Annotated in this window: 184 protein-coding genes, 1 tRNA gene and 1 pseudogene (1 of these 186 only partly in view); 96 read left to right on the forward strand and 90 right to left on the reverse strand. The window is 44.1% G+C overall.

The features are described from left to right. From cyoE to L2730_RS08890, 5 genes are all read right to left on the reverse strand, one after another. Positions 1–229: the 5' portion of a heme o synthase gene (gene cyoE, locus L2730_RS08875; RefSeq protein ID WP_248974261.1), read on the reverse strand. The gene continues 677 nt to the left of window position 1, outside the view; only the first 229 of its 906 coding nucleotides appear in the window; it begins with the start codon at positions 227–229; the stop codon falls past the left edge of the window. A gap of 84 nt (positions 230–313) precedes the next feature. Further along, the gene (locus L2730_RS08880) at positions 314–1,297 is read right to left on the reverse strand and encodes a COX15/CtaA family protein (RefSeq protein WP_248974262.1); all 984 of its coding nucleotides are present in this window, start codon (positions 1,295–1,297) and stop codon (positions 314–316) included. Beyond that, on the reverse strand, positions 1,287–1,412 hold the full coding sequence (locus L2730_RS21965; RefSeq protein ID WP_283105689.1) for a hypothetical protein: 126 nt from the start codon (positions 1,410–1,412) through the stop codon (positions 1,287–1,289). Before L2730_RS21965 ends, L2730_RS08880 begins: the two co-directional genes overlap by 11 nt. A 114-nt stretch (positions 1,413–1,526) precedes the next feature. Further along, positions 1,527–2,072, reverse strand: a complete 546-nt coding sequence (locus L2730_RS08885; RefSeq protein WP_248974263.1) for a hypothetical protein — start codon at positions 2,070–2,072, stop codon at positions 1,527–1,529. A 226-nt stretch (positions 2,073–2,298) separates the two neighbouring features. Next, on the reverse strand, positions 2,299–2,991 hold the full coding sequence (locus tag L2730_RS08890) for an SURF1 family protein (RefSeq protein ID WP_248974264.1): 693 nt from the start codon (positions 2,989–2,991) through the stop codon (positions 2,299–2,301). Positions 2,992–3,025: 34 nt separating this feature from the next. On the opposite strand from L2730_RS08890, the gene L2730_RS08895 reads away from it, so the two are divergent. Continuing rightward, positions 3,026–3,244 (forward strand): DUF2909 family protein, encoded by a 219-nt coding sequence (locus tag L2730_RS08895; RefSeq protein WP_248974265.1) that lies wholly within the window; start codon positions 3,026–3,028, stop codon positions 3,242–3,244. Positions 3,245–3,273: 29 nt separating this feature from the next. On the opposite strand, the gene L2730_RS08900 is transcribed toward L2730_RS08895, so the two are convergent. From L2730_RS08900 to lexA, 6 genes are all read right to left on the reverse strand, one after another. Next, entirely contained in the window at positions 3,274–4,149 is an 876-nt protein-coding gene (locus L2730_RS08900; RefSeq protein WP_248974266.1) for a cytochrome c oxidase subunit 3, read from the reverse strand. Between the two features lie 121 nt (positions 4,150–4,270). After that, the gene (locus L2730_RS08905) at positions 4,271–4,840 is read right to left on the reverse strand and encodes a cytochrome c oxidase assembly protein (RefSeq protein WP_248974267.1); all 570 of its coding nucleotides are present in this window, start codon (positions 4,838–4,840) and stop codon (positions 4,271–4,273) included. A 2-nt stretch (positions 4,841–4,842) separates the two neighbouring features. Continuing rightward, the gene (ctaD, locus tag L2730_RS08910) at positions 4,843–6,444 is read right to left on the reverse strand and encodes a cytochrome c oxidase subunit I (protein ID WP_248974268.1); all 1,602 of its coding nucleotides are present in this window, start codon (positions 6,442–6,444) and stop codon (positions 4,843–4,845) included. Positions 6,445–6,453: 9 nt separating this feature from the next. Continuing rightward, positions 6,454–8,025: a cytochrome c oxidase subunit II gene (gene coxB / locus L2730_RS08915; RefSeq protein ID WP_248974269.1), complete on the reverse strand. Its 1,572-nt coding sequence runs from the start codon at positions 8,023–8,025 to the stop codon at positions 6,454–6,456. 444 nt (positions 8,026–8,469) lie between these two features. Beyond that, on the reverse strand, positions 8,470–8,982 hold the full coding sequence (locus L2730_RS08920) for a cell division inhibitor SulA (protein ID WP_248974270.1): 513 nt from the start codon (positions 8,980–8,982) through the stop codon (positions 8,470–8,472). After that, complete coding sequence (gene lexA, locus L2730_RS08925) at positions 8,979–9,599, reverse strand: transcriptional repressor LexA (protein WP_220737668.1); 621 nt, start codon at positions 9,597–9,599, stop codon at positions 8,979–8,981. The genes L2730_RS08920 and lexA overlap by 4 nt, the downstream gene beginning before the upstream one ends. 311 nt (positions 9,600–9,910) lie before the next feature. Here lexA and plsB point away from each other — a divergent pair, with 311 nt between their 5' ends. Both plsB and mtr read left to right on the forward strand, forming a co-directional pair. Beyond that, positions 9,911–12,334 (forward strand): glycerol-3-phosphate 1-O-acyltransferase PlsB, encoded by a 2,424-nt coding sequence (gene plsB, locus L2730_RS08930; RefSeq protein ID WP_248974271.1) that lies wholly within the window; start codon positions 9,911–9,913, stop codon positions 12,332–12,334. After that, positions 12,335–13,591 (forward strand): tryptophan permease, encoded by a 1,257-nt coding sequence (mtr, locus tag L2730_RS08935; protein WP_248974272.1) that lies wholly within the window; start codon positions 12,335–12,337, stop codon positions 13,589–13,591. A gap of 34 nt (positions 13,592–13,625) precedes the next feature. On the opposite strand, the gene L2730_RS08940 is transcribed toward mtr, so the two are convergent. Further along, positions 13,626–14,648 carry an AraC family transcriptional regulator gene (locus tag L2730_RS08940; protein WP_248974273.1) on the reverse strand — a complete coding sequence of 341 codons (1,023 nt, stop codon included), beginning with the start codon at positions 14,646–14,648 and terminating at the stop codon, positions 13,626–13,628. A 136-nt stretch (positions 14,649–14,784) separates the two neighbouring features. Between L2730_RS08940 and L2730_RS08945 the strand changes: the two genes are divergently transcribed. After that, a complete protein-coding gene (locus L2730_RS08945) occupies positions 14,785–15,117 on the forward strand; it encodes an MFS transporter (protein ID WP_248974274.1) in 333 nt (110 codons plus the stop codon). Beyond that, positions 15,118–16,341, forward strand: a complete 1,224-nt coding sequence (locus L2730_RS08950) for an HlyD family secretion protein (RefSeq protein ID WP_248974275.1) — start codon at positions 15,118–15,120, stop codon at positions 16,339–16,341. It begins immediately after the preceding gene. A gap of 50 nt (positions 16,342–16,391) precedes the next feature. On the opposite strand, the gene L2730_RS08955 is transcribed toward L2730_RS08950, so the two are convergent. Further along, positions 16,392–17,582: a GGDEF domain-containing protein gene (locus L2730_RS08955; protein ID WP_248974276.1), complete on the reverse strand. Its 1,191-nt coding sequence runs from the start codon at positions 17,580–17,582 to the stop codon at positions 16,392–16,394. Between the two features lie 230 nt (positions 17,583–17,812). On the opposite strand from L2730_RS08955, the gene L2730_RS08960 reads away from it, so the two are divergent. Next, entirely contained in the window at positions 17,813–18,595 is a 783-nt protein-coding gene (locus L2730_RS08960) for a VOC family protein (RefSeq protein ID WP_248974277.1), read from the forward strand. A 64-nt stretch (positions 18,596–18,659) separates the two neighbouring features. Here L2730_RS08960 and L2730_RS08965 read toward each other — a convergent pair whose 3' ends face one another. The 6 genes from L2730_RS08965 to L2730_RS08990 all read right to left on the reverse strand — a co-directional run bounded on the left by L2730_RS08965 (position 18,660) and on the right by L2730_RS08990 (position 25,638). Beyond that, complete coding sequence (locus tag L2730_RS08965) at positions 18,660–21,809, reverse strand: efflux RND transporter permease subunit (protein ID WP_248974278.1); 3,150 nt, start codon at positions 21,807–21,809, stop codon at positions 18,660–18,662. Between the two features lie 12 nt (positions 21,810–21,821). Further along, entirely contained in the window at positions 21,822–23,483 is a 1,662-nt protein-coding gene (locus L2730_RS08970) for an efflux RND transporter periplasmic adaptor subunit (protein WP_248974279.1), read from the reverse strand. A gap of 22 nt (positions 23,484–23,505) precedes the next feature. Further along, entirely contained in the window at positions 23,506–24,048 is a 543-nt protein-coding gene (locus tag L2730_RS08975) for a heavy metal-binding domain-containing protein (RefSeq protein WP_248974280.1), read from the reverse strand. A 126-nt stretch (positions 24,049–24,174) separates the two neighbouring features. Further along, complete coding sequence (locus L2730_RS08980) at positions 24,175–24,591, reverse strand: hypothetical protein (RefSeq protein ID WP_248974281.1); 417 nt, start codon at positions 24,589–24,591, stop codon at positions 24,175–24,177. A gap of 109 nt (positions 24,592–24,700) precedes the next feature. After that, entirely contained in the window at positions 24,701–25,117 is a 417-nt protein-coding gene (locus L2730_RS08985) for a DUF2057 family protein (protein WP_248974282.1), read from the reverse strand. An 86-nt stretch (positions 25,118–25,203) separates the two neighbouring features. Then, positions 25,204–25,638 carry a hypothetical protein gene (locus L2730_RS08990; RefSeq protein WP_248974283.1) on the reverse strand — a complete coding sequence of 145 codons (435 nt, stop codon included), beginning with the start codon at positions 25,636–25,638 and terminating at the stop codon, positions 25,204–25,206. A gap of 384 nt (positions 25,639–26,022) precedes the next feature. Here L2730_RS08990 and L2730_RS08995 point away from each other — a divergent pair, with 384 nt between their 5' ends. Then, a complete protein-coding gene (locus L2730_RS08995; RefSeq protein ID WP_020914762.1) occupies positions 26,023–26,589 on the forward strand; it encodes a NapC/NirT family cytochrome c in 567 nt (188 codons plus the stop codon). Positions 26,590–26,870: 281 nt separating this feature from the next. On the opposite strand, the gene L2730_RS09000 is transcribed toward L2730_RS08995, so the two are convergent. After that, on the reverse strand, positions 26,871–27,149 hold the full coding sequence (locus L2730_RS09000; RefSeq protein ID WP_248974284.1) for a DUF1145 domain-containing protein: 279 nt from the start codon (positions 27,147–27,149) through the stop codon (positions 26,871–26,873). Next, complete coding sequence (gene rsmD / locus L2730_RS09005) at positions 27,149–27,754, reverse strand: 16S rRNA (guanine(966)-N(2))-methyltransferase RsmD (RefSeq protein WP_248974285.1); 606 nt, start codon at positions 27,752–27,754, stop codon at positions 27,149–27,151. Before rsmD ends, L2730_RS09000 begins: the two co-directional genes overlap by 1 nt. Positions 27,755–27,979: 225 nt before the next feature. On the opposite strand from rsmD, the gene ftsY reads away from it, so the two are divergent. From ftsY to L2730_RS09030, 5 genes are all read left to right on the forward strand, one after another. Beyond that, positions 27,980–29,830 carry a signal recognition particle-docking protein FtsY gene (gene ftsY, locus L2730_RS09010; RefSeq protein ID WP_248974286.1) on the forward strand — a complete coding sequence of 617 codons (1,851 nt, stop codon included), beginning with the start codon at positions 27,980–27,982 and terminating at the stop codon, positions 29,828–29,830. 43 nt (positions 29,831–29,873) lie between these two features. Then, positions 29,874–30,566 carry a cell division ATP-binding protein FtsE gene (gene ftsE / locus L2730_RS09015; RefSeq protein ID WP_248974287.1) on the forward strand — a complete coding sequence of 231 codons (693 nt, stop codon included), beginning with the start codon at positions 29,874–29,876 and terminating at the stop codon, positions 30,564–30,566. An 8-nt stretch (positions 30,567–30,574) separates the two neighbouring features. Beyond that, entirely contained in the window at positions 30,575–31,540 is a 966-nt protein-coding gene (gene ftsX, locus L2730_RS09020; protein WP_248974424.1) for a permease-like cell division protein FtsX, read from the forward strand. 203 nt (positions 31,541–31,743) lie between these two features. Beyond that, positions 31,744–32,601 carry an RNA polymerase sigma factor RpoH gene (gene rpoH, locus L2730_RS09025; RefSeq protein WP_020914756.1) on the forward strand — a complete coding sequence of 286 codons (858 nt, stop codon included), beginning with the start codon at positions 31,744–31,746 and terminating at the stop codon, positions 32,599–32,601. A gap of 387 nt (positions 32,602–32,988) precedes the next feature. After that, a complete protein-coding gene (locus L2730_RS09030) occupies positions 32,989–33,672 on the forward strand; it encodes a DUF6988 family protein (protein ID WP_248974288.1) in 684 nt (227 codons plus the stop codon). A 341-nt stretch (positions 33,673–34,013) separates the two neighbouring features. On the opposite strand, the gene menE is transcribed toward L2730_RS09030, so the two are convergent. From menE to L2730_RS09055, 5 genes are all read right to left on the reverse strand, one after another. Further along, complete coding sequence (gene menE / locus L2730_RS09035; RefSeq protein WP_248974289.1) at positions 34,014–35,474, reverse strand: o-succinylbenzoate--CoA ligase; 1,461 nt, start codon at positions 35,472–35,474, stop codon at positions 34,014–34,016. Positions 35,475–35,480: 6 nt separating this feature from the next. Beyond that, on the reverse strand, positions 35,481–36,524 hold the full coding sequence (gene menC / locus L2730_RS09040) for an o-succinylbenzoate synthase (protein WP_248974290.1): 1,044 nt from the start codon (positions 36,522–36,524) through the stop codon (positions 35,481–35,483). 8 nt (positions 36,525–36,532) lie between these two features. After that, a complete protein-coding gene (gene menH, locus L2730_RS09045) occupies positions 36,533–37,333 on the reverse strand; it encodes a 2-succinyl-6-hydroxy-2,4-cyclohexadiene-1-carboxylate synthase (RefSeq protein WP_248974291.1) in 801 nt (266 codons plus the stop codon). Then, positions 37,333–39,042: a 2-succinyl-5-enolpyruvyl-6-hydroxy-3-cyclohexene-1-carboxylic-acid synthase gene (gene menD / locus L2730_RS09050; RefSeq protein WP_248974292.1), complete on the reverse strand. Its 1,710-nt coding sequence runs from the start codon at positions 39,040–39,042 to the stop codon at positions 37,333–37,335. The genes menH and menD overlap by 1 nt, the downstream gene beginning before the upstream one ends. Before the next feature lie 135 nt (positions 39,043–39,177). Then, positions 39,178–39,606 carry an Lrp/AsnC family transcriptional regulator gene (locus L2730_RS09055; RefSeq protein WP_248974293.1) on the reverse strand — a complete coding sequence of 143 codons (429 nt, stop codon included), beginning with the start codon at positions 39,604–39,606 and terminating at the stop codon, positions 39,178–39,180. 141 nt (positions 39,607–39,747) lie between these two features. On the opposite strand from L2730_RS09055, the gene yjeH reads away from it, so the two are divergent. Then, positions 39,748–41,004 (forward strand): L-methionine/branched-chain amino acid transporter, encoded by a 1,257-nt coding sequence (yjeH, locus tag L2730_RS09060; RefSeq protein WP_248974294.1) that lies wholly within the window; start codon positions 39,748–39,750, stop codon positions 41,002–41,004. Between the two features lies 1 nt (position 41,005). On the opposite strand, the gene L2730_RS09065 is transcribed toward yjeH, so the two are convergent. Both L2730_RS09065 and L2730_RS09070 read right to left on the reverse strand, forming a co-directional pair. After that, positions 41,006–41,464 (reverse strand): tellurite resistance TerB family protein, encoded by a 459-nt coding sequence (locus L2730_RS09065; protein WP_248974295.1) that lies wholly within the window; start codon positions 41,462–41,464, stop codon positions 41,006–41,008. 237 nt (positions 41,465–41,701) lie between these two features. Beyond that, a complete protein-coding gene (locus L2730_RS09070; protein ID WP_248974296.1) occupies positions 41,702–42,211 on the reverse strand; it encodes a DUF2780 domain-containing protein in 510 nt (169 codons plus the stop codon). Between the two features lie 185 nt (positions 42,212–42,396). On the opposite strand from L2730_RS09070, the gene L2730_RS09075 reads away from it, so the two are divergent. From L2730_RS09075 to L2730_RS09085, 3 genes are all read left to right on the forward strand, one after another. Then, the gene (locus L2730_RS09075) at positions 42,397–43,125 is read left to right on the forward strand and encodes a hypothetical protein (RefSeq protein WP_248974297.1); all 729 of its coding nucleotides are present in this window, start codon (positions 42,397–42,399) and stop codon (positions 43,123–43,125) included. 105 nt (positions 43,126–43,230) lie between these two features. Continuing rightward, positions 43,231–44,640, forward strand: a complete 1,410-nt coding sequence (locus L2730_RS09080) for a DUF4145 domain-containing protein (protein ID WP_248974298.1) — start codon at positions 43,231–43,233, stop codon at positions 44,638–44,640. A 333-nt stretch (positions 44,641–44,973) separates the two neighbouring features. Next, a complete protein-coding gene (locus L2730_RS09085) occupies positions 44,974–46,257 on the forward strand; it encodes a hypothetical protein (RefSeq protein ID WP_248974299.1) in 1,284 nt (427 codons plus the stop codon). Here L2730_RS09085 and L2730_RS09090 read toward each other — a convergent pair. Together L2730_RS09090 and L2730_RS09095 are read right to left on the reverse strand one after the other, a co-directional pair. Next, a complete protein-coding gene (locus tag L2730_RS09090; RefSeq protein ID WP_248974300.1) occupies positions 46,247–46,585 on the reverse strand; it encodes a hypothetical protein in 339 nt (112 codons plus the stop codon). The two genes, L2730_RS09085 and L2730_RS09090, sit on opposite strands and share 11 nt — an antisense overlap. A gap of 636 nt (positions 46,586–47,221) precedes the next feature. Further along, on the reverse strand, positions 47,222–48,193 hold the full coding sequence (locus tag L2730_RS09095; protein WP_248974301.1) for a LysR family transcriptional regulator: 972 nt from the start codon (positions 48,191–48,193) through the stop codon (positions 47,222–47,224). Positions 48,194–48,293: 100 nt separating this feature from the next. Here L2730_RS09095 and L2730_RS09100 point away from each other — a divergent pair, with 100 nt between their 5' ends. After that, the gene (locus L2730_RS09100) at positions 48,294–49,496 is read left to right on the forward strand and encodes a multidrug effflux MFS transporter (protein WP_248974425.1); all 1,203 of its coding nucleotides are present in this window, start codon (positions 48,294–48,296) and stop codon (positions 49,494–49,496) included. 175 nt (positions 49,497–49,671) lie between these two features. Continuing rightward, positions 49,672–50,274, forward strand: a complete 603-nt coding sequence (locus L2730_RS09105) for a tRNA-uridine aminocarboxypropyltransferase (RefSeq protein ID WP_248974302.1) — start codon at positions 49,672–49,674, stop codon at positions 50,272–50,274. A 330-nt stretch (positions 50,275–50,604) separates the two neighbouring features. Here the strand turns inward: L2730_RS09105 and L2730_RS09110 are convergent, their stop codons facing one another. After that, a complete protein-coding gene (locus tag L2730_RS09110) occupies positions 50,605–52,707 on the reverse strand; it encodes an EAL domain-containing protein (RefSeq protein ID WP_248974426.1) in 2,103 nt (700 codons plus the stop codon). A 470-nt stretch (positions 52,708–53,177) separates the two neighbouring features. Between L2730_RS09110 and L2730_RS22050 the strand changes: the two genes are divergently transcribed. From L2730_RS22050 to L2730_RS09130, 4 genes are all read left to right on the forward strand, one after another. After that, a complete protein-coding gene (locus L2730_RS22050) occupies positions 53,178–54,725 on the forward strand; it encodes an EAL domain-containing protein (protein WP_248974303.1) in 1,548 nt (515 codons plus the stop codon). A 129-nt stretch (positions 54,726–54,854) separates the two neighbouring features. Continuing rightward, a complete protein-coding gene (locus L2730_RS09120; RefSeq protein WP_248974304.1) occupies positions 54,855–55,211 on the forward strand; it encodes a hypothetical protein in 357 nt (118 codons plus the stop codon). A 31-nt stretch (positions 55,212–55,242) separates the two neighbouring features. Then, the gene (locus L2730_RS09125; protein WP_248974305.1) at positions 55,243–55,881 is read left to right on the forward strand and encodes a class I SAM-dependent methyltransferase; all 639 of its coding nucleotides are present in this window, start codon (positions 55,243–55,245) and stop codon (positions 55,879–55,881) included. A gap of 74 nt (positions 55,882–55,955) precedes the next feature. Then, positions 55,956–56,918, forward strand: coding sequence for a hypothetical protein (locus tag L2730_RS09130; RefSeq protein WP_248974306.1), 963 nt, complete (start codon positions 55,956–55,958; stop codon positions 56,916–56,918). A 19-nt stretch (positions 56,919–56,937) separates the two neighbouring features. On the opposite strand, the gene L2730_RS09135 is transcribed toward L2730_RS09130, so the two are convergent. Next, positions 56,938–57,624: a PilZ domain-containing protein gene (locus tag L2730_RS09135; protein WP_248974307.1), complete on the reverse strand. Its 687-nt coding sequence runs from the start codon at positions 57,622–57,624 to the stop codon at positions 56,938–56,940. A 322-nt stretch (positions 57,625–57,946) separates the two neighbouring features. On the opposite strand from L2730_RS09135, the gene L2730_RS09140 reads away from it, so the two are divergent. Both L2730_RS09140 and L2730_RS09145 read left to right on the forward strand, forming a co-directional pair. Then, positions 57,947–59,278: a M16 family metallopeptidase gene (locus L2730_RS09140; RefSeq protein WP_248974308.1), complete on the forward strand. Its 1,332-nt coding sequence runs from the start codon at positions 57,947–57,949 to the stop codon at positions 59,276–59,278. 77 nt (positions 59,279–59,355) lie between these two features. Beyond that, positions 59,356–60,753, forward strand: a complete 1,398-nt coding sequence (locus tag L2730_RS09145) for a M16 family metallopeptidase (RefSeq protein WP_428848446.1) — start codon at positions 59,356–59,358, stop codon at positions 60,751–60,753. Between the two features lie 106 nt (positions 60,754–60,859). Here the strand turns inward: L2730_RS09145 and mutT are convergent, their stop codons facing one another. From mutT to pilB, 7 genes are all read right to left on the reverse strand, one after another. After that, on the reverse strand, positions 60,860–61,255 hold the full coding sequence (gene mutT / locus L2730_RS09150) for an 8-oxo-dGTP diphosphatase MutT (RefSeq protein ID WP_248974310.1): 396 nt from the start codon (positions 61,253–61,255) through the stop codon (positions 60,860–60,862). Next, entirely contained in the window at positions 61,252–61,488 is a 237-nt protein-coding gene (gene yacG, locus L2730_RS09155) for a DNA gyrase inhibitor YacG (RefSeq protein WP_248974311.1), read from the reverse strand. The genes mutT and yacG overlap by 4 nt, the downstream gene beginning before the upstream one ends. Before the next feature lie 48 nt (positions 61,489–61,536). Next, positions 61,537–62,271, reverse strand: a complete 735-nt coding sequence (gene zapD / locus L2730_RS09160; RefSeq protein WP_248974312.1) for a cell division protein ZapD — start codon at positions 62,269–62,271, stop codon at positions 61,537–61,539. An 8-nt stretch (positions 62,272–62,279) separates the two neighbouring features. Beyond that, positions 62,280–62,885, reverse strand: coding sequence for a dephospho-CoA kinase (coaE, locus tag L2730_RS09165; protein ID WP_248974313.1), 606 nt, complete (start codon positions 62,883–62,885; stop codon positions 62,280–62,282). 102 nt (positions 62,886–62,987) lie between these two features. Continuing rightward, positions 62,988–63,899 carry a prepilin peptidase gene (locus tag L2730_RS09170; RefSeq protein ID WP_248974314.1) on the reverse strand — a complete coding sequence of 304 codons (912 nt, stop codon included), beginning with the start codon at positions 63,897–63,899 and terminating at the stop codon, positions 62,988–62,990. A gap of 39 nt (positions 63,900–63,938) precedes the next feature. Next, positions 63,939–65,201, reverse strand: a complete 1,263-nt coding sequence (locus L2730_RS09175) for a type II secretion system F family protein (protein WP_248974315.1) — start codon at positions 65,199–65,201, stop codon at positions 63,939–63,941. Positions 65,202–65,246: 45 nt separating this feature from the next. Then, entirely contained in the window at positions 65,247–66,953 is a 1,707-nt protein-coding gene (pilB, locus tag L2730_RS09180; protein ID WP_248974316.1) for a type IV-A pilus assembly ATPase PilB, read from the reverse strand. A 354-nt stretch (positions 66,954–67,307) separates the two neighbouring features. Between pilB and L2730_RS09185 the strand changes: the two genes are divergently transcribed. Next, positions 67,308–68,666 (forward strand): O-antigen ligase family protein, encoded by a 1,359-nt coding sequence (locus L2730_RS09185; RefSeq protein WP_248974317.1) that lies wholly within the window; start codon positions 67,308–67,310, stop codon positions 68,664–68,666. A gap of 299 nt (positions 68,667–68,965) precedes the next feature. On the opposite strand, the gene L2730_RS21975 is transcribed toward L2730_RS09185, so the two are convergent. Further along, complete coding sequence (locus tag L2730_RS21975) at positions 68,966–69,316, reverse strand: prepilin-type N-terminal cleavage/methylation domain-containing protein (protein WP_283105690.1); 351 nt, start codon at positions 69,314–69,316, stop codon at positions 68,966–68,968. 1,464 nt (positions 69,317–70,780) lie between these two features. Continuing rightward, positions 70,781–71,665, reverse strand: a complete 885-nt coding sequence (gene nadC / locus L2730_RS09195; RefSeq protein ID WP_248974318.1) for a carboxylating nicotinate-nucleotide diphosphorylase — start codon at positions 71,663–71,665, stop codon at positions 70,781–70,783. Positions 71,666–71,863: 198 nt separating this feature from the next. Here nadC and ampD point away from each other — a divergent pair, with 198 nt between their 5' ends. From ampD to L2730_RS09240, 9 genes are all read left to right on the forward strand, one after another. Further along, on the forward strand, positions 71,864–72,406 hold the full coding sequence (gene ampD, locus L2730_RS09200) for a 1,6-anhydro-N-acetylmuramyl-L-alanine amidase AmpD (protein ID WP_248974319.1): 543 nt from the start codon (positions 71,864–71,866) through the stop codon (positions 72,404–72,406). 46 nt (positions 72,407–72,452) lie between these two features. After that, positions 72,453–73,304: a beta-lactamase regulator AmpE gene (gene ampE / locus L2730_RS09205; protein WP_248974320.1), complete on the forward strand. Its 852-nt coding sequence runs from the start codon at positions 72,453–72,455 to the stop codon at positions 73,302–73,304. A 291-nt stretch (positions 73,305–73,595) separates the two neighbouring features. Further along, positions 73,596–74,348 carry a pyruvate dehydrogenase complex transcriptional repressor PdhR gene (pdhR, locus tag L2730_RS09210; protein ID WP_020914714.1) on the forward strand — a complete coding sequence of 251 codons (753 nt, stop codon included), beginning with the start codon at positions 73,596–73,598 and terminating at the stop codon, positions 74,346–74,348. 68 nt (positions 74,349–74,416) lie between these two features. After that, positions 74,417–77,080 (forward strand): pyruvate dehydrogenase (acetyl-transferring), homodimeric type, encoded by a 2,664-nt coding sequence (gene aceE / locus L2730_RS09215; protein ID WP_248974321.1) that lies wholly within the window; start codon positions 74,417–74,419, stop codon positions 77,078–77,080. A 12-nt stretch (positions 77,081–77,092) separates the two neighbouring features. Beyond that, positions 77,093–79,027, forward strand: coding sequence for a pyruvate dehydrogenase complex dihydrolipoyllysine-residue acetyltransferase (aceF, locus tag L2730_RS09220; protein ID WP_248974322.1), 1,935 nt, complete (start codon positions 77,093–77,095; stop codon positions 79,025–79,027). Between the two features lie 160 nt (positions 79,028–79,187). After that, positions 79,188–80,618 (forward strand): dihydrolipoyl dehydrogenase, encoded by a 1,431-nt coding sequence (gene lpdA, locus L2730_RS09225; RefSeq protein ID WP_020914710.1) that lies wholly within the window; start codon positions 79,188–79,190, stop codon positions 80,616–80,618. 164 nt (positions 80,619–80,782) lie between these two features. Continuing rightward, positions 80,783–85,276: an EAL domain-containing protein gene (locus L2730_RS09230; protein WP_248974323.1), complete on the forward strand. Its 4,494-nt coding sequence runs from the start codon at positions 80,783–80,785 to the stop codon at positions 85,274–85,276. Positions 85,277–85,340: 64 nt separating this feature from the next. Beyond that, positions 85,341–87,557, forward strand: a complete 2,217-nt coding sequence (locus L2730_RS09235; protein ID WP_248974324.1) for a patatin-like phospholipase family protein — start codon at positions 85,341–85,343, stop codon at positions 87,555–87,557. A gap of 144 nt (positions 87,558–87,701) precedes the next feature. After that, positions 87,702–89,759, forward strand: coding sequence for a M13 family metallopeptidase (locus L2730_RS09240; RefSeq protein WP_248974325.1), 2,058 nt, complete (start codon positions 87,702–87,704; stop codon positions 89,757–89,759). Positions 89,760–90,472: 713 nt separating this feature from the next. Here the strand turns inward: L2730_RS09240 and hxpB are convergent. After that, a complete protein-coding gene (hxpB, locus tag L2730_RS09245; RefSeq protein ID WP_248974326.1) occupies positions 90,473–91,171 on the reverse strand; it encodes a hexitol phosphatase HxpB in 699 nt (232 codons plus the stop codon). Positions 91,172–91,592: 421 nt separating this feature from the next. On the opposite strand from hxpB, the gene acnB reads away from it, so the two are divergent. Continuing rightward, entirely contained in the window at positions 91,593–94,190 is a 2,598-nt protein-coding gene (gene acnB, locus L2730_RS09250; protein ID WP_020914702.1) for a bifunctional aconitate hydratase 2/2-methylisocitrate dehydratase, read from the forward strand. 155 nt (positions 94,191–94,345) lie between these two features. Here the strand turns inward: acnB and rsd are convergent, their stop codons facing one another. Then, entirely contained in the window at positions 94,346–94,813 is a 468-nt protein-coding gene (rsd, locus tag L2730_RS09255; RefSeq protein WP_220735520.1) for a sigma D regulator, read from the reverse strand. 514 nt (positions 94,814–95,327) lie between these two features. Between rsd and hemE the strand changes: the two genes are divergently transcribed. Both hemE and L2730_RS09265 read left to right on the forward strand, forming a co-directional pair. Further along, positions 95,328–96,392 carry a uroporphyrinogen decarboxylase gene (gene hemE / locus L2730_RS09260; protein WP_248974327.1) on the forward strand — a complete coding sequence of 355 codons (1,065 nt, stop codon included), beginning with the start codon at positions 95,328–95,330 and terminating at the stop codon, positions 96,390–96,392. A gap of 223 nt (positions 96,393–96,615) precedes the next feature. Beyond that, positions 96,616–96,828, forward strand: coding sequence for a hypothetical protein (locus L2730_RS09265; RefSeq protein WP_220735522.1), 213 nt, complete (start codon positions 96,616–96,618; stop codon positions 96,826–96,828). A 106-nt stretch (positions 96,829–96,934) separates the two neighbouring features. On the opposite strand, the gene L2730_RS09270 is transcribed toward L2730_RS09265, so the two are convergent. The 4 genes from L2730_RS09270 to L2730_RS09285 all read right to left on the reverse strand — a co-directional run bounded on the left by L2730_RS09270 (position 96,935) and on the right by L2730_RS09285 (position 100,798). Next, the gene (locus L2730_RS09270) at positions 96,935–98,479 is read right to left on the reverse strand and encodes a sensor histidine kinase (RefSeq protein ID WP_248974328.1); all 1,545 of its coding nucleotides are present in this window, start codon (positions 98,477–98,479) and stop codon (positions 96,935–96,937) included. Between the two features lie 48 nt (positions 98,480–98,527). Next, positions 98,528–99,265 carry a response regulator transcription factor gene (locus tag L2730_RS09275; RefSeq protein ID WP_248974329.1) on the reverse strand — a complete coding sequence of 246 codons (738 nt, stop codon included), beginning with the start codon at positions 99,263–99,265 and terminating at the stop codon, positions 98,528–98,530. 89 nt (positions 99,266–99,354) lie between these two features. After that, on the reverse strand, positions 99,355–100,086 hold the full coding sequence (locus L2730_RS09280; RefSeq protein WP_248974330.1) for a spondin domain-containing protein: 732 nt from the start codon (positions 100,084–100,086) through the stop codon (positions 99,355–99,357). A gap of 10 nt (positions 100,087–100,096) precedes the next feature. Continuing rightward, positions 100,097–100,798, reverse strand: coding sequence for a spondin domain-containing protein (locus L2730_RS09285; RefSeq protein WP_248974331.1), 702 nt, complete (start codon positions 100,796–100,798; stop codon positions 100,097–100,099). A gap of 196 nt (positions 100,799–100,994) precedes the next feature. Between L2730_RS09285 and L2730_RS09290 the strand changes: the two genes are divergently transcribed. Continuing rightward, positions 100,995–101,798: an SDR family oxidoreductase gene (locus tag L2730_RS09290; RefSeq protein WP_248974332.1), complete on the forward strand. Its 804-nt coding sequence runs from the start codon at positions 100,995–100,997 to the stop codon at positions 101,796–101,798. A gap of 11 nt (positions 101,799–101,809) precedes the next feature. On the opposite strand, the gene L2730_RS09295 is transcribed toward L2730_RS09290, so the two are convergent. The 3 genes from L2730_RS09295 to purH all read right to left on the reverse strand — a co-directional run bounded on the left by L2730_RS09295 (position 101,810) and on the right by purH (position 105,439). After that, positions 101,810–102,028, reverse strand: a complete 219-nt coding sequence (locus L2730_RS09295) for a hypothetical protein (RefSeq protein WP_220735528.1) — start codon at positions 102,026–102,028, stop codon at positions 101,810–101,812. A gap of 308 nt (positions 102,029–102,336) precedes the next feature. Beyond that, entirely contained in the window at positions 102,337–103,632 is a 1,296-nt protein-coding gene (purD, locus tag L2730_RS09300; protein WP_248974333.1) for a phosphoribosylamine--glycine ligase, read from the reverse strand. A 217-nt stretch (positions 103,633–103,849) separates the two neighbouring features. Further along, entirely contained in the window at positions 103,850–105,439 is a 1,590-nt protein-coding gene (purH, locus tag L2730_RS09305) for a bifunctional phosphoribosylaminoimidazolecarboxamide formyltransferase/IMP cyclohydrolase (RefSeq protein WP_248974334.1), read from the reverse strand. Positions 105,440–105,766: 327 nt separating this feature from the next. Between purH and zntR the strand changes: the two genes are divergently transcribed. The 4 genes from zntR (at position 105,767) to L2730_RS09325 (ending at position 108,755) form a co-directional block, all read left to right on the forward strand. After that, complete coding sequence (zntR, locus tag L2730_RS09310) at positions 105,767–106,270, forward strand: Zn(2+)-responsive transcriptional regulator (RefSeq protein WP_248974335.1); 504 nt, start codon at positions 105,767–105,769, stop codon at positions 106,268–106,270. Positions 106,271–106,272: 2 nt separating this feature from the next. Beyond that, positions 106,273–107,586, forward strand: coding sequence for an SO_0444 family Cu/Zn efflux transporter (locus tag L2730_RS09315; protein WP_248974336.1), 1,314 nt, complete (start codon positions 106,273–106,275; stop codon positions 107,584–107,586). Between the two features lie 99 nt (positions 107,587–107,685). Continuing rightward, on the forward strand, positions 107,686–108,336 hold the full coding sequence (locus L2730_RS09320) for a thiol:disulfide interchange protein DsbA/DsbL (protein WP_248974337.1): 651 nt from the start codon (positions 107,686–107,688) through the stop codon (positions 108,334–108,336). Positions 108,337–108,347: 11 nt separating this feature from the next. Beyond that, the gene (locus tag L2730_RS09325; protein ID WP_248974338.1) at positions 108,348–108,755 is read left to right on the forward strand and encodes a thiol-disulfide oxidoreductase DCC family protein; all 408 of its coding nucleotides are present in this window, start codon (positions 108,348–108,350) and stop codon (positions 108,753–108,755) included. Positions 108,756–108,830: 75 nt separating this feature from the next. On the opposite strand, the gene L2730_RS09330 is transcribed toward L2730_RS09325, so the two are convergent. Both L2730_RS09330 and L2730_RS09335 read right to left on the reverse strand, forming a co-directional pair. Next, positions 108,831–109,565 carry a YebC/PmpR family DNA-binding transcriptional regulator gene (locus tag L2730_RS09330; RefSeq protein ID WP_248974339.1) on the reverse strand — a complete coding sequence of 245 codons (735 nt, stop codon included), beginning with the start codon at positions 109,563–109,565 and terminating at the stop codon, positions 108,831–108,833. 124 nt (positions 109,566–109,689) lie between these two features. After that, positions 109,690–110,607: a LysR family transcriptional regulator gene (locus L2730_RS09335; protein ID WP_248974340.1), complete on the reverse strand. Its 918-nt coding sequence runs from the start codon at positions 110,605–110,607 to the stop codon at positions 109,690–109,692. A 125-nt stretch (positions 110,608–110,732) separates the two neighbouring features. On the opposite strand from L2730_RS09335, the gene L2730_RS09340 reads away from it, so the two are divergent. Both L2730_RS09340 and L2730_RS09345 read left to right on the forward strand, forming a co-directional pair. Continuing rightward, positions 110,733–111,098, forward strand: coding sequence for a nuclear transport factor 2 family protein (locus tag L2730_RS09340; protein WP_248974341.1), 366 nt, complete (start codon positions 110,733–110,735; stop codon positions 111,096–111,098). A 375-nt stretch (positions 111,099–111,473) separates the two neighbouring features. Beyond that, positions 111,474–113,504, forward strand: coding sequence for a multiheme c-type cytochrome (locus L2730_RS09345; protein WP_248974342.1), 2,031 nt, complete (start codon positions 111,474–111,476; stop codon positions 113,502–113,504). A 105-nt stretch (positions 113,505–113,609) separates the two neighbouring features. Here the strand turns inward: L2730_RS09345 and L2730_RS09350 are convergent, their stop codons facing one another. Further along, a complete protein-coding gene (locus L2730_RS09350) occupies positions 113,610–114,551 on the reverse strand; it encodes a LysR family transcriptional regulator (protein WP_248974343.1) in 942 nt (313 codons plus the stop codon). A gap of 126 nt (positions 114,552–114,677) precedes the next feature. Here L2730_RS09350 and L2730_RS09355 point away from each other — a divergent pair, with 126 nt between their 5' ends. The 4 genes from L2730_RS09355 to L2730_RS09370 all read left to right on the forward strand — a co-directional run bounded on the left by L2730_RS09355 (position 114,678) and on the right by L2730_RS09370 (position 118,973). Continuing rightward, on the forward strand, positions 114,678–115,751 hold the full coding sequence (locus L2730_RS09355) for an HlyD family secretion protein (protein WP_248974344.1): 1,074 nt from the start codon (positions 114,678–114,680) through the stop codon (positions 115,749–115,751). Then, complete coding sequence (locus L2730_RS09360) at positions 115,751–117,337, forward strand: MDR family MFS transporter (RefSeq protein WP_248974345.1); 1,587 nt, start codon at positions 115,751–115,753, stop codon at positions 117,335–117,337. The genes L2730_RS09355 and L2730_RS09360 overlap by 1 nt, the downstream gene beginning before the upstream one ends. A gap of 90 nt (positions 117,338–117,427) precedes the next feature. After that, entirely contained in the window at positions 117,428–117,889 is a 462-nt protein-coding gene (locus L2730_RS09365; protein ID WP_248974346.1) for a GNAT family N-acetyltransferase, read from the forward strand. Positions 117,890–118,088: 199 nt separating this feature from the next. Next, positions 118,089–118,973, forward strand: a complete 885-nt coding sequence (locus L2730_RS09370) for a radical SAM protein (RefSeq protein ID WP_248974347.1) — start codon at positions 118,089–118,091, stop codon at positions 118,971–118,973. 17 nt (positions 118,974–118,990) lie between these two features. Here the strand turns inward: L2730_RS09370 and L2730_RS09375 are convergent, their stop codons facing one another. Continuing rightward, entirely contained in the window at positions 118,991–119,827 is an 837-nt protein-coding gene (locus L2730_RS09375) for a mechanosensitive ion channel family protein (RefSeq protein WP_248974348.1), read from the reverse strand. Positions 119,828–120,037: 210 nt separating this feature from the next. Between L2730_RS09375 and L2730_RS09380 the strand changes: the two genes are divergently transcribed. Continuing rightward, complete coding sequence (locus tag L2730_RS09380; RefSeq protein ID WP_248974349.1) at positions 120,038–120,496, forward strand: hypothetical protein; 459 nt, start codon at positions 120,038–120,040, stop codon at positions 120,494–120,496. A 54-nt stretch (positions 120,497–120,550) separates the two neighbouring features. Here the strand turns inward: L2730_RS09380 and L2730_RS09385 are convergent, their stop codons facing one another. Next, positions 120,551–120,766, reverse strand: a complete 216-nt coding sequence (locus tag L2730_RS09385; RefSeq protein WP_248974350.1) for an HP1242/YdcH family protein — start codon at positions 120,764–120,766, stop codon at positions 120,551–120,553. A 376-nt stretch (positions 120,767–121,142) separates the two neighbouring features. On the opposite strand from L2730_RS09385, the gene udp reads away from it, so the two are divergent. Then, positions 121,143–121,901, forward strand: coding sequence for a uridine phosphorylase (gene udp / locus L2730_RS09390; RefSeq protein WP_020914668.1), 759 nt, complete (start codon positions 121,143–121,145; stop codon positions 121,899–121,901). A gap of 98 nt (positions 121,902–121,999) precedes the next feature. Here the strand turns inward: udp and L2730_RS09395 are convergent, their stop codons facing one another. After that, positions 122,000–122,752 carry an outer membrane protein OmpK gene (locus tag L2730_RS09395; protein WP_248974351.1) on the reverse strand — a complete coding sequence of 251 codons (753 nt, stop codon included), beginning with the start codon at positions 122,750–122,752 and terminating at the stop codon, positions 122,000–122,002. Positions 122,753–123,176: 424 nt separating this feature from the next. On the opposite strand from L2730_RS09395, the gene L2730_RS09400 reads away from it, so the two are divergent. The 4 genes from L2730_RS09400 (at position 123,177) to L2730_RS09415 (ending at position 126,423) form a co-directional block, all read left to right on the forward strand. Then, positions 123,177–123,656, forward strand: coding sequence for an NfeD family protein (locus L2730_RS09400; protein ID WP_248974352.1), 480 nt, complete (start codon positions 123,177–123,179; stop codon positions 123,654–123,656). 350 nt (positions 123,657–124,006) lie between these two features. Continuing rightward, entirely contained in the window at positions 124,007–124,936 is a 930-nt protein-coding gene (locus L2730_RS09405; protein ID WP_020914665.1) for an SPFH domain-containing protein, read from the forward strand. Continuing rightward, on the forward strand, positions 124,936–125,877 hold the full coding sequence (locus L2730_RS09410) for an SPFH domain-containing protein (RefSeq protein ID WP_248974353.1): 942 nt from the start codon (positions 124,936–124,938) through the stop codon (positions 125,875–125,877). The genes L2730_RS09405 and L2730_RS09410 overlap by 1 nt, the downstream gene beginning before the upstream one ends. 132 nt (positions 125,878–126,009) lie before the next feature. Next, positions 126,010–126,423 carry an NUDIX domain-containing protein gene (locus L2730_RS09415; RefSeq protein WP_248974354.1) on the forward strand — a complete coding sequence of 138 codons (414 nt, stop codon included), beginning with the start codon at positions 126,010–126,012 and terminating at the stop codon, positions 126,421–126,423. On the opposite strand, the gene L2730_RS09420 is transcribed toward L2730_RS09415, so the two are convergent. Next, positions 126,407–128,539, reverse strand: coding sequence for a putative bifunctional diguanylate cyclase/phosphodiesterase (locus tag L2730_RS09420; RefSeq protein WP_248974355.1), 2,133 nt, complete (start codon positions 128,537–128,539; stop codon positions 126,407–126,409). The genes L2730_RS09415 and L2730_RS09420 overlap by 17 nt on opposite strands. Positions 128,540–129,028: 489 nt before the next feature. Between L2730_RS09420 and L2730_RS09425 the strand changes: the two genes are divergently transcribed. The 4 genes from L2730_RS09425 (at position 129,029) to L2730_RS09440 (ending at position 133,471) form a co-directional block, all read left to right on the forward strand. Next, a complete protein-coding gene (locus L2730_RS09425; protein WP_248974356.1) occupies positions 129,029–129,382 on the forward strand; it encodes a RidA family protein in 354 nt (117 codons plus the stop codon). 101 nt (positions 129,383–129,483) lie between these two features. Then, complete coding sequence (gene uvrD, locus L2730_RS09430; RefSeq protein ID WP_248974357.1) at positions 129,484–131,649, forward strand: DNA helicase II; 2,166 nt, start codon at positions 129,484–129,486, stop codon at positions 131,647–131,649. A gap of 143 nt (positions 131,650–131,792) precedes the next feature. Then, a complete protein-coding gene (ubiA, locus tag L2730_RS09435; RefSeq protein WP_248974358.1) occupies positions 131,793–132,656 on the forward strand; it encodes a 4-hydroxybenzoate octaprenyltransferase in 864 nt (287 codons plus the stop codon). Between the two features lie 278 nt (positions 132,657–132,934). Further along, positions 132,935–133,471: a hypothetical protein gene (locus tag L2730_RS09440; protein WP_248974359.1), complete on the forward strand. Its 537-nt coding sequence runs from the start codon at positions 132,935–132,937 to the stop codon at positions 133,469–133,471. Here the strand turns inward: L2730_RS09440 and L2730_RS09445 are convergent. Then, on the reverse strand, positions 133,468–134,385 hold the full coding sequence (locus tag L2730_RS09445) for an alpha/beta hydrolase (RefSeq protein ID WP_248974360.1): 918 nt from the start codon (positions 134,383–134,385) through the stop codon (positions 133,468–133,470). The genes L2730_RS09440 and L2730_RS09445 overlap by 4 nt on opposite strands. A gap of 192 nt (positions 134,386–134,577) precedes the next feature. On the opposite strand from L2730_RS09445, the gene L2730_RS09450 reads away from it, so the two are divergent. Further along, the gene (locus L2730_RS09450) at positions 134,578–135,627 is read left to right on the forward strand and encodes a hypothetical protein (RefSeq protein ID WP_248974361.1); all 1,050 of its coding nucleotides are present in this window, start codon (positions 134,578–134,580) and stop codon (positions 135,625–135,627) included. 793 nt (positions 135,628–136,420) lie between these two features. Here L2730_RS09450 and L2730_RS09455 read toward each other — a convergent pair. The 4 genes from L2730_RS09455 to L2730_RS09470 form a co-directional block, all read right to left on the reverse strand. Continuing rightward, on the reverse strand, positions 136,421–136,996 hold the full coding sequence (locus L2730_RS09455) for a hypothetical protein (RefSeq protein WP_248974362.1): 576 nt from the start codon (positions 136,994–136,996) through the stop codon (positions 136,421–136,423). A gap of 417 nt (positions 136,997–137,413) precedes the next feature. Continuing rightward, on the reverse strand, positions 137,414–137,992 hold the full coding sequence (locus L2730_RS09460) for a nucleoside triphosphate pyrophosphohydrolase family protein (protein ID WP_020914631.1): 579 nt from the start codon (positions 137,990–137,992) through the stop codon (positions 137,414–137,416). 132 nt (positions 137,993–138,124) lie between these two features. Then, positions 138,125–138,418 carry a hypothetical protein gene (locus tag L2730_RS09465; RefSeq protein WP_248974363.1) on the reverse strand — a complete coding sequence of 98 codons (294 nt, stop codon included), beginning with the start codon at positions 138,416–138,418 and terminating at the stop codon, positions 138,125–138,127. Then, positions 138,419–138,652, reverse strand: coding sequence for a hypothetical protein (locus tag L2730_RS09470; RefSeq protein ID WP_248974364.1), 234 nt, complete (start codon positions 138,650–138,652; stop codon positions 138,419–138,421). A 368-nt stretch (positions 138,653–139,020) separates the two neighbouring features. Between L2730_RS09470 and nhaC the strand changes: the two genes are divergently transcribed. Beyond that, the gene (gene nhaC / locus L2730_RS09475; RefSeq protein ID WP_220735574.1) at positions 139,021–140,523 is read left to right on the forward strand and encodes a Na+/H+ antiporter NhaC; all 1,503 of its coding nucleotides are present in this window, start codon (positions 139,021–139,023) and stop codon (positions 140,521–140,523) included. A 60-nt stretch (positions 140,524–140,583) separates the two neighbouring features. On the opposite strand, the gene L2730_RS09480 is transcribed toward nhaC, so the two are convergent. The 4 genes from L2730_RS09480 to L2730_RS09495 all read right to left on the reverse strand — a co-directional run bounded on the left by L2730_RS09480 (position 140,584) and on the right by L2730_RS09495 (position 145,571). Beyond that, positions 140,584–142,188 (reverse strand): winged helix-turn-helix domain-containing protein, encoded by a 1,605-nt coding sequence (locus L2730_RS09480; RefSeq protein ID WP_248974427.1) that lies wholly within the window; start codon positions 142,186–142,188, stop codon positions 140,584–140,586. Positions 142,189–142,494: 306 nt separating this feature from the next. Beyond that, positions 142,495–143,118, reverse strand: a complete 624-nt coding sequence (locus tag L2730_RS09485) for a TlpA family protein disulfide reductase (protein ID WP_248974365.1) — start codon at positions 143,116–143,118, stop codon at positions 142,495–142,497. After that, a complete protein-coding gene (locus L2730_RS09490) occupies positions 143,111–143,587 on the reverse strand; it encodes a cytochrome c-type biogenesis protein (protein WP_248974366.1) in 477 nt (158 codons plus the stop codon). The genes L2730_RS09485 and L2730_RS09490 overlap by 8 nt, the downstream gene beginning before the upstream one ends. Continuing rightward, complete coding sequence (locus L2730_RS09495; RefSeq protein ID WP_248974367.1) at positions 143,574–145,571, reverse strand: heme lyase CcmF/NrfE family subunit; 1,998 nt, start codon at positions 145,569–145,571, stop codon at positions 143,574–143,576. The genes L2730_RS09490 and L2730_RS09495 overlap by 14 nt, the downstream gene beginning before the upstream one ends. 601 nt (positions 145,572–146,172) lie before the next feature. Between L2730_RS09495 and L2730_RS09500 the strand changes: the two genes are divergently transcribed. The 11 genes from L2730_RS09500 (at position 146,173) to L2730_RS09550 (ending at position 157,320) form a co-directional block, all read left to right on the forward strand. Next, positions 146,173–148,206, forward strand: a complete 2,034-nt coding sequence (locus tag L2730_RS09500; RefSeq protein WP_248974428.1) for a cytochrome c3 family protein — start codon at positions 146,173–146,175, stop codon at positions 148,204–148,206. Positions 148,207–148,278: 72 nt separating this feature from the next. Further along, the gene (locus L2730_RS09505) at positions 148,279–148,707 is read left to right on the forward strand and encodes a rhodanese-like domain-containing protein (protein ID WP_248974368.1); all 429 of its coding nucleotides are present in this window, start codon (positions 148,279–148,281) and stop codon (positions 148,705–148,707) included. Positions 148,708–148,767: 60 nt separating this feature from the next. Then, the gene (locus L2730_RS09510; RefSeq protein WP_248974369.1) at positions 148,768–149,559 is read left to right on the forward strand and encodes an FKBP-type peptidyl-prolyl cis-trans isomerase; all 792 of its coding nucleotides are present in this window, start codon (positions 148,768–148,770) and stop codon (positions 149,557–149,559) included. A 42-nt stretch (positions 149,560–149,601) separates the two neighbouring features. After that, complete coding sequence (locus tag L2730_RS09515; protein WP_248974370.1) at positions 149,602–150,318, forward strand: nitrite reductase; 717 nt, start codon at positions 149,602–149,604, stop codon at positions 150,316–150,318. A 53-nt stretch (positions 150,319–150,371) separates the two neighbouring features. Next, entirely contained in the window at positions 150,372–151,076 is a 705-nt protein-coding gene (locus L2730_RS09520) for a 4Fe-4S dicluster domain-containing protein (protein WP_044556150.1), read from the forward strand. A 2-nt stretch (positions 151,077–151,078) separates the two neighbouring features. Further along, entirely contained in the window at positions 151,079–152,026 is a 948-nt protein-coding gene (nrfD, locus tag L2730_RS09525; RefSeq protein WP_248974371.1) for an NrfD/PsrC family molybdoenzyme membrane anchor subunit, read from the forward strand. Between the two features lie 123 nt (positions 152,027–152,149). Continuing rightward, entirely contained in the window at positions 152,150–152,635 is a 486-nt protein-coding gene (locus L2730_RS09530) for a nitrous oxide reductase accessory protein NosL (protein ID WP_248974372.1), read from the forward strand. Positions 152,636–152,655: 20 nt separating this feature from the next. After that, positions 152,656–153,987: a nitrous oxide reductase family maturation protein NosD gene (gene nosD / locus L2730_RS09535; protein ID WP_248974373.1), complete on the forward strand. Its 1,332-nt coding sequence runs from the start codon at positions 152,656–152,658 to the stop codon at positions 153,985–153,987. Further along, a complete protein-coding gene (locus L2730_RS09540) occupies positions 153,977–154,969 on the forward strand; it encodes an ABC transporter ATP-binding protein (protein WP_248974374.1) in 993 nt (330 codons plus the stop codon). The genes nosD and L2730_RS09540 overlap by 11 nt, the downstream gene beginning before the upstream one ends. Beyond that, positions 154,966–155,811: an ABC transporter permease gene (locus L2730_RS09545; protein WP_248974375.1), complete on the forward strand. Its 846-nt coding sequence runs from the start codon at positions 154,966–154,968 to the stop codon at positions 155,809–155,811. The genes L2730_RS09540 and L2730_RS09545 overlap by 4 nt, the downstream gene beginning before the upstream one ends. A 231-nt stretch (positions 155,812–156,042) precedes the next feature. Next, complete coding sequence (locus L2730_RS09550) at positions 156,043–157,320, forward strand: winged helix-turn-helix domain-containing protein (protein WP_248974376.1); 1,278 nt, start codon at positions 156,043–156,045, stop codon at positions 157,318–157,320. A 356-nt stretch (positions 157,321–157,676) separates the two neighbouring features. On the opposite strand, the gene fre is transcribed toward L2730_RS09550, so the two are convergent. After that, complete coding sequence (fre, locus tag L2730_RS09555; protein ID WP_248974377.1) at positions 157,677–158,387, reverse strand: NAD(P)H-flavin reductase; 711 nt, start codon at positions 158,385–158,387, stop codon at positions 157,677–157,679. A gap of 73 nt (positions 158,388–158,460) precedes the next feature. Next, positions 158,461–159,942, reverse strand: a complete 1,482-nt coding sequence (gene ubiD, locus L2730_RS09560) for a 4-hydroxy-3-polyprenylbenzoate decarboxylase (protein WP_248974378.1) — start codon at positions 159,940–159,942, stop codon at positions 158,461–158,463. Positions 159,943–160,176: 234 nt separating this feature from the next. On the opposite strand from ubiD, the gene L2730_RS09565 reads away from it, so the two are divergent. The 3 genes from L2730_RS09565 to L2730_RS09575 all read left to right on the forward strand — a co-directional run bounded on the left by L2730_RS09565 (position 160,177) and on the right by L2730_RS09575 (position 161,774). Further along, the gene (locus tag L2730_RS09565) at positions 160,177–160,674 is read left to right on the forward strand and encodes a hypothetical protein (protein ID WP_248974379.1); all 498 of its coding nucleotides are present in this window, start codon (positions 160,177–160,179) and stop codon (positions 160,672–160,674) included. 54 nt (positions 160,675–160,728) lie between these two features. Next, positions 160,729–161,319 carry a hypothetical protein gene (locus L2730_RS09570; protein ID WP_248974380.1) on the forward strand — a complete coding sequence of 197 codons (591 nt, stop codon included), beginning with the start codon at positions 160,729–160,731 and terminating at the stop codon, positions 161,317–161,319. Between the two features lie 302 nt (positions 161,320–161,621). Beyond that, on the forward strand, positions 161,622–161,774 hold the full coding sequence (locus tag L2730_RS09575) for a type IV pilin protein (protein WP_346347816.1): 153 nt from the start codon (positions 161,622–161,624) through the stop codon (positions 161,772–161,774). Between the two features lie 76 nt (positions 161,775–161,850). On the opposite strand, the gene L2730_RS09580 is transcribed toward L2730_RS09575, so the two are convergent. Next, positions 161,851–162,360, reverse strand: a complete 510-nt coding sequence (locus L2730_RS09580) for a TlpA family protein disulfide reductase (RefSeq protein ID WP_248974381.1) — start codon at positions 162,358–162,360, stop codon at positions 161,851–161,853. A 351-nt stretch (positions 162,361–162,711) separates the two neighbouring features. Beyond that, positions 162,712–163,380: a signal peptidase I gene (gene lepB, locus L2730_RS09585; protein ID WP_248974382.1), complete on the reverse strand. Its 669-nt coding sequence runs from the start codon at positions 163,378–163,380 to the stop codon at positions 162,712–162,714. A gap of 285 nt (positions 163,381–163,665) precedes the next feature. On the opposite strand from lepB, the gene L2730_RS09590 reads away from it, so the two are divergent. Beyond that, positions 163,666–163,756 (forward strand) — tRNA-Ser (locus L2730_RS09590). 276 nt (positions 163,757–164,032) lie between these two features. Here L2730_RS09590 and L2730_RS09595 read toward each other — a convergent pair. The 4 genes and pseudogenes from L2730_RS09595 to L2730_RS09610 form a co-directional block, all read right to left on the reverse strand. Beyond that, the gene (locus L2730_RS09595) at positions 164,033–165,100 is read right to left on the reverse strand and encodes a hypothetical protein (RefSeq protein WP_248974383.1); all 1,068 of its coding nucleotides are present in this window, start codon (positions 165,098–165,100) and stop codon (positions 164,033–164,035) included. Positions 165,101–165,167: 67 nt separating this feature from the next. Further along, positions 165,168–168,083: a TonB-dependent receptor gene (locus L2730_RS09600; protein WP_248974384.1), complete on the reverse strand. Its 2,916-nt coding sequence runs from the start codon at positions 168,081–168,083 to the stop codon at positions 165,168–165,170. Positions 168,084–168,261: 178 nt separating this feature from the next. After that, a pseudogene (locus tag L2730_RS09605) lies at positions 168,262–168,564 on the reverse strand (AraC family transcriptional regulator); the annotation flags it as partial. A 79-nt stretch (positions 168,565–168,643) separates the two neighbouring features. After that, complete coding sequence (locus L2730_RS09610) at positions 168,644–169,078, reverse strand: DUF3859 domain-containing protein (protein ID WP_248974385.1); 435 nt, start codon at positions 169,076–169,078, stop codon at positions 168,644–168,646. Positions 169,079–169,329: 251 nt separating this feature from the next. Here L2730_RS09610 and L2730_RS09615 point away from each other — a divergent pair, with 251 nt between their 5' ends. Next, positions 169,330–170,016 (forward strand): DsbA family protein, encoded by a 687-nt coding sequence (locus L2730_RS09615; protein ID WP_346347818.1) that lies wholly within the window; start codon positions 169,330–169,332, stop codon positions 170,014–170,016. A gap of 8 nt (positions 170,017–170,024) precedes the next feature. On the opposite strand, the gene L2730_RS09620 is transcribed toward L2730_RS09615, so the two are convergent. The 5 genes from L2730_RS09620 to arfB form a co-directional block, all read right to left on the reverse strand. Beyond that, positions 170,025–170,378 carry a hypothetical protein gene (locus L2730_RS09620; RefSeq protein ID WP_248974386.1) on the reverse strand — a complete coding sequence of 118 codons (354 nt, stop codon included), beginning with the start codon at positions 170,376–170,378 and terminating at the stop codon, positions 170,025–170,027. A gap of 96 nt (positions 170,379–170,474) precedes the next feature. Beyond that, positions 170,475–171,137: an SDR family NAD(P)-dependent oxidoreductase gene (locus tag L2730_RS09625; protein ID WP_248974387.1), complete on the reverse strand. Its 663-nt coding sequence runs from the start codon at positions 171,135–171,137 to the stop codon at positions 170,475–170,477. A 25-nt stretch (positions 171,138–171,162) separates the two neighbouring features. Next, entirely contained in the window at positions 171,163–171,618 is a 456-nt protein-coding gene (gene accB, locus L2730_RS09630) for an acetyl-CoA carboxylase biotin carboxyl carrier protein (protein WP_248974388.1), read from the reverse strand. Positions 171,619–171,632: 14 nt separating this feature from the next. Next, positions 171,633–172,085, reverse strand: coding sequence for a type II 3-dehydroquinate dehydratase (aroQ, locus tag L2730_RS09635; RefSeq protein WP_248974389.1), 453 nt, complete (start codon positions 172,083–172,085; stop codon positions 171,633–171,635). Positions 172,086–172,178: 93 nt separating this feature from the next. After that, the gene (arfB, locus tag L2730_RS09640; RefSeq protein ID WP_248974390.1) at positions 172,179–172,601 is read right to left on the reverse strand and encodes an alternative ribosome rescue aminoacyl-tRNA hydrolase ArfB; all 423 of its coding nucleotides are present in this window, start codon (positions 172,599–172,601) and stop codon (positions 172,179–172,181) included. A gap of 202 nt (positions 172,602–172,803) precedes the next feature. Between arfB and L2730_RS09645 the strand changes: the two genes are divergently transcribed. The 6 genes from L2730_RS09645 to L2730_RS09670 all read left to right on the forward strand — a co-directional run bounded on the left by L2730_RS09645 (position 172,804) and on the right by L2730_RS09670 (position 180,196). Beyond that, a complete protein-coding gene (locus tag L2730_RS09645) occupies positions 172,804–173,163 on the forward strand; it encodes a SpoIIAA family protein (RefSeq protein ID WP_248974391.1) in 360 nt (119 codons plus the stop codon). Between the two features lie 57 nt (positions 173,164–173,220). Beyond that, positions 173,221–173,397, forward strand: a complete 177-nt coding sequence (locus L2730_RS09650) for a DUF3012 domain-containing protein (protein ID WP_248974392.1) — start codon at positions 173,221–173,223, stop codon at positions 173,395–173,397. Positions 173,398–173,562: 165 nt separating this feature from the next. Then, on the forward strand, positions 173,563–173,970 hold the full coding sequence (locus tag L2730_RS09655) for a hypothetical protein (protein WP_248974431.1): 408 nt from the start codon (positions 173,563–173,565) through the stop codon (positions 173,968–173,970). Positions 173,971–174,311: 341 nt separating this feature from the next. Beyond that, positions 174,312–175,628 (forward strand): TolC family protein, encoded by a 1,317-nt coding sequence (locus tag L2730_RS09660; RefSeq protein ID WP_248974393.1) that lies wholly within the window; start codon positions 174,312–174,314, stop codon positions 175,626–175,628. 71 nt (positions 175,629–175,699) lie between these two features. Next, entirely contained in the window at positions 175,700–176,935 is a 1,236-nt protein-coding gene (locus L2730_RS09665) for an efflux RND transporter periplasmic adaptor subunit (RefSeq protein ID WP_248974432.1), read from the forward strand. A gap of 12 nt (positions 176,936–176,947) precedes the next feature. Next, positions 176,948–180,196 carry an efflux RND transporter permease subunit gene (locus L2730_RS09670; protein WP_248974394.1) on the forward strand — a complete coding sequence of 1,083 codons (3,249 nt, stop codon included), beginning with the start codon at positions 176,948–176,950 and terminating at the stop codon, positions 180,194–180,196. 320 nt (positions 180,197–180,516) lie between these two features. Here the strand turns inward: L2730_RS09670 and L2730_RS09675 are convergent, their stop codons facing one another. After that, positions 180,517–181,704: an alpha/beta hydrolase-fold protein gene (locus L2730_RS09675; RefSeq protein WP_248974395.1), complete on the reverse strand. Its 1,188-nt coding sequence runs from the start codon at positions 181,702–181,704 to the stop codon at positions 180,517–180,519. 367 nt (positions 181,705–182,071) lie between these two features. Here L2730_RS09675 and L2730_RS09680 point away from each other — a divergent pair, with 367 nt between their 5' ends. From L2730_RS09680 to mepA, 3 genes are all read left to right on the forward strand, one after another. Continuing rightward, positions 182,072–183,112 carry a cytochrome-c peroxidase gene (locus tag L2730_RS09680; RefSeq protein ID WP_248974396.1) on the forward strand — a complete coding sequence of 347 codons (1,041 nt, stop codon included), beginning with the start codon at positions 182,072–182,074 and terminating at the stop codon, positions 183,110–183,112. Continuing rightward, a complete protein-coding gene (locus L2730_RS09685; RefSeq protein WP_248974397.1) occupies positions 183,109–185,913 on the forward strand; it encodes a PAS domain-containing hybrid sensor histidine kinase/response regulator in 2,805 nt (934 codons plus the stop codon). Before L2730_RS09680 ends, L2730_RS09685 begins: the two co-directional genes overlap by 4 nt. 94 nt (positions 185,914–186,007) lie before the next feature. Then, positions 186,008–186,862, forward strand: a complete 855-nt coding sequence (mepA, locus tag L2730_RS09690) for a penicillin-insensitive murein endopeptidase (protein WP_248974398.1) — start codon at positions 186,008–186,010, stop codon at positions 186,860–186,862. Between the two features lie 69 nt (positions 186,863–186,931). On the opposite strand, the gene L2730_RS09695 is transcribed toward mepA, so the two are convergent. The 4 genes from L2730_RS09695 to L2730_RS09710 all read right to left on the reverse strand — a co-directional run bounded on the left by L2730_RS09695 (position 186,932) and on the right by L2730_RS09710 (position 191,039). Further along, positions 186,932–189,217: an aminotransferase class V-fold PLP-dependent enzyme gene (locus L2730_RS09695; protein ID WP_248974399.1), complete on the reverse strand. Its 2,286-nt coding sequence runs from the start codon at positions 189,215–189,217 to the stop codon at positions 186,932–186,934. Between the two features lie 289 nt (positions 189,218–189,506). Continuing rightward, positions 189,507–190,040 (reverse strand): protein tyrosine phosphatase family protein, encoded by a 534-nt coding sequence (locus tag L2730_RS09700; protein ID WP_248974400.1) that lies wholly within the window; start codon positions 190,038–190,040, stop codon positions 189,507–189,509. 23 nt (positions 190,041–190,063) lie between these two features. Beyond that, positions 190,064–190,525, reverse strand: coding sequence for a NanQ anomerase/TabA/YiaL family protein (locus L2730_RS09705; protein ID WP_248974401.1), 462 nt, complete (start codon positions 190,523–190,525; stop codon positions 190,064–190,066). Between the two features lie 85 nt (positions 190,526–190,610). Next, entirely contained in the window at positions 190,611–191,039 is a 429-nt protein-coding gene (locus L2730_RS09710) for a hypothetical protein (protein WP_248974402.1), read from the reverse strand. 87 nt (positions 191,040–191,126) lie between these two features. On the opposite strand from L2730_RS09710, the gene L2730_RS09715 reads away from it, so the two are divergent. From L2730_RS09715 to L2730_RS09725, 3 genes are all read left to right on the forward strand, one after another. Next, on the forward strand, positions 191,127–192,182 hold the full coding sequence (locus L2730_RS09715; protein WP_248974403.1) for an alpha/beta hydrolase: 1,056 nt from the start codon (positions 191,127–191,129) through the stop codon (positions 192,180–192,182). 160 nt (positions 192,183–192,342) lie between these two features. Then, the gene (locus L2730_RS09720; protein WP_248974404.1) at positions 192,343–192,930 is read left to right on the forward strand and encodes an LON peptidase substrate-binding domain-containing protein; all 588 of its coding nucleotides are present in this window, start codon (positions 192,343–192,345) and stop codon (positions 192,928–192,930) included. A 45-nt stretch (positions 192,931–192,975) separates the two neighbouring features. After that, on the forward strand, positions 192,976–193,893 hold the full coding sequence (locus tag L2730_RS09725) for a pseudouridine synthase (protein ID WP_248974405.1): 918 nt from the start codon (positions 192,976–192,978) through the stop codon (positions 193,891–193,893). A 2-nt stretch (positions 193,894–193,895) separates the two neighbouring features. Here the strand turns inward: L2730_RS09725 and L2730_RS09730 are convergent, their stop codons facing one another. After that, the gene (locus tag L2730_RS09730) at positions 193,896–195,815 is read right to left on the reverse strand and encodes an alkaline phosphatase D family protein (protein ID WP_248974406.1); all 1,920 of its coding nucleotides are present in this window, start codon (positions 195,813–195,815) and stop codon (positions 193,896–193,898) included. Between the two features lie 102 nt (positions 195,816–195,917). Between L2730_RS09730 and L2730_RS09735 the strand changes: the two genes are divergently transcribed. The 4 genes from L2730_RS09735 (at position 195,918) to L2730_RS09750 (ending at position 199,881) form a co-directional block, all read left to right on the forward strand. Beyond that, positions 195,918–196,829, forward strand: coding sequence for a dTDP-4-dehydrorhamnose reductase family protein (locus tag L2730_RS09735; RefSeq protein WP_248974407.1), 912 nt, complete (start codon positions 195,918–195,920; stop codon positions 196,827–196,829). A 14-nt stretch (positions 196,830–196,843) separates the two neighbouring features. Beyond that, positions 196,844–198,157: a sensor histidine kinase gene (locus L2730_RS09740; RefSeq protein WP_248974408.1), complete on the forward strand. Its 1,314-nt coding sequence runs from the start codon at positions 196,844–196,846 to the stop codon at positions 198,155–198,157. Beyond that, a complete protein-coding gene (locus L2730_RS09745; RefSeq protein ID WP_248974409.1) occupies positions 198,154–198,690 on the forward strand; it encodes a response regulator transcription factor in 537 nt (178 codons plus the stop codon). The genes L2730_RS09740 and L2730_RS09745 overlap by 4 nt, the downstream gene beginning before the upstream one ends. Before the next feature lie 213 nt (positions 198,691–198,903). After that, positions 198,904–199,881 carry a sensor domain-containing diguanylate cyclase gene (locus L2730_RS09750; protein ID WP_248974410.1) on the forward strand — a complete coding sequence of 326 codons (978 nt, stop codon included), beginning with the start codon at positions 198,904–198,906 and terminating at the stop codon, positions 199,879–199,881. Positions 199,882–199,962: 81 nt separating this feature from the next. Here the strand turns inward: L2730_RS09750 and L2730_RS09755 are convergent, their stop codons facing one another. Then, positions 199,963–202,014, reverse strand: coding sequence for a TonB-dependent receptor (locus L2730_RS09755; RefSeq protein ID WP_248974411.1), 2,052 nt, complete (start codon positions 202,012–202,014; stop codon positions 199,963–199,965). A gap of 353 nt (positions 202,015–202,367) precedes the next feature. On the opposite strand from L2730_RS09755, the gene L2730_RS09760 reads away from it, so the two are divergent. Together L2730_RS09760 and L2730_RS09765 are read left to right on the forward strand one after the other, a co-directional pair. Then, positions 202,368–202,778, forward strand: a complete 411-nt coding sequence (locus L2730_RS09760; protein ID WP_248974412.1) for a cupin domain-containing protein — start codon at positions 202,368–202,370, stop codon at positions 202,776–202,778. A gap of 2 nt (positions 202,779–202,780) precedes the next feature. Then, the gene (locus L2730_RS09765) at positions 202,781–202,993 is read left to right on the forward strand and encodes a DUF3955 domain-containing protein (protein WP_248974413.1); all 213 of its coding nucleotides are present in this window, start codon (positions 202,781–202,783) and stop codon (positions 202,991–202,993) included. A gap of 17 nt (positions 202,994–203,010) precedes the next feature. Here L2730_RS09765 and L2730_RS09770 read toward each other — a convergent pair whose 3' ends face one another. After that, positions 203,011–203,925 carry a LysR family transcriptional regulator gene (locus L2730_RS09770; RefSeq protein WP_248974414.1) on the reverse strand — a complete coding sequence of 305 codons (915 nt, stop codon included), beginning with the start codon at positions 203,923–203,925 and terminating at the stop codon, positions 203,011–203,013. A gap of 102 nt (positions 203,926–204,027) precedes the next feature. Here L2730_RS09770 and L2730_RS09775 point away from each other — a divergent pair, with 102 nt between their 5' ends. Then, a complete protein-coding gene (locus tag L2730_RS09775) occupies positions 204,028–204,429 on the forward strand; it encodes a VOC family protein (RefSeq protein WP_248974415.1) in 402 nt (133 codons plus the stop codon). Beyond that, positions 204,426–205,520, forward strand: a complete 1,095-nt coding sequence (locus tag L2730_RS09780; RefSeq protein ID WP_248974416.1) for an alkene reductase — start codon at positions 204,426–204,428, stop codon at positions 205,518–205,520. Before L2730_RS09775 ends, L2730_RS09780 begins: the two co-directional genes overlap by 4 nt. A gap of 92 nt (positions 205,521–205,612) precedes the next feature. Here L2730_RS09780 and L2730_RS09785 read toward each other — a convergent pair whose 3' ends face one another. The 3 genes from L2730_RS09785 to L2730_RS09795 form a co-directional block, all read right to left on the reverse strand. Beyond that, entirely contained in the window at positions 205,613–206,761 is a 1,149-nt protein-coding gene (locus L2730_RS09785; RefSeq protein ID WP_248974417.1) for a putative sulfate/molybdate transporter, read from the reverse strand. 271 nt (positions 206,762–207,032) lie between these two features. Then, complete coding sequence (locus L2730_RS09790) at positions 207,033–221,801, reverse strand: VCBS domain-containing protein (RefSeq protein ID WP_248974418.1); 14,769 nt, start codon at positions 221,799–221,801, stop codon at positions 207,033–207,035. Next, positions 221,768–222,002 (reverse strand): hypothetical protein (locus L2730_RS09795; RefSeq protein WP_248974419.1); only part of this gene is annotated, 235 nt, incomplete at its 5' end. The genes L2730_RS09795 and L2730_RS09790, both read right to left, overlap by 34 nt.

Here is a 222,002-nt window from a genome sequence, read left to right on the forward strand (position 1 = left end):
GATCGATAAGATGATTAAATGCCGCTGCAGCGCCTGCCATCATCCCGATGCCTGCCATTCCCGCGATAAGAGGTTGCAGTGGTACAGCTCCAGGCACGGCCAGACACATGCCTACTAGCACTGTTAATAGCATTAATGCGACGACTTTGGGCTTGGTCATTTCGTAATAAGCACGCCACTGGAACAGCGGTGTTGCTGCGCTTCTGGATATAGTTATTTGTTTTTCCATGGCTTAGACCTCGTTTTGTGCCGATAGCACACTCTTAAATAGGCTGAATTCTGCTTAGTTATATTTGTTTATCGCAGTATGTTGTTACGCTTTTCGCCATAAGGCGTAATTAATAAATACCAATGTCAGCAGCAGTAGTGCTGCCCCTGCGTTATGAGATACCGCTATCCCCAAAGGTAGGTGTAACACGACATTGCTAATGCCAAGAATGACCTGTAACACCACTAACCCTGCTAATAACCAAGCTGCATTACGTATAGTGGTTGAATGCGCCTTAGTGATAAGTTTGAAAGCTAACCAAAGCAGCAAAACTGCAGTGATAATCGCGCCAATCCTGTGGGCAACATGAATGGTCATTCGAGCTGAGTAATCTAAAACGCCAAACTCATAACTAGGGTGGTCCCCTTGAAATGGTGAAAAAGCGGCACTGAAATTGAGATTGTCAACCCAATTGCCTTCGCAGATTGGCAGTGATGTACAAGCCAGAGCGGCGTAGTTAGATGAGGTCCAGCCGCCTAAGATAATCTGTAATAGCAGCACGCCAATACAGATTAAGGCAAATGCTGATAGCTTTCTGGCGGGAGCGTCACCACCGGGAATACGCAAAGGTTTGCTTCGAAGGTAGAGCAGTAAGAGTAAGGAGAACAGGGCAAAGCCACCGATAAGGTGTGACATCACCACAATTGGCATCAGCTTCATGGTGACAGTCCACATCCCCAGTGCTGCTTGAAACACGATTAATGCAGCAATAAACATTGGCAGTTTTTTCGGTGCATCAGTTTTGCGTAAGCTGATGATTAAAATCAATAACACCATCAGACCCAATGCGCCGGCGATATATCGATGGATCATTTCAAGCCAAGCTTTTTCAGTTTCAACCGTGTGCTCAGGAAAGGCGTCTTTAGCAGCGGTAAGCTCATGACTTGCACTTGGTGCTTTGAGCATCCCGTAGCAACCAGGCCAATCAGGGCAGCCAAGGCCCGCATCGGAGAGGCGTGTGTATGCTCCCATCATGATGACGCACAAAGTAAAAACTAAAGTGACTTTTAGTAATGGCTTAATATCCATGGGTCACCCCCAAGTTGTGCTTTCCTACAGCAAATACACCGGTATAAGCCCACCTATGCATAATGACGCACAAAGTAACAACTAAAGTGACTTTAAGTAGAGGTTTAATATCCATGGGTCACCCCCAAGTTGTGCTTTCCTACAGCAAATACACGGGTATAAGCCCACCTATGCATAATGACGCACAAAGTAAAAACCAAAGTAACCTTTAGCAGTGGCTTAATATCCATTAGCCGATCCTCGAAAGTTTAAGCATCTTTCTTAAATCAGCCACTATCGCCTTACCCTGCATTATTTGAGCTTGATGGCTGGTGGTGGTTGGGTAACTCATGACCATGCTTCCAAGGGGATCAACGACGACAAACTGTTGATCTTTAAGCAGCTGAGTGAGTGCTGGTGTAGGTGTAGCGGTAATAAAGTCGAATGATGTAAGTGCTGAGCTGTCACTGTTTTCATCAAGCATGATGATGGTATGCACGCGGTCTTGATTTCGACCCATTGCGATATGGCTTTGTTGTAAAATATAGAGTCTATCTAAGCAGGTTGTGTCACAAATTGCCGGCAGTTGATATAACAATTGCCACTCTTTAGGTTGAGGGTTTGTCATATCTAAGCTTTGATAGTTTATGCCGACCTCAAGCAGTTCGCCTTTGTTGGTTGCTCCGCCATTATATAGTCCAAAACTTAAAATCAGTTTGGCGGCGATAACAGGTACTGCAAAAGCCAAGAGTAGTAATAACAGTGTTTTTTTGCCGTTCTTTTTGGGGGAGTTCATTCCATCTCCTCTGTATGAGTTTCACGCTACCTTTGTGACTGCACTGCCTCGTTAGGGAGTGTCAGCATGCATTACCAATACAGCTAAGGTAATAAGCAAAACGACGGTAATCGTGAACAACTTAATATCAGTACATCCCGGAACGGCTAGGATGCATATTTTCTAACCTACATGGTCTATTCTGGCTTAGCAATAGCCAAGTAAACTTTTAATTTTTGTTATTATCCTATTGTTTTAATTTACGAAAAAGTAAAAAGAGCATGATTAATCCAAATACTCCGGCCATACTGAACCACTGTACTGCATATCCTTGATGCTTCTGTGCAGATAATGGAATCGGTTGCCATGGATGAACACGGCTATCACCGGGAATATTATTGGGTTGTAGCACGACTGGCGCGAGTGGTTTATTAATTAACAGCGCAAGTTGCTCTATGTTTAAATTTTGGATCCGCATAGGTGAGCCTGTTTCGGCCATGAGCTCTGAACTCATCGGATTCATCTGTTTTTGGTAAACTCGACCGCTTAACTTCAAAGGGGCTGTTAACGCGGCAACGTTAGGCAGTATTGAGCGATCTACACTTCCTGGCTCAAAGCCTAACTCAACTAATAACCATGGTTTATCTGGTGAAACCTCAAATGCTTGATAGGCTAAATAGCCAACTCTACCGTTAACGGTTTGGTTATCTAGAAGAAATACTTGCTGAAGAATGGGCGCTACCTGAGTACTCAGTTTGTAGCCTGTTAGGTTATCATTGCCAAGCTTAGCGAGTAGTTGCTCATAGGTCAGTACGCTAGCGTTTTGTCGTTGGCTAAGTGCTGTTTGCCATTGCAGCTTCTGCTCTGCTCGTTCAAGCTGCCAAAAACCAAGCTTGACCAAAATTGTAAACACCATCAAAGTAGAAAGTACGATAAACAACCAAATACCTAAAGCCCCAATTTTTGGAGATTTTATGAATATGCTATTTGTTTTTAAACTGATTTTAGTACTGCTACTGCTGTTCATATTGGTTAATTTAGCGAGAGCCCTATTTGTGATGGTTAAAGGTGAAAAGAGTGTACCCATGAGCCAATATTTAGGCCGACGAGTACTCTTTTCTGTACTTGTGGTTATGCTACTTTTAGTGGCGTTAGCGACAGGGGTTATCGCACCAAACCCCAGACCTTACTAACTTAGTCGTCAATAGCTATCTCGATTCGGTTACAGCACATAAACAAATATAAATAGACACAACCAAACCACATCAACAAAGTGCCAATACCAACTACCGGCTTGGAACGCAAAGTGGTGTTCGGGGGTAAAATGCCCTTTCAGTACTCTGAAAAACAACACAATCAGAAATACCGTTCCTAACGTCACGTGCATGCCGTGAAATCCTGTGAGTAGGAAGAAGGTGTTGCCGTAAACGCCAGATTCAAGTGTTAGCCCCATCTCTTGATAGGCATGGACATACTCTTCCACTTGCAAAAATAAGAAACCAATACCGAGCACGATAGTTAATGCTAACCATGCGGTTAGTGCTTGACGCTTATTTTTTTCTAGCCCTACATGGGCAAAATGCAGTGTCACTGATGAAGTTAGTAGAATAAGGGTGTTGTATAGCGGCAGGCCTGTCCAGCCCATTGCTTCGGTCGTAGTACCATCAGGCGTAGTGACAAGTGGCCATACAGCTTCAAATGTAGGCCACAGTACTTCGTGGGTCATGGCATTATTGGATGCACCGCCAAGCCAAGGGATTGCAATCATTCGAGCGTAAAATAACGCACCGAAAAATGCCGCAAAAAACATTACTTCGGAAAAGATAAACCAGCTCATCCCTTGTCTAAAGGAGCGATCCATCTGTGGTGAATAGAGACCTGCCATTGATTCAGCAATAACCGTTCTGAACCAGCCGAAAATCATAAAAATGATCACCGCGATTCCCGCTAGTAAAATATAGCCGCCGATACCGCCTTCGCTATTTAGTTCAGATACAAAGCTACCAGCACCAAAAGCGATAAGAAACAGCCCGATGGCGCCAATAATCGGCCAGGCACTTTGCGCTGGTACATAATAGGGTTCGTGCTTGGTCGTCATTTTAAACCTCCTTTCCCGGCTATTGAGTAAAGAGTAGTTGAATGGAAAAAACTTGAAATTAACTGTGTATTTGGCCTACCGCTTCTTAAGGGCAAATAATGAAACTGTTGTTCAATAAATGTCATCTTGCAGCTCCTTGCTCTACGCTACCGGCATAGCTCTTGTCGGTAATATTGTAGAGGGTATAAGAGAGGGTCAAGGTAGTGATGGAGTCCGGTAATTCTGGGTCCACATAAAAGATAAGTGGTAGATCGGCCGTTGCTGTTGCAGCTAATACTTGCTGATTAAAACAAAAGCACTCTGTTTTATTAAAATAGGCAGCCCCTTGTCCTGGAGACACCGACGGTATTGCTTGGCCTACGATATGATTCGCAGACAAATTCTTAGCAACAAAGTGAGTGCGGATAAGCTCTCCAGGGTGAACTTGCATACTGTTCATTTGAGGTTTGAACTCCCAGGGCATGTCACTTTGCACTTGGGAAACAAATTCAATGGTGACTGTTCTATTTTTATCTACCGTAACGGGCTTATAAACACTGGCGGTACTTTGAGTCTTACCGTTTATACCTAGCGTGTCGCATAGCACGTCATACAGCGGCACGAGAGCAAAGCCGAAACCAAACATACCCACAGCGCCAAATAGCAGCATGGTAATTAACTTTCGGTTTGACTTGCTCTGTGGCTGGCTCATTTTTATTTCACCTCAGGTGGTGTTGTAAACGAGTGGTATGGCGCAGGGCTTGGTATTGTCCATTCCAATCCTTCAGCTCCTTCCCATGGCTTGGCGGGGGCTTTTTCACCGCCACGAATACATTTGATGACTACCGCTAAAAAGATTAGCTGCGATAATCCAAAGGCAAAGCCACCAATCGATACGATCTGGTTGACGTCAGCAAACTGAATAGCGTAATCAGGTATTCGGCGAGGCATACCGGCTAGCCCAAGGAAATGCATCGGGAAGAACAGTACGTTAACGGAGATAACTGAACACCAAAAATGCCAGCGACCTAAGCTCTCGCTGTACATGTTGCCAGTCCATTTAGGTAGCCAGTAGTACGCTGCAGCCATAATGGAAAATATCGCACCGGTGACTAATACATAGTGAAAATGCGCTACTACAAAGTAAGTATCGTGGTACTGGAAATCTGCAGGTGTAATCGCCAGCATCAAACCAGAGAATCCGCCAATGGTGAACAGAATGATAAACGCCACGGCAAACAGCATAGGGGTTTCAAAACTTATCGATCCGCGCCACATGGTAGCGACCCAGTTAAATACCTTAACTCCAGTTGGGACAGCGATGAGCATTGTGCAATACATGAAGAAGAGTTCGGCAAACACCGGCATCCCTGTGGTAAACATGTGATGCGCCCAAACTAAAAATGACAACACGGCAATACTGGCTGTTGCATACACCATTGAGGCATAACCAAATAAAGGTTTGCGGCTAAAGGCGGGGACAATAGCGGAGATAATACCAAATGATGGCAAAATCATAATGTACACTTCTGGGTGACCAAAGAACCAGAAGATATGCTGGAACATGACAGGGTCACCGCCGCCAGCGGCATCGAAGAAGCTGGTGGCAAAGTATTTATCGGTTAACACCATAGTGACTGCGCCAGCTAACACTGGCATCACTGCGATGAGCAGGAATGCGGTAATTAACCAGGTCCAAACAAACAACGGCAATTTCATCCATGTCATACCAGGAGCACGCATATTGACGATGGTTACGACAACGTTAATGGCGCCCATTATCGAGCTTATTCCCATAATGTGAACGGAGAAAACGAATAGTGCTGTGCTGTCTGGGCTATAAGTTGTCGAAAGAGGCGCGTAGAAAGTCCAGCCAAAGTTTGGCCCACCTCCTTCCATGAACAGCGAGCTTAATAGGATGGTAAACGCGAAGGGTAAAATCCAAAAACTCCAGTTGTTCATTCGCGGTAGCGCCATATCTGGCGCACCGATCATCATGGGGATCAGCCAGTTAGCTAAGCCCGTAAAGGCTGGCATCACTGCACCAAAAACCATCACTAAACCGTGTACCGTGGTCATCTGGTTGAAAAAGTTGGGCTCCACCAGTTGCAAACCGGGCTGAAATAACTCAGCTCGGATAACCATAGCCATTGCGCCACCAGTAAGGAACATAATGAAACTGAACCAAAGGTAGAGCGTGCCGATATCTTTGTGGTTAGTGGTTAATATCCAGCGCATAATGCCTTTTGGCGCCCCATGATGGTCATCATGGTGATCGTCGTGAGCGGCTGGTGTATCTTGTGTAATAGTGCTCATTTTAATCCCTTACTTTCCGTGGCCATCAACATCAGAAGCCTGAACAGCATCACCGGAGTCATTGCCCCAAGCGTTACGCTCATAAGTGATAACAGCGGCAAGCTCTTGCGGTGTTAGTTGAGAGCTAAACCCCTGCATTGCTGTGCCTGGTTTACCATTGATCACAATTTCTAAATGATCTGTAACTGGGCCGGTAATGATTGGACTTTCGATTAAAGAGGGGAAAGCGCCAGGTAGTCCGGTTCCAGCTGCTTGATGACAAGCGACACACTTAATCATGTAAACTTTCTGACCCATGGCCATCAATTCATCCATGCTTAAGTCATCTAACACCGCAGCCTTAACATCTTCAACAGCTTCATTTACAGTCTCCGTGACAGTCGATGTAGCTTGATCGGCAGCTGGGAGTTTTGCAGGTAATGTTGCCGGTACCGCAGTGGAATTGCCAGGTACAGCAGGGGCAGACTCTTCCGAGCTGACATCAGCGGCTTGAACCGAGTCGCCGGAGTTATTGCCCCAAGCATTACGCTCAAAAGTGACCACCGCAGCAATCTCAGTAGCGGTTAACTGCTTGGCAAAAGCTTGCATCGCAGTGCCCGGTTTACCGTTAACCACGATATCAATATGGTCCGCAACCGGACCTTTAATCATCGGACTACCAATAAGTGAAGGGAATACGCCGGGTAAGCCTGCCCCATTCGGTTGATGACATGCGGCACAACGAGCCATATATATCTGCTCTCCTTGAGTCATCAGTTCTTCCATACTCAAGGTTTTAGAAAGTGCTGCTTTAGCCGCTGCCTGCGCATTATTGGCAGCTTGTTGTTGAGCGATAAGCCAGTTATCAAAATCTGCTTCCGACAGAGCTTCCACCACAATGGGCATAAAACCATGGTCCTTACCGCATAGCTCAGCACATTGACCGCGGTATACACCAGGTTTATCTATCTTGGTCCAAGCTTCATTGATAAAACCTGGGTTAGCATCTTTCTTAACTGCAAAAGCTGGTACCCACCAAGAGTGAATAACGTCTTCCGAGGTCATTAAAAAGCGGACTTTGCGATTAATCGGCAATACCAGGGGCTTATCTACCTCCAGTAAATAGTGCTCACCTTTAGCCTCGGTACCTTCTATCTGTTCGCGAGGAGTGGACATTAAACTGTAAAACTCTACATCTTGATTGAAGTAGCTGTAATGCCACTTCCATTGCGAACCCGTAACTTTAATCGTTAGGTCTGCATCGCTTGGATCTTCCATGGCAATGAGTGTTTTGGTTGCCGGAATAGCCATGATGATAAGAATAATAAAAGGCACCACAGTCCATAATATTTCGACTTTAGTACTTTCATGAAAGTTGGCGGCGACTGCGCCTTTTGATTTGCGGTGGTTGATCATGGCATAAATCATCACGCCAAAAACAACTAAGCCAATAGCACAACAGATGTAAAGGATGATCATGTGCAGGCTATAAACCTGTTCACTGATCGCCGTCACGCCCTCTGTCATATTAAGTGGCATTTCTGATGCAAAAAGTGCAGGCGTAAATATTAGCGCCAACACACAATACAACAATTGCTTCACTAGACTTCTCCTCTGTCAACAAGACAAAGAAGAGTCACACAGTAAGTCTCTGCTCTATGTAAACTCTTCAGTTCCCAAAAAAGCAACGATGACTTCAAAGTGCATGAGTGGCGTGTCTATCGTGTCGTTATATTATGTGGCGACTATCGATATGACTTTTGTAATTTCCAGTATCTATCTACTGGTTAGTGTAACCACTTTGGCACCTACGGCTGAAATATATCAGGCCGATCTCAGTCTTCATATACTCTAAAAGGATCTACAGTCCGTACATAAAGACCGACGACTAAATCGCTCGGATATAACAAAAATATCGTTGTTATCAGTTCCTACCCTACTTGGTGTTGAAATATTGATCAAGATCACTTTTTGACTAATTTCACGTGTTAGGGAAATAAAAAAGCTTCCTGAGAGGAAGCTTAGAAGGGTAATAGAAATAATGGTTTAATGCATAGAGGTGAATAATGAACCTTGATTAAGTATCTTATCCTGTGTGTTTATTGCGCTGTCAGGTAAGTGAGCATTCGCATTTTCAATCACTATACCTAGTGCTTGGGCACTCTTAGCAACTAATTGTAGACGTCTGTTATCACGTGCATCTAGGCTATTTGCCCAAGTAATGACTGCACTTGATGTGCCGCTTGTGAGCGCTTTTTCCATTGCCCATAAGGTTTCGACTTCATCTTTAGCATGCACAAGGAGGATTCTATCCATACGTACACCAGCCGCAGCTAGCATTTGCTTATAGCCTATATTAGGTGGGCTAATCAATACGATCCAGCGACCCTGTTGGCTCAATTGAGCCAACTGAGCGCTAATCTTTGTTAGCTCATTACGCCCTTGAGTGTGAGATACCATAGTTTCTATATCTACAACTGTTTTTTTCGTCATGGTAGCGGCTGGAATATCTTGCCACAGACCCGGATGACGAGGGCTAACACCTAATAATTTGTTCATTGCCAATCTCCATTGCGGATCACGCCAACTGCTAGTCCTTCAATACTTAAACTCTGGTTAGCTAGATCGACTTCTATTGGTGAATATTCTTCATTTTCAGCATGCAAAAAGACTTTATTGCCTTTCTTTTCAAAGCGCTTAACGGTTACGTCATCTTCCACTCGAGCAACAACAACTTGGCCGTTACGTGCTTGCTGACTTTTATGCACTGCTAACAGATCACCTTCGAGTATGCCAATATCCTTCATACTGTCACCACGGACTCGCAATAGAAAATCAGCTGAGGGACGGAACATGGCTGGGTCAACTTTATAGTGTTGTTCAACGTGCTCTTGGGCGAGAATCGGCTCACCTGCTGCAACTTGCCCAATTAAAGGCAAACCGAGTTCGGCCTCTTCCGGTTCCTCTTGAGTGAGTCGAATACCTCTAGAGGTTCCAGGTATGATCTCAATACACCCCTTTTTAGCCAGTGCTTTTAAATGCTCTTCAGCGGCATTGGCAGACTTAAAGCCTAAACGTCTTGCTATTTCAGCACGAGTAGGTGGCATACCTGTGTCAGAAATGTTTCGTTTAATTAGCTCTAAAATTTCCGCTTGGCGCGGTGTAAGTGGTCTCATGCTTGAACCTGTTTTTCTATACAGTACCTGTTAGTATATACAGTAATTGATTCAGTGCAAGTATTAACCAAATTAATGTAAGCATAAGTTAAATTTACATTTATATGGTGTCACTTTAAATGTTGGCCTGTGTGGCAACTGACTGGGGGGGAATAGCTTGGATCTAGAGTTAATACACTAAATTGTAACTAAGTCATTGTTCTATAAATACACGGTAGCTTCCGGTGCAGATTGTAAAGCAATTGCGCAAATCGTCGGAAATTCTGGTATTCTACGAGGTTATTAGAAGCGACTAACACTGCAAGCGAATCATGTCGAAAAAAGACTCTCTTTGGTTTAAATCTTTACGCTGGATCCAGAAAAAGTTGGTACACACTATTGTGGTACCTCATGATCCTTTTGATGATCTCAATCTCGATCCAAGCAAGCCACTCGTATATGTCATGAAAACAGAATCTGTGAGTGACATTGCTGCTTTAAGTGAAATGACAGGCACACTAGGCCTGCCTAGTCCTTATGATGACTTAGAAGTTAATGGCGTGAGTGCGCCGCGTGTTGTCTGCCTTGAAGGCAGCAAACCGTTATTTGGTGAGCGAGAAAGTGCTGAGCAGTATTTACACTGCTTCAAACGCTTGCTGAGCGTACATAAGCAAAATACTGAACTCGATATTCAGCTAGTGCCTGTAAGCCTTTATTGGGGACGCACCCCAGGTAAAGAAGATGACACTATGCGCGCGGCTGTTTTGGAACGTCAAAATCCAACTTGGCTACGTAAATGTTTGATGATCTTGTTTCTTGGCCGTCATAATTTCGTCCAGTTTTCTAACGCGGTGTCATTGCGCTATATGGCGGATGAACACGGTACAGATAAACGTATCGCCCAAAAGCTCGCGCGCGTAGCTCGAGTGCACTTTCAGCGTCAACGCAAAGTGATGACAGGGCCACAACTGCCTAAGCGACAAGCACTTTTCCATGCTTTGCTTAAATCGGATTCGATTACTAAAGCGATAAAAGAGGAGGCGGCCAGCAAAAAAATCTCAGAAGCTGAGGCTCGCGCCAAAGCAATGGAATATCTTGATGAAGTTGCTGCCGACTACTCTGATAGTTTGGTACGTATAGCCGAGCGTTTTCTAACTTGGCTGTGGAATAAGCTATATAAAGGGATCAACATTAAGGGCGCGGAGCAGATCCGTCAGCTACACCATGATGGTCACGAAATAGTTTATGTGCCCTGCCATCGTAGCCATATGGACTACTTGTTGCTGTCTTACATTCTTTATTACCAAGGTATGGTGCCACCGCATATTGCTGCAGGTATTAATCTTAACTTCTGGCCAGCAGGGCCGATGTTCCGTCGTGGCGGCGCATTCTTTATTCGTCGTAGTTTCCGTGGTAATAAACTTTACACCGCAGTATTCCGTGAATATTTAGATCAGCTCTTCACTAAAGGTTACTCGGTTGAGTACTTCACTGAAGGTGGACGCTCACGTACTGGTCGTTTATTGGCGCCTAAAACAGGCATGATTGCGATGACGCTTAATAGCGTTCTGCGCGGTGTTGAACGCCCTGTAACACTTGTGCCCGTTTACTTGGGTTATGACCATGTAATGGAAGTGGCTACTTACCATAAAGAGTTAAGCGGGAAAAAGAAAAAGAAAGAATCTGTCTGGCAGGTATTTGGTGCCATTCGTAAGCTAGGTAACTTTGGTCAAGGTTATGTGAACTTTGGTAAGCCGATAACGCTGCATAATTTCTTAAATGATGAAGTGCCTAATTGGCGCGATGATGTCGCCCAAGATCCTGAGCAAAAACCAACTTGGCTAACGCCAGCAGTGAATACGTTAGCTAGCCAAGTAATGACTAATATTAACGATGCGGCAGCAGTCAGTTCTGTGACGTTAACGAGCTTGGTATTACTGGCATCAGAGCAAAATGCACTAGAACGTAGTCAGCTTGAAAAGCAGTTAGATCTTTACCTTACATTGTTAAAAGAGCTGCCTTATACCGAGTACACTTCCGTCCCCGAGGGGAGTGGTAAAGATTTAGTTTCGCAAGGTCTTGAGCTGAAGAAGATTCAGATTGAAAGTGATGCGCTTGGCGACATTATCTCTATTGATGACAGTATTGCGATAACGATGACTTATTATCGTAATAACATCATTCATCTGTTGGTGGTTCCTTCACTGATCGCAGCCTGTTTATTGCGTAAAGAGCGTTGCACTCGTGATGATGTTGTGTGTGTAATTAATGACTTTTATCCACTGCTTCAAGCCGAATTATTTATGGGCATTGAAGATCCTAAGGTCTACGCGAATAGCATCTTAGATATCTTTGTTGCGCAGGGATTGGTGGTTGAAAATGGTCACTTTGAAGTTGCCGATGACAAAGTTAATCAGTTGCTATTGCTGTCTGGCACCATCGACGAAACGATGCAACGTTACGCTATCTTATTTAACTTGTTAGCGGTGAAACCTAACATGGAGCGCTCAGAGTTAGAGCGCGATAGCCATCGCCTTGCACAAAGGCTGGGAGCACTTCACGGTATTACTGCGCCAGAGTTCTACGACAAGAAGCTATACGCTACGCTAAGCGTTAAATTAAAAGAGTTAGGTCATCTAACCGATAGCGAAGGCTGTAGTGATATCAAACGTATAAAAGATAGAGCTAATTTGCTACTGCGTTCATCCGTTAGACAGACGATTGTTGATAGCGTTAATGCGGAGCAAAAAGATTAAATGGCAAATCATATGAATGCGGCCAAAAACAAGGCTGAAGGAAAATCACTATTAGGCGGCGCAATGATTATTGCGGGAACGACCGTTGGCGCGGGCATGTTCTCCTTACCTGTAGTGGGCGCAGGCATGTGGTTTGGCTACTCAATGTTAATGTTGGTAGGCATATGGTTTTGTATGTTGGTGTCTGGTTTGATGTTGTTAGAGACTAACCTTCATTTTGAACCAGGCTCCAGTTTCGACACACTCACTAAAACCACGCTTGGCCAATTTTGGCGCATCGTCAATGGGCTTTCCATTGCCTTTGTTTTATATATTCTGACTTACGCCTACATAAGTGGTGGCAGTTCAATCGTTAACCATAGTCTTGAAGGGCTGGGGATAAGCTTACCGCAAAGTCTTGCTGGGCTAGTGTTTGCTGCGGTATTGGCTACCATCGTTATCATCAGCACCAAAGCCGTAGATAGGATCACCACCATTATGCTTGGCGGTATGATCATTACCTTCTTCTTGGCTGTTGGTAATCTATTGATAGATGTCGATACCAGTAAATTGTTCGTGCCCGATGGCGAAACAAGTTATGCACCATACCTATTGGCGGCACTGCCTTTTGGTTTAGCGAGCTTTGGTTACCATGGTAACGTTCCTAGCTTAGTTAAGTACTACGGCAATCAACCAAAGACTATTATTAAGGCGCTGTTCATTGGTACCTTTATTGCCTTAGTCATTTATAGCTGCTGGTTAGTTGCGACTATGGGTAACATTCCTCGTAGTCAGTTTGTCGATATTATTGCTCAAGGCGGTAATATGGGCGTATTGGTGGGTGCGTTATCGGAAGTTATCGCGAGTAGTTGGTTAAACACCATGTTAACCCTCTTTGCTAACTTGGCCGTGGCTTCATCTTTCTTAGGCGTGACCTTAGGTTTGTTTGATTACCTTGCCGATCTATTTGGGTTTGATGAGTCTCGCCAAGGGCGTTTAAAAACGGCAGCAGTGACATTTATTCCACCAACTATTTTAGGTATTTTATTCCCGAATGGTTTCCTTATCGCGATTGGTTTTGCCGCATTAGCAGCCACCATTTGGGCGGCTATCGTCCCAGCAATGATGGCTTATAAGTCGCGTAAAATCTTTGCTGACAGTGAAGGTTTTAGAGTCCCTGGTGGCACGCCATTGATCGCAGTGGTGATTGTATTTGGTATTGTTACCGGTGCTTGTCATCTACTCGCGATGGCTGGGATTTTACCCGTCTACGGTTAAATACGTATTTAGCCGCAGATTGAAATAAAGCCTCTTAAAGAGGCTTTTTGTTTTTTAGGTTTTTTAAATACTGTGTTGGTGTTTGCTGGCGGAAGCGGGCAAAAGAGCGGCTAAAACTGTGGGCATTGGCGTAGCCCAGTAATGATGCAATTTCTGCAATATCTTTCCCTTCAAGCATATATTTGATCGCTTGATTACACAGGATATAACCTGATAAATAGGTGAAACTAAAGCCAAGTTTTTGCAAACGCCTTTGCAACTGTTGCCGCGATATATCGAAAAGCTCTGCAACAGTATCTACATTAGGAAAGCCGTAACAGCGAGAGTAGTTGACCATCTCGTAAAGCACTTTCGGTGTGTCTGTCGGTTGAGGCATATTGAGGTAGTTTTCAAGCTGTGACATAGGAATTGCGGTTTTGATTGGTTCAGGCACATAAGTAAAATCGCTATTTGATGCTAGAAGATCATCGATATTCAACCACAGTTCTGTTTGTGGCGCATTCCAAGAAACCGGGCAATCAAATAAGGCTTCTGTCTCTAATTGTTTGCTTGGAGAGCCACTTAATCTAACTTTCAAAAGGCTATGATTGTTTCCGGTGTAGTGTTTGATGGCGTTGAACAGGGTAATAGCTACCCGCAATGAGTCATGAGATTTGGCTCTATCTCTGACAAAAGTGTTGCTGTAACACCACTTTAATATTTTCCCCGATTGCTGAGCGTAATAACTGGCGCCAGATTGAAAGCTTGTGACCCCATGATTAATACGCCTAAATGTTATGGCTAAATCGGGCGCGCTCAAGAACCAATTCCCCGGCACTTCAAGGCTGGATAATGTCAGATACTGCTGGATTTTTAACATAAAACCGGCATCGCCAGTCAGTTTTTCAATCTGCTCTAACCACTTTGCCACCTCGGTAAATGGCACCAACATCATGGCATCTTGTTGTAGAAGTTGCGGTAGCTTTAGCATCGCAGGAGTTATGCCATAGTGTGCCTCAACGCCTTTAAGCACTGGTAAAAGGTAGCAGAAACGAATAAAGGCGGAATTGAGTAGCATTGTGAGGTATCTAAAAGACTATTTGTACCGATTGAATCATAAATGGTGGATAAATGATATCTGTACGTCATGAGTGTTGCTCTCTAATACAGAAACGGCAAACTACTTAGCCGATATATTATTTCGAGATCTCCTTATGAGTTTGTTCAGTATGCCATTTGTCGATACTGGTGTTGATGGCGCCCTACATGGCGTTGCTGCTGTTGTGATGGTAATGACAGTCGCTGCAGTTGCTTTTGGTTTTTGGAAAATCCATGAGTTACCTATCAATCAGGCTCATAAGAAACAACACCAACAGATAGGACTTATCACCGCGCTCACCTGGATAGGCTTTGTTTGGCACTGGGTATGGGTGTTAGCGGTCATTGTTGCTTTTGTCGATAGCGAAAAAGCCTTGCGCCGAGTCAGAGATATCTGGCGCGAGAAAGAAACTGTAACCGAGCAAAACGCTATGAAAGAGGAGCGATAAATGCTGGAAGGATTAGCGGTATGGGCATTGTTTATTTACCTACTTCGTTTAGTCGGTATGCCTTGGAATATTTACAGTAAGAGTTTTGCTTATTTAGGTGGCACGGGTTGGCTTATGTTTGTTTGGGTTGGGCTGCTTAACTACACGCCGATGGATCTATCGGGTGGCTCACTGGTGCAATCACCCCATATTCAGTTGCGTCCAGCTAATAGTCAGATACGAGGCAAAGTTGAAAACATCTATATCAAACCAAATCAGCAGGTAGAAACTGGGCAGCTGATTTATGATTTAGATGCAGAGCCTTACCAGATTGCTTTGAACAAGGCGCTTGTGGCTCAAGCTAGCGCTAAAGTTAATCTTTCTTTGGCAAACGAAGATGTAAAGCTGGCACTCAAGCAGCATGATGTTTCGATTGCTGATGTCAGTATCAGTAAAAACCAACTTAACTCAGCCAGTAAGGATCTCGCCTGGAAGCAGAAAACTCTCGCCCGTTATATAGAGCAAAATCGTGTTGTTCCCGATACCATCACCAAGAGTTTACTAGATGAACAGCAAACCTTGGTCGATCTCGCTCTGGCGCAAGTGAGCACCTATTCAACGCAGATAGAAAAAGCGCAGATGGCAGAGACTACAGCGCTACTCAATATCAAGAAGTCGCGCCTTGCAGTTAAAAGTCGGCAATCAGATTTAAATAGTGAACATGAGAATGTTGCACAATCACAGTGGAATTTAGATAACACCAAAATATTTGCGCCTACTGATGGTTACGTGACAAATTTTATTATGCGCGAAGGACAGTATGTTGGAGTGGCTCCTCGCATGCAGATGTACACTCATGAAAAGTACGTATTGATGCGGGTTAATCATCAAGCGATTCGTAATGTAAAAGTTGGTCAAATGGCTGAATTTGCCTCGGCAGTTTATCCGGGAAAAGTTTTTAGCGCTGAAGTTGAAGGTATTATTGAGGCAACTGGTGAGTCTCAAGGACGTTTATTAGCGGTGGACGACAATGTTAGGCAGACGACTGGCCAAAACCTTAATAATAAGCATCACTTTGTCAGGCTTAAGCTGATAGAGGCTGATAGTTATGATATTCCGGTCGGTTCAGTTGGACTGGCCTGGATCTCAGGCACTAAGCCAGTAGAGTTTTTGGCCTTTTTGGATGTCATTCGCGGCATTGTAATTAGAATGAAATCGCAGATTTACTATTTTTACTCAATTTGATTTCCCTTGCTAGCTAGCGGCGATTGCTGCTAGCAGGATATTTAAACAGGTTAAACAAAAACACGATTACGACCATTCTTTTTGGCGATATATAACGCTTTATCCGCTAACTTTAAAGTTTGAGCAAATGTCAGCTGTCCATGGTGTTCAGCTACTCCGATAGAGATGGTGACATTAACAGTTGTGCTGTGGTTTTCTTCCTTGGCTTTTCGGTCAGATTTATTGCTGCTTTTACGAAGTTCATTTCTGAGTACAATGTCATAATCTCGAATTTTGCACCTGAGCTCATCGAGGTGTGGCAGGATTAATTCAACATCTTTATTCGGGAATACAATGGCAAACTCCTCTCCTCCGTAGCGATATACTTTGCCATTTCCTTTCACCTTAGTCAGTTTGCTGGCGATAAGTTGCAACACTTGATCGCCAACATCGTGACCATAGGTATCGTTAAAATTCTTGAAATGATCAATGTCCACCATCGCTACGCTGTAATGACTATTGAGTGAAAGAGACATGGTATTAAGTGCTCGTCGAGAAGATAGCCCTGTTAAGTCATCTCGATAAGCTAAATGGTAAGACTCAGCTATCACCACGCAGATGTAAGCAGTAGCGACTAGAGAGAGTAGTAATGGCAGAGGTAGTCCATTAGGTACATAGTAAAGAAACAGCCAACTAAACAGAGTCACTACCAGCACTGAGTCGATAAGGCTTGCTCTCCAGACTGCATATATACAGACAATAATGCTAGATATTCCGACGGGGATATACAAAGGGGTAAGTAAATTGATGGCAGGGGGGATATCCAAAACTGTCGGTGAGCCAATTTTCAACGTGAATATTTGCCATGTAGATCCGATGGCAAAACACAAGCCAATCCCTGCAACAGTCTTAACCGTGTGGAACGAAAACAGCGCTCTATCTCTACTGATGGAGAAAAATCCGATAATTAGTGAACCCGATAGAAAAATCTGGTTACGAATATTATCGGCCAAGTAATCAATGAATACGCCTTGCTCATAGCCGTAATAAGCAAGCAGTAATATGGCTAAGAGACTGAGTCTAGTAAAATTAAATTGCAGTGCAAGAATAGCTGCTACCGGTAAGAGGTAGTAGGGCAGTTCAATAATGCTGGGCAGCCAAACTTGCCACACGTCCTTAAAGTGTTGAGCTGCTGCAATACAGATAAAGGTCATCATTACAGGAACAAAAATATAGCGAAAACTGCGTGTTAATGCTGACACTGATCTCTTCCCTGATGATAGATGAACAATATTATAGTCGATAGTGGCTGGTACTACATAAGTTGCAGTTTCAGTATTTTCGATTTGCAAGTGTGTCAATTGATTCGTTGGAAGGGCAAGCTTTACTATTAAAGCGGTATTTTATAAGAGAAAGGTTGGACAGGGATTAAATTAAGGTCTTAACTCAGTTGATTCGTTAATTACCCCGCAGTCGGGGATTAGGATTGGCTATGAAAATCGATCAATATTTCCAAGGGCAGCCCTGCTGGGTGGAATTAGCGTCTGTAGATGTTGCTGTCAGCAAGCATTTTTATCATGCTTTGTTTAGTTGGGATATTGAAGATATGCCGATCCCGCAAGGCACATACAGTATGTTTAACCTGGAAGGTGATGATTTAGGTGCGATGTACCAGTTGCCTGACGAGATGATTACTGCAGGTGATAAAAGTCATTGGCTCATCTACTTTGCTGTAGAAAACCTAGAAAACAGTTTAGTTGATGTCACAGGGGCTGGCGGCACAATTGTGCTTGGCCCACACGATGTGGGTGAAGCAGGCAGTATGGCAGTCATTAAAGATTTAGAGGGAGCCAAGTTTGCCTTGTGGCAGGCTAAAAACCACATTGGAGCAAGGAGAGCAGCTGAGGCGGGGACGTTATGCTGGGTTGAACTTGCCTGCAGAAAAACAGAGGACGCCAAGTTATTTTATAGTCATATATTGGGTTGGGGTTGTCGAAAAGCAGAGATGGAAAATATTGAGTACACAGAATGGCAGGTTGGGACTCAAGACATTGGCGGCATGATGAAAATGACGGCAGAGTGGGGGGACATGCCAGCTCACTGGATGAGTTATTTTACTGTTGATGATTGCGATGCTACAGCGGCAAGAGTGACAGAGCTTGGTGGCTCAGTGTGCGTACCGCCAACAGATATAGCCAATGTAGGTCGATTTGCTGTTGTGAATGATCCTGCGGGTGCTGTTTTTTCGATTATAGAACTAACAATGAATGGCTAGGCATTTAATCTATTAAAAAAGAAGCACAGCGATTAGCTGTGCTTCTATAGCTATACCCCAAAAGCTATTTTTCGATATTTCCTTTGTCTAGTTTCCTACCATAGATCAGCAAGTAGATTGCGGGGATCACAAACAACGACAATATTGGTGCTGTGACCATACCGCCGACCATCGGAGCGGCAATTTTCTGCATCACTTCATTACCCGTACCGCTGCCCCACATTATCGGTAACAGGCCAAAGAAAATCGTAGCAACGGTCATCGCTTTGGGGCGAATACGCATCACGGCGCCATGGATCAATGCTTCGCTTAAGTCGTTACGATTATTGTAATTGCCAGCCTGTTTACGATCTTTGATGCTGTTGTTCAGATAAACCTGCATCACCACGCCAAACTCTGCTGCCACACCCGCGAGTGCGATCATACCGACGGATACCGCTACCGAAAAGTTGAAGTCTAAGAAGTACAGTAACCAGGCGCTACCCACAAGGGAGAACGGCAAGCTAAGCATGATGACAGATGCTTGAATAAATGAGCTAAAAGTCATCATCAACAGCATGAAAATAACGGCTAACATCAACGGAACTACTAGCTGCATTTTAGCTTCGACTCGTTGCATGTACTCATATTGACCAGCAAAGCTGTAGCTATAGCGAGCTGGCAACTGGATCTCCTTGTCTAGCGCAGCCCTTGCAGTGGCGATGTACTCACCAATAGAAATATTTTCTAAGTCTACAAACACCCAGCTGATCAAGCGGCCATTCTCACTGGCTAGCATAGGTGCACCGTCACTCACGCTAATGCTGGCCAGATTACCTAAGGGTAAATACTTGCCTGTTTTTGTCAGTACTGGAAGGTCGCGCAGTTTCTCAAGGCTATCACGTAACTCACGTGGGTAGCGGATGTTTATAGGGTAGCGCTCCTGCCCTTGAATTGACTGACCTACTTGCATACCGCCAATCGCCATTTGTACCACGTCTTGGATATCTTTAAGTGTCATGCCGTAGCGAGCCGCATTTTTAAGATTTGGCTCAATATCAATATAACGTCCACCGCTGGTACGTTGGGCAAATGCCGACGCTGTTCCTGGAAGTTTGCTAACAACGGCTTCGATCTCTGTGCCAATTCTCTGTAGCTCATCAATATCCGCGCCAGAAATCTTGATACCCACTGGCGTTCTTACTCCGGTAGAGAGCATATCGATACGGGTTTTGATCGGTTGCACCCAAGCATTAGTCATGCCGGGAACTTTCACCGTTTTCTGTAACTCGCCAATTATCCCCTCAAGGGTCATGCCTTCACGCCAAGTATCACGGGGGTTAAGCATAATAGTGGTTTCAAGCATCGTCAGTGGTGCGGGATCGGTTGCTGTCATCGCACGGCCGACCTTACCAAATACCCGCTTAACTTCTGGTACCGTTTTAATGAGTCTGTCAGTTTGCTGTAAGATCTCCGCAGCCTTTCCAGCACTCACACCGGGTAAGGTCGTCGGCATATACAGCAGGTCGCCCTCCTCAAGCTCTGGCATAAATTCGCTACCCATTTTTGTCATTGGGTAAACGGCACTGCCCAGCGTGATTAGTGCCAGTAGAATAGTGACTTTAGGAAAGCGCAGTACCAAGCGTAGCAGTGGCTCGTAGATGGCGATTAATACCCGACTGATCGGGTTTTTTCTCTCATCGGGGATCTTGCCACGCACAAAGTAACCCATTAATACTGGGATCAATGTGATCGCTAATATCGCGCTGGCGGCCATGGCGAAAGTTTTGGTAAATGCCAGAGGGTGGAATAAACGTCCCTCTTGCGCTTCCAAGGCAAACACGGGCACGAAGCTGAGTGTGATGATTAATAGACTGAAAAACAGTGCAGGGCCTACCTCGACGGATGCTTTACGCACCAACTCCCAATGGGCGTCGCCTGTAGGGGCTGCACCGTTATGTTTTTCGCGATAATGCTCTAAGTGTTTATGGGTGTTTTCTACCATTACAATGGCTGCATCAACCACTGCGCCAATCGCAATCGCTATTCCCCCAAGACTCATAATATTGGCATTAACCCCAATAAGGTTCATCACAATGAAGCTTATTAGAATAGAGATCGGCAGAGATATGATTGCTACCAATGTAGAGCGGGCATGTAGCAGGAAAATCAGGCAGATAATGCCGACCACTAACATCTCTTCCAATACTTTATGTTTGAGGTTATCGACTGAATTAAGGATAAGCTCTGAGCGATCGTAAGTGATCACTAACTCAACCCCATCGGGTAAGCCATTCTCGATCTGCTTTAGCTTCTCTTTAACGTTATTGATGGTAGCAAGGGCATTCTCGCCATAGCGCATCACCACAATGCCGCCGACAACTTCACCCTCACCATCTAACTCGGCGATACCACGGCGTGCCGCAGGGCCGGTGCGTAGCTGTGCAACGTCCTTCATCAACACGGGGATACCTGATTCAGAGACGATGCCGAGTGGGATCTCCTCAAAATCAGCCAAGGTTTGACGATAACCCGCAGAAGTGATCATATACTCAGCTTCAGCCATCTCAATAACAGAGCCACCAGTGGAACTATTAGAGTTATCTAAGGCATTTTTAACCGTCATCAAATCGATTTGATAGAGGGCTAATTTATGTGGATCGACAATGATCTGATAGGACTGTTCCATGCCGCCAATGGTGGCAATTTCAGAAACGCCCTCGACACTTTGTAGCTCAAGTTTTAAGAACCAATCTTGCAGCGAGCGTAACTGGGCTAAATCATGCTGGCCCTTACGGTCAACTAACGCGTACTGAAATACCCAACCAACGCCGGAAGCATCAGGCCCAAGTGTAGGGGTGACACTGGCAGGCAGTTGCCCTTGAGTTTGCGATAGGTACTCCAAGACTCTAGAACGTGCCCAGTAGATATCGGTGCCATCTTCAAAAATGATGTATACATAGGAGTCGCCAAACATCGAGAAGCCACGTACTGTTTTGGCGCCAGGTACCGCCAGCATTGCTGTCGATAATGGATAGGTAATTTGATCCTCGACCAGCTGCGGGGCTTGCCCTGGATAGGAGGTTTTTACAATCACCTGTACATCAGATAAGTCTGGCAGTGCATCGAGCGGTGTCATGCGCATCGCTTGGTAGCCAATTAGCGCGATAATCGCAGTGAGCACTAACACCATTACGCGCTGTCTTATCGAAGCGCTAATAATTTTTTCTAACATTATCGCCTCCGATTAGTGGTTTGCGTGTGGATCGCTAGCCGCACTTTCGCTGCTATTGCTGCCACTCAAGCGTTGTAAACTACCTTGAATACTGGCTTCTGAATCCAGTAAAAATTGACCCGATACAATAACCTTATCACCGGCTTTCAGACCTTCGGTTATTTCTGCTTTTCCTTGAGCTATCATGCCGACCTTGACTGCAACAGAGGCAAACTTGTTATCTGCACGCTGCACGACAACTCTGTTTTCCCTGCCAGTAAGAATCAGTGCCTCGGTTGGGATAGACAGTACGTCTCGTTGCGGACCGCCAAACAGTTTCACATCAACTAAGGTACCGGGTTTGAGTAGTTTTCCAGGATTATCTAGCTTCACTCTCACTCGCATAGCACGTGAGACGGGGTCGAGTTCTGGGTAGATATAATCAATTGTCGATTCTAAATCAAAGAGACCTTGAGCGGCGGAGGTGATCTCTACAGGACGACCTTGTTCGAGCCAGCTTTGTTCGTTTTCAAACACATCTGCAATCACCCATACGCTGCTCAAATCGACTATCTCGAATAGCGTGTCACCCGGCTGGACATACATGCCGTGACGAACTGATAATTGGCTGACAAAACCATCTTGGTCAGCATAATAGGGCACGCGGTAGATGGTTTCACCAGTACGTTCTAACTGGTTGATGGTACTGGCGCTAACGCCTAGAAGTTCAAGACGTAAACGAGCTTTACGCAGTAAACCTGCGCCACGGTTTTTATCTTGCTTGAGATAATCGATAGCCTGCATGTAATCGTCCTGCGCGTTTACTAGCTCAGGCGAATACAGCTCATAAAGTAGTTGTCCTTTTTTGACTCGCTGGCCAACGGTATGCACCATTAAGGTTTCAAGCCAACCATTAACACGGGTGTGAGCATGTCCGATAGCATTTTCATTATATTCAACTGTGCCTATGGTCTTAACTAGCTTCCATAGGGTTCCTTTGGTGACTTGTTCACTGCGCATACCTAAGGCTTGTTGCATACCACCAGATACTCCAACGACCACCTCTTCGCCGGCACCACCAATGCTCACTTTTTCTAAGTTCATACCACAAATAGGACAAGTGCCTGGTACGTCTGAAACCACATGTGGATGCATTGGGCAGACATATTTTACATTGCCATCATCATTGCTTTGAGCCGCTGGCATTAATGTTGGTTTTGACTGACTCAGTAATTTTTCAGCTTTAGTCTGTGGCGTTTGGGCAGGTTCCATCTGCATTGCATGGTTGTGACCTGCATGCTCATCTATCTGGTTTTCCTCCTCCTCTTCTTTAACGAGGAACATATTACATTTCGGGCAACGACCCGGCTCGTGACTCGTTACTTCAGGATGCATAGGGCAGTAGTAGTCTTTATTTGCGACTAGGTTTGCCTCTTTCTCTGATGAAGGAGTATCTGACTGCTCATCTTTGACTAGAAACATCTTACAAATAGAGCAACGACCAGGCTCGTGACTGGTTTCTTCTGGATGCATGGGACAATAATAGTGCGCATCCTGTTGCTGACTGTTAGTGGTTTCTGTTGATTGATGTTGCTTATGCTCTTGGCTGTAGCCTGCAATAGGCACAGTCGCAAGCAATAAGCTCAGGGCGCAGACTGCATTGCTGCGAAACTTTGTTACGTTGAATAAACTCATAATGCCTTATCTCCACCCTTATTTAGTGATGCATGTGACTCTTTTGATCTGCTTTATCGCTCTTAGCAATAGGCATTAAGTCCATACCGCACTTAGGGCAGCTATCGCCCTCTTTCCCTGTAATCGCTGGATTCATCGGACACGCATGAGTATCGGCGCTCATCTTATGATGCTCACTTTTACCTTTGTGGGGGCATGAATCACAGCTCTTTCCCTTAGTTTCCATCGCTTGCAGTTCCATTCCGCATTTTGGGCAGCTATCACCCGCTTTGCCGGTAATGGCTGGGTTCATTGGACACGCGTGAGTATCTGCAGTCATCTGATGATGAGCATGCTTGCCTTTATTTGGGCACGAATCACATTGATGTCCAGCAGCTTTCACTGCTTGTAAATCCATGCCACATTTAGGACATGAATCGTCTTGATTGCCAGTCACTTCAGGATGCATTGGGCAAGCGTAACTTTGGCTCTGTTCTGCGCCATGTTGATGCGCATGAGCGGATACCGACGGTGCCCAGGATAAAAATAAAAAGGTAGTTAATACCATACTAATAAAGGTTTTCATAACTCAACTCCATCAAAGAGATGGCCGAATGCTGTAAGTGCTAGCGCACAGAACAATTAACGGCATAAATAATTGCTTAATAAGAATAAATAGCTTTTTTAAAATATAGAGACGGTGAGTCTCAGGCTAGGCTATTGGAGGTCTTAAATCTTGTGGCAATGAAATAGAGTGGAAATGAGGCATTGGAGTGGCCGTTGCAATATCGGAGGTGTTGTTGCCAGGCCATGACAATACACTAAACAGAGTACCTGTTACTGAAATAACCAAGCAGTGGTTACAATCGCTCTGGCATGATCCCTTGCCGTTGCAGCAATTCTTAGAGTTGCCGGGAAGCATTTGCATAGTCTCGTCAGAATCGCAGCAATGAGTATCGCTATCCATTTGCATCTGGTGGCATTCAGCCCCATCTTGCATGCTCATCATTGGCATATCATCAGCCATAGCATTCGGTACCATCAATGATCCATTAGATAGCATTAGCTGGCTCAACAAAGCGAGCAGCGTAAAGGCTAGTAATGTATGACGACGAAGTATGCTAAGCATAATAATTCCAAGTGATGAACTTTTTTAGTTTAACACAGCATTGAAGTTACACATTGATAAAGTTCACAAAATGGCTTCATCAATGTGTGATACCCCTAAAGGCCAACTTTTACTTTGATAGTAATAATTTGGTCATCAATTGGCTGTGGGTCATTAGTGCCACTTGTTTTTCACTGCCGCCTTCATCTGTTAGTTTGATAAAAGGTGAGTTGATAAACTGATAAGCATCATCTTCTGAAAGGATCTTAGGAGTGATTGCTTTATAGTTCGCTGCTGTTTCTAAGTCTATATACAAGTATAAGGGCTCAGAACGGACCCAACTCGAGTCATCTGCATTGGATTCAAATAAGTCTCGATACTGCAGCTCAATTAAGTTCTGACCGTTCTCTAACTGCAGGTAGCGACTGTCTACATTATTTAAGCCGTTCACGCCGATGACTTCAAGCGACTCTGGAAATGAGACCGAGGCCGCCATGCTGGTGAAACTAGCGAGTGAGAGTGCAATAACGCTGATAAAATTTTTCATAATAAACTCCAAACAAACTCAATACCCATAGAGACCTATGGAATAAATACTAAAATAGTGTTTTTGCTAAACGCGAGTATTTGAGATTAAGCGTGGAGTGCTATTGGTGGTGGATTGACGAGTGATTGTTCTGCTGTTTGTAAAGACCAAAATACCGTTTGTAAGCTTTGCCCTGCTTCTTGAGCTGCGAGTTTGAGTTGCACCTGTTCCATGATAGCTGGGGTTGAAATACAGTGGGATACACAATCCCCTGCGCCTAACATTTCACACAGAGCATCACAGTCGACCATGCTAGTGTTAATGCTCGAGCTGCTATTACCACAGTGGGTTGAATCTTGCTTTACCTGCGCAGCGGAACTTAAAAGGTCTGGCTGAGCATGTGTATTTGATAAAGCTTGCTGGATATCGTGCTGAGCATGAGAACTAGCATGCAAAAATTTAGGCATCGCCATCGCTGGAGATAGCAAAAATTGCCCTACCAGTGAGATGAGTAATGCTAAATGTGCAAACCGTTTGTACATGCGCAGCCTGTGCAAATAAGAGTGTTGTAATCAGATAGACCTAGCTTTTAAGCATTTAGTTTCAAAAATATTAATATTTATTTCAATATCTAATTTAAGGCTTAGTGCTATTTTAGATATGAAAAGATTTCAAAAATTTACTTTAACTACCCCATTATCAAGCTGATAAGTCTTAATCCTTGCGGTAGGCATGGCTTTAAGCTAGCTTTAGTAAAAGCGCATGTATATTGAACGAGTTTTGATTCTGAACAGAGAGTTGGAGCCATGTCTCATTTTACGCTTTTAGTTCCAGATCAATGAGTAATAATTGGTTTATAATGACCGCATAAATAGCGATGAAGTAGAACTTACATCGATATAAAAATTAAACTTTGGAGATGTGTGATGAACTGGCGAGCACTTTTTAAACCCAGCGCAAAAATTTCGATTCTGGCATTATTAGTCGTCGGTATCGTAGTCGGTGTAGTAGGTTACTTTGCTACACAACAAACTTTGCATGCGACAAGTACAGATGAGTTCTGTATGAGCTGTCATAGCAACCACTCATTGAAAGATGAAGTACTTGCTTCTGCTCACGGCGGAGGTCGCGCTGGTGTAACTGTTCAGTGTCAAGACTGTCACTTACCGCACAACCCAGTTAAGTACTTAGTTAAGAAAATCATCGTATCTAAAGACCTTTACGGTTACTTAACTATCGACGGTTTCAACACTCAAGAGTGGTTGGATGAAAACCGTAAAGAGCAAGCTGACCTAGCACTTAAGTACTTTAAAGCTAACGATTCAGCTAACTGTCAGCACTGTCACACTCGTATTTACGAAAACCAACCTGACACAATGAAGAAGATGGCGAAGAGAATGCACGCTAACAACTTCAAGAAAGACGAAGACAAGCGTAAGACTTGTGTCGACTGTCACAAAGGTGTTGCTCACGTTTACCCAAAAGGTAAGTAATAAGCAACGTCCTATAGCTGCGAGCGGGATGAGACGCTCGCAACTAACTTAAAGCCCCATGTTCATTCCGAATGCGGGGCTTTTTTGTGGCTGACGTTTAGGGGATTCTGCTGAAGCGGGAAAGCAGGTTATACCAATCAGTAAGGTGGAAAAGCTGAAACAACTAAGTAAGGAAGGGCAGGATAGAGCTAAAACAGCAAAGCAAAGGACGTACGATTAGTTTTGTGTTCTTTGGTTTGCTGTTGCTGAAGCTGTATATGTGCAGTTAGTGCTATGGAGTGTTAGCTTTTTTGCTTATTTAAAACCTGCTGACGATATTGCAGCAGACTAAATACGCCAAACACAAACACTTGTAGGTAATCCCCTTTCTTTAACGGCAGCAGTTGATTGAACAGAGTGTGAAATATAATGGTTTGGAAGCAGTGCATAAATATCGTCACAGCGAGCAGGATATTTAAAATGGCTGCGATATTGCCTTCAAACGGTGTCGCTAGGTTATAGAACATCATCAACCAGGCAAAAGCGGTCGCCAACTTACCTGCCAATAGTACCCATTTCATTATCGGTTATCCTCGGTAGAGTTATCCTCAAGCGGACAGTATTGGTATAAGCGGTAGATCACTTGCCCTGCTGATTTCTCTTTTAGTAGTGTCCAAGTCACAGGCACTTCAAGCAATGCCAGCTCTGCTTCTGTTTCTACATAAATCAGTGCATCAGGCAGTAACCACTGCTGTTGATCAAGCAGTTGGATACTTTTCTCTGTGAGTGACTTTCTAAAAGGTGGATCAACAAATACGATGTCAAAGCCTTTCTCTGGAGAGCTTGCTAACAACTTAAGGCTGTCTCCCTTAATCACGTCACCATCGTTACATTTTAATGTGGCTAGGTTTTCAAGGAGTTGCTTAGCAGCTTGAGGTTGCAGTTCAAACACTCTGGCATAAGCAGCATAACGTGATAAAGACTCTAAACTTAATGCACCACTGCCACCGAAACAATCCAATACTCGAGCACCGCGAACGTCATTTGCTATCCAATTGAACAGTGTTTCACGTACACGATCGGTTGTCGGTCTTAAGCCTTCAAGATCATGGATAGGCAATTTGCGCGATCGCCACTGACCAGAGATGATCCTAACTTGGCCGCTTGAGGGTCTTTTTTTGACCATGGTGTCCTCGTGATTTTGCCTTATGGCAGAAAGTGGTAGACTATAGCGTCTGATTTAAGGTCGTTATTTTATATCAAAGCACAGCTAAAAGGTAAAAAGCCGTCGCTTAGTCGCGCAGTGGTTATACTTTTGCTGTTTTAATCAGCGTAATCTCGGTCTATTTTTGATATAACGTCCTCCACCCTAACGCATTTATGTACAGTTATTTGAGCATCGGTAATACACATGGCAAAGAAAGGTTTTTTTTCCTGGTTCCGCAAAGATAAATCTAAAGAGCAACCGCAAGAAGTAGAAGCAGAGTTGAATGTTTCAACTGAAGCAGAGACAGAGCAGGTTGATACAACGCAAGTTGAAGCTGAACGTGTTGCAAGCGAACAGGCAGAAGCCGAAAGAGTCGCCACTGAACAGGCTGCGCAAGCAGAGGCTGAACGTGTTGCTAGCGAACAGGCAGAAGCTGGCAGAATAGCCACTGAACAGGCTGCGCAAGCAGAAGCTGAACGTGTTGCTAGCGAACAGGCAGAAGCTGCCAGAATAGCCACTGAACAGGCTGCGCAAGCAGAAGCTGAACGTGTTGCTAGCGAACAGGCAGAAGCTGCTAGAATTGCCACTGAGCAGGCTGCGCAAGCAGAAGCTGAACGTATTGCCAGCGAACAGGCAGAAGCTGCCAGAATAGCCACTGAACAGGCTGCGCAAGCAGAAGCTGAACGTATTACTAGCGAACAGGCCGAAGCTGCCAGAATAGCTACTGAACAGGCTGCGCAAGCAGAAGCTGGACGTGTTGCTAGCGAACAGGCCGAAGCTGCCAGAATTGCCACTGAACAGGCTGCGCAAGCTGAAGCTGAACGTATTGCTAGCGAACAGGCTGAAGCTGCCAGAATTGCCACTGAACAGGCTGCGCAAGCAGAAGCTGAACGTGTTGCCAGCGAACAGGCCGAAGCTGCCAGAATCGCTACTGAACAGGCTGCGCAAGCAGAAGCTGAACGTGTTGCTAGCGAACAGGCCGAAGCTGCTAGAATTGCCACAGAACAAGCTGCGCAAGCTGAGGCCGAACGAATTGCCGCAGAACAAGCTGAATCTGAGCAAGCGGAACAAGAAGCCGCAGAAGAGCAGCCAGAACCACAAGTAAAACCTGTTAAAGAGGGCTTATTTGCTCGACTGAAACGTGGCTTAAAGCGCACCAGCGAAAGCATCGGTAGTGGCTTTGCGGGAATATTCAGTGGCAAGAAGATCGATGATGATCTTTTTGAAGAGTTAGAAGAGCAGCTGTTGATTGCTGACGTTGGTGTTGAAACCACCACTCGCTTAATTAAAAACTTAACTGAGCAAGCCAGCCGTAAACAACTTAAAGATGGCGAAGCGTTATATGATTTGATGCGCGATGAGATGCAAAAGACACTTGATCCTGTCTCCGTGCCACTTATTCCTGAAAATGCAGACGGCCCATTTGTTATTTTGATGGTAGGCGTTAACGGTGTGGGCAAAACTACCACCATTGGTAAGCTTGCCAAGCAGTATCAAGCGCAGGGTAAATCTGTGATGCTCGCTGCAGGTGATACTTTCCGAGCTGCAGCGGTTGAACAGTTACAAGTATGGGGACAGCGCAACGATATCCCTGTTATTGCTCAGCATACTGGCGCCGATAGTGCTTCAGTGCTGTTTGATGCTTTGCAGGCTGCTAGAGCACGTAAAGCCGATGTACTGATTGCTGATACCGCAGGTCGATTGCAAAACAAAGCACATTTGATGGACGAGCTAAAGAAAGTCGTTCGAGTGATGAAAAAGCAAGATGAATCAGCCCCTCATGAGGTGATGCTGACGCTAGATGCGAGTACTGGTCAGAATGCTATTAGCCAAGCGCAGCTTTTCCAAGAAGCGGTGGGTGTAACCGGTATTACCATTAGCAAATTAGACGGTACCGCAAAGGGCGGCGTTATCTTTGCTATTGCAGACAAGTTCGGTATCCCAATTCGTCATATTGGCGTAGGTGAGCAGATTGACGATCTTCGCACATTTGACGCTAAAGACTTTATTGAAGCGTTATTTAGTCAATCAAAAGACGACAGCGACACGAAATAACGTTAACTTATAGAGTGATATCGACGACTAAGAAACATAACTAATGATTCGATTTGAGCAAGTCAGCAAAGTATATCCCGGAGGGCAAAAAGCCCTTTCGGATGTGAGCTTTCATTTAAAACGTGGTGAAATGGCGTTTCTTACTGGTCACTCTGGTGCCGGCAAGAGTACCTTGCTCAAATTGATCACTGTGATAGAGCGCGCCAATGGCGGTAAAGTCGCTATTAATGGCCACGACATCGCCAAGATCCGCCGTGCTCAAGTCCCCTATCTGCGCCGCGACATTGGCATGATTTTTCAGAATCATCACCTGCTAATGGAAAAGACAGTCTTTGATAATGTGGCTTTGCCGTTAATCATTGAAGGCTTTTCTCACGGCGAGATCCGTAAGCGAGTTGCAGGTGCACTGGATATGGTTGGCCTTTTTGGTAAAGAGCGGCATAAACCCATTATGCTATCTGGTGGTGAGCAACAGCGTGTTGGCATTGCGCGTGCGATTGTGAATAAGCCCCCGTTACTGCTAGCTGATGAGCCGACGGGTAACTTAGATCCTAAGTTGTCGATGGACATATTACGTTTATTCGAAACCTTTAATGACTCCGGCACGACTGTATTAATTGCTACCCATGATTTAGGACTAATTGCTCGGATGAAATACCGGACTTTAACGCTTAAGCAAGGGCGAGTACTTGGCGCGCAAGAGTTAGATCAATCTAGCAGCCTAGAGGCAAACTGAGGACTATGATGACTAAGCAACCTCAGTTAACCCGCAGCAAACTTCCCATCTCTGGCCAAATCGTGATGTTTTTTATTCGTCATATTCAGCATGCTATGGCAAGTCTTGGCGAGCTATGGCGCAATCCTATCTCTTCAATCATGACCATGGCGGTACTTGGCGTTAGCCTTAGTTTGCCAGCAGCGCTACAAGTGTTAGTCAAAAATGCTGAAACCATTACTCAGTCATGGAATAGTGCGGCCGAGATCTCGTTATTTGTTGATGAAGGCCGCAGTGAGAAGAGTATTCAAAGCTTAATCACTCGCTTAAAAGTTTACCCTGAAGTGGCTGAGGTAAATTATATTAATCGCGATCAAGCCTTAGAGGAGTTTCAACGACTTTCAGGCTTTGGTGAAGCGTTATCTTATTTAGATGCCAATCCACTACCCGCAGTGGTGATGGTGACACCTAGCCTTAAGTATTCTAGCCCTGAGGGCGCAAGGGAATTACTGAGGAAGCTAGAGCAAGAAGCTGAAGTTAGCTTTGGTCGTTTAGACATTGAATGGCTTGAACGACTACAAGCCGTGGTCAAACTGCTTGAGCGTACTGTGTTGGCTATTGCCGCGCTGCTAGTGTTAGCGGTGGTATTGGTGATTGGTAATACCATTCGTCTGGCGATTATGAATCGCCGTACCGAAATCGAGGTCATGAAACTGGTTGGAGCGACAGAGGCCTTTATTCAACGACCATTCCTATATACAGGAATTTGGTTCGGTATTATTGGTGGAGTGTTGGCATGGATAATCATTAATCTATTGGTATGGTACCTAGACTCCGCCTTGGCAGAGTTACTCGGTTTGTATGGCAGTCAGTTACATATGGAGTCATTGACGCTTACCGAATTAGGCCAGTTAGTGTTATTGGCATCCTTTCTAGGATGGCTTGGTTCTTACCTTTCTGTAAGGCAACACCTGCGAGCGATTGAGCCTTCTTAAAGGTTGTCATCCTTTAGTCAAAAACATGAACTATCCTTCATTTGTCTTGTCTTAATGTAAGTGTAAAATTCATGTTTACATATTAGATAACGCCGATGGTTGACATATTTTGTCAATTAGTCGATAGTTCACAGTCCATCTTATATCGAGGTGGATTTTTAGGTTTAGATAGACCGTAGTATTGGTAATAAGTAGGAGCGTGAATGACTGATCAAACGCAAACAATGGCACTAATGGTTCCTCAAAGTAGTGGAAGCCTCGAGTCTTATATTCACTCAGCGCACAGCATCTCTATGCTGGATGCGGAGAAAGAGCATGAGCTAGCGAAGCGCCTACAGGAAACTGGTGACCTAAGTGCTGCGAAAGAGCTGATTATGTCGCATCTACGTTTTGTAGTGCATGTTGCTAAAGGCTACTCAGGATACGGTCTACCGCAAGCCGATTTGATTCAAGAAGGTAATATTGGCTTGATGAAAGCCGTTAAGCGTTTTGACCCAGATGTGGGTGTGCGCTTGGTATCATTTGCCGTACATTGGATTAAAGCTGAAATTCATGAATATGTGCTTAAAAACTGGCGCATAGTGAAAGTTGCAACCACAAAAGCACAGCGTAAGTTGTTCTTTAACCTTCGTAAAACTAAGAAGCGTCTTGGCTGGTTTAGTGATAATGAAGTAGGGATGGTTGCTGAAAGCTTGGGTGTTTCTAAAGCCGACGTGACCGAAATGGAATCACGCATGGCAGCTCAAGATCCAGCCTTTGATTTAGCTAGTGATAATGATGACGAACAAGATTATGCGCCTATGCATTACCTTGAAGATCATTCATCAGATTTAGCTTCTCAAGTTGAAAATGACAACTGGGAACAAAGTAATCAAACGCGTCTGCTGTCAGCTATCAAGACTCTTGATGAGCGTAGTCAACATATACTCCAAGCTCGCTGGTTAAATGAAGACAAAACCACGCTACAAGAGCTAGCAGCAACTTATCAAGTATCGGCAGAGCGTATCCGCCAACTTGAAAAAAATGCGATGAACAAACTGAAAGGACGAATGGAAGGCTAAGGCTTTTTGTTGGTGCTTTAAAGAAAACCTGCTTACTAGCAGGTTTTTTTATGTCTGGAACATTTGTTCTAGACATTGTTTTTGAAATCAAGCTGCGCTTGATAAAGGTCGTGGTGCTTCGCCCACACCAGAGCCAAGGGGCAAAGCGCTTGCGCCCCTTGGCAATCCCTCAGCGCCCCGGCGAAATTTAAAAAGCGAAATTTCCAACGGGGGAGATTAGATTCTGTGAGTTATTTGTATGTGTTTCAGCCCATACTTTTACTGATAAATAGTGATAACATTTAATAGAGGTGGTATTAGCTTGATTCTAGGGTAATTGAGATTCTGGAGCGTTAGCTTATTCCATAAACTGATTTAATAGCTTTAAAACGGTAAGGTTTCAAATTGATGGCTAAGTATTCAGATTTTGTTTCTCGTTCGATAAAAAAAGTTTTATCGGGGAGAAACCTAGCTTCTTCAGACAAAGCGAAGTATTCCTTCCAATTACTAAATGCTGTCGTTCAAAACCATGATGCAATAGTTGGAATTTTGAACTCTAGTGTACAAAAGCCTAGCCTGATTCTTTTACGTCCTCAATTGGAAAGTTTAATCAAAGGGGTTTGGCTTTTACTATGTGTAAATTCTGATAATGATCTCGCTTCTTTTTTAAATAATAAGAATGGAACTAGCTCTCCACCAAGTGAATGTAAACAATGTGGTAAAAAAGGCAAAAAGAAGAAGCCACGTGATAAATCTCTACAGTCTTATGTGGATGATATTATTGAAACTAACCCTACAGTTGGGGGGAAGTTAGACTGGTTTAGAAGTGAATATTTACGACATTTTAATAGTTTTACTCATGGTGGCTTAGTATTTTTAAAGCTAGGATTCGATGAGGAGCGCAGTATGATTAGTGACCGACTAGAAGACAGTATAGCGAATGAAGTTTATTTGTTAAGTGCAGAATATGCTGTATTGGCAGCAGATCTGATCGGTTCTTGTTTTGACGAAAATACAACTCGTGACCTTAGATACCTTTGTATTAATAAGCTTACTGCTTTTTTAGCAGAGCTAAACAGTCATACTTTGTGAAAAAGTAGCTTATGTGGGTACTTGTATTATTTGCCCTAAAGAGTATCGACTATTTTTGATGGGGATTTTGTGTGTTTTGAAACTGGTGTAGCTGCGGTTGAGGCCGCCGTAAACAGGGATGTTTTCGTTTAGCTCATAGGGAGGTGCTTGTTGCGAGCCTCAGCAGCAGCTACGCATATGCATGCTGTAAGCAATTGGAATCATTGTGCCTGTTATTACCGCCCTTGATTGAGAGTGATTTATTCCTCTAAATTATACTGTTAATTGTACTATTAGTGATCGCGCCACAATTGTAAAATAGAGCCAATCAACAATATTTAAAGTTAATTGAGATAGAGGTTCTATTTCGCTGATATCACCGCTGATATCACCGCTGCTATCACCTGTTTGCGCACTACTTTAATCCCCACAGAGTTGATATCTGGCCATGGGTAGTATTGTCTTGGTCTTTTAAAGCGGGCAATTTTGTCAGCAAGAAAAGCTGTTAACTCGGGCTCTGCTGGCTGACCTGCTGAATCGTTGGCTATTTTAATCGTAGCAGCGGGTAGCTTGCCAAATTTGTCATCGGCGATTGCAAAGACAATGGCGTCATCTATCTGTGGGTGCAGCTTTAGCGCTGCCTCTATCTCTTCTGGTTGGATATTCTCGCCGCCACTGATAAACATGTTGTCAGCTCGGCCATCAATGCGTAAGTTGGCGTTTTCATCCCAATGTGCCAAGTCTTTGGTGTAGAACCAGCCCTCACTATCTGTCGGTCGTTGAAAGCTATCTTGCGTTAAATAGCCAAGAAACAAACACTCGCCTTTTACCCATATTTCACCATCAACGATTTTGAGCTCTCGTTTAGGTAATGGTATGCCGCTAGAGCCATCGGCGTGTGCTTTACCTGTGGTGATTTGCGAGCTCATCTCTGTCATGCCATAGCTGGTATAGGCAGCTATGTTAAGCGTGTCGAGCTGTTGCAAAAGATCGGCAGAGATCACGCCGCCGCCCAATAGCATGGCTTTGACTTGGCTAAGATCGCAGTTGTCGCTATCAAGCAGTTTTTGCAGTTGTGCGCTAACCAATGATAGGTGGCTTATTTTGTCGCGGCTTAATTGCGTTGCAAGACTCATTGACTTGTCTTCGAATACCACGCTGGCTCCGGAGAGTGCACAGCGATTGGCAATCGCTAGTCCACCTATATGAAAAAGTGGTAGCGACAATAACCAGCTATCCTCTGCTGTGATATCGATAAGCGATTTTGAGCCATTAGCGCTGGCGATATGATTCGCAAAGCTATGTACTGCAGCTTTAGGTAAGCCGGTACTGCCAGACGTGAGAATAGCGTTTACGCCTCGGTTTGGGTCGATGTTTGCTGGTGCTGAAGCTCTGCTGTGCTGAGTAAAATCTAACTCTAATGGCTGAGTAATATCATTACTAAGTACCTCATGCAGCGCTTGGTTGGCGCTGTTATTTGAAATGTCGCCTAACCAGCAGTAAGTATATTGATGAGTTTGAATCAGCTCTATTAGCTGCTTGGGTGCGAATCGCGGTGAAATAGGGCAAAACAACATACCGTGATCAACGCAAGCCCAATACAGCGTCAGCAATTCTGGTTGGTTATAGCCGATGCAGGCAATTCTATCGCCTCGCTGTAGGCCAGCTTGTATTAACTGTTCGCCTATAGCCACCACTTGCTGACTGAGAGTCTGGTAGCTGACTTTTAGCTCTCCGATACGATATGCAGAGGCGTTAGGCGCTATGGTTGCACGCTTATGGATCGGCGATAGCATTGTATTGTCTGCATCATGCTGTGGCATCTTGGGCTATCCAAGCGCTAGTATTTGCTGTAGGTCACTCAGTTGTTGGCATTTAGCTTTACCTGAGCTTTGTATTAGATCTTGGCTGAAGGCACCTAAGGTGTCTGTGCCTGGGATCTCATCGGGTGTGACTATGTTGGCTAAGCGGCTCAAGGCATGAATACCCAGGCTAGCCTCTAAGCTTGAACTTAGAATTGTCCGTACTCCGTGTTCATTAGCAAGATGTTGCAATGCTTGTAGCTTTTCTAAACTACCTAACAACATAGGCTTGATGATGATGGCGCAAAGCCCTGTTTGCATCTCAAATTGGTAATCTGGGTCGTTAAGCGACTCATCCAGCGCCCAAGGGGCCTCTATGGCTTTATAAAAGCTTGGATTATCGCTCGGTTGCTTACACGGCTCTTCAATGTACTCAATTGCATTTAGCGGAATGCAGGCGATAAACTCGATCGCTTGCTGTAACTCAAAGCCGCGATTGGCATCTAGCCTCAGTTTTAGGTCTGGACGAATCGCTAATATTTGATGAATAAGCTGGATTTCATCCTCTAGCGATGTCTGTGCTACTTTAACTTTTACTGAATGGATATTACCGCTAAGTGCTTTTACTCGCTCGGCAACTGCTGTTAATGGTTCATCTTGGTTGCGATAGATGAGCGGTATTGTGCGGTTTTCTATGCGATGGCCGTCAAGTGAGCCCGTCAGTTTGGCGTGCATCAAGCTTAAACCAAAGGCGATAGCACTCTGCGCAGTATTGTCAGCTAAATCTAGCAGCGAATTGACAGGCTGTTGCAGCAGTGTAGGTAAGTTGTCAGTCAGTTCTGTAACGGTTTGGGCTAAGGAGTGCTGACTAAAACCTGTGAGTGGGTTGCCATCGACATCAATACCTGAAAGGGGAGAAAGCTCGACATACTCAGTACGTTCATCATTATCTGCAATAGCTGTTGCAGCCAGAACTAAGCCGCTACGGTTATCTATCCGTTGTTTACCCACAGGCAGTAATCGATCGAGTTCAATACTGAATTGATAAAGGCTAAGTTTACTCAGAAGCATTTAGTGGCCTATTTAGGTAATGTTGGGTTAACGGCAAGAGGGTTTAGTAGCCGCAAGACTAACTGACTAAAGGTGTCAGGCGCTGCGCTATGAACATTATGGCCACTGGCATTAACTGGATAAAGCTTGAGTGGGTATTGTTGCTGCCAGCGTGTGGCCAGTGACAGAAATTTTTTGTCATCAACGCCTGCAATAAAAAAACAGGGCGCACTGATAACCGCAGGCGTATCCCACAAGTCAGCTTGCTGTGCCAGTGAAGTGGCTTGATAACAGTTGCTCAGTTTAGCGCCTTGATTACCACTGCGGCGTTTAATCATCGTTTGTTGTTCAGTGATGCTGAGGTCGGAAAAAACAGCTTGTTGGTACCACTGAGTTAAAAATGCTGTGATATCAAGATGGGTGAGCTTGTCTGCCCATTGCGCATCATTGATTTTTCGTTGTGCTTTATCTTGCTCGGATTGCAGACCAGGATGGCAAGATTCTAAGGTAAGGCTTAGTACACAACTCGGATAGCGGCGAGCTAGATGCAATGCAATACGGCCGCCGAGTGAATAACCAATGAGATGATACTGTTTTATATCTAGCTTAGAGACTGTTTGCTGAATGAGTTCGCAGCAAGTTTCAAACCCAGGCGTTGGCAACCTTTGGTTGAAGCTGTCGCCATGGCCAGGGAGATCGATGCTAATGCAGTAATATTGCTCAGCGAGCACTGCGGTGATAGCTGACCAATCTTGTTTATCTCCTAAGAAACCATGCAGCAGCACAATGGCTGGTTTGCTAGGCTGACCTTGGCTGCGATAACTCAGCATTAGCTCTGTTTTACCCAAGTGGCAATGGCAGCGATTTGATCGCTTGCTTGGTTCTGAGCCACGCTGACTTCAATGACCGATGGACCTGCATATGTCATGGCGTACTCATAAGATTCAATAAAGTCATCGAGGTTGTCGACTTGATTATAGGCTAAACCGAACATGGCAGCACCGAAACCAAATTCAAGGCCATGAGATAAGCGGTAGTAATCGGTTCTTAGCTGCTCGTTAGGGACTGGCAACAGGTTAAATATATTGCCGCCATCATTATTGAGGATAACAATCACAAAGGGGCTGGTTACTGTTCGGGCAATCGCCAGTGAGTTGAGATCATGTAGCTGAGAGATATCACCAATAATCAATGTTGTTGGCTTTTTATCTGCAATCGCAACCCCAGAAGCCGTCGCTAACAGACCATCAATACCCGATGCACCGCGATTGGTAAAGATATTGGCGTAATCAGCAGTGATAGGCGCATACATATCAAATAATCTTACTGGCAAGCTATTGCCTATGAACAATTGCTGTGAAGAGGTTTGGCGCTGGGCTACCGCCCTAATGGCTTGTGCTTCACCAAAATCAGCTTGGTCTATCTGTTGCTGGAATAGTGTCTCTAGTGCAGCATTGTGCTGTGTGAGTGCTAGTGCCCATTGCGCCTCGGAGGAGCGTGGCCATGGCAACTGGCTAAAGGTATCAGCTTTAGCTATCCACTGCTGTTTGGCTTTATGGCTAGGATCGAGCCTTTGTTGTTGGGGCAAGACTTGCCAGTAATCCTTCCACTGTTTCTCGTTTAAATAGCTGATGAGTCGCTTTGATAAAATGCGACCACCAAATACCAGTACCTTTTCCGCTTGCGCCAATATAGCTTGAGACTTTGGATGCAATAGCAGTTGATCGATATTGCCAATGGCAGCATTACTTTGTCTAAGCTGCGACTGTGCATCGGTCACAATTGGCCAACCGAGCTTAATAGACAGTGCGATAAGCTGCTCTGGATTATGCTCAGGAGGCAGCGTTGCCGCCACAATCACCCCTTTGCCATGGACAAATCGGGCCAGGGCGTCGGAGGTAGGGAGCTGTGATGCGGTATTTGCAGCGTACTGAATATAGGGGGCACTATCTTGCTGCCATTGGACGACAGGCTTTAAATATTGGCTAAAATCGGCTTGTGGTTCAGCAGGGTAGAGCGGTTCACGGTACATACAGTTTATATGTATCGGTTGGGTATGATTGCTCACTGCATCATCGATACTGCTTAATAGCGCTGCCGGGCTGATATTGAGATCCGGTGTCGGTAGATTGAGTGGTTTGGCATACTGGGCAAATATTGCTGGTTGATTTATGGCTTGATTGGCGCCGCAGTCAATCAGCTCTGGTGGACGATCGCCTGAGAGCACGATAAGTGGCACATGGGTTAACCAGGCTTCAATTACTGCCGGGTATAGGTTGGCAACCGCGGTACCTGAGGTGGTAATTATCGCCACTGGCGCCGCGCTGGCTTTAGCCAGGCCAAGAGCCATAAAACCTAGGCCACGCTCATCGAAATGCAGATGCTGCTGAAGGCTTGCCTGCTTGGCGGCGGCAAGAGTTAACGGAGTTGAGCGAGAGCCCGGTGCCATACACACATGTTTAACGCCTAGACGAGCAAGCTCCTCTAAGATCAATGTTCCCCATAACAAGTTCAGTTCAGCTGTATGTTCAGTTTGCATAGATAATTACCATCCCAATGATAATGCTAGTTTAACTTGCTTTAGCGTAAAGGAATATGATCAGCTTTGGTTTTATTAAAACCTAAAAGGTTCTGTTGTGGAAATCTCTAATGGCAACGATAAATACAAAAGCTGCTAACCCTGATTATCAATCCACTCGCTCATCACCACATGAGTTTTAATTTTAGTGATATCGGGGTGAGCATCGATAAACTCTCGAATTTGATGTAATCGCTTCATTGACGGTGCATTCACATAGACTAAAAGATCCATATCGCCGGTGATGCCTCTGCAGGTAATGATCTCTGGAATGGTACGGAACACTTTAACGATGTCTGCACAGTTCGGACATTGATGACGGATTTCAAAATAGGCCGTTACCCCTTCTGTTTGCGAAGCGCTTAGCAATACTTGATAGCCACGAATAGTGCCGTTCTTTTCCATCTTCTTAATTCGCTCTGTGACTGCCGAGCGTGATAAGTTAACCTCCGTCGCAATATCAGAGATACTGCGACGAGCATCGGTTCTTAAGGCCGTGACAATAGCGTTATCAAACTTATCCATAACGTATCCAACATAATGACTGTAAATGAGAGAGTAACCGACAAAGTGACGGAATATTCGGTGAACTTGGTTGCGAACAAGCGCAGATTGAAGCTCAGTGTAGAATTATAATAGTGCCATTGAAGTCAGTGAGTATATGAGATGAACCAAATAACAGCAACAATAGGACGTTGGCAAGGTGCCGGCTTGATGGCCACCACTTTGTTGGGCACCGGAGTATTTATCCTACCGCAAATGACCATAGTAACTGCGGGACAGGGGGCATTAATCGCATGGTTGGTGCTTACGTTAGCCATCATTCCAGTAACCTTAGTATTTGGCCGTTTAGCCAGTGTGCTACCTCATGCTGCGGGCCCTGCGTATTTTGTAGAAAAGGCTTTTGGCCGAACTTCGGGTCGAACCATAGGGTTAATGTTTCTGCTGGTGGTACCTATTGGCGCGCCAGCAGCAATTCTAATGACCTTCCAATTTGTGAATGCTCTGGTGCCGATAGAGGGTTGGGCGCAGGTGGCCACGGAGCTCTTACTGCTTGGAGTATTACTATTGTTAAACCTAAAAGGCATCCAAGTTTCTGCCAAACTGCAGTTTGCTTTAACGCTAGCGATTGTTTCGGTAGTAGTGGTACTTTTTGGTGGTGTCGGAATGAGCTTGTCTGAGCTTGAATCTTTTACCCATCAAGATAGTCCTAATGTGAGTTTAGTGATGGCAGCTGTGGGTATCGCTTTTTGGAGCTTTCTTGGTATTGAAGCAATGACGCATCTGGCGGGTGATTTTCGTAACCCGAAGCGAGATATGATCCCGGCGATGTTTATTGGCACTGTGCTGGTGGGTATTGTCTATTTAGCGTGTACTTTGCTGCTGCTTGTTGTCCCCAGCGAAACGCCGGTGGCAATGGTTGGAGTGTTCGATAGCTTATTGGGCGGTTATGGTGCCCAGGTCATCGGCATTCTAGGGATTGTCAGTGGTTTGGCGACCGTTAATGTGTATACCGCCAGTGTCTCTAGGCTCATCTGGAGCTTTAGCCGTGACGGTGTGTTACCTAAGTACTTTAACAAGCTAAATCAGCACAACTCCCCTGCTCGTGCATCAATCGCAGTACTGGTTTCAATGGCATTGGTGATAATTCTGACCTATGTAACTGGCCAGCAGTTAGAAGATCTGATCGCATGGAGCAATGGAGTGTTTGTTATTATCTACTTAGCGGCTATGTTGGCCGCGGTAAAATTGCTGAGTAAGCGCTATCTGCCTTTGGTCGCGCTTAGTTGTATTCTATGCGGTGTTATTGGTTTTGCCTTAGGTTGGAATATGGCTTACGCCATACTCTTAATGTTGGTGTTATTTCCAATATTATGGCTACAGAAAACACACCTCAGTCGTAAACAATGGCTCACTGAATAACTTAAGGCTTCTGTTGTGTTTCAATGGCGAGATTACGCATCTGAATCAGCTCGCTATGTCTTAAGTAAAGCAACTCTGAAGTGCGACGGATCATCTGGTCTTCATATTGGCACAGATGACCGTCTGCATAGGCAAGGCGCCACATTGCTAAGATTAATTGCTGCTTTTGTTCAATATCAAAACTGTCATTAATCGCTTGGGTAAATTCGAATAAAGAGGTCGAATTACTTTGTGATACGGTCGCGTCTTTTATTAACGCGTCGACATCATTTACTGACAAACCTAAAGTGGTGGTAAGCAGCTCGGGCAGTATCTTTGCCTCTTCATCTGACATGGTCTCATCGGCCATAACCACTTCTAGCAGTAAACTTGCAGCTGCGAGGTTTAGATGATGAGCTTGCTCTTCGGCAGATAATGTCTGATTAGGGGATTCAAAAAACTGTTTTAACTTGGCAAGCATGTAAACTCCTCAATAGATAATAACCACTACATTCTACTGTTGTCAGTAGCGTCCGTTTGCGTAAGTAGGGACACTGTTGTCTCATCTATACATTCTGAATGGCAAGTTTGAGTAGAACTGAATGGTTATTTACTCAATGTAATTACGGTGAATATAACTTAGAGCGGCAAATAAAGAGAGAGTTCCATCTTGGCTTATATTGATAGCGTCAATGATAAGCCAAGATAACAGCGAAGCTTATAAAATAGCGCCTAGCCCCTTCATCAGCAGATCTGAAGTACCAGAGGTGCCATTAGCATCGAGGTAGCCTTTAACGATATCAACCATAGGAGCGGCAAGATCTTTTGAGATCCCTAGCTTTTCGAAAGCATCATAAACCATCGCTCCGCCTTGTAATGATTCACCGAACCCGCCAGCTTTGGACAGTAGGCCAGACATACCTGAATCGTCGTCTAGGGCTGGCACTGCACCGAGTAAGCCGTCAATTCCAGGGATAGAGTCTGAAATAGCGCTAAAGTCGCTGCTACCCAAAGAAGACTGTGCTAATGATAACAAGCTACCTAAACCACCTTCTGCTTGATCTTGGCTCAACCCCAATTGTGACATGACACTACCCACTAAATCGCTTGATTCTGATGGCTTAGATATAGCGTTGGTCACTTCTGTTAGCGAGTCTAACCCGTGAGCGGTAGCCTGAGTCGAGACAAGGCTAAGCATGGCTAGAAAAGTCGCGGTCAATAATTTCATGAGAGTCATCCTTTTAAGGTTTATCTGTTGCAGTTTTCATTAGTTTAACGGGTTTAACAGTTCGTTTGCAGTTTTTTTACTTTTCAGAAATAGTAAATACGTGATTTGAACTGTGCATTAATTACCAAATTTGGGTATCCTTAGCCTTAATTCGTGTTATTCAATTTCAATGTTTGGAATACCCTATGTCATTATCTGCCATCTTGACTCAAGCTTTTAATTTTTTCCGTAATAATATTAGTCAATTAGCTACATTACTGGTGCCTGTATTGTTTATCCAAGTGGGTATACAGTTATGGTTGAGCCTAGAAATTAACGCTGCTGATCTTGAAAATCCGCAGTTTGGCACTAGTCATATGGTCGCTATGATGGTGTTGTTGTTGGTTTTTTCCTTTCTTATCGCCGCTCTGACACTGTTTTTAGAGATCCGCTCGCAAGGACACAGTCCGAGTAATGCTATGATCTTAAAAACCAGCTTGAATTTTGTACCGACTCTTTTGTTGGCTGGCGTGTTGTCTGGCTTAGCGGTTGTGGGGCCATTTATTGTATTACTAGCGATTAACCCAATGCTTGGTATTATCGGCTTAGTATTAAGTATTTATCTATTTGCTCGACTCGCATTTGTTAATTTTATGGTGGTTGTAGAGCGGTTAACCCCGTTGGAAGCTATTAAACGTAGTTTCTCTTTTAGTGGACCAATCACGCTGAAAACCATCACGGTATTATTAATCTATATCCCTATCTCACTTGCTGGTGGCGTATTGGCACTTGTAACACAGCTGGGCGGCGTGCCGTTACAGCTTGTTGGTGAAGTCGTTGTGGCATTCTTCGGCCTATTTGTGAACGTAGCACTGTTCCGTTTGTACATGGTTGCGCGTGACGACTCTGATGTGCAGGGTAATTTAGAGCAGTAATCACGATTATTGCTTATCAGCTCTATCACGAGTACTGAATAAAATGCTCGTGATAGAGTTTCAACATATCACTGTGTGGCGCAGTTAGCGGCGTAGGAGCGTATCTTGTTAAACGATATAGAATTCGTTAATCAGTTTTCGGCAGAGCTGGGGCAAGACTACCGTAAAGCCAAAAGTTTTGTTACTGATGTTCCTACTCAGGCGTTACTGCACGTAAGAAGCTTTAGTCATAAACTAACCAGTTTGCTGGCCGAGAAACGTTCAATTCATTTTGACAGCCCCAACCTCTATGACCGCATTGAGCTACTGAATCAACGTAGATTAATCGATGTAAAAACTACTCGAGCACTGCATAAATTACGCACAGACGGTAACCGTGGTGCGCATCCTGAAAAATATCATCTAACGCCAGAGCAATTACAGCAGCTTAGTCAACGAGCGATTAAGAACCTGTTGCAGCTCGTGGACACCTTATTTAAGCAAGTCACTGGCAATGCCACTCCTGAATATTACTTTGAAGAGTTTGACGCCTTAGCAGGTAGAGATCTGTGTTACCGCGCAGTGATGGAGCGAGATGCCGAGTCACAATATTTGGTGGGGATGTCACTTAAGACGCGAGCATTAATGCAAAGAGAGCAAGAACTTGCTTTGCAAGAGCGTAGTGAGGATAGCGTAAAGGAGCGCTCGACCGCATCTTTTAAGCAAGCGAGTTACTGGTTCTCTCAGGCTGCGGAGCATGATATCAATGCACTCTTTGAACACGGCGTGGCGCTGATCCATGGCTACAGTGGTGAGTTTGATATTATTGCAGGCGAGCAAGCAATCGCCAAAGCGGCGGCTGCAGGCGTTGCCAATGCGATGGCGCTACTCGGTTACTTCTACTTAGTAGGAAGTCAACATTTTACCGCTGATATAGAGCTTGCAGAGCGGTATTTAAGCCAAGCAGCAAAGCTTGAGCAGTCAGAAGCGATGGCTAATTTAGGGGTACTCTACTATCAAAAATCAGATTTGCAGTGTGCTTATAAATATATCAGCCGCGCGGCAAAAGCAGGTTTTCCACACGCACAGTTTCATCTCGCACTGATGTTAGCGCGTGGCGAAGGTTGTGACGTGGATGCAATCAAAAGTGAGTACTGGTTAGCGGAAGCCGCTGAGCAAGGGCAGGTAGATGCTATGCTTTCTAGAGCTCAGACTATGCTGCATGACGATACAGGCCTTATAGAGGATTACACTCAAGCTGAAGCCTATTTACGTGAAGTCATAAAGTACGGTCATAGTGTGCCAGCTATGATAGAGTTAAGTATTGCATTAGCCGATGGTGTGCTTGGTCGCATCGATGTGGTTGCTTCAGCCTCTTTGCTTAAGCTTGCTAAAGAGCATGCGAATGAAGAAGAGCTAGCGGTTATTGAACCTCTTTGGGCATCGCTAGAACAGCAAGTGTTATCTGTGATGCAGATGACAAGTTCACCACAAGAGAAAGAGGCATTAGTAAAAGCTGCTGAATTACTGAGTTAAGTCATAAAAAATACTGGCTTTAAATTGATTAATGACTAGATGCAATCTGCCAGAATGAGCTCGATTCGTGAGGCTAATTCTATTCACGTATCCAATTTTATAGTGGCATATCGATCAATCTAAACGGGATTACTTTTCTACAACACCTTCTATGAAAAGCATAAAGCTTGGCAAAGAAATTTTATTTGTTTTTATGTTCTGCAATTATATCATTAACAGGTAATCCAGCTGTAAATTATAAAATACAATATTCAGTTTATTGTTTACTAATTTAACTTGTATACATTATGCAATATGTGTACCTTAGCTTCAAATAAAATATTGGAGCGCTATATGTCCTACTCTGCAGCAAATGAAGTGAAGTCAATTCCGACCTCTCAAATATCCTTGAAAAGTCTAAACACTGAGCTGAATCATTTTGCAGAGCGCTATGTTCGATTGGTGCTGGCTGTAGGGCAACATGATGACCTTTATATAGACGCCTATTTTGGCCCAAGCGCTTGGAAGGAAGAAGCTTACTGGCAGCCGATGACAGCACTTAGATCGCAGTTTGAAGAAGGTAGTCAGTTACTTAATGTGTTGGGCGCCAAAAAGTTTAATGCAGAGTTACAAGCACGTTATAACTTTTTAGAAAAGCAATGGTCATCTATTGGAGCTTATTTAGATTTGTTGGAAGGCAAGCCGCTGAGTTTTGATGAAGAAGCCGCAAGGTTATATGACTCCGCTGTCGCTGATTTCCAGCTAGATGAACTAAAGGCAATACACCTTGAACTTGAACAACTATTACCTGGGGTTGGTAGTCTACAGAGCCGTTTTACTTTATTTAAAGATAGTTACATTGTACCTAAAGATAAGGTTGCAGCTGTCTTCAGTGCTGCGGTTGACAAGGCGCGTGAGTTAACTAAGTTGCAGTTCACACTACCAGAAAGCGAGAGCTGTGAAATAGAGTATGTGAATGACAAAGTCTGGACCGCCTACAACTGGTTTAAAGGCGATTACCATAGTCTTATTCAACTCAATCAAGATCAGCCGCTGACAATCGATCGCTACCTAGAGCTTGCCACTCACGAAGGCTACCCTGGACATCATGTGTTTAATGCTTTGCAAGAGCAGCTGCTAGTAAAAGGAAAAGCTTGGTTAGAGTATTCTGTTTACCCGCTATTTAGCCCCATTTCATTCTTAGCTGAAGGCAGTGCTAATTATGCGCTCCGCATACTGATGACTGCCGACGAAATCGTTGATTTTGAACGTGATGTATTAATGCCTTTAGCTGGGCTTGATGCGGATATGGCGTTATTTCATAAAGTTTTTGCGTGTATCAAGCGGCTGGGATACTTTGAAAACCATGTTAGCAAGCTACTGACGGATAAAAAAATTGATCAGCAAGAGGCGATACGTCTATTGGTTGACGATGCGCTTTATACCCATTCGCGAGCTGAGCAACGTATGCGCTTCTTTGACTGCAATCGTTCTTACATTATTAATTATAGTGTCGGTGAAGACGCCGTAGCAGATTGGGTTGAATTTGAATCTGATAGTAAAACGGTGCATTGGCAGCGTTTTGAGGCCTTGCTATCAAGACCCCGTAGTGCATCTGCAATGAAGGTTACTCGTTAGGATTGTGCTCGAAAGTGCGTCCCGTTCTTGCTGATTGAGATGGACTGTCCTTAAAAACAGTATTGCTGAAAGCATCAGTTTGCTGATCGCTTTCTCTTTGGAATGTTTGTCCTGCTTGTTGTTTCTGGAAACGTGCTAGCTGACGCTTTAGATAAACGCGACCAAATAGGCTTAGTGTTATAAAGGTGATAGCGCCAAAAAGTAGCAGGAAAGGCAGCGCAACTAAGGCTAGAGTCATAAAGGCTAAACCGATGACGAATGCTAACCAGCCGCGAGAGCCAGAAAATCGATTTTGCATTGAACTGCTTTGAAACTGGTTGTAAATCATATCTTCTCCATAATGTCTTAGTTGTTAGCTTACACCATAAAGATGAATACTTACTGAATGAATAAACTAACGACTTTCATATTGCCGATAAACTAAGCAGATTTCACGTTAATAAAGGTTAATCTTGATTAGGAGCTATTGATCTTTCGAGTTAGTTCTTTAACCCTAAATCCGCGCTTCTTGGCTTTTTTTACTGCGTTGAAGATTCTTTGTGGAGCATGACTAAACCGCACAGCCTACGCGTTGTTACGATATTTAAAAAGGCGGCCAAAAATAACCGTGAGAGATCAACTGCTTCTATACCCATCTCACCTGAAAATGCTCGTTTCAGAGGTGTTGTGCTAGTTCAATTCTAGGCGCGTTAACGTGGAAATGGTTATTCCCTTTTAAGTTGCCGCAACAACGAAGTGGGCTTGCACAACCCCTTCTTCGATGGGCGTTTCTTATATAAAAAGCATGGGCTTTACTCTGTGTTATTGATTTTACCAAGGGAGCGACCATTCGCTGCAATCAATGCCTCGCCTACATGGATGTAGGTGCTTAGGTTCAGCATGGAGCAATGAACCTGTGACTAAAGCCCATTAAACTCCCACTGAATCCTGCATTTTCAGGTCGGATGGGTATAACTTCCGCAAATTATTTTAGGTCTGGGGAGCTAAAAGCTGCCGAAACACTCCGACAAATTACGTTCTTAACCCATTGGTGTCCTGGGTCATCATCATTTCTCTGATGCCATAACAACACATAAGCAAGTGGCATGAAATCAAAGGGAAGCGGCAGTTCTGCCAGCGGGTATAGCTTTTGGGCATGTTTAGCAAAGCTTGCTGGGAGAGTGAATATAAGATCACTATGGGCGCAAATACTAGCTGCACCATAAAAATCAGGCACTGTAGTGCTGATACGACGATGATGCCCTAAATCGGCTAAGTGATAATCTAGTGCCCACCAGTCGTTCCCTTCGCAGCGCACTTGCACGTGTGCCATCTCTAGGTAGATCTCTCGATCCCAATGACCAGCGGCTATTGCACTTAGCAATGGATGGTCTTTTCGAACAAGACAAACTTGTTCGTCGGTGAAGAGTGTTTGATGCGCTATTCCGTCTGGTAGCCTGTCTACCTGAAAAGCTGATTGTGGATGCAGATCTCGTCCAGATATGCCGAAATCTATCTGCCCTTGTTGGATTGCTAGTGTCGAATTTTCGGTCCAAACATAACTATCGAGCTTAAGGTTGGGGGCTTTAGTCAGTAGCGGGCCAATAAAATAGGGAATGAGTGTTTCATATGCACTTTCAACCATAGCAAATGAGAATTGCCTGGTACTGCTAGCGGGTTCAAAACTAGGCGGCAAAGTCAGTTGATACAAGCTCTGTAGGCTTTGTGGCAGCATTTTTCCTAGCTGCACGGCGTGAGCGGTTGGCTTCAGACCATGAGCTGTACGCAGGAAAAGAGGATCGCCTAAGGTTTCGCGCAGTCTGTTGAGGCTTTTGCTCAATGCAGACTGACTGACATGTAAACGGTTGGCTGCTCGGGTAACACTTTTTTCTTCAAGCAGTATTTGCAGTATCACCAATAGGTTTAAATCGATTCGAGCCAAATTCTCTAATTTCACTAGATATTCCTCAATGGAAATTCATTATGGAAATAATATCATTTCTGTTCATACCATAGTTTGATTAATATAGTCATGTTTCCTATATTTGAGAAAGATGATGCGTCGTAACCTATTACCTATTTTAATGTCGATGGTGGTTCTTAGTCCTTTGGCTATCGATATTTACCTTCCTTCCATGCCTGCCATGGCGGCAGATTTTTCAGTTTCTGCTAGCCAAATCCAGTCGACTTTGGTGTTGTTTCTATTTGCCATGGGTACAGGGCAATTATTGATCGGTCCTTTAGCCGATAGATATGGTAGAAGACCTGTCGCTTTAGGCGGTATTATTCTTTATGCCGCAAGTAGCATGTTGGCAGCCGTCGCTGTTGAGTTTGAATGGCTGCAGTTTGCTCGCGTATTACAAGGCTTGGCTGCTTGCTCGACCTCTATCGTAGTCTTTAGTGCGGTGCGTGATTGCTTTTCTCCAAAAGAGGGAGCTCGTTACTACAGCTACCTTAACGGCATGATCTGTGTGATTCCAGCGTTAGCACCAACGCTTGGTGGTTTGTTGGCCTTGCAGTTTGGTTGGCGCTCGACCTTTGTCTTTATGACGCTGTACGCAATTCTTATCCTAGTTTTTGTCGGCTATCGTCTGCCTGAAACTCGTCCTAAAAATACCGTCAGTTCGGGCCCACTATATCGCTGGGACCGTTATAAACCTGTGATAGTTGAAACACACTTTTTATTCTATGCCTTTGCTTGTATGGCAGGGATGGCGGCCATTTTAAGCTACGTCTCTTATGCCCCTGTTTGGTTAATAGATCGCCTTGGCGTGTCAGAGTTGACCTTTAGTGGCCTATTCGGCCTTAACGCTGCGGTTAATATCGTTGCTTGTTTTGCGGCTCCAGTGGTGATTAAAAAGCTAGGTAATCGTCCGACGGTGATACTCGCACTGGCCTTTATGCTGGTTGCTGCGGCTACCGAAGTGTTGGTACAGATATTCGGCCCTCAAACGGGGTTAGCAGCGGCATTTAGCTTTATGTTGCCAATGATGTTGCTCTGTATTGGCTTTGCGCTGTTATTAGGGCCTGCTACAAGTATGGCGTTATCTGCCTTTGGTGAAAGAGCGGGCACTGCAACTGCGATGTTAGGTTTCATTCAGATGAGTGGTGCATCATTACTGACAGGCTTAGTGCAACAAACCAGTATTCCAGCGCCTTATGCTGTGGCTTTAGTTATGGGCGGATTAGCGATCATCTTGCTCTCTATGATGGCAATGTCCCGTTTTGACCATTGGCATCAAGAGCAACATGCTTATTAAGCAACTGATGAAATTACAGTTAGCTCTGTTTTACGGCTAACGATGAAACACCCTTTGACCTGTATAGAGCAACCATCTATGCAGGTTTTTTTTGCGTGAAGCTTAATGATAGAACATAGCGAATTGGTATAAACTAAGCACTACCAAGTTAGCGCAATGAAAAAGGTTTACACTTTTGTCTCGTCCAGATTGTCCGACATGCCATTACCCATTGAAAGCATGCTTGTGTGCCAGTATTAGAAAAATGCAGGTAAAAACTGAGTTGATCGTGTTGCAAGATCCTAGTGAAGTTGGACATGCCAAAAATAGCGTGCGTTTAATGGAGCTTGTCATTCCCGAAACACAGGTATTTGTAGGTGAAACGGCGGAGGATTTTTCTGCATTAAGGCTATATTTAGCTGAGTCTGGAAAGCAGGTCTATTTAGTTTATCCATCAGAAAGCAGTGAATTGGCGAATAGCGCCTCAGTGGGTGAAGAGGTGATTCTTTTGCTATTAGATGGTACTTGGAGAAAAGCTTACAAATTGTTGAAGCTTAACCCGTGGTTAGCGGACTTTCCTGCTCTACACCTTGATCTAGAGTCAGCCTCTAATTACACCATCCGCAAAGCAAGCCGCAGTGACAGTTTATCAACTCTAGAGGCTAGTGCGATGATGTTGAAAGTGATTACTCCGTTGCAAGATGTGACTCCACTGACTGATGCCTTAGCTGCATTAGTCGAGCAAAGGTTGGCGTCAATGCCTGCAGATGTGAGAGCGCGATATAGAGATAATAAATAGAAGTAGAATTTGTGAATCAGGTCATCTAATACTCAGTAAAACCCAATTTAGGTCACGCTAATCCAGTGAAATATAGGGTTTAATAGTCATGTAAGCTATTTTAGCTAACGTTAGTGGCTGCCTCATTCACAGCTTTTGCAGGGGGCGACACTGAATTTATTCAGGTGATTGATGCAGCCATCTTTCAATGTGTTTTATTTCATTACGACTAGGATGCCTTACAAGCTTTCGCTTAGCCTGCTAAGCAGTATCGCTCAATTATTGTAATAAAGTAATTATTCCTTACGGTAAATAATAGAACAAAAACTAAGCTCGAAAGAGCAACAACCCCTAGGCTTTTTTAAGCAGATATAATGATTCTGTTGCAAACACATCAGCCGTTGCAGGCCAGCCAAAATGGTAGCCTTGGCCATATCCTTTGCCCATCTTAGCTAACAACTCTTTTTGCTCTTTAGTTTCGATACCTTCCGCGATATAACAGATATTCAAAGTCTGAGCTAATTGCACCATGGCTTTACATAGCTCTTTTCCTTGAGGCTCATGTAATCGTTGTGCAAAGCTGGAGTCAATTTTTAAGCAATCAATTGGCAAGCTGCCCAATCGACTTAATGAAGATAATCCAGCGCCAAAATCATCGATGGCTATGCCGATATTCAGCTGTTTTAGTTCACTTAATACAGCAGACATCAGGGCGGGTTTGCGGATCAGGGCAGACTCTTCAATTTCGATAATCAGTTTATCTGATGGCAACTGAGTCTGTTGTAGTACCTTGGTTAGCATTGATACAAAATCTGGGTGTTCCAGCTGTGAAGTCGAGATGTTAACCGTGATTTTGAGTGTATTACTGTACTGAGTATGCCACAGAGCCATCTGGGTACAGGCTCGCTCTAGAGCCCACAGACCGACATTGACCATCGAGCCAGTCTCTTCCAGCAAAGGAATAAACTCACTGGCCTCCAGTATATCGCCGTTACTACGTTGCCAACGCAGTAGCGCTTCAACGGCAATCGTCTCGTTGGATTCAAGATCAACAATTTGTTGATAAACTAAACTAAATTGTCCTAAGCTTTGAGCGTGCCTCAGGTCATTGAGTATATGGAGTTTTTTCTCTGCAGCTTCTCTGATTGCTGCGTTGTAAAAGCGAATGTGGTTTGGGCTCTTCTTCGCGGAATACATCGCAGTGTCAGCCATGCTCAGTAATTGATTAGCTTCGTGACTCTGCTGTGGGAATAGTGATATTCCAATACTAGTACTGAGGTAAAATTTCTGGCCATCGATTTCAAATGGTGCATCAAATAAAGAAAGAACCAGATCGGAGAAGGTTTCGATCTCTTGCTTGTTCTTACATCTTGGCAGTACTAAGGTAAATTCATCGCCACCGAGCCGAGCTATCTCAGCGTCTTCAAGGCAGCAAGTTTCTAGTCTTGCCGCAACTAATTGTAAAACCTTATCGCCTGTTGCATGACCGAAACTATCATTAATATTTTTAAAGCCATTGAGATCTAAGAACATTAAAGCACCAATCATGCTGCTGTGCTGTTTAATATCTTCAATCGCCTTATTAAGAATTTTGATAAGGTGAAATCGATTGGGTAAACCGGTTAGTTTGTCGTACATAGCTTGCTGAGTGAGCTTAGCCTCGAGTCGTTTTTTCTCGCTAATATCACTGAATAAATTGACAAAGTACACAGTGCTATCTGCATAGATCCGGCGGCAACTCTGCCAAGCGGGGAATTTTGAGCCATCTGAGCGATATTTCCAGACTTCGCCTTGCCAGTTGCCTTTCTCTTTCAAAGGATTAGTGTCGTTGAACATCGCTTCAATGCCGAGCTCATTAGGGGTTTTGGCGAGCATATGTTCAGCGCTATAGCCACAAATACGACACATGGCTTTGTTTACTGCCAAGATTCGATTGTCTTCGTTAGTGATATATACAGCTTCTGCACTGTCTTCTAGTGTTATCGACATTAGCTCTTTCGGCAGCCCTTCAAAGCCATTACTTGAGCGTGTGCGACGCTTACCTCTTCTGTCCATAGGGGTAAATTGAATCAAAATGACATCTTCATCTCTAAGCTTTACAGGGTAAAGGGTCACTTTGGTCGGCAGCTCGGTTCCTTGCTGGCTAATGTGCAGCCAGTTAAAGGCGACTATATTGCCTTTAGCGGCTTCACGGAGCTTTTGTTGGCCATACTCGACACTATTTCTACCTGATGATTGTATTCTCGGAGAGAAATCATAGGGCGTGGCATGGACAAAATTTTGTTCAACACTTTCGAAGTAACTTAAGGTTGCTTGGTTGGCTGCAAGAAAATGATATCCTTTTACGATAGCCAAGGCTGAGGGGGGCTCTGCACTATCTAGTTGAATAAGTTGCTCGGAAAGAGAAGGGGTGGAAGATGTTAGGTGAGAGTATAACTCCGACCACTTTTGCATATTCATTTTTCCCTTTCCTTCATAACATTATTCTAATGGTCGGTACTGATTAAAAGTGAATAGATCTAGAGTTTTAGATACTTTGTTCTATAAGCGTCAAAAATACCTTTATTTGACGCTTTGTACAAACTTGTTGTAACAAATTTTTGTATAAAATCAGTTTTTGATCATAAAAATGCTATGCATAAGCAAATTTATGTTTTTTTATCGACTTGTTTAACTGCTTGATAAGAGTAGGTGTAACTAAGTTGGTTGGATACGTGATGACATATTACTAATCTTTATCATAGCTTGAGTAATACGCTACAGATGAACCTTTTAACAAACATATACTAGGTGTTTCGCATCGAATTATTTTCGTGAGCGATCCCACAGTTGAAGTTCGAAGTGTAACCTTTGTTAAATTAATGTGGGTGATTGCAGTGCGGTTACGGTAATCTGAAATAGATTCAACAATCTTGAGGTGATTAGTGGGCCAATTTCGAAGCAAGATTTTTCTGCCTATTATCGGCGTTTTCACTGGTGCATTATCACTGATGATGCTGCTGTCGTATGCGATTGCCTATTGGCGAGTGACTACAGAAGTAACCTCTGATGCTGAACAGATGGTAAATTATGTAGAGCATAAGCTTAATTATGCTATGCGTAATATGTATAAACTAGAGCAATTACATTATGACAAGTGTGATGATAAGGGGCGTGCAGAGTTAGAGCGTTTCTTACTGCATCATTTTAATGGTGGACTGTTTTTTGTCAGGAGTAATGAAGCTAAGAGATTTACCTATTGCTCTGTGGTTGGTGAGATCGTTGTTGCTAAAAAAGATCGTAATTTTGAACACTTAATTTTGCTTGATGAAGTTAATCGCCAGTTTCCACTTGCAGTACTCAATTATAACTGGAAACAGCAGGATAGCCGCAGCCTGTTTCTTGGCTATATCGGCAAAAGGAATACTAGTGCTATCCGCATTACACTTGATGATAGTTATGCGTTTTTTGACCCTGACTGTACCAAATGCAGACATGTTGAAGTTAAGCTGAATAATGACAGTTTGGTTTACTCAATGGGAGATCCATTGGCGGATGTAATCACGACGATTCGAATTGAAAGTGATCGCTACCCTTTCTATGTTGCTTCTCAGGTAAATCGTAACCGCATTTTAGTTATGATGAAAAACGGCATGATATTCAGCTTGCCAGTGTCATTGTTGGTAGCATTTTTATGTGCTTATTTGTTTAAATTGCTCGAAAGATCAGAGCGATCACTTAAGCAGCGATTAAAACGGGCTATTCATCAAAGGGAGTTGATTGCTTTTTACCAACCTATTATGGATGCAGCGACTGGACGCATAGTTGGAGCCGAAGCGCTCGTTCGCTGGCTAAAGCCTAATGGAGAGGTTATCTCTCCAGCTCGCTTTATTGATGAGCTCGAACGTACAGCATTAATTAATCCGCTAACGATACAGATGCTTGAGCAGATCCCGGAAGATTTAAAGCCTATATTTACAAGTGATAGTGAATTCAGGTGCAGTTTGAATCTGGTTCCTGAGCAAGTTGAGCAAGAAGATTTTTGTCATCATGTAGAGCAGTTAGCGGCATCTGGCTTTCCTACTCAGCAGATAGCAGTGGAAATTACGGAGCGCTTGCCTTTACGAAATTTAGAGGTCGCAAACCAACATCTTGAGCGGTTGAAAGCGCTTGGGGTAATGATTGAACTCGATGATGCGGGAACAGGTTATGGCGGAGCCTCATATCTACAAGAGCTAAATATCGATATTCTTAAGATTGATAAACTGTTTGTTGATACCTTAGTGTTGTCGCCTGATAACACACCCGTGTTAGATGCCTATATACAGATGGCTAAGACTTTAGAGATGGAAGTGATTGCTGAGGGTGTTGAGAAGCAGGAGCAGTCTTTAGCGTTACTCGCTAGGGGAGTTCACCTACATCAAGGCTATTATTTTTCAAAACCTTTGCCAGCTGAAGAGTTCGTGCATTTTTGGTTATCGAAACAAAACTAACACAATCCGCACTTATTGACGATTTGATGCCGAAGGTCGGCAAGAATATGACTAAATAAGCCGATATTTTATGCAGCTGGTATAAGGTAGTATTAGCTAGCTGTCTGATTGCTATTTAAGGAATGATGAGTGACATTAGCTAAAGTATTAATGGCTGTTCTCCTACCACTTGCTTTGGGGTTAAGTGCTGACCTACAGGCAAATGACAAAAGTGACCCCGCAGTGCTAGCTGATAAGGCCGAAGAAGCAAAGGCGCGTTCTTTGACAATCGAGCAAGAGCAGTTGAAAAAAGCGCGGGATGCAGCCAATAAGAGTGCTGAACATGAAAAAGAGATGCTCGCCAAAGAGAAACAAAGAGATTGGCAAACCGAACAGCGTGAAAAAGCTCAACTGCAGTTCAATGAGCGAGAATCTAGAGAAGATAAGTACTTAAGGGAAGCCAAAGAGGCGGCTAAACTAGAGCGGAAAATACCGAAACCTTTATAACCAATACCTCTGAGGCTAATGGGAGAACTGCGTGGTTCAGTGCCCTTTGTGTGGATGTACTCATTCGGAGCTGTTTGATAGAGACAAAGCTCGGTATTATCGGCGTTGTCAGACATGTCAGTTAGTTTTTGTTCCGCCAAAGTTTCATTTGAGTGTGGCTGATGAAAAGGCTATTTATAATTTTCATCAGAACAGTGCGGCTGACAAGGGTTACAGGCAATTTCTTTCCCGCGCATTAGTACCGCTATTTTCACGACTCGCGAGCCAAGCTCAAGGACTAGACTTTGGCTGTGGTCCGGGGCCTGCTATCAGTGTTATCGCTGCTGAATCAGGTATCCAGATCAGCAATTATGACCCTTATTATTATAATGACATGGCGTTGCTGCAACAGCAGTATGATTTTGTCACCACAACAGAAGTTATTGAACACGTTGCAGATGCTTTGATGTTATTACAAAAGCTGGATAATTTGCTCAAACCTGGAGCAACATTAGTGGTGATGACTAAGCGGGTTATTGATAAAGCCGCTTTTACTCAATGGCACTATAAGAGGGACTTAACACATATCTGTTTTTACTCAATAGAGACATTTAAGTGGATTGCTGATAACTATAATTGGACGTTAGAGATTATCGACACCGACGTGGTGTTTTTTACCAAACGGATTTAAATCTGTTGCCGTTCAGCCGGCTTTGATCAATATATTTTGAAGCAGAGCGGCTATCAATCTATTGGAATTTAAATATGTTAAATAGAATATCTCTCTTCAGCTGCTTTGTCGCTGTGTTGCTATTTAGTCACATGGTGCATGCTAAACCTACGTATAACATAGAGTTTTTGAATAAAACCGAAGCAACTAACTTACTGACATTAAATGATGACTTTGTTCAACGGGTGAGCCAGTTTGATATCGATGCCAGAATGAAACAAGATACGGCTCAGTCAAAGGGTGATTACCTTGGTTTTGTAGCGCAGCAAACTTTAGATTGGACGCCGCAAGAACAACGGATCATTAGTGATGCATTTAACAGTATTAGCGCTAAGTTAGCAGAACTAAAAGTGAGCTTACCCGATCCGATTCAATTCATCAAAACCACAGGATTGGAGGAGGGCGGAGCGGCTTATACCCGAGGCCAAGCTATTATTCTACAAGCACGGCAGTTGGCGAAAAAACAGGGGGTACCTAGGTTGATAGCTCATGAGTTACTGCATGTATACTCGCGTTTTAACCCTGAGATAAAGCAAGCGCTATATCAAGCCATAGGCTATGAGTATGTCGGTGACATAGAATTTCCAACCAACTTGGCTAAGCAAAAGATTACTAATCCTGATGCGCCGGTAAATGACTTTGCAATACAAGTTAAATATAAAGGCGAGCTTGTGTGGGTTGTACCAATCCTATATTCAGACGTTGAGCAATATGATGTCAAAAAAGGCGGTGAGTTTTTTGACTATTTAACCTTTAAGTTTGTCATTGTAGGCAAGGGGGAGCAGGCGAGTAAAGCGGATTACGACCCGCAGCAAGCTGAAATCATTGCAGTGCCTGATCTGAAAGGTTTCTTTAAGCAAGTGGGACGTAATACCAACTATATTATTCACCCTGAAGAGATTATTGCTGATAACTTTGCCCTATTAGTTACCGAAGAAACTGAGCTTAAATCGCCCAAAATTCTGTTTAAGATAGAGCAAGTGTTAATGCAGCAGTGAATACTATTTTAACCAAAAGTTAGTTTTTTGGATTTTGTAGAAGGTGGTGCAAAATAACTTTTTGTACCATTACTTCAGCTTCTTCATGAGCAGCCTCTAAGATCAAGCCGTATTGCACTTGTTCTGCTTGGCCTTCAGCTTCCTGTTGGTTTTTCAAAGTGACCAAGGTTTCAATGGTTTCATTTTGTTCATCAAGCCTAACTTGCAGTTTATATTGGTTATCAAGCTCAAAGCCTTCTATCTGCTCACCGACAAAGGCGCCGCCCTTTATGGATATATCACGTAGCTCGCCTTGAGAAACCACGGCATTGCTTGTTGTACAAATTAAATTTGCAGTTACCTTGATGGGGATCCGAGAATGCTGCCTTAGCGCTACTGTTTGTAAAGCCTTAGGGTAATCAATGATAAGCCAACGGCCAACAACGGTAATGACTTTTTGAATACTACTTCTAAAGGCAAGAATATTGGCATCTTGCTCATCGCTGTTAACCACTCGCATGATTACGCTCTGCCGCTCTCTAATAAATGGAGTGGCAGCAGCCCAAGCTTTATCGTTGCCGTGAGCAAGAATGATGGAGCGGCCTGAATCCACACCAATGAGTTTACTGCGTAAGCGAATGGCTTGTGTTGGAGTCAGGACCTGCAGATGTACTTCAGTACTACAGGTTAAATTATCAAGCGCATTAAAATCATTTTCAGTTGGCATAGTCAGGCCGTTGCTTAAGAATCTTTTGATTCAAGCTAGCATAAAAGGTTGCTGCTGTTGATATTTATAGAGTATTTTTTAGTCGTATTGACAGCTTGATGATTTGAATCGCAGAGTTAGATAAATGGCAGGATGCCCATTTGAGTTAACAAAAGTATCAAAGTGTTTACCGAACGTTACAAATAAAAGATAAGCAAATTTGATTTTCAGCACGAATTGCTTTTTTATATCAGCTGAATTAGGTCATTTAGATAATAAAAACTGCTATTTGCAGTGATATTTTTTGTAATGACGACATAAGTGCTCAAACAAGGAGCGAATAATGAAGCGCTATACAAAGGCATTGTTACTGTCAGTGGGTATGCTATTTACAGCATCTGCTGTGCAGGCAACGGAAGCCAAAGATATTCAGAGTTTTACTCTGGATAACGGCATGAAAATAATGGTGTTAGAAGACAGCTCGATCCCTAACGCTAATATGTACCTATTCTGGAAAGTAGGTTCGCGTAATGAGGTGCCAGGTATCACAGGGATATCACACTTTTTTGAGCATATGATGTTCAATGGCGCTAAGAAATATGGCCCAAAAATGTTTGACCGCACCATGGAAGCGGCTGGTGGTGCAAACAATGCTTACACCACTGAAAACCTAACTGTATATACAGATTGGTTTCCAGCCAATGCGATTGAAACCATTTTTGATCTAGAAGCAGATCGCATCGCAAATCTCGATATTAACCCTGAAATGGTTGAAAGTGAGCGCGGAGTAGTAGCATCTGAGCGTCTGACAGGTCTTGAAAACTCCAACTGGCGCAACCTACAAGAAGAGCTAAAAGGTGCAGCATTTAGAGCGCATCCATACAGCTGGTCGGTGATTGGCCATGAGTCAGATATTGCTGCTTGGACATTGGATGATCTGGTTCAGTACCATAAAACCTACTACGCACCTAACAATGCTGTTGTCGTAATTGCGGGCGATGTAAAGCTTGCCGAAGTGAAGCGTCTAGCAAACCAATACCTTGCACCTATTCCAGCACAAGCTCCTCCAAGAGAGGTGAAAACCGTTGAGCCGCTGCAGAAAGGTGAGCGTAGAGTCTATGTTCAAAAAGCGTCGGTGAGCACACCTAATGTAATGCTCGGTTACCATGTGCCTGCAACTTCAAATGCTGATTACTATGCACTTGATCTATTGTCGTCTATTTTAACCACTGGTAACAGCTCACGAATGTATCAAGGCTTAGTTGATAAGCAGGTGGCAATTGAAGTTGAAACCTATATGCCAATGTCTTTCGACCCGAACCTATTTTATGTGATGGGCGTGGCGAATCCTGGTATAACAGCAGTCGAACTTGAGAAAGGTATGATCGCTGAGATCAACCGTATCGGTCGCGAAGGTGTCACTGAGCAAGAGTTGGAGAAAGTTAAAAACATCAAATTGATGGGCTTCTATCAAGCGATGGAAACGATTAATGGTAAAGCCAATACAGTTGGAACCTATGAGCTGTTCTTTGGTAGTTACGATAAGTTGTTTAATGCCCCTCAAGAATACAACAAGGTAACGCCTACGGATATTCAACGTGTGGCGCAAACTTATCTAAAGCGTTCAAATCGAACTGTTGCTGTACTGGCTGCTACTGAGGAGGCTGACGAATGAAAACATTAATCAACAGAGTCACTAGATTGTCAGTTTCTGCGCCTTTGGTCGTGAAAACAAAGCAACTTGTTAGCGCTATGGCTGTAGCTAGCGCTATCACGCTTACGGGTTGTGCAGCCACAGATATGCAAAGCACTACCGTAGATACAGGCAGCTTTAGTGTGCCAGCATATCAGCAATTAATACTTGATAACGGCCTAACTATTTATCTGATGCCGCAAACTGAAGTGCCACTTATTACGGTCAATGCTACGGTCAGAGCTGGAGCAGTAAACGATACGACTTCGGGTGTGGCGCAAGTCACCGCTGCGAGTTTAATGCTGGGTGCAGCAGGCAAAACTAAGCTTGAGATAGAGCAAGAGGTAGACTTTCTCGGCGCAAGCCTTTCTAGTGGAGCAGGTAAAGAGGGTAGCTATTTAAGTGCAAACTTTATGGCGAAGGATGCTGACATCATGTTGCCACTGATCCAAAGTGTGTTGTTATCGCCAGACTTTGATGCTGCTGAGTTTGACAAGCTACGTCAACGTGAGATAGCGGGTTTAGGGCAATCGAAAGAGAGTCCAAGAGCAGTGATTAGTCGCTACTATGACAAACTCATTTTTGCTGACCATCCATACGGTAATGCGACATCGGGTAATAGCGAGTCGTTGGCAGAATTGAATGTGTCGCAGCTGCGAGCTTTTCATAAGAGTTACTATCAACCATCGAACACGGCTATCAGTGTTGTCGGTGATTTCGATGCTGCGAAGATGAAGGCACAGTTACAGCAGTTGTTTGCCAACTGGAAAGACAGTGAAACCATTACTCCATTAAATCTTAAACAAGGTTTACCGAAGCTTGATGCTAACAAGGTGTTGTTAGTTGATAAAGGTGATGCAGTTGAAACCACCTTTTTAGTCGGCGGTATGGGGATTAGTCGCGACAACCCTGATTTTGTTGGTTTAACAGTGATCAACACCATCTTGGGTGGGCGTTTTACTTCATGGCTCAATGACGAGTTAAGGGTTAATGCGGGATTAACTTACGGTGCTCGTTCAGGCTTCAGTGCTTATTCTGCAGCTGGTACGTTTAGAATTAGCACCTTTACTAAGACTGCGACAACTAAAGAGACTATCGACCTAGCGCTTAAAACCTATGATCGTCTGTGGGAGCAAGGCTTAGATCAAAAGACTCTTGATTCAGCTAAAGCATACGTTAAAGGCCAGTTTCCACCGAAGTATGAAACGAGTGGCCAGCTAGCGGGCTTGATGTCTGATATGTACCTTTATGGCTTTGATGATGCGTTTATCAATGAGTTTCAAGCAAAGGTTGATGGCTTAACATTGCAAGAGTCAAAGCGTTTAATCGACACTTACTTTCCGAAAGATAACTTACAGTTCGTAATTATCGGTAATGCCGCCAAAATTGCTCCAATTGCTAAGCAATACGGTAGCGTTAAGCAGGTCGACATTAAAGATGTGGGCTTTGGTGGTTAAGTAATAAGTAAATGGGTGAGTTTCGCTCATTGAGATAGCAAAAGCCGCGATAATTCGCGGCTTTTTGATGTCTGGAACATTTATGTCTAGCAATTATCTAATCACATTAAATCGTTGCTAAGATCCGATCGACTATCGCTTTATTGGCCGCTGGAAACTCAAAGTTAACTAAATCTTGCTTGGTAACCCACTTAACAGCTTGGCCCTCTAGCCCCTGAGCTGTACCTGAGAAATCTCTAACCCAGTGAATATCAAGCATCACCTTTTTGTCACCATAATCATGGTGGATCTCCATCATGGGAGTAGTCATTACAACGTTAAGATCAACCTCTTCTTTAAGCTCCCTGATTAGCGCTTGCGAGGTACTTTCTCCAACTTCCACCTTGCCACCTGGAAACTCCCACTTATCGCCTTGGTGCAGGTGTGCGTGACGTCTTGCGAGTAGAATTTGCTGTGCACTGTTTTCAATGATACCTACTGCAACATGGATTTGTTTACTCACTGTTTTTTATCATCCATAGAGTCATCACCCATAAAAAAGTCCGCTTCATCATAACCGAGTTGATCTAACATCTCTGGATCGAATTCAGGTTTAACTGGAATGGCATTCTTCTCTGCAGCCCAATCACCAAGGTCAATTAATTTGCAGCGGTCACTACAAAAAGGCTTAAATTTAGAGGTTTCATCCCAAGTGACTTCGGTTTGGCAGGTTGGGCATTTTACAGTTAGAGGCATAATTGATTTAGCTAGTGCTTGAGTGATAGTGGCACGATATTAGCGTTTTTAAGGGCAGGTTGCCAACTCAAACTGAATCAATTGGTCTGAATGTTTCTGCTTATCGAACTGTACAAAATGGATGGCGTATCGATTTTTATGGCCGCTAATTGTAGGGTAGCAACCTTGTTCGGCAGCAAGCTTAACTCTAATGAGTGACAGCGCTTGTTCACTATCGCCTTGATAGAAACCTGCAGTTGCTTGTAGTTGGTTGTACTCTGTGGTTTGGCGGGTTAAATCGAGTAGTAAGTTAATTGGCGATAGTAGGCAGGCGAATTGACTCATCCACTCTTGGTACTCTGCTTGACGAACTTCCCATGGTTTAGCCAGCCAAAAATGCAGTTGTGGTAGGTCAAAATTACAACTTGCTCCAGGCATATTAAAGCGCTGCCTAAGGGCTGCAAGAAAGCGGTCTTGTTTTATCTGTTGTCCTGGGCGTGCGGATACTTGCAGCACTTCTCTTGCAACACTGAGCTTGGCGATATAAGTTTCAACTTCTTCGCTATTTATCGCAGGCAGCGATTGCCATTTAGACAGTGCAAATAGTTGCCTGTCTAAATCTTTCAACACTTCACCACGGTAATCGCAGCGTTCTGTGAGTTCACAAAGGGAAAATAATGGATAAAAACAGCGGTGCTGGTGATCGTGATCTAAATTAGCCTGCAATTGCTCAGCCAAATACTCTAGCCTTAAATAGCTACGTATTTTTTCATTGAGCGGTTGTTCATAGATTAAATCAGTCATGGCGTTGCTTAAGTATTACCGCATATCTTCAAATAAAGTGAATTTAGTGCGTCTACCTTGCACTTTAACGCCGATATCTCTCCTTGATTGTCTATGACATCATCAGCTTTTGACAGTTTCTCGGCTCTTGTGGCCTGACTGCCTATTATATTTTGGACTTGCTTGGCAGAGACATCATCTCTTGCCATGGTTCTTTGTTGTTGTAGCTGTGGTGAAATATCAACCAAAAGCGTACGTTGTACTAACCTATCTAACCCATTCTCAAATAGCAAGGGCACAACCATAATTACATAATTTGATTGAGCTTCTTTACAATTTCTCAGCATGGTTTCTCTGATTAACGGGTGCAGTAACCCATTCAACCATAAACGTTCTTCATCGTTGTCAAAGATACGTTCCCTGAGTTTTGAACGATCTAAATGTCCATCGCTGAGCAGGATCTCTGCGCCGAAATGTTTAACGATAGCCGCTAAGCCCTCTGAACCTGGACTCACCACTTCACGGGCGACGATGTCGGCATCGACTAACACCACCCCAAGATCTGCAAAAAGGTTAGCGACGGTGGTTTTTCCGCTGCCGATCCCGCCCGTTAAGCCTACAATAAAGTCAGCCATAGCCCCTCAAAAGTAATTAATTCTAAAAGCTTAGAAGATCCTAGATACTAGGACCTTTTTTTAAAGGAGGTCGGCATTTATGCCGTCGCTTTTCTAGAAGCGTTAAAGCGTCGATAAATACCATTGGGTGATCGACTCGCCCCATATCATGGCAATCCAACCCGCAGCGGCGATATAGGGACCAAAAGGAATAGGGTTACCTTGGTTAAGCTTTTTAAAAGCAATTAAGCTAATGCCGACAATTGCGCCTACCAGTGAAGACAGTAGAATCACCAAGGGTAATACTTGCCAGCCAAACCAGGCGCCAAATACAGCTAGCAACTTAAAATCACCATAGCCCATGCCTTCCTTACCGGTTAGCAGCTTAAATGCCCAGAACACGCTCCAAAGGCTTAAGTAACCCGCGGCAGCGCCTACTAATGCGTCTGACATCGACACAAATGTACCACTTAGATTTAAGATTAGACCTAACCATAAAAGTGGCAAAGTAATTTGATCCGGTAGTAGCATTTCATCGAGATCAATGCCTGTCAGCACCACTAAAGCAAAGGTCAAAATGGTGCTGAAGACGAATTCTGTAGTCGGGCCAAAATGCCAAGCAAGAAAAGCCACTAATGCGCCAGTAATCAACTCTACTATTGGATAGCGTGCCGAGATTGGGTTTTTACAAGCGGCGCATCTGCCGCGTAGCATCAGCCAGCCGATAATCGGCAAGTTGTGTATCGGCTTGATATTGGTTTTACACTTAGGGCAGGCAGAGCCTGGCACCACTAAGTTGTACTTTTTAGGAAACTCATCGATTGGCGCAGTAAGTGCTTTTTCATTCTGCTCAAACACGGTTTTTTTATACTCAGCTAAGTAGTGATTGCACTCTTGCTGCCAGTCTCTTTTCATCATTACTGGCAAGCGGTGTACCACCACATTCAAAAAGCTGCCAATAACCGCAGCAAACACAAAGCTAAGGGAGACAAATAACCAAAGTTGTTGGTTAAAAATAGTTATTAATTCAGTCATTATTTTCTTTTATTTTCTTTCTAAAAGTTAAAAGGCTGTCTAGCCACCAATAACGTTACCCAGTTGGAAGATCGGTAGGTACATACCGACAATCAGACCGCCAACTAAGGTGCCGATCACTACCATCATAATCGGTTCAATCAAGCTGGATAAACCATCAACCGCATCATCAACCTGCATCTCGTAGATATTGGCCACTTTATTGAGCATGCTATCTAATGAGCCAGACTCTTCGCCAATCATTACCATCTGGATCATCATATCGGGAAATAAACCTGTAGTGCGCATGGCAACATTCATTTGCATCCCTGACATCACTTCAGTACGAATATTTAATACTGCCTTTTTATATACTGCATTGCCAGATGCGCCAGCTGCAGACTCTAGGCCATCAATCAGTGGCACACCAGCAGCAAAAGTCGTTGCTAAAGTGCGGGCAAATTTCGCCATCGCGCCTTTATGTAAAATCTCACCAACAATCGGGATTTTAAGCAGAAATATATCTACTTTATCGCGAAATAACTGTGAGTTACGGTGAGCTCGCCTAAACAGCCAAATACTACTGACAATGGCAATGACAAAGATATACCAAGAGGCTTGTAGCCAACGAGAGAGGTTTACAATTAACTGAGTAAAAGCGGGTAGCTCAGCACCAAAGCCCTGAAAAATAGATTCAAACTGTGGTACAACAAATAATAATAAAAGAGCAGTAACCATTATGGCCACGATAATCACTGCAATGGGGTAAAACATCGCCTTTTTGATTTTAGATTTTAGTGCTTCCGATTTTTCGCGGTAAGTGGCAATACGGTCGAATACTGCATCTAAGGAGCCCGAGTGCTCTCCCGCGGCAACTAAATCAACATAAAGATCATCAAAATAGAGTCGATGGGGTCTTAATGCCTCCGATAGCGGAATACCTGCTTGCACGTCATTGACAATCGTTGCCAGTAATTCACGAACTTTCGGTTTTTCGTGGCCTTTACCCAGCAATTCTAGTGTTGTCACAATTGGCACCCCCGCTGCCAGCATGGTGGCTATTTGTCGAGTGACCATGGCGATATCCATGGGCTTGATTTTTTTCTCAGACTTAAACAGTGGTGAAGATTTTTTGCGTACTGCTTTTGGGATAACCCCTTGGGCTTTCAGTTGCGCCCTGATTTCAGCGCTAGAAACGCCTCTTAATTCGCCGGAAGTGCGACGACCATCACGGCTGACCCCTTTCCATGAATAGGTGACAACCTTAGGCTGACTCTTTTTCGCGCCTTTCTTCTTGGCTAATTGACTGGTTGCTGTTGCCATTGGTGCCTTCTATTTGAATTGTTTTAGGATGACAATCATTTCTAATTAAAAGCTGGTTACACGATTAATCTCGGCAATACTAGTAACACCTTGAGTAACCTTTAGCAGCCCTGAATCACGCAAATCACGCATCCCCTGCACCTTGGCTTGCTTAAGAATTTGCAATGAATTGCCGCCCTCCATAATGGTGCGGGCAATCTCATCGGACATCTTCATCACCTCATAGATACCAACACGGCCTTTATAACCCGCAGTGCAGTGCTCACAACCGACAGGTTTATAGGGCGTAATACCAGCATCTATTTGTGTTTGGCTAAAACCAAGTTTTAGCAGCTCATCCGTGGGGATCTCTTCTGGAGCTTTACAGTGTTGGCATAGGCGCCGTGATAGCCGCTGAGCAATAATTAGGTTAACCGAGCTGGCAATGTTATAGCCAGGTACGCCCATATTTATCAGACGTGTTAAAGTCTCTGCTGCTGAGTTTGTGTGTAAGGTTGATAGCACTAAGTGACCAGTTTGCGCCGCTTTAATGGCGATTTCAGCAGTTTCTAAGTCGCGGATTTCGCCGACCATCACTACATCAGGATCTTGACGTAGAAAAGAGCGCAGCGCGGAAGCAAAGGTTAAACCCGCTTTAAGGTTAATATGAACTTGGTTAACGCCTTCAAGGTTGATCTCCACCGGATCTTCGGCGGTGGAGATATTGCGCTCAGCAGTATTAAGTATATTAAGCCCAGTATAAAGCGATACTGTTTTACCAGACCCAGTAGGGCCAGTCACCAATATCATCCCTTGGGGTTTGGCCAGCATCTCTTCATACATTAGCCTTTGATCATCTTCATAACCGAGCTTTTCAATACCCAGCTGCGCTGAAGATGAGTCCAGAATACGCATCACTATTTTCTCACCCCAAATAGTCGGTAGGGTGCTGACACGAAAATCGATGGATTTAGTGCGAGACATCTTCATCTTGATGCGACCATCTTGCGGAACTCTTCGTTCAGCAATATCAAGCTTGGACATCACTTTTAAGCGCGCGGAGATTCGAGCTGATAGATTGACTGGTGGCTCTGAAACCTCTTGTAAGATCCCGTCGATACGAAAACGAATTCGGTAGCGTTTTTCATAGGGTTCAAAGTGCAGGTCTGATGCACCTTTGCGAATGGCGTCGGTGAGAATTTTATTGATATAGATGACGATTGGAGCATCATCCTTACCATCACTTAGCTCTTCATCACGCTTATCGGTATCGGTTACTTCAATGCCAGCAAGCGCTTCTTCATCAATAGCGCTTAAATCGAGAGCAGTAATATCTTCTTCGAGCACGGTTTCCAGTGCTTTAGTGAGTTTATCATCTTCAACCAGAATCGCCTCGGCGTGTAAGCCTGCACTGAATTGAAAATCCTCTAAAGCAGCGATGTTAGTCGGATCAGATGTGGCAATATACAGGCGATTTCCGCGTTTAAATAGTGGTAAACATTTGTGCTTCTCAATCAGCTTTTTATTTAGGTATTCATCAGGAATAGCCGAGATATCAAATTCGTTGAGATCGAGTAGCGGTGTGCCATATTCTTCGTAACAAAGATCGGCAACTTCACGCGCTGAAAGCAACTGAATGGTCACTAAGGTGCGCACCAAAGACTGTTTGTGTTTTCGGGATTGTGCTATTGCTTCCGCTAACTGTTCTTCGCTAAGCAGTCCTTTGCGAATAAAAAGCGTTGATAATCCCAAATGTAGGCCAGTTGATGGCATAGGCGTTTCCGTTGCACACAAGTGTAAAAATAATAACGTTTTTTATCGGTTTTGTCATGATTGTTTTTATAAATAAAATTGTAGAAGTGACAAAAATAAGTCGTTAAAACAGTTTGCTTTATACACTTATTTATCAATGGCTTGATGGTTATTTTTTGCCTGTAATTACTTTGAGGTACAAGCTACCATTATAACGCCTTAAAATTGACGTTTTTCTATAGTTGAAATCTCGCTTGCAAATGAATTAATCTGACCATTATTGGGTTGAAATTTAAGTATTAACGATGAGTTGTAGTTAATTCTAACTACGATTGAAAAGTGAATATTCGCATTATTCATGTTTGGAGAGAGAAAGTGTCACTGAAGATATATTCTTGGGCAGTGCTGGTATCATTTACTGTGTGTTCCATACTCGGAACTGTTTTTTCTTATAATATTATCGGTGCAGTCGGAGTTGGTAGTGAATATGATTTAAAGCGTTTGATTGCGATTGGTTTTATAGGGACTTTTTCACTAGGCCTACTTTTAGTAAAAGGTGTGTACCTACCAGTAGTTTCAAAATCGAGCCAAATCGTAATTGCTTGGTTTATCTGTTTTGCTGCCTATTCAGCATTCGTTAGCAAACACCCTTATTGGGGCGCAGTTGAAATTGCAAATATCGGTTTACTAATCATAGGGTTTTATCTTTTATCAGCATGTATGAGAGCAATTGAACAAGATAAGCTACTCTGCTTTACCTATGTTTTTAGCTTGCTGTTTTCTCTGCTGACATTTTACAAATATGTTCTGTTTCTCCTATTTTCCTATTTAGACGCGCAAAGCTTCAATATTCATGGCTTATTATTGGGTTATGTAAACGTAAGATTTTTTAATCAGCTGCAGGTGATGCTACTGCCACTTCTGTTTCTGCCTTTAGTTTTGCCTGCATTATCAAAATTTAAGCCAATATCCCTTATTTGTATCTCTCTTCATTGGCTGGCGCTGTTGCAAACCGAAGCACGCGGAGCGGTGATATCACTAATTGCTGCGTTGGTTATTATTGCCATTTTCTTACCAAAAGAAATTCGTAATCACTTCGTCATTACTTCACTCAAAGCGATGCTATTTGGAATAGTGCTTTGGTTTCTTCTTATATTCCTTATCCCCTACTGGTTAATGGATACAACTAGCTTTCAAATCAGAACTGGCTCATCGGGACGTATTGACCTTTGGCTATATGCACTGCAGTCTATCCCTGAACGCCTCTGGACTGGCTTTGGGCCGATGAGTTTCAGCTGGGCAGAAAACAAACCCTTGTCAAATGCTCATCCTCACAACTCTGTGATGCAATTACTTTATGAATACGGGCTGGTTGTTTGTGTTGTCATTACGGCTTGGGCTGTTAACTGTGTTTACCAACGTTTAGTGCTTTTGAAAAGAAGTGTGAACAGTAAGTCTATACCGATTATCTATGCAATCGTATCGGCGTTGGTTTATTCGTTATTTAGTGGCGTAGTGGTTATGCCAATGGCTCAATTGCTGCTGGTCGTAATGCTTGCACTGTCAGTGCAAACCCTGAGCTTTCAGCATTGTAAGTTAACTCTGTTACACCGTTTACTGTTGCTTATTCTTATCGTTACAGCCCTATATGTGGTGCTAGGAACATATCAGAGTGAAGAGCTTAAGCGGGCATTTTTGCCGCGGTTCTGGAATAATGGATTGCTTAGCTATTAATTTTCTAGTGCTTGGTTATTGTTCTTAAAGACTTGTTTTTTGAAGCCGCATGTATGCATAAAAAGTAGGGACGTGCTTGGCAGGTGTACTAAGTTATGAGGACTGGGATTAGTGAGTTGATAGCTAAAAAACGGAATAAAAGAATTTTGCCCAGTTACATATAATCTTGTCATTTTATACTTGAGGCTTTGTGCCGTGGTTATTGATTAGTAGCAAGAACGAGTATTAGTGGAGTTATTATAATCGTAGTTGAATAAAAATAAGCCGCAAAATTAGCGGCTTATCTATTTTAAAGCTCTTTAGCTTCCAGAGCTGTAACCTAGCGTTACAGATTGAGTATCTTGTCCTGGAGCATTTGGGGTACCTGTAATTGTATCTGTAACTCCTGTTGGAGTTGTTACACTTGTGCATGCTCCGCCTGTTGGATACGCAGCTACTGTGCCACCTTCGTGTAAGGTAATTAGCGCTGCGTTGGCATAAGCTTTTAGTTCCATATGGCAAGCGTTTTCTGCGCCTTTCTTGGTGTAATCTTGGTATGCAGGGATAGCAATCGCTGCCAAAATACCGATAATCGCAACAACGATCATCAATTCAATTAGGGTGAAGCCCTTAGCTTTGCTCATTTGTGATTTGTTCATCATGTTTTTCATGTCTATCTCCATTAGAAAGCTTCAAGTAAGTGCTATGTGCCGTTGTTTAATGAGGTCACATATGAATGCACATACCACTACTTAGTTTAATAGTGCTTCAACCTTGCTTGATGCTCCTGCGCTAGCATGTCGCCAAATCCAAAGCTAATTGTCAGCGGGATAAGCATTAAAGTGGCTGCTTATGCCCGATAAGACGCTTAGCGCGACCTAAGGTGTCAGTGTCTATCTTTATTTTTAATTGGTGTTACGTTTTATAAATCTAAGGTCTAGCATTTACGCTGCTATAGCTATTTAAACCGCTAGTTCAGCAGCCACTTCAACAGTAAGCTCGGCCGTTAGTTTAATATTCCACCTCTTCAAGCAGTTTGAAAAGTTAGTCCCAACGTATCGGTAGATATTTTGGGGCTCTCTTTTGTAAAAGCTGAAGAGATAACTAAACCCGTTTTACCTCATCATGCATGTTAAATATCTACTGCTTAATTAGCATACATATTTACTCAGCAGTTCTTCCCATTTTAGATATAGCCTTGAATAAATTTAACGCTATAACTCAAATTGAAATCGACTTGCTTTGTCCAATTAATAACTCAAGTTAATAATCTCAAAGCCAGAGGGTCTCGAGTAACTGTCTCGGCTACAGGCAAAGTTAGTACAAAGTTAAATAAATTGGAATAGCTAATGAGCACAAAGTTGCAATCTAATGGCTAATTCATCTAAAAGTCGTGTTTGTAGTGTCAAAAAGTTCTAGCAATATATTGTCACAATGGGAGATATTGACGATTAATGCTGTAGTGTCATTTTTAAGGCGCTTAAAGTTGAATGAATGGTTAAGCGCTGTCTAAAGCTGCATCGTCAAACGTTTTGCATGTTTTACTGGCTTTTTGCTTTTTTTGTTAACTTGAGCACAGTTTCTGTTAGCACTGCTGTTGGTTGTTTTTTATGCGTTTTGACACAGGGTTTTGATAGTTCACCAACTTGATCCCGTGCAGGCTTAATCGTGGCTGCTTTACTTGCTGTTTCGAACTATTTGTTTACATTTGATTAACTTTTTTTTGTGAGCGCAAAGCATGTGCCAAGCCAAACTATATATTAGTGCTCTATATGGCGATTTGGCTTTTGGTTTTTCTAATAATGGCCTGTTAACTGACTTTTATGCTGGTTTGTGATCTTATTAAATACGGTGGTTGTTTTATAAAAATAGATAATTATTTTGGGCTGGTTATTATTTCGTCGATATCTATTTACTGTTGCTGCTGGTTAATGGGCAAGAGAAATTAATGTTTAACTGACGGAGAGGAATTAATTGAGCTATTAGTTTGAATCACGGTGAGGATATACTTGGCGGTTGAATTATGAACAGTGAAAAAAGTCTTTATTGGGAGTTAAACTAAACTCGCTAGAAGAGTTAGCAAAGGCTTTAAATGAGTAATAAGGCCTTTGCTAAAATAGTGATATTTAATATGGCTATTTAAGCCTTAAAGATAGATCGAGTGCTCGTACGTGCTTAGTTAGCGCACCAACTGAAATATAATCGACGCCTGTTTTTGCAAAATCTGCAATTGTTTCAAGGGTGACATCACCAGACACCTCAAGCTTTACACCCATGCCTTGAGCTTTATACTGCTTATTGAGCTCTACTGCGTCCAGCATCATGGTGACATCAAAGTTATCTAGCATCACAATGTCTGACTGTGCATCAAGTGCTTGGGTCAACTCAGCGATACTCTCTACTTCCACCTCAACGGGCTTGTTTGCATGTAGCGCTCGAGCGGCTGCAATCGCTAAGGCGATGCTGCCACAAGCCATGATGTGATTCTCTTTTATCAAGAATGCATCAAATAACCCGATACGATGGTTTTTGCCACCACCACAAGTTACCGCATATTTTTGCGCGGTTCTCAGCCCTGGAATCGTTTTACGGGTATCTAACAGTTGGGTATGAGTCCCTGATAAGCGGTCAACGTAATGCTTGGTTAGTGTGGCAACGCCGGAAAGCGTTTGAATGAAGTTCATTGCAGTGCGCTCACCGGTAAGAATTGCGCGTGCAGGGCCTTCTAATTCACACAGTAGTTGATTCGGCACCACTAAGTCACCATCATCTACATGCCAATGCAGCGCCACTTCGCCACCAAGTTGATTAAACACTTGTTCGGCCCAAGCCTTGCCACAAAAAACACCCTCTTCACGGGTAATTAATGTTGCTTGTGCGATTCTATCTGCTGGAATAAGTTGAGCGGTGATATCCGCGTCGCAGCGTGGTGACAGAGAAACCGAAGAGTGAGCATCTTGATGACCTAAATCTTCGTCAAGTGCGGCTTTGACTGAGAGCCGAATGTCATTTTCAAGCATGATGGGCTGTCCTTACTGACTTTAAGTCGTAATAGTTTACGGGTAATTTTATATGGAGTTTATCTTAACATAAAGCCTAGTATTATCGGTTTTAATGTTTCAAATCTATTGGCTTGTTTACGATCCAACATCGGCTATATTCATAGGGTTAAACCTGATAAAGTGGTAATACTATCTATATAGATTAATAGGCTTAATTTGTCGTTCACTGTGATTGATGGCTGGTTCACTCAAGCGCGCTTTTGTTTATCACCCCATTTTAATTTGCGACCGTTAAAAGAAGTTAGTTTGTTAGTTGTGCATAACATCAGTTTGCCGGCGGGCCGCTTTGGCCTACCTTACATTGATCAGCTGTTCCAAGGTTGTTTAGATATAACTGCAGATCCAAGTTTTAAAGACTTGGAAGGCTTAGAAGTTTCAGCGCATTTTCTTATTCGACGTGACGGCGAGCTGGTGCAGTATGTGTCGTGTGATGATAGAGCCTGGCATGCTGGTGTGTCTGTCTTTGATGGTAGAACGGGTTGTAATGATTTTGCTTTGGGTGTTGAGCTTGAAGGCACTGATGATATTGACTATACCGATCAGCAATACGCCTGCTTAGCTGAGTTGACCAGTGCTTTGCTTGCTCATTATCCGTCGTTAACGCCTGACAGAATTGTGGGCCATTGTGATATCGCACCGGGACGAAAAACCGATCCTGGTAATAGTTTTGATTGGCAGCGTTTTAAAGGATTGCTTTAACACTGCTGAACTTGTTTTGTGTTAGAAGATAGGGGATGGAATACCGATGGCTTTATTTTCGTTATTAATCGCAATTTTCGTTGAGCGGATGCGCTTATTGCCCGATGCTTGGCAATTTGACGTGCTGTTGGCTAAGTATCATCAGGCGCTATTTGGTGACAAACAAGTGCGTTCGACATTGATGATGGCATTAGCGCTACTATTACCTGCACTGTCGATAAATATCGTCTCTTGGTTTGTATCTGGCATGGTTTGGGGAGCTGTAAGCTTAGTTTTATGGGTTGCAGTTGCCGTCTTGTGTTTTAGCCATAACCAGCAAAGGCAAGCTTTTAAACGTTATATTCAGGCAGCTTGTCGCGGTGACTCTCAAGCATGTTTCAACTATGCTGCCGAGTTGGATTCTAGCAAATGCCTTGAGTCTGTGAGCGAACAGGAGTTGGGTGAGCATGTGGGTCAGAGTGTTGCTTGGATCAACTATCGTTATTATGGTGCAATTGCTTTGTACTTAATCATTCTCGGACCGGTTGGCGCAGTGCTTTATTGTACTGTGCGCTTTTATAGTGAAGATAATCGTAAGCGTGAACTTTCACTACCTTTGGTTGATACCCTGTTATTTATACTTGATTGGATCCCAAGCCGTATTTTTGCATTTGGTTATGTACTAAGCGGCCAGTTTAGGCAGTCAATTTCATCTTGGATGGGGTTAGCGTTTAATCCTAAAGCACAGGCTCGAGATATTATCACTACAGTCGCTATTGAAGCGGAGGAGCTACCTGAAGCTTCCTCTGCGCCAGTGTGTGTGCAGTCTACGATTGCACTTTTACAGCTGAGTAAGCGTAACTTTATCTTACTGATTACCGTACTGTCGTTGATGACAATTTTTGGTGTGGTGAGTTAATCACACCAAGGCTTCAACTAAACGTGAGGGTCTGCTGTGAATAAGCGACCCTCTTTTTGTATCGCTAGAATTTTTAATCGTTACTAATGCAGGCTGTTAAGAGACTTTTCAACAATAAACATATCAATTGGAACATTGGTCTGACCCCATGTTGAAAAAAATCAGCTATGCTCACACATCGCGCATGGATATGATGCAGATCACGAACTAGACATCTAAAGTGTGATTTGATAAAGTGCGCTCAGTCAATTAAATTGGTAAGACCAATTTACAATAGGAGCTGAGAGCCACATGGCTTATAGCAAAATAAACCAGCCAAAAATATCTGACGTCATTATGGGTCAGTTGGAACAGATGATTCTGGAAGGCAGTATTCAACCAGGACAGAAGCTTCCACCTGAGCGTGAATTGGCGCTGCAGTTTGAAGTGTCACGCCCATCACTGCGTGAAGCTATTCAAAAGCTAGAAGCAAAAGGCTTGTTGATGCGCCGCCAAGGTGGCGGTACCTATGTAAAAGAACAACTTTGGCAAAGTCTTGCCGACCCTATCGTTGAACTCATGCATTCAGACTCTGAAAGTCAGTATGACTTACTTGAGTTTCGTCATGCCACTGAAGGCATGATGGCCTATTTTGCTGCGCTTCGTGGTAATGATGCCGATATGCAAAATATTAAGCGCACCATACTTGAAGTGGAAGCGGCGACGGGTGTTGAAAATCAAGCTAATGCGATTGTACGTTTTTATCGTGCAGTGGCTGAAGCATCGCATAATGTGGCGATGCTGCATCTTGTTTTAAGTTTATCTCCTGTGCTGCATAAAAACGTGGCACAGAACTTAGAGCTTTTAAGCCGACGCGAAGAAGCCTCTACTATGGCAAACGATCACAGACGAGCTCTGCTTGCTGCCATCGTACGCCGTGACCCAGAAGCAGCAAGAGAGGCCTCCAATGAACACTTAAGTTACATTGAAGAGGTTATGTTGTCTGTAAGGGAAGAAGATAGCCGGTTGCAGCGTAGTCTGCGCCGTTTAAAGAGCGGTGATTAGGCACAAGCCAACACCGTTTTATCCATATTTTTCATTTATTATTAATGTATATAGGGAAGGACAGCGTCATGTCTGAACATATGCTACAAGATTTAGATCCACTAGAAACTCAGGAATGGGTAGATTCACTGCAAGCGGTATTAGAGCAAGAAGGCCCTGAACGTGCGCACTATCTACTAGAGAAGTTGATTGATAAAGCCCGTCGTAATGGTACTCACCTACCTTATAAAGCGACAACCGCTTATTTGAACACTATCCCTTCAGGCCAAGAGCCTCATATGCCTGGCAACCAAGAGATGGAGCGTCGTATTCGCGCTATCGTTCGTTGGAACGCATTGGCGATGGTTCTACGTGGTTCTAAGAAAGATCTAGAGCTAGGTGGTCACATCTCTAGCTTTGCATCAAGCGCAACTATTTATGACGTTTGTTTTAACCACTTCTTCCGCGGTCCAAATGAAAAAGACGGCGGTGATTTGGTTTACTTCCAAGGCCATATTGCACCAGGGATTTACTCTCGTTCATTCCTAGAAGGCCGCATTAGCGAAGACCAGATGAATGGTTTCCGTCAAGAAGTTGATGGCAAAGGTTTGTCTTCATACCCACATCCTAAGTTGATGCCTGATTACTGGCAGTTCCCGACGGTATCGATGGGTCTTGGTCCAATCCAAGCTATCTACCAAGCTCGTTTCCTTAAGTATTTAACAGACCGTGGTCTAAAAGATTGCTCTGAGCAAACGGTTTACTGTTTCTTAGGTGACGGTGAGTGTGATGAGCCAGAAACATTAGGCGCTATCGGTCTTGCTGCTCGTGAAGAGCTAGATAACTTATGCTTTATCGTTAACTGTAACCTGCAGCGTCTTGACGGTCCTGTACGTGGTAACGGTAAAATTATCCAAGAACTTGAAGGCGAATTCCGCGGCGCAGGCTGGGAAGCAGTTAAAGTGATTTGGGGTCGTTACTGGGATCCATTACTTGCACGCGATACCAGCGGTAAGTTACTGCAGTTGATGGAAGAAACCGTTGATGGTGAATACCAGAACTGTAAAGCTAAAGGTGGCGCGTACACCCGTGAGCACTTCTTTGGTAAGTACCCAGAAACTGCCGAAATGGTTGCTAACATGTCAGATGATGACATCTGGCGTCTAAACCGTGGTGGCCATGATCCAGTTAAGATTTTTGCTGCGCTACAGCACGCTAAAAATACTAAAGGCCGTCCTACAGTAATCCTTGCTAAAACTGTTAAAGGTTACGGTATGGGTGATGCTGGCGAAGGTAAGAACATCGCTCACAACGTGAAGAAGATGGGTGTTGAGTCACTTAAATACTTCCGCGATCGTTTCAATATCCCAATCAGTGATGATCAGCTAGAAGATATTCCTTTCTATCATCCTGGTGCTGATTCTGAAGAAGTTCAGTATCTTAAGGCGCGTCGCGCAGAGCTACACGGTGCAATCCCTGCACGTCGTGAGAAGTTTTCGCAAGAGCTTGAAGTGCCATCATTGAAGATCTTTGACTCAGTGCTTAAAGGCTCAAATGGCCGTCAAATCTCAAGTACTATGGCATTTGTACGTATTTTGACTGCACTGCTTAAAGACAAGAAGATTGGTAAGCAGATCGTACCGATTATTCCTGATGAAGCGCGTACTTTTGGTATGGAAGGTCTGTTCCGCCAAGTCGGTATTTACGCTCATGAAGGGCAAAAGTACGAGCCACAAGATTCAGATCAAGTAGCTTACTACCGTGAAGATAAGAGCGGTCAGGTATTGCAAGAAGGTATCAACGAGTTAGGTGCAATGTCATCTTGGGTCGCTGCGGCAACGAGTTACTCAGTTAACGATACCCCAATGATCCCGTTCTACATCTACTACTCAATGTTTGGTTTCCAGCGTATTGGTGACATGGCATGGGCGGCTGGTGATATGCGTGCTCGTGGCTTCATGGTTGGTGGTACCTCAGGCCGTACAACCCTAAACGGCGAAGGTCTACAGCATCAAGATGGTCACAGTCATGTATTGGCTAACACTATTCCAAACTGTATCTCGTACGATCCAACTTACGGTTATGAAATAGCGGTTGTGGTACAAGACGGTATTCGTCGTATGTATGGTGAGCAGGAAGATGTTTTCTACTACCTAACCACAATGAACGAGAACTACGAGCAGCCAGCAATGCCAGAAGGCGCTGAAGAGGGTATCGTTAAAGGTATCTACAAGCTTGAAACCCTACAAGGTAGCGGTAAAGGTTCAGTTCAATTGATGGGTAGTGGCACCATTTTAGAGCAAGTTCGCAAAGCGGCTATTGCTCTGTCAAAAGATTTTGGTATCACCACGGACGTATTTAGTGTTACTAGTTTCAACGAGCTAACACGTGATGGTCAGGCTGCAGAGCGTTACAACATGCTGCACCCAACTGAAACACCAAAAGTGCCTTACATCAGTGAAGTGTTATCGAAAGATGCACCTGCTATTGTGGCGACTGACTACATGAAGATATACGGTGAGCAACTACGTGCCTATGTGCCAACTGACTATAAAGTGTTAGGTACAGACGGTTTCGGTCGCTCAGACAGCCGTGAAAACTTACGTCATCACTTTGAAGTTGACGCTAAGTTCATTGTAATTGCTTCTCTGAAAGCCCTTGTTGACCGTAACGAGCTACCTGTTGATGTGCTAACAAAAGCCATCAAAGAGTATGGTATCGACGTTGACAAGATCAACCCACAGTACGCGTAAGAGGGAAACAAAATGGCTGAATTAAAAGAAGTTTTGGTTCCTGATATCGGTGGTGATGAAGTTCAGGTTATTGAAATCTGTGTTGCTGTAGGCGATACGCTTGCAGCAGAAGAGTCAATCATCACGGTTGAAAGCGACAAAGCGACCATGGATATCCCAGCGCCTTTTGCTGGTGTATTAAGCGAGCTTAAAGTGGCTGTAGGCGATACCGTTGCAGAAGGTAAGTTAATTGCAATGATGTCAGCTGCGGCAAGCGAAGCGCCTGCGGCAGCAGCTCCTGAAGCACCTTCTGCTCCTGCACCAGTAGCGGCTCCAGCTCCTTCAGCACCAGCTGCAACTGGCACTCAAGTTATTGAAGTCAATGTGCCAGATATTGGTGATGCAGCAGATGTTGATGTGATTGAAGTCTTAGTTGCCGTAGGCGATAAGATTGAAGCGGACACAGGTTTAATTACGCTGGAAACAGACAAAGCCACTATGGAGGTGCCAGCACCTTCAGCAGGTATAGTCAAAGAGCTTAAAGTCAATGTTGGCGATAAAGTGTCTATGGGCTCATTAGTATTGATGCTAGAAGTTGGCGACGCCGCTCCCGCATCAGCTCCAGTGGCTGCAGAAGCACCTGTTGCGGCAGCGCCAGCAGCGAGTGTAAACGCAGTTCAAGAGATTGCAGTGCCTGATATCGGCGATGCAGCTGATGTTGACGTGATTGAAGTACTTGTCGCCGTTGGTGATGAAGTGACGCTTGATCAAGGACTCATTACGCTAGAGACTGACAAAGCGACCATGGAAGTACCTGCACCTGTTGCCGGTAAAGTCCTTGGTTTGACAGTGAAGCTTGGTGATAAGGTTTCTCAAGGTAGTGTGATTGCTACTATTGAAACGGTATCCGCAGCTCCAGTAGCTGCGCCAGTAGCCGCTCCTGCTCCAGTAGCAAGTACACCGGCTCCAGTAGCCGCACCTGCAGCGAGCAAACCGCCTGTACCACATCACCCGAGTGCGGGTAGCCAGCCTAAGACTGGTGCGGTACATGCGTCTCCTGCTGTACGCCGTTTAGCGCGTGAGTTTGGTGCTGACCTAACGCTGGTTAAAGGTACTGGCCGTAAAGGACGTATTCTTAAAGAAGACGTTCAAGCCTTTATTAAGTATGAACTGAGTCGACCTAAAGCATCTGCTGCAACAGCGGTTGCTGGTGGCGCTGGTGGCTTGAATGTGATTGCAGCACCGAAAGTAGATTTTGCTAAGTTTGGTGAAGTTGAAGAGATACCGTTAAGTCGTATTCAGAAGATCTCTGGTCCTAACTTGCATCGCAACTGGGTAACCATCCCACATGTGACGCAGTTTGATGAAGCTGATATCACTGAGCTTGAGGCGTTCCGTAAAGAACAGAACACTTTGGCAGCTAAGAAGAAAGCGGATTATAAGATCACGCCGTTAGTATTCATGATGAAAGCCGTAGCAAAAGCGCTAGCTGAGTTCCCAGTATTTAACTCAAGCCTAAGTGCTGATGGTGAATCACTGATCCAGAAGAAGTACTTCCATATTGGTGTTGCTGTTGATACGCCAAATGGCTTAATGGTACCGGTGGTGCGCGATGTTGATAAGAAAGGCATTGTAGAGCTTTCACGTGAGCTGATGGATATCTCTGTCCGTGCCCGTGATGGCAAGCTTAAGTCTGCTGATATGCAAGGCAGCTGTTTCACTATCTCAAGTCTAGGTGGTATTGGTGGTACGGCGTTTACGCCTATCGTTAACTATCCAGACGTGGCTATTTTAGGTGTGTCTAAATCTGAAATGAAGCCTAAGTGGAATGGTAAAGACTTCGAGCCTAAGTTAATGCTACCACTGTCATTATCTTACGATCATCGTGTTATTGATGGTGCAATGGCGGCGCGATTCAGCGTCACGCTTTCAAGCATCCTCAGCGATATTCGCACACTTATTTTGTAAAGTTGAAGGCTGCTCAGGTTGAGCGGCCTTTTTTCTGTTACGACTAGGATTGTGATCAGTATCAAACAAAGGTTAAAATGCGGCCACCTTACAAGATTTGGCCACACTTTATCGTTGAGACGGTGCTTCCGCCAACGAAATAAAAAGAATAGAGGAAAACATGAGTAACGAAATCAAAACTCAGGTAGTTGTACTAGGCGCAGGCCCTGCGGGCTATTCAGCGGCATTCCGTGCTGCAGATTTAGGTCTAGATACTGTCATCGTTGAACGCTTCAGCACATTGGGCGGCGTTTGTTTGAACGTTGGTTGTATCCCATCTAAAGCATTGCTTCATGTTTCTAAAGTGATTGAAGAAGCAAAAGCTGTTGCTGATCACGGTGTTGTTTTTGGTGAGCCAAAGATTGATCTTGATAAACTTCGTGGCTTTAAAGAGAAAGTAATTGGTCAGCTTACAGGCGGATTAGGCGGAATGTCTAAAATGCGTAAAGTTGACGTGGTTAATGGCCTAGGTAAATTTACTGGTCCTAACACGCTAGAAGTTCAAGGCGAAGATGGCGTTAAAGTTGTCCATTTTGAGCATGCAATTATTGCAGCGGGTTCACGCCCAATTCAACTGCCATTTATTCCACATGAAGACCCACGTATCTGGGATTCGACTGACGCACTAGAGCTTAAAGAAGTTCCTGGTAAGCTACTTGTTATGGGCGGCGGCATTATCGGTCTAGAAATGGGTACTGTTTACTCGTCTCTAGGTAGCGAAATTGACGTGGTTGAAATGTTCGACCAAGTTATTCCTGCAGCAGATAAAGACGTTGTACGTACTTTTACTAAGCAAATTAAGAAGAAGTTTAACTTAATTTTGCAAACTAAAGTGACCGCAGTTGAAGCGAAAGAAGACGGCATCTACGTGACAATGGAAGGCAAGAAGGCACCTAGCGAGCCTGTGCGTTACGATGCAGTGCTTGTTGCGATTGGTCGTACGCCAAATGGTAAAGGCTTAGACGCTGAAAAAGCTGGCGTGAATGTTGATGAGCGTGGCTTCATCAATGTTGATAAGCAGATGCGTACTAACGTACCGAATATTTTCGCGATTGGTGACATTGTTGGTCAACCAATGCTTGCTCATAAAGGTGTGCATGAAGGGCATGTAGCGGCAGAGGTTATCTCTGGTCTTAAGCACTTCTTCGATCCTAAAGTGATCCCATCTATCGCTTACACAGATCCAGAAGTTGCGTGGGTTGGTCTAACTGAGAAAGAAGCGAAAGAGCAGGGTGTATCTTACGAAACTGCAACTTTCCCTTGGGCTGCAAGTGGCCGTGCTATCGCATCAGATGCGAGCGAAGGTATGACTAAGCTTATCTTCGACAAAGAGACTCATCGCGTAATTGGTGGTGCTATTGTCGGTGTTAACGGTGGTGAGTTACTCGGTGAAATTGGCCTAGCAATTGAAATGGGTTGTGATGCTGAAGACTTAGCATTGACCATTCATGCTCATCCAACTCTACATGAGTCAGTCGGTCTTGCTGCCGAGATGTACGAAGGCTCTATTACTGATTTGCCTAACCCAAAGGCAAAGAAAAAGAAAAAGTAAGATTTTCCTAATAAATTAAGCGCTCATTTGAGCGCTTTTTTTATGCCCTAAATCCCGTAAATAAGGGATTTGTGCTAATCAATGCGTGATTCTGTGTTATCTAAATGATACATTCAAGTTAAAGCTAAAAACCTCTATACCTAAAGCTAAATGGGTATATGCAAATGAGAATTATAATTATAAAAAAGTGGTTTAGTTTTGTCATTTTGTTGCTTATCTGTTCGACACCGGCATTTGCCAGTGGCGTGGTACAACGCATTTTTACTGCCAGTGATGGACTGATAAATGGCACCGTATGGGATATCAGTTTTGATCAGCACGGCTTTACTTGGTTAGCAACTGAGGAAGGGCTGTATCGCGTCGGAAGTAGCAAAATTAGAAGGTTAGATCAGGTTGGTTTAGATTCTAAGCTCAGTGATAACCATATCAAAATGGTCACTCCTCTTAGTAAGCGTCACCTGCTGGTGAGCAGCTTCTATGAAATCTACCTTTATGATATCTATAGCAATACTTTTACCGCTTTTGGCAGCCCAGCGCTATTCCCGGAGTTTGCGGGAGTGGGGATCACCTCACAAGTTGAAGATGGTCAGGGCAACCGGATCATTCTCACAGGTGAGGGCGAGCTGCTACGTTTTAATTACAGCAAAATGTCCTTAGCGCGAATAAATTTCCTAAGCAGTAATCAAGACTATCCTTGGCGAGCGATGTCAATTCTCTCTGACAATCGAATTGTGGTGGCGACAGAAGCAAGAGTTGAAGTTCGAGATGAGGCTGGCGAGAGAATCGCGGTACTACCTTGGCATGAAGCATACGGCCGTGTTGAACAAATACTTCGGGATTCAAATAACCGAATTTGGATTAGCTCCAGTAAAGGTTTTTTTGAGTTAGTCGAGCAAGATTTATCCCTCAGGCAGGTTGAACAACTGCCTTATTACATTACTCATATTGCTGAGGATCATAATGGTTTCCTTTGGTTGGCTAGCCGCGCAGGTTTACTTAAGTGGCTGCCTGATTCTCAACTTGTGGAACCATACGGTAATGAAGTTAAACAGAATTCTAATATTGATTATATTCATGATATAGCCGTTGATAGTACTGGCCTTATTTGGATTGGCGGCTCGGGTGATGGTGTTGCTGTTCTCGCAGATACACCGGAATTTTTACTCGAACAGTACAGTAAGTCAGTACCTTACAATTTACCTGATGAAGTTATTTGGTCTATCTATTCAGATAATGAAGATTTGTGGCTTGGCACTGATGCCGGACTGTTGCTTATCGACAGACAAACCAAACTTCCTTATTTCATTACTCCACAGAATATTGATCTCAATGACAGTATTTATAATATTGACACCCTTGATGAGCAAAATATTTTGCTTTCAAGTACCAGCGGCCTTTCTGTCGTTAATACAAAAACCTTCCATACGCAGACATTTGCAGATTGGATGGGAGGGACTGGCAGTCTAGAGAATAAAACGGTTTATAACACCTATTTCGATACATTGATCCCTGGGCGGATTTGGTTTGCTACTAACCGTGGACTGTTCTTTTGGGAGCCAGGTTTGGCAAAACCCCAATATGTAAGTCTAAGTGCTGATAAGAGTATTATTCAATTACAAAGAGTGAAGCAGGTTAGACGTGATAGTTCACAGCGCTTGTGGCTTGCTGGCGACCGTTTATTCGGTTATTTAGATAAAGAAAGTAATTATCATTCGGTCACAGCACCGCTTGGAAAAGGCCAAGGGTTGGCGTCAGTTAGCATAATTAGAGAGATCGAGCCTGAGCTTTGGTGGATTGGGCTTAAGAATCGTGGTGCAGTTGAATACAACCATAAAACAGGTACAACTCGTTCTTTAACAGAGGACTGGAAGGTTGACTGCAACAGCGTTTATTTTATTGAAGAGGTCGACCACTATCGTTTAATTGGTTGTCCGCGCTCGATTATACGCTTTGATTCGCTAACCGAAGATATCATCGTTATCGCACCTGAAGATGGTTTTATCAGTGATGAGCTCAATGAGGGCGCTGTACACATCTCTTCAGAGGGACTTTATGTTGGAACCCCTGATGGCGCCATGTTATTGGATGTAGAAAAATTGACGAATCGAACGGTAAAAGACACTGTTCTACTTGAGTCGATGGAAGTTTACTTTGAATCTCGCACCGAAATTAGCTTAGTCCCGCAAGAAGGGCATCGTATATTGCCGGGGGCGCAATTGGTGAGTTTTCAATTAGCACGGACAAATTATCTTAATGAAAAGCCATTGCAACTGCAGTACCGCTTGCGTCGACCAGAAGATAAAGCTGGTGGTAGTTTTATCTACCTTAATGGTCAATCGCAGCTTAACATCTCAGGTTTAGATTCCGGTACTCATATACTTGAAATCATTAGTTTGCAGAATGAAGTTTGGTCCTCCATCCCTTTTTCTTACTCTTTTGAAGTAGAGATGCACTGGTGGCAAACTCGCTGGTTTAAAGGGGTTATGCTGCTAGGAGTTTTGTTAATCGGTTTAGTCGTCATCTTTATTAGGCAACGTCAGGTGATGGCATTTAAGGGAATAAACTCAGCACTTACTGATAGTGAAAATCGACTTAAACAAGCATTAAAAGGCAGTGACTCAGAGCTGTGGGAATGGCACCTAGAAACTGATGTATTTAGGCTTGAAAATGTGGCTGGCTTATTAAGTGGTAGAGGAAGCCAAGTTTATCTTAAGCAAAGTGATATTCCGATTCATGACGAAGATAAGAGTAACGTTCTTATAGCTTGGAAAGACATGCTCGAAGAGCGAGTCGATCGCTTCGAGGTCGAATATCGCTATTTGCGCAGTGATAACTCTTGGGGCTGGATCCGAGTGTTGGGACGACCCGTAGAGCGCAATCGAGTTAATGGTGAGATAGAGCGAGTAGCGGGAATTTACACTGATATTACTGAGCAACGTCAGCTTAAAGATGATGTTTACTTGCTGGCTCAGGCATTTGAAAATACCACTGAAGCAGTGCTTATCTATGACCGAGATGAGCTAATTCAGGTTAGCAATAAAGCCGCTCAAGATATTTTAGGCTATAAATCTAGCACGCTAATCGGGCAGTCTTTTTCGGAGGTATTACTCGGCCAAGAGTCAGGGACTCATATTGCCGATCTATTGCAACATGGGCTGAGTTGGACCGGTGAGTGTACTGTTGCATGTGCCAACGAGCAGCAGTGTGTGGTGTGGTTAAATGTATCCTCCATTTTGAACGCAAATGGAGAGGCAACACATTACGTGGTAGTTTTCTCTGATATTACCGATCGTAAACGTACTGAGGCAGATCTACGCCGACTTGCTAATTATGATGTATTAACGGGGTTGCCTAATCGCTCTCTGTTTTCAAGCAAACTGTCACAGTCCATTTATCAAGCGGAGAAAGAGGGCGGCAAACTTGCTTTACTGTTCTTAGATCTAGATCGTTTTAAGCATGTGAATGACTCATACGGCCATAGTATGGGTGATGCTTTATTGGTTGAAGCTTCAAATAGGTTACAAACATTTATCTCTCAAGAGAATGTACTATGCCGTTTTGGCGGTGATGAGTTTGTAATATTGCTGCGTGACGATATTGATATCGATAATATTAACCGACTTTGTGAACAGCTGTTGACGAGTATTCAGCAACCGTTTGACCTTTATGGACGTGAATTTCATATCTCTACCAGTATTGGTGTGAGTCTGTGGCCTGAAGATGCTAAGCAACCAGAAACGCTAATCAAAAATGCCGATTTGGCGATGTATCATGCCAAAGAAGAAGGCAAAGGCAATTTCAAATATTATTCTCAAGATCGCAATGCGGAAGCGCTTTACCACTTAAGGCTGGAAGCCGATCTGCGAAAAGCGATTGAAAGAGATGAGTTTGAGCTTCATTTTCAGCCGCAAATAGATATTTTACAAAACGATAAGCTTGTTGGAGTTGAAGCCTTACTGCGCTGGAATCATCCACAAGATGGTTATGTGCGTACCGATATATTCATTAAAGTTGCTGAAGCTTGCGGGCTGATTGTTGAAATTGACCGTTGGGTGATGCGTGAAGCTTGCCGTCACGGTGCCCGCTGGGCGCAAACATTGACTGAACCACTTGAAGTATCGGTCAACATATCAGCACTGCATTTCCGTCAGCGTGACTTTATTCAAGGTGTTGAAAAGTGCTTAGCTGAAACCGGCATGCCGAATCATGCTTTATCGCTTGAGATCACCGAAGGCGTGTTGATGAAAGAGCTTAAAGTGGCTAAACAACACCTAAAAGAGCTCAAAGCATTGGGAGTTGATGTTGCAATCGATGATTTTGGAACCGGCTATTCATCGTTAGCTTATTTGCGTCATTTTGAGGTGAACACTTTGAAAATTGATCGTTCATTCCTAATTGATATCGCGACCAATAAGGCCGATCAGGCGATAGCAAGTAGTATCATTGAACTGGCTAGAAACTTAAAGCTTGATGTTGTGGCTGAGGGCGTTGAAACCCATGAGCAGCTTGAGCAGGTCTTTAGTCGTGGCTGTTATGTCATACAGGGTTATTACTTTGCCAAGCCGATGTCATCGACAGATTTAGAAGTTTATATGGCGACTCGATCTGAATTGAGTTTACAGCCCGAAGCAAAGCAACTGCTGGCACCCAGGGGCTAAAGCTTGCACAAACTAGTTAAATACCCTAGGTTAAAATATCATTAGAAGAGTCGAATAAGTCATTATGATACATAGAATTATTATTCTTTGTTTGCTTGTGTTTTTTCAGTCATATGTGAGTGCCGAAGAAAGGCTTAAAATAGGCTTGGTACTCAGTGGTGGCGGCGCCAAAGGTGCTGCTCATATAGGTGTGCTTAAGGTACTCGAAGAGAAGAATATCCCGATTGATTACATTACTGGCACCAGTATAGGCTCTTACGTTGGCGGCATGTATGCACTTGGCTATAGTGCAGCTGAAATTAAAGCCATTATGATGACGACCAACTGGGACAAAGGTTATTCAGACACTATTCCCCGGGAGGCTCTTAGCTTTAAGGACAAAGAAACTCGCGATAAATATAATATCCCCATCAATATCGGCTATAGCGATGAAGAAGTTAAAATGCCAGCGGGCCTGCTCCGCGGCCAAAGTATGTCGCAGCTACTTCGAAGTTCAACTAATCTAATTCAGCAGCTTGGCCATTTTGATGAGTTATCAATTCCTTTTAGAGCTGTTGCAACAAATTTGGCTACCGGTGAGCCTGTCGTATTAAGCAGTGGCAGTATCGTTGCAGCAATGCAGGCGTCAGCCTCTGTTCCTGGAGCGCTGCAACCTGCAGTTATTGATGGCCTTTTACTGGTTGATGGCGGTATTGCCAACAATATGCCGATAGATGTGGTCAAGGAGATGGGCGCAGATATTGTTATTGCAGTCGATATCGGCTCACCACTGGTGGGTAATGATGAGCTCAACAGCACCCTAGCGGTGCTTAATCAGCTATCTACAATTTTGACTAATGCTAGCGCTGAGAAGCAAAAAGCATTATTGACCGACAGTGATATCTTAATCCGACCTAACATTGGTGAATTGAGTACGACAGATTTTAGCATTATGCCTATTGCTCTGCCGTTAGGGGAGATTGCAGCCAGAGAGAATTCGTCTAGGTTAGATAAGCTATCGATTGATGAAGCGGACTTCCAAAGTTATCTAGTGGCTAAAAAGCAGAAGAGTGAGCACTGGCTAAATGAAATAAATCGTCCATTAATTAAAGTGGTCTATGACAATGAGTCGAAAGTCAGTGAGAAGTTACTGGCAGATAATCTAGATCTAGATGTAGGGGATTTCGTTACAACTGAAACTCTGGAAGCCGGGATTGCACGGATCTATGCCTTAGATAAGTTTGAGCGTGTCGATGCTGAGTTTACCGACACAGAAGATGGTCGCGTGCTAACGGTAACGACTAAAGCTAAATCATGGGGACCTAACTATTTCGATTTTGGGTTTAGCTGGGAAGATGACTTTAGCTTAGATTCGGTTGTGTCGTTAGATTTTGCTTACACCATGACCAACCTGACTGAAAATGGCGGTGAATGGCGTAATGAAATATCACTTGGTTTTGATAAATTACTTGGATCAGAGTTTTATCAGCCTTTGTCCAAAGATCAAGATTATTTCAGTCGAGCTAGGGTCGAGTATGAACTCAAAGACTGGGCCTTCTTTGAGGATAATCAACGGATTTTAGAGCTGCGACAGACCTCATACCGTACCGAGGTGGGGATCGGCATTAATTACACTCAAAACGGTATGGTTGAACTTGGCATTCTAGGTGAAGTTGGCGATCTTGAGAATGACTTATGGGGTCTTGGCACTGTTGATTACACCGGTTATGGCGGTTATTTAAAGTTTGCCTATGATGATCTTAACAGTATAAATTTCCCAACCTCAGGTAACCGATTTACTTTCAATGTATACATGAGAAAAGAAACTTATGATCTTGAAAGTTTTGACGACTCTTCGAACTTCTCAATGCAATACGAAGCTGATTGGCGTGGTGCGGTTGGTGTTGGTAATCATGCCTTTGTTGGTATTGCTTCCTTAGCGACAGTCGATAAAGATGGCGTGTTTACCGTCAACGTTTCTGAGTTAGGCGGATTTCTAAACCTCTCTGGTTATCATAAAAATGCGCTTTATGGCTCACATAAGATTTTTGGCGCTTTTGTCTATCAGTATGACCTCGGCCGAGATGTATTAGGCATGACAGAGTATCCGCTTTATTTAGGTACCAGCCTTGAAGCGGGTAATGTTTGGACTCAAAAGGACAGTGTAGCTCTAGACGATCTCATCTATTCCGGTAGTTTATTCCTAGGTATTGATACTGGTGTGGGGCCTGCGGCCTTTGGTTTTGGTGCCGCAGATGACGGTGAAAAAACAATCTTTTTGTTCATTGGTAAAAACTGGTAGAAGTAATAATGTTCACGAGCAGAGGAAACTAATTAAGCGGCGCACATTTACAATATTGGGCTATGTGGTCTAAAACATAGTGTGTAGCGTTAGCTCATCACAGAACAGTTGAGAGCTTTTTAAAGGACTATAACGGGGATAATCATGAATAAAGTAAGTCAATTAGCACTTTGTGTGGCGCTAAGCTTAGGCTTAACTGCTTGTGGCAGTAACGACGCCAACACAGAAACTACTCAAACGTCAACAGCACTAGTGTCAGGTGTTGAAAAAGCCAATTTCGATCCTGCAGTACGTCACCAAGATGACTTCTATTACAGTGTTAATGGCACTTGGTTAGCTAATACGCCAATCCCCGCTGATAAATCTAACTACGGCTCGTTCTCAGTTCTGTATGAGCAAAGCCAAGCTTCATTGAAAGAAATCATTGAGGCTTCTGCAGCGAAACCCAATAAGGTGAAGGGCAGCAGTGAGCAGAAAGTGGGTGACTTTTATGCAAGCTTTATGGATACCAAAACCATTGAAACTCTTGGGATCTCGCCGCTGAAAGATCAATTATCAGATATTGCTTACGCTTCAACTCACAACGATATAGCGACCTTAATGGGCAGCTTATTGGTTCACGGTGCTTCTGTGCCATTTGGCTTTTATGTCAATAATGATGCGAAAAACTCTAGCCAATACGGTGTTTATCTATATCAGTCTGGTCTGACACTACCGGATCGTGACTATTACCTGAAAGATGATGAGAAGTTTACCGCTAATCGCGCAGCATTAGATAAGTACGTTACCGACTTAATGAGCGAGGCGGGTTATAGCGATCCGCAACGTGCTAGCAAGAGTGTGGCAAAGATTGAGAAATTTATTGCTGCCAGTCAGTGGAGCCGTGTTGAGTCACGTGATGCCAACAAAAGTTACAACAAGATGGATCGTCAGCAGCTACAAGATTTAGTTAAGGGTTTTGACTTTGTACAGTTCTCGGCGGGAGCGGATATCGATAAAGTGAGCGAAGTGATTGTTCGTCAACCATCGTATTTTGAAAAGTTTGGCCAAGAGTTCAATAAGTTCACCGTTACGGAATGGCAAGATTACTTAGCCTTTCATTTGGTGGATGATTACGCCGAGCTGTTAAGTAAAGATTTTGTCGATCTTCACTTTGCTTTCCATGGCAATACCTTAATGGGTATCCAGGAGCAAAAGCCACGTTGGAAGAAAGCAGTAGATGCAGCCGATCAAGTGATTGGTGAAATCGTAGGTGAAGAGTACGTTAAGCAAAACTTTAAGCCAGAAGCTAAAGCTAAAATGGAACAGATGATCCAAAACTTGATTAAAGGTTTTGAGGTTAGCATTAACGAACTAGAGTGGATGACGCCGGAAACTAAGATTGCAGCGCAAGAAAAACTCGCCAAGTTTACTTATAAGATTGGCTACCCAGATAAGTGGAAAGACTATACCGCGCTAGATATTGAAGCCAATGATCTTGTAGGTAACTACCAGCGCTATGCTCAATTTGAATATAAGGCAATGCTCGCTAAGTTGGGCAAACCCATCGACCGTACTGAGTGGCACATGACGCCACAAACGGTTAATGCCTACTACAGCCCAGTGATGAATGAAATTGTATTCCCTGCAGCTATTTTACAGCCACCATTTTTTAATATGGATGCCGATGACGCGATTAACTATGGTGGTATTGGAGCGGTGATTGGTCATGAAATCAGCCATGGTTTTGATGATCAGGGCGCCAAATATGACGGTGATGGAAACTTACGTGACTGGTGGTCAGATAAAGATCGTGAAGAGTTCCAAAAGCGTGGTGCGCAGTTATCTGCACAATACGCTGGCTATGAAGCCATGCCTGGTAGGTTCGTCAATGGCGATTTAACTTTGGGCGAAAATATTGGTGATTTAGGTGGATTAACGGTTGCTGCACGTTCATATAAGATGAGCCTTAACGGTAAACCATCTCCAGTGATTGATGGTCTTACTGGCGAGCAACGTTTGTTTATCGGCTGGTCACAAGTATGGCGCCGTAATTACCGTGATGAGGAGCTCGGTCGCCGTCTAATGACCGATTCTCACTCACCAAGTCACTTCCGCGCAATGGGTACACCGCGTAACATTCCCGCCTTCTATGAAGCATTCGATCTTAAAGAGGGTGACAAGATGTTTCTGACAGAAGATGAAAGAGTGAAAATCTGGTAATGCTAGTTTTGCTAACCCACAGTTAAACACTGATAGCCCATCATTCGATGGGCTTTTTATTATGAGTATTGGCTACTGATTGGGATGTAAGTGGACTTGTCGTCACTGGCAATTGTCGTCAAATTCAGTAACTTTTGGCGACAGTGGTTCCAATGGCCTGCGGTCGGCTTATGTGCAGAAGTAGCTGAGGCACACTACTAGTACGTCCGTGTAAGCTCAACGAAAACATCCATGTTTTCGACGGTCTCAGCTACCTCTGCACTGGGTTATCAAAGCACTAACTATCGGCATTAGAGTGGCCAATGATGGCTTTAAACCCGATACGTCTAAACATGCAGCAAAAGCTTCACGTGCGCATAAATGACCAATAGAGCAAACTGCAATCTCCTTCGTTGGACATTTTGCTGTTTAAATTTCGCCGGGGCGCTGAGGGTTTGCTGAAGCGCCACTGCTTTGATCAAGTGAAGCTTGGTAAGGCTACAAGCTAAACTCTATCCCCGTGCTACCTGAAGATGCTCGTTTCAGAGGCATTGTGCCAGTTCAATTCTAGGCGCATTAATGTGGAAATGGTTATTCCCTTTTAAGTTAATGCAACAACGAAGTGGGCAGGCACAAGGTCTTCTTCGATGGGTTTTAATGGGCTTTACTCCGTGTTATTGATTTTATCAAGGGAGCGACCATTAATGGCAATCAATGCCTTGATTAAAGCCCATTCAATTCCCACTGAACCCTGTATCTTCAGGTAGCACGGGGATGGATGCCAATACCTCAGGCAAAAAAGTAAGGTCGTCAAGTTGCTGATGGGCGATAACCCACTTAGGTAAATCGGCAAATTTAGGCTCTGGAATGGCAATAGTTTGCATATTCGCAGCCCGCGCGGCGACCAATCCATTGAATGAATCTTCAATGGCTAAACAATTGATAGGATCAATATTGAGCCCATTGGCGCAATTTAAATAAACTTCCGGATGTGGTTTGCCATAGGCTAGATGTTCAGCTGATTTAATCGATTGAAAATATTCTCTAATTTCCAGCTTGTTTAAAACAGCATTAATGATGTCACTTGATGAAGAGGTTGCGAGGCCAATTTTAAGTCCCATCTCTTGGCAGCTTTTGAGCGCTGCTATTACACCTAACATCGCTTCGCCATCAACATTAATATGGCTTACAACTTGATCAACAATAGCTTGTGCGGTTTGTTGGTTATCGTAGTTTGCCCAAGGAAAGCGGGCGTACCAAAATGCGACAACCTGATCGATTCTAAGGCCGGTTGTTTCCACAGTATCTTCAATAGAGATGTTTAAACCGAGCTCGGTCATGACCTTGTGCTCGGCAATTTGCCATACTGGTTCGGAATCAATTAACACGCCGTCCATATCGAAAATAACGGCTTTAAGTTCGGGTTTACCCATAAGTCCCCAATTATGTTCATTATAACTTTGGTGAATATTAGTGATTATTTTCAGTGTTTTCGCAAATAATACTAGGCATTATTGTACGTTTTGTAGTGAAAGTTAATAGCTAACGTGCAGAAATATAAAATACATTAATGCTTAATGCATTGAATTTATTTGTTTAAATCCAAGGTTAACACTATTGTCTAGTTTTCTTTGCTGACTTTACAGTCTATGGTTTGGCGAACTTGTAACTTGAGTGCGATTTCTTATCAGAGCAAGTGTGATCTGATTCATACTTTTGCAAAGCTGTAGTATAATACGCGTCGAAATAAGGGTCGAGCCTGCCGAGCTGTCAGTTTCAATTTGAAGACGAGCAGTTTCGCTGTTATACCAATCTCGAATTGGTATTGAACGCCAAACAAAGAGGAATGTTGCCGTGCTAGAAGCATATCGTAAACACGTCGCAGAACGTGCTTCAGAGGGCGTAGTCCCTAAGCCATTAGATGCCCAACAAGTGGCGCAGCTAGTTGAATTGATTAAGAACCCCCCAGCAGGTGAAGAAGCATTCCTTCTTGATCTGCTAGAAAACCGTATTCCACCAGGTGTTGATGAAGCTGCTTATGTAAAAGCGGGCTTTCTAGATGCAGTCGCAAAAGGCGAAGCATCTTCAAGCATCTTGTCATCTGAGCGAGCTGTTGAGCTGCTTGGCACTATGCAAGGTGGTTACAACATTGAGCCACTAATCGCTCAGTTAGATAACGACGCACAAGCTCCACTTGCTGTTAAAGCACTGTCTCACACGCTACTGATGTTTGATTCTTTCCATGATGTCGTGGAAAAAATGCAGGCGGGTAACGACTACGCTAAGCAAGTTGTTCATTCTTGGGCTGATGCTGAGTGGTTCCTATCTCGTCCAAAACTTGCCGAGAAAATCTCACTAACAGTATTTAAAGTATCGGGCGAAACTAACACTGATGACTTGTCTCCTGCACCAGATGCATGGTCTCGTCCAGATATCCCATTACATGCACTTGCAATGCTTAAGAATGCTCGTGACGGTATCGTTCCTGATGAAGCGGGTGTTGTTGGTCCAATTAAAGAGATTGAGTCGCTAAAAACTAAAGGTTTCCCACTAGTTTACGTCGGTGACGTAGTGGGTACTGGTTCTTCGCGTAAGTCTGCTACTAACTCAGTACTTTGGTTCATGGGTGATGATATCCCTAATGTACCAAACAAGCGTGCGGGTGGTTTCTGCCTGGGTGGCAAGATTGCTCCAATCTTCTTCAACACCATGGAAGATGCTGGCGCGTTACCAATTGAGCTAGATGTTAGCAAGATGGAGATGGGGGATGTTATTGATATCTACCCATATGAAGGTCTTGTTAAGCGTCACGATAGCGACGAAGTGATTTCTGAATTCTCGTTAAAGACTGAAGTCTTAATGGATGAAGTTCGTGCTGGTGGTCGTATTCCATTGATCATTGGTCGTGGTTTGACTGACCGTGCTCGTGAAACTCTAGCACTAGAAGCATCTACTGAATTTGTTCGTCCACAAGATGTGGCAGATACTGGTAAGGGCTTCACTCTTGCACAGAAGATGGTTGGTAAAGCATGTGGTGTAACAGGTATTCGTCCTGGCCAATATTGTGAGCCTAAGATGACATCTGTTGGTTCACAAGATACTACCGGTCCTATGACCCGTGATGAGCTTAAAGATCTGGCATGTCTAGGTTTTAGTGCTGACTTGACTATGCAGTCATTTTGTCACACAGCGGCTTACCCTAAGCCAATCGATGTGAACACTCACCATACACTACCTGATTTCATCATGAACCGTGGCGGTGTTGCACTGCGTCCAGGTGACGGTGTTATCCACTCTTGGTTAAACCGTATGCTACTGCCTGATACTGTAGGTACTGGTGGTGACTCACATACTCGTTTCCCAATTGGTATCTCGTTCCCAGCGGGTTCAGGTCTTGTCGCATTTGCTGCTGCAACGGGCGTTATGCCTCTGGATATGCCAGAATCAATTTTGGTACGCTTTAAAGGCGAACTGCAACCGGGTATGACTCTACGTGACTTGGTACATGCAATCCCGCATAAAGCGATTGAGATGGGTCTGTTGACGGTAGAGAAGAAAGGTAAGATCAACGCTTTCTCTGGCCGTGTTCTAGAGATTGAAGGTCTTGAGCAACTGAAAGTTGAGCAAGCATTTGAGCTTTCTGATGCATCAGCTGAGCGTAGTGCGGCTGGTTGTACTATTAAGCTGGGCAAAGAGCCTATCATCGAATACCTAAACTCTAACATCGTCATGCTTAAGTGGATGATTGCTGAAGGTTATGGCGATCGTCGTACTATTGAGCGTCGTATTACTGCAATGCAAGAGTGGTTGGCTAATCCAGAATTAATGGAAGCTGATAGCGATGCTGAGTACGCTGAAGTTATCGAAATCGATTTGAACGAAATCAAAGAACCTATTCTTTGTGCGCCAAACGATCCAGATGATGCGATTCTACTGTCATCAGTCGTTGATACTAAGATTGACGAAGTATTTGTTGGCTCTTGTATGACTAACATCGGTCACTTCCGTGCCACTGGTAAGATGCTAGACAAGTTTGCTACGACTCTGCCTACACGTTTGTGGATTGCACCGCCAACTAAGATGGATCGTGATCAACTGACAGAAGAGGGCTATTACGCCATCTTCGGTCGCGTCGGTGCACGTATTGAGATCCCTGGCTGTTCACTGTGTATGGGTAACCAAGCACGCGTTGCTGAAGGCTCGACAGTTGTTTCAACTTCAACGCGTAACTTCCCGAACCGTTTAGGTACTGGTGCGAACGTTTACTTGGCATCAGCGGAACTTGCAGCTGTTGCAGCACTATTGGGTCGCTTGCCATCTCCTGATGAGTATCAGACATACGCTAAAGAGTTAGATGCAACGGCAGCTGACACTTATCGTTACCTGAACTTTGATCAGATTGCATCGTACACAGAAAAGGCTGACGAAGTTATCTTCCAGTCTGCTGTATAAGCTATAGATTTGATGTACTAAAAAGGCCAGCTAATTAGCTGGCCTTTTTGATGTCTGATTTTGTCTTGGAATGTGTTTGCTAAAGTTATTGGCAGATGACGTTACACCTTCGGGATTTAGGCGAACATCTTGCTAAGAGCAACCTCGACTACTGACTATGAATGCTTAGTGTGTAGCACTTCCAGTAACTTATCTTCTAACGCAAAGCGTGTTTCCATTGCATGACCCAAAGATGACAGATCTTTATCGAGATGGAACAGCACTTTTTCATCTTCCGCTTCAGTGTACTTGTCATTGAAATCGAGTGCGGTATCTGTGGTTTCGCTGATCTGAGGTACTAACTGCTGTGCTAGCTCCTGACTTGAGCTGCCATTTTTCTCGCAGGCGGTAACTACTTGGTTATAGATCTCGAAATGCCCTTCTGAAACATAGTCCATTAATTGGTCACAAAAGGCTTTAACGGAGTCAAAAGCTGGCAATGAATTTTCGGTCACTTCATAAGGTGGAATGCCGGCAATTTGGCAATAGTTTATCAATAGGTTACGACGGTTATTTAGCCATTGATCTATAAGAGTATTTGAACCGCCCCATTTTTGTTCGGCTTTTTCTAGCTTTCTTAGCATGATCTTTCCCGTTATGAAACTATCCCTAACTTCTAATGTAGGGAGAACGGCGACTTTGATCAACTGTTTTCGGACGATTTATGACTAATTGCTAAATGGACATACCAGCTGGCAGAAAGCCAAAAAAGAAAAAGCCCAGCGATAGAATTCTATCGCTGGGCGAGTAAAGTTTTGCGGGCTCGATGCGACGAGCTTCTTGATTGTTCTTGCTAGCGCAGACTTTTTATACCAAAGCTGACCAGTAGGTGCAACTTTTTTCTGTCACATTGAGAGTTGTACAGCCTAGGTTAAGTCAAGTTATGGTTGCAGATCGCAGTTATTGAAGATATGAGATCTAGCATTAACGGCTTAGAAATAAGACTGTTAGTAATATAAATATGTTAACTGCGTCCTAGTTGCGACTATTTGTCGAGTTACTGGTCACATAATTTCACCGATAGAGGTTACTTTACTAACGTAAATGCTAAACTACTGACCCAAGCGGATATCAATATAAGTTTAGGAATCAAGCCAAATGGCAGAATTAAAGAATGATCGTTATTTACGTGCGTTATTAAAACAGCCTGTCGACAGAACTCCTGTCTGGATGATGCGTCAAGCTGGTCGTTATCTTCCAGAGTACAAAGCAACCCGTGCTGAAGCCGGTGATTTCATGTCGCTTTGTAAAAACCAAGACTTGGCTTGTGAAGTGACTTTGCAGCCACTACGTCGTTATGACCTAGATGCTGCGATTTTATTCTCTGATATTCTTACTGTTCCAGATGCAATGGGGCTAGGTCTGTACTTTGAAACAGGTGAAGGCCCACGTTTCCAGCGTCCTACAGATACTATCGATTCAATCAAGAAGCTATGTATCCCTGATCCAGAAGATGAGCTTGGTTACGTAATGCGTGCTGTTAGCACTATTCGTCGTGAGCTTAAAGGCGAAGTACCATTAATTGGCTTCTCTGGTTCACCTTGGACTCTAGCGACTTACATGGTTGAAGGCGGTTCAAGCAAGACATTTGAAAAGATTAAGAAGATGGCTTACGAAGAGCCAGCAACTTTGCACATGTTGTTAGACAAGCTCGCTGACTCAGTGATCTTATACCTGAACGCTCAGGTTGCTAACGGTGCACAATCTCTAATGATTTTCGATTCATGGGGTGGCGCGCTATCTCACCACGCATACCGTGAATTTTCGCTACGTTACATGCAGAAAATCGTTGATGGCCTAACTCGCCATGCAGATGGTCGCCAAGTACCAGTTACTTTGTTCACTAAAGGTGGCGGACTATGGCTTGAGTCTATGGCTGAAACAGGCTGTGACGCACTAGGTCTAGATTGGACTGTAGATATTGGTGATGCACGTCGCCGTGTAGGTAACAAAGTTGCACTACAAGGTAACATGGATCCATCAGTACTTTACGCATCTCCAGAGCGTATCCATCAAGAAGTGGATCAAATCCTATCTTCTTACGGTGAAGGTACTGGTCATGTATTTAACTTGGGTCACGGTATCCACCAACACGTGAACCCAGAGCACGCGGGCTCATTTATCAACTCAGTACATGAGTTGTCAGGTAAGTACCACAAGTAATCTACTTGTCGTGATGATTAAAGCGAGCCAATGGCTCGCTTTTTTATTGCCAAAAATTGGCATAATAGGGCTATCAAGCATCGCCAAAATGCATTAGGTTAAATTAATAAAATCACAAAGCTAGCAAGTATCTGGATTGCAGATGGTTACTAACTTTAGTTAGTGATTGCAGTGTTTTATTATCATTCCATCAAATAAAAACCTACGTTAAGAGGCGACATTTATGAAACTACCTATTCTTTTTAGTGCTATATGTTTAGCCATTTTTATTGGTTTGCTACAGGGCACCCACTACTTTTATGTTGCGAATGCCGATACTGAAATGGGGATCTATATGACAGCGGTATTGGTGATATTGATGTGGATGAGCTTGTTTGGTGTGTTTATTAGTCTTGCTTTCCCTAAGCTAAGAAAAGTATTTAAAGGTGTGTTTTAGCTATATCTGTAATACCGCTTGGTGTTAGCTATACATATACGCCGCTAAGATTTAAACAGCCGACGCTATCTGCAGTCGGCTGTTTTATTTGCCTCGAGTCGATGAACTATCCTTGATGGACGCTATTTTCTAAACCACCCTCAGCACTGAATAGCTTGTCGGCACTGGCTCGTTCATCAATTAGCTGTGGACGAGTCTGTAATTCAATTCTAAAGTGACTACCTTTACCCGGCTGGCTGTCAATTTGAATGTCACACTTTAAGATGGCCAGTAACTGCCTGACAATTGCGAGTCCAACACCCAGTTGCGGCAACGCACTTTGCTTGGCCGTCATAGCCATAGGTTTTTGCGTCATCTGTTTAAGCGCTGCTAGTTCATGCTTGTGCATTCCTGAGCCATTATCACTGACCTGCAGCCAGGTTGTTCCACTGGATTTATTCGCTATCGTCTTGATACTGATAACGCCTTGTTCTGGGGTGTAGCGTATTGCATTATCGACCAAATTATTGAGGATGCGCAGTAGCAGCTGTCTATCGGTATTGATATAGAGACTTGGGGCGTCTTCAAAGTCCAATAAGATGCTTTTGCCATTGGCGCGTGGAGCGAACGTTTGCTGTAATTCATCCAACACTTCTTGCAGTTTTATTTGCTGCCACTGCGGTTTCACTTGACCATTCTCTAGCGCGGCAAGTTCTAGCATCTGCCCCAGTAGTTGTTGCAAGTGTTGACTTGAATTAGCGGCTATTTCAATTAAGTCACTGCTACGCTCATGGGGCGGCAATAATAACCAAGTATCGATATAACCCTGTAGTGAGGTGAGCGGCGTTTTTAAATCATGGGACAGGTGCAGCATAAATTCGTGCCGCTCCTCTTGTTGTCTGTTGATTGCTTGATGTTGCAAACTCAACGCTTTTAGCAAGGTATTAATATGCTGACTGAGCTGATTAATCTCGCTACTGCCGGTATATTGTCCCGGCAATGTCACTCCAGAGTTGAGCTGTTGTGCAGCAACTAAACGCAGATCATTTTCGAGTCTGCTAAGTGGCGCTGTAAAAAGTTTAAGCAGCAGGATAAACAAGATTATCGCAAAGCCAATGGCAATCAAAATAGCGGTGGTCCAAAACTGTGGCGCTTGGTGCTCACTAACAATAGTCTGCCAGCTATCAAAGTCTTCCCCACCAATGATGACATAGAGATATCCAGTCTGCTGCCCACTAGGCGTGAGTAGTTTTGCGGCTGAGAAGATTTTATCTTTCTGCTCTGAGCGTGGATCGGTTCCTAGTATCGGTAAGTTAACGCCTTGAATAAACTGCTCAATGGTATCGGTATCCACCTGTTGCTGTTTGATCTTCTCCTCTTTAGCATCATAGGCAACAACTTGCCCTTGATTATCTAAGGTATAAATTTCAAAGCTTGGGCCTAGCAGCATGAAATCATGAAATGCTTCTTTTAATGCTGCATCAGAGGTGATGCCTTTAGAGAGTAGCGGATTAATATGCGCCATATGTTCGGCGAGTTCGCGGTGAAGTGATTGCTGGATCTGATTGCGGCTAAACTCTTGGCTAAACTGCAGCCACTGCCATAGAGCGATGAAAAGAATAAAAATCACTAAGGTCGCCGCGAGTAATATGCGGCTAAACAAACTTCTCATATTGTGCTCTCCTGCTTAGCCCGCAATTATTCAGTAATCATGTCCAGCTTAAGATGCGGCCCGATTCGCTGGTGGGGCAAATTTATAACCGACCCCCCAAACTGTTTTGACTAAGTCTGTGGTGCAAGCATTTCTCGCCAACTTATTACGCAGGCGGTTGATATGACTGTTTACTGTGTGTTCATAGCCGGAATAGGAGTAACCCCACACTGCTTCTAAAAGCTGCATTCGGCTGAATACCTGCTTTGGGTGCTGAGCCAAATAGAGCAGAAGATCAAACTCTCGGGCTGTGAGTTCTAATGTTTCATTAAAAGCAATAACCTCACGGGTATTACAGTTAATGCTAATACCGTTGAACTCCAACGACTCATCTTGATGGGCTAATTGTGTTCCACGTCTTAATAATGCTTTGACCCTTGCTCTTAGTTCTAACACGCTAAAGGGTTTAACCAGATAATCATCTGCACCAGATTCAAGTCCTAAGACAATATCAGCTTCCGAATCTTTCGCAGTCAACAACATGCAAGGTAGCTCATTACCGTCTTGGCGGATCTGCTGACAAAGAGTGATTCCATCTCCATCTGGTAGCATCCTGTCCATTAGGATAAGATCTATCTGCTTGGTGGCAATCACTTGGCTAGCCTGCTGTAACGTCACACAGTGAATAACTGCATGGTTCATGCTTTTCAGGTTAAGCATGACTAGTTTGGCTAAGTCCTGCTCATCTTCAATCAATAATATGGTCTTGCTTGAAACAGCTGAAAAATTGGTCGTTGATCCGTTCATGCCTAGCTCCCGAAGGCGGTCCCTTTTTAACAAGACCCACCTTTAAGAGCTTTTATTTCGATAAATTTTTAATCAATTTGGAATTAACACTATTTAGTACGTGTTACCTTGATTAACAGTACAGGGTTATCGAAACGATGAGAGGCTGATAACACAGAGTCCATCAGGCCGTCATCCATGCTAATGATACCTGGATGAGCGTGCACTTTGTCGTTGTCATCACGTGCAGCATTAAAACCTTCACCACCATCAGCAGGTCCTGGAATAGTCCCCTTAGCTTCAGAGTTTGCTTCTGTACCAGCATCATAAGCAATAACACGCAGTGTACTTGTATCGTTAACCGCTAACGTTGCCAAGTCAAAACCTGTAGTGCCAGTAAACGCATCATTGGTGTTAACCAACATGGTTACTACAGACAGATCTGCGACATCGGCTTGTTCAAGACTGATTGCAATGGTTTCAGTACCTCCCGGAACCAAAATACCTGCACCGCTTAATAGCTCATTAACTCCTGTTTCGTCAGTTAAACCACTGCTGTCACCAGACTCAGCTAATATTTCTAAAGCAACACTGGCAGGCATACCTGTACTCCAGAGCGTGCTGTCATTGGAGTGGGCAACGACTGCGACGGGAGACATGGGTTGGTTAGCCGTTAGATTAGTGACTGTGACGCTATAATCTTGCATCACTGGCGCAACCACTGGCGGGACAACAGGTGCCGGCGTATCATTGTCGTTATCGGAACAACCTGCTAATCCGATTGCTGTAAAAGCGACTAAAGCTATCGCATTACGTTTGAAAATATTTATTGGATAGTTCATGGCTTCTCTCCTACTTCACGATGACAGTCACTCGAGCAACAGGATTCAACCAGCGATGCACTCGGCTATCTAAGTCACTTACGCCGCCATCCATATCGGTATCACCTAATACGCCAGGGTGAATATGCACTTTATCGTTGTTGCTGTTATCCATGATGCCTGTTGCATTCATGCCGCCATCGCCGCCAGGTGCTGCTGGGATCCCTGGAGTACCAGATGCACCGCCACCATTAATTATCTCGTCATTGGCTTCAGTGCCGGCATCGTAAGCATTAACAGTAAATGTGTATGTACCGGCTTCGGTTGGGATCTTCCAAGCATCTAAACCAACAAAGGCATCATTGGTGGGTAACACCATGGCTGTTAATGAAAGGTGGGTCATGTCGCCGGAATCTAGCATGATGCTGTCTACCTTAGCGCTTGGTGCAAGTAACCCCATCGCTGGGTTAGCGACTGTCACTCCGCCAGCGCCAGTGACAGCGGCATCTAAATCGGCGATGTCGCCACCTTCAGCCATTTTTTGCAGTGCAGGCGTCGCCATTTCACCCGCTTGGAAAAGGTGGCTATCCATATCGTGTGCTGCAATCAGTAACGGTGTAAAGTAGTTACCATGAGTTAGGTTAGTAACACTGATTTCAAGCTCTGCAGCAGATGCCGGTAGGCTCATAAGGCTAGTGATGAAAAGGGCTTTAGTGAGTTTATTTATGTTCATGATTTATCTCCTTTGACTGTATGGATTAAGCATGACAAAGGGATATCACCTGAATATCGCCAAATAATCACAAAAGTATAACAATTGCGATAACTGGTGTTTAATAAGGAAAAATGTATATTTTAGATGTAGTTGCAGAATCACTGTTATTTTAAATTACTAATAGAACTGAGTATTGATCATAAGGAAACTGAAGATGGAGCAGCTTAAAGGGAAGGTCATTTTAATTACAGGCGCATCGGAAGGAATTGGTCGAGCGCTGGCGTTAGCATTGGCTCCGCTTGGCTGTAAGTTGTTGCTGACTGCCCGTAATGAATCCCGCTTAGCTTCATTGCAACAAGAGGTAAGTACGCTCGGTTCAGAAGCGTTCATCCAAGTTGCTGATCTAGCCAATTCATCGCAGTGCAGTCAGGTGATTACCGCCTGTATAGCGCACTTCGATAAGCTAGATATTTTGGTGAATAATGCAGGCATGACCATGTGGTCGCGTTTTGATGAACTTGAAGATTTAAGCGTACTGTCGCAGATCATGCAGGTTAATTACCTTGGCCCGGCGTATCTTTCCCATGCTGCTATACCGTACTTAAAAAAGAGCGAAGGACAGATTGTTGCCGTCGCGTCCATAACGGGAATGACGGGAGTACCGACACGCTCAGGTTACGCAGCTTCAAAACATGCACTGATAGGTTTATTTGATTCGTTACGTATCGAACTGAGTGATGATAATGTGGCTGTGACGGTTATTTGTCCTGACTTTGTCGTTACACAAACCCATAAACGAGCATTAGATGCTCATGGTAAGCCACTCGGTGAGACGCCCATGCAAGAGTCTAAAATTATGACTGCTGAAAAGTGTGCTGAACTTATGTTGCCAGTTATTGCTCAGCGAAAACGGTTACTGATCACCTCATTAAGAGGCCGAGTAGGGCGGTTCTTTAAGATCATTGCCCCTGGCCTGATAGACAAAATAGCTAAAAAAGCCATTGCCTCAGGCCGGTAGCAACGATGATTTTACTTATTTAGATGTTTAACAATAGCAGCTGCAGCATCGTCTTTAGTTGGTTTATTATCTGATGGCTCCATCGGAATAGCAGGCGTATGACCGGTCATATTCTCAGCAATATGCAGCCAATCTGGATGCCAGTAAAATGAAGTGCCAGCTAAGGTATCCCAGTTATGCACGCCAGATGTTTCGCCCTGATAGACGAGATCTCCTAATGAATATTTCATAATGTGCCCCTATGCAGTGATTAATTTAATTGTTCGATATTTATTTAGAACAAACATATTGCGCTTTGAGTGTAGAACTTTTTGTTAGCAAGATCACAAAAATACTGATTTGTAGATCTAGGCTTTGGAGCGCAGATGAAGTTGGGGGATTTAATTTTTGCAGAAATATGACACACACTGTGTGTCATTGGTTTCCCAATGGCTAATGTTTGCTAGGGCCGAAATATCAGCATGCTTGCTTTGATGAGCACAAATAAAAAAGCCCAGTGACAACTGAGCTTTTATCGGTTTAGCATCAGCCTATGGCTTTAGCTATTTTCTCTTGCGATAGCGCGGTAAGCGATATCAGTACGGAAATAGACATCATCCCAGTGGATGGTGTCAACTAACTGATAAGCTGATGCTTGAGCTTCTGTTACACTATTGCCAAGTGCCGTCGCGCAAAGCACGCGCCCGCCATTAGTCACTACATGGCCATCTTTCATGCTGGTACCAGCGTGGAAAACCTTGGCATCGTTATTACCAAGATCTAGACCTTCAATCACATCATGTTTGCGGTATGCATTTGGGTATCCACCTGCGGCCAATACCACGCCAACTGCTGCACGCGAATCAAACTCGGCAGTAACCTGGTCAAGTTCACCACGGGTTGATGCTAAGCAAAGCTCAACCAGATCAGATTTAAGGCGCATCATGATAGGTTGAGTTTCTGGGTCGCCAAAGCGGCAGTTGTACTCAAGTACTTTTGCGCTGCCATCTGGAGAGATCATTAGGCCCGCATAAAGGAAGCCTGTATAAACATTCCCTTCAGCGGCCATACCATCAACCGTTGGGCGGATAACATTAGCAATAGTCCAGTCGTGAACTGCTTGGGTAACTACTGGTGCAGGTGAATATGCACCCATGCCACCCGTGTTAGGACCATGATCGCCATTATCACGCGCTTTATGATCTTGGCTGCTGGCCATAGCAAGAATATTCTTTCCATCAACCATCACGATAAAGCTAGCTTCTTCGCCTTTCAGAAACTCTTCAACCACCACGCGAGAACCGGCTTCGCCGAATAAGTTACCCGCTAGCATATCTTCGATTGCTGCATCAGCTTCTGCTTGGTCAGCCGCAATGATTACGCCCTTACCCGCCGCTAAGCCGTCGGCTTTAATGACAATAGGAAAACCAGTACTAGCTGTCATTTCAGTAACGTAAGCTTTTGCGGGCTCAATCTCTGTAAAGTTTGAGTAAGCAGCAGTAGGAATGTTGTGGCGAGCTAAAAAGTCTTTCGTAAACGCTTTTGAAGACTCTAACTGCGCCGCGCCTTGGGTTGGGCCAAATATTGGCAGTCCTGCCTCATTAAAGGCATCAACCACACCCAGTGCGAGTGGCACTTCAGGGCCAACAATAGTGATGGCTACCTTTTGCTCGGTTGCAAAAGCCACCAGGGCAGAGATCTCTTCAACATTGATCGCTACGTTTTCCAGTTTTGGCTCTAACGTTGTGCCAGCGTTACCCGGTGCAACAAAGACGGTTTCAACTTGCGTCGATTGTGCCGCTTTCCATGCCAATGCATGTTCGCGACCGCCGCCACCAATAATTAATACTTTCATATCTTTACCTTTTATAGCTGCGCCATTTTTCCTATTTCTGCATCAAGCATGCTCACGTATTGGCATTTTTTACCAACAAGAATCTGTGCGTGCTTTCTTTGACATAGAAAAAATGGCTTGCTCTAAACGTTAAAAATCAATTTTTAGAAACTCTAGCAACCAATATTTAGCAACCAATATTTAGATAGCAATATATAGAAACTAGAGCCTTTATAAATTAATGACGGAAGTGACGCATACCAGTAAATACCATTGCCATGCCGTGCTCATCTGCAGCAGCGATGATCTCTTCGTCACGAATAGAACCACCTGGCTGAATGATACAGCTAATGCCCGCTTCTGCAGCGGCATCAATACCGTCGCGGAATGGGAAGAATGCATCAGATGCCATCACAGAGTCTTGCACCACTAGGCCTTCATCAGCCGCTTTAATGCCAGCAACTTTAGCGCTATATACGCGGCTCATTTGACCTGCACCGACACCAATTGTCATGCTGTTCTTGGCATATACGATGGCATTTGATTTAACAAATTTAGCCACTTTCCAGCAGAACATGAGATCTTTCATTTCGGCAGCTGTTGGTTGACGCTTAGAAACGACTTTAACATCATCAATAGCAACCATGCCTTGGTCACGATCTTGCAGCAATAAGCCACCATTAACGCGTTTGTAATCTAGGCTAGTGGTCTTGCTTGCCCATTGGCCACATTCAAGCAAACGTACGTTTGCTTTTGCAGCAACAACATCACGGGCAGCTTGGCTAACTGACGGAGCAATAATCACTTCAACAAACTGACGCTCAACAATGGCTGTTGCAGTAGCAGCATCTAACTCGCCGTTAAAGGCGATGATGCCACCAAATGCCGAGGTCGGATCCGTTTGGAATGCGCGGTTATAAGCTTCAAGTAGGTTGTCACCAATCGCAACACCACATGGGTTAGCGTGCTTAACGATGACACAAGCTGGCTCGTCAAACTCTTTAACACACTCTAGCGCTGAATCGGTATCAGCAATGTTGTTGTAAGAAAGTGCCTTACCTTGCAGTTGAACTGCAGTCGCAACAGAGGCCTCATCTAGGTTAGTGTCAACATAGAAAGCCGCTGTTTGATGGCTGTTTTCGCCATAGCGTAAGTCTTGCTTTTTAACTAACTGAGTATTGTAAGTGCGTGGGAACTTAGAATCTTCATGACACTCATCTTTACTGTGAGCAGGCACTTTTGTACCGAAGTAGTTAGCGATCATACCATCGTATGCTGCTGTATGTTCAAAAGCAGCAATAGCAAGATCGAAACGCGTTTCCAGCGTTGTGCTACCTTCATTTGCTAGCATCTCTGCAATCACGCGGCCGTAGTCGCTAGCATTAACGATGATAGTGGTATCTTTGTGGTTTTTTGCAGTAGAGCGAACCATAGTTGGGCCGCCAATGTCGATGTTTTCGACAGCGTCCGCTAAGGTGCAACCTTCTTTAGCAACAGTTTCGGCAAATGGGTACAGGTTAACTGCAACCAAATCGATTGGGTTGATGTTGTTTTGCTCCATAACGAGCTCATCAATACCGCGACGCGCTAAAATGCCACCATGCACTTTAGGGTGCAACGTTTTTACACGGCCATCCATGATTTCTGGGTGACCAGTGTAATCCGATACTTCAATGACAGGCACACCATTATCTGCCAACAGGCGGGCGGTGCCACCAGTAGATAGTAGCTCAACACCTTGAGCATGCAGCGCTTGTGCAAACTCTAAGATTCCGGTTTTATCTGAAACGCTTAACAGCGCGCGACGAATAGGTCTGGCATTATTCATTGTAGGTACAGGGTCCAGTAGTTATTTTAAGGATCTTTCGGAAAACAGAACAGTACTAGGCTTGCTTACCTCTACACTGCTTTCCAAAAGTCCCTCGCTATTTATACTCTCCCGTCACGGCGCGCGTATTTTACCGTAATTTTACCCTTGGCGGTGTTTTTTTCTGCGCGATTTCACAATACGGTAAACAGAACAAGCTTTGATCTAATTTTTTAGCCAGAATAAGCCTTGACCTTGGATACAACTCCAAGGTTTATACTTGGTTCATTGATAAATATGTGCACGATAATATTTAGCAATGTAAATGGTTTATACAAGGGGAAAGCGATGTATCGAATTGGTGAGCTAGCGCAGCTGTGTGAGGTCAAAACGGATACGTTACGGTTTTACGAAAAGCACGGTTTGTTATCGCCTTCCTCAAGGACTGATTCTGGTTATCGCATCTATACCGAAAATGACGCAGAGCGCTTACGTTTTATTCTGCGGGCTAAAGCGGTTGGCTTTACCCTCGCTGAGATCACCGAGCTGCTGTCAATTGAACTGGATAAGTCCAATTGGGCATGCGCCGATGTTAAAGGTTTAGTGGATGACAAGCTAGCCAATGTAGAAGCAAAAATTGCCGAGCTTAATCATTTTCAGCTATCGCTACAAAGGTTATCCCAAGCTTGTTGCGGTGGGCCTGAAAGCGCAGAACATTGCTCTATTTTAGAAGCGTTAGAATCAAGTACCGACAATATTCGCTGTGAAAATCACAGTCATACTCATGATGATGTGCAATTTACTAAAAATTGCCAAAACAAAGCAGTTAGTAAGAATTCAAAAGAGAAATAGTTATGTTATTTGCAAACTTTATCGACTTGTTCCTTGATTCAGCCCCTTGGTTGCTACTCGGTCTATTTCTAGCTGGAATGCTAAAAATGTTCGTGCCTATGGCATGGATGCAAAAGCAACTGGGTGGTCATGGTTTTAAAACTACGGTCAAAGCGGCTGTGTTGGGCGCACCTTTGCCATTATGTTCTTGTGGCGTTATTCCTGCGGCTGTAGGGCTGCGTCGAAGCGGTGCATCTAAAGCGGCTACCACATCATTTTTAGTCTCAACGCCGGAAACCGGAGTTGATTCAGTGACGGTTTCATATGTACTACTCGGTCCATTTATGGCGATTGTTAGACCTATCGCTGCGGTTACCAGCGCAATCGTAGCTGGTTTGCTGGTTGGTCGTGATGACGATGAGACTAAGCCTGTCGTTGATACCAAAGAAGCTACCAGCTCATCTTGTTGTAGTAGCAAAGCGGAGCCGAAAGCCAAGACTAGCAGCTGTTGTGGCAGTGAAAAGAAAGCCACAGTCAGTATGAAACCAATGACTCAGAGCAGTGTTATGAGTCAGTCTGCTAATGCTACTCCGCTAAATTTAACGCCAGTGACAGAGCAGACAAAATCAAGCTGTTGCAGCAGTGAAAAACCGGCTGCTAAGGCTGAGAGCACATCATGTTGTAGCTCAAAGAGTTCAGATGCTGCTGAAACTGAGAGTTGCTGTGAGTCGACTAAAGATATTGCCACTGAGCTTAAAGGTACATCAGTTATTAGCCGTATCGGTAAGGGACTGCATTTTGCCGCCACTGATTTAGTACGCGATACTACAGTTTGGTTATTAATTGGTTTGTTCTTTGCTGCGCTAGTCACAACTTATGTTCCTGGTGATTTTATGGCTAAATGGGGCGATGGTATTTTAGCTATGTTAGTCATGGTGCTGATATCTGTGCCTATGTATATCTGTGCTACAGCATCAACGCCTATTGCTGCTGGCTTGTTGTTAGCTGGGGTTTCACCTGGAGCTGTTTTGGTATTTATGTTGGCAGGCCCTGCAACGAATATCGCAACCTTAGGTGTGGTGACTAAAGAGTTAGGTAAACGTGCATTGTTTGGCTACTTAGGTGGTGTGTTAGGCGTGGCATTAGTCTCAGGGATTTTGGTTAACTATTTGGTGGAAACTTTTGGTTTTGTGGTGATGCCGCAAGTGGGTGAGCATCATAACTTACTACCTGCCGCAGTGGTGTATTCCTCTGGCGTACTACTGGCTATCTTAATGGCAAAAGTCTTTTTAGACATGTTACCTAAAAACTGGTGGCGCCGAGATTGCTGTTCATAATGTATTAGAATTAAATTTAAGGGCACTCATTGAGTGCCTTTTTTGTGCTAATTTAGATCATCTTGAATGGGTAAGCTAATCATACTGTAAGGAAACCGAATGAAAAAATTACTGACGCTGTTACTTTTGACCTTTGTCGTTATTGGTTGTGGTGATAAAAATGCACTCGAAGCCAATTATGTTGAAGGGGTGAACTATCGTGCGCTTGCAACCCCGATTGCGACTAACGGTGAACAGATCGAAGTGATGGAGTTTTTTTGGTATGGCTGCCCACATTGTGAATCATTTGAACAACCGCTGCACCAATGGCAAAAAACCATGGCTGCAGATGTTGACCTAGTGCAGTCACCCGCAATTTGGAATGATCTTATGAAGCTGCACGCCAAGGTATTTTTCATCGTGCAAAATATGGCTGATAGCGATAAGGCACATGCTGCGCTATTTCAAGAGGTGATGGCACTGCGCGAGATCCGTGATAGTAAATTGCAAACACAAAAGTTGGCTGATTTTTTACAGAATTTCGGCCTTAGTCAGGCTGATTTTGAACGACAATTGGCATCGGCTGAAATTAACCAGCAGCTTGCTCAAGCAATCGAAGTGATGGCTCAGTCTGAAATCGATGGTACGCCTTCAATTGTGGTAAATGGCCGCTACTTAGTACTGAATCAGTCAGCAAACAGCTTTGAGCAGGTATTGGATATTACTCGTTTTCTGGTCGAAAAGGAGAAGGGGCGTTTAGCTGTAAATTAACGGTGACGACAGTGCGAACACAATCACAGATAATTATCTTCGATGGCATATGTAATTTATGCCATAGCGCCGTTAACTTTGTGATTAACCATGATAAACACCAACGGTTTATGTTTGCCTCGCTGCAATCGAGTAGCGGTAGGCGGTATCTGTCTAAGTTTGGGGTGACTGAGGTTGCTTTAGATAGCGTGATATTGATAAAGGGTGATAAGTGCTACCTGCGCAGTGATGCGGCAATAGAGATTGCAAAGTCACTTGATACACCTTGGCCGCTGTTACGTTTTAGCCGTTTTTTGCCAAAGATAATACGTGATGGACTTTATAATGCACTGGCAAAGCAGCGTTATAGACTATTTGGCACAAGAGCTATTTGCCTGCTACCAACGTCTGCAGTAAAAAGTCGCTTTATCGAAGATTAATCGATAACTATAGAACCACTAAAAAAGGCACTCATTGAGTGCCTTTTTCGTAATCTATATTACCTTTCAGAAAATTTATGCTTCTGTAGGTAACTCAGCATTGTGGTAAACGTTCTGAACGTCATCACAATCTTCAAGTGCAGCTAAGAATTTTTCAAATTGCTCAATTTCTTCTGCATCAGTAATTGCTGTCATAGTTTGTGGAACGAAAGTGATCTCTTCCATGACATATTCTGTTTCTGCAGGAAGTTCAGCCGCGAGTGCCGTTTTAACTTTAAAGAACTCTGTGTGTGGAGCGTATACACTGATCATGCCATCTTCTAGCTCAACGTCTGTTACATCAACGTCTGCCATCATTAGCATTTCAAGGATCGCATCTTCATCATCGCCTGCAAATACAAATACAGCTTGATGATCGAACATATGACCAGCTGTACCTGGACCACCTAGTTTTGCGTCATTCTTAACGAATGCCTGACGCACTTGAGTAAAGGTACGCTTACCGTTGTCTGTTAAGCAATCGGCAATAACCATACATCCACCAGGACCAAAACCTTCGTAGCGAGCACTTTCATAATCTTCACCGCCACCGCCACGCGCTTTTTCGATCGCACGCTCAATAACATGAGCCGGCACTTGATCTTTTTTAGCCTTGGAAATCATTTGACGCAACGCTAGGTTGCCGTCGGGATCGAAACCACCATTTTTGGCGCAAACGTAGATCTCTTTTCCGTATCTAGAATAGAGTCTCGTCTTCTGCCCAGCAGTTTTCGCCATGGATTCTTTGCGGTTTTGGTATGCTCTGCCCATCTTGATCTTTCTCACTAAGCTTTAAAAATTGCCAGCAATGTTAGCAGCTTTATTAGCACAAATCAGGTGCAGGCCTTTAAAAATACTAATCCCGATCAATAAAAACTGCTATGCAGGCTTTACGCTAACTTTTATTCGAGCTGAAATATCGCATCAGCAGCTCAATAGTGGTTTTTATTAGTTGTGGTGGTTTTTGGCCAAAATCATGCACTGCATATACGGCATTGAGTGGGCATTGGTGATCAGGCACTAATATGGCTAATTGATTTTGTAGCTCTGCTTGCTGAAATACAAATTCAGGTAGTAGTGCAACGCCTAAGCCTGCTTTAGCTAAAGCGCTGACCGCGGATGAATTATCGGTGAATCTATTGGCAACAAACTCTAGCCTTTTTCGCGCAGACGTTTGGTCGTGAGTGAGGTGTGCTAATGCCTCAAGTTCATGAGCGAGTCTTTCTTTTTGCCATGAGTTAGCTATGTAATCCAAAGATTGCCACTGCTCGGCATCAATCTCGTGCTTATGTCGCTCTATATACGTTGGACTCGCACAGACCACATCTCTGAATTCGCCGAGCTTACGCTGCATTAAATTGCTTGAAGGCAGCTTTCCGACCCGAATAACCAGGTCAACATCATCACTAAGTAGGTCAATACGTTGATCGGCAACGGAAATAGTTGGCTTTACCTGCGCGTTATCACGACATAGTTCAGCGATAGCTGGAGCAACGATTGAATCAATAAGTGCATGGGGAGCACTTATTCTAATGGGACCTGCAATGTTTCCGCCAGTATCACGCGCTTCCTGCCACGCGGTTTGAGATATATCAGCCATTTGCGTGCAGCGTTGATAGAAATCAGTGCCAGCAGGCGTTAGCTGTTGCTTGCGGGTGGTACGATGCAACAACTGTACACCAATAGCAGACTCTAGACTTTTAAGGTGATGACTCACGACTGATTTTGACAACGCTAAATTATCCGCTGCGGCACTGATTGAGCCGGCATCGACTATCTGCTTAAAAATGGCCATATGGCGTAGATAATCCATAGTACCTCTATAGTTGTTCTGTTTAATCGAACAGTGAGTGCTGTATTGGTTAGGTTATCAATACCAATCTAAGCTGTAAACTGGTTGCATAATTTGAAAGGAACAACAGCTATTGGAGTTATACAATGTCTTCGACCTTATTAAATGCCGTTAAGTTGGCGAGTGAAACTTGGAAAAATGGTTTTAATAGCCAAGATGCAAAGCAGTGCGCTGGGCAATATGAAGCGAATGCCACAATGAATGCTCGACCATTTGGTGAGTTTGTGGGTAGAGATGCGATTGAAGCATTTTGGCAAAATCTGATTAATGAAGGGTTCAATAGTGTGGAATATATTGAACCTAACTTTAGCATTGTAGACGACAATACTGTGTTACTGACCTCTTCTTGGAAAATGAATAAAGCCCATGGTGTTATCCATAAAGAACTGTGGGTGTTGCAACAAGATGGTAGTGCTAAGCTTGCTGATGATGATTTTGAAGTACTGGGATAGTTGCTTTACTAGCGGTTTAATTATTCATAGGCTTTCTTGATGAAAGCCAAGGTGAAATTTACTATAAAAAACGTCGGCATACTTGTCGGTGTTTTTGTATGTTTGAGGCTAACGACCACTTATTTATACCGAATAATATAGGGTATACCTTCAATCTTTATTTCCTGTTGATGAGCTGTAAGTTATTAAATATACAGTAGATATTAATTTAACATTAATTTAATTCTGTATATTAATTGCTCTTTATATTTTTGTGATGAGTGATGAAAAGGCTTTACGTTAATGGGGAATAATTCACACATTAAATGTTTAAAAATCATTACCGTATTTACGGGGGAGTAAAGATCACATCTAAAGAATAATTTTGGAGTGATGATGAAGCGCTTTAACAAATGTGGTGTCGCCTTAATTGTAGCGGCAGCTTTCGGGCTTACAGCTTGTAGTGATGGCAAAGATGGTAATGACGGTGAAGATGGCACTAGCCCGTTACCGCCAGTGGTAGAGAAATCAACAACGACTAACGTTGAAATGATAGCGCATACCCTTGAAGAGGGAGCAATCAAATTTGAGTTTGAAATTACTAACGAAGAAGGGTTGTTGATTTCAGGTTTAGAGAATGCCAGTGCAGAAATGGCTGTACTCACAGAAAAGGGTATCGCCCGTAGTCGCCCTGATTACGAAGGCACTATAGTCGGTGGCAGTGCAGACCAAGCAACAGATGGTGCTAGCCTGACAATGACTGATAATGGCCGTTATGAGTTCTATGCGCCAATGGCTGCGATAGATAGTAGCAGCGAAGGTATAATACGTCTTGCTGTTGGTGGGGGCGATAATATCGCTAAGTCACGCTATATGGTTGTCGATAAAACCGAAGGCTTGCACACTACCTCTACAGCAACCTGTCAGGGTTGTCATGTCGATTATGCTGCGTCAAAACTAAAGCATCCAAGCTATACCGCAATCAATACTGATGGCGAAACGGATCTCGTTGCTGGCTGTATGGTTTGCCATGGTAATGTTGTGCGAGATGATGGTGGTTACGCACGTAACTCGATGCAAAAAATTGGTCATATCAATCATCAGAAATTTGAAAAAGATTTTGAACCGGCCAATTGTTACACCTGTCATGCTGAACCGATCACTAAAGTAAATAGCATGACGACTTGTACTGATTGTCATGATGCTGCTGGCGTTGGCTCAACGGCTGTGACTATGACTTATAGCGGCTTTAGTGAGTCAGATGATGTTCGTTTATTCCATAAGAAGGTAATGGAGAGAGCACAACTTAGAGAAGATCACTACACCACTACATCTGTGCCATTTATTGATGATTCAATTGAGTGGGAAGAGTATCCACAGGGTGGTTGGTGTACAACGGTATCGTTATTCAATACCGCTGGTGAGACTGAGCAACAACTCAATATTGGTGAAATGTATGCTGCGAATACTTTGACATATGCAGGGGCTTACATTCATGGCTACCACAACGAGTCTTTAGTAGGCCGTCCTAGCCCACGTGGTTCTGATCAGTATATTGAAAATGAAGATGGTAGCCGTTCGATCTGTTACCCACACTTGGATGGATTAGACACTGACTATCGAGTTGCGGATTTAGTAGCAAGTACTCGTGTGACATTTAAACAAGCTGATGACGACGGCGGCTACGACGGCGTGTCTTTCACTAGTTACTCGGGCGCAGTAGATCATAGTGGTGTGAAAACACAAGACTATGAACGCCGTCATTCGGTGACTGCTAATAGTTGTACCACTTGTCACAACAATGAAACTAACTACCATAAAAACGGTAGTTATAACGAAGGTGGCTTAGACTGTGTTGCTTGTCATAACAACGGCCAAGATCGCTCAGGTATGAGAACTGTTGCGATGGATGCGTTCGAAACAGATGCTAAACGCGTTGAAGCTGGTTACATTATTCCTGCTATGAGTAGTGATGTTCAAGTCGGTTGGAAAGCTAACAGTGCTCCAGGTTTTGGGCCGCTAGTACATGCTCAGCACTGGGGGATACAGGCGGTTGTAGGTTCGGAGATGAGTAAAGAAGTAGAAGTACTTGTTACCAACTCTGCCGCGAAGCTAAACGCTGAAAACTGTGTGGCATGTCATGCTGATGGAATTGATCTGTATGCGATCCCTAATCAGTTTATCCGTGCGAAAGCTTTCCATGGTGGTGACAATACTAAGATGGCAAGCCCTATTACCGCTAACTGTTTTGCTTGTCATAATGATGAGTCAGCGCTAAATCATATGATTCAGCAAGGTGGTTCAATTGATGAAGAGGTGGTTGCAGATTGGTACACCCAGCCTACTTCAGAGTCTTGTGCGACTTGTCATGCCGAAGGTAAGTCTTACGGTATTGAGAAGTTCCACATATTTGAACGTATGGAATAAAAAGTAAGGGTTAGTACCTCCCTGCATATAACTAACCCATGACTTTTTAGGGCTCTTTACCAAGAGCCCTTTTTCATTTTTGCCACTTAGTCGATCTTAATAAACTCAATCATCTTGGGTTGGATTAGTTATAAAGTCCGGTATATCAATGATTTGATCTTGCCAGTTTTCAAATAAACTTTGATATAAAAACTCTATAAACACTCGGTATCTTCTCGGGAGATAAACCCGTTGTGGCATGCTCATAGTAACGGCGCTTTGTTTCATTGGGTAGTCTTGAAGTATTGGTACTAATAAGCCACTCTCGATTGCCGCATTGCCAATGATAATAGGCACAGTGGCGATGCCAAGTCCCTCAATTGCAGCCTCTCTTACCAAGGTGATGTTATTGGTTTCTAACCTAGATTCTGGCTCAACAGTTATCCACTGTTCGCCATTAAATAGTGTCCAGCTATTATCAACATAGGGGGTCGAAAGTCGAATACATTGATGTTGATTAAGGTCTTCGGGGATTTGTGGCGTACCATGTTGACTGAGATATTCAGGGCTTGCCATCAGTACTTTTGGGGTATTCATCAGTGTATATGTTTGTAGAGCTTCGTTAGGTTTTTCGGTAATTTGAAAGTTGAAATCAACTCCCTCGGCAATGACATCTACCATACGATTAGTTAGCTCTGCATCAATCGTTATCTGTGGATAGGCTTTTAGAAATTTTGCTAGGACTCGTCCAAAATACAACTGACCTAACTCGATTGGGCAGATAATTTTGAGATGGCCAGTAATGGTCTGCTGGCTAGCACTGAGTTGATCTTCGGCATTTTGCAGTTCAGACAAAATATGGTGCACCCGGTTGTAATAGTTTGCTCCTGCCTCAGTCAGCTTTAATGCTCGAGTTGTTCTAAATAGCAACTGCACTCCAACGTCAGCTTCTAGCTCGGCGATCTTTCGACTGACCGTAGCCTTAGTGATCCCTAACTCCTTAGCGGCTTTAGTGAAACTTCCCTGCTCAACGACTTGAGCAAACATTTGCACTCGATTTAAATCCATTTCTTTAAACTCATCATTGTTACACCTGTGAAACAGTGGGTAATTTTTTAGCTACCTAATAAATATAGTGAAACAGTAGTAAAATGTCTTCTACTAATTTACGGGCCGATGATTGGGGAGTCACTTATGTCCATTAATAGAATGTTTATCGCCGTACCGGTATTGCTGCTAGCCATAGCTGCTGGTGGTTATTACTGGTGGACTGAAGTGCGTAACTTTGAGTCGACCGATAATGCTTACGTTGAAGCGGATATTTCTAATGTCAGTGTGAAGGTGCCAGGGTATGTCACTGCGACCTTTGTGACTGATAATCAACATGTCGAGAAAGGCCAGTTATTGGCGCAACTCGAAGATAATCAATACAAGGCAAAAGTAGCACAAAATCAGGCTATGCTGGCTAGCGCCAACGCCGATCTGAAGACATTAGCAGCGCAAGTTGATTTGCAGCAAGCGCTCATCACCCAAGCGAGTGCAGGTGTTGCGGCCGCAGAGGCTGAAAGGTTACGTTCATCGCAGCAGCTTAATCGAGCCACACAGCTAAAAGTTAAAAACTACAGCTCACAAGATACTGTTGACGAAGCTCAGGCAGGCTTTCAGTCAGCACTGGCTCATCTGGATGAAGCTAAAGCGGTTTTGGTGGCTAAGCAACGCGAGCTGGCCGTTTTTAAATCACAGCTTATTGAGGCAGACTCTAGCGTTGAGCAAGCTAAAGCAGGTCTCGCGTTGGCTAAAATCCAATTGGCGGATACGAAAATTACTGCACCATTTAATGGCGTTGTAGGTAAGCGCGGCGCCTTACTGGGGCAATACGTGCAGCCAGGGCAAGCCATTTATAGTTTAGTGCCTGACAATGCCATTTGGATTACTGCAAATTTTAAAGAAACCCAAATCGAGCATATGCAGCCAGGACAAAAAGTATCGGTTGAACTAGATGCATTTTCTAATGAATCATTTATTGGGGTGATAGACAGTTTAGCTCCAGCATCGGGTGCAAAATTTAGCTTGTTGCCAGCTGAGAATGCCACCGGAAACTTCACCAAAATAGTACAAAGGATCCCAGTTAGAATCAGGCTTGAATCAGCAACCTCTGTGGACATTCAACAGGTCAGAATCGTCCCTGGTTTGAGTGCATTAGTTAAGGTGGATACATCTAAAAGTGGCTTAACTGAAGCCGTTGCTCTTAACTCGGCTAAGCAATAATGTCCGTTTTGCTGCAATCTCAACAAGACAGTGCACCCGCCTATGAGCAGATAGAACGTGGTAGTCGCCGTGCTTGGATAGCGGTTTTTGGCGGACTGATTGGCGCCTTTATGGCCATTTTAGATATTCAGATCACTAATGCATCGATGAAGGAGATCCAAGGTGGTTTAGGGGCAACGCTTGAGGAAGGTTCCTGGATTGCGACGGCTTATTTAGTCGCGGAGATGATTGCTATTCCGCTCTCTGGCTGGCTAAGTAAAGGCTTAGATATTAGACGCTATATGTTATGGAATAGCGCTATTTTCATTGTTGCTTCTCTGCTTTGTTCCATCGCTTGGAATCTAGAATCCATGATCGCCTTTAGAGCTATGCAAGGGTTCTTTGGTGGTGCGCTTATTCCGATGGCATTTAGATTGATTCTTGAATATTTGCCGGACAATAAAAGAGCGGTAGGTATGGCGTTATTTGGGGTCACTGCGACCTTTGCTCCTTCGATAGGTCCTACGCTAGGCGGCTGGTTAACAGAACAGTTTAGCTGGCATTATCTGTTTTATATTAATGTGCCACCAGGGTTGCTGGTAATGTCTATGCTGGCATATGGCTTAGTTAAAAAGCCGATAAACTGGCCGGAACTTAAAAATGTTGATGTCAGCAGTATTATCACTATGGCACTGGGGATGGGTTGCTTAGAAGTGGTGCTAGAAGAGGGCAGCCGTAAAGAGTGGTTTAGCTCAGATTTTATTCGAGATCTTGCGATTATATCAGCGATTAATATTGTAATTTTCGTCTATTTACAGCTTAAAAGAAGCAATCCGCTAGTGAATTTAAAGTTGTTAGGGCATCGAGATTTTGCCCTTTCTACCATTGCCTATTTTTTACTTGGGTTGGCGCTCTTTTCATCTATTTACATGGTGCCATTATACCTATCGCAAGTGCAGGATTATAACTCGCTAGAGATTGGTGAGGTACTGATGTGGATGGGGTTTCCTCAGCTATTTATTTTACCTTTTATGCCCAAGCTTATGGAGCGTTTTGATAACCGCTATTTAGCAGGGTTTGGCTTTTTTATGTTTGGTGTGAGTTATTACATGAACTGCCATATGACTGCTGATTTCGCCGGTCCGCAATTGATCGCTTCCATGGTCGTCCGAGCCATTGGTCAGCCATTTATTATGGTGCCGATAGGTATGTTGGCAACTGCGCATATACGTAAAGAGGAAAATGCTTCTGCATCAACAGTGCTCAATGTTATTCGTAACCTTGGTGGTGCAGTCGGCATTGCTTTAGTCGCTACCCTTACTGATAACTTAAGTCGTAGCCATTTAGCGCACATGAAAGAAACTATCCCCGCTGTGAGCTCAATGGCTAATGAGTATTTAGTGGCAACAGCGAATATGTTGCAAGCATCCGGCTCTGACCCTGTCACTGCAAGCTTACAAGCATCTGCGCTGCTAGGGCAAACCATGGCCAAGCAGGCATCTATTCAGGCATATAACGATGTGTTTTTCATTATGTCAGCGCTGCTGATGGTGGCAGTTGTGGCGGTATTATCAATCCGCAAACCTGCTGCTAGCGCTGCAAATTAAGCAATATATTAGCGGAGTTAATATTGTCTGTATTTGTTGATTTTAAGCAGCTAGACTGCAGCCTAGACTCGTTGTTATGGAGAAAGACTTTTGTTGTGGAAATCGCTAGCTTTTTCGGAGCTTACACTCGATGAATTGTATGATCTACTCAAGCTGAGAGTAGATGTATTTGTGGTAGAGCAAAACTGCCCCTATCCAGAGTTAGATGACAAAGATCGCCATAGCCAAACCCAGCACTTACTTGGTATCGATGGACAAGGCGTTATTCAAGCTTATGCGCGAGTGCTAGCGCCTGGTGTGAGTTATCCAGATGCCAGTATTGGCCGTGTGATTGTTTCCGAAGCCGTTCGCGGGGGAGGAGTTGCTCATATCTTGATGCAAAAAGCGATTTCGATATCAACCAAGAAGTGGCCCGAGCATAATATTCAGCTTGGTGGGCAAGAGCACTTAAAAGGCTTCTATCAAAAGCTCGGTTTTGAGCCCGTATCAGAGATGTATCTTGAAGATGGAATCCCTCATCTCGACATGTTACTAACGCGAGAAGGTTCATAGCATAAAGCGCTAGTTTTAAACTAAAGTAGCTTGCTTTAATGACACCTTCCTAAGGGAGGGGGTTGAGTTTACTTTAAATCTAATCCCGTTTAAGTCTGTCACTATTAAGGTTGGAGATCTTTACCGACGAATAAAGATAGTTTTTTTGTGGTAAAAGTGTTCAACTTTATTTCCCCTTATCAATCAATAAAGGCGCGCAGTGCTAAATTATATTGAACCTGTATTTAGACCCCCTTCGGAGTGGAAATCACTCATTCTGCAGGTGACCAATGGTTGTAGTTGGAACCAGTGCAGCTTCTGCGATATGTACACTGCTAGCCAGAAGCGTTTTCGAGCGCAAAAAATTGATAAAGTAGAACAAGACTTGATCAAAGTATCCAGCTCTCAAGCTCACATATCTAGAGTGTTCTTGGCTGATGGTGATGCCATGACGTTACCATTCGCCAGATTGGAAGAGATCTGCTTACTTATCAAAAAATACTTACCCTCAGTGACACGGATCAGCAGTTATTGTTTGCCTCGTAATATCAACAACAAGACGCCTGAGCAGTTACGACGATTGCGAGAACTAGGACTAACTTTGCTCTACATTGGCTGTGAAAGTGGTGATGATGAAGTATTAAAGCGGATCAAAAAAGGGGAAACGTTTGCTTCTTCATTGGCTGCATTGCAAAAGATTAAAGCGGCAGGTATCAAGTCATCGGTAATGATTCTAAATGGTCTAGGCGGGGTATCTTTGTCACGACAACATGCACTGCAATCTGCAAAGCTAATGAATGCAGCGCAGCCTGAATTCTTGTCAACGCTGGTGGTGACCCTGCCACTGGGCACTGAGCGCATGGATGAGGCATTTGATGGCCATTTTCAGTTACCAAATCAGATGCAATTGTTTGAAGAGATGCAGATATTACTGAGTCATCTAGAACTGGAAAAAACTATCTTTCGTTCAGACCACGCCTCCAATTACTTAGTATTAAAAGGTGTGTTGGGCAAAGATAAAGCAAGCCTATTAAGCCAAGTCGAGGCCGCAATGAATACGCCCGAACGTATTCAATTGCGACAGGAGTGGCAGCGAGGTTTGTAGTGTTGCTAAAGTGATATTTACGGCTCTTGAATATGGATCTCTCTGACTGGGCAAGGGATCTCTATATTGGCTTCTCTAAGTGCTTTGATTAAGCTGGAGTTGGTCTGGTATTTATCTTGGAAATAGCTTTCGGTAGCCACCCAATAGCGAATACCAATCTCAATACCTATACTATTAAAATCGTTTATTCCTACTTGTGCATGCTCGCCATCACTTACCTGATCGCTGTCAGCTAATACTTGTTTGAGGATTGACACAACCTGTTCAGGTTCGGCTTGATAGCTGATATTGAGCGTGGTTTCTACCAGTTTATTCGCAAATGAGTTATGTAATACCTCACCGACTATATGTTTATTGGGCACATTTATTTGTTCGCCCTCTTCATTGGTAAGTACCGTCATTCCTAGGTGAATATCCTTAACTAATCCGCTCACACCTTTAACTTCAATGGTGTTGCCGACAATGAAAGGGCGAGTCACTATGATGGTGATACCAGCGGCATAGTTTGCCAACATCCCTTGCAGAGCAAGACCTGCACCTAATGATGCGGCACCAATCGCGGCAACCATTGGGGTAACGCTAATCCCGAGTTTTCCAAGGGCGATGACACCAACTAACAGGATTATTAGGATACGGACAAAGTTACTGGTGAAATTGCTGAGGGTAATATCAATTTCATGTTTTTCAAAAAGACGAGTGACAAGGTTGGATGCTTTAGCTGCAACCCATAAGCCAATTAAGAAAATTAGCGCAGCACCTAAAATACTAAAGCTATACTGCACAATAAACTCAGTGATCATGCTATAGGCATTTTGTAATTGAGCTATCTCTTGATCTAAACCTTGTTCATTCATTATTTGGTCCTTAATACAACATTTTTACTTTGTAGCTTACTGAAATTAAACTGTTTTGTAACTTGGTATTTACCGTGAGAGTAGTTTGTTTTCAAGTTTTACTCTGCTAGGTAACGATCCGTGAAGATGATCATGCTTTGCTGTAAACCTTCTGTGATATCAACAAGAATAGGTTATTCTCAAGGGTAATTCTAATCAGTGAGATCCACTATGAAAGCGATTATTCTAGTTATATGTAGTTTGTTTACGACCTCTGTCTGGGCAAATACTTATGGTATTGGCGATCAGCTGGAGACACTAAAGTTACAAGACCAATACGAAGCGGATTACGCTATTGATCAGAAAGTTACTCGAGTACTGTTTAGTCGTAGCATGGACGGTGGCAACCTTATTCAGGAAGCATTAGAAGCAGATCCTGCGCTTTATGAAACTAACTCACTCGCTTACGTAGCAGATATTAGCGGCATGCCTTCATTAATTGCTCGCTTTGTAGCTATTCCACAGTTTAAGAAGTTTGATTATAGAGTGGCATTAGATCGAGAGGGCGAGATAACCAAGGCTCTACCTGCTGAAAAGGATCAGGCAACGTTAATTGAATTAACTGATAACAAGATCACTCAAATCAGTTATTTTGAATCAACTGAATCATTGTTAGAAGCACTTAAGTAACTTATAAGCTCATGAAAAAGGCGCGTTAAGCGCCTTTTTAGTTTCAATATCTAGCTAAGCTGAGTGCCCTTTTAAAATATCGTAAATCTCCTCCTTCAAATGCAGCTTTTGCAGCTTTAATTCGTGTACCTCTGGGGTGTAGTCACTAGCGCTGTGCTGTTCCAGATTCCTAATCTCTTCATCAAGCTGGTTGTGTTTGTTGAATTTTTTCTGGAAGTGAGTGTCAGAAGTTTTAAGTTTGCTTATTAATTCTCTATATTCTGGAAACATACAGGCTGTCCTTTTGCTGATATTTTCTTGTGGTTCAACTTTAAACTAGCGCGTTCTATTTGGACTATTTGTGAGTTAGATCATGTTTTGGTGTATTATTCTAATCTATAGGTGAAAGTTGGTGCAAGCCTTTGTTTTTAAAGTCTTTTAAATCATGTTTCTCACTAAGATAAATAACCTTAAGTGCAACTGGCGCTCTGCCGAACTACTGCTATATTTCTACAATCGTTAGCAATACTGTTTTGGTAACTAGATTACGACAATTCATTTACTCTTGGCGGAAAAAGTGTGATCGGGTTAACCTTATCGCGGTCGATACTAGGTTAAAGTCGATTTATTAAGAATTTTATAATCAAAATTGAAAGGGGTTTTCACAATGTCTGATGTATTTCATTTAGGCTTAACCAAAGAGATGCTCGATGGCGCAAGCTTAGCTATCGTGCCAGGTGATCCAGAAAGAGTTAAACGTATTGCTGAGCTTATGGAGAACGCGACATTTCTAGCAAGCCACCGCGAATATACCAGTTATCTAGCGTATATCGACGGTAAACCTGTCGTGGTGTGTTCAACAGGTATCGGTGGACCATCAACCTCTATTGCAGTTGAAGAGTTGGCTCAGCTAGGTGTACGTACCTTCTTACGTGTTGGAACAACTGGTGCTATCCAGCCACAGGTTAATGTTGGAGACGTGATTGTTACTCAAGCTTCTGTCCGTCTAGATGGTGCTAGCTTGCACTTTGCTCCAATGGAGTTCCCAGCGGTTGCAAACTTTGAATGTACTACAGCTATGGTTGAAGCGAGCCGTGATGCAGGCTTAGAGCCTCATATTGGTATCACTGCGTCATCTGACACCTTCTACCCAGGGCAAGAGCGTTACGATACGGTTTCTGGCCGCATTACACGTCAGTTCAAAGGGTCGATGCAAGAGTGGCAAGATCTTGGCGTACTTAACTATGAGATGGAATCTTCAACGCTATTTACCATGTGTGCTTCACAAGGTTGGCGTGCAGCGTGTGTTGCGGGTGTGATTGTGAACCGCACACAGCAAGAGATCCCAGATGAAGCGACGATGAAGAAAACAGAAGTGAGTGCTGTTTCTATCGTTGTGGCTGCAGCTAAAAAGCTGTTGGCATAAAGGTAAAGAATTCTCTATAAGAGGGGTCTATTAGAGAGTTCAGATACTTAAGACAAAAGGCGCATATAGCGCCTTTTTTGTATCTGCATCAAACAGGGTTAGAAGTGATATTTTGCTATCACTGAGTAGGTGTTCTGATCGATACCATCGACACCATACTTGTTCTTCCAGTAATCGTATTCGATACCGACAAACAGTTTATTTTTCTTATGCTCACCGAAAACCACTGCGCCTAGATCATATTTAAGCTGTGGGTTGAAGTGGAAGTTGGTTTGATACGCATCTTCATCAGTCGCGAATACCCAATCAAAGAAGCCATCAAATACGATATTAGAGTTACCAACAGGAAAGTCCATTCTAAATGCTGGAGTTAACTGCCAGCCATCGCTGATGTTATCGCTACCCGTTGCATGTCTGCGGTAGGTATTGAGTTGAAAATAGCTGAAGTAGGGTACATTCAAATCCATACCTAAACCATAGAGCCAGCTTTTTACTGGGCCTTCACCTTCTTCGAAGGTGAGCGCTAGAGATAGATCGCTAATTGGGCCAAGGGCTATCTCTTTGCCTAATATTTTTCCCGCGCTAAAACGAGTCGATATTTCGCCGTAGGTAGTGCTGTCTTTGCCACCATTATTGCCGTTAAAATAAATAACATCTTGGAAAGCAAACCAATCACCATACTTCCAGTCGCCTGCCGTTTCAAAGGTGAAAGTCGTTTGCGAGTCAGACGGTGCCAAGTCGTAATTATCACCATATAGCGCAGTGACGCTCGCATCCCACCAATTAATCATATTGTCAGCCATTGCAGTTGGGCTGACGAGTAGCGCTAGGCATAACCATTTCTTATTCATCTCAAAACCTTTTGTGTGCAGCTTGCGCTGCTTATTGTTTGGCAATCTATACACTCTATGGTGTGATTTATATTTAATTGCATTTATAAGGGGACAGACCAATTTAAAACGATTGTTCGATGACCGTTTTAATGGCGTGGAATATAGGCTGAAACTGAATATTGTTCAAAGAGTTTGTTACGATTTTTTGCGTTAGATTGTAAATATATTGCTGTAGATTGTAATTACACTGATTGAGGTGTAAAAAGGTGTCTTGTTAAGGATTACTACTAAGTGTAATTTATTCAGTGGTTTATGTTTGAGTCATAGGTGATTCATCAACCTCTGTTTGTATGCTCTTTTAAGTTCTAATGACATAATATGTCGCAAGTAAAACAAACAGCTGATATAGTGACTGTCTGGACTCTTCATTTCAGGGGGAAATATGGAGTTATCAAATCCTATCTTGATCTGGGCTGTAATCGGCCTATTTCTGATGTTAGCGGAGATTATTTTACCAGGTGGTATTGTGATTCTTCTCGGTGCAGCTTGTTTGGTAGTAGCTGGAGCATTAGCGACGGGTTTAGTTGAAGGTATTGTTCAAAGCCTAACCCTTTGGTTTATCGCTTCCATGGTGCTTTTACTGCTATTTAGGCAGGTAACGCAAAAGCTTGTTGGTGGTGATGCCCACGTGGATAATACCGATGAAGAGTTAGATCTCTTTAATCAATCTGCCGTCGTCAAGCAAACAATCGGTCCTGCACAAAAAACGGGTCGTATTGAATTTCAGGGAAGTGAGTGGCCTGCACTCGGTGATGGCAGTGAAATCGCTGTCGGTAGCCAAGTAAGAGTCATCTGTCGAGATAATATCGCCTTAGTTGTCGAGCCGTTAGCTGAGCAAGCTGAAAACTTAACAAATACCTAGTTATACCAATCGGTATAAAAGTTTGGTTGCTCAGCGAGAGTTTAGCGGTTTTGAAGCAAGGTCATTAAATGCTCCTGCATTAATGACATTCACCACATCCATGTGGTTTGCAGTGAGTGAAGTACATAGTTATTCTACGTTCAAGCTCATTAACGCAGTATCAGAGCCGCTAAAACTCGCCTGTAAGGAGTGTTTTTGGCTTCCTAATTCGGTGTTGGATAAAGGCAGAGGGGAACAACCATTCTGTCAATGATCCGCCTTGAATTAGTTCGCCAAAAAACACTCTGAGTAGACCAACTACTTATGCCGATTGGTATTACACTGTTTTTCTGTTGGGAAGGAATCTATACATGTTTATATTTACAATATTTGTTCTATTTGTTTTTTTCATCCTCTATAAGCTACTACTTATTGTGCCAATGCGCGAAGTCAACGTGATTGAGCGTTTAGGAAAGTTTCGTGTGGTATTACAGCCAGGGTTTCATTTTTTGATCCCGTTTTTTGATCGAGTCGCTTATAAGCATGAGATCCGTGAACAAGTGTTAGATGTACCACCGCAAAGCTGTATTTCAAAAGATAACACCCAGCTTGAGGTTGATGGCTTGGTATACCTTAAGGTGATGGACGGTAAGTTAGCCAGTTATGGTATTGAGGATTACCGTCTTGCTGCGGTTAACCTTGCACAAACAACCATGCGCTCTGAGATTGGTAAATTAAGCCTAAGCCAAACGTTCTCTGAGCGAGATAGCTTAAATGAATCAATTGTTCGTGAAATTGACAAAGCGTCTGATCCTTGGGGGATTAAAGTGCTGCGTTACGAGATAAAGAACATTACTCCGTCTCGAAAAGTGATCCATACGTTAGAGAAACAGATGGAAGCTGAGCGTAGTAAACGTGCTGAAATCACGCTAGCTAATGCTGAAAAAGCGGCGATGATCAACCTTTCGCAAGGTGAACGTCAGGAAGCAATTAACCTGTCAGAGGGTGAAAAGCAGCGCCGTATTAATGAAGCAAAAGGTATGGCTGCTGAGATCACCATTATTGCCAAAGCGAAAACAGAAGGGATGGAGTTAGTCTCTACAGCGCTCGCACAAGATGGTGGTAATGAGGCGATGAATATGCAACTGAAAGAGCAGTTCATTAGCCAAATTGGTAAAATTCTGGATGAGGCCGATGTGTCAATTGTGCCTGCTGAGCTGGCCAAACTGGAAGGTTTTTTTGAAGGTATGGAGCAAGTTACTCATGCCGTGTCAGCTAATTCAGCGAAAGGAGCACGCTAATGTTTGCAGCAATTAATACTGATCTGATTGTGATGGCAATTTGGGGACTTATCTTTGCCATCTTCGTGGTTAAGTTGTTTCAATCGATTCGCTTGGTACCGACAAAGTCGGCTTATATTGTAGAGCGTTTGGGTAAGTATCACTCAACCTTAGATGCTGGTTTCCATGCGTTAGTACCCTTTGTTGATAAAGTTGCGTATATCCATGACCTAAAAGAAGAAACTATCGATGTGCCACCGCAAGAGTGTTTCTCTTGTGACGAGGTTAATGTTGAAGTTGATGGGGTTATTTATATCTCGGTTATTGATCCCGTTAAAGCTAGCTACGGCGTGGTTGATTATCGTTATGCAGCTATTCAATTGGCACAAACGACCACTCGTTCGGTGATTGGTACCCTAGATCTTGATCGTACCTTTGAAGAGCGAGATGTTATTAGTGCCAAGGTGGTTGAAGTACTTGATCAAGCTGGTGCTATGTGGGGGATCCGAGTTCATCGTTACGAAATTAAGAACATCACCCCACCTGAAACGGTTAAGAATGCCATGGAGATGCAAGTCAATGCTGAGCGTGAAAAGCGTGCATTGTTAGCTAAAAGTGAAGGTGACAAACAAAGTAAGATTAATCGCTCTGAAGGTGTGAAAGCTGAAACCATTAACCACTCTGAAGGTGAAATGCAGCGCCGCATCAATGAAGCTGAAGGTAAGGGCGAAGAGATATTAACCATTGCTCGCGCAACCGCTGAATCGATAGAGAGAATGGCGACAGTTATCGCGGCGCCTGGTGGTAAAAACGTGGTGCGTATGCAGCTTGGCGCTCAATATCTTAAGCAGATGGATGGACTGAGTTCAAGCAAGAGTAAAGTGGTCTTGCCGGGTAATATGATGGACTTTGACCATTGGATGAATAGCATAGGTCTAGAAGAATCTAAGACGAAAAAGTAGCTTTTCACCGTTTAAATTGAGTTGATACGCGACAAATTAAAATGCTGGATTTCAATAGGAATCCAGCATTTTTGTTTCGCGCTATTTTTCGCTCACGTACTATCATTTGTGAACCTTTAACTAGGAGTAAGCATGGCATACAACGACAAGTTTAGATTGAGTTGTCACGCGGTGATATTGCGAGAGGGCATGGATGAGATGGAAGTTTTACTATTGAAAGCAACCTACGGTGCTTGCTCATGGGGCCTGCCCGGTGGTGCGTTAGAGCCAGGAGAGACTATTCATCAAGCGCTTATTAGGGAATGCCAAGAAGAGCTTGGTTTGTGCATCAATGTTCAATATCTGTCGGGAGTTTATTACCACAGCTCTTATGACTCTCAAGCATTTATTTTTCGCTGTGAAATTGATAAGTCAGCGGTAATCACATTGAGTGAAGAGCATTCAGAGTACCAGTTTGTCGCCATATCCTCGCTCTCGGCGGTGCAGAAAGCGAGAGTACTTGATTGCATTGAATTTACCGGTGCTGTGATTAGCCGTAAGTTTTAATGGGCTTGTCCTCTGCAACCCGTTCAGCATTTTTCAAGCAAGGCTCTTCATTGGCCTGAATGCTCTTAATATAATGTTCGCCAATTTTTAGTAGCTCGTCTAAAACGACGGGTTTGCTAATCAAAAAGCCTTGGGCGTAGTCACACATCATAAAGCTCAATTCATCAAACTGTTCTTGGGTTTCTACCCCTTCGGCTATGACTCGGATCCCCAGTGCATGAGCCATTTCAATGGTAGCAATAATGAGCTCTTTACTGGTGTCGTCAGTGTTCATGTCTTTGATAAAGCTACGATCGATTTTAAGGATCTGGAATGGGTATGTACGCAGATAACTGAGCGATGAATAGCCGGTACCAAAATCGTCCATCGAGATACAAAACCCTGCTTCACTCAATGCCATTAAAGCATCAAGCGTATAAGCATGGCCACTGAGCAATACCCCTTCAGTTATCTCTAGTTCCAAATCCTTAGGTTGCATTCCTAACTGACAAACACTGTCATTGATAAGCTGGACTAGATTAGGGTTTCTAAACTGTCTTGGTGACAGGTTGATAGCGATTCTAAAGTCATCATTAAAGGTCTGCTGCCAAGTATGAGCCGTCTCGAGCGCTCTGTGCAGAATAAATTCGCCCATGGGTTCAATCACACCCGTTTGCTCAGCAATAGGGATAAACTCGGCTGGTGAGACATTGCCCAGTACTGGGTTATTCCACCTAAGTAGTGCTTCCGCGCCCATAATGCTGCCATCGCGAATATCGAGCTGAATTTGATAATGAACTTGCAGTTCGCCTCGTTCAAGCGCGCCGTGGATCTGCTCTTCAATCGCTAAGCGGCGAGAAACTTCTTTATTCATTGCATGGGTGAAGTAGGAGTAGGTATTACGACCAATACTCTTAGTGTGGTACATGGCGGAATCGGCATTTCGCAGCAATTCTGACGGCGTTTTGCCGTCGTTAGGGTAAATCGCGATACCAATACTTGCGGTTAAAATGAGTTGGCGGTTATCGATGTAGAAGGGCTTTCTAAAGCCGCCAATAAGATTTTCAGCTAGGGGTTGCGCATCATTAGCACTGGAGAGTCCGTCGAGAAGAATGATAAATTCATCGCCACCTAGGCGGCCAACGGTATCCTCTTTTCGGGTCGCTTTCATTAGACGGTCGGCAGCAGTGATCAGTAGCTGATCACCGGCCTCGTGGCCTAATGAATCATTAATTTTTTTAAAGTCATCTAAGTCTAAAAAGATCACAGCCAGCATTTTACCACTGCGCTCAGAGGCATCGACCAACTGCTCTAGTCGTCTTAGTGCGAGGAAGCGATTAGGGAGATCTGTTAGCGCGTCATAATGTGCTTGGTGGCGAATTAATGCTTCTGACTCTAAACGTTCACTATTATCGTGAAAGGAGATCACCGCCCCCATTTTGTTATCGTTTAGCATCATTGGATGTGACCAATATTCGACTGGGAAGCTGCTGCCATCAGCTCGCCAGAAATGATCCTCTTTGAGATTTTCATCGCGTTTATTTTCTTGCTCGATAATCGAACTGACAATAGCGTTAACGTCGTCAGGATTTTGGTGAATTAGACTGCGCATGTTGCAGGCGATGAGCTGTTCTTCGCTACGGTAGCCAAGCAGTTTCACACACTGGGGATTAGCAAAAATGCAGCGTCCATTTTCGTCGACACCATAAATGGCTGCAGCTGCAGAGTCCAAAATAGCAGTTAGAAGATGGTTCTTGCCAAGGATAGTTTGCTGGTTATGCTGCTCTTTAGCTGAAATTTCTTGCAGGCGACTAAACATATGATTGAGTTCAACCTCCAGATCGCTTAATTCACCATAATCACCGATCCTATTACGAGTATTAAGATCGCCATTTGACCAACGTCTTACACAATTTGTTAGATGGCGAACTCGTGGTGTAATTGACAACAGTTGGAATAAGCTGACACTTAACACTGCGACATTGGCTAAGCAAAACAGGCTGACGACAAATACAAGCGTCATATCTAAAGAGGGTTTAGCGATATATAGATAGATCACTAAACTAAGGGATATCACGCTGATGAATGAAAGGGTTAGCTGCCATGGCTTTAGTGTGTATCGTTTCATTGTTAGCATACGCATTTCCTAACCTTGAGTTGTAAAAACAGCACTGCTTCCGCTGATAATTCAGAAGAGGTATTGCAGCTTTATTGCTGTCTTTCTTAAAAATAGTTTTGCTTTGAGATAATCAACGAAATCGCCAAACCGCCCTGAAGCTCCATCACTAGAGGGCTTTTTGGCAGGCAAAAATCGTGAAATGCATAAAGTAGTGTCTAGCAAGGGATAACACCTATTTAGGTGTCTAAATATGTAGGTGTAAGAGCTGTGATTGAAATTTGCTGTAGAGGTCATTTTAATCCTTTAAAATATAAGAAATCAGTCCGTGATCGCTTGCCTTGCCTGAATAAGTATAGGATCTAATTTGTTAAACAGGAAACAAGCAATTTAGCGATAAAATATCTATCTGAATGATAAGTATTTTTCACTGGTTAGTTTGCTCTTTTTCGATAGAATCCACTAAATTGATTCTGAGCCTAATCGCCAATAAATGAGTATGAGTTGAATATGAGTATTGAAAGAATTGAAACAGGCAGTCGAATGAGTCGTATCGTGAAGCATAACGGTACCATCTATCTGTGCGGCCAAGTTTGTAAGGATGCAGAACAAGGGATTACTGAACAGACAAGCTCTATGCTGGAAAAAGTCGATACGCTGCTCGCGCAAGCGGGTAGCGATAGAGAACACATCTTATCGGCGACTATTTACGTAAAAGATATGCAGTACTTTGCCGAAATGAATGCCGTTTGGGATGCTTGGGTGCCTGAAGGTCATGCGCCAGCACGAGCTTGTGTGGCGGCTAAAATGGCTCGCGAAGCACTGCTAGTGGAAATATCAGTGGTAGCAGCGGAGAAAGTGTAAGGCAACATTGCGGCTATTTTACAGTTAAGTACTGCCAGTTTTTATCGGCTATAGGATTGAGGTTCTGATATACTGCCAGCCTGATTTTTTTGGAGGCAATAATGGACGTATCTTCTTTACTAGACGGCCTAAATGACAAGCAGCGTGAAGCCGTAGGCGCGCCGCAATCTAGCATGTTAGTGTTGGCTGGAGCGGGTAGTGGTAAAACTCGAGTGCTAACACACCGAATCGCTTGGCTAATGCAGGTCGAACAGCAAAGTCCTTACGCTATTTTAGCGGTAACGTTTACCAATAAAGCAGCTAAAGAGATGCGTGAGCGCGTCGAGAAAGTCGCTGGTGGTAATATGAGCCGCATGTGGATTGGTACCTTTCATGGTTTAGCCCACCGATTACTGCGTACCCATTATAAAGATGCTAATCTGCCACAAAGCTTCCAAATTTTAGATTCTGATGATCAACTACGACTGATCAAGCGCATTCTAAAAAGCCTAAACTTGGATGAGAAACAGTATCCACCAAGGCATGCTCAAGGCTATATCAATGGCAAGAAAGACCTTGGTCTTCGCCCATCGCATATCGATGCGGGTGGCTTTCCTATTGAGCAAAACTTACTGAAAATTTATCAGGTTTATCAAGACTCTTGCGACCGCGCAGGTCTGGTCGATTTTGCCGAGATCTTACTGCGCGCTCATGAGCTGTGGCTCAATAAACCGCATATTCTCGACCACTACCAAGACAGGTTTAAACATATCTTGGTGGACGAGTTTCAAGATACCAACGCCATTCAATATGCTTGGATCCGTGTACTCGCGGGCTCGAGCGCTAACGTAATGATAGTGGGTGACGATGATCAATCTATTTATGGTTGGCGTGGCGCTCAAGTTGAAAACCTGCACAAGTTCTTAGGCGATTTCCCTACTGCTCAGACTATTCGCTTAGAGCAGAACTACCGCTCTAGCGCCAATATTCTTAACGCCTCTAACGAACTGATCGCTAACAACCCTGATCGTATGGGTAAAAAGCTTTGGACCGATGACAAAGATGGTGAGCCGATAGGGCTTTATTGTGCCTTTAATGAAATGGATGAAGCGCGCTTTATTGTGGGGCGGATTAACGATTGGCAGGATGAAGGTGGCAAGTTAGCAGATTGCGCCATTTTATATCGCTCAAATGCGCAATCACGCGTGTTAGAAGAAGCCTTGCTACACAAGGGAATCGCTTACCGCATCTATGGCGGTCTACGATTCTTCGAGCGCCAAGAGATTAAAGACGCCATGGGTTACTTAAGGCTCATCAGTAATAAAAATGATGATGCCGCCTTTGAGCGTGTAGTGAATACACCTGCGCGCGGTATTGGCGGTAGAACCTTAGAGATAATGCGTACTACTGCACGTCAGCAAGAGCTTACCCTGTGGGATGCTTGTGTGCGATTGCTAGAGGAAAAAGTGCTCAGCGGCCGAGCGGCCAATGCCGTGCGTGGTTTTATGGACTTAATCGTCGCGCTAAGAGTTGATACTGAAGAGCAGTCTCTGCACAGGCGCACCGACCATGTGATCCAAGCGTCTGGCCTTAAGTTGATGTATGAAACTGAAAAGGGTGAGAAAGCCAGAGCACGTGTTGAAAACTTGGAGGAGCTGGTCACTGCAGCGCGCAGTTTTGTTGTACCTGAAGAGCTTGAAGATATGGGCGAGCTTGATGCTTTCCTGTCTCACGCAGCACTAGAAGCGGGTGAAGGCCAAGCCGACGAGTTTACCGATGCGGTGCAGCTAATGACATTACACTCAGCCAAAGGTCTTGAATTCCCTATGGTATTCATGGCGGGGGTTGAAGAGGGATTGTTCCCCAGTCAGATGGCAATCGATGAAGGTGACCGCCTCGATGAAGAGCGACGCCTTTGTTATGTCGGTATGACCCGAGCGATGCAGCAGCTCTACATAACCTATGCCGAGTCTCGCCGTATATATGGCCGGGAGAGCTTTGCTAGGCCATCACGCTTTGTGAAAGAGATCCCCGAGCAATTTGTACAAGAGATCCGTATGCGCACCCAAGTATCGGCGCCGGCAGTAAGCACACGCTTTAGCAAACAGGACAGCTCTTTTAACGAATCAGGTTTCAAAATTGGCCAAAAAGTGAATCATCCAAAATTTGGTGAAGGTACTGTTACCAATTACGAAGGCAGTGGCCCACAGGCGCGAATTCAGGTCAATTTTTATGATGTTGGCAGTAAGTGGTTAGTGATCGCTTATGCTCGGCTAGAGAAGCTATAACTGGGCTATTTTTAGCGGATTAGCGATAGCAGTTGAATACTGATTCAGCTCAGTCATAATGCAGAGACATCCCAAGCCAAAAGGAGTTAAATTGGTTTGGGTATTAATTAAAGGCCGAAGACGTTTTAGGAGAGCCTAGTAAAATGAATTTAAGGGATAAATTGGATGTCTATCTGCGACTAAGTCGTATGGATCGTCCTATTGGCACCTTGCTGCTAATGTGGCCTTGTTTAATGGCATTATGGTTTGCCGCAGGTGGGATGCCTGACATTAAGGTGCTAGTTATTTTTGTCATTGGTGTGGTGGTGATGCGTGCTTGTGGCTGTGTGATTAATGACTACGCTGACCGCAATCTTGATGCACATGTTGAACGCACTCAATCTCGCCCATTAGCCAGTGGTGAAATCAGCAGCAAAGAAGCGCTAATCGTTTTTGTGGTTATGGCGCTGTTTGCTTTTTGCTTGGTGTTATTACTCAACCCGCTAGTGGTCAAGCTATCAGTAGTTGGCATCATTCTTACTATCATCTATCCGTTTACCAAGCGCTACACCAATATGCCGCAGATGTTCCTTGGCACGGTTTGGAGTTGGTCGATTCCAATGGCTTATGCCGCACAAACCGGTACCGTTCCGGCTGAAGCTTGGTGGCTATTTGCTGCGAATTGGTGTTGGACGGTTGCTTACGACACCATGTATGCCATGGTTGATCGTGATGATGACCTCAAAGTCGGCATTAAATCGACGGCTATTTTATTTGGTAAATATGACCGACAGATCATCGCAACCTTTCAATTCGCCGCCCTTGCATGCTTTATTATTGCTGGGTTAATTGCTGAACGTGGCGTGATTTACGCCAGCGGTATTTTTGCTTTTATCGGCTTCGCACTATACCAGCAAAAGCTTATTTTTGGCCGCGAAAGAGCGCCTTGCTTTAAAGCATTTTTGAATAATAACTGGGCCGGTATGGCACTGTTTATTGCGCTTGGATTAGATTATTTAGTTTTTTAATTATTGTACCAATTATCTCAGTATCACTGAGGTAATGATAAGTTCATCATTATAAACGCCTTCCATCTGAAGGCGTTTTTTTATGGCCAGCTGCCGCACTGAAAAACGGGCATTGCTGTGCCCAACCTTGCTTGAACATTTGCAGAACTGTCTATACTTAATGTGTCATGGGTAACCTACATAGGCCATTTGGTCTTCATTTTACCATCCACTTAAAGCGTTACCCCATCGATACTATGGCGACAAACAAAAGGAATTGTTTGCATGGAGGAGAGCATATGTCGTATTGGGTAACTAGCTTCGATTCGAGCCAATGGGCCGACTATGAATTAGCACTGTTGATGGTCGCCATTCTTATCTTGGTTATTTGGATTTGCGTATGTTTGTTTAAGCCTCAAGGGGCTTTACGTTGGACCGCAGCGGTATTGAGCTGCGTTGTGCTTAGTGGCGTGTGCCTTACAAGCCGAGTCGACGCACTGCAGTTAAGTTCGTTGTTAACTAAAGGGCAGAACATCGAGGTACTCGATGGAAGTTATCGTTACGGACGTTATCATTTCCCCCATAATTCAGCTCACGGCGTCGACTTTCGAGAGATCCATATTGGCGGGCGGATATTAAAGCTGTATCACGCTGGGTATCTTGAGCATACTCGCTGCTATCGCAGTTTTTATAACAGTAATGAGTTCGATGACAATGCCCAGCTACGTTTATACATACATTGGTATGAACGTGAAATCGAACATAACAGCGATACCGTAAAGATTAGAACCCCATGTATTCTGCGCATAGAGCAGCTTGGTACTGAAGCTGCCTAATTGACTTTTTCGCTGACGCCATTGTTAAGGTTAAACAACCAGTAAAGCCCCTGTATGGCGCTCGTCGGAAAAGCCGTTTCATGGCTCGCTTCGTCGATAATCAGCAACTTGCTATTAATGCCTCTCGCCGTATTTTTTGGGCTATTAATGCTGTCGATCGTTGTTTTAAACTGCTGCGCATCAGCGACCATATCAAAGTTTGAAAAGCCGCCATCGCGATTATGTTCTAGTGCGCCAATCCCAATAAAGACGTTGGCTTTTATGTTGAACAAGGTCTTTTTTTGCTGCTTCATTACCTCAAATATCATCTGTTTATGCCACCAAAATGATGGGCTGCCGAGCACATAGTTACGAAACAACTCAGGCTTTTTAAGCAGAATATAACCGCCTAACAGCCCACCTAAAGAGTTACCAACAAAAGTGCGTTGTGTAGGCTCTGCTCTGAAATGCTGCTGCATATAGGGCAATATTTTGTGTTGTAGAAAGGCAATATGCCTATCGGCACCACCAGTCTGTTTTTTCCAGCTTCTGTCAATGCTTGGGGTAAAATCTCGCACTCGGCTCTTGTCGCCTCGAAGGCCATTTTGCCATGAGATCCCAACTAATATCGCCTGCTGCATTTTATTCGAGTTCATTGGAAAGCGAGTCGCACCTGAGACAATTTGAAAGGCATACATAGCGTCGGTGATATAAATAACGGGGTAGTGTTTAGCCTTATTGCGCTCTGCGCTATAGCCTTTAGGTAGCTTAATATAGAGCTCATAGCTTCTATCGCTATCTTGCAGCGCCACGGTTTGGGTTCGAGGAATGGTAAACGCAGTATTATCGTCAGCGCTGGCGCTTGTTAATGCCGATAACATTAGCAAGCTAATGAGAGCCAATAAAGAACCTGAGAGGGAGAGTAACTTAAGCAAAAGACTGCTTCCTGAAGAATGACTATGAACGGCTAAACATACGCGCAATGTATCGGATTTGGTAGTACTAACATTAGTTTACACTTAAGTTGTGGTTGTCTGCGGGCTTCACTTTCAATTAACGCGATATATGGGTACGTTAAGTGAGCAGTTGAACAGGAATAACAATCATCATAATCGCAGGGAGCCAATATGCGGCGCAGCGTAAAATTCAGGATAAGCTTTTTAGCACTGGCCATTATCAGCTATGTGTTAGGGTTCAACACTCTTCCAGACACCTTATTAACTGATATTGATGAGCTCAAACTCGCCGCAGTAGCAGGTCTCTACTTTGTGATTTTGCCAATCTTCTATTGGTTGTGGATAATCAAAGCAGGCCAACAGAAAGCGTGGAAGTTGCTGCTTATTTTTAGTCTAAGTGGCTTGATGGCTAGACTCAGTTTTCCTGCCGAAATTGCCAGCTATTTTGAATTTATCATGTGGTTTAGGTACCCGATTATTGCCATATTGCTCGTCATTGAGCTGTACTTGATGGTCAGTATTGTTAAAGGACTTTGGCAAGCGCGTAGTTTAAAAGGCGACCCTAGAGTTCATATTGTTGAAAAGTATCAAGACGAAGATGACAAGAAGCGCTCTTTAGCATTGGTGTTGGCGTCAGAGCCTGCAAGTTGGTACTACGCCATCCCTTGGTTTACCCGGAATCATGTTGAGAGTGATCATTCAATAGCGCTGTTATCAGGCAAGCCTTGGGCATGGTTGCTGATGTTAATCGCAACGATTGCGTCTGCTACCGTGGTGTATCTACTACTGGCGCAGTGGAGTGAGTTAGTGGCGATTATCATCTCCAGTATTATCGCTTACGGGGTTATTTTTATTACTGCCAACTACCGAGTTTCTCGCCATTACTCTGTTTATATCCAACAGGACAAACTGGTCATTAACAACAGCATGTGGGGCTTTTTGGCTATCGATATAAATGATATTGCAGAGGTCGAAGTTGGCGAGTGGCACAAACAAACCCAAGACTCAGAACTACTAAGCGTAGGCCGTGGTAATAGCGCAAATTTACAACTTAAATTTAGCCAACCGCAGACTTACTTTGGTGCACTCGGTCAGTTGCCCGAGCAGATAGAGGAGCTTAAATTAGTCGTCAGTGACCCACAAGGTTTAGCTGCTGAGCTTGAGTTATTGCGCTCAGAGGACGTTGAGTTGTCAAATATTGAAGTTGCCAAAGCGGGCTGATTGTGAGCTGGTAAATGGCTTTTATCTGTTTATGGTAATTGGTTTTTCTAGCTTAGTTTTGGACAAAAGTTTGTTGGTGCTTAAAGCACTTCTGCATCTAAAAGCCAAACCAATCAAACTTCGTTTGATGTAAGGTCGTGGCGCTTCGTCCATTCTTGCAACAAAGAGTCGAACCAAGGGGCAAAGCGCTTGCGCCCGCTCTTGATTTCACATGAGTCATTCCCTCAGCGCCCCAGACGAAATTGTCTCCCTTGTACTTATTCGAAATAACCTAACGCTTCCGATGGGACATCTGACGTAAATGGATTTACGAATGCCGTGATGGCATGGTCAATGATGTTCCCGACATCATATAGACATTTCCCATATCCATATGGGTCAGATGCCAAAGAACGGCCTGTCCCGCGAAAGCTATGCCCACGTCTGATAGGCTGGATGCCTGAATGTCTTAAAGTGCATGGATGCACGAGAAAGACCGTGTGGGCATTACGGACTTTGGCTTATAAAGAGTCTTCAACGCACTTCGGCAACTCCGATGGGGAGTGGGTGTATTGGGTGAGTCTGTAATGGCTGTTAGTCACTAAATATCTGCCCAACGGGCAAGCTCATTATTGGCCAGGAATGCTTTAGAGCTAAAGATCTGCGAATGATGAATTTAATTAGGGAAAATATGACAAACAGGTATGCGGTAGCGGCTACAACAAGGCGTACCCCACCGAACTAGCAAAGCGTACCGAACTTCGTACCAAAACCGCCGAGTGTAACGTATAACCTTGATTGCTTTGTTATAATTTCAATTCGATACGCCTAAGTATTTTATAGCTGAACGTGTAATACGAAAGATTCGGCTTCCATTAGAACCTCGATCAGGTATCAAAAAACCTAGTTTCACAAGTTGTCCCAAGTCATCTTCAATGAAACGAGGCTCGCTAATTTCAATAGACTCAGAAGCATCCATAAGGATAAAACTCGTTTGATTACAAGTAACATCGATAATTGAGCTACCGCCAGATTTATCTATTTGGCGAATGACAGATATAGCCTGTTGTGACAATTCTATATTAGGGTTTATTGCAGAAGATATATTTTTAAAACCATTTATCTGAGATGCCAGCTGCATCATTGATTCATCGAGAATATTCAACTGCTTCATCACAGCATCATGATTCTCTGACAAGAGCGATTTTATACCTAATCCCAGTAGATGATTTGAGTTAATTTCAGTTATCGTTTGCTTATGCCTTTTGCTCTCTAACCACAGCATAAATTCTTTAAATTCATCATCTGAAGTAGCTCTGCGTTCAGATTTAAAGTTACAGATAAGCCCAATAATAGTTGCAAACCCGCCTGCTAAAACTGTTGGTTCCATCAAAACCTCCTATAAATCATAACGGCTTATTCATTAGTCGCTCGATAACGTTCTTAGCAACTCGTTATTTTTTTAACAAACTATCACTGCTAAGGTATTGCTGTAAATAGATAATATCTAAGTTTAAGCTATATGCTTTTCGGCATCTTAAGTGGGTAGATAAAGCCTAGGATTTTCAATGAACTCACAGAATCAAATCTCCCCCGTTGGAAATTTTGTTTTTTAAATTTCGCCGGGGCGCTGAGGGATTGTCAAGGGGCGCAAGCGCTTTGCCCCTTGGCTCGGGTGTGGGCGAAGCGCCACGACTTTGATTTGGGTTTTGATTTAGGTTTTGATTTTAAAGCTTGATGCCTAACTAAATCATTCTTGATTAAAAGTGAATGACACCCTAACTAAAACTAAACAACCCAATTAAGATTAAGCTTTAACGAGCTTATCTAAATCCGCTGGACGATAGTAAACCGATTTAAGCACCTTACCTTGGCGAACAATCTTACCCGCCATATCAACATCTTTAGCGCATTTAGCGATAATGAAATCACCTTTTGTGCTACCAACAATCTCTACGCCTTGCTCAGCGTAAAAAGCAACTGTCTCTGCTAGCTCTTGCTCGTTGCGACACACTTTGCTCATGTTGCTTGAGTGCACTTCATCCCAGCAAGTCACAAAGTCGATTTCACGGTTTTTAGCCACATGTAAAAGTAGATCTATCACATAGCTGATCTCAACACGATCAGTCAATTGAGTTGCACCTAAATGCACTAAACGCCCCATTAAGACATAAACGGAGTCGACAATCGCGTCAGCTTGTTCCACTCGGCTGTCGGCTTCTGCAAGCTCTGTTAGCTCTTCGATAGCAAGGGAGGTGTGCAGAGTATCGGCTTTATCATCCAGTGTTGATTCATCTTCAATCGGCAAATCAAAGGTTGCCCGAAACTCTCTAATATCACGGTAAAGGTGGTCGTAGAGTGGTTGATCTAAAGCAGATAGTTTCATTGGTATTGCCCTTGGCGCTAATATTCAAAAATTGACGCCATAGTAAAGAAATGAGCTTAAAAATGAAAGCTTGGTCTATGAGTGAGTGGACTCAAGCCTATGTTGTTATTTTAAGGTCTTGGAATGAGTCAGTTAATCCTCGTTAAGGCCTGAAAAAAGAAATGCCATGATAGTGGTTAAAATACCCACTTCAACATCTTTATTGGTGCTTTGCTGGCCATTAATATTGTGTGCATCTTGCTCTTCTCTCGCTTCACGTGCCCTGTCTGCACCTGTAATGAAAGGTTCTGCAACGGATTGAGTTTGTTGCACACTGCATCCCGTTAAGGCTGGCGTAACCAATAACATGGCAACAAACAGACATGCGGCTGTTGCAGGTTTACTTATGCTGCTGACTACAAATTTGTTATGTGCTTTTGACATCATTTAGCTCTCTATTTTTAAGTGCTCAATAACCGGAGAGGTCAGCTCATTGAGTAGTGGCTGCAGTGAATCTGCGCTGATATCTAATGCTTGCCAGCCATCGGTGCTCATAATCTCTAATGAGGTGATGTGAATTGTGGGCTGAACCGCACCATTTGGCATGTTCACGGCTGAGCTGCCAGCGATTCTAAAGATGCCTTTTTCGGTCGTAAGGCGACTGATATTAAACACTTGCATTGCGGCAGCACTTTTTCTGAATGATGCAGCTCACCATAAAATAATTGTCCGCACAATGAAAGAAGATACAGGTTTGTTAGGATAATTTTTAACTTGAGCCACTTTTTTCTGTTTCGAGAAATTATTTTGTAAATATGTCTGCCAGCTTTAAAAGCTATATTTTTTGCATAATAAGTTGTCACGGCGTGGCTAGATTGAATGGTTAGTCTGTTCTGCAGCGGACGTAGGTATTGTTGAAAGGGGGGCTGAAGCTAGTTGGCTGGACGCTGATGTTGCATTTATGTAAGGATTGTCGGCTTGCTAAATCAGTTGCCCGTCTTAGAGGCGATATAACATAGCAAAAGATAACAATAATAAAAGGATGTTGTATGACCTCAAATAATGACCCGAGTCCGTCCCCTACAGAAGAAAAGCCGCAACACAGGTTACCTTCGTTATTCGATGCACTGGTGCCTATCATCGCGCTGGTGATCATGTTGACCGCTGCGGTGTACCTATTCTCATCTGATAGCTCTTATGGTGCCAACCAGATAGCATTGATCATGGCGGCGTGTATTGCTTTGGTGATCGGCTGGAAAAACGGTTATAGCTGGAACGAGATGGAGAAGGGGATTGTACGCAGTATTGGCGTGGCAACCGGTGCTTTACTGATCCTGTTTACGGTTGGCTCGCTAATTGGTACCTGGATTTTAGCTGGTACAGTGCCGACGATGATCTACTACGGCATGTTGATCCTCAATCCTGAATATTTCTATGCGGCTTGCTGCCTATTATGTGCCGTGGTTGCCATCAGTATCGGCAGCTCTTGGACTGTTGCGGGCACCTTAGGTATTGCATTAGTGGGCGTGGCATCAGCCATGGGGCTCAGTGTTGAAATTACTGCCGGTGCCATTATCAGTGGCGCTTACTTTGGTGACAAAATGTCACCAATGTCAGATACCACCAACTTAGCTCCTGCGGTGGCGGGCACTGATATTTTCTCTCATATACGCCATATGGTGTGGACTACCGTACCGAGTATTATTATTGCGCTGATTATCTTTTTGTTTATTGGTTTAAACAGTGAAGCGACGACCAACAGCAGCAACTTTGAAACCACCTTGTCCTTGATAGAAGCCCAGTTTGCACCGGGCTTACATCTGTTATTACCATTGTTGGTGGTATTGTTCCTCGCATATAAGAGAATGCCGGCGTTTCCAACGGTAATTATTGGCACTATTGCTGGTGCTATCTGCGCTGCAATCTTTCAGTTTGATGGGGTGGTTGCACTGGCACAAGATGACACGCTATTACCTGTGGTTGCATTGGTGAAAGGCATTTGGATAGCCATGTTTAACGGCTATAGCGCTAACACTGGTGATGAAGTACTGGATAGTTTATTAAGCCGCGGCGGTATGAGCAGTATGATTAATACGGTGTGGCTGATCTTATGCGCAATGACGTTCGGTGGCATCATGGAAGTGACAGGCCTACTTAAACGGATACTGCAGGGCATTTTAGTTGGGGTTAAATCAAGTGGTAGCCTAATTATTACCACCTTAGCCAGCTGTATTGGCGCTAACTTAATCACCGCCGATCAGTTTATTGCCATCGTATTGCCGGGACGTATGCTAAAAGTAGAGTACGCCAAGCGTGGTTTGGCACCAGTGAATCTGAGTCGGGCATTGGAAGATTCAGCCACTATTACCAGCCCACTGATCCCTTGGAATACTTGTGGCGCCTACATGGCGAGCACCCTTGGCGTTGCGACGATCGCCTATCTGCCTTACGCATTTTTTAACTTAGTTTGCCCGTTTATTAGCGCCGCTTATGCTCATTATGATTTTAAAATTGAGCGTTTAGAGCCTGAATTGGAAGAGGCCATCGCGTAACTATTTTGACTGTCAGATAAGGCTGAGTATTTTAAAATACTCGGCCTTTTTTATGATGATTTAGTTGTCTATTTGCCACTGTCTTTGGTTGTTCATCTCGGTGATCAACACTTGGAAGCTATGTTGATTGTGCAGGTAATCAAAGCTTGGGTGAAGTAGTAATAATTCGCTGCTAAGTAAGCCCTGATTAATCGCCTGGATCAGGTAGCGCAAGCTATTATCAGTCTGTTGTTGATGGGCGTAAATAAGCGCCAATGACAAGCTGTCTTCTGCTCTGTCTGAGCCGTTAGTGAGCCGGAGTTTGTATTGCTCAATCAGTGAGGGGGCGGCGAGATCTTGCTGGCTTAGATAAAGCAGCAATTTGGCATGTTGGCGAGTATGGTTGTTGCTGCTGTTAATGTATGGGGCAATCGTTTTAGCGGCCAGTTCAAATTGCTGTTGATAGAGATAGCTTTGCGCTAGAGCGTAGTGATATTGGAACTGCTGTGGTTGTGACAATAGCAACTGGCTAAAGTGACTTTGCACCGCAGTTAATTGCCCCTGTTGCAGCAGCCAAAGCCCAAGCGTGGTGTTGCCAAGCACTGAATCAGGTTGCAGCAACAGTGCCTTGTCGAGCCATTCTCGAGCTTGTGAGTATTGAGTGAGTGCGAGTAAGGTTTGTGCCTTGTGAACCATGCTGACACTGTTAGTGTTATCTCTATCGAGTGCCTTATTGTTCCAATACAACGCACGTTGTAACTGCCCCATTTCACGATAAATAAAACCTAAGTTCGACATGGCTTCGCTAAAATCGCTTTGCTTTTGCAGCGCTTTTAGGTTGGCATTGGCAGCTTTGGTTAACCAGCCCCTATTATAGTAAGCCAGTCCTAGCGCTTTATAAGCTTGAGCCAAATTGGGATCGAGTGCTATCGCTTTATAGGCGGCATCTATGGCTAACTGTTGCCAATGATCGTCACCACCAAACTGAAATACCCCTTGGCTGTAGGCATCTGATAAACCAGCATAAGCTTTGGCCATATTAGGATTGATCTCTATAGCGGATTTGAACAGTTTGATAGCATTTAAGTTATCTGCTTGTCGATAGCGATGATAGTAATCTAGGGCTTTACGATACAGTTCATTATCAAAGCCTTGGGCTTGTTGTTCTGCCATGGTCTCGCTGACCGATTTGGGAATATTATGGCTAGAGGAGATAAGCAGGGCGATGCAGGCAAACAGTACCACAATAGTAGCAAGCCCCAGTGAGGTGGCCTTCCAGAATAAGGGATACCCTTGGCCAGCATTAGGGCTAACATAGCTATCATTGGCTAAGCTTAATTTTACGCCTAAAGAGGAGTCGGCAATCGGCGTTTTCTTTATCTCGCCGATCATGCGGTAACCACGGCCTCTGATCGCTTCGATATATTTAGGCTGTGAGGCATTATCTCCTAATGCTCGTCTGAGTAGCTTTATCCGTTGCTTTAATGTTTCATTGCCTACTACTGTATCGGGCCAGACCTTTTCGACCAGTTGTTGTTGGCTCAATATTGCAGGAGCTGCCTTTAAAAGCGTACAAAGTAGCTGATAGCTTAACCAAGGCAGTTTAAGTTCTTCGGCGTCATTGCGAACAAGCGTTCCAAGTTGGGTGTCTAACTTAAAGTCAGCAAATTGGTAGTGATAATTGATAGTGCCATCCTATAGCGTGCCCAATGGTTGAGCTTATCTTGGTAAATGATATCTGCTGCATATTTACCACTTGAATGCAGTGAGTCTTAGCATCTGCCTTAGCCGCTTGAGCCTATACTAAATGTTTACTTTACCCATGTTTCACCAACTGACAACCGCTTTCACCAAACTTCACCAAGATTTACTGAGTGCTTCACCATCTGTTTTTCGGGTTTTTCTGAGGTGATCAACAAAAAAAGCCCTGTTAGTTTACACCAACAGGGCTGCTCTATAGATATGTTGAGCTAGAGCATAGCGAGGAAAGGATTAACGTTTAGCGTATTTGTCGATGAGCTTTTCTAAGTAGGGCTGGACATCTTTATCACCCCAGTCGAGGTAGCCACGTAAAAAGCCAATCAGGTTGCCTGAACCGTCAAATACATAAGTGGCAGGTACGATATCAGCCGGCATCACCTGGCCGATGTTCATTTCAGGGTCTAGCCAAGTTTGGTAGTAACTAAGGTCGTGCCGTTCTAGGAATGCCGCCACTTTATCGCTCTCTTCATCAATCGATATCGGCAGCACAACAAGGTCGTTATTGATGTTGGTTTGACGAATTGCTTCCATCTGTGGGATCTCTTTAATACAGGGGGCGCACCAAGTCGCCCACAGGCTCACAAGTACCACTTTGCCATCAAATTGTTTGAGGTTTACAGCGTCTCCTTTGGTATCACTAAAGCTAACATCGGGCACCTGTCTTGCTGCACTCATCTCGACAAATCGAGACATGATCATCGGTTTTTCAATTGGCTCGCCGGTATCGTAAACTTTATTGGTAGGAACCGATGCCTGCGTAGAAAAAACCAGACCTAAACTAAGGCTGATAAAAGCCACAGAGGAGAGTAGTCGCTGTTTGGCATTAAAGCCTTTATGCATAAGTGACTTAGTCATGTGAAGTATCCTGAGTATTTTTCGAAACAATAAGTGTTGGTTGAATAAAAATGAATCCGCCTATAAGCACTATAATTACTAGGCCTAGTGGCAATAGCCAAAGTACAGCGGTATTGCTATTTAGCGACGGCATATAGCGGATCTTGTCGCCATAGCGGGCAACCATAAAGTCGATAATGGCCGCTTTAGATTGCCCCTCCTCTAACATTAAAAATATCTGCCCTTTCAGTTCACTGGCGATCTGGCTTTGCGAGTCGAACAGGTTTTGATTGACCGCCATCGGGCAGCGCAGTTCTCTAGCTATTTCAAAGCCGATGATCTGCTTTTGTTGTTCGTTGTAGTGGGTTGGTGCACTATGTTCTTGAGCAAATACAGTGATACAGATAAATAGCTGCAGCAACCCTAACACGGCAGTTGTGAAGAGCTTTACTGCAATCATATTATTGAGTGAGTCGCTAGGCAGTTTCATTACAAAGCTCCTGATGCTGGCGGGACTTTACAGCGGAATTAACCAAACTACGCTTGGTAAGAAACATGGTACTTAATCCACCAAGCATCATTAGCAGCGCACCTAGCCATATCCAGTTTACTAGTGGTTTATAGCTTATTCGGATGAGGTATTCGTTGTCATTAAGATGGTTATTGTCAGTCAGTTTCTGCCCCATTGAAACATAGAGATCGCCAAATAAACCGCTGCGAATACCTGCCGCTGACATTTGCATCCCATTGGTTTTAAAGGTTTGCCTTTGAGGGTAGAGGTAGGTGACGAAATTATCTTGGCTATCTACCACTCTGATCTGTGCTTGAATCGCACTGTAGCTGCGATGCTCTACTGCTTGAGTCTCTTCATAGATAAAGCTGTAGCCACTTAGTGTTTTTCCTTGGCCAGGCCCCATCCGAAGTAGCTCTTCTGTTTCAAAGTTTGATACCAAAGTGGCGCCCAGAACTGACACTGCAACGCCCAAATGCGCAATACACATGGCGTAAAAGCGTATTGAGGAGCCGCAGCTACCATTGTTTACTTCATATTTTCTAAAAGCGACCCGTTGCACGACCGCAAGCCCTGTGGCACTCATGATCCATAACGCAGAGAACAGGCCTATTAACAACCAAATATTAAATAGAGCTTGCATCATTAGGGTAGCTATTAGCGCCATAGTCAAACATATCGCTGCTAATATTAGCGCCACTTTTAGTTTGTTGCTTGATTGCCATTTTAGTAGTGGTGCAAAGCCCATGAGTAAAAATATAAGCGCAGCAATAGGTACAAAGATACTGTTGAAGTAGGGCGCTCCCACTGAAATAGTTTGACCGGTAATGACTTCAAAAATGAGTGGGTAGCAGGTGCCGAGTAGCACTGATATTGCCGCAACCACCAACAGCATATTACCAAATAGAATTGAACTTTCTTTGGATAATAGTGAGAAGCCAAGCGGTGCTGATTTTATTTTTACTCGCTGGGCAAACAACGCTAATGCAGAGCCTGAAAATACAATCAATAGGATGAGTATTGACAAACCTCGGGTTGGATCGGAGGCAAAAGCATGTACTGATTGCACCACACCTGAACGGACTAAGAAGCTCCCGAGTAAGCTCAATGAGAATGCCAGTATGGCGAGAAAAATACTGCAGGAACCTAGTATTCCGCGTTTGGCTGTCAGTAATATAGAGTGCACCATGGCTGTTGCCACTAACCAAGGGATAAAAGAGGCATTCTCTACAGGATCCCAGAACCACCATCCACCCCAACCCAGTTCGTTGTAAGCCCACCAAGAACCAAAAGCATTACCACCAGTCAAAAATACCCAAGCGAGAACCGCCCAAGGCTGGAGGTAGCGAGCATATTGCTGACTAAGACCACCAGACAGTAAAGCGGCAATAGCACCAGCAAAGCAGATGGTTAATCCCACATAGCCAAGAAACAGCAAGGGCGGATGAATAATAAGTCCAATGTCTTGCAGTATAGGGTTGAGATCTCTGCCTTCAATTGGGATATCAGGCAGTAACCGCGTAAAAGGACTAGAGGTAAAAAGCAAAAATAGGCAAAACCCAAATATCAGTAAAGCGGCAACGGCAACAAGCTTATGGTGGAAATGTTGTTCGGTCTTGGGAGCACGGTTAATAATAAAGGCTGTCCAAACCGCTATCGATACTACCCAGAAAAGCATTGAGCCTTCATGCGAGCCCCAAACAGCAGCTACCTTATATAAGGTAGCTAGTTGAGTGTTTGAGTTATTGGCGACATAGGCGACAGAAAAATCATTAACTAAAAAACAATAGGCGAGTACTGCTATTGCAGTTATTAAAGTAAAGCACATCAATGTTGCTAATGGCTTGGTGTAACTTAATAGGTATTCACTATCTAACTTAATACCCGTAACAGTTACAACGGATAATATAAGTGATAACGAAGAAGATATTATTAATAATATTAAGCCTATCTCTGGGATCATGTCTGCGCCTATTTATTAATTTTAAGCAGTGAAATAAATACATTCTGCTCAGTTTTAATTGTTTGTGTTCATTTGTTGTGCATATATAAATATGTTTTTCTATTTTTAAATTAAGCGTTTTATTGACTTGTTCTTATCCTAAGGTACAAAAACATGGATTAATGAGAGGCACCTCAAACTCTATAACCGCCAAACAGGCGACTACAACTTTTAATATGTAAATTGTGTTCTTCAGCATTTTTTAGATCTAAAAATTACTGTTTTAACTCATGAAAACTTATCACCATGAAGTCATATCTTGTTGTTATTAAAGGATTAAAAGTCTTTTACAACTAATCACAACTAATGCGTTTTTTTATGTGCTCTAGCGCATGTTTTTTCTATTAATAATCAGGAGAATAGCAGTTGCTCAGTTGTTTAAGTCGTTCGGTGAACGGTTAGGTTTTGTAAAACATGTTTGATTTATTACGGCAGGCTTAGCTGGATAAATAGCAAATCGGTGAAGCTATTTATAGGTTGAGTAAAGTATAAATTAAATATGATGCGTTAAAAGTACCAACAAAATTCAAAGAATAAAACTGATGATAAGTAGGAGTGAATGATGAGACGATGGAAACACAAGGTAGCATTAAGCGTGCTGTTTTGTTTTGGTGCCATTGCTAATGTGAACGCTGCTGGCGGTAAATACAACAGCGTACCAGAAATGGGCAAGACAGCTAAAGAGATGATTGCTGATTACCAGGGCACAGAGAAAGTTAACGGTGTTAAAACTCTGCAAGACTACGTTGTCCAGGAGGCGGAACTTTTCGATTTTCTATTCGAAAACCATCCTGTATTTAAATATCAAGAGTCAGGTAACTTAGTGGGTGATTACCACATTAGTGACCGTGGTGAAGAGTATTTTGATACTGGACATAGCCCGAAATATAGCAAAATAGATGGAAAACCTCGCTCCATTCAATACCGTTTAGGGGCAAAATCAATTCTTGATTACCCTAACAATTTTGTTGGTCCAGAAAAATGTGCTGAATGTCATGCCGCTCAATATGAGAAGTGGAAACGTTCACGTCATGCAAAAACAATTCGTTTCCCTGGTGAACATCCAGAAGTGGATAACGATATCGAAAAAACCATGTATGGCACCAAAGATACCTCTATTTTGCCAGACGGTATCACCCCGGACATGATCTACGCCACAGTCGGTACTCCACGTACTAAATACGGTTTCATTGATGCTTGGCTAGTACGCGGTACTTACCACATTGAAGGCGGCTTGCTGCGTGATGGCAGCGGTAAAATGGTGGCAGGTGCTAACCAGTTCTCCCGCGGTTGGGCTGAGTGGTTAACCGACGATATGGCGAAGAAAATTAACGACGTCATTCCAGAGTTTCCACTCACAGTGGCTGACTTCGGTGATTCTGGCTCTCATCAAAAAGGCATGAGCTCTTACGGTGCTAAATACCGTAAAGAGATGCTGTTCCAGCCTGCATCGTCTTACTGTGAAATTTGTCATACCTTCAAATTTGACTTCCAAGACAAGCAAGAGTTCTTTGACGCCTTGGGCGACCCTAAAAAGCTGCAAGAACATACCATTTCTAAAGGTATTGCTTGTGAAGAGTGTCATGGCGCTGGTGGTCACTTAGATGGCGGTACTGGTGGCATGCAGTCTAACTGTGAACGTTGTCATCAACGCTTCCAATACGACCCAACAATGACTGAAAGTGCTGCTGAAAAAGGTAAGCCTGAGTTAGCGTTCGGCGTGAAGATGAAGTCTCTATGTCCATCTTGTGGTACCGAAGGTTCACAGATGTTCGGCTCAAAGCATTACGAAAAAGGCATGCGTTGTACAACTTGTCATGATCCACATGAGGTGACTGACGGTGATTGGATGTCTGGTATCACTAAGCCGAAACTGAAAAAAGACTGTAAAGACTGTCACGAAGCTCAGACTTTGATTGCTGAAAATACTAAGACTCACAGTGAACAAACTTGTCAAAGCTGTCACATGCCTAATATGGGTAGCTGTGAAAACTTCAAGGCGATGCAGTTCCCTGACCAAGCTGGTTTTGATGCGGTTCGTAAGTCTCACATGTGGAAGATTGACGTCGACCCAGTTCGTAAGACACTGAATCCACCAGAAGGTGAGCCTCGTACTCAAGGTCCTGATGCTGGCAAAGGTTGGACTGTTGCTAAGAACGAAGACGGTCGTACTTACCTTGACTTAATGTGGTCTTGTGCACGTACAGCGATTTCAGATCATGACGTAGTAGAAAACAAAGGTTGTCATAGCCAGTTCCAATCAGAACTTGAAACAGGCCTGCACTATGAAGACCAAATGGAAATCTACGGCGAAGTAATGAAATGGCAGACACCTATCAAAGAAGTATATGGCCAAGTTGAGCAAGCGTTAGTGCGTATTGACCAACTACTTGAAGTGACCAAGCTTCCTACGGAAGACAAGACTCAAGTGCTACTTCTTGCTGAGAAGGCGCAACAGGCTGTTGAGCTAATCAAGAAAGATGGTTCTTGGGGGGTACACGGTTTCCGTTACAGCCAGAAACGTCTAGATGCCGCGCTAACTTATGTTACTCAAGCGCAGAACATCCTTGATGGTTCAGGTTACAAAGCTAAATAAGCGATAAGCCTTTAATGACCTCGACACTGAACTAAGTACCAGAAGGTGTCGAGGTATTAAGAGAGGAACGAGATGAAAAAAGCACTTGGTCAAATACTGGTAACACTGACATTAGTCGCAAGTTCGGCAAACTGCTTAGCAGGTGGCGGTAGCGAAATGGCACCAGCACCAAGATATGAGCATCAACTCAATACTATCACCATGCGCGAAGCTGAGATGTTATTAGAGCAAGGTGGAGTGACTTTCTTTGATGTTAACACTTTGGAGTTATGGGCTGAGGGATACATTCCCGGCGCTATCTATTTCAACATTCAAGATTGGAGAACGCTACTACCTGAAAAGAAAGACACACCGATGGTTTTTTACTGCGCCAACCGTATCTGTAACGCCAGTGAGATTGCTGCCAGGGCGGTAATGAAAATGGGTTATACCGATGTGAAGCAGATGCCAGATGGGATATATGGCTGGCGACTATCAAACCGAGTGATTGAAAAACCATAGAAGATGGATCTTTGGCAATCAATTTCGTGAATATTAATTTTCCTAAATGAGATGATAAAAATGACAAAAATTACTAAAACTTCACTAGCTGTTGTAGCAGGTCTTTCACTGTTTATTTCTGCAAGCAGCATGGCAAATACACCACTCAATACTGAGGTTCAAAAAGAGTCATACAGTATTGGCGCCTCTTTAGGCAAGTATCTTTCTAGTCAGATCTACTCTCAAACAGAGCTGGGTGCCGAAGTGGATGTTGAGCGAGTGATTGAAGGGGTGGTTGATGCCCTTAAAAACAAATCACAATATTCAGATGAAGAGATTTTAACTTATCTGAATCAACGCGCAGAGCAATTAAATGCTGCTAAAGAAGCGGCTAATGAGCGCATCGCATTAGAAAACATGACCGCAGGCAGTAGTTACCTCGCCAATCACAAGAAACAAGACGGTGTCATCGTTACCGATTCTGGTTTGCAGTATCAAGTCGTTGCAGAAGGAGAGGGGCGTAAACCTAACCCTGAAGACGTGGTTACTGTGCACTACAAAGGTTACCTGATAGACGGTACTGAGTTTGACAACTCTTATGCGCGTGACGAACCAAACCGCTTTGCACTCATGAGTGTTATTGAGGGCTGGCAGGAAGGGATCCCGCTGATGAATGAAGGAGCGACCTATAAATTCACCATCCCATCAGAGCTTGCCTATAGCACAAAGCAGGTAGGCATTATTCCTCCGAGCTCGACCTTAGTGTTCGAAGTTGAGCTGGTTAAAGTTGAAGCGCCAGGAGAGAACGCGCACGGCATGGGTCTTAGCGGCATGGGCATGGGTGGCATGATGGGGTCGGGTAGCGGACATTAGTCGCCACGCATCCAATAAGTTAAAACAAATTAGAGAGTCACTATGAGTAGTCTTGCTGTTGGTATTGGTTTTTGTCTGGTTAGCGTTATTGCGTGTGTTTGGGGCCATCACCTTCAAGCTCATCATCTCAAACGTACTGCGCTAGCGAGCCAGGAGGCTGCGTCAACTGCTAAGGGACGAGCTTTTAACGGAGCGGTACCAGCAGCAATCTCTTTAGTGATGTTAATTATTCCCTTGATGGTTTACAGCCAGATAGGGCGATTTAGTGAATGGGATAAAGGAGTCATTGACGAGAACATTGATTATCTGATCGCCGCAGATATCAATAAGAACGCACGAAAAGTAAATGAGCAACCTAACAATGAAATTGCATTATTAACTTTAGCTCAATCGTACGCAGAGGGCGGCTTATATGCCCAATCTGTGTCGACCCTAAATGACCTACTTGCCATTACTGGTGATGACGCTAACACGTTAGGGATGAAAGCTACTGCTATGTACTACCGCGACAACCGTGAGATGAGTATCGAAACCAAATTAGTGCTGGCTAGAGCGTTAGCACTGGACGAATTTGAGTTTCAATCTCAGTTACTTATTGCTACCGATGCATACCTTAATCAAGAGTATGAAACTGCAATTACTCACTGGCAGTTACTGCTACGCAGTCAAAGTCAACGCTTTAATCGAGCTTCAATTAATAATGCAATTTTAAAAACCGAGCAAAAAATAGCTAATCGTTCAGTGACTGCATCTGAGTAAAGTCACACCAATAAAAAATAGGTCAGCAAGATAGCTGATAGATGGAGGATGCTGTGAGTGAAAATATAGAGAGACGGAGGTTCCTTAAATGCTTAGGAGCCAGCTCTTTGATAATAGCGCCCTTAGGGTGCAGTTCTATCGAAGAGGAGTCAGATGCAAATAAACCCCATTATGTAATGGTGTTTGATCAAAATAAGTGCACCGGTTGTGGCGAGTGTAAGGACGCTTGTAACGTTACCAATAATCTTCCTGATGGTAAATCACGGATGATTATGGAGCAGCAATCAGGTGGCGTAGCAGGTGAAACTTGTCCTCACTGCGGTAAGAAGAACTGCGACTGTGAACGCAAATATGTACGTGTTTCGTGCCAGCAATGTAAGAACGCTCCTTGTGTCACTGTCTGCCCAACGGGCGCTGCTCATCGTGATGAGAAGACGGGTATTGTCACGATGGATGCATCTAAATGTGCTGGTTGTAAGTACTGTATTGGCGCATGTCCCTATGATGCACGTTTCATCAACAAAGAGACTGATGTCGCTGATAACTGTGATTTCTGTTTAAACACTAAGTTGTCGAAGGGTGAGCTTCCGGCTTGTGTACAGCAGTGTCGTTATGACGCATTGATCTTTGGTGATGCCAATGATCCTACCTCTTATGTCAGCAAGTTATTAAGAGTGAAGGATTCAGTGCGGATCAAGCCTGGGTTTGGTACCGAACCTAGCTTGCGATACATACCAATTGTTAAGTTAGGGGTGTAGCAATGGATGGAACTATTGATTTTACCATGGGCTTGTCTCAAGGCATTGCTTGGCCTTGGCCGATTGCGGTTTATCTGTTTTTTGCGGGGATTTCCGGTGGTGCGCTAGCCACTGCGATATTTATCCGTTTTTACAAAAAACAGACTGAGAATACAGCCTTTTATAAAGCTGCGGCGATAATCTCGTTTGTTACCATCAGCTTAGGCATGTTGTGTTTGGTATTAGACCTAACTAATCCGCTGTTTTTCTGGCGAATTCTAGTCTACTACAACCTCAACTCTGTCATGTCTATTGGTGTGATTGCGTTGACGGCTTATATTCCGCTAACAGCAATTATTGCACTATTAGCATTGGAAGATGAGCTACGTGCTATTCCAGCGCTAAAAGCGTTAATGCCAATCATTGAAAAGCTAAAAACAGTGCGTAAGCCAATGGAAGTGTTAGTGCTGATTTTGGCGTTATCTGTGTGTGCTTATACAGGTTTCCTTATCTCAGCGCTTATCCGTTTCCCGATTATCAATACCTCGGTATTACCGGCGCTATTTATTGCGTCAGGGATCTCTGCCGGTGCAGCATCGGCAAAAATGTTAGCGGTTTCATTCTTTAAAGAAGATCTGCATAGCCAAGATATGAAGCTGTTACATGGTGCTGAATGGCCAATTATGTTTGCTGAAGCCATGTTCATTTTCATGATTGTTACCTCGCTGATGACGGGCAATGCGGGTGCACAAAGTGCGTTCGCCGCGTTCCATACTGGCGAGTGGGCTAATGTGTTCTGGTTTGGTGTGATTGGAGTTGGTTTTGCCGGTCCTCTGCTACTGAATTTTGCGACCAGTAAGTCGTTTAGCCATTCAGCTAAGGCGTTTTACGCTTCGGGTGTTTGTGCTGTGACTGGCATGATGTGTTTGCGTTTGTTCATCTTGTACGCGGGACAAAACTTTGCCATTTAATGTTCAAAGTTCGTTTGACTGATGCGAGTAGGTCAACCCCAATTGCGCCGCCCCTGCAGGGTTGCAATTGGGTGTTGTACCGAAAGTTAGCTAGATATTGTAAAAGAGAAATTGAGGTTATTGATGAAAAAATTCTTGTGCTTGCTACTACTGCCTTTGTTATTTGCTTGTAGTCAAGGTGCCGAGGATAACGTGGTTTTAGAAGCACCTGTTATTCATGACCATGACCGTTGTCATATGTGCGGCATGATGATTAAGAAATACCCTGGCCCTAAAGGACAGGTTCATTTGAAAGGTCAGCTGGTAACTCCAAAGTTTTGCTCGACTCGCGATATGTTCAATTTTGTATTGCAAAGTGAAAACAAGCGTCAGGTAACTGAATTGTTTGTGCATGACATGGCAAAAACTGACTGGGCTGATCCACAAGATAGTGCTTTTATTGATGCTAAAACAGCATGGTATGTCTACGGCAGCAGCATGAAAGCGGTTATGGGGCCTGCAGTGGCCAGCTTTGGTACTAAGGAGGCAGCGCTAAAATTTGCCGAAGAGTTAGGCGGCATTGTGCTCAGTTATGATCAAATAGATACCAAGTTGCTCGCGGGTGAGTGAGCAGAATTAGGTTAGGTGCTATGACTAAATTGGCTGTTATCCCAGTTTCTATTCTGTTGATTGCAAATGCAATGCTAAGCAGTAACTCGATGGCTGCGATATGGACAGTTAATAATAGCCAGGACCTACAGCATCAATTAACTCAAGCTGGTAGTGGCGACACCATTATTTTAAATGCTGGCCGTTATCAGGGAAATTTTGAAATAAGCAAAGCGCTAATAATTAAAGGCCAAAATGGTGCTGTTATTGATGCTAAGGGGCTGGGCAGTGCAATAAAAGTTAGTGCTAATGATGTCATTATTGAAGGTCTTAGAATTGAGAGCTGGGGCGACGACCTGTATGAGCGTGATGCGGGTATTTTAGTCATGGATCACAGCAGCAATATCAAGATAATGCACAATAATCTGCAAGGCGACGGTTTTGGGATCCGCGCAGATCATAGCCAGCAACTCTCGATAGGTTACAACCAAATTCACGGTAATCCCCAGCTACATGTGCTTGATCGGGGGGATGGTATTCATTTGAATCGAGTGCAGCAAGCAATGGTTGATTTTAACCGTATTGAACATGTTAGAGATGGCGTTTATATCGAATCGAGCAAAGGCAGCTTAGTGACAAATAACCATTTTTATCATCAGCAATACGGTATTCATTACATGTATAGCGAACATGATGAAGCTTATGGCAATCATAGTGAAAACGTCAGCGGCGGTTATGCGGTCATGAGCTCAAAATTTGTGTATTTACATCATAACCGAGCAGAAAATGCCACTGAGTATGGGGTGCTACTTAATATCACCAACGGTGCGCGTATTGAGTTCAATGTACTGCGTAATGTGCATAATCCTCAAGGTCAGGAAGCGTTAGGTAATCAAGGCAGAGCAATGTTTATTTATGGCGCGTTAGATAATGAAATTCGTGGTAATGAGTTTGCCTTGAGTGATATCGGTATTGCGATGGCTATGGGTGGAGAGAAGAATCGTATTTATGAGAATAACTTTATCAATAACCTTACCCAAGTAAAGTATGTTGGCGATGAACTGCTGCAGTGGAGCCAACAGGGGCGTGGTAACTATTGGAGCAGTTATATGGGCTGGGATCATACTCAAGATGGGATCGGTGAGCAGAGCTATCAACCCAATGACTCGATGGACAAATTATTCTGGCGCTACCCAGAAGCCAAGTTTTTGATGAATAGCCCCGTAGTGTCATTATTACGTTGGGTCGAATCGCAAATGACGATATTTACCGCTACGGGTATAAAAGATGATTTCCCTTTGATGCAACCCACTCAGATTAATCAAGCAGTCGAGTTGACAACTTCTGCCAGCGAGCTCGTTTATGAACACTAACCTCAATCCCCTTTGCGGAAAACCCGTTGTAAGGGTTGAACATGTCGGTTTACGCTTTGGTGACTTCGAAGCATTGCAAGATATCAATATTGATATTTTTCAGGGGCAAACCCTTGCGTTACTTGGCCACAATGGTGCAGGGAAATCGAGTCTAATCAAGCTGATTCTGGGGCTGGTAAAGCCTACTTCCGGCAAGTTAACCATTTTCAAGGAACACGGTCAGTCGAATATCAATTTGGGGTATTTACCTGAAGATGTCAGTTTTTATGACAAGTTGACCGGCCTTGAAGTATTGCGCTATTTTGCCGCGCTAAAAGGCATTAATGTCACACGAGTAATGCAATTAATTGAAGAGTTTGAGCTCGGTTATGCGCAGCACAAACCATTAAAAACCTACTCAAAAGGGATGAAGCAACGCTTGGGCGTTGCCCAGGCAATTTTATCGCATCCCGATATTCTGTTACTTGATGAGCCAACGGTAGGGCTTGACCCACAAGCGTCGCAGTTTCTTTATCAGAAAATAGATTCTCTCAAGCAGCAGGGCTGCGCCGTGATTGTCTGCACTCATGAACTGTCGATAGTAGAGAAGCATCTTGATAGTGCTTTACTACTGGCTCAAGGTCGCCGGGTGGGCTGTGGCACCCTTAATGAGTTACGTCAAACGAGTGGCTTGAAAAGCCAAATAAAGCTCGCTGATTTTGCAGGTACGGTGCAGCGTGACAGTTATTTGGCCTCGTTTAGCCAAGGGCAAAAACTACTGGTTGATAGTGCTGAGCGCAGCGCTGTAGTGGAATACTTGGTACAGCAGAAACAGTGCAGTGATTTTAGCGTTATCGAGCCGAGTTTAGAGTCTATTTACCATCATTGTATGTTGCAGCAACCGGATAGAATTGAACAAAGTAAAGTGGCTACAACACAGAAAGGCTGGCGACAATCGCTACAGCAACTCCTTCGTCCAACGGTGAGTCAGAGTCCACTATGAATAGTATGCAGTTAACATCGCCAGTTTGGGTTATCGCCAGTAAAGAGCTACGTGACAGTTTACGGAATCGTTGGATACTGTTTATGGGAGGCATGTTCATGATGCTATCTCTGTCAGTTACCTTTGCAGGAAGCGCGGTCACCGGTGAGTTGGCATTGCCTCCCTTGGCTAATTTAATGTCGAGTCTTTCGACAACTGCCGTATTTATTATTCCTTTGGCGGCAATTTTACTTAGTTACGATAGTTTTGTTGGTGAACAGGAGGCAGGGACTTTACTGTTACTGCTGTCATATCCGGTCAGTCGCAGCCAGATATTAATGGGCAAACTTTTAGGCCACTGCTTGGTAATGTTTATTACCACTAGCTGTGCTTTTGGGCTTACAGCGGGGTTGTTATTAGTTGCGGGTAGCGAGTATTCAGCCAGTCAAGTGGTGGAGGCATTTGCTAAGTTTATTTTGAGTAGTAATCTACTGGCACTGACGTTTATTTTAATCGGTTATATCGTCAGCCTGCGAGCAACGGAAAAGGCAAAAGCCGTCGCTGGTTTGCTGTTTGTATGGTTTTTATTGGTACTTATCTATGATCTATTATTGCTGACTGTATTGGTATCTGATGTGGGGTTTATGGACAAACAGTTGCTCAATATTCTTATCGCATTTAACCCAACTGATCTCTATCGAGCAATTAACTTGGTAACACTTGATCATCATAGCACTGGTGCAGCGTTATCGATGATCGCTGATATCGATTTGAGTGCAACAGCCATGTATCTGATAATGTTTTGTTGGATTGGTATACTGCTGTTCATTTCACAAAAATCATTTAGTGCTAAACCATTATAAATCGTTTCCTTTTCTAACTTTGACTATGGCATGATAGTGCAAAATTAGTGGGTGCTAATTTTGCGTGGTATTAATTATTTTTCAATTTGTGAACAACGACATACAGCTATTAATTGTTGCGAGCTAATTGAGGTTACAATCACAGTAAAAATTGTTCCTATCATTGATAATCCATTGTAATGTGCAGGTTTAATTGACCTACTCAATTGACGACATTCTAAGAGGTTAATCTTGCTAAAAGTTACTCCTTATCTGGAGCTTGATGAGCAGGCTAAACAATTGATGGATCGTGTTAATAACACGACTATCGGTTTGACGTTTTCAGAATCTGCGGTTTTGCATCAGTTACTCATTGCTGATGGTGTGTGTGGAAAGGAGGAGCTGCTCGCGATAGGCTGGCCTGATCGCGTTGTTGCGGCTACATCTTTGACTCAGTGCATTAGCACTTTACGTAAAAAGCTAGAAGCTTATCCAGAAGTACAGTTAAAAACGGTTGCTCGCCGTGGCTACGAGCTGCATATCTCAGAACGATCTCACATCAAGATGTTAGCGGTGAATGATGCTGAATCGATAAAAACAGCACTCATTGATGTTTCAATGATGGTTAAAATTGCCGGTATTGTGTTGGTGTTACTACTGATCCTTTTTTGCTGGTATAACAGTGACTATCATCGTAGCGTTAAGAATAGTAGCTTGTGGAATGCTGATAAAAAAATAGCATTGAACATAGGTGGTACCAAAGAGATTGTACCGCTATTTTATCAAAACAAGGTCGAGCATCTGCATAAATCGATGTGGCAAAAACACTTAGCTCCAGAAAGTAATCATTTAGATAATTTCAAAGGCTTTGAAGGTTTTGCCGCGACTGATGGTCGTAACTACTCTATGGCAGTTTGCCCAGATGTTGTAAAAGGTCAATGTTCCGGACTTGGCTTAATGAATATTGCTGCGATAGATCTTAACCCCGCAGGGCTAAACATCAATCAGTTTGCTGAGCTTTCAGAACGACTTGAGAAGCGTATTCGTTACAACAAAATCATTATTCCTCATGATAGCAGTGATGGCGACATCACTGAGCATCATTACCATGCTGATGTGTATTTTCCTGTGGCTGGTGAACTCTTAGTCCGCGCAGATCTGAGTCTATCTTTGATCTATGAAGGGGAAGATAGTGGCCAATTTTATTCGGCAACCTGTATTACCGATGAAGACTGTTTAACGACGCCGATCAAGTATAAAGTTCGCGGCACCTTTAAGCAGTACCAGCAGAAAATAAGCGGCATGGCAGTGGATGTGTTCCAAGTTAAGCTAAGCCAGAAAGAGTTCATTAAACCTGAGACTGTTAGCCCATCGGCAATGCATTTTTATAGAGCGATCAGAAAGCATGATATTACCGATGAAGAGCTGTATTTTTATCGGGTTTATACTGATGAGAAAAGTGCAGTTTGGATTACACCTGTTCTAGGCAGTATCGTGGCTTGGTATAAGTATGATCAAGTAAGAATTTAGCCATTTAAACAAAACAGAAATAAAAAGGGCGCTGATAATCTATATCAGCGCCCTTTTTATATAGCAGCAAGCGCTTATACCAATTGCATTAAGTATTTGGCCAGTTCAGAGCCCCTCAGTCTTTTCAATTCAAAGCGCATTGGTAAAGAAATGGTTGTTCCCTTTTAAGCCAATGCAAAGCAGAAGTGGAAAGACTGAGGGGCTCACGTAGTGCGGATGAGGTTAAACAAATTGGCAAAACGCTGTATGCTTCGCTACGGGATTTGGATATAGAATAACTATTAGCTCAAATTCCACTACTTGCCTACAGCGTTTTGAATTCCCGCTGAATGGTCAAACTTTTAATGCAATTGGTATTACTTTATAAAGGCAAATGCATCGCCGTAGAGGTGATCTTCTTCAACGCCAATACTGCGGAACACTTCTCTTGCTGCGCCAACCATATCGAAACGGCCTGCAATATAAATGTCATAACCATTTAGGCTCACAAAATCAGCTTTAATCTGTTCAAGCAAGTTTGCTTGTTTGCCGTTCCAGTCAGCAGGCGCCTCTTCGACAACTGGCACAAAGTGTAGCCAAGGGTGGGCGTCATGCCATTCACGTGCTATAGCTTGATAGTACATCGCATCAGTAGTACGGCAACCCCAGTAAAGAGTCGTTTCAACGGTCTGGCCAAGTGCAATTTGATGCTCAACAATACTTTTAATGTACGAGAAGCCCGTACCGCCAGCAATTAAAAGGCGCGGACGAACGCTGTCATGGCGGAGGTGGGCATCGCCACCAGGAACTTCAATATCGATAGTACCGTTATTGGCTAAGCAATCTTTGAGGCGCTCAACCACTTGCATAGGATAGCTTTCGCTAACTGCGGCACCTATATGCAGCTCAATCACTTGGCTGTTTGGTGCAGAAGCAATTGAGAATGGGCGTTTGTCTTTTTCACCCATGACGACGCAAAGGTATTGTCCAGCCTTAAAATCAAAGGCAACGCTAGGCTTTAAAATAACCTGAAATACCGCATCATTAAACGGTGCGACTTTTTCAATTGTACAGCTAATGGTGTTCATCTTGATTCCTTGATGAGCTTCTCTTTGGAAGCTTATTCAACATATTTTTGCACATTGCTTAAGCAATAGTACGTTATAGGGTTGGTGCGTCATCTATTCCTAGATCGCTCCAGATCTCATCGACTTTTTGTTTGACGGCTTCATCCATAACAATAGGGGTTCCCCATTCGCGATCGGTTTCACCTTCCCACTTATTAGTCGCATCCATGCCCATTTTTGAGCCTAGCCCAGCAACGGGGGATGCAAAATCGAGATAGTCGATAGGTGTATTTTCTATCATTACGGTGTCACGCTTTGGATCCATTCTGGTGGTAATGGCCCAGATGACATCGTTCCAATCTCGGCAGTTGACGTCTTCGTCGACGACAACAATGAACTTGGTGTACATAAACTGGCGTAAGAACGACCAGGCCCCCATCATCACTCGCTTAGCATGACCAGGATACTGCTTGCGAATTGAGATCACCGCCATACGGTATGAACAGCCTTCTGGTGGTAGATAGAAATCGATGATCTCTGGGTACTGTTTACGCAGGATCGGCACAAACACTTCGTTAAGCGCTACACCTAACATCGCAGGCTCATCAGGTGGACGGCCAGTATAGGTGCTGTGGTATATCGCATCCTTTCGATGGGTAATATGGGTCACAGTAAATACAGGGAATGAGTCGGTTTCATTGTAGTAACCTGTATGGTCACCGTATGGACCCTCTTCTGCCATTTCTTGCGGATCGATATAACCTTCAAGGATGATTTCGCTGGTGGCTGGTACTTCTAAATCACAGCTTATGGCCTTGCATACCTCGGTGCGCTCACCACGCAAAAGGCCTGCAAAGGCATACTCGCTCATAGAGTCAGGCACAGGGGTTACTGCACCTAATATGGTGACAGGGTCTGAACCAAGAGCGACCACAACAGGGTAGCGTTCACCAGGGTGTTTCTCTTTAAAATCTTTAAAGTCTAATGCGCCGCCGCGATGGTCGAGCCAGCGCATAATCAGTTTATCTTTACCCAATAGCTGCTGACGGTAGATCCCTAAATTTTGGCGTTTTTGACGTGGGCCTTTAGTGATGGTGAGTCCCCATGTCACTAATGGTGCAACGTCACCTGGCCAGCAATGTTGAATTGGCAGTTTAGTGAGATCGACCTCTTCCGCGGTTTTTATCACTTCTTGGCATGGAGGGTTACGCACTGTTTTAGGCGGCATGTTGAGCGCCTGCTTAAACATAGGGATCTTTGAGATCGCATCTTTAAAGCCACGTGGCGGTTCAGGCTCTTTTAGGAACGCAAGTAGCTCACCGACATCGCGAAGGGCGAGAGGATCTTCTTTTCCTAAGGCCATAGCGACGCGTTTTGGCGTACCAAATAGATTCGCTAGTACCGGCATGTCATTGCCAACAGGGTTTTCAAACAACAGAGCAGGGCCTTTTGAGCGCAACACGCGATCGGCTATCTCTGTCATTTCCAAATGAGGGTCGACGGGATGACTAATACGCTTAAGCTCACCATTGCTTTCTAGGTGCTCTATAAAACTGCGCAAATCCTTAAAACTCATAGGGGAATTCTCATCGCTATAAACTGTGATATGGCGCGCACTATAGCATTATTAACGTGGCCGTTAAACGCCTGTTCAGCAATGTACAGTATGCTGGAAAAGCAGCAGCGAATATATCTGCTAATTCCTCCTAATATCCGCTGTTAAATGAGATTGGCGTTAGCGCTATTTAGGCGTAAAATAAGTCAATGCTTTATGTTTCGCTAATGTAATATTGGCGTGAGGAGTATCATCATGACGAATTTTGGTTTTCGCTTAGTAACGGTGCTGATACTGCTGTTTTCAAGCTCTGCATTGGCGCAGCTGTCTACGCCATCATCACTTTTGGTTGCCAGTAACGTGAGTGTTGGGGTCGGCTGGGGCAGTGGTTGGAATTCAGGCTTCAATGATCCTTGGCGCTGGAATGTCGGCGTGTCTAACGGCTGGTACTCTTATCCGTATAGAGGGCGTTATTATCGTCCCGGTTGGGGATACTATGGTTCTCGTTGGGGCTATTATGGCAATAGACATATTTATCCTTATCGATACCAACAGCCAAGTTATCGCCGCGCTGAACCTAAAGTGATTGCACCACCAGAAAGAGTCACCACCAGTGTGAGCTATGCGACAGGTTTAACGCATTTGCCGGAAAATGCCAGAGTCATCCAAAAAGATGGTCACACTGTTTACGAGTGGCAAGGGGTAGAGTACCAGTTTGACTGGAACACTAGAACCTACAATAAGGTTGATTAAATTTTTGGCAATTGCTAGTAGCAATGAAGTATAAATAACAGGGAAGAAATAAGAATGAGCTGGATGCAATTTACTATTGAGCTAATTGATAAGTTGGCTTGGCCACTGGTACTGATATTTGCGGTTGTTAGCCTTAAGCGGCCGCTATCCAAACTTATTCCAATGGCGAAAAAGTTAAAGTTTAAAGATTTAGAGCTGGAGTTTGGTCAAGAACTTAAGGCGGTAACCCAAGAAGCTGAAGGGATATTTCCAGAGCTTAAAATTGATAAACGAAATGTACTCATCATGTCGGCGAGTCAACTGCCAAATTCAGCGATAATTGAAGCTTGGGAATTGGTTGATTTAGCCGCTGAAAAATTGATTCACTCCCACTGCAGCAATATCAGCTTAGATAAAAATACCCGCTATAAACATATCGAGAATATATTGATCTCCGAGCAACTCATCAGCACTAAACAGGGAAAGCTATTTAGTGAGTTAAGACAACTGCGCAATAAAGTAGCCCATGCAGTTGGCTATGAAGTGGATAAGGCGCAAGCGGTACAATATATCGAACTCTGCTTTAAGCTCATCGATCATCTACATGGCTTGACACCCTCAACACTGCAAGTCTGCCAAGCTTCTGTTAGTGACGTTGCCAGCTAATACTGCCATAACATTAAAACGTATGCTGATGGCAGTAGGCACCTTAGTTACACGACTCATTTATCATAGTTAAAGCCTTTATCGCGTGCTGAATTTAGGCTTTAAATTCCTGCTAACTACATTGCTGAATAACTTTCATTCTGTCTCGCCCTAACTGACTGCAAGTGTCTGTCTTTTATTAGTTTTTTTCAACTTCACTCAGTTAGGTTAAATGCCTAATTATGTTATCTTGAATTGGTTTTATTCAGATTTATATTGCTAAAAAAACTTAGTAACCACAACTTAGTTAAGGTCTTTCAGGGATGGTAACCGTAACGAGAAAGCTGCAGGCTTTCACTTTAATCGAATTGTTAATCGTGATCGCTATCATGGGGATTTTGGCGACCGTAGTGCTGCCGTCTTATCAATCCTATATCCAGGATGGCCGCCGTAGTGAAGGGCTGAGTTCTATGTAACTCACTCGAGATTTTGAATGCTAACATTAATAGTGGTGAGGCCGTCATTATCGATACGGCCTCTTTGTTTTATCTTCTACCAAACGACTTCTTTTATCGCATTTTCTGTTTCGCCAATAATCGTTTTAACCACATTATTGTCTGCATCTAGCAAGATGAGTCTAGGTATACCGGTATTAGCAAACTGGTTGTAGATGCTTCTATCAGTATCTGCCACAAGAGCAAAATTAAGCTCATACTCTTCGGCAAACTTATCCAATGCTTGCTTATCTTCCTCTCTGCCAATACCGATAATATCTACGTTAGGGCTTAAATACAGATCTGATGCCGTAAGGTGTTTCATGGTGCGCTGTGAATCATGACACCAAGTGGCGAATAATATCAGTAACTTGTTATTGCTTGATTCGCTTAGATCAATTGTGTTTCCCTGAGTATCAATAAATTGAGTCACAGGTACCTTATCACCCGCTTTTACATAGGTGAGGTATTCGGGCTTATCTTGGTCTGTACCGTGGCCTGCATTCATTGCACAGCCGGAAGTGATTAATAAAAGTAAGCTACTGAAGATAAGTGTTATAGCTCTCATAGGGCGTCCATGTGTTTGTAAGTCGACCTAAAGTAGCAAAGCTCAGAGTGATTGTATAATGGCAATCGGCTTGCGGATTAAAGTATGGCTATCATTAATATCAATTGCATTAAAAGTTTGACCATTCAGCGATTCGAAACCCGCACTACGTGAGCCCCTCAGTCTTTCCACTTCTGCTTTGCATTGGCTTAAAAGGGAATAACCATTTCTTTACCGATGCGCTTTGAATTGAAAAGACTGAGGGGTTCTGAACTGGCCAAATACTTAATGCAATTGGTATAAGGTGACAAATAAACCTCGGAGATCATGGTGTGGATATCTCCGAGTCATCAATAGAGTTATAACTGGACGTTAAAGTGAATGGAAAAAGCGCTCTTGCCTTGGCAGGTAGTAATTATCATAGTTTGCCGAGAACACTACGCTATTTGAGCGGCCAACAATTTCAGATCGGGGCACAAAGCCTATCATCCTTGAATCGCTACTGTGATCGCGATTATCGCCCAATACTAAGTAGTGGTCTTCGGGCACGGTAATTGGACCAAAGCTTGATTGGCGAGTAATCATGCCTTGCCCTGCTATTCCTGCAACCTTTACTTGATGATTGATACCCAAAAGGTGTTCGGTTCGCGTTTCAGAGCCATCAGCACTCGCTACACCTGTGGCGCTATAAGCGATTGTTTCACCATTAATAGATAACACGTTGTCTCGCATTGAAATAGAGTCACTGGGTAATCCTATCACTCTTTTCACTAGCTTCTTGTCACTAGCTTTTGAATCAAAGATTACGATGTCGCCCCGCTGCGGATCGGCAAGTTGAGCGATAGAGATATGAGTAAATGGAACTCTTAAATCATAAGCCATCTTATTAACTAACAAACGGTCACCTTCAACAATCGTAGGTTTCATTGAGCCCGTTGGTACACTATTCCAATCGGCGACAGCGCTTCTAAAAACTAGCATTAATGAAACAAATATGATTAGAGAGCGATTCTGTTTAAATAGCTTTAATAATTTTCTCATACAATAGTTCCTTTACTGAATAGGGCTTTAGTTCCTTTTTCAGACTATGAAATCTTATTAAGGTTCGTATTTAAGTGAAACCTAAAGGTAAGCAAATATGAATTTTTAGCTGTATAAAGAATGATGATTCAGTACTAACAGGGATTCATATGAAGCAAAAAGTAGAATTTTGCAGCTATAAGACCGCTTTATTGAAAAAAAAACCATTAATGGTCTAAATGTTGCTCAGTTAAGTAAATATAGGCTTTACATTAGAACTGAGTTTCCCTATTATTCACGGCGTTCGGAGAGATGGCAGAGTGGTCGAATGCACCGGTCTTGAAAACCGGCATGGGTTTGTAGCCCATCTAGGGTTCAAATCCCTATCTCTCCGCCACATTAAGAAAAGCCCGATATCGAAAGATATCGGGCTTTTTGCTATCTACATTTTGAGTTTAATGTGTTGGGAAAGAACCCTAAGGGTTCCTATTATTCAAAGTCAGTTATCTCTCTGCCACATGAAGACGAAGGGCTACCAGAAATGGTAGCCCTTTTTCGTATATGAAATATAGAACCCTAGGGTTCCTGTTGAATAAAGCCCGTTATCTCTGGGCTACATCCAGATTAAGCTCTAGCAGATATGTTAGGGCTTTCTCATTAAAGGGACATAAAGTCAGTTGGTGTCGTTACAATCACCCACAGCGCTTTGGGCGATTGAGCAGCTTAGTAGTGCTTCTGGGCCTATACCGGTAAAGCCTTTACCTAAAGCAACTTGGCCCGATATTAAGTCATGGTACCAATCTACCCAAGGGTATTGGTAGCCGTAGGCTTGCGCTGAATGCAAAATCAATTTGTCTTTTGGGGCGATGGGCGTGTTAACACCTCGCTGCGGATAAAACTGTTCAATCACTACATGTAACCATTCGTGAGTCCATACGCCGGGGTCGTCGTTGAGGTATTGATCTATTCTGCCCTTAACGCCAATCTCTTCAGGGTTAAATTTAACTGTCACATAGCCCGTTTTATTGGTTTCTACTGACATAGGCTCGAGCCAAGCTAAACCGAAGTAGGGGCTTTTGAAGCTGCAATCTTGCTGCTGCTCACGCCAAAAGTAGAATATGGTGTCGTATTGTCCTGGTTTTATATCGCTAAGCTGCGCAAGCCCTTGCTCTGGCTCAAGCGTGAACCAGTCATTTTTAGGGTTATGCGATAGCACTGCCGGAGCATTAAGATCTCTACGCTCTACCTGCCATTTGACCGTATTATAAGAGAAAGGCTCAATATGCTGCTTCAGGTTATGTTTAAAAAACTCAAAGCCATCATCTAAATCAGCCTTACTGAAGGAGGTGTTACATTGACCTAACTCTGTTTGCCCTTGGCTGGTGGGAACGCCGACAAACAGTGCTTTCCATATCTTTGGTTCTGCTAAATTGTCTTGATTTAGATGTATTTCTAGCGGTTGATTTTTGTAGGTCACTTCTCGCCTGAGGTACTGCCTTTTAGCATCGGTGCCTACAGATATGAGATGCTCACCTTCGCTAAGGTTGAGCATATTGGGTGTGCTTAGCCCGGTATAAGCGCCGTCTAAGTATATTTTGCCAGCATCTTCACTGGTGACTAAGGTGTTGCCAATACTGCAATCGACAGTGGTTTGGCAGAGTTTTTCGCGGTTACTTGCTTCGCTAGACAGAGATATTTGCAGCAAGCCTAGAGTGATAATAATTAAGGAGGTATTTTTCACGATGATATCCACATATTGGAAAAGAAAAACCGAAGCACTATAGTTAATGCTTCGGTTTTGCAGAGTCTTAGAAAGTATAACGTAAGCCTAATGCGTAGCTTCTGCCATAGCTCGACGAGCCTATGCCGTATTGTGCACTGCTAGCACCAGCAGTTAACAGCTCCGTTTTCATGGCATTAACCGTGAGGTATTCTTCAGGGTCAAGCAAGTTGTAGGCATCAGCGGATAACTGCAAGTTATCAGTAATGTCATACTTTAAACTGATACTTAGGCTATCCCATGCCGGAGCAGTGGCTTGTTCTGTGGTAACACTGCCAAAGGTTTCGTAGGTCCAGTGGCTAACGTCACGAACGGTATAGTCCGAGCGATAGTTATAAGCCGCATTGATGCTAAAGTCTTCGATCTCATAGAACAGGTTAAGGTTAACTTGATGCTCAGATAGGCCGAAGAATGGGATTTCAGCGCCTTCACTGTCATTTTTACCAGAGGTGCTGTTGTTATAGGTATAGTTACCTGCAACGCCGAAACCTGCCAAGCTATGGGGTAAGAAGGCATCAAAAGTTTGATACCATGCCAGCTCGTAACCACGAATAAGGGCTTCGTTATCAGAGTTGTAAGATCTGGTGACTGAAAAGTCTTGCCCTGCGATTACTTCAGAGGTCACTTTATCTTCAAGCGTATTTTCAAACTTCTTGAAGAAGGTAGCAAAAGCTAGGTTGCCATCATCGCTGTAATACCACTCTAATGAAGTATCAAACTGCTTTGAGGTATAGGGCGCAAGTCCAGGATCACGCTCATACATAGTGCGCTTCTCTTTACCTGCAGATCCACCGTCTAGCTCAGGGCTGATATTTGTTTTCGGCGTTAACTGCGAAAGGAAAGGTCTAGATATCGCTTTTGCCGCAGCAAGTCTAAGTACCACGTCATCATGTAAGTTGATCTTGAAGTTCATGCTTGGCAGTACTTCAGAATAGTCACCGCTGTATTCAACTAACGTTTTGTCCTTCCAGGCTTCATTGGCAAGGGTGCCATCACTGTTAAACGCTAGATTAGCGGGATTATGCGAGTAACCGTAGGCAGTTACATCGGTTTTGATATAGCGTACCCCTAAATCTAGCATATAAGGCAAGCCGAATAGCTCCTCTTCTAGCTTAGCTTCGAGATAAGCATGCACTGTTTCCTCTTTAACGCCATAGGTATTACCTCTTTTGGCGTTAGCTTGTGGCAGTAACTCTTGATAGGCGACAGGATCGAGTGTTTGGAAGTAGTTAAAGAGATTATCTACATTAATACTTGGCCAAGCAGACGGAAGGTTTGCGCCGCCGGCAAAGCTATTGCTTGAACCTGGAATGATGACATTGCTAGGCAGTTGCCACATAGTTTGGCCGCCAATATCGATAGTAGGCGCATCAAATGTCGGATTAACATCATCCATATGGTCCAAGGCAAAAATGCTTGGCGAGTTTGGATAGTAGTTTTGACGATCTTTTTGCTCAGAAGTATAGCCGCTACCAAAATATACTGCGGTTACAATTCCTTCCGATGGCTCCCAGGTACCATCAACGACAAAGCGTTGAATCTCATCTTCAATGCTGTCGCCATAACGACGACTGTGGTGGGCGCCATATTTCGCATTTTGATCAAGAGGCTGTGACAGTGAAATGTCAGGGATCGAAGAACCATTATTGAAATTAATGGCGGCACCATCGACGCCCGCTCTGACAACAACCAGGTTACCATTGCCGTCATCTTCATTTTTTGCCTTTGAAATTGAAGCATCAAAATTTAACGTCACTTCATCAAGCAGCCAGTTAGCGTTGAGGCCGACTTGGTAGGTATCACTTTTACGTGGCACCCCTGTTTCCAGTAACTCTACTGTGGCATCGTTCCAGGCTGCATCTGCTAAGAAGCCATCAGGCCCAACGTTAAAGTCGGTATAGGTAGCACTGGAGCTATAAACATTTGGCATCACTACTGTCATCGCTTTAGAGCGATTGTCGACATCGTAAGAGCTGTATAGGCCGTCTAAGTTAATATCCAAGTTGTCGCCAATGAGCCATTGAAAAGCGACCGTACCGCCAAAGCGTTCTCGTTCAGATTCGGTACTGGTTACGCGTGGCCAGTTAGGCATTCTGAAGGTGTCATTAATAGTGGCGCCTTCTGGTAAAATGTCTTCTATATTATTAGGATTGCTTCGATGGTGTAGTTCGTTGTATTGCCAATCATCCCAATTACTTGAAGAGTAAGCGTCGTAGCGACTGGTGCGTTTTGAGTGCACAAATGAGGCGAGAGCGCCAAAGGTACCATCATTAAAAACATCACTCATAATTAGTGAGGTTTTTGGGTTGGTTGACTCTGCGCGCTCATTGTATTCCCCCTCTACGGAGAGTACTAACGACTGGCCGACGTCGAGTGGCTTTCTTGAGTAGATGTTAACCACGCCCCCCACAGCACCTTCTTGTAGCTTAGCTTGTTGAGTCTTATGAACTTCGATTTTCCCAACAAGCTCAGAAGCAATAACATCGTAGTTAAAGTCTCTAGTTTGGCTGTCAGAGGCGAGCTTTCGGCCATTAAATGTGGTGACATTGTATTTACCGGATAACCCTCGAATGGTGACTTTTTGGCCTTCACCATCGACTCGGGTCACGCTGACGCCGGGGATACGTTGCAGAGATTCTGCAACGTTTTGATCTGGAAACTGGCCGATATCTTCAGCCACAATCGCATCAACAATGTTGTCTGACATTTTTTTGATGTTTTGCGCTTCTTTCAGGCTGCTTACGATGCCCCTTACATGAATAACTTCAATATTTTCATCTTGTTGTTGGTTTTCCTCAACCGAGAGTATTGGCTTTTCAGCTGTTTCTGTTTCTGCGGCAACTGCAAGATTTAGCGTGCCATTGAGAATTAAACATACCGCAGAGGCGATTGGCGTTAACAGAAACTTGTTGTTTTTAATTGTTCTTTTTATTCGACTGGTCATCTATCTTCCCTTAAATTATGACTTAATGAACCTTGGGTGAAATATTTAATATTCAGCAAGGCTTGGTCAGATATTGAACGACTAGGCGGTTAGGATCGTCCTAAAACAAGAGGAATAAATCCTGAAAAAAGTGTCATGCAGAGCGACGGAAATGGACTGATGAAAGGAAGCGATGGCCTCAGTGTGTCACGGAACTAGGGTTTAACGAATCTGAGTAGTTCAACTTCTTATACTGATTGGTATTATCTTTCAATGCGAAGTAGATATCGGTAATCAAATTACTTTCAGAAACCTCTGGGAACAGGTTGACATAGTGAAAGAACAGTGGGAAATCGCGGAGGTTTTCACCGCTGGTGGGTAGCCATTCACGATAAAACTGGTAGATTTTATTGTCCATCTGCTGATGGGAGCCTAGGTGGCGGGTCGTAGCGAGGCGACCTCCAGGAATGCTTTTAGTGATAACCCCATCTGTATTAGGATGAACCTCTTTAAGTGCGAAGCTATTATTACAGTCCCTGGCAGGGTTACCTGACTCAAATTGCTGTTAGAGAATATGCTGACTAAAACCCACGGCGCTTCCAGAATGCGCCTATTTTGTCGTCCTCTTCATTCATATGAACTTTAAAGGTTTTCTCTGCAATGATCTTACCCTTCAGCTCAAGTGTCATTCGCCACTTACCGACTTTGTTATGCTCCGGTGCCCAAATGGTATCACCTATATAGAACTTCCAATCATTAGATTTGACGTAGACTTCACCGTCAAATGGTGGACGAATATCGCCGTTTTCATCAGGGATGTCGGGGTGGTAGATGCAGTAGCGTAGAACTTGATTTTTGGCTTTTTTGATTTGAGCGACAAAACCAAATTCAATATCAATTTCGGCTGGCACGTGCACTGTAGCCTTAGTGAGTTTTGGCAAGTCATCGCTATCTTCATCCCATTTGGTGAATATACCGCTACGGATGATGGTGACATCGGGTTTTAGTTTAGACACGGTAGGCAGGTCTTCTTATGAGGATTTAGAGAGGAATTATAATACGAAAAAAGCCATAAAAATGCATGCTATCAAGGCGAATACATTGAACGTGAAGATTTCTATACAGTATAAAATTCTGTTTGATTGGACATTTTTAGTGAGCAAGGTAATCTGAGTGGGTTTTTGTGAAATGAACAGCATTATCATGATGTTCAATGGTGTGATACTGGACAAGGTCTGTGCTGTAATTACGGAGGCGTTAGACTTTCGTGCATAAGACCAATAATAAATTCAATCAGGACGAAGACGACTATATGAACCTTGCTACGCTATTTTACGTTTATGATCCTATGTGCAGTTGGTGCTGGGGTTATAAACCAACATGGTCCTTTTTAGAAGAACAGCTTAAACAACAGTTTCCTCAATTAGCCATTGAATACCGCTTGGGTGGACTTGCCGCTGATACTGATGAGCCTATGCCTGAAGAGATGGAAGATTTTTTACAGCAGACATGGCGGCAGATATCGCAGCAACTTGGTACTCAATTCAATTTTGACTTTTGGGTAAAATGTCAGCCTCGACGGGCTACTTACCCTGCTTGCAGAGCTGTGCTGCTGGCAAGAGAAGCGGGACTTGAGAAGCCATTTTATCACGCTCTGCAGCAAGCTTATTATCTTGAGGCAAGGAATCCATCAGATGATGCTACATTGGTAGAAATAGCAACAGCACTAGGAATGGATAGCGAGGCTTTTGCTATCGCGCTGAACAGTGAATTAACTCAAGCTCGTTTGCTACAGGAAATTAGTCAAACTCGACGATTACCTATCCAGGGATTTCCCTCTTTAGTGATGGCGTTAAACGGTGATCTGATATTAATTGAATTAGATTATAAAAATGCGCAAACTAGCTTTAAGCAGATAGAAAACTTAATGCAAGAGGCGGTACTCGACGCTTAAGCCTAGAGTTACTCTAGGCAGCTTACTTGATGTTCTCTATTAATAGTGAGCGTTAAGACTTTCATATATTGGTCGTGAGTGACGTAGCCACAACGACCATTAATTTGTTGTCCAGAAGATAATCTTATTAGGTAACCATATTCACCGTCAGCTTGTTCCGTGCTGTGGTGAATTCGCATAGTTTGCGATGGCTCAATACTGTCGAATACTAGATTGTTGTTAGGAAGAGTGACTTCTACACGGGTGAGGAGTTGCCCTGATTGGTTGTTGATCTCTACGCTAGGCATAATGAAAAAATAAGCATGGTAAGCAATAAATAAGCATAGTGCTGTACAGGTAAAGAATATAAGGCCGCTTCGCATAAAACCCCTTAAGAATCTTGGTTAACATCAGCCAGTTTCGTTAAGTATAGAAAGTGATTTATTTTTAGCTCTATACTTTTGACTTCGAGATTTGTCCTAACTGCGGTTAATGGTGATGTCCGATACATAACCATGTTCGGTTGCACTGAGCGCTTGCTTTAGCATAGTTGCAGCTTCCTCTGCGCTCATAAAACTATCGGTATTGAGGCTCTTGCCACTTGTGTTCCAAAAAGGGGTCGCCATACCGCCAGGGTACACTGCAATGAGTTTCATCGGCTGGCCTTTTAATTCTAACCTTACCGATTCAACAAGGCCGCGGACAGCCCATTTAGAAGCGCAGTAAGTCGATTCCTCTGCTTTGGCTATTTGCGCTGCAGTCGACATTACCATTACCACAGTGACAGGCTTATTTTTGTAACGCTTAACTGCTTCGCGCAGCAGCATAATGGCCGAGGTAACATTGTTATCTAATAGATCTTTAATCGCTGATGGCGACTGTTGCTCTATCGGACCAAAGTAGCCACTACCTGCACAATGAATAATGACCGAGGGTGCGTGAGCTAGTGAGTCAAACAGCGAAACCACTGATTGCTCATCAGTTAAGTCACAACTGTGGGAATTTACCTCGCCATCAAGTGTTGCTGCGACAGCATTTAAGCGCTGCGGATTACGACCGCTAATACAAACAGGCATCTCTTGGCTGTAGATTTTTGCTAATGCGGCACCTAAACCTGAACTTGCACCAGTGATTAGAATCATTGCGGTTTAACCTCTTAAAACAAGTTTACTCGATGACTAAGATTGCTTGCTCGAAATCAATCTGTTCGCCATCCTCAATTAATAGTGCGCTAATGATGCCACTTTTGTCAGCAGCGATGTTATTCATCATCGTCATGGCTTCAATGACACACACTATGTCACCTTGCTGTACTTGCTGGCCTATTGTACATAGCGGTTTACCTGTATTTCTATCAGTGAGGTAAGCGGTGCCTACCATTGGCGATAATAGTTTATGGTTATCGGTTTCATCGCTAGTGCTGCTGTAATTGTTCATGCTTGGAGTTGCTATAGCGGCTGCAACACTGCTAGCAGGTGCTAAATAGGTTTGCGCTCCGGCTTGCATAGGCACAGGGCTGTGGCGACAAATGCGTACCGACTCTTCTCCCTCTTTAATCTCCAGCTCAGCAATATCGGACTCTTGAACCAGCTCAATCAACTTTTTTATTTTACGAATATCCATATTAGCAGCTGGCCTTATTTCTGTGGTGAGGCGTTTAGGTGGGTAATCACTGATTGCAGCGCAAATTGGTACCCTTGAGCACCTAAGCCGCAAATAACGCCGACTGCTTTGTCTGAAAAATAGGAGTGATGACGAAAAGCTTCACGGCTATGGACGTTAGATAAGTGCACTTCGATAAAGGGAATAGCAACACCCAAAAGTGCATCACGCAGGGCCACACTGGTATGAGTGAATGCTGCAGGGTTGATAATCACAAAGTCAGCATCGGTGTTGTGAACTGCTTCAATCAATAGATGCTCGGCGTTTGATTGGATATGTTCAAGCTGTAAATTGGCATCTGCCGCTTGCTGTTTTAAGCCATTAACAATCTGCTCAAGGGTGTGATGACCATAATGGCCTGGCTCTCGGCGGCCGAGCAAATTTAAATTAGGACCATTTACAAGTAATACTTTGGCTTGGCTGCTCATGAAAAATTCCCTTGGATAAATCGGTTAGAGTGCGCGAGATATTGATTTCAACAAAAAAACACCCAGTTGTCGAACTCAGAATTTAATAGTTAGTTAATAACCGCTTTTGTTCTGCCTTAGGGCTTTGGTTGCCCCTTTCTGTTTTTTTGCATCCATTCTTCGTCGTTGGCTGCCTTTAGTCGGTTTGGTGGCGATGCGCTTCTTTTGTACCGCTGCTACGCTGGCAACTAACGCAATAAACTGTTCAAGTGCGGTTTGGCGATTAAAGTCTTGGCTGCGACTTTGTTGGCATTTGATGATAATTTTGCCACTTTTAGTGATGCGGTGATCGGCCTTGGCAAGCAAACGTGCTTGATAAAACTCAGGTAAAGAAGAGTTTTTTATATCAAAGATAAGCTGGGCGGCAGTCGACACTTTATTAAGGTGTTGACCTCCTGCGCCGCTGGAGCGGATAAACTGCCATTCTAGCTCGCTATCTTGAATCGAAACCGCGTTGGATATTTTGATTAATGCCAATGAATAATGCCCGCTGTAAAAGGTTCATTTCAAGAAAAGCCGACACTGCTAAGCTTGATGAAGGTCAATGTTAACAGAGTTTAAGCTAAAATAAGGGCTTAAGCCGCTTTTCCTTCAACATTGATTTGCTATCATCAAGCAATTATTGATTCGACTTTCTACATAAGAGTCTATTCGCTAGGGTCTAGGAGTTAGGGTATATATGCTGTGTAAAATTCCGGATATCACTAAAGGCGTCATTAGCTTATTTGCCAGCGGTCGTTTATCGACTGAAGATTATGGGCAAATCCTGCAGCCGATGATTGAGAAGTACCAAGGTAACACAGGTAAGGTATGTTTATATGTCGAGGCCGATGTGTTGCTCGAGGGATGGGAGCATCAGTCACTAGCGGGAAGTGGTGAAGTACAATTACCTAACTTTGAAGCCTTAGTCCTGGTTGGCGGCCCAGATTGGTTTGGTAATGCAGTTAAGTTACTCGGCCCCTTCATGCAGGGCGAGGTCGCTTGGTTTCCATTAGAACAAAAGCAACAGGCAATTGACTGGATTGCCGAACGCACCTAAAGGTATACTCGCGAAAAGTTACTTTCGCATATTCGCAGATATAAAAAGGATTAACAGATGTCTCTTTCAAAATTTTCAGCAGCAAGTTTAGCACTGGTATTTGCTTTAGGCCTGTCAGCTTGTGCGCCTGAAGTCGGCAGTGAGGCTTGGTGTAAGCAGATGAGCGATAAGCCATCAGGTGATTGGAGTACTAACGAAGCGACTGATTACGCTAAACATTGCGTATTTAAGTAACTGCTGGAATCAAGAGTTATGAGCAGGTTCACTTAGTACGATTTAAAAGTTGTTCTAAGTGAACTTTAGGATATTATGCTAGTCATATTGGCTAGAACCATTATGTTTTAGTTTCGATTATAAAGGTGAAATTTGCGTTTATTTGCTCCTCAAAACCTTCTAAAGATGGCAACCGTGCTTATCGCTATTGTGCTCCTGCAGTTTGCAGGCGGCAATCTTGGCGCGCACCAGCTGCATTTAGGCGATCATGAAGAGGAGAGTGAATCACACCCACATATCCAGTTTACGGCTGATGTCACCACTTTAGCTCAATGTGTAGATGATTGTACCTGTCCTCTTGAGCTACAACAGAGCGACCAGGCTGACCTCGAAAAACATGAACATACTGTAGTTAAGACCGAATCGCAGAGTTTTGATCTGTGTCTTGACTGTCCTTGTCATGGTGGTCATGTGACCGCTATGTCAATTGAATCAATAACACCGTCTACCCCCGTCGGTGATATGGTTGTTAGCGTTGATAAACAATACCTTCCTCCTGTTCAGCTGCGAGATTATCGCCCCCCTATCGCTTAATCCTTAACAGCATTAGTGTCTTTACAGCCTTGTTGGGCTTGCATCTCGTCGATGTTTAGCTGCTGCATAGTTGTATGAGATCTTTGCTGAATCTTTAGTTTCCAATGAGTATGAATAAGCCGCAAGTGAGTTGTTGCAGCTACTGCTGTGCAGCTAACAGTAAGTGTTTATCCATACTGCTCTATAAAGATTGATACAAGCAGTCCAAGATTAAATTTTTTGGACCTACTGTATGGCATTCGGCATAGACATTTCCTTGATTAACGTACGTTTGAGAATGCGCTTATGCGCCCTAAATACGCACTTAGTGGGAATGTGTTGCTGGATAAAAAGGATCCACGATGAAAAAAACCATGATCGCCACTGTTTTACTAGGTTACTTGGCCAGTAATGCCATTACTTCACAGGTAATAGCTGCAGAAACAGACTCAATGGCAGTTGTACCTTCAATAGCATTAAGCACATCCAGTACAGGTGTAGCACAGTTTAATGACTGGCTACCTCAAGTGATTTCACTCTTTAATGCATTACCGGAGATTCAAGCGCAGAGTGCACGTCGCCAGCAAGCACTGCTAAGCATACAGGCTGCAGATAGAGCGATTTATAACCCTGAGCTTGGTATGAATTATCAGACAAATGACTCCGAAGCATCCGACGATACTTATACTCTCGACATAAGCCAAACCCTAGATTGGGGCGATAAACGTGGTGCAGCAACACGGATGGCCCAGCTTGAAAGCGAAATACTCGTTGCAGATATCATGCTAGAGCGCAGCCAAATGCTGGCCGAACGGCTGCAAGCCTTGGCCAGTCAAGCCCAAGCTAAAAAGGCATTGCTTTTTCAACAGCAACAATTTGAACGCGCTAAAGCTCAATTGGATATTGGGCATCAACGCTTAGAAGTGGGTGATATATCCAGTGTGGAGCTGCAGTTAATGCAACTTGAACTTGCCAGTAATGCCGCGGATTATGCCATCGCAGAGCAAGTGTCAATAGCAGCCGATGGTGCGGTGCTAGGCTTGTTTGGCGAAGTTGAACTGCCGTTTGCCGACTTTCTGCATGCGCTTAGTGCTCAAACAAGTCAGCTTGAAGTCTCCCCTGAACTGCCTGCGCTAAAAAGTGCTTATCAGCAGGTGTTGATTGCGAAAGTCGCTGCCAAGCAGGCCAAAGCAGATAGTGCCGCAGACCCAACGATTAGCTTAAGTGCCGAGCGAGAAGGGGAAGACAACAAAGTTGGCGTTGGGGTTTCTATTCCGTTGCAGTTTAGAAATAACTATAGCGACGTTATCGCAGTGGCTAATGAAGGGATCACAATCGCGGAGCAAACATACCTTGCCAAGGAGCGAGTGCTTTTACAGCAGCAGAAGCAGTTTGCTTTGAGTCAACCTAGGCTGGCACAGCGTTATCAAGATTGGCGTGAGTTAGTACTTACATCAGGCGGTGAGGCCGCGAAGAACTTAGCACAGCAATGGCAGACAGGTGACATAAACACCAGTGATTACCTGCAAAGTCAACGCCAGATAAGCAGCAGCTATCTGGCTGGACTCACGTTGGAATCAGCTCTGTATGAGAACTGGCTGACGTGGATGGGCGCCAGTGGGCAACTTGAGTCTTACCTCAATAGTCAACTTGCACACGCTCCCAAGCTCCCAAGCTAAGTAAGGGGTAGATAATGAAAAATATTAGAACAGACATCATGAAAATTAATAGCATCAAGTCGGCAGAATATATGAATACGTCAACGGTTAAGCAAACTCAAAAAACAGTATTTGGTCTCAATGCGATTACGCGCGCAATGAGCTTTGGTCTATTCATGGCAATCAGTAGCGCGTTTATCATGCCTTTGGTGGCAAATGCTGGCGATGGTCATGATCATGCTCAAGAGGCGCCCGCTAAAGAGGTTGTTACCGAGGATGATGGTCACGGCCATGGTGCTGCTGGTGAGGCGGAAGAAGAGCATGGACTGGACGCATTAAAGCTGACGCCTGAACAGCGTGAGTTGGCAGCGATCAAGGTGATCAGCTTAACGGAGCAAAGTTTCAGTTTAGAAGCGGTTGCAACAGCAACCTTGGTGGTTGACCGTGACCGTACTATCACTATTGCGCCACAGGTCGATGTACGCGTACAAAAACGCAATGTTGTACCAGGTCAGGAAGTGCAGCAAGGTGATGTATTGCTGACTTTAGGTGGAGTGGCAGTCGCTCAAGCACAAGCAGATTATATCAATGCTGAAGCTGAATGGAGCCGAGTTAAGCGCATGAGTAAGAGTGCGGTGAGTGCTAGTCGTCGACTGCAAGCTCAGGTAGACGCAGAGCTTAAGCGAGCCACGCTTGAGGCAATGAAGATGACGCCAAAGCAGATTAAAGCATTGGCTTCGAACCCCGAAACTATCGGAAGTTATCAGTTACTCGCGCCGATTACCGGCCGTGTCCAGCAAGACTTAGCCATGTTAGGGCAAGTTATTCCTGCAGGCACGGCACTGATGCAGCTTACTGATGAGTCACATCTTTGGGTGCAAGCAGAGCTGACTCCAGCTCAAGCTGAAAAAGTCAGTATTGGTAGCAAAGCCATCGTTAAAGTCGGTGATAAGAGCCTAGAAGCTAAAATTATTGGCCGTTCACATGAACTCGATAGCGTCACCCGTACTGAGCAGATCTTAGTGAGCTTTGAAAATTCAGGTCATGTTTTACATGCTGGGCAGTTTGCTGAACTTTATCTTCCTGACGCGCAGCAAGGTGGAGTCATTTTGCCTGATTCTGCGCTTACACGCGGTGGCGATGGAGACTGGCAGGTGTTTATTGAAGACGAAGATGGTTTTGAGGCTCAAGAGGTTGAAGTGGTTGAACGTCAACGCGGTATGAACTTAGTTCGCGGTCTAGCATCAGGTTCTAACGTTGTTGTTTCAGGCGCATTTTTCTTGTCTTCAGAGCAAGCGAAGTCTGGCTTCGATATTCACAACCACTAAGAGGCGCTCACTATGTTACAGAAATTAATAGACGCTGCGATCCGCAATCGTCTGATGGTGGTGCTTGCGCTTTTAGCTGCGGTGATTGCTAGTGCAGCTATGCTACCAAAACTTAATCTAGATGCATTCCCAGATGTCACTAACGTCCAGGTGACAGTGAATACGGCGGCGGAAGGGCTCGCGGCTGAAGAAGTTGAAAAGCTAATTAGTTATCCTGTTGAATCGGCCATGTACGCGCTGCCTTCAGTAACAGAAGTTCGCTCACTGTCGCGCACGGGCTTGTCAATTGTCACTGTGGTATTTGCTGAGGGGACAGATATCTATTTTGCTCGCCAGCAAGTATTTGAGCAATTACAGGCAGCGAGAGAGATGATCCCTGATGGGGTTGGGGTGCCTGAAATTGGCCCAAATACCTCTGGCTTAGGACAGATTTACCAGTATATTCTGCGGGCAGAGCCTGGTTCAGGCGTTGATGCGTCAGAGCTACGAAGCCTAAATGACTATCTCGTTAAGCTTATCATGATGCCAGTAGGTGGCGTGACTGAGGTGCTGTCGTTTGGTGGTGAGGTGCGTCAATATCAAGTGCAGATAGACCCGAATAAAATGCGCAGCTACGGCCTGTCCATGGAGCAAGTGACGAATGCATTAGAGAGCAACAACCGCAACGCGGGTGGCTGGTTTATGGACCAAGGTCAAGAGCAGCTCGTTGTGCGTGGTTATGGTTTATTGCCTGCGGGGGATGCAGGTTTAAAAGCGATTACCCAGATCCCAGTTGCTGAAGTGGCTGGTACACCGGTACGCGTGAGCGATATTGCTAATGTCGAATATGGCAGTGAGATCCGCGTTGGTGCTGTCACCATGACTCGCCGCGACGAGGCTGGTAATAAGCAAGTGTTAGGTGAGGTGGTTGCTGGCGTAGTGCTTAAACGTATGGGCGCAAATACAAAAGCAACCATTGATGATATCAGTGAGCGTAGTGCTTTAATCGAACAAGCTCTGCCTGAAGGCGTGTCGTTTGAGGTTTTTTATGATCAAGCAGATTTAGTCGACAAAGCGGTGGAGACTGTGCGTGACGCATTGCTAATGGCATTTGTGTTTATCGTGGTGATCTTGGCGCTGTTTTTAGTCAACATTCGCGCCACTATGTTGGTGCTGCTGTCGATCCCTGTGTCGATTGGTTTGGCGCTGATGGTTATGTCCTACTTTGGTATGTCTGCGAACTTGATGTCGCTTGGAGGCTTGGCGGTAGCGATTGGTATGTTGGTAGATGGTTCGGTGGTGATGGTTGAAAACATCTTCAAACACCTAACACAGCCAGATAGACGTCATTTATCCGAGGCGCAAGCGCGCGCTTCAGGTGAACTTGACCCACATCATGCAGATGAAGATGGTATTGATGCGGGTGAGCGCAGCGGTATTGCGATGCGTGTGATGCTGGCTGCAAAGGAGGTGTGTAGCCCAATCTTTTTTGCGACAGCCATTATCATCGTTGTCTTTGCCCCACTATTTGCTTTAGAAGGTGTTGAAGGCAAGCTGTTTCAACCTATGGCAGTTAGTATCATTTTGGCGATGATCTCTGCGTTGTTAGTGGCACTTATTGCAGTACCAGCGTTAGCCGTTTATTTGTTTAAACGTGGTGTTACGCTAAAAGAAAGTGCAGTGCTTAAGCCTATTGAAGCGGGGTACCGTAAGTTATTGAGCGCTACAATGGCAAAACCTAAAGTGGTGGTGATTACTGCTGTTGTGATGTTTGCTATGAGCATGATGTTGCTACCAAGACTGGGTACTGAATTTGTCCCAGAACTCGAAGAGGGGACAATTAACCTGCGGGTGACATTAGCACCGACTGCAAGCTTAGGTACTTCTTTAGAGGTTGCTCCTAAACTTGAGGCTATGTTGCTTGAGTTTCCTGAAGTTGACTATGCCCTGAGCCGTATCGGTGCCCCTGAGCTGGGTGGCGATCCTGAGCCAGTGAGTAACATCGAAATCTATATTGGACTCAAGCCGATTGAGCAATGGCAACATGCAGAAACACGTTTAGAGCTGCAGCGTAAGATGGAAGAGAGACTCAGTATCTACCCTGGCCTATTATTTACCTTCTCACAACCTATTGCGACTCGAGTTGATGAATTGCTGTCAGGGGTAAAAGCCCAGCTAGCGATTAAGATCTTTGGTCCCGACTTAGATGTGCTGTCTGAGCGTGGCCAAGTATTGACGGACTTAGTTACTCAAATCCCCGGTGCAGTGGATGTGTCATTGGAGCAGGTGAGTGGTGAAGCACAGCTGGTGGTACGTCCGAAGCGTGATCTGTTAGCGCGTTACGGGATCAGCGTTGATACCGTAATGGGCTTAGTGAGTCAGGGGATCGGTGGTGTAAGTGCGGGGCAGGTGATTGATGGTAACGCTCGCTACGATATTAATGTGCGATTGGCGGAAGAATACCGCAGTGCACCTGATGCATTGCGTGACTTACTATTAAGTGGTGCTAATGGTGCTACGGTACGTTTAGGTGAAGTGGCTGATGTGGTTATCGAGATGGCGCCTCCAAATATTCGCCGAGATGATGTACAGCGTCGTGTGGTCGTGCAAGCAAACGTAGCTGGTCGAGATATGGGGTCGGTGGTCAACGACATTTATGCCGTGGTGCCGCAAGCTGAATTGCCACCAGGTTACACTGTGGTGGTTGGCGGTCAGTATGAGAATCAGCAACGTGCACAGCAGAAGCTAATGTTAGTGGTGCCTATCTCTATTGCTCTTATTGCGCTGTTGTTGTACTTCTCGTTTGGCTCAATTAAGCAGGTCGGACTGATTATGGCTAACGTACCATTAGCATTGATTGGTGGCGTTGTTGCTTTGTATGTCAGTGGTACTTATCTTTCGGTGCCAAGTTCGATTGGCTTTATCACCCTATTTGGTGTGGCCGTCCTTAACGGTGTGGTACTGGTGGATTCGATAAATCAACGTCGATCGAGCGTCAAGTCAGAGTCGAATGAGTCTCTTTTTGAAGCGGTATATGAAGGCACTGTTGGTCGATTACGTCCAGTACTGATGACGGCACTGACCTCTGCACTGGGCTTGATCCCTATCTTAATTTCATCTGGGGTCGGTAGCGAAATTCAGCAGCCGCTAGCAATTGTGATTATTGGTGGTCTGTTCAGCTCGACAGCGTTGACATTATTAGTGCTGCCAACATTGTATCGCTGGTTGTACCAAGATCGCGCTAACAAAGGTCTGAGCAAGGATTTTGAAGCTCTGGATTAATGGGGTTGTGTAAGCGCCCGACATCAACTGTGATAAGGGCGCAGAAGGTTTTCTTTGGCAGGGTCGCTAAAGGGGGCTGAAGTCGGTATTCAGCATTAGTCTGCCTGATCCACCTATTTAGCCTTATATTGTTACGGTTGGCTGGTCATTCTGGCATGTGTTCTTTTGGTTAAGACGCGACAAGTTGAGCGATTTTTAGTCGCGCTTTAATTTGTCTCGAGGTTGCCTGATCTGCTTAATCAAAGCTCATGTTACGGCCAGTTAATTTAGTACGCGGAGCTGGATTGCTCCGCTTTTTATTTTAATGTGCAATGATGAGGTTATTTAAGCTCCCACACCTCCCAGCTCTCCAATTGATATTTTTCTGCCAAGGCGAGTGCTTTTTCAAAGTGCTGCTGAGCTCTTTTTTCATCGCCTTCTGCCTTGTAGTAAAGGCTGAGCTGTTTGTGCCAATTTGGACTTTGTTCACCCTCTAACGTTACTTTCTCAAGTATGGTTTTAGCATGTTGGTTATCTCCTTTAATGAGTAACCCTTTGGCGACCTCAATGCTGACAATTGTTACTGATTCAGGAAAATGCTGCTCAATAGCTGTGAGTATTTCGTCTACCTTATCGACCTGCTTCGACCAAAATAGGTATTTGGCAAACTGATAAGCGTGTAACCATTCAAACTGAAAGCCGCCCCACTGTTTTTGCAGTGTTTTAAAGTGTTTAATAACAGCCTTGTAGTCGCCAATTTCTAGCATATCAGTGCCATCAGTGGCGTAGTTTGGCGCTAAGAATTGTAAGCCATCGTATAGGGCTGGCAACGCAGTAGTGAAGTGGTTTTCAGTCGGATAGGATTCGAAATGCCACTGCAATGATTTATCCGCTGAAGCTTCAAAAACCGCAGCAACCTTATCGACTCCCATATCTTCTTCACGAGCAACAGAGAAAAACAGTGGGGCTGATAGTTTATTTTGTTGTAACAGTGATTCAATTTTATTCGCCACGCTGTAGTCATCAAACCAAGCGCTAGGGCTCATGGCAAGGTAAGCATTAAATGGGCTATCTTGCTGCATCATACTGTAAAGCGTAAACAAGCCTCCAAGTGAGTAACCGGCGAGTGCTTTCTGGCTGTTGCTTTTGAACTCTCTATCTATCAGCGGGACTAGCTCGTTAGTGAGATAATGATGAAACTCTGCCGCACCGCCAAAGGCTTTATCTTCTGTTGCCCAAGTCGTGGTGTATAGGTAGTCATCATCACCTTGATTCGCGACGCCTACCACTATCATCGGCGGTATTTTCCCCATGCGTGCGAGGTGTTTTACCAGCGCCGAAACATGCTGAAACTGGAAGTCTGCATCAATAATATACAGAGTTGGGTAATGCCTATCGCTGGCAAAGTAACGTTCAGGAAGTGACACCAAAAAGCGCCTTTCCTGCTTTAAAACACTTGATTGGTGCGTGTACTCGTGAGCACTAACAATGGCGCTATGCTGTAGTCCTTGCGAGGAGGCATTAGCCATAACCTGGCTGTTTATTACTAGTGATAGCTGCAATATTAATAGATATTTCATAAGGTATATAACTGTTTTCATTGTTTTAAATTCTATTGATGTTTGCGTGGTTTATTCAGCTTAGCAGTTTCGCTTAGCAAGGAAATATCTAGAGGGTGAAGTCTTTGTAATCCTTGGTGAAGCTTCAGTGAAGCTATAAATCTAAGCACACTTAGCTAGGCATTGCCCCTTAGCTATTCAAGTAAAGAAACTGTTGATGTTGGGAGAGGTGGTCAGTTAATCATTGCTCTGAAAATTCGCATTATTGAATGCTTTAACTAAACTGAAAACTAAATGCAGCGAAGGATTGCCGCATAAACTCACAGGGAGGTTAGCCATGATATTCAAATATCGCTGGGCGATAGCGACATTGATTATTTTCGGTTTCAGCGTATATCTATTTCAACAGTCCAAACAGCAAGTAAGCCTTGTCAAAAGGGTTGAAATTGACGAAGGACACTCTCACTTATCACAAGATAACAGCATACTTGATCAGGCCTCGATTGCTGCTGTTCCTACCTTTGTTTTCGAACCAGATAAAAAGTCTCACATTATCCTAGGGCTAAGATTATTTTTAGATCCTCAGTTATCTTCGAATGGACAAGTTAGTTGTGAGTCTTGCCATCATATCTATGACAATGGTGCTGAAGATATTGCGGTCTCAACAGGAGTTAAAGGTGCGGGCAACCGAAACTCGCCTACTGTGTTCAATATTGGGTTGAATAGCCGATTTTTCTGGGATGGACGAGCAAATAGTTTGTATGAGCAAATCGACGGTCCTATTCATAATCCATTAGAGATGAACAGTAATTGGGACGATATCGTGGCTCGATTATCCAATCAAGCCAGCTATCGGAGTGCTTTTGCTGAGCATTATGATGAGGGCATTACAGAAGACACGATTAAAGATGCATTAATAGTTTTTATGTTGCAGCTCAACACTCCGGATGCACCGTTTGATAAATACTTGCAGGGTGATACCAGTGCTCTGTCCTCAGCTGCAGCTCTAGGTTGGCAAAAGTTTCAGTCGTTAGGGTGCATTTATTGCCACCAAGGACGTAATGTCGGTGGCAATCTGTTTCAGAAGTTTGGCAGCGTAGAGTCGGTAGCAGCGCTGAGTGCAGATCTTGGTCGTTATCAGCAAACCAATGATATTAATGATAAATATGTATATCGAGTACCGAGTTTACGCAACGTTGCGATAACCGCTCCCTATTTTCATGATGGCCGCGCTCAGAGTTTAGAAGAAGCCGTTTTGGTGATGGCTAAAGTGCAGCTTGGTAAAGATCTCGAAGCTACAACGCTAATAGAACTTGTCGCGTTCTTAGATTCACTTACCGCGCCTAAACCTCCGGTTCTTAAGGAATTAAATCGATGAACGCTTTAAGTTATAAAACCATTACTAACTGTTTAGTTTTGTTGGCGACACTAACAGTATTGGTGGTTTCAATGTTGATCGCTAAAGTTTATATCGTGCAGCAATATCAGCATGCTTATACCGAGTTGAGTCATAACATTCTCTCTGTCCGGGACGATGTTTTCAAAATGGAGGTGAGCAATGGCTTGGATTACGATGCTATTTCTGGTGGGCTAGTGGGGACAGAGAGACATGTGCAACAGCTACAAAAAAGTTTACAGCCGGAGGACCTATCTATTGTGCAGTGGCTGTTGTTAAGCAATCCACAAATATCAGGACATGCCAATCGATTATCGGCTTCAGTGACAACTTTGGTAACAGATCTTGAGACCATATTAAGGCTCAAAATTTCACAGGAATACTCGAACCATACCATTAATCTACTGCAGCAGGATCTGTGGCAAAAAATGCCCAGTAGTGATGATCGGATCCATATGATCGGGCAAACAATGTCCTTGCCTATCTCTAGTCAGGTTAGTCCCGAACTTGCACAATCCAATAGTTTTAAGAGTTTAAGCAGACATGCACAGATCCTAGCGGAAATAAAGCAGGATATATCTCTTAAAAACCAGCAAATACTGAATGCTAAGGTACGGCAAGATATTAATGAACAGGAGTTATTTTGGTTATCAGTTGTTGAAGATACTAAACAAAGCCTGCTGTTAAGCTGCATGTTGCTGGTGGTTATTTTCTCATTTTACTACCGTGTGCAATTGCAGGAGCAAACTCGCAAAGAGAGGCTGATTTTACAAAGCCTAACAGCATCAGAAAAAGAAAAAGATATGCTAGCGTTGGTTGCTGAACAGGCTCAAGATGGCTTCATTATCACAGATAAGCAGGGAGTTGTGACTTGGCTAAATAAAGGTTTTACCACCATTTCGGGTTATAGCCTAGCAGAGTTGCTAGGCAAGAGGCCTGGTGATGTATTACAGGGTAAAAATACCGATAAAAAGGAAGTCGATAAAATTGGTCGAGCAATGAGGGCTGGGCAGTCTGTTGCATCGGAGGTGATTAACTACCGTAAAGATGGGACTCCCTATTGGGTTGACATGAATATCAGTGCGGTCACCGATGAGCGCGGAGAAGTGAGTAACTTTATTGCCGTTGAAAGAGACACGACTGCCCGCAAGCAGATGCAAGAAGATTTAGCACAAGCGGTTATCAAGGCTGATGTGTCTAACAAAGCCAAATCAACTTTCCTTGCGACAATGAGTCATGAGTTAAGAACGCCACTTAATGGTATTTTGGGGATGGCGCAAATTATTGAGCCTAATCTAGATAATCCCGAACATAGAAAGCAGATCCAGATTCTATTGGAATCGGGTAATCATCTAACCTCGTTACTCAATGATATTCTCGATTTTTCAAAAGTTGAGCAAGGTAAGTTGGAATTAGAGAGTGAAGTCTTCAAATTTAGTAGTGTGCTTGAGCCTATTCGTAATACCTACGAGCCTATCTGTGAAGAGAAGAATATTAGATTATTTGTGCAAAATGACATAGATGAGGATCAGTCTTTTAAAGGTGATAAGTCTCGGATAAGGCAAGTGATTTATAACCTAATGAGTAATTCGGTTAAGTTTACTGAACAGGGCAGTGTGTCTCTTAGATTTAAACAAGGGATAAATGCAGAAGGGAGTCAGGGAGTCGAAGTTACCATCACAGATACCGGAATAGGGATCAGGCAGGAGCGGCTGGCATCGATCTTTGATCCTTTTGTGCAGGCAGAGTCTTCAACAACTCGCCAATTTGGTGGCACGGGGCTTGGCTTATCCATCGTTAAGCAACTCGTTGAGTTAATGAATGGTACGATTTCTATTACCAGTAAAGTAGGTGAAGGCACCAGCTTTGCCATATTTATGGCTATTGAACGGGCGAAATCACAACCTAAAACCACAACAAGCAAAGTGACTACTCCTAGCAATTTACCTGAGAGTATCAATATATTGATTGCTGAAGATAACAAAATCAATGCGTTAGTGGCTAAAACCTTTTGCCAGCGATTAGGTCATAGTGTCGATGTCGCTATCAATGGCTTAGAGGCCATCCAGATGGTGCAAAACAAGCAATACGATTTAGTGGTAATGGATAACCATATGCCAGAGATGGACGGCATTGAAGCGACAGAGTTTATTAGGAAAAAACTCAAGCTAGATATCCCTATTTTTGCCTGTACTGCTGATGTGTTTCAGCAAGCCCATGACAATATGATTGGCGCTGGTGCCAATCATATATTGACCAAGCCTTTACAGGAGCAGAGTTTTCGAGATGCACTCGGTCAGCATGCGCATCTGATCTGCAAAACGCATTTGGTTGATCAAATAAGTCCGATAGAGAGTTGTGACAATAAAGTGGTAGCACTAGCACGTCATAAAGAGGACGAACTCAACATTACAGAAGCTGATATTGACTTCAAACAGTTGCTGGAAATTCACGATAATGACTATGTCAAAATAGAAGAGCTAGTTGACTCATTTAAGGAGTTTGCTGAGCATTCTATTACTCAACTTATACAAGCTTTCGATAAGGATGATGTTACAAATATCCATATTCTTGCTCACTCGATACAAGATATGGCAGCGAACTTCTATGCCAGTCGTTTACATCATCTAGCTAAAGAAGTAGAAGCGATTACAGCAACCGATATTATCCCCCCATTAGAATCCTTGCAGCATTTAATCAACCTATTAGAGGTCAATATCCATCAGAATCAGCGTTTCATTGCCAGGTATCGTAGACAGAATAAAAGCCATCAAGTGAGCTAAGTTTACTGCTTGAGAAATGAAACTCGTTTAAGCTTATAGCAATGGTAAAATGGTCTTTGTTTTTTAATCTCGGTATGAGGTGAGGATTAATTATGTGAATAGACTTATCAGTAACAGCGCCTTTCTGTGGTTAAGCGTGATCCTTTTGTTGGCAAATTCAACTGTATTCGCGAACCCGTGGGAGCGAGTCAATAGCCCTTTTAACAGCGATGTCGCCGCTGTAGGCAGTTACGCAAATGGCTGCCTAGCAGGAGGTGAAGCACTGCCTTTGTCAGGCGTTGGCTTTCAAGTTATTCGTCCTGAACGACAACGTTACTTTGGTCATCCGCAGCTTATTTCTTTTATCAGCGATTACAGCAATAAACTACAGCAATACCAGCAATCCAATGTGTTAATTGCTGACATGTCTATGCCACGAGGTGGCAACTTTACTCATGGTCATTCAAGTCACCAAATTGGGCTCGATGTTGATATTTGGCTTAAGCTGACTGAGCAGCTGTTAACGGTAAAGCAACGTGCTCAACCAGAGCCATTTGATATTGTTAATTCCAAGCAGTTCAGCCTTGATAGTAAGCAGTGGCAACCGCAGCATACCCGTATGTTGCAATTGGCTGCCAAGGATCACCGTGTTGCGCGTATTTTTGTCAGTCCAGTGATTAAGCAGCACCTATGTGACATGAAACTTGTCGATGATGCTTGGCTGAATAAAGTGCGACCTTGGTGGGGGCATACATACCATATGCATGTTCGACTACACTGCCCAGAAGATGACGCGAGCTGTATTAACCAGGCAGCTATCCCTAAGGGCAATGGTTGTAATGAACTTAGTTGGTGGAAGGAGCAATATACTCAGCCCAAACTGAAGCCGAAAACTAAAGCAACAAATAAGCCAACTAAAAAGAAGACAAAAGTGAAACCAAAGCGGTGTGAGCAGATCCTAAGCTCCTAATATCCACTTAAATAAAAAGCCCTGTATTGTCAGATATAGGGCTTATCGATCTTCACGACTACCAACAGCCTATGAACTTAATGCATAGCCACCTTTAAGGTGAGAAACTTGTTCAAACCCAAGTCGATGCATGGCTTGCGCTGCAATCATAGAGCGACTGCCGCTACGACAAACTAATACCCACTGCTTATGTTTTTGGTTCTGATGCTCTTGGATAAACTGCACTAAGCGAGTAAGTGGTACATTTTGACTTGATTGCGTGGAGTGGTTCAGTGCATATTCGTGGGGTTCACGAATATCGATAATGCAGACATTCTCATCTTGCTTCATTGCTACAGCTAAACTAATCGCATCATATTCTTTGATGTTGGATCTGTCGCAGTTTCCGATGATTGCTCCGCACATTATCTCTGTGCCGACTTCATCATTTAGGTGAGTATCAAGATGTGCTTTATGTTGTTGGAAAACATCCACGGATATTTGATTGTTTATAACGGCTTTAAGTAATTCATTGCGGCTAACCTCAGCATTAAGGCTAGTGGTGAACTCATTATTATAATCGTGGCTAGCACAGATCAACGTGTTGTTGCTTATACTGTCTCGGATTAATTTCAGACTATTAAATAGCGCTTGGCTAGAGCTAGAATCGAAGTTGGTTCGACCTAGGCTGCCCATCAAAATAGTATCACCACAAAAAGCGTACTGTGTTTGTTCTACTATGTGGTTTGATGCACTAAGTTCAGAACATAACAATAGGCTTATGCTATCGCTGGTATGGCCTGGTGTTGGCAGTCTAAGTAGTCGCTTTGAACCGATAGAGATAGCTTGCAGTTGTTGTCCTAGATGCTTTATGTGTGCTTCGGTCATTGGCCAACCTAAAGCATCAGACTCCTGCTCAGCTAAAAAGCGCGTTGCTAAAGCTTCACGTCCAGAGATATGATCGGCGTGACCATGGGTATCAATGGCAGCCACCAGTGTTAGTTTCTGGCATTCTAGTAGAGTTTCAAGTCGTTGTTGTAGCTCTGGTAGCGGGTCAACAATAAGTGCTTGTTTACTAAATGAATCAACGAATACCCAAGTACAGCTTGCGCCAGATCGCAATTGCACTAAACCATCTAAATCGCTTCTATCTGAAATATCACTGCTGTCATCCAAGATCATGCAACTTTGGGTGAGTGCTTGCGAGGCCGTTTTGATACGTGCGCAGGCGCTATCAACTTCTGCTTGAGTGATTGCAGGTCCAAAAGACATACGAATAGCCGCTTCACTTTGCCAAGCGGGTAGCCCCATAGCATCAAGCACAAAACTGCGAGTCACTTTAGAGCTACAAGCAGAGCCTGAGCTAACGCGAATATTGGCTGCATCAAACAGATCCATGATCTCTTTGCTACTAAAGCCCGGTACCGCGAAATTGATTGTTGTCGCAACGCTATGTTCAAAGCTATTGTTAAATACGACATCGCCAAAGCACTCAGTTAAGGTTGTAGCGATCTGCTGCCGGTAATGAGTCAATTGAACAGTATTTGAAAATGGCGATGACTCTTTGTTGAGTAACATTTCAAAAATCACATTCAGTGCAGCCATGCCTGGTAGATTCTCTGTGCCAGAACGTAATCCGCTTTCTTGGCCACCACCTGCAATGAATGGAGTAAATGGAGCTGAATCTCTGATATAGACAAAACCAATTCCTTTCGGGGCATATAGTTTATGTCCGCTAAAGGGAGCGTAATCAATCGTTGTTGATTTCAAATCTAACTCAGTTTTGCCAAGCGCTTGCACACAATCAACCATCCAAAATATATCTGAATTTGCACGGCGAATAGTTTTTTCTAATGCAGAAAGATCTTGATACACACCGGTTTCATTATTAACAGCCATAGTGCAGATCATTAAGGCGTTGGGTGCATGTAGGGCAATAAAATCATGATCTAGTAAGCCAAATCTATCTACTGGAATAGCGGTAACTTTAGCTTTTATATCGAGTACATTGAGCCAATGTTTGAGTGACTCCGGAACAGCTTTATGTTCAGTCGCACCATAAAGCACCGAGTAATTCTTAGCTGCAGACATACCGCTCTTAGCGGCGATCAATGCTGATAATATGGAGGTTTGAATTCCCTCTGTTGCACCGCTGGTAAAGATGAGCTTGCCATTTCCGCTGCCTAGCAACGTTTGGGCTCTCAAGCGAGTTTGCTCCATTAAATTTTTAGCTTTTAGCCCGGTAATATGGCTACTACTTGGGTTACCAAAGAGATTTTCCATTGCAGATAACGCTGCTGCTGCAGCCTCAGGCAAGACGGGGGTTGTAGCATTCGCATCAAGATAGATCTGGGTTAACTCTGTGGTATTTTTCATTGTATTTAGCTCTTAATTGTTATTATTCTAAAGTAGCTTATTACTTTTTGCTATAACTAATATCTTGCCGCTATATTAGCAGGTTGGCAAGAATGATCAAGATCACATTTTTCATATTTTAGGCGGACCTTTAACCGAAATTGATTTATCGAAAAAGACTTTATTCGCAGGCAAAGCAGAGGAGTAAAACCTTGTTGGAGAGCATGCAATAGAGGGGAAATCGAGAGTGATACAGGGAATAAATAACAAAAAAGCGCCATAAGGGCGCTTTAATTAAGACAAATAGGGACTATTTCAGCTCTTGTTTAACCGTTTCAATCAACGTATTCCACTGTGGATATTCAGCTAAACTTTCTGACAACTTACCCCATGGCTGCATCGTTCGCTGTTTAAAGTCATCAGTATCGGCGTGTCCTTGCTTTAGCTCATAAAGATAATAAAAGGCTGATGCACGATAATTGGCTGCGCAATGGATTAATATTCTTTTGCCTTTATTAGCATCCATAATGGCAAAAAACTGTTCAACATTTTCCAATGTAGGTTGCTGCCAATCAACATCTATCTGCTGATATTGCATGCCTGTGTTAGCGACGAAGTCGGCTTCATCATCATGACCACTAGGGTTGCCTACTGGAATGAGATTGATGACTAACTCAACACCTGCTTGTTGTAATAGTGGAAACTGCGACTCGGTTGGTAAGCCTGCTGTGATGATGTTATCGTCATTAAATTGTAACGCTTTTATCTCTTGTAGCTTCTCAGGTGAAACAGCAGCAATAGCAATAGTGCTAAATAAGCTTGTCAGTAGAATTATTAACCTCATCTTATTGTTCCTATTTATTCGCGTTAAATTTTAACTTTAATAACCACTTTACGAACCTGTTGAGGCGTAGCGCTGGTGCCGGGCATATGCATATCTTGTGGGAAGAACAGTGCAAACATACCTGCTTTTAGAGGGATAAATGCAGCAGCTTCTTTATTGGGTAGATAGTCATATTCAGCATAATCATGCTTGGCAAAATAAGGCTTTGATGGCGTTTGGTCAGCTAGCGGCAGGTAGCCAAACTCCTCCTCTCCACTAACAACATATTGCACATCAATGTATTGCTGGTGTACTTCGAAAGGCTCAATTTCTCTAGGTTTAGTTTGGTAATCATTGACGATAACAAATAGGTTTTTGCCATCTAGTTCATAACTGCCAACTTCAAGTTGGCTAAAATCTGTTTCAGCAAGGTGCGCTAGTGCCTTTGCTATACGTGGACTAATGTGGCTGTACAAATCGCGGTTAGCTAAGGTATCTACAATCATAATCTTCTCGTTAATAGGGTCGCTTAACTCAGCTATCTAACTGAGTTTAAGACTTCAATACAGGGAAGTTTAGCGCTAATGGCCGCTAGGCGATACAGGAGTTCACTTCAAACTCGATGCCTTTAGATTCAAAAGCCTGTTTGAGCTTGGCAGCCATTGAGGACTTAGGTTTGAGTGGGAAGTTGATCTTGCCACTGCTTGAATGGATAAATAGATGATCGCCGAGTAAGCGCACTGAATCGATATCTTGATAATTTAGCGTTAATGTTTGTGGTATTGAGGTCTCAGATTTAACCATCATTTTGATAAAAGTGACTTCAGCGGTGGCAAAAATAATCCGTTGAGTCCATAGCAGATGAATGAGCCAGAAAGTGGAGAGAACTAGGTTAACTAGTATGAAGTAATCCCAAATATCATTGTCATTGCGTAAATAAATCGCCATAAAAGCGATGACGATAGCAATAAGCACAAAGCCTGCTTTTTGAAAGGGTTTAATCACCGTCGCATTTTCCATAACACTTCCTTGTTGCTTCCATTAAGCATCAAGTTTACGGTACTGATTATGTAAAACAAAAGTTAATTATTGTTTATTGAGGTGAGTGTGTCTTCTCTACGATTTATTGCGGGTCCAAAGGCCTTTAAAACATTGAGTGAAAATGGCTTAAAACCTGAGTTATTTAGCCAACTATTAGCTGCATCCGGTGGTCCTAAATGGATTGGGATTGCCGGATTAGATAAGTATCTTTTTGGTGAGTTTTTTAAGTCACATCGCCAACCTTTACATACTTTAGGGGCTTCATCTGGTGCTTGGCGGTTAGCGTGTTTGGCTCAGAATAATCCGCTGGCAGCCTACCAACGGCTAGAAGAGCTGTATATCGGGCAACGTTATGACACTAAACCCACTGCAGTTGAGGTATCTGAGCAAGTTAAAGGGATCCTTGCTGGGCTCTTAGGTAGCCAAGGCGCCAGTGAAATAGTCTCAAATCCTTTTGTTAATAGTCATTATATTGCCTGTCGCGGTCGTCATTTAAACCGTGTTGCGAATAAAGCCTCACTTGCAGCGGGGCTTGCGACCGCTGCGGCGACTAACTTTGTCAGTCGTAAAACGTTAGCTTGGCATTTTGAGCGCTACGTATTTGGGGTTGAGCCGTCACAATCTCCTTTTGCTAACCTTAGCGATCTACCTAGCCAATTTTGTGGATTGTCTAAAGACAACATTCAGCAAGTCTTGTTAGCAACAGGATCTATCCCTTGGGTGTTAGCTCCCGTGACAGAGATTAAAGGAGCGCCTAACGGTCATTACTATGATGGTGGCATTACTGACTATCATTTTGACCTGCCGCTTAATAAGCCGAAAGGGCTGACGCTTTACCCTCACTTTTTCCCCAGGATGTCACCAGGCTGGTTCGATAAGTCGCTACGTCGTCGAGATGCAAAGCATAATTATGATAATGCGCTAATCTTGGCACCAACAGATGCTTACTTAGCAAGTTTACCCTACGCAAAACTGCCTGATCGAAATGATTTCTCTCATTTTGATAGCGACTCTAGAATTAAATATTGGCGTAAAGCAGCTGTAATGAGCCAGGTGCTAGCGGATAATTTAGCTGATGTTATCGCTAAGCAATCTATAGCTGAGCACATAGAATTACTCTAGATTTCTGCGCCAAATTGTAATAAATCTTCGATAATACCTGTCTAATAAGTGAGCAGGGTTGTTAAAAAGCCTTGTGGCTGAAATTTAACCAGCTGCTACACTTTAGCTTTATTGACGATCGTCAAAAAGATGGTCTGACCTACCTATTTTGGAGGTTATTATGCGGACAGAAGAGATGGCGTTATTAACGCACGATACTTTACTGTTACCTGAAGGCAGGGTAGAGATCCGTGTGGTCGATCCTGCCTATTTGAGCATAATAGCTGAAGTGCTCAAGCTGCACTACCCACTGGTTTTTGGCGTCAGTAAAGCTAACAGTCAGCCTCCCTGCTATGAGATGGCAACTCAGTGTGAAATTATTGATTTTAACCAGTTGGATGACGATTCTCTTGGGATTGTATTAGAGGGAAAGCAGCGGGTGAAAATCTTGTCGGCTGCGCAACGTCGTGATGGTGTGTGGATTAGCAGGACTTTAGCGTGTAATAACTGGCAACAAGAACCCATTATCGGTGAGTTTGAGTTGATAAGTGCAGCGTTAGAGCAATTTTATGAGGTAAACCCCGACCTATTTGGTTTATATGAAAATGACATACACCTAGAGGATGCAACCTGGGTCAGTCAGCGTTGGTTGGAGGTGCTACCTTTATACAATAAAGACAAGCTACGACTCATGAATCAGCCTAATTGCCATAAAACCATGAATTTTGTGCTGGAACTTATTAAGTCTCATGCGAGTGCTATAAGCTAGTTTTTGCTAGAATAGCGCTCTGTTTAGGTTACTGTAACAAATCCTATGAGCCAATCTGTCCGCGCCGCCCAAGCTTCCTATATTGTGTTGCCTGAAACTGTTACCGATAAACCAACAGTGTTGAGCTTTCTCGTGAGCCACTTTAAAGCGATTGCAGAAACGACTTGGATTGATCGTATCGAAAACGGCAAAGTCCATTGGCGCGATGGTGAGTTAATTACTTTAGAGAGTGAGTTTGTTCCCCGTGCCCGAGTCTATTATTACCGTGAAGTGCAGCAAGAGTCCTTGATCCCTTTCGAGGAGAAGGTATTACTGCAAAATGAACAGATCATTATCGCTTTTAAACCACATTTTCTCGCAGTTAATCCCAGTGGTAATTTTGTCAACGAGTGTTTAGTCAATCGGCTGAGGATCAAAACAGCAAATGAGCAGATCGTGGCCAGCCATCGACTCGACCGCGCCACCGCAGGGCTGATGTTGCTATCGCTTAAAGCTGATACGCGGCATGATTATCATCAACTATTCAAAACCGGCAATATCACTAAAACTTATCAAGCTATTGCTAAGCTTTCTGATGAGCTAATGGCAAAAATAGCGGCGGATACTTTAGTACTGCCAATGAGTTGGACAGTGAAAAATCGACTTGTGAAAGCTGACCCCAGCTTTATGATGAAAATCGGCATAGGTGAGCCTAATAGCCATTCTGAAATTACGTTGCTGCAGGTTAAAGGGGAGTTCGGGCTATTTGAACTGACCCCTGTAACCGGGCGAACGCATCAACTGCGTGTACATATGATGAGCTTAGGTATGCCCATCTTAAATGATAGGCTTTATCCGGAGCTGCTTGATAAAGCCGCCGATGATTTTGACAATCCATTAAAGCTGATGGCCAAAAGACTAGCATTTACCGACCCACTAACTGCTGAGCACATTGATATCAGTTGTGATGGTTTTTTGTTGTAGGATTAGCTGCGCCTAGGCGGCAAAAACTCGGTTTCACTCATGTCTGCGTGCAGCACCGCAATCTTAGTCGGGGCGCCATTAGCGGCCAATTCAACTTGACCAATGCCACTCTTATTCATTAAGCGTTGGCTACGGGCGCCGTTAGGACGACGGCCACGGATCGACATACGTTTGCGCTTAGTGAAGAAGTTTAGCGGTGAGAAATGACCATATAACCAGCCATTAAATTTGTCGAAGTAGGGCAGTAATTTTTCTGGGAACTGGTTTTTAATACCACTACAGGTGATCTGATATATCGCAGGGCCAGCATCTCTAAAACGGATACTAATATCGTAGCTGAATGAGTAGTGCACATCGCCAGAAAGAATGACGAATTGCTCTGGTGTTTTACGGTGCTGAAAAATACTTAACAGTGTATTGGCCGTACCAGGGTGCGCCATCCAGTTTTCGGCATCAACCAGTAATGAAGCGCCGCAAAAGGTCGCCATTCTCTGCACTGTTTCAATCAGTTTTACCCCATACATCGGTGCTGGAGATACTATTATCACATTGGGTTGATTAACAAGCTCCGCCTGAAATTCCATCAATGCTTCCCAATCCATTAGGCCTGATGGTTTGCCAAGGTTGGACTCACTGCGCCAGCGGCGGGTACGGGTGTCGAGCACAATTATTTTTGGGCTGGTTTGTAAGCTGTAGTGCCAGTCTTCAAAACGGAGTAATTCGTCGATAAGTTGATCTTGAGCGGCACTCTTTTCTGCAGAACCCTCTTGAGTTGAGGTTTCTCGCTCGTTAAAAAACGCATCTAACAGCGGGCGCACATCAGCATCAAATTTCGTTGGCGCATTGCCTAGTCCTTGAAACAGGGTATAGGCGACAAGTGCATTGCCTATGATCCGTTTAGATAAAGGGTGGTTATAAGCTGCCATCTCCCATCTGGCTGTGAGATTCCAATCATCAGTGACATCATGATCGTCGAAAATCATATAGGTCGGCAGGTGGGCAAATAAACGCCTGACTTGTTGTAAGCCACTTTTGAATTCGAGCAGATGAGTCCATTCTCGCTGCCAGCGCTGAGTGTTAGCTTTGCTAAGGCCGCTCACCTCTTTAGGGATATCAATGAGATCCCATAGCTCTGGCGACCAACTGAGTAGATAAAGTGCGATGAGTTCATTGAGGCTAACTAAATGGTTTTCAGCGATGGACGAGGTAAATATAGGATGATTAATATACCAACGCTTGATGGCTGTTTTTGCCTTGTATTGAGTTTTGGGCAATAGATTTAGATGGCGTTGATACATAGCAGCAGGCTGGTAACTTATCTGCTCACTACTGGCTAGGCTGCAGTCGCTAAACTGCTCTTGATTTAAACCTAACAGAGTGATGACTTGCCCTATGGCGTAGAGCATCGGTCCCGCTATATCATCGACATAGACTTGATCGCCACTTAGCATCAGTAACGCAGGTCGTTGTTGTGGAGTGTCTAATTGAGCCAGCTGTGTATCAGCAGCAACTAGTGCATCACCGCTATGATGATGCGGGTTGCGACATGAGCCGTGAAGTAGATTGTCGACTTGCGGCTTAATAATGAACTCTATCTCACTTTTATCGGCATAAGTCAGTTCATCAACATCAGCAAACAGATCAGTATATTGCGCACTACCAAGTTGATAGCTTAATACAGTGTCGTTGGGTAGTAGTTCTGGCTGTGAAACGCGGATTAGATATTGATACGCCCCTTGCCCCAGTTTTATTACGTGAACCTCATCACTGCTAAGCTTTCGCTCAAAACCGGCGTTGATTATCGCCAAATGCAGCTGTGATAACCGTTCACGGCTAACGAACCACAAGGTAAAATGTTGCTGATCGCAGTGGCGCAAACTGGGGCCTGCAATAATGAGTGGCAATGCGTTTTCAAGCGACATTAAAGAGTTCTTTAGTGAAAAGTAATTAATAGCCACAATAAACCAGTGCTTAGATGAAGAAAAGCCCTTAAGCTAACCAAGCGTTAATTCAAGGAGTGACACATGGTTAAGGTGATGGTAACCGGAGCAACAGGTTTATTAGGGCGTGCAGTGGTGGCTGAGCTCGAAGCTCAAGCTGATTTTGAAGTCTTGGCCTGTGGTTACAGACGTGCAGTGCAAGGCATACATAGATTAGATCTGACCCATTCTTCGCAAGTCACAGCATTTATTGAAACTCATCAACCTGATGTGGTTATTCACTGCGCTGCGGAGCGTCGTCCTGATGTTTCTGAGCAAAATCCTGCCGCCGCATTGGCGCTCAATGCTGATGCTACGCGCTCGCTTACCCTGGCTGCTAGTCAGTCCGGTGCTTGGCTATTATACATTTCAACCGATTATGTTTTTGACGGTACATCACCGCCATACCATGAACATTCAGAGACTAATCCGGTGAATTTTTATGGTGACTCTAAGCGGCAAGGCGAAATGATAGTCACAGAGGCTAAGCAAGGCTTTGCTATTTTGCGTTTGCCTATTCTTTATGGCGCTGTAGAAACGCTGCCAGAATCTGCAGTGATGATATTGCTCAAGCAGCTGCTTGATAAAAATGAGCAGCTTGTTGATGATTGGGCTGTGCGCAGTCCGACCTCTACTGCAGACATCGCTTGCGCGATAGCGAAAATGATTCACTTACAAATAACCGGTGAATGCTTATCTGGTCACTATCATTTTAGTGCTAGTGGCACCATGAGTAAGTATCAGATGTTGTTAGCCATGGGCGATTTGTTTGGTCTAAGTACCGAGCACCTCAAACCCGTGACCTGCCCCACAGATAGTGCAAAACGCCCCCATGATTGCAGCTTAAGTTGTGAGAGACTTGCCAGTTTATCTATTCAAAGCAACGTAATGTTTAATTCTGGAATTGAAAAAGCGCTGCAGCAGTCACCAGCAGTAATGGCTCTACTCAAAAAATAAAAGAACAGTGATTAATGATAAATTCAAAATTAAAGAATCCTTTCAGTAGCTTATTTCATAGTAATTTCGGTGCCACGGATCAGTTAGCCTTGCTGCGTATTGCTGGATTGTTATTAAAGCTGGGACTGACGTTTTTTGCTGCAGAAACCTTTGGCCTTTCGTTAAGCAGTCCTGTTTTGTATTGGGGCATGTGCCTAGAAGCTATGTATCTGGCATTCACGTTTAGGTTACGTGAGCCCATTGCCCGTACCGAGTCAGGGTTATTTATTGTGTTACTGCTAGACACTATTTTTTGGATCTCTTGGCTCTATTTTACCGGCGGTGCGACTAACGCATTTATCTCTTTACTGTTATTACCCATTGCAATCGCTGCGATAACGCTGCCTAAGTGGGCTCCATGGTCACTGACATTACTGTCGACAGTCGTCTATAGCTTGATGATCTTCTCGGTGCCAGAGAGCCAGATGAAGCATCATGGTATGGACATGAGCTCTCATTATTTAGGTATGTGGTTTAACTTTCTTATCTCCTCTTTAGTGCTAACGACCAGTGTTGCGTATATTGCGCAGCGGATGCGCAAGCAAGATGTCGAGTTAAGCTTTATGCGAGAAGCACAGTTGCGGCAGGAGAAACTGCTCGCTCTTGGCACCGCTTCAGCTCAAATGGCACACCAGCTAGCAACTCCACTGTCGAGCCTGCGCTTGCTGGTTGATGAGGTTGTAGAGGAGGCTCCTGCGCAAGATAGTAACCTTAAACCCATTTTGTCCGAAATGGACAGTGCACTGCTTCGTTGTGAGCAGACTTTGCATTCACTGCGTGCAACAACTGAGTCTATTCGAGAACAAAAACAAACAGTGCTCAGCGCCAATCAATTACTCAATACCTTAAAACAGCAAGTGCTGCTACTGATGCCGAAAGTGAAGTTAGAGTTAACGCTAATGGATGAATCTAACGCTGATTCTCATATGGGCATTGTTACCGATGCGAGCTTGTTGCCTGCATTGATGTCACTAGTGGAAAATGCGGCAAGCGCAAGTTTGGCTGAAATCGGAGAGGAGCGAGTGAGTGTGTCCGTGTTAGTCGCAAATCAAAGCCAGCGACTGTGCATTTTAGTGAAAGACCATGGCGTCGGTATTCCTAAGAAAATGCATGCCCAGCTCGGACAAGAGTTAATTGAAAGCGAACAAGGTATGGGGATGGCATTGCTGTTAAGTCATGCCAGTTTTGAGCGCTTAGGAGGGAGACTATTACTGGCAGGGCTTCCTGAAGGTGGCACCGTTGCTGAAGTGAGTTTTCCAATGCAGAAAAGCGCAGAGGCAACGGCATGAACCGATTACTCATTATTGAAGATGATGTTGCATTGGCAGCAATATTAACCAGGCGTATGAGCAAGCAGGGATTTGAGTGCCAGCAGTGCCATGATGCCAGTCAAGGTTTGTTGTTGGCACGTCAATTTAAACCGACTCATGTACTACTCGACATGAAGTTGGAGCAAGAAAATGGTCTTAAACTCATCTCTCCATTACGGCAATTGCTGCCCAATGTCATTATGGTGCTATTAACGGGTTATGCCAGCATTGCCACTGCAGTTGAAGCTATTCGCCTTGGTGCGGACAATTATTTGGCAAAACCTGTCGATACTCAAACTTTACTGAATGCACTCTCTGTGACTCCAGCAGATACCGTAGTCGAGGCTTTGCAGGAGCAGCCATTGTCAGCTAAAAGGGTTGAGTGGGAACATATTCAGCAAGTGTTAACAGCTAATAATGGCAATGTTTCTGCGACCGCTCGGCAGTTAGGTATGCATAGGCGTACCTTGCAGCGTAAGCTACTGAAAAAACCAGTGGTGGATCATCGGTAAGTCATATTGGCGAGTAAGCAGTTGTCGCGAAGTAATTTGTTGAGTCGTCATTGCAAATTGTTAATGCTGCGATTGAATTGTCTGGTCACACCTGTGGTTTTTTGAACTGCAAACTTTAATTATATTGGATCAATCTGTTGCTGGGTAAGCTATGCTGACACGAGGTGAAAGTTAATAATAATAACGATGGCTCATCTTGATACGGAGTAGTCTATGACCAAAAATGCAGTTTTCAATACTGATTCCTTTTTACTTGAAGATCCGAACGAGCTTATCTCAACCGACAAATGGCAAAAAACGGTCAATCTACTTGCCAAGCTTTTTGATGCCCCAGCCAGTTTTTTAGTGCAATACACCCAAAAAGGTTTTCAGGTCACTATCGCCAGTGAGCAAGAGTCTAATCCCTATCCAGCAGGCATTATCATTGAACCCGAAGTTAATATTTTTTGTCGTCGTATCGTCGAAACACGTCAGCAACTATATGTGAGCAATGCACTGTTAGATAGTTGTTGGGATAGTAACCCCGAAGTACACAATGACGGTTTTAGATCTTACCTCGGGGTACCAGTATTTTGGCCTAGTGGTGAGCCATTTGGTACCTTCTGCGTCATGGATTATAAAGAGACCGATTACCAAACAGCCTACCTTGAACTTATTCGTCATCTTAGAGATATTCTAGAGTCTGATCTGTCGCTAATCGGTGCTTACGCCGAAATGCAGAAATTGGCGATTACCGATCCTCTTTCAGGGGTAAACAATCGTCGTGGTTTTAATATTCTTGCTGAACAACGTATTAAACTAGCTCAAAGAACGAAGAGCCAACTTGGGCTTTTATATTTAGATGTTGATAACTTTAAAGCGATAAATGATGAGCATGGTCATGGTGTTGGTGATGATGTGATCACCCTAATTGGTATGGTTTTAACTCAGTCTGTACGGCAGTCGGATGTGATAGGACGTATTGGTGGTGATGAGTTTGTCGCCTTGGTTATGTATGATGAAGAAGAGGAAATTGCCAGCGTAAAACATCGGATTGCTGCGGCTTTTTGTTCCCATCATCAGCTTGAAAGGTTACCGGCGTTTACTGTTTCGGTAGGTATTACGGCCGCTAACCCCTCAGCGTCAATTAGCGAACTTCTGGATATCGCAGATAAAGATATGCTGCAAAGAAAGCGGAAAGTAATGGATTAAAAAAGTCCCCGAGACAGAGGAGTCAGCTCGGGGCAAAGATGGGCGCAGTGGAGTGCTCCCTGTTAATAACTCTGTTTGACTTTAAAAGCGATACTCTCCAGTAAGCCAAGCATTGAGGCCAGCACCTGGCATGCGTTGTCCTGGTGTGAGATCGCCCCCCATAACGCGGTTGTAAGCGGCTAAATGATCTGCATATTCGGTATCAAATAGATTATCCACGCCCGCTTTTATTAACCAGCTATCGGCATCAAAGCCTACAGCGATGTTGATCAAAGCATAGCCAGCAGAAATTTGCTCTAATTGAGATTCAGAGACATCGTTTTGAGCCGAGACGGCTAACGTCTCTATGCGGGCTGTCCAGTTATTCAGCTGATAGTTAATACCAACATTTACTTTTGGTGGGCTTACTCTATAAAGGTTGTCGTCTATATCTCTGCGCTCACCTTTGACATAGCTGGCATTCATATCGACCAGCCAGTTAGAACTGATCTGATAACTGGCCGTGAGGTCCATACCGTAGAGCTGTGCATCGACATTAGCAAATTGCATCGGGTTGTCGTTACCCATCATTTGCGCCGCCATAATCACAGCGGGATCGGTCGCTGCAACACCTTGAATATAATCATCAATACGTTGAAAAAAGATGCGTGGGTTAACGCTAAAACTTTCAGTTTGAAACTCACTACCAAGCTCAATTTGATAGGCTGTTTCTAGATCAAGATCCATTTGACCTACATAGGTGCGCCCATCCGCCAAACCGCCTGTAGACTGCATCGGCACCCATAAATAACGCTGCTGATAACTAGCGCTATCTTGCTTTCTCGCCAGTCCTACAATCCAGCTCAATTGCTCGGTTTGTGCATAACGGCCATTTATGACCAGATCGAGTCCTGTTTGTGACTGCGATCTGTCGGCATTGTTATATCTATCCATTAATACTTTTATTGCTGGCATAGAGCCTGCCATGGAATGATTTACTTCATCAGCATCGGTTTGATAATGCTTAACTCGAGCGCCTAACTCCCATTGCCATTGGTTAATATCTTGCTGCCATTGGGCAAAAGCACTATAAGTGTTATCGATCACGGCGTTGAAATTATCAACTTCGAACATAGGTTTTGTTGGATCGCTAATCACTGAGTTATGTTCACTCAATTGACTATCTAAGCCAAACAGCCAACTATTTTTGGCAAATGTTAATGTAGCATCGTAGCTCTGGCTTTCTGCGTTGTTATAGCGGGCATTCATGGTTGGCATTTTCATGCGCTCGCTAAAGTTATCCATTCCATGTCTGGCATCGCTATATGCCAGGTGCCAATTCAGCTCCCAATCATTGATGTCATGGTTGCCCTCAAACTTGACTCTATCTGTTTTAATAAAGTCGATATCCATTGGCAGTGCAGGAGTGCCAGCATCAGTGGTTTCTAAATGCTGATAACCGATGGCGATGGAGTCATTGCTGCTAGCGTCACCGAGGTGGTAACGATATTGACCACCAAACATATTCTTATCATAAGCGGTGGGTGAGATAGTTTGGTCGCCACCAGTGGTTACATTCTCATTGCCGTTGAGCAGATCGGCATACACTAAGACTGCGTGTTGTTCATTGGCAAAATTGCCTTTAGCACCGATATGGCTTCGCTGGCCATTGTCTTGGTATTGAGCTGCTACTTTGCCGCTGATTTCCTCAAAACTCGCTTGGGATTCAATTACCTGTACGCTACCACCAAGGGTGTTAGTTCCGGCGGAGACAGGGGCAATTCCGCGTGTCATCTCTAGCCGTTCGGTGAGTATTAAGCTGGCGTAACTTAGCGGAGTATCCATGGCATTTGGACCCGCACTTGATAGGGTCATGCCATTCACTTTGGTGTTGACTCTATCGCCGTATAAACCACGATACTGGGCGATGCCTGTAAGAGGTCCGTTGCCATTGACTGACGCACCTGGGAGATTGTTAAGCAAGCCACTGATATCTGTTTGAGGTGTAGCGGCCTCAGGGGTTACCGCACTGTAGCTACCTTGGTGCTGTCCGGTGACTTCAATGACTTCAAAGCCGGTATCATCGGCGAACGAGTGTAACGGAAATAGCGCAGTAATAATGGAAAGTGAAACGAAAGATAAATGCAACTTCATAATAATGTTGTTATTTTGTTTTGTGTGCTGCAGATGGTGTCAGGATGGTTTATACCTGACAAAGCTAAATCAGTAATCTGCGACACCATGTCGCAGGTAAGCTGTTAAAGCAGTTGTATAACGGACACTCGCCATGTGTTGCTTCGTACAAAAGTTGTTTTGTTGGTGATTAAATTGAATTAATTTGGATTAGAGTTGAGTTGCTCCCATAGTGGATCTAGGTATGCTAGTTAATGCGCAGAGCGACAAGGTAAGCTCTCTAAATAGTCATATTGTTTCAGACTGTTCTTTTAGTGCATCGCTTTTGAGTTCAAGAAGGCGTTTATGGATATAAATTAAAGGGAATATTTAGCATGTTGAAATCGGTATTATTGGCTTTAATGTTTGTAGCGAGCTCTGGCAATGCGGCAACCTCGAAATATCTGATTAAATCGACTCAATCATGGAATGGCAATGAGCTGCCCGCTTATGCGTTAGCTCAGCCGGAAGTCACAATTAAAGAGATCATCATTGCGCCGGGTGAAAAGCTACCTTGGCATCAACACCCAGTTATAAATGCCGGGATTTTGTTAAGCGGCGAGCTAGTAGTACAAACTCGCGAAGGCAAAAAGTTACATCTCAAAGCGGGAGATACACTTATTGAACTGGTCAATACCTCTCATACCGGACAAAATATCAGTAACGAACCCGCTAAAATTGTGGTTTTTTATCTGGCTGAACAAGGTGAGAAAGTGACCGTGTTAGATCATGAACATAAGGAATAACCATGAAGCTGTTACAACAGTTTTGGCTATCAATCGTGTTGTTAGTTTTAGCGCTACTGGCATCGATTAGCTATCAAGTTATTGGTATATCAATTGATAGCAATGGCTTGTTGAACGAACCATTTGGATTAATCCCAGTAGCATGGCTTTGTCTGTTTTCAGCTATCTTTTCTGCGGCAGTGACCTTGTTTCGGCGTGACATCTTAAAAAGATAGTCTTTGATTAAGTGTGCTTAGTTAGGGCAAGGGTACTGCGCTAGATAACTTTGTGATTTTTGTTTGAGAAAATCAATAGCACTGCGGACTTTATGGCTAGGGTAATCTGATTGTAGATACACCAGTTGCAGTGGGATCGGTTCCGCGAGTTGATCGGCAAACAGCACCACCAGTTCGCCTTGATGGACCTCTTTGGCGACATCAAACCAGCTTTTATAAGCAATTCCTTGGCCTGCTAGGGCCCAGTCTTTTATTACTGCGCCATCGTTACAACTTTTATCGGCAGTAACCGCAACTTCATACTGTTTACTCTTATGACTAAAGCGCCATTTTTGCCACGGTTCAACCCCTCTATTGAGTACCAGTACTTGGTGTTGCGGCAACTCTCTTGGATGAGTTGGCTGGCCATGTGTTTTCAAATACTCAGCAGAAGCAACCGCGACTCTTGGCATCATCGCCAGTTGACGACGCATTAAGTTGGAGTCCTCTAAGTGACCATAACGCAATGCCAGATGAACATTCTGGCCAATAAGATCTGTCATTTGATCAGCAAATAGTAGAGTAATTTTTAACTGCGGTGCCAAATTACAAAATTCATCGAGCCATTCACGCACAATATTCCGGCCCAGATCAGATGGCAGTGAAATCTTCAGCTCCCCTTTTAATTCTCCACGGTTATCAGCTAATGCATTATTAGCTCCCTCAAGCAGTTGAATAGCTTTACGGCCTGACTCAATAAAAAGTTGCCCCTCTTCAGTCAGTGTCATTTTTCGGGTGGATCGAGCGAATAGCACGCAATCTAATTTCTTTTCTAAACGCTGCAGTGCGGCGCTCGCGGCTGCGGGAGTCATGGCAAGTTCACGTCCGGCAGCTGAAACGCTATGAAGATCAGCAACGCGAATGGCTAGCTTAAGATCGTTAAGATGATACATATCAAATATTTTTTGAAAATGATTTTAATATTAGCCTAATTATCAAAATTAGTTAACAGTTCTAAACTGTTTAACATCATTTGAATCTTGAGATATCTGATCGTGGCAATCACATTTAATCATCTTAATTTGCTCACCACTAAAAATAGCGATGCTATTCATTTGCTAACAGAAGTGCTGGGGTTAACCGATGGTAGTCGTCCAAGGTTTCCCTTCAAGGGACAATGGTTATATCAAGGTGATGAAGCCTTAATCCATATTATTGAATCTGACGTGCCCCAGTGCAGCATGGGTCATGTCGCTTTCGATACCGATATGAGCTTAGAGGTGTTAACCCAAAAGTTACGGCGCAGTGGCATCAAACACAATATTCGGCAGGTACCTGATAGCAATGTAATACAAGTTTTTGTCCGTGCCGGAGAAGTGGTATTCGAATTGATCACCTTGGACACATCTAGTCAGCATAATTTCGACGTTTTTAGCCAACACCAGGAGCTAACATGAGCCTTTTTACCCCTTATCTAAAACCACAATTATCACTCACTAATCGTATGGTAATGGCGCCCATGACGCGTTCAAGAACCACCCAACCGGGTAATATCCCTAATGAGATGATGGCCACTTATTACGCTCAAAGAGCTTCAACCGGCTTAATCATTAGTGAGGCGACACAGATCTCTGATGATAGCCAAGGCTATTCATTTACCCCAGGCGTGTACACTCCTGAGCAGATAGCGGGTTGGCAAAAAGTGACATCGGCAGTGCACAATGCAGGTGGAAAAATATTTAACCAGCTTTGGCATGTTGGTCGAGTCTCACACCCGGTGTTTCAAGCTGGATCTGCACCTATGGCGCCATCAGCAATTAAGCCCACAGATACTCAAGTTTGGGTGGTCGATGAAACGCACCCTGAGGGACAGATGGTGGATTGCCCGACGCCAAGAGAGATGGGGCAAGTGGACATTGACCGCGTGGTGGCAGATTTTGCCCAAGCGGCTAAAAATTCGATTGATGCAGGCTTTGATGGCGTCGAGATCCACGGTGGAAATGGTTACTTGGTGGACCAGTATTTACGTACCAACTCCAACCATAGAACAGATGAATACGGTGGTTCGCCACTAAAACGGATTCAGTTTTTAGTTGATATTGTCACCGCAGTCAGTCGCAAAATAGGCTCTGATAAAATCGGTGTGAGACTCGCACCGTTTGTGACCTTTAAAGATATGGCTTGCCCTGAGATTGTTGATACGATTTTATTAGCAGCAGAATATCTAGGTCAGCAGGGGATTGCTTATATCCATCTTTCTGAAGCGGATTGGGATGATGCACCACAGATCCCAGACAGTTTTAGAATCAAGCTAAGACAGGTGTTCAGTGGCACCATTATTGTTGCTGGACGTTATGATGTTGAGCGTGCCAGTGCTGTTATTGAAAGAGGTTATGCAGATCTGGTTGCCTTTGGTCGCTCCTTTATTGCCAACCCCGATCTGCCTTATCGATTGCAGCATGAACTGCCACTGGCCAATTTCGATAAAGGCCCGCTGTTTGGTGGTGGAGCAGAAGGTTATATCGATTACCCTACTTTTGCAGGTTAAGGCAGCAATCAGACGTTGTTGTCGGCTATAACGTGTGGCTAAAGGTTAAAAAGGACGCCTATGCGTCCTTTCTACAATGAGTGGCATGATTCTCAGTGCTTCAAATCAGAATAAAGGTGCCATTGGCGCCGGCCCATCTCTAGTAACACTCCTACAGCAAGTCCAGCAGCAGTATTCACAATAAGGCAGATAGCTGCAGTTGATAGGATCACAAAAATACAGAAAGGTTTACCATCGATGAAACGTTTCGACCAGGCTAGTTGAGTGCCCGCAATAGCGAGCAAACTGCCCAAAACTGCAAGTGGGATCAGCGATAATATACTGGCAATGCCTTGCCCCCAAAATGCCGCAATGAGCAAACAGCTGGTTCCAAAGATAGTTGGCGCTAACCAAGTTCGCGCGCCAAAGTGATGCTGCACTGCAAGGCCGCCAGCGCCATGACACATAGCTGTAGCACCAAAAGGCGCGAGCAATAGATTTGCCCAGCCAGAGCTGGTGGCGAAGCGCTCTGGTGCAAACTTTTCTTTCGTATCTTGCGGGAATTTATCCTTGGCCATTGCTGAGGTGGCAATAACGGCATTGGTTAGCGTGAGTGCTAGCTGAGGTAGCACCAGTAAACCCGCAGCAGAACTCCACTCATCAATACTTGGCCAGCTAAACTGCCAAGCGCTATAACTCGATAGGTTAAAGCTCGGGGCTGTACCACTGTTAACCTGCCACACAATGCCTAGGGTAATCACTAAAGGCATAGCTAAATATCGCAGTGGTAGAAACTTGCTGCCAAACAGCAAGCCAAAGGCGATGAGTCCAATAAGCCATGTTTGGCTCATCATCTGTCCGCCCATCCAGATTAATTGAATACCAATGGCAAGCTGAATACCAATGCTGATAGCGGGAGAGAGCTGTTTTGCCATCCATTTAATCGCACCGCTATAAGCAAGTACGAGTAGGATAATCCCCATCATCATACCGCTAGCTTGCAGCATACCTGGTGTTAGACCCTGCGCGATGACTAGTGCAGTGATAACCTTCATTGGCTGAACTGGAATAGGGCGGCGATAGAAAAATGCGGTAAACAGTGCAAACAAACCAAAGCCCATGAAGATCCCTTGCGGGGAGAAATGGTTGAGGGCTATTAGCCCAAGCGCTAAAGGTAGAAAGGTGCCTAAATCGGCAAAGGCGCCACTAAACTCTCCTGAATATTGGTTAACACTATCAAATCGCTTGGTCTTACATGTCATATAGCTTGCCATGGGAAAAATACCCATTATCTATCGCAAGTTTGATGCCAGAAATTATGGTCTAAGCTAGCCGTAAAAACCGATTGAGTAAGCTATCTTCCAAGCTGAGCGAGACAACTTGACGCACCTGGGGAGAAACTATGGTCATTAGGTCTAACATTCAAGCTCGCTAAACTAGTTTTTTGATGGAATGAATTGACCTATTCATTTAAAAAAGCAGTGAAATTTACCACTGCTTTGTTGGTTTAATCGCGGTTCAGGTTTAGCTAGGCTAAAGTTGATTGTGCATGTCGTTTAACGCTTGGTGTAGTAAGTCATCATCGTTTGCTTGGTCGACCGCGTGATGTTCAACTGCATAATCAAGAACAGTTAAATCATCATGATGTAAGCCATGTTTATCGTCATCATCTAGTGGATTATCGAACGCATCGACGTGGTTGGTGTCTAGCATGTCAGCATCGGGTGCAGTACTTGTTAGCTCTTGCACATTAGGTAGCTCATTCATGGCAGAGCTATCTGTTTTGACTGTCAGATCTTGCTGGTTCATACCCACCATCTGCAAGTAGTGATCGATGGGGGCACTTGCTGCGGCTGCACTTACTGGCATTGGTGATAATGGTTGTGACTCAGGCTCTATCTCAGCTAGAACTTGAGCTGTTGCTTCATCGGATGATTGTGTGTCTTGCCCTGTGCTATCTTGCTCAGCGCGAATTGCAGCATCATCAACCACTATATCGTTTAAATCTACACTGATCTCAGCAATGGCATCACTTTGGGGCACATCATGGGCATCTGCCGCGGGAGGAGGTGGTGGCGGTGCAGGATGACTAAAGGTTGGAGTTACCGTCATATCAAGTACTTCAGAGCCTAAAGTGAGCTTACCGCTATGGCCAGGACCACGGCTCAATATGCTCACTTGAACATGCATGATGACATCATCATGATGTGAGCCCTGTAGCGCGACTTCAAACCTATCCTCATGCACGCCAACATTTTGCGCCGAACCATGAGGACCTGTATGAGTGTTAGCATGTTCTTGATAATTCAATTGTCCCGTTTTGGGGTTTATCGTCAGTGTGCCCCATTGGCTGGTATAGCTAGTTTGATAGTGGCCATTAACCAGTATTTTCCAGCCCTGCTGAGCTGTAGGAACAGGGGTTTGTGTTGGTATTAAGGTTGGTACGCCCAAAGAGGCACCAATATGGTGACTCCCAGGCGGAGCGGTTACGACGATAGGCTCAGGCTTAGCGCTTGCAGCAATATTCAGGGCTGAGCTAACGTTGCCATGCTCATCGGTCATAATCGCTCTGACAATACTACTCGGTGCAATTTCAAGGTCGATACCATGAGCTAAACTATTGGCATCGAGTACATGGTCAACGCCATTAATACTCAGGTGCTCGCCGACTTGGGCATCAGCTGCAGCATGCACTGTTGCGGTCACTGTTCCTGCGTGACCTTGAGCTATTTCGGATTTACTGTATGCGTTGTCACTGCCTGGGCTTTCAAAGGTAATGGTTGGCATACCGACTTGTGTGTCGCTGCTATAGTGCATTACTTGTGAAGCCCGCGCTGAATTGCCTGCGCTGTCAGTGGTTACAACACTAGCTGTTATCGATGAGTTCGATGCTAATTCAGTGCCTGCGATGTTGACACTAAAGTGGCCACTGGCATCAACGGTTGCACTATAGCTATGTTGCCCGACGATTAGACTGACACTATCACCTTGATGCACATCACCACTGACTTGACCTGTCACGCTGATATCCGCGCCACTCTCTTGTGCGTTAATCACATTATCGCTAGTGATAGGATCAAGTTGAATAGTTGCGCTGGCTTGAGTATCAATTTCAATATCAAGTACTGATGATACCGCAGGTAATATTGATGATGGTGCTAGGGCTTTAGCTGAGAGGTTGTGAAGCCCTTCAGCTAAGCTCGATAAGGTTGCGTTGTAGTCGCCGCTGGCATTAGATAACGCATGACCAACAGGGGTATTACCGTCATAAATCGTGACCTTTGAGAACGGAATATCAGTATGACCAGTGATGGTTGGTGTGGTGTCATTGGTTAAGTCATCATGATTGCTACTACCAGAGTCGCTAGTGGAGCTGAGATCGATACTGACGTGATTTGCTGGTGGTGTAGCCACAATATACCCTGCTGGTATTGTGTTACTGACTAAAGGCTGATTAGGAACACTACTACTGATGATAAGGGTACCAGCTGTAGTACTACTTACAGTGGCCTCGGCACTAAAGCTGATAAATTTGCTCGCAACGCCACCATGGTGATCACTCACTTGCACTTCAAAAACATCAACACCGCTATAGGTTGAAGTCGCAGGGTTGTAGTTCATCTGTGCGACAGAGTTGTTTTGGGTATAGATGTATGCGCCGCTGTCAGGGTCAATAGACAGGCTACCGAACTGTCCGGTTATCAGCGGCGCTGAGAAGCTAAGGGCATCACCCTTGTCGATGTCGGTCGCCACTAAATGCCCTTGAGTGTGGCTGGTTTGATTAATGGTGAGCACTGGTAAATCGTTAACGGCAGTTACGGTTAGCACGGCAGTATGGGCTGCGGAGTCTTGATGGCCGTCGCTGGCAACGTAGCTAAAATGCGCATCGCCATTGAAGTTTGCCGCTGGCTTGAAAATTAGCGTATCAATATCATTAGCGCTAATGGCTTGCCCTTGTGTTACAGCATGACCATTTAGCCACAATGAGCCCGTGCTCGGATCGGGCAGCAGATTAATGCTTAAATGATCAAATGCATCACTATCGCTATCTTGATAGCCAAAACTTGCCGCAGTAAATTGAAAGTCAGTATCTTCTGCTGTGCTGGCTGTGAATGTTTGCACCCTTGGCTGGTGGTTGGCATTGATATGGATATCTAGCATATTTTGACTATTGTCTTGATAGTCGCCATGGGTATCAACAACACGATAGATAAACCCCGGCGCGTCGCCACTGAAGTTTGGATCGGGTGTAAAGGTATAGTCACCATTACTGGCTATAGAAATATGACCAACACCTTTGATATCTTCCCCTTTTCCGACATGAACGGTCACATATTGATGGGTCGTTGGATCTTTAAACTGCAGATCTTGTAATACTAACTGCGCACCGTCATCCACGTCGGTAGCACCTTGCAGTAAGTTACCCGTTACGGGTCCACTAAACTGCGCTGAATTGGCATTAAAGCCATGGATTATGGGTTTATCGCTGGTTCCGACTATAACTACTTCAGCTTGCTGGCTTGACTGGTGAGCAGAACTACCAGCACCTTCTTGCAGTTGATAGTTGACCCAAATCTTGTGTTGAGCACCATTGGCAAGGTGATCATATGCTGCATTAGCAGGATCAACCTCTAGAGTATGCCCATCTGCGGCAAGGCTAAATCCAGCAGGAACTTGGCTGCTAAAAGTGACGCCATCGGTAGAATATTGCAGCTGAATAATGCCGTTACCTTGAATTCCTGCGAACAGATCTAACCCCTGCACTGTGCCAGCTTCTTGTAGTTGTAAGCTTGGGGTATCGCTGTGCCCATGTATGGTAATTGCTATGGTTTGGCTAGCAGTACCATCGGGTGAAGTCACCGTTATGGTATCGGTTAATTGCTGCCCAGCGCTCAACATATTAACCAAGGGCGAAGCGTTATTAAGTGCATAATGCCAACTGCCATCTTGATCGACTGTGAGCTGACCATATTGGCCGGATATTTGAGTATTTGTGGCAAATTTATCTTCGCCAGCATCGGGATCGACCAAGGTCAACTGGCCTGATATCACGCTGGTAGCCGAATCTTCAGTAATTGAAGCGCTAGTACTTGATTGTGTCTGTCCATCAATGGTGGCTGCATCATTGACTGGGCTAATATGCAGCGTGTTGCTTGCTTTAGCTGAATTTGCATGGCCGTCGTTAACGGTGTAAGAGAAATTCACATCACCATTAAAGTTATGTGTTGGCACAAACTGTAGTTTGCTTATATCGCCTGCCGCAATCACCTGATTGGCGCTAATCGCTTGGCCATCCAGCATAAATTTACCCTGCAACGGGTCGGGTAAGTCCGTTATGGAAACTGAATGTAGCGCATCTTTGTTATCGACATCAGTGAAACCAAACTGACTGGCCTGCATTTGATAGCTGATATCTTCACTGCCGTGAGCAAGTGTGTGAACACTTATGGAGGGAGCATCGTTAGTGCCGACCACATCAACGGTAATATTATGGGTATCGCCACCTCTTGAGTGCACTTGGTAAGTGACTTGCACTGTTTCACCTTCAGCAAGATGATTTAAGTTGGCATTAGGCACCGAGTAGGTCCAATCGCCCGCGCGGCCGATACTTAAATGGCCATGCAAAGGATCGCTGACTGCATGTACATTACGACTGGCAACAAACTCGCTCTCATTAGCATCAGGGTCTGTGACATTGAGTACTCCAGACACAGCCACACTCTGGTCTGCATCTCCTTCCACATGTCGATCTTCTTTAATCGCGCCGCTGTCAGTGCCGCTGAATGTGGCGGCATCGCCGACTGCTGCGAGGGTTGTTGTAGCACCTGTATGAGTGATGCCGCCGTGACCATCTTTAACGTCATAAGTAAACTGCACTTGGCCGTTGTAATCTTGCTCTGGTGTAAATACAAAATCGCCATCGGCATTGATTGCTATAACTCCATGATCAGCCTGCAGGTTTTCAATGCTCAGTTTGCCTGCATCATTGGTATCGACATCAATAGTGTTAGCTAGTAAATCTGTAGCTGTTAGGGTGATTTTGTTATCTTCTGTCCCTGAGTGAAGTGTTACCGCAGAGGAGCAGTAAGGACGGTCATTATCGCCATGAATAGTTACTACAATGTCATGAGTTGTGCCGTCTGCTGACTTTATTGTGACAGTATCGGTTAAGCTTTGCCCTTGACCGAGTTTATCAATTGTTCTGCCCGTTGAATCTTGCCCTATTGATGCGTAATAGCTCCAATCGCCATTGGTTTGTAATATTATCTGGCCATAATTACCATGGTAAATGCCAGTTTGAGCGTGGGCTTCGCCGCTATCTGCATCGTTGATATTTAGGTGACCGTCGGTATGGATCTGATCATTCCAAAGCTTACCAATATTGCCATGTTGATGATCGGGCGAGCGATCGTTCACACTTCCACCTGAAATACTGCCATCAACGGCGGTAAAACTATGTCCTTCATGTACGTCGCCAGTGCTATTACCGCTAAATGTTGCGGCATCTTGTGAGGCTGTTAAGGTCAGCCCAGCCTGAGTATGGGTGACACCACCATGGGCATCTTTGATGTCATAGTTAAATTGCACAGCACCGTTATAGTCTTTTTCAGGATGGAAGGTAAACGTACCGTTTGGATTAACTGTAATAGTGCCATGATCTGCAGTTAAATTGGCAATACTGAGCTGGCCTGCATCATTGTCATCAACGTCAGTGGCATTGGCTATTAGCTCGGCTGTACTCAGTTGTATATCGGTGTCTTCGGTGCCCGCAGCCATTTGTACTTGTGCTGAAACCACGGGCGCATCATTGGTACCATGGACAGTGACTGTAATATTCTGATGTGCGCTACCGTCAATAGATTCAACGGTAAAGGTTTTCTGATAACTTTGACCTGCACCTAGATGTTGCAACTTGTCATTGTCTATGGTGTAAGCCCAGTTACCTCTGGCATTAATAAAGAAATGGCCACCTTCAGGGGTCGTTAGATTTTGTGCAATAAAGCCTGCTTGATCATGATCGGGATCGATAACATGTAAATTCCCGCCGCTGTAAATCTGATTCGGCGTACTGCCTGGGGAGAGGTTGTCTTCATAAGCATGCTCATTAAAGCTTGAGTACCGGCCGACTTCTATTCTGGCTTGGTTATCTTCTCCTATTACTTTAACCATGATGGTCAATGTTTGGCCGTCGCTAGTTTTAACCTCATACGGGATCTCCAGCGACTCACCAGTGTGCAAGCTGCTGATAAGATCATCTGCATGGCGATTACTCGCGCCTTCCAACCTAAATTGATATGAGCCATCGGACCAAACATCGAGATTACCAGGGGCAAAACCTTGGCCTAAATATGTTCCACTAAGTTGGGCGAAATGGGTTTTATCACCAGTATCGGGGTCAACAAGCTGTAAGTTGCCCTTGTAAGTTTTAAACTGACTATCGAGGGCTTGGGTTTCTGTTAGTTGAATAACATTAGACACAAGTGTCGCTTTGTCATCGGTCCCCTGAATCGTTAAGTTTGCAGTTTGTTGGCTTTGACCACCATGACCATCATTAACAAGGTATGACACTGCAATTTTAAGTGATTGACCATTGGCTAGATGATTATAGGCTGGGTCTGTGGCATCAATCATTAAGGTATGACCGTCAGCGGCTAATGATAATCCTGATGGTAATTGTGTTGTGCTAGGAGACCCATCGATAGAGTAAGTCAGTTGCTCGATATGTAGCGTATCGCCCTCAATATCTGTTGTGCCAGTTAGCAAGTCTAGGTAATGACTTGCGCCTTCTTTGATGCTGTCGGCTAACGGTGAAACATCAGGGTTATCATTGACTGCAGAAAGACTGGTAGATGCGCTTGTATGCGTGACGCCGCCATGTCCATCTTTCACGTCATAGGTGAAATGGACTTGACCGTTATAATCTTTTTCTGGGCTGAATGAGAAACTGCCATCTTTATTGTGCTTAATCGAACCATGGTCTGCATGCAGGTTTTCAATAGTTAGCAGCCCGACATCATTGTTATCGACATCGACAGTATTTTGTAGCAGTTGCGCTACAGTGATAGTTTGGCGAGTATCTTCACTACCTGCATTTAGAATCACTTCTGACGAACAGTAAGGTCTGTCATTACTTCCGTGAATGGTGATAACAATATCGTGCGAAGTGCCATCTTTGGAATAGACGGTCACAGTGTCAGTTAGCGATTCTCCTTTGCCAAGTTGATCAATAGCAGAGCCTCTATTTGTGGCATAGCCACCTTTTCCACGTATGTTGCCAGCGTCAGCATAATAAGACCAATTACCATCTTCTCGTAGTAACAAATCGCCATACTTTCCGGCGTAATTATATCCAATACCCCGAGAGTCAAATGCAGATTCATCAGTATCAAGATCATTAATATTCAGTGCACCACTGGCATAAAGAGGACTATTTCCTAAATGACTCATCCCTGGTTGTGCATAATCTGGGGACATATCTCGACCTGCAGTGCTTTCGATTAAATCTCCAGTATCGACACCACCAATAATAGCGGCATTATTGATCCCAGTAATGCTAATGGTAAGGTTTTGAGTCGAACTGGCATTATGCTCGTCTGTGACCGTTACTGGTATTGTAATGGTTTTGGTGATGCCAGAGGCCAACGATTGATAGCTGGAATTACTGGGGTCGAAACTATAGCTTCCGTCTGAGTTAAATATCAATCCATCAACTGTGGGAGTTGAGTAATGGAGTGTTGCGCCAGTATCAATATCTTGACCAAGCATTTGCCCATGTAAGAGGGCACCGCCTTCAATAACTGTATGGGATTGGGCTGCGATAGTCGGTTGGTCATTGGTTCCGTGCACGGACAATTCAATGGTGTGGGTGGTACCATCTGCTGAACGGATCACAACCGAGTCTTGTTTAACTTCACCTTCTGCCAAATTTTGAATATGGCGATTGTCCAAGGTATAAGTGTAACGGCCATCCCGCATTAGCAATACATGACCACCTAACTTTGTGTCATAACCAATTCCTTGGTAAGTTTGCGGGCCTATATTGGGATCAAATTGAGCTTCACCTGTATCAGGATCTTGGATATTGAGTTGACCGTCATAATGCAATTGATAGTGGGTATCGATATAGCCACGATCTTCTGTGACGCCGCGTAAGTTAGGGTCAGTTTGAGCATCGGTAATCACGGCATTATCTGGAGATGCTGCTAGGTTGAATCTAGCTTGGGTACTTACGCTGCCGCCTTGTCCATCTACCACGTTATAAGTTAAGCGAACTTCACCGTTATAATCTTTATCAGGAGTGAAGCTATAACTGCCATCATTGTTGTCGATGAGATGACCATGGCTTGCTTGTAATTGGTTGACTTGTAGAGTATCTGTAGCATCAACATCGGTTACATGTGTGAGTAAGTCAGCAGTTTTTATAGTCACAGTTTTGTCTTCTGTACCTGCAGCTAGTTGCGTCCAGGAAGAGACAACTGGTTTGTCATTGCTGCCCGTGACATCAACAGTAATTCTATGTGCTACAGCAGCACCAGAAGAGTCAGTTGCTGTTACCCAAAATGATTCTTGCTGTTGCTGACCTGTAGCCAGCTTATCTGCCGCACCTGCTGTTGAATTATCTAACTGATAACTCCAGTTACCATGCTGATCAATCGATAAGTTGCCGAACTTTCCTTGAGGCTGACTACCCCCCCATGTTATGAGGTCTGTTGAATCAAGATCTGTTGCAGTAAGGGTTCCAATGGCATTTGCTGTCCCAGTAACATTTTCGCCTTGTTCAAGAACGCTTGCCGAAGAAATTCCTGAAACAATCGGTCGATCGTTAGTACCATCAATGCGGATGATCAAGTTTTGCGGAGCACTTTGGCCGCCATTGTTATCGGTAGCTGTCACCGGAATGATCAGGGTTTGATGCTCACCAACCGCTAAATGGTTGAAGCTCGGATCGGTGGGATCCAGTGTGTAGCTGCCGTCGGTATTGAGAACAAAGCCTGCGTGGCTAAAGTTGGTGGCGAAGGTTGCAGTATCACCATGATCGAGATCGGTGGCTGTGATTTGCCCGCTGATCTTAGCTGAACCTTCATCAACAGTCTTGGAGCTGATATGGGTCACTACTGGGTTATCATTGGTGCCGTCGATACGGATGAGCAAATTTTGTGGCGCACTTTGGCCACCATTGTTGTCGGTCGCAGTCACTGGAACGATTAAGGTTTGATGCTCACCAACTGCCAAATGATTAAAGCTTGGATCGGTGGGATCTAGTGTGTAGCTACCGTCTTGATTGAGGATAAAACCCGCATGTTGATAGCTGGTGGCAAAGGTCGCAGTATCGCCATGATCGAGATCTGTTGAAGTAATTTGACCTGTGACTTGTGGATCGCCTTCATTGACCGTTCTCGATCCTATATGGCTAACCACAGGATTATCATTAGTGCCGTCGATCTTGATGATTAGGTTTTGTGGCTTACTTTGACCATTATTGTTGTCGGTAGCGGTCACTGGAATGATCAGCGTTTGATGCTCACCAACTGCTAAATGATTAAAGCTCGGATCGGTGGGATCCAGTGTGTAGCTGCCGTCTTGATTGAGGATAAAACCTGCGTGGCTGAAGTTGGTGGCAAAGGTCGCAGTATCACCATGATCGAGATCGGTAGCAGTGATCTGACCGCTGATCTTAACTGAACCTTCATCAACTGTCTTGGAGTTGATATGGCTAACCACAGGATTATCATTGGTGCCGTCGATCTTGATGATTAGGTTTTGCGGCGCACTTTGACCACTATTGTTGTCGGTCGCCGTCACTGGAATGATCAGCGTCTCATGTTCACCTACCGCTAAATGGTTGAAGCTCGGATCGGTGGGATCTAGTGTGTAGCTGCCGTCTTGATTGAGGATAAAACCCGCATGTTGATAGCTGGTGGCAAAGGTCGCGCTATCGCCATGATCGAGATCTGTTGAAGTAATTTGACCTGTGACTTGTGGATCGCCTTCATTGACCGTTCTCGATCCTATATGGCTAACCACAGGATTATCATTAGTGCCGTCTATACGGATGATTAAGTTTTGCGGCGCACTTTGACCACCATTGTTATCGGTGGCTGTCACCGGAATGATCAGGATTTCATGCTCACCAACCGCAAGGTGATTAAAGCTAGCATCGGTGGGATCCAGTGTGTAGCTGCCATCTGCATGTAAAACAAAACCCGCATGAGTGAAGCTAGTGGCAAAGATCGCGCTGTCACCATGATCGAGATCGGTGGCTGTGATCTGCCCGCTGATCTTAGCAGCTCCCTCATCCACTGTCTTGGAGCTGATATGGGTCACTACTGGGTTATCATTGGTGCCGTTGATCTTGATTATTAGATTCTGCGGAGCGCTTTGACCACCATTGTTATCGGTAGCGGTGATGGGGATTATCAGGGTTTCATGCTCACCAACCGCCAAATGATTAAAGCTTGGATCGGTGGGATCTAGTGTGTAGCTACCGTCGGTATTGAGAATAAAGCCTGCATGTTGATAGCTGGTGGCAAAGGTCGCGCTATCGCCATGATCGAGATCGGTGGCTAAGATCTGCCCGCCGATCTTAGCTGAACCTTCATCAACGGTCTTGGAGCTGATATGGCTCACTACAGGATTATCATTGGTGCCGTTGATCTTGATAATTAAGTTTTGTGTTGCACTCTGACCGCCATTGTTATCGGTGGCTGTCACCGGAATGATCAGGGTTTCATGCTCACCAACCGCTAAATGATTAAAGCTCGGATCGGTGGGATCCAGTGTGTAGCTGCCGTCGGTATTGAGAACAAAGCCTGCATGGCTAAAGCTGGTGGCGAAGGTTGCAGTATCACCATGATCGAGATCGGTAGCAGCGATCTGCCCGCTGATCTTAGCTGAACCTTCATCAACTGTCTTGGAGCTGATATGGCTAACCACAGGATTATCATTGGTGCCGTCGATACGGATGATCAAGTTTTGCGGAGCGCTTTGACCACCATTGTTGTCGGTCGCCGTCACTGGAATGATCAGCGTCTCATGTTCACCTACCGCTAAATGGTTGAAGCTCGGATCGGTGGGATCAAGCGAATAGCTGCCATCTGGATTGAGGAGAAAGCCTGCGTGACTGAAGCTGGTGGCGAAGGTTGCAGTATCACCATGATCGAGATCGGTAGCAGCGATCTGCCCGCTGATCTTAGCTGAACCTTCATCAACTGCCTTGGAGCTGATATGGCTGACCACAGGATTATCATTGGTGCCGTCGATCTTGATAATTAAGTTTTGTGTTGCACTCTGACCGCCATTGTCATCGGTAGCGGTCACTGGAATTATCAACGTTTGATGTTCACCAACCGCCAAATGATTAAAGCTTGGATCGGTGGGATCTAGTGTGTAGCTACCGTCTTGATTGAGGATAAAACCCGCATGTTGATAGCTGGTGGCAAAGGTCGCAGTATCGCCATGATCGAGATCTGTTGAAGTAATTTGACCTGTGACTAGTGGATCGCCTTCATTGACCGTTCTCGATCCTATATGGCTAACCACAGGATTATCATTAGTGCCGTCGATCTTGATAATTAGGTTTTGTGGCGTACTTTGACCATTATTGTTATCGGTCGCCGTCACTGGAATGATTAAGGTTTCATGCTCACCGACTGCAAGGTGATTAAAGCTCGGATCGGTGGGATCGAGCGTGTATGAACCATCTTGGTTTAATACAAAACCAGCGTGAGTGAAGCCCGTCGCAAAAGTTGCAGTGTCGCCATGATCGAGTTCGGTGGCGTTGATCTGCCCGCTGATCTTAGCTGAACCTTCATCAACTGTTTTCGAGCTGATATGGTTCACTACTGGATTATCATTGGTGCCGTCGATGCGAATGACTAAATTCTGTGGCGCACTTTGGCCACCATTGTTGTCGGTCGCGGTCACTGGAATGATTAAGGTTTCATGCTCACCAACCGCCAAATGATTAAAGCTCGGATCGGTGGGATCCAATGTGTAGCTGCCGTCGGTATTGAGAACAAAGCCTGCGTGGCTAAAACTGGTGGCGAAGGTTGCAGTATCACCATGATCGAGATCGGTGGCTGTGATCTGCCCGCTGATCTTAGCAGCTCCCTCATCCGCTGCCTTGGAGCTGATATGGCTGACCACAGGATTATCGTTAGTGCCGGTGATGGTGATGCTTAATGTTTGCTCTGTGCCATCGATGCTATGAACCAGCAAAGTATCGGTAACGGTTTCGCCAGTTTTTAGTTCCTGAACTTGGGCGCTTGAATTGTTGGCGGTATAGGTCCAATGACCGTTATTGTCGATGCTTAGCTGGCCATATTGGCCTTGAAGCGAATCGGCGGTGAACTGGTTTTCACCACTATCTGGATCCACCACGGTGAGCTGACCATCGGCTCTTAATGTATTGCCGCTGGCTAAGTTTTTATCTTCAGTCAGGCTTGCAGTGGCAGTACCCGCGATCACCGCTTTATCGTCAGTGCCGTTGATGGTGATAGTGACTTTCTGCTCAGTGCCATCGACTGAATGCACCAATAGCGTATCGGTAACGGTTTCGCCAGTTTTTAGTCCCTGAATTTGGGCGCTTGAATTGTTGACGGTATAGGTCCAATGGCCGTTATTGTCGATGCTTAGCTGGCCATATTGCCCCTGCAGAGAACTAGCGGTGAACTGGTTTTCACCAGTATCTAAATCGGTCACGGTGAGCTGACCATCGGCTCTTAATGTATTGCCACTGGCTAAGTTTTTATCTTCAGTCAGGCTTGCAGTGGCAGTACCCGCGATCACCGCTTTATCATCAGTGCCGTTGATGGTGATAGTGACTTTCTGCTCAGTGCCATCGATGCTATGAACCAGTAAAGTATCGGTAACGGTTTCGCCAGTTTTTAGCCCCTGAACTTGGGCGCTTGAATTGTTGGCGGTATAGGTCCAATGGCCGTTATTGTCGATGCTTAACTGGCCATATTGGCCTTGCAGCGAATCGGCAGTGAACTGATTTTCACCACTATCTAAATCGGTCACGGTGAGCTGACCATCGGCTCTTAATGTGTTGCCGCTGGCTAAGTTTTTATCTTCAGTCAGGCTTGCAGTGGCAGTACCCGCGATCACCGCTTTATCATCAGTGCCGTTGATGGTGATAGTGACTTTCTGCTCGGTGCCATCGACTGAATGCACCAATAGCGTATCGGTAACGATTTCGCCAGTTTTTAAGCCCTGAATTTGGGCGCTCGAATTGTTGGCGGTATAGGTCCAATGGCCGTTATTGTCGATGCTTAGCTGGCCATATTGGCCTTGAAGCGAATCGGCGGTGAACTGATTTTCACCGCTATCTAAATCGGTCACGGTGAGCTGGCCATCGGCTCTTAATGTATTGCCACTGGCAAGGTCTTTATCTTCAGTCAGGCTTGCAGTGGCAGTACCTGCGATCACCGCTTTATCATCAGCACCATTAATGGTGATAGTGACTTTCTGCTCGGTGCCATCAACTGAATGCACCAATAGCGTATCGGTAACGGTTTCGCCAGTTTTTAGCCCTTGAACTTGGGTACTGGAATTGTTGGCGGTATAAGTCCAATGGCCGTTATTGTCGATGCTCAGCTGGCCATATTGGCCTTGAAGCGAATCGGCGGTGAACTGGTTTTCACCACTATCTAAATCGGTCACGGTGAGCTGGCCATCGGCTCTTAATGTATTACCACTGGCAAGGTCTTTATCTTCAGTCAGGCTTGCAGTGGCAGTACCAGCGATCACTGCTTTATCGTCAGTGCCGTTGATGGTGATAGTGACTTTCTGCTCAGTGCCATCGATGCTATGAACCAGTAAAGTATCGGTAACGGTTTCGCCAGTTTTTAGCCCTTGAACTTGGGCGCTCGAATTGTTGGCGGTATAGGTCCAATGGCCGTTATTGTCGATGCTTAGCTGGCCATATTGCCCCTGCAGATAACTAGCGGTGAACTGGTTTTCACCACTATCTGGATCCACCACGGTGAGCTGACCATCAGCTCTTAATGTGTTGCCGCTGGCCAAGTTTTTATCTTCAGTCAGGCTTGCAGTGGCAGTACCCGCGATCACCGCTTTATCATCAGTGCCGTTGATGGTGATAGTGACTTTCTGCTCGGTGCCATCGACTGAATGCACCAATAGCGTATCGGTAACGATTTCGCCAGTTTTTAAGCCCTGAATTTGGGCGCTCGAATTGTTGGCGGTATAGGTCCAATGGCCGTTATTGTCGATGCTTAGCTGGCCATATTGGCCTTGAAGCGAATCGGCGGTGAACTGGTTTTCACCACTATCTAAATCGGTCACGGTGAGCTGGCCATCGGCTCTTAATGTATTGCCGCTGGCTAAGTTTTTATCTTCAGTCAGGCTTGCAGTGGCAGTACCCGCGATCACCGCTTTATCGTCAGTGCCGTTGATGGTGATAGTGACTTTCTGCTCAGTGCCATCGACTGAATGTACCAATAGCGTATCGGTAACGGTTTCGCCAGTTTTTAGCCCCTGAACTTGGGCGCTTGAATTGTTGGTGGTATAAGTCCAATGGCCGTTATTGTCGATACTTAGTTGGCCATATTGACCTGAGTAGCTATCTGCTATGAACTGACTTTGGCCTGAATCCGGATCAGTAATTATTAACTGGCCTTCTGTTCTCAATTTTTCGCCACTCGGGGTTAGAGATACATTGAGATCTTCTGTAATTGTTCCTGTCGATGTGCCGCCAATTTGCGCTAACTCATTGCTGCCAGTAACTTGAACTGTCACCAGTTGAGTAACAGGCTGTCCTGAGCTGTCTGTGGCTATTACGGTAAAGGTTTCAGTTGCTATCTGACCTTGGTTCAGTGCTTGTGTTGCCGGGTTTTTATTGTTGAGTTGATAATGCCAAGTGCCAGTATCTGGATCTATGCTTAGCTCGCCAAGTTGGCCCAGCCCATTCGCGATTGACCAGCTGGTATTGTCACCCGTATCAGGATCGGTTGCGATCAAACAGCCTGAAGCGCTGTCTATAGCACCGTTTTCATTGAGTGCAGCGTGGTGTACACCTGAAATAGTAGGTAGGTCATTGCTACCTTCAACTTCAACTGCAAGCGTAGTTTGAACGTGGTTGCCATCGCTATCCGTTGCCGTGACGATAAACTGTTCGGTGTGGTGTTCATTTTCTGCTAATGCATTTGTTGTCTGTGCGGCGTTATTGAGTTGGTAATGCCACTGTCCAGTCACTGGATCGATATTAAGTGAACCGAACTGCCCTTGTGATTGGTTAATGCTCCAGTTTATTTGCGCAGAATTATATCCTTGAGCATGCAAAACACCTGTAACTGTGTCAGTACTAGAATCTTCTTTAACTTGTTGTATTTGTTGTTGACTATCAACAGATAGAGGCTTTTCATTAGTGCCAGTGCCAGTGCCAGTGCCAGTGCCAGTGCCAGTGCCAGTGCCAGTGCCAGTGCCAGTGCCAGTGCCAGTGCCAGTGCCAGTGCCAGTGCCAGTGCCAGTGCCAGTGCCAGT

The organism is Shewanella kaireitica, assembly GCF_023284045.1.
Lineage (GTDB): Bacteria > Pseudomonadota > Gammaproteobacteria > Enterobacterales > Shewanellaceae > Shewanella > Shewanella kaireitica.

Excerpts from the sequence above, each read along its gene's own strand:
- aroQ (WP_248974389.1), bottom strand. The coding sequence starts at position 172,085 with ATGAGCAGCCAAGCCAAAGTATTACTTGTAAATGGTCCTAATTTAAAT.
- L2730_RS08965 (WP_248974278.1), bottom strand. The coding sequence starts at position 21,809 with ATGTTAGAAAAAATTATTAGCGCTTCGATAAGACAGCGCGTAATGGTG.
- menH (WP_248974291.1), bottom strand. The coding sequence starts at position 37,333 with ATGCTGAGTTATCGCAGCCAAGGTCAGCCTAGCAAACCAGCCATTGTG.
- L2730_RS09515 (WP_248974370.1), top strand. The coding sequence starts at position 149,602 with ATGAGTAGTCTTGCTGTTGGTATTGGTTTTTGTCTGGTTAGCGTTATT.
- L2730_RS09335 (WP_248974340.1), bottom strand. The coding sequence starts at position 110,607 with ATGGATTATCTACGCCATATGGCCATTTTTAAGCAGATAGTCGATGCC.
- fre (WP_248974377.1), bottom strand. The coding sequence starts at position 158,387 with ATGAACACCATTAGCTGTACAATTGAAAAAGTCGCACCGTTTAATGAT.
- L2730_RS09290 (WP_248974332.1), top strand. The coding sequence starts at position 100,995 with ATGGAGCAGCTTAAAGGGAAGGTCATTTTAATTACAGGCGCATCGGAA.
- L2730_RS09385 (WP_248974350.1), bottom strand. The coding sequence starts at position 120,766 with ATGTTTCCAGAATATAGAGAATTAATAAGCAAACTTAAAACTTCTGAC.
- L2730_RS08960 (WP_248974277.1), top strand. The coding sequence starts at position 17,813 with ATGAAAATCGATCAATATTTCCAAGGGCAGCCCTGCTGGGTGGAATTA.
- L2730_RS09765 (WP_248974413.1), top strand. The coding sequence starts at position 202,781 with ATGAAGCTGTTACAACAGTTTTGGCTATCAATCGTGTTGTTAGTTTTA.
- nosD (WP_248974373.1), top strand. The coding sequence starts at position 152,656 with ATGACTAAATTGGCTGTTATCCCAGTTTCTATTCTGTTGATTGCAAAT.
- L2730_RS09395 (WP_248974351.1), bottom strand. The coding sequence starts at position 122,752 with ATGAATAAGAAATGGTTATGCCTAGCGCTACTCGTCAGCCCAACTGCA.
- L2730_RS09340 (WP_248974341.1), top strand. The coding sequence starts at position 110,733 with ATGTCTTCGACCTTATTAAATGCCGTTAAGTTGGCGAGTGAAACTTGG.
- L2730_RS09265 (WP_220735522.1), top strand. The coding sequence starts at position 96,616 with ATGAAACTACCTATTCTTTTTAGTGCTATATGTTTAGCCATTTTTATT.
- L2730_RS09660 (WP_248974393.1), top strand. The coding sequence starts at position 174,312 with ATGAAAAAAACCATGATCGCCACTGTTTTACTAGGTTACTTGGCCAGT.
- L2730_RS08995 (WP_020914762.1), top strand. The coding sequence starts at position 26,023 with ATGAACTGGCGAGCACTTTTTAAACCCAGCGCAAAAATTTCGATTCTG.
- L2730_RS09495 (WP_248974367.1), bottom strand. The coding sequence starts at position 145,571 with ATGATCCCAGAGATAGGCTTAATATTATTAATAATATCTTCTTCGTTA.
- L2730_RS09130 (WP_248974306.1), top strand. The coding sequence starts at position 55,956 with ATGTTAAATAGAATATCTCTCTTCAGCTGCTTTGTCGCTGTGTTGCTA.
- L2730_RS09090 (WP_248974300.1), bottom strand. The coding sequence starts at position 46,585 with ATGATTTACAACCAGTTTCAAAGCAGTTCAATGCAAAATCGATTTTCT.
- nhaC (WP_220735574.1), top strand. The coding sequence starts at position 139,021 with ATGACCTCAAATAATGACCCGAGTCCGTCCCCTACAGAAGAAAAGCCG.
- menC (WP_248974290.1), bottom strand. The coding sequence starts at position 36,524 with ATGCTTCTGAGTAAACTTAGCCTTTATCAATTCAGTATTGAACTCGAT.
- L2730_RS09140 (WP_248974308.1), top strand. The coding sequence starts at position 57,947 with ATGAAGCGCTATACAAAGGCATTGTTACTGTCAGTGGGTATGCTATTT.
- L2730_RS09345 (WP_248974342.1), top strand. The coding sequence starts at position 111,474 with ATGAAGCGCTTTAACAAATGTGGTGTCGCCTTAATTGTAGCGGCAGCT.
- rsd (WP_220735520.1), bottom strand. The coding sequence starts at position 94,813 with ATGCTAAGAAAGCTAGAAAAAGCCGAACAAAAATGGGGCGGTTCAAAT.
- ctaD (WP_248974268.1), bottom strand. The coding sequence starts at position 6,444 with ATGAGCACTATTACACAAGATACACCAGCCGCTCACGACGATCACCAT.
- L2730_RS09405 (WP_020914665.1), top strand. The coding sequence starts at position 124,007 with ATGTTTATATTTACAATATTTGTTCTATTTGTTTTTTTCATCCTCTAT.
- L2730_RS09415 (WP_248974354.1), top strand. The coding sequence starts at position 126,010 with ATGGCATACAACGACAAGTTTAGATTGAGTTGTCACGCGGTGATATTG.
- L2730_RS09645 (WP_248974391.1), top strand. The coding sequence starts at position 172,804 with ATGCTGTGTAAAATTCCGGATATCACTAAAGGCGTCATTAGCTTATTT.
- L2730_RS09540 (WP_248974374.1), top strand. The coding sequence starts at position 153,977 with ATGAACACTAACCTCAATCCCCTTTGCGGAAAACCCGTTGTAAGGGTT.
- ubiD (WP_248974378.1), bottom strand. The coding sequence starts at position 159,942 with ATGAGTTTTAAGGATTTGCGCAGTTTTATAGAGCACCTAGAAAGCAAT.
- L2730_RS09490 (WP_248974366.1), bottom strand. The coding sequence starts at position 143,587 with ATGAAACTGCCTAGCGACTCACTCAATAATATGATTGCAGTAAAGCTC.
- zapD (WP_248974312.1), bottom strand. The coding sequence starts at position 62,271 with ATGACTGATTTAATCTATGAACAACCGCTCAATGAAAAAATACGTAGC.
- L2730_RS09565 (WP_248974379.1), top strand. The coding sequence starts at position 160,177 with ATGACGAATTTTGGTTTTCGCTTAGTAACGGTGCTGATACTGCTGTTT.
- L2730_RS09070 (WP_248974296.1), bottom strand. The coding sequence starts at position 42,211 with ATGAAATTATTGACCGCGACTTTTCTAGCCATGCTTAGCCTTGTCTCG.
- L2730_RS09330 (WP_248974339.1), bottom strand. The coding sequence starts at position 109,565 with ATGGGCAGAGCATACCAAAACCGCAAAGAATCCATGGCGAAAACTGCT.
- L2730_RS09675 (WP_248974395.1), bottom strand. The coding sequence starts at position 181,704 with ATGGCTAATGCCTCCTCGCAAGGACTACAGCATAGCGCCATTGTTAGT.
- L2730_RS09375 (WP_248974348.1), bottom strand. The coding sequence starts at position 119,827 with ATGAATGAACAAGGTTTAGATCAAGAGATAGCTCAATTACAAAATGCC.
- yacG (WP_248974311.1), bottom strand. The coding sequence starts at position 61,488 with ATGCCTCTAACTGTAAAATGCCCAACCTGCCAAACCGAAGTCACTTGG.
- L2730_RS09470 (WP_248974364.1), bottom strand. The coding sequence starts at position 138,652 with ATGCAAGTGTTTAATATCAGTCGCCTTACGACCGAAAAAGGCATCTTT.
- L2730_RS09285 (WP_248974331.1), bottom strand. The coding sequence starts at position 100,798 with ATGAACATAAATAAACTCACTAAAGCCCTTTTCATCACTAGCCTTATG.
- L2730_RS09075 (WP_248974297.1), top strand. The coding sequence starts at position 42,397 with ATGTCATTATCTGCCATCTTGACTCAAGCTTTTAATTTTTTCCGTAAT.
- hemE (WP_248974327.1), top strand. The coding sequence starts at position 95,328 with ATGGCAGAATTAAAGAATGATCGTTATTTACGTGCGTTATTAAAACAG.
- L2730_RS08905 (WP_248974267.1), bottom strand. The coding sequence starts at position 4,840 with ATGAGCCAGCCACAGAGCAAGTCAAACCGAAAGTTAATTACCATGCTG.
- ftsY (WP_248974286.1), top strand. The coding sequence starts at position 27,980 with ATGGCAAAGAAAGGTTTTTTTTCCTGGTTCCGCAAAGATAAATCTAAA.
- pdhR (WP_020914714.1), top strand. The coding sequence starts at position 73,596 with ATGGCTTATAGCAAAATAAACCAGCCAAAAATATCTGACGTCATTATG.
- aceE (WP_248974321.1), top strand. The coding sequence starts at position 74,417 with ATGTCTGAACATATGCTACAAGATTTAGATCCACTAGAAACTCAGGAA.
- L2730_RS09655 (WP_248974431.1), top strand. The coding sequence starts at position 173,563 with ATGGCAACCGTGCTTATCGCTATTGTGCTCCTGCAGTTTGCAGGCGGC.
- L2730_RS09110 (WP_248974426.1), bottom strand. The coding sequence starts at position 52,707 with ATGCAAAAGTGGTCGGAGTTATACTCTCACCTAACATCTTCCACCCCT.
- L2730_RS09320 (WP_248974337.1), top strand. The coding sequence starts at position 107,686 with ATGAAAAAATTACTGACGCTGTTACTTTTGACCTTTGTCGTTATTGGT.
- L2730_RS09315 (WP_248974336.1), top strand. The coding sequence starts at position 106,273 with ATGTTATTTGCAAACTTTATCGACTTGTTCCTTGATTCAGCCCCTTGG.
- aceF (WP_248974322.1), top strand. The coding sequence starts at position 77,093 with ATGGCTGAATTAAAAGAAGTTTTGGTTCCTGATATCGGTGGTGATGAA.
- L2730_RS09625 (WP_248974387.1), bottom strand. The coding sequence starts at position 171,137 with ATGATTCTAATCACTGGTGCAAGTTCAGGTTTAGGTGCCGCATTAGCA.
- L2730_RS08950 (WP_248974275.1), top strand. The coding sequence starts at position 15,118 with ATGCTGGAAGGATTAGCGGTATGGGCATTGTTTATTTACCTACTTCGT.
- L2730_RS09680 (WP_248974396.1), top strand. The coding sequence starts at position 182,072 with ATGATATTCAAATATCGCTGGGCGATAGCGACATTGATTATTTTCGGT.
- L2730_RS09085 (WP_248974299.1), top strand. The coding sequence starts at position 44,974 with ATGTCCTACTCTGCAGCAAATGAAGTGAAGTCAATTCCGACCTCTCAA.
- L2730_RS08895 (WP_248974265.1), top strand. The coding sequence starts at position 3,026 with ATGAATATGCTATTTGTTTTTAAACTGATTTTAGTACTGCTACTGCTG.
- L2730_RS09455 (WP_248974362.1), bottom strand. The coding sequence starts at position 136,996 with ATGGAACCAACAGTTTTAGCAGGCGGGTTTGCAACTATTATTGGGCTT.
- L2730_RS09665 (WP_248974432.1), top strand. The coding sequence starts at position 175,700 with ATGAATACGTCAACGGTTAAGCAAACTCAAAAAACAGTATTTGGTCTC.
- L2730_RS09735 (WP_248974407.1), top strand. The coding sequence starts at position 195,918 with ATGGTTAAGGTGATGGTAACCGGAGCAACAGGTTTATTAGGGCGTGCA.
- L2730_RS09580 (WP_248974381.1), bottom strand. The coding sequence starts at position 162,360 with ATGAGAGCTATAACACTTATCTTCAGTAGCTTACTTTTATTAATCACT.
- L2730_RS09465 (WP_248974363.1), bottom strand. The coding sequence starts at position 138,418 with ATGATGTCAAAAGCACATAACAAATTTGTAGTCAGCAGCATAAGTAAA.
- L2730_RS09175 (WP_248974315.1), bottom strand. The coding sequence starts at position 65,201 with ATGGCAACAGCAACCAGTCAATTAGCCAAGAAGAAAGGCGCGAAAAAG.
- menE (WP_248974289.1), bottom strand. The coding sequence starts at position 35,474 with ATGCCACAGCATGATGCAGACAATACAATGCTATCGCCGATCCATAAG.
- L2730_RS09425 (WP_248974356.1), top strand. The coding sequence starts at position 129,029 with ATGAGTATTGAAAGAATTGAAACAGGCAGTCGAATGAGTCGTATCGTG.
- L2730_RS09065 (WP_248974295.1), bottom strand. The coding sequence starts at position 41,464 with ATGCTTGCCAAGTTAAAACAGTTTTTTGAATCCCCTAATCAGACATTA.
- L2730_RS09650 (WP_248974392.1), top strand. The coding sequence starts at position 173,221 with ATGTCTCTTTCAAAATTTTCAGCAGCAAGTTTAGCACTGGTATTTGCT.
- L2730_RS08940 (WP_248974273.1), bottom strand. The coding sequence starts at position 14,648 with ATGCTACTCAATTCCGCCTTTATTCGTTTCTGCTACCTTTTACCAGTG.
- L2730_RS09240 (WP_248974325.1), top strand. The coding sequence starts at position 87,702 with ATGAATAAAGTAAGTCAATTAGCACTTTGTGTGGCGCTAAGCTTAGGC.
- L2730_RS09770 (WP_248974414.1), bottom strand. The coding sequence starts at position 203,925 with ATGTATCATCTTAACGATCTTAAGCTAGCCATTCGCGTTGCTGATCTT.
- rpoH (WP_020914756.1), top strand. The coding sequence starts at position 31,744 with ATGACTGATCAAACGCAAACAATGGCACTAATGGTTCCTCAAAGTAGT.
- L2730_RS08970 (WP_248974279.1), bottom strand. The coding sequence starts at position 23,483 with ATGAGTTTATTCAACGTAACAAAGTTTCGCAGCAATGCAGTCTGCGCC.
- L2730_RS08900 (WP_248974266.1), bottom strand. The coding sequence starts at position 4,149 with ATGACGACCAAGCACGAACCCTATTATGTACCAGCGCAAAGTGCCTGG.
- L2730_RS09750 (WP_248974410.1), top strand. The coding sequence starts at position 198,904 with ATGACCAAAAATGCAGTTTTCAATACTGATTCCTTTTTACTTGAAGAT.
- L2730_RS08980 (WP_248974281.1), bottom strand. The coding sequence starts at position 24,591 with ATGCTTAGCATACTTCGTCGTCATACATTACTAGCCTTTACGCTGCTC.
- L2730_RS09505 (WP_248974368.1), top strand. The coding sequence starts at position 148,279 with ATGAAAAAAGCACTTGGTCAAATACTGGTAACACTGACATTAGTCGCA.
- L2730_RS09235 (WP_248974324.1), top strand. The coding sequence starts at position 85,341 with ATGATACATAGAATTATTATTCTTTGTTTGCTTGTGTTTTTTCAGTCA.
- L2730_RS08945 (WP_248974274.1), top strand. The coding sequence starts at position 14,785 with ATGAGTTTGTTCAGTATGCCATTTGTCGATACTGGTGTTGATGGCGCC.
- L2730_RS09510 (WP_248974369.1), top strand. The coding sequence starts at position 148,768 with ATGACAAAAATTACTAAAACTTCACTAGCTGTTGTAGCAGGTCTTTCA.
- L2730_RS09460 (WP_020914631.1), bottom strand. The coding sequence starts at position 137,992 with ATGAAACTATCTGCTTTAGATCAACCACTCTACGACCACCTTTACCGT.
- L2730_RS09745 (WP_248974409.1), top strand. The coding sequence starts at position 198,154 with ATGAACCGATTACTCATTATTGAAGATGATGTTGCATTGGCAGCAATA.
- uvrD (WP_248974357.1), top strand. The coding sequence starts at position 129,484 with ATGGACGTATCTTCTTTACTAGACGGCCTAAATGACAAGCAGCGTGAA.
- L2730_RS09100 (WP_248974425.1), top strand. The coding sequence starts at position 48,294 with ATGCGTCGTAACCTATTACCTATTTTAATGTCGATGGTGGTTCTTAGT.
- rsmD (WP_248974285.1), bottom strand. The coding sequence starts at position 27,754 with ATGGTCAAAAAAAGACCCTCAAGCGGCCAAGTTAGGATCATCTCTGGT.
- L2730_RS09710 (WP_248974402.1), bottom strand. The coding sequence starts at position 191,039 with ATGGAAAATGCGACGGTGATTAAACCCTTTCAAAAAGCAGGCTTTGTG.
- L2730_RS09755 (WP_248974411.1), bottom strand. The coding sequence starts at position 202,014 with ATGAAGTTGCATTTATCTTTCGTTTCACTTTCCATTATTACTGCGCTA.
- L2730_RS09785 (WP_248974417.1), bottom strand. The coding sequence starts at position 206,761 with ATGACATGTAAGACCAAGCGATTTGATAGTGTTAACCAATATTCAGGA.
- purD (WP_248974333.1), bottom strand. The coding sequence starts at position 103,632 with ATGAAAGTATTAATTATTGGTGGCGGCGGTCGCGAACATGCATTGGCA.
- L2730_RS09295 (WP_220735528.1), bottom strand. The coding sequence starts at position 102,028 with ATGAAATATTCATTAGGAGATCTCGTCTATCAGGGCGAAACATCTGGC.
- mtr (WP_248974272.1), top strand. The coding sequence starts at position 12,335 with ATGGCAAATCATATGAATGCGGCCAAAAACAAGGCTGAAGGAAAATCA.
- hxpB (WP_248974326.1), bottom strand. The coding sequence starts at position 91,171 with ATGGGTAAACCCGAACTTAAAGCCGTTATTTTCGATATGGACGGCGTG.
- L2730_RS09410 (WP_248974353.1), top strand. The coding sequence starts at position 124,936 with ATGTTTGCAGCAATTAATACTGATCTGATTGTGATGGCAATTTGGGGA.
- L2730_RS09760 (WP_248974412.1), top strand. The coding sequence starts at position 202,368 with ATGTTGAAATCGGTATTATTGGCTTTAATGTTTGTAGCGAGCTCTGGC.
- lpdA (WP_020914710.1), top strand. The coding sequence starts at position 79,188 with ATGAGTAACGAAATCAAAACTCAGGTAGTTGTACTAGGCGCAGGCCCT.
- L2730_RS21965 (WP_283105689.1), bottom strand. The coding sequence starts at position 1,412 with ATGGATATTAAACCTCTACTTAAAGTCACTTTAGTTGTTACTTTGTGC.
- purH (WP_248974334.1), bottom strand. The coding sequence starts at position 105,439 with ATGAATAATGCCAGACCTATTCGTCGCGCGCTGTTAAGCGTTTCAGAT.
- ampE (WP_248974320.1), top strand. The coding sequence starts at position 72,453 with ATGGCTTTATTTTCGTTATTAATCGCAATTTTCGTTGAGCGGATGCGC.
- yjeH (WP_248974294.1), top strand. The coding sequence starts at position 39,748 with ATGAACCAAATAACAGCAACAATAGGACGTTGGCAAGGTGCCGGCTTG.
- L2730_RS09720 (WP_248974404.1), top strand. The coding sequence starts at position 192,343 with ATGCGGACAGAAGAGATGGCGTTATTAACGCACGATACTTTACTGTTA.
- L2730_RS09740 (WP_248974408.1), top strand. The coding sequence starts at position 196,844 with ATGATAAATTCAAAATTAAAGAATCCTTTCAGTAGCTTATTTCATAGT.
- ubiA (WP_248974358.1), top strand. The coding sequence starts at position 131,793 with ATGAATTTAAGGGATAAATTGGATGTCTATCTGCGACTAAGTCGTATG.
- L2730_RS09230 (WP_248974323.1), top strand. The coding sequence starts at position 80,783 with ATGAGAATTATAATTATAAAAAAGTGGTTTAGTTTTGTCATTTTGTTG.
- lexA (WP_220737668.1), bottom strand. The coding sequence starts at position 9,599 with ATGAGACCACTTACACCGCGCCAAGCGGAAATTTTAGAGCTAATTAAA.
- L2730_RS09350 (WP_248974343.1), bottom strand. The coding sequence starts at position 114,551 with ATGGATTTAAATCGAGTGCAAATGTTTGCTCAAGTCGTTGAGCAGGGA.
- L2730_RS09380 (WP_248974349.1), top strand. The coding sequence starts at position 120,038 with ATGAAAGCGATTATTCTAGTTATATGTAGTTTGTTTACGACCTCTGTC.
- L2730_RS09280 (WP_248974330.1), bottom strand. The coding sequence starts at position 100,086 with ATGAACTATCCAATAAATATTTTCAAACGTAATGCGATAGCTTTAGTC.
- L2730_RS09270 (WP_248974328.1), bottom strand. The coding sequence starts at position 98,479 with ATGAGAAGTTTGTTTAGCCGCATATTACTCGCGGCGACCTTAGTGATT.
- L2730_RS08885 (WP_248974263.1), bottom strand. The coding sequence starts at position 2,072 with ATGAACTCCCCCAAAAAGAACGGCAAAAAAACACTGTTATTACTACTC.
- L2730_RS09360 (WP_248974345.1), top strand. The coding sequence starts at position 115,751 with ATGTCCGTTTTGCTGCAATCTCAACAAGACAGTGCACCCGCCTATGAG.
- L2730_RS09400 (WP_248974352.1), top strand. The coding sequence starts at position 123,177 with ATGGAGTTATCAAATCCTATCTTGATCTGGGCTGTAATCGGCCTATTT.
- L2730_RS09275 (WP_248974329.1), bottom strand. The coding sequence starts at position 99,265 with ATGAACGGATCAACGACCAATTTTTCAGCTGTTTCAAGCAAGACCATA.
- L2730_RS08990 (WP_248974283.1), bottom strand. The coding sequence starts at position 25,638 with ATGTACAAACGGTTTGCACATTTAGCATTACTCATCTCACTGGTAGGG.
- lepB (WP_248974382.1), bottom strand. The coding sequence starts at position 163,380 with ATGAGAAAATTATTAAAGCTATTTAAACAGAATCGCTCTCTAATCATA.
- L2730_RS09730 (WP_248974406.1), bottom strand. The coding sequence starts at position 195,815 with ATGTCGCTTGAAAACGCATTGCCACTCATTATTGCAGGCCCCAGTTTG.
- L2730_RS09695 (WP_248974399.1), bottom strand. The coding sequence starts at position 189,217 with ATGAAAAATACCACAGAGTTAACCCAGATCTATCTTGATGCGAATGCT.
- L2730_RS09780 (WP_248974416.1), top strand. The coding sequence starts at position 204,426 with ATGAGCCTTTTTACCCCTTATCTAAAACCACAATTATCACTCACTAAT.
- accB (WP_248974388.1), bottom strand. The coding sequence starts at position 171,618 with ATGGATATTCGTAAAATAAAAAAGTTGATTGAGCTGGTTCAAGAGTCC.
- L2730_RS09500 (WP_248974428.1), top strand. The coding sequence starts at position 146,173 with ATGAGACGATGGAAACACAAGGTAGCATTAAGCGTGCTGTTTTGTTTT.
- L2730_RS09685 (WP_248974397.1), top strand. The coding sequence starts at position 183,109 with ATGAACGCTTTAAGTTATAAAACCATTACTAACTGTTTAGTTTTGTTG.
- L2730_RS09620 (WP_248974386.1), bottom strand. The coding sequence starts at position 170,378 with ATGCGAAGCGGCCTTATATTCTTTACCTGTACAGCACTATGCTTATTT.
- L2730_RS09170 (WP_248974314.1), bottom strand. The coding sequence starts at position 63,899 with ATGACTGAATTAATAACTATTTTTAACCAACAACTTTGGTTATTTGTC.
- L2730_RS09705 (WP_248974401.1), bottom strand. The coding sequence starts at position 190,525 with ATGATTGTAGATACCTTAGCTAACCGCGATTTGTACAGCCACATTAGT.
- L2730_RS08920 (WP_248974270.1), bottom strand. The coding sequence starts at position 8,982 with ATGAACAAATTATTAGGTGTTAGCCCTCGTCATCCGGGTCTGTGGCAA.
- L2730_RS09355 (WP_248974344.1), top strand. The coding sequence starts at position 114,678 with ATGTCCATTAATAGAATGTTTATCGCCGTACCGGTATTGCTGCTAGCC.
- L2730_RS09135 (WP_248974307.1), bottom strand. The coding sequence starts at position 57,624 with ATGCCAACTGAAAATGATTTTAATGCGCTTGATAATTTAACCTGTAGT.
- L2730_RS09530 (WP_248974372.1), top strand. The coding sequence starts at position 152,150 with ATGAAAAAATTCTTGTGCTTGCTACTACTGCCTTTGTTATTTGCTTGT.
- L2730_RS21975 (WP_283105690.1), bottom strand. The coding sequence starts at position 69,316 with ATGAAAAACATGATGAACAAATCACAAATGAGCAAAGCTAAGGGCTTC.
- pilB (WP_248974316.1), bottom strand. The coding sequence starts at position 66,953 with ATGCCATCAACTGGCCTACATTTGGGATTATCAACGCTTTTTATTCGC.
- L2730_RS09450 (WP_248974361.1), top strand. The coding sequence starts at position 134,578 with ATGCGGCGCAGCGTAAAATTCAGGATAAGCTTTTTAGCACTGGCCATT.
- L2730_RS09000 (WP_248974284.1), bottom strand. The coding sequence starts at position 27,149 with ATGAAATGGGTACTATTGGCAGGTAAGTTGGCGACCGCTTTTGCCTGG.
- L2730_RS09145 (WP_428848446.1), top strand. The coding sequence starts at position 59,356 with ATGGCTGTAGCTAGCGCTATCACGCTTACGGGTTGTGCAGCCACAGAT.
- L2730_RS09440 (WP_248974359.1), top strand. The coding sequence starts at position 132,935 with ATGTCGTATTGGGTAACTAGCTTCGATTCGAGCCAATGGGCCGACTAT.
- nrfD (WP_248974371.1), top strand. The coding sequence starts at position 151,079 with ATGGATGGAACTATTGATTTTACCATGGGCTTGTCTCAAGGCATTGCT.
- udp (WP_020914668.1), top strand. The coding sequence starts at position 121,143 with ATGTCTGATGTATTTCATTTAGGCTTAACCAAAGAGATGCTCGATGGC.
- L2730_RS09055 (WP_248974293.1), bottom strand. The coding sequence starts at position 39,606 with ATGGATAAGTTTGATAACGCTATTGTCACGGCCTTAAGAACCGATGCT.
- menD (WP_248974292.1), bottom strand. The coding sequence starts at position 39,042 with ATGCAAACTGAACATACAGCTGAACTGAACTTGTTATGGGGAACATTG.
- L2730_RS09725 (WP_248974405.1), top strand. The coding sequence starts at position 192,976 with ATGAGCCAATCTGTCCGCGCCGCCCAAGCTTCCTATATTGTGTTGCCT.
- zntR (WP_248974335.1), top strand. The coding sequence starts at position 105,767 with ATGTATCGAATTGGTGAGCTAGCGCAGCTGTGTGAGGTCAAAACGGAT.
- L2730_RS08985 (WP_248974282.1), bottom strand. The coding sequence starts at position 25,117 with ATGAAAAATTTTATCAGCGTTATTGCACTCTCACTCGCTAGTTTCACC.
- coaE (WP_248974313.1), bottom strand. The coding sequence starts at position 62,885 with ATGGCTGACTTTATTGTAGGCTTAACGGGCGGGATCGGCAGCGGAAAA.
- L2730_RS09575 (WP_346347816.1), top strand. The coding sequence starts at position 161,622 with ATGGTAACCGTAACGAGAAAGCTGCAGGCTTTCACTTTAATCGAATTG.
- ftsX (WP_248974424.1), top strand. The coding sequence starts at position 30,575 with ATGACTAAGCAACCTCAGTTAACCCGCAGCAAACTTCCCATCTCTGGC.
- L2730_RS09030 (WP_248974288.1), top strand. The coding sequence starts at position 32,989 with ATGGCTAAGTATTCAGATTTTGTTTCTCGTTCGATAAAAAAAGTTTTA.
- nadC (WP_248974318.1), bottom strand. The coding sequence starts at position 71,665 with ATGCTTGAAAATGACATTCGGCTCTCAGTCAAAGCCGCACTTGACGAA.
- L2730_RS09570 (WP_248974380.1), top strand. The coding sequence starts at position 160,729 with ATGAGCTGGATGCAATTTACTATTGAGCTAATTGATAAGTTGGCTTGG.
- plsB (WP_248974271.1), top strand. The coding sequence starts at position 9,911 with ATGTCGAAAAAAGACTCTCTTTGGTTTAAATCTTTACGCTGGATCCAG.
- L2730_RS09600 (WP_248974384.1), bottom strand. The coding sequence starts at position 168,083 with ATGACCAGTCGAATAAAAAGAACAATTAAAAACAACAAGTTTCTGTTA.
- L2730_RS08880 (WP_248974262.1), bottom strand. The coding sequence starts at position 1,297 with ATGGATATTAAGCCATTACTAAAAGTCACTTTAGTTTTTACTTTGTGC.
- L2730_RS09545 (WP_248974375.1), top strand. The coding sequence starts at position 154,966 with ATGAATAGTATGCAGTTAACATCGCCAGTTTGGGTTATCGCCAGTAAA.
- L2730_RS08975 (WP_248974280.1), bottom strand. The coding sequence starts at position 24,048 with ATGAAAACCTTTATTAGTATGGTATTAACTACCTTTTTATTTTTATCC.
- ftsE (WP_248974287.1), top strand. The coding sequence starts at position 29,874 with ATGATTCGATTTGAGCAAGTCAGCAAAGTATATCCCGGAGGGCAAAAA.
- L2730_RS09700 (WP_248974400.1), bottom strand. The coding sequence starts at position 190,040 with ATGAGGTTAATAATTCTACTGACAAGCTTATTTAGCACTATTGCTATT.
- L2730_RS09485 (WP_248974365.1), bottom strand. The coding sequence starts at position 143,118 with ATGACTAAGTCACTTATGCATAAAGGCTTTAATGCCAAACAGCGACTA.
- L2730_RS09420 (WP_248974355.1), bottom strand. The coding sequence starts at position 128,539 with ATGCTAACAATGAAACGATACACACTAAAGCCATGGCAGCTAACCCTT.
- L2730_RS09670 (WP_248974394.1), top strand. The coding sequence starts at position 176,948 with ATGTTACAGAAATTAATAGACGCTGCGATCCGCAATCGTCTGATGGTG.